Annotated in this window: 216 protein-coding genes, 1 tRNA gene, 2 pseudogenes and 2 other annotated features (2 of these 221 only partly in view); of the genes and pseudogenes, 45 read left to right on the top strand and 174 right to left on the bottom strand. The window is 41.1% G+C overall.

The genetic code is table 11. The features are described from left to right. The 40 genes and pseudogenes from AC1TO6_RS04350 to AC1TO6_RS04155 all read right to left on the bottom strand — a co-directional run. Window positions 1-918, bottom strand: partial view of a dihydroorotase gene (locus AC1TO6_RS04350; RefSeq protein WP_482100379.1) — the 5' portion only. It extends 360 nt beyond the left edge of the window; only the first 918 of its 1,278 coding nucleotides appear in the window; it begins with the start codon at window positions 916-918; its stop codon lies off the left edge, out of view. Window position 919: 1 nt separating this feature from the next. Next, window positions 920-1,798, bottom strand: coding sequence for an aspartate carbamoyltransferase catalytic subunit (locus tag AC1TO6_RS04345; RefSeq protein WP_482100378.1), 879 nt, complete (start codon window positions 1,796-1,798; stop codon window positions 920-922). Window positions 1,799-1,969: 171 nt separating this feature from the next. Beyond that, window positions 1,970-3,256, bottom strand: coding sequence for a solute carrier family 23 protein (locus AC1TO6_RS04340; RefSeq protein ID WP_482100377.1), 1,287 nt, complete (start codon window positions 3,254-3,256; stop codon window positions 1,970-1,972). A 67-nt stretch (window positions 3,257-3,323) separates the two neighbouring features. Then, window positions 3,324-3,866: a bifunctional pyr operon transcriptional regulator/uracil phosphoribosyltransferase PyrR gene (pyrR, locus tag AC1TO6_RS04335; protein ID WP_482100376.1), complete on the bottom strand. Its 543-nt coding sequence runs from the start codon at window positions 3,864-3,866 to the stop codon at window positions 3,324-3,326. 257 nt (window positions 3,867-4,123) lie between these two features. Next, window positions 4,124-5,050, bottom strand: a complete 927-nt coding sequence (locus tag AC1TO6_RS04330; RefSeq protein ID WP_482100375.1) for an RluA family pseudouridine synthase — start codon at window positions 5,048-5,050, stop codon at window positions 4,124-4,126. Window positions 5,051-5,052: 2 nt separating this feature from the next. Next, window positions 5,053-5,526 carry a signal peptidase II gene (gene lspA, locus AC1TO6_RS04325; protein WP_482100374.1) on the bottom strand — a complete coding sequence of 158 codons (474 nt, stop codon included), beginning with the start codon at window positions 5,524-5,526 and terminating at the stop codon, window positions 5,053-5,055. A gap of 137 nt (window positions 5,527-5,663) precedes the next feature. Continuing rightward, entirely contained in the window at window positions 5,664-8,426 is a 2,763-nt protein-coding gene (gene ileS / locus AC1TO6_RS04320) for an isoleucine--tRNA ligase (RefSeq protein WP_482100373.1), read from the bottom strand. A 157-nt stretch (window positions 8,427-8,583) separates the two neighbouring features. Further along, window positions 8,584-8,801, bottom strand: a binding site (T-box leader). Window positions 8,802-8,853: 52 nt separating this feature from the next. Continuing rightward, on the bottom strand, window positions 8,854-9,363 hold the full coding sequence (locus AC1TO6_RS04315; RefSeq protein WP_482100372.1) for a DivIVA domain-containing protein: 510 nt from the start codon (window positions 9,361-9,363) through the stop codon (window positions 8,854-8,856). 212 nt (window positions 9,364-9,575) lie between these two features. Then, window positions 9,576-10,352 carry a YlmH family RNA-binding protein gene (locus AC1TO6_RS04310; protein ID WP_482100371.1) on the bottom strand — a complete coding sequence of 259 codons (777 nt, stop codon included), beginning with the start codon at window positions 10,350-10,352 and terminating at the stop codon, window positions 9,576-9,578. Between the two features lie 26 nt (window positions 10,353-10,378). Next, window positions 10,379-10,669, bottom strand: coding sequence for a YggT family protein (locus tag AC1TO6_RS04305; RefSeq protein ID WP_482100370.1), 291 nt, complete (start codon window positions 10,667-10,669; stop codon window positions 10,379-10,381). A 26-nt stretch (window positions 10,670-10,695) separates the two neighbouring features. Beyond that, window positions 10,696-11,142 (bottom strand): cell division protein SepF, encoded by a 447-nt coding sequence (locus tag AC1TO6_RS04300; RefSeq protein WP_482100369.1) that lies wholly within the window; start codon window positions 11,140-11,142, stop codon window positions 10,696-10,698. Then, on the bottom strand, window positions 11,139-11,831 hold the full coding sequence (locus tag AC1TO6_RS04295; RefSeq protein WP_482100368.1) for a YggS family pyridoxal phosphate-dependent enzyme: 693 nt from the start codon (window positions 11,829-11,831) through the stop codon (window positions 11,139-11,141). Before AC1TO6_RS04295 ends, AC1TO6_RS04300 begins: the two co-directional genes overlap by 4 nt. Before the next feature lie 69 nt (window positions 11,832-11,900). After that, window positions 11,901-12,146, bottom strand: a complete 246-nt coding sequence (locus tag AC1TO6_RS04290; RefSeq protein WP_482100367.1) for a PRC-barrel domain-containing protein — start codon at window positions 12,144-12,146, stop codon at window positions 11,901-11,903. Window positions 12,147-12,224: 78 nt separating this feature from the next. Beyond that, on the bottom strand, window positions 12,225-13,007 hold the full coding sequence (gene sigG, locus AC1TO6_RS04285; protein ID WP_482100366.1) for an RNA polymerase sporulation sigma factor SigG: 783 nt from the start codon (window positions 13,005-13,007) through the stop codon (window positions 12,225-12,227). A gap of 94 nt (window positions 13,008-13,101) precedes the next feature. Continuing rightward, window positions 13,102-13,812 (bottom strand): RNA polymerase sporulation sigma factor SigE, encoded by a 711-nt coding sequence (gene sigE / locus AC1TO6_RS04280; RefSeq protein WP_482100365.1) that lies wholly within the window; start codon window positions 13,810-13,812, stop codon window positions 13,102-13,104. Further along, window positions 13,802-14,656: a sigma-E processing peptidase SpoIIGA gene (locus AC1TO6_RS04275; RefSeq protein ID WP_482100364.1), complete on the bottom strand. Its 855-nt coding sequence runs from the start codon at window positions 14,654-14,656 to the stop codon at window positions 13,802-13,804. The genes sigE and AC1TO6_RS04275 overlap by 11 nt, the downstream gene beginning before the upstream one ends. A gap of 485 nt (window positions 14,657-15,141) precedes the next feature. Then, a pseudogene (locus AC1TO6_RS04270) lies at window positions 15,142-15,291 on the bottom strand (transposase); the annotation flags it as partial. 768 nt (window positions 15,292-16,059) lie between these two features. Next, complete coding sequence (gene ftsZ / locus AC1TO6_RS04265) at window positions 16,060-17,238, bottom strand: cell division protein FtsZ (protein ID WP_482100363.1); 1,179 nt, start codon at window positions 17,236-17,238, stop codon at window positions 16,060-16,062. A 42-nt stretch (window positions 17,239-17,280) separates the two neighbouring features. Continuing rightward, window positions 17,281-18,561 carry a cell division protein FtsA gene (gene ftsA / locus AC1TO6_RS04260; RefSeq protein WP_482100362.1) on the bottom strand — a complete coding sequence of 427 codons (1,281 nt, stop codon included), beginning with the start codon at window positions 18,559-18,561 and terminating at the stop codon, window positions 17,281-17,283. Window positions 18,562-18,658: 97 nt separating this feature from the next. Continuing rightward, complete coding sequence (locus AC1TO6_RS04255; RefSeq protein WP_482100361.1) at window positions 18,659-19,027, bottom strand: small basic family protein; 369 nt, start codon at window positions 19,025-19,027, stop codon at window positions 18,659-18,661. 3 nt (window positions 19,028-19,030) lie between these two features. Further along, window positions 19,031-19,747 carry a DUF881 domain-containing protein gene (locus AC1TO6_RS04250; protein ID WP_482100360.1) on the bottom strand — a complete coding sequence of 239 codons (717 nt, stop codon included), beginning with the start codon at window positions 19,745-19,747 and terminating at the stop codon, window positions 19,031-19,033. A 37-nt stretch (window positions 19,748-19,784) separates the two neighbouring features. Continuing rightward, window positions 19,785-20,507, bottom strand: a complete 723-nt coding sequence (locus AC1TO6_RS04245) for a DUF881 domain-containing protein (protein ID WP_482100359.1) — start codon at window positions 20,505-20,507, stop codon at window positions 19,785-19,787. Then, window positions 20,491-21,276 carry a cell division protein FtsQ/DivIB gene (locus AC1TO6_RS04240; RefSeq protein WP_482100358.1) on the bottom strand — a complete coding sequence of 262 codons (786 nt, stop codon included), beginning with the start codon at window positions 21,274-21,276 and terminating at the stop codon, window positions 20,491-20,493. The genes AC1TO6_RS04245 and AC1TO6_RS04240 overlap by 17 nt, the downstream gene beginning before the upstream one ends. Before the next feature lie 16 nt (window positions 21,277-21,292). Continuing rightward, window positions 21,293-22,384: an FtsW/RodA/SpoVE family cell cycle protein gene (locus tag AC1TO6_RS04235; RefSeq protein WP_482100357.1), complete on the bottom strand. Its 1,092-nt coding sequence runs from the start codon at window positions 22,382-22,384 to the stop codon at window positions 21,293-21,295. A 75-nt stretch (window positions 22,385-22,459) separates the two neighbouring features. Next, on the bottom strand, window positions 22,460-23,809 hold the full coding sequence (gene murD, locus AC1TO6_RS04230) for a UDP-N-acetylmuramoyl-L-alanine--D-glutamate ligase (RefSeq protein WP_482100356.1): 1,350 nt from the start codon (window positions 23,807-23,809) through the stop codon (window positions 22,460-22,462). Continuing rightward, window positions 23,810-24,781, bottom strand: a complete 972-nt coding sequence (gene mraY, locus AC1TO6_RS04225) for a phospho-N-acetylmuramoyl-pentapeptide-transferase (RefSeq protein WP_482100355.1) — start codon at window positions 24,779-24,781, stop codon at window positions 23,810-23,812. A 71-nt stretch (window positions 24,782-24,852) separates the two neighbouring features. After that, window positions 24,853-26,766: a penicillin-binding transpeptidase domain-containing protein gene (locus AC1TO6_RS04220; protein WP_482100606.1), complete on the bottom strand. Its 1,914-nt coding sequence runs from the start codon at window positions 26,764-26,766 to the stop codon at window positions 24,853-24,855. A gap of 57 nt (window positions 26,767-26,823) precedes the next feature. Beyond that, window positions 26,824-28,989 carry a penicillin-binding protein gene (locus tag AC1TO6_RS04215; protein ID WP_482100354.1) on the bottom strand — a complete coding sequence of 722 codons (2,166 nt, stop codon included), beginning with the start codon at window positions 28,987-28,989 and terminating at the stop codon, window positions 26,824-26,826. 35 nt (window positions 28,990-29,024) lie between these two features. Beyond that, a complete protein-coding gene (gene ftsL / locus AC1TO6_RS04210) occupies window positions 29,025-29,396 on the bottom strand; it encodes a cell division protein FtsL (protein WP_482100353.1) in 372 nt (123 codons plus the stop codon). Between the two features lie 16 nt (window positions 29,397-29,412). Further along, window positions 29,413-30,345, bottom strand: a complete 933-nt coding sequence (gene rsmH / locus AC1TO6_RS04205; RefSeq protein ID WP_482100605.1) for a 16S rRNA (cytosine(1402)-N(4))-methyltransferase RsmH — start codon at window positions 30,343-30,345, stop codon at window positions 29,413-29,415. Window positions 30,346-30,377: 32 nt separating this feature from the next. Further along, window positions 30,378-30,809 carry a division/cell wall cluster transcriptional repressor MraZ gene (gene mraZ / locus AC1TO6_RS04200; RefSeq protein WP_482100352.1) on the bottom strand — a complete coding sequence of 144 codons (432 nt, stop codon included), beginning with the start codon at window positions 30,807-30,809 and terminating at the stop codon, window positions 30,378-30,380. A 336-nt stretch (window positions 30,810-31,145) separates the two neighbouring features. Next, on the bottom strand, window positions 31,146-32,762 hold the full coding sequence (gene bshC, locus AC1TO6_RS04195; RefSeq protein ID WP_482100351.1) for a bacillithiol biosynthesis cysteine-adding enzyme BshC: 1,617 nt from the start codon (window positions 32,760-32,762) through the stop codon (window positions 31,146-31,148). Between the two features lie 89 nt (window positions 32,763-32,851). Continuing rightward, window positions 32,852-33,241 (bottom strand): DUF3397 domain-containing protein, encoded by a 390-nt coding sequence (locus tag AC1TO6_RS04190; protein WP_482100350.1) that lies wholly within the window; start codon window positions 33,239-33,241, stop codon window positions 32,852-32,854. Beyond that, window positions 33,229-34,140: a ketopantoate reductase family protein gene (locus AC1TO6_RS04185; RefSeq protein ID WP_482100349.1), complete on the bottom strand. Its 912-nt coding sequence runs from the start codon at window positions 34,138-34,140 to the stop codon at window positions 33,229-33,231. The genes AC1TO6_RS04190 and AC1TO6_RS04185 overlap by 13 nt, the downstream gene beginning before the upstream one ends. Window positions 34,141-34,206: 66 nt before the next feature. Then, complete coding sequence (locus AC1TO6_RS04180) at window positions 34,207-35,757, bottom strand: acyl-CoA carboxylase subunit beta (protein WP_482100348.1); 1,551 nt, start codon at window positions 35,755-35,757, stop codon at window positions 34,207-34,209. A 312-nt stretch (window positions 35,758-36,069) separates the two neighbouring features. Then, window positions 36,070-36,285: an acyl-CoA carboxylase biotin carboxyl carrier protein subunit gene (locus AC1TO6_RS04175; RefSeq protein ID WP_482100347.1), complete on the bottom strand. Its 216-nt coding sequence runs from the start codon at window positions 36,283-36,285 to the stop codon at window positions 36,070-36,072. Next, window positions 36,282-37,643 (bottom strand): acetyl-CoA carboxylase biotin carboxylase subunit, encoded by a 1,362-nt coding sequence (locus AC1TO6_RS04170; protein WP_482100346.1) that lies wholly within the window; start codon window positions 37,641-37,643, stop codon window positions 36,282-36,284. The genes AC1TO6_RS04175 and AC1TO6_RS04170 overlap by 4 nt, the downstream gene beginning before the upstream one ends. Window positions 37,644-37,860: 217 nt before the next feature. Further along, entirely contained in the window at window positions 37,861-38,619 is a 759-nt protein-coding gene (locus AC1TO6_RS04165) for an enoyl-CoA hydratase/isomerase family protein (protein ID WP_482100344.1), read from the bottom strand. Window positions 38,620-38,913: 294 nt separating this feature from the next. Next, window positions 38,914-39,087, bottom strand: coding sequence for a 50S ribosomal protein L32 (gene rpmF, locus AC1TO6_RS04160; protein WP_067211505.1), 174 nt, complete (start codon window positions 39,085-39,087; stop codon window positions 38,914-38,916). A gap of 23 nt (window positions 39,088-39,110) precedes the next feature. Beyond that, window positions 39,111-39,644, bottom strand: coding sequence for a YceD family protein (locus AC1TO6_RS04155; RefSeq protein ID WP_482100343.1), 534 nt, complete (start codon window positions 39,642-39,644; stop codon window positions 39,111-39,113). A 117-nt stretch (window positions 39,645-39,761) separates the two neighbouring features. Between AC1TO6_RS04155 and AC1TO6_RS04150 the strand changes: the two genes are divergently transcribed. Beyond that, window positions 39,762-40,991 carry a nucleotidyltransferase gene (locus AC1TO6_RS04150; RefSeq protein ID WP_482100342.1) on the top strand — a complete coding sequence of 410 codons (1,230 nt, stop codon included), beginning with the start codon at window positions 39,762-39,764 and terminating at the stop codon, window positions 40,989-40,991. 4 nt (window positions 40,992-40,995) lie between these two features. On the opposite strand, the gene AC1TO6_RS04145 is transcribed toward AC1TO6_RS04150, so the two are convergent. Next, a complete protein-coding gene (locus AC1TO6_RS04145) occupies window positions 40,996-42,042 on the bottom strand; it encodes a SepM family pheromone-processing serine protease (RefSeq protein ID WP_482100341.1) in 1,047 nt (348 codons plus the stop codon). 156 nt (window positions 42,043-42,198) lie between these two features. Between AC1TO6_RS04145 and AC1TO6_RS04140 the strand changes: the two genes are divergently transcribed. After that, window positions 42,199-43,077 (top strand): hypothetical protein, encoded by an 879-nt coding sequence (locus AC1TO6_RS04140; RefSeq protein ID WP_482100340.1) that lies wholly within the window; start codon window positions 42,199-42,201, stop codon window positions 43,075-43,077. A 54-nt stretch (window positions 43,078-43,131) separates the two neighbouring features. Here the strand turns inward: AC1TO6_RS04140 and coaD are convergent, their stop codons facing one another. The 3 genes from coaD to AC1TO6_RS04125 are packed head-to-tail and all read right to left on the bottom strand — an operon-like array spanning window position 43,132 to window position 45,628. After that, window positions 43,132-43,635, bottom strand: a complete 504-nt coding sequence (gene coaD, locus AC1TO6_RS04135; RefSeq protein WP_482100339.1) for a pantetheine-phosphate adenylyltransferase — start codon at window positions 43,633-43,635, stop codon at window positions 43,132-43,134. Continuing rightward, window positions 43,635-44,192, bottom strand: a complete 558-nt coding sequence (gene rsmD / locus AC1TO6_RS04130; protein ID WP_482100338.1) for a 16S rRNA (guanine(966)-N(2))-methyltransferase RsmD — start codon at window positions 44,190-44,192, stop codon at window positions 43,635-43,637. The genes coaD and rsmD overlap by 1 nt, the downstream gene beginning before the upstream one ends. Beyond that, window positions 44,189-45,628, bottom strand: coding sequence for a hypothetical protein (locus tag AC1TO6_RS04125; protein WP_482100337.1), 1,440 nt, complete (start codon window positions 45,626-45,628; stop codon window positions 44,189-44,191). The genes rsmD and AC1TO6_RS04125 overlap by 4 nt, the downstream gene beginning before the upstream one ends. 95 nt (window positions 45,629-45,723) lie before the next feature. On the opposite strand from AC1TO6_RS04125, the gene AC1TO6_RS04120 reads away from it, so the two are divergent. Further along, window positions 45,724-46,119 carry a DUF7147 family protein gene (locus AC1TO6_RS04120; RefSeq protein ID WP_482100336.1) on the top strand — a complete coding sequence of 132 codons (396 nt, stop codon included), beginning with the start codon at window positions 45,724-45,726 and terminating at the stop codon, window positions 46,117-46,119. Between the two features lie 2 nt (window positions 46,120-46,121). On the opposite strand, the gene AC1TO6_RS04115 is transcribed toward AC1TO6_RS04120, so the two are convergent. Continuing rightward, window positions 46,122-46,394: a YlbG family protein gene (locus AC1TO6_RS04115; protein ID WP_482100335.1), complete on the bottom strand. Its 273-nt coding sequence runs from the start codon at window positions 46,392-46,394 to the stop codon at window positions 46,122-46,124. A gap of 686 nt (window positions 46,395-47,080) precedes the next feature. Here AC1TO6_RS04115 and AC1TO6_RS04110 point away from each other — a divergent pair. Next, window positions 47,081-47,995 (top strand): glycerophosphodiester phosphodiesterase family protein, encoded by a 915-nt coding sequence (locus AC1TO6_RS04110; RefSeq protein ID WP_482100334.1) that lies wholly within the window; start codon window positions 47,081-47,083, stop codon window positions 47,993-47,995. Between the two features lie 78 nt (window positions 47,996-48,073). Here the strand turns inward: AC1TO6_RS04110 and AC1TO6_RS04105 are convergent, their stop codons facing one another. After that, a complete protein-coding gene (locus tag AC1TO6_RS04105; protein ID WP_482100333.1) occupies window positions 48,074-48,514 on the bottom strand; it encodes a YlbF/YmcA family competence regulator in 441 nt (146 codons plus the stop codon). A gap of 57 nt (window positions 48,515-48,571) precedes the next feature. Continuing rightward, window positions 48,572-50,011 carry a UDP-N-acetylmuramoyl-L-alanyl-D-glutamate--2,6-diaminopimelate ligase gene (locus AC1TO6_RS04100; RefSeq protein WP_482100332.1) on the bottom strand — a complete coding sequence of 480 codons (1,440 nt, stop codon included), beginning with the start codon at window positions 50,009-50,011 and terminating at the stop codon, window positions 48,572-48,574. A 110-nt stretch (window positions 50,012-50,121) separates the two neighbouring features. On the opposite strand from AC1TO6_RS04100, the gene AC1TO6_RS04095 reads away from it, so the two are divergent. Continuing rightward, a complete protein-coding gene (locus tag AC1TO6_RS04095) occupies window positions 50,122-50,853 on the top strand; it encodes an amino acid kinase family protein (protein WP_482100331.1) in 732 nt (243 codons plus the stop codon). 13 nt (window positions 50,854-50,866) lie between these two features. Here the strand turns inward: AC1TO6_RS04095 and AC1TO6_RS04090 are convergent, their stop codons facing one another. Further along, on the bottom strand, window positions 50,867-51,937 hold the full coding sequence (locus AC1TO6_RS04090; RefSeq protein ID WP_482100330.1) for a CAP domain-containing protein: 1,071 nt from the start codon (window positions 51,935-51,937) through the stop codon (window positions 50,867-50,869). A gap of 231 nt (window positions 51,938-52,168) precedes the next feature. Here AC1TO6_RS04090 and AC1TO6_RS04085 point away from each other — a divergent pair, with 231 nt between their 5' ends. Both AC1TO6_RS04085 and ytvI read left to right on the top strand, forming a co-directional pair. After that, on the top strand, window positions 52,169-52,534 hold the full coding sequence (locus AC1TO6_RS04085; RefSeq protein ID WP_482100329.1) for a YugN family protein: 366 nt from the start codon (window positions 52,169-52,171) through the stop codon (window positions 52,532-52,534). Window positions 52,535-52,667: 133 nt separating this feature from the next. Continuing rightward, entirely contained in the window at window positions 52,668-53,726 is a 1,059-nt protein-coding gene (gene ytvI, locus AC1TO6_RS04080; RefSeq protein WP_482100328.1) for a sporulation integral membrane protein YtvI, read from the top strand. Between the two features lie 746 nt (window positions 53,727-54,472). Here the strand turns inward: ytvI and ctaG are convergent. The 6 genes from ctaG to cyoE all read right to left on the bottom strand — a co-directional run bounded on the left by ctaG (window position 54,473) and on the right by cyoE (window position 60,512). After that, complete coding sequence (gene ctaG / locus AC1TO6_RS04075; protein WP_482100327.1) at window positions 54,473-55,396, bottom strand: cytochrome c oxidase assembly factor CtaG; 924 nt, start codon at window positions 55,394-55,396, stop codon at window positions 54,473-54,475. Between the two features lie 141 nt (window positions 55,397-55,537). Continuing rightward, complete coding sequence (gene ctaF, locus AC1TO6_RS04070; protein WP_482100326.1) at window positions 55,538-55,885, bottom strand: cytochrome c oxidase subunit IVB; 348 nt, start codon at window positions 55,883-55,885, stop codon at window positions 55,538-55,540. Between the two features lies 1 nt (window position 55,886). Then, window positions 55,887-56,513 (bottom strand): cytochrome c oxidase subunit 3, encoded by a 627-nt coding sequence (locus AC1TO6_RS04065; protein WP_482100325.1) that lies wholly within the window; start codon window positions 56,511-56,513, stop codon window positions 55,887-55,889. Beyond that, entirely contained in the window at window positions 56,513-58,387 is a 1,875-nt protein-coding gene (ctaD, locus tag AC1TO6_RS04060; protein WP_482100324.1) for a cytochrome c oxidase subunit I, read from the bottom strand. Before ctaD ends, AC1TO6_RS04065 begins: the two co-directional genes overlap by 1 nt. A 34-nt stretch (window positions 58,388-58,421) precedes the next feature. After that, on the bottom strand, window positions 58,422-59,495 hold the full coding sequence (coxB, locus tag AC1TO6_RS04055) for a cytochrome c oxidase subunit II (protein WP_482100323.1): 1,074 nt from the start codon (window positions 59,493-59,495) through the stop codon (window positions 58,422-58,424). A 99-nt stretch (window positions 59,496-59,594) separates the two neighbouring features. Next, window positions 59,595-60,512 carry a heme o synthase gene (gene cyoE / locus AC1TO6_RS04050; RefSeq protein WP_482100322.1) on the bottom strand — a complete coding sequence of 306 codons (918 nt, stop codon included), beginning with the start codon at window positions 60,510-60,512 and terminating at the stop codon, window positions 59,595-59,597. 325 nt (window positions 60,513-60,837) lie between these two features. On the opposite strand from cyoE, the gene AC1TO6_RS04045 reads away from it, so the two are divergent. Next, a complete protein-coding gene (locus AC1TO6_RS04045) occupies window positions 60,838-61,749 on the top strand; it encodes a COX15/CtaA family protein (RefSeq protein WP_482100321.1) in 912 nt (303 codons plus the stop codon). A 107-nt stretch (window positions 61,750-61,856) separates the two neighbouring features. Here AC1TO6_RS04045 and pyc read toward each other — a convergent pair whose 3' ends face one another. The 3 genes from pyc to AC1TO6_RS04030 all read right to left on the bottom strand — a co-directional run bounded on the left by pyc (window position 61,857) and on the right by AC1TO6_RS04030 (window position 66,819). Continuing rightward, window positions 61,857-65,294: a pyruvate carboxylase gene (gene pyc / locus AC1TO6_RS04040; protein WP_482100320.1), complete on the bottom strand. Its 3,438-nt coding sequence runs from the start codon at window positions 65,292-65,294 to the stop codon at window positions 61,857-61,859. A gap of 2 nt (window positions 65,295-65,296) precedes the next feature. After that, complete coding sequence (locus AC1TO6_RS04035; RefSeq protein ID WP_482100319.1) at window positions 65,297-66,475, bottom strand: FtsW/RodA/SpoVE family cell cycle protein; 1,179 nt, start codon at window positions 66,473-66,475, stop codon at window positions 65,297-65,299. 62 nt (window positions 66,476-66,537) lie between these two features. Next, entirely contained in the window at window positions 66,538-66,819 is a 282-nt protein-coding gene (locus AC1TO6_RS04030; protein WP_482100318.1) for an Fpa/YlaN family protein, read from the bottom strand. A 185-nt stretch (window positions 66,820-67,004) separates the two neighbouring features. On the opposite strand from AC1TO6_RS04030, the gene AC1TO6_RS04025 reads away from it, so the two are divergent. After that, window positions 67,005-67,505 carry a peptidyl-prolyl cis-trans isomerase gene (locus AC1TO6_RS04025; protein ID WP_482100317.1) on the top strand — a complete coding sequence of 167 codons (501 nt, stop codon included), beginning with the start codon at window positions 67,005-67,007 and terminating at the stop codon, window positions 67,503-67,505. Window positions 67,506-67,518: 13 nt separating this feature from the next. Then, window positions 67,519-67,722 (top strand): YlaI family protein, encoded by a 204-nt coding sequence (locus AC1TO6_RS04020; protein ID WP_482100316.1) that lies wholly within the window; start codon window positions 67,519-67,521, stop codon window positions 67,720-67,722. A 16-nt stretch (window positions 67,723-67,738) separates the two neighbouring features. Here the strand turns inward: AC1TO6_RS04020 and AC1TO6_RS04015 are convergent, their stop codons facing one another. Then, entirely contained in the window at window positions 67,739-68,083 is a 345-nt protein-coding gene (locus tag AC1TO6_RS04015; RefSeq protein WP_482100315.1) for a YlaH-like family protein, read from the bottom strand. Between the two features lie 182 nt (window positions 68,084-68,265). Continuing rightward, window positions 68,266-70,095, bottom strand: coding sequence for a translational GTPase TypA (typA, locus tag AC1TO6_RS04010; protein WP_482100314.1), 1,830 nt, complete (start codon window positions 70,093-70,095; stop codon window positions 68,266-68,268). 100 nt (window positions 70,096-70,195) lie between these two features. On the opposite strand from typA, the gene AC1TO6_RS04005 reads away from it, so the two are divergent. After that, on the top strand, window positions 70,196-70,381 hold the full coding sequence (locus tag AC1TO6_RS04005; RefSeq protein WP_482100313.1) for a YlaF family protein: 186 nt from the start codon (window positions 70,196-70,198) through the stop codon (window positions 70,379-70,381). 66 nt (window positions 70,382-70,447) lie between these two features. Here the strand turns inward: AC1TO6_RS04005 and AC1TO6_RS04000 are convergent, their stop codons facing one another. Next, window positions 70,448-71,242: an inositol monophosphatase family protein gene (locus AC1TO6_RS04000; RefSeq protein ID WP_482100312.1), complete on the bottom strand. Its 795-nt coding sequence runs from the start codon at window positions 71,240-71,242 to the stop codon at window positions 70,448-70,450. Window positions 71,243-71,361: 119 nt separating this feature from the next. After that, entirely contained in the window at window positions 71,362-71,559 is a 198-nt protein-coding gene (locus AC1TO6_RS03995; protein ID WP_482100311.1) for a hypothetical protein, read from the bottom strand. 159 nt (window positions 71,560-71,718) lie between these two features. On the opposite strand from AC1TO6_RS03995, the gene AC1TO6_RS03990 reads away from it, so the two are divergent. After that, window positions 71,719-72,348, top strand: a complete 630-nt coding sequence (locus tag AC1TO6_RS03990; protein ID WP_482100310.1) for a YktB family protein — start codon at window positions 71,719-71,721, stop codon at window positions 72,346-72,348. A 15-nt stretch (window positions 72,349-72,363) separates the two neighbouring features. Here the strand turns inward: AC1TO6_RS03990 and AC1TO6_RS03985 are convergent, their stop codons facing one another. The 8 genes from AC1TO6_RS03985 to AC1TO6_RS03950 all read right to left on the bottom strand — a co-directional run bounded on the left by AC1TO6_RS03985 (window position 72,364) and on the right by AC1TO6_RS03950 (window position 80,533). Continuing rightward, window positions 72,364-72,645: a UPF0223 family protein gene (locus AC1TO6_RS03985; RefSeq protein WP_482100309.1), complete on the bottom strand. Its 282-nt coding sequence runs from the start codon at window positions 72,643-72,645 to the stop codon at window positions 72,364-72,366. A 22-nt stretch (window positions 72,646-72,667) separates the two neighbouring features. Beyond that, window positions 72,668-73,624, bottom strand: coding sequence for an NAD(P)H-dependent flavin oxidoreductase (locus tag AC1TO6_RS03980; RefSeq protein WP_482100308.1), 957 nt, complete (start codon window positions 73,622-73,624; stop codon window positions 72,668-72,670). A gap of 73 nt (window positions 73,625-73,697) precedes the next feature. Beyond that, window positions 73,698-74,510, bottom strand: a complete 813-nt coding sequence (locus AC1TO6_RS03975) for a polysaccharide deacetylase family protein (RefSeq protein WP_482100307.1) — start codon at window positions 74,508-74,510, stop codon at window positions 73,698-73,700. 161 nt (window positions 74,511-74,671) lie between these two features. Then, on the bottom strand, window positions 74,672-76,084 hold the full coding sequence (lpdA, locus tag AC1TO6_RS03970; RefSeq protein ID WP_482100306.1) for a dihydrolipoyl dehydrogenase: 1,413 nt from the start codon (window positions 76,082-76,084) through the stop codon (window positions 74,672-74,674). 3 nt (window positions 76,085-76,087) lie between these two features. Then, window positions 76,088-77,434, bottom strand: a complete 1,347-nt coding sequence (locus AC1TO6_RS03965; RefSeq protein ID WP_482100305.1) for a dihydrolipoamide acetyltransferase family protein — start codon at window positions 77,432-77,434, stop codon at window positions 76,088-76,090. A gap of 77 nt (window positions 77,435-77,511) precedes the next feature. Then, window positions 77,512-78,489: an alpha-ketoacid dehydrogenase subunit beta gene (locus tag AC1TO6_RS03960; protein ID WP_482100304.1), complete on the bottom strand. Its 978-nt coding sequence runs from the start codon at window positions 78,487-78,489 to the stop codon at window positions 77,512-77,514. Between the two features lie 3 nt (window positions 78,490-78,492). Continuing rightward, window positions 78,493-79,608: a pyruvate dehydrogenase (acetyl-transferring) E1 component subunit alpha gene (pdhA, locus tag AC1TO6_RS03955; protein WP_482100303.1), complete on the bottom strand. Its 1,116-nt coding sequence runs from the start codon at window positions 79,606-79,608 to the stop codon at window positions 78,493-78,495. Between the two features lie 289 nt (window positions 79,609-79,897). Beyond that, the gene (locus AC1TO6_RS03950; RefSeq protein WP_482100302.1) at window positions 79,898-80,533 is read right to left on the bottom strand and encodes a YkyA family protein; all 636 of its coding nucleotides are present in this window, start codon (window positions 80,531-80,533) and stop codon (window positions 79,898-79,900) included. Between the two features lie 135 nt (window positions 80,534-80,668). Between AC1TO6_RS03950 and def the strand changes: the two genes are divergently transcribed. From def to rnjA, 3 genes are all read left to right on the top strand, one after another. After that, on the top strand, window positions 80,669-81,226 hold the full coding sequence (gene def / locus AC1TO6_RS03945; RefSeq protein ID WP_482100301.1) for a peptide deformylase: 558 nt from the start codon (window positions 80,669-80,671) through the stop codon (window positions 81,224-81,226). A gap of 596 nt (window positions 81,227-81,822) precedes the next feature. Continuing rightward, window positions 81,823-82,032 (top strand): DNA-dependent RNA polymerase subunit epsilon, encoded by a 210-nt coding sequence (locus AC1TO6_RS03940; RefSeq protein ID WP_482100300.1) that lies wholly within the window; start codon window positions 81,823-81,825, stop codon window positions 82,030-82,032. 2 nt (window positions 82,033-82,034) lie between these two features. Next, on the top strand, window positions 82,035-83,702 hold the full coding sequence (gene rnjA, locus AC1TO6_RS03935) for a ribonuclease J1 (protein WP_482100299.1): 1,668 nt from the start codon (window positions 82,035-82,037) through the stop codon (window positions 83,700-83,702). Window positions 83,703-84,579: 877 nt separating this feature from the next. Here the strand turns inward: rnjA and AC1TO6_RS03930 are convergent. From AC1TO6_RS03930 to AC1TO6_RS03915, 4 genes are all read right to left on the bottom strand, one after another. Beyond that, complete coding sequence (locus AC1TO6_RS03930) at window positions 84,580-85,239, bottom strand: potassium channel family protein (protein WP_482100298.1); 660 nt, start codon at window positions 85,237-85,239, stop codon at window positions 84,580-84,582. 175 nt (window positions 85,240-85,414) lie between these two features. Further along, window positions 85,415-85,867 (bottom strand): TlpA family protein disulfide reductase, encoded by a 453-nt coding sequence (locus AC1TO6_RS03925; protein WP_482100297.1) that lies wholly within the window; start codon window positions 85,865-85,867, stop codon window positions 85,415-85,417. An 86-nt stretch (window positions 85,868-85,953) separates the two neighbouring features. Continuing rightward, window positions 85,954-86,496: a peroxiredoxin gene (locus AC1TO6_RS03920; RefSeq protein WP_482100296.1), complete on the bottom strand. Its 543-nt coding sequence runs from the start codon at window positions 86,494-86,496 to the stop codon at window positions 85,954-85,956. A 199-nt stretch (window positions 86,497-86,695) separates the two neighbouring features. Continuing rightward, window positions 86,696-87,019: a hypothetical protein gene (locus AC1TO6_RS03915; RefSeq protein ID WP_482100295.1), complete on the bottom strand. Its 324-nt coding sequence runs from the start codon at window positions 87,017-87,019 to the stop codon at window positions 86,696-86,698. A 72-nt stretch (window positions 87,020-87,091) separates the two neighbouring features. Here AC1TO6_RS03915 and AC1TO6_RS03910 point away from each other — a divergent pair, with 72 nt between their 5' ends. The 7 genes from AC1TO6_RS03910 to AC1TO6_RS03880 all read left to right on the top strand — a co-directional run bounded on the left by AC1TO6_RS03910 (window position 87,092) and on the right by AC1TO6_RS03880 (window position 94,693). Continuing rightward, window positions 87,092-88,546, top strand: a complete 1,455-nt coding sequence (locus tag AC1TO6_RS03910) for a hypothetical protein (protein WP_482100294.1) — start codon at window positions 87,092-87,094, stop codon at window positions 88,544-88,546. A 443-nt stretch (window positions 88,547-88,989) separates the two neighbouring features. Then, window positions 88,990-89,532, top strand: coding sequence for a helix-turn-helix domain-containing protein (locus AC1TO6_RS03905; protein WP_482100293.1), 543 nt, complete (start codon window positions 88,990-88,992; stop codon window positions 89,530-89,532). 61 nt (window positions 89,533-89,593) lie between these two features. Then, on the top strand, window positions 89,594-90,700 hold the full coding sequence (locus tag AC1TO6_RS03900) for an ABC transporter ATP-binding protein (protein WP_482100292.1): 1,107 nt from the start codon (window positions 89,594-89,596) through the stop codon (window positions 90,698-90,700). Then, complete coding sequence (locus AC1TO6_RS03895) at window positions 90,690-91,514, top strand: ABC transporter permease (RefSeq protein ID WP_482100291.1); 825 nt, start codon at window positions 90,690-90,692, stop codon at window positions 91,512-91,514. The genes AC1TO6_RS03900 and AC1TO6_RS03895 overlap by 11 nt, the downstream gene beginning before the upstream one ends. Further along, window positions 91,498-92,298, top strand: a complete 801-nt coding sequence (locus tag AC1TO6_RS03890) for an ABC transporter permease (protein ID WP_482100290.1) — start codon at window positions 91,498-91,500, stop codon at window positions 92,296-92,298. The genes AC1TO6_RS03895 and AC1TO6_RS03890 overlap by 17 nt, the downstream gene beginning before the upstream one ends. Further along, on the top strand, window positions 92,295-93,368 hold the full coding sequence (locus AC1TO6_RS03885) for an ABC transporter substrate-binding protein (RefSeq protein WP_482100289.1): 1,074 nt from the start codon (window positions 92,295-92,297) through the stop codon (window positions 93,366-93,368). Before AC1TO6_RS03890 ends, AC1TO6_RS03885 begins: the two co-directional genes overlap by 4 nt. A gap of 131 nt (window positions 93,369-93,499) precedes the next feature. Continuing rightward, on the top strand, window positions 93,500-94,693 hold the full coding sequence (locus AC1TO6_RS03880; RefSeq protein ID WP_482100604.1) for an MFS transporter: 1,194 nt from the start codon (window positions 93,500-93,502) through the stop codon (window positions 94,691-94,693). Window positions 94,694-94,948: 255 nt separating this feature from the next. Here the strand turns inward: AC1TO6_RS03880 and AC1TO6_RS03875 are convergent, their stop codons facing one another. The 6 genes from AC1TO6_RS03875 to AC1TO6_RS03850 all read right to left on the bottom strand — a co-directional run bounded on the left by AC1TO6_RS03875 (window position 94,949) and on the right by AC1TO6_RS03850 (window position 101,928). Continuing rightward, window positions 94,949-95,842 (bottom strand): LysR family transcriptional regulator, encoded by an 894-nt coding sequence (locus tag AC1TO6_RS03875; RefSeq protein ID WP_482100288.1) that lies wholly within the window; start codon window positions 95,840-95,842, stop codon window positions 94,949-94,951. Next, window positions 95,823-97,268, bottom strand: a complete 1,446-nt coding sequence (locus AC1TO6_RS03870) for an MDR family MFS transporter (RefSeq protein ID WP_482100603.1) — start codon at window positions 97,266-97,268, stop codon at window positions 95,823-95,825. Before AC1TO6_RS03870 ends, AC1TO6_RS03875 begins: the two co-directional genes overlap by 20 nt. Before the next feature lie 115 nt (window positions 97,269-97,383). Further along, complete coding sequence (gene cbpB, locus AC1TO6_RS03865) at window positions 97,384-97,824, bottom strand: cyclic-di-AMP-binding protein CbpB (RefSeq protein WP_482100287.1); 441 nt, start codon at window positions 97,822-97,824, stop codon at window positions 97,384-97,386. 106 nt (window positions 97,825-97,930) lie between these two features. Then, window positions 97,931-98,161 (bottom strand): hypothetical protein, encoded by a 231-nt coding sequence (locus tag AC1TO6_RS03860; protein WP_482100286.1) that lies wholly within the window; start codon window positions 98,159-98,161, stop codon window positions 97,931-97,933. Window positions 98,162-98,214: 53 nt separating this feature from the next. Further along, on the bottom strand, window positions 98,215-98,973 hold the full coding sequence (gene fadH, locus AC1TO6_RS03855) for a 2,4-dienoyl-CoA reductase (RefSeq protein WP_482100285.1): 759 nt from the start codon (window positions 98,971-98,973) through the stop codon (window positions 98,215-98,217). Between the two features lie 909 nt (window positions 98,974-99,882). Continuing rightward, a complete protein-coding gene (locus tag AC1TO6_RS03850) occupies window positions 99,883-101,928 on the bottom strand; it encodes a putative bifunctional diguanylate cyclase/phosphodiesterase (protein WP_482100284.1) in 2,046 nt (681 codons plus the stop codon). A gap of 240 nt (window positions 101,929-102,168) precedes the next feature. Between AC1TO6_RS03850 and AC1TO6_RS03845 the strand changes: the two genes are divergently transcribed. Continuing rightward, the gene (locus AC1TO6_RS03845) at window positions 102,169-102,633 is read left to right on the top strand and encodes a YkyB family protein (RefSeq protein WP_482100283.1); all 465 of its coding nucleotides are present in this window, start codon (window positions 102,169-102,171) and stop codon (window positions 102,631-102,633) included. 71 nt (window positions 102,634-102,704) lie between these two features. On the opposite strand, the gene AC1TO6_RS03840 is transcribed toward AC1TO6_RS03845, so the two are convergent. From AC1TO6_RS03840 to AC1TO6_RS03830, 3 genes are all read right to left on the bottom strand, one after another. Then, entirely contained in the window at window positions 102,705-103,163 is a 459-nt protein-coding gene (locus AC1TO6_RS03840; RefSeq protein ID WP_482100282.1) for a chemotaxis protein CheW, read from the bottom strand. Window positions 103,164-103,250: 87 nt separating this feature from the next. After that, a complete protein-coding gene (locus AC1TO6_RS03835) occupies window positions 103,251-104,117 on the bottom strand; it encodes an NAD(P)-dependent oxidoreductase (protein WP_482100281.1) in 867 nt (288 codons plus the stop codon). A 274-nt stretch (window positions 104,118-104,391) separates the two neighbouring features. Further along, on the bottom strand, window positions 104,392-104,553 hold the full coding sequence (locus tag AC1TO6_RS03830) for a Spo0E family sporulation regulatory protein-aspartic acid phosphatase (RefSeq protein WP_482100280.1): 162 nt from the start codon (window positions 104,551-104,553) through the stop codon (window positions 104,392-104,394). A gap of 233 nt (window positions 104,554-104,786) precedes the next feature. On the opposite strand from AC1TO6_RS03830, the gene AC1TO6_RS03825 reads away from it, so the two are divergent. Beyond that, the gene (locus tag AC1TO6_RS03825; RefSeq protein ID WP_482100279.1) at window positions 104,787-105,467 is read left to right on the top strand and encodes a hypothetical protein; all 681 of its coding nucleotides are present in this window, start codon (window positions 104,787-104,789) and stop codon (window positions 105,465-105,467) included. 94 nt (window positions 105,468-105,561) lie between these two features. On the opposite strand, the gene AC1TO6_RS03820 is transcribed toward AC1TO6_RS03825, so the two are convergent. Further along, window positions 105,562-106,005 (bottom strand): MarR family winged helix-turn-helix transcriptional regulator, encoded by a 444-nt coding sequence (locus tag AC1TO6_RS03820; protein ID WP_482100602.1) that lies wholly within the window; start codon window positions 106,003-106,005, stop codon window positions 105,562-105,564. Window positions 106,006-106,094: 89 nt separating this feature from the next. Then, entirely contained in the window at window positions 106,095-107,528 is a 1,434-nt protein-coding gene (locus AC1TO6_RS03815; RefSeq protein ID WP_482100278.1) for an ATP-binding protein, read from the bottom strand. 193 nt (window positions 107,529-107,721) lie between these two features. On the opposite strand from AC1TO6_RS03815, the gene AC1TO6_RS03810 reads away from it, so the two are divergent. Next, window positions 107,722-109,470, top strand: coding sequence for a B12-binding domain-containing radical SAM protein (locus AC1TO6_RS03810; protein ID WP_482100277.1), 1,749 nt, complete (start codon window positions 107,722-107,724; stop codon window positions 109,468-109,470). 93 nt (window positions 109,471-109,563) lie between these two features. Here AC1TO6_RS03810 and AC1TO6_RS03805 read toward each other — a convergent pair whose 3' ends face one another. The 11 genes from AC1TO6_RS03805 to AC1TO6_RS03755 all read right to left on the bottom strand — a co-directional run bounded on the left by AC1TO6_RS03805 (window position 109,564) and on the right by AC1TO6_RS03755 (window position 126,063). Continuing rightward, window positions 109,564-110,913, bottom strand: coding sequence for a TrkH family potassium uptake protein (locus AC1TO6_RS03805; protein WP_482100276.1), 1,350 nt, complete (start codon window positions 110,911-110,913; stop codon window positions 109,564-109,566). A gap of 128 nt (window positions 110,914-111,041) precedes the next feature. Next, window positions 111,042-111,797: a TerC family protein gene (locus tag AC1TO6_RS03800; RefSeq protein WP_482100275.1), complete on the bottom strand. Its 756-nt coding sequence runs from the start codon at window positions 111,795-111,797 to the stop codon at window positions 111,042-111,044. A gap of 1,147 nt (window positions 111,798-112,944) precedes the next feature. Then, window positions 112,945-116,010, bottom strand: a complete 3,066-nt coding sequence (locus tag AC1TO6_RS03795; RefSeq protein ID WP_482100274.1) for an efflux RND transporter permease subunit — start codon at window positions 116,008-116,010, stop codon at window positions 112,945-112,947. Window positions 116,011-116,224: 214 nt separating this feature from the next. Then, entirely contained in the window at window positions 116,225-117,799 is a 1,575-nt protein-coding gene (locus AC1TO6_RS03790; protein WP_482100273.1) for a peptide chain release factor 3, read from the bottom strand. Between the two features lie 365 nt (window positions 117,800-118,164). Beyond that, window positions 118,165-119,322, bottom strand: a complete 1,158-nt coding sequence (gene tnpB, locus AC1TO6_RS03785) for an IS200/IS605 family element RNA-guided endonuclease TnpB (protein ID WP_482100272.1) — start codon at window positions 119,320-119,322, stop codon at window positions 118,165-118,167. 499 nt (window positions 119,323-119,821) lie between these two features. Beyond that, window positions 119,822-120,094: a YhjD family protein gene (locus tag AC1TO6_RS03780; protein WP_482100271.1), complete on the bottom strand. Its 273-nt coding sequence runs from the start codon at window positions 120,092-120,094 to the stop codon at window positions 119,822-119,824. A gap of 97 nt (window positions 120,095-120,191) precedes the next feature. Beyond that, window positions 120,192-120,413 carry a transcriptional regulator gene (locus tag AC1TO6_RS03775; protein WP_482100270.1) on the bottom strand — a complete coding sequence of 74 codons (222 nt, stop codon included), beginning with the start codon at window positions 120,411-120,413 and terminating at the stop codon, window positions 120,192-120,194. A 498-nt stretch (window positions 120,414-120,911) separates the two neighbouring features. Further along, window positions 120,912-122,402, bottom strand: coding sequence for a UDP-N-acetylmuramoyl-L-alanyl-D-glutamate--2,6-diaminopimelate ligase (locus AC1TO6_RS03770; RefSeq protein WP_482100269.1), 1,491 nt, complete (start codon window positions 122,400-122,402; stop codon window positions 120,912-120,914). Window positions 122,403-122,415: 13 nt separating this feature from the next. Continuing rightward, the gene (locus AC1TO6_RS03765; RefSeq protein WP_482100268.1) at window positions 122,416-123,468 is read right to left on the bottom strand and encodes a M42 family metallopeptidase; all 1,053 of its coding nucleotides are present in this window, start codon (window positions 123,466-123,468) and stop codon (window positions 122,416-122,418) included. A 207-nt stretch (window positions 123,469-123,675) separates the two neighbouring features. Next, a complete protein-coding gene (locus AC1TO6_RS03760; RefSeq protein ID WP_482100267.1) occupies window positions 123,676-125,064 on the bottom strand; it encodes an aldehyde dehydrogenase in 1,389 nt (462 codons plus the stop codon). A 60-nt stretch (window positions 125,065-125,124) separates the two neighbouring features. Next, window positions 125,125-126,063 (bottom strand): Gfo/Idh/MocA family protein, encoded by a 939-nt coding sequence (locus tag AC1TO6_RS03755; RefSeq protein WP_482100266.1) that lies wholly within the window; start codon window positions 126,061-126,063, stop codon window positions 125,125-125,127. Between the two features lie 327 nt (window positions 126,064-126,390). On the opposite strand from AC1TO6_RS03755, the gene AC1TO6_RS03750 reads away from it, so the two are divergent. Beyond that, window positions 126,391-126,534 carry a hypothetical protein gene (locus AC1TO6_RS03750; RefSeq protein ID WP_482100265.1) on the top strand — a complete coding sequence of 48 codons (144 nt, stop codon included), beginning with the start codon at window positions 126,391-126,393 and terminating at the stop codon, window positions 126,532-126,534. Window positions 126,535-126,631: 97 nt separating this feature from the next. Here the strand turns inward: AC1TO6_RS03750 and AC1TO6_RS03745 are convergent, their stop codons facing one another. Further along, window positions 126,632-127,498 (bottom strand): DNA-3-methyladenine glycosylase family protein, encoded by an 867-nt coding sequence (locus AC1TO6_RS03745; RefSeq protein ID WP_482100264.1) that lies wholly within the window; start codon window positions 127,496-127,498, stop codon window positions 126,632-126,634. Window positions 127,499-127,612: 114 nt separating this feature from the next. On the opposite strand from AC1TO6_RS03745, the gene AC1TO6_RS03740 reads away from it, so the two are divergent. Beyond that, a tRNA-Val gene (locus AC1TO6_RS03740) sits at window positions 127,613-127,685 on the top strand. A 407-nt stretch (window positions 127,686-128,092) separates the two neighbouring features. On the opposite strand, the gene AC1TO6_RS03735 is transcribed toward AC1TO6_RS03740, so the two are convergent. The 6 genes from AC1TO6_RS03735 to AC1TO6_RS03710 all read right to left on the bottom strand — a co-directional run bounded on the left by AC1TO6_RS03735 (window position 128,093) and on the right by AC1TO6_RS03710 (window position 132,473). After that, window positions 128,093-128,344 (bottom strand): phage holin, encoded by a 252-nt coding sequence (locus AC1TO6_RS03735; RefSeq protein WP_482100263.1) that lies wholly within the window; start codon window positions 128,342-128,344, stop codon window positions 128,093-128,095. A gap of 279 nt (window positions 128,345-128,623) precedes the next feature. Further along, the gene (locus AC1TO6_RS03730) at window positions 128,624-129,274 is read right to left on the bottom strand and encodes an amino acid ABC transporter permease (protein WP_482100262.1); all 651 of its coding nucleotides are present in this window, start codon (window positions 129,272-129,274) and stop codon (window positions 128,624-128,626) included. A gap of 12 nt (window positions 129,275-129,286) precedes the next feature. After that, window positions 129,287-129,937 carry an amino acid ABC transporter permease gene (locus tag AC1TO6_RS03725; protein WP_482100261.1) on the bottom strand — a complete coding sequence of 217 codons (651 nt, stop codon included), beginning with the start codon at window positions 129,935-129,937 and terminating at the stop codon, window positions 129,287-129,289. A 105-nt stretch (window positions 129,938-130,042) separates the two neighbouring features. After that, window positions 130,043-130,870: a transporter substrate-binding domain-containing protein gene (locus AC1TO6_RS03720; RefSeq protein ID WP_482100260.1), complete on the bottom strand. Its 828-nt coding sequence runs from the start codon at window positions 130,868-130,870 to the stop codon at window positions 130,043-130,045. 22 nt (window positions 130,871-130,892) lie between these two features. Beyond that, on the bottom strand, window positions 130,893-131,621 hold the full coding sequence (locus AC1TO6_RS03715; protein ID WP_482100259.1) for an amino acid ABC transporter ATP-binding protein: 729 nt from the start codon (window positions 131,619-131,621) through the stop codon (window positions 130,893-130,895). 267 nt (window positions 131,622-131,888) lie between these two features. Then, window positions 131,889-132,473, bottom strand: a complete 585-nt coding sequence (locus tag AC1TO6_RS03710; RefSeq protein ID WP_482100258.1) for a phosphatidylglycerophosphatase A family protein — start codon at window positions 132,471-132,473, stop codon at window positions 131,889-131,891. A 110-nt stretch (window positions 132,474-132,583) separates the two neighbouring features. On the opposite strand from AC1TO6_RS03710, the gene AC1TO6_RS03705 reads away from it, so the two are divergent. The 3 genes from AC1TO6_RS03705 (at window position 132,584) to AC1TO6_RS03695 (ending at window position 134,352) form a co-directional block, all read left to right on the top strand. Next, entirely contained in the window at window positions 132,584-133,306 is a 723-nt protein-coding gene (locus AC1TO6_RS03705) for an esterase family protein (RefSeq protein ID WP_482100257.1), read from the top strand. Between the two features lie 89 nt (window positions 133,307-133,395). After that, entirely contained in the window at window positions 133,396-133,911 is a 516-nt protein-coding gene (locus AC1TO6_RS03700) for a YjcG family protein (protein ID WP_482100256.1), read from the top strand. Window positions 133,912-133,914: 3 nt separating this feature from the next. Beyond that, a complete protein-coding gene (locus tag AC1TO6_RS03695; protein WP_482100255.1) occupies window positions 133,915-134,352 on the top strand; it encodes a GNAT family N-acetyltransferase in 438 nt (145 codons plus the stop codon). Window positions 134,353-134,400: 48 nt separating this feature from the next. On the opposite strand, the gene AC1TO6_RS03690 is transcribed toward AC1TO6_RS03695, so the two are convergent. The 7 genes from AC1TO6_RS03690 to AC1TO6_RS03660 form a co-directional block, all read right to left on the bottom strand. Continuing rightward, entirely contained in the window at window positions 134,401-134,706 is a 306-nt protein-coding gene (locus AC1TO6_RS03690; RefSeq protein ID WP_482100254.1) for a hypothetical protein, read from the bottom strand. Window positions 134,707-134,794: 88 nt separating this feature from the next. After that, the gene (locus AC1TO6_RS03685; RefSeq protein ID WP_482100253.1) at window positions 134,795-135,049 is read right to left on the bottom strand and encodes a stage VI sporulation protein F; all 255 of its coding nucleotides are present in this window, start codon (window positions 135,047-135,049) and stop codon (window positions 134,795-134,797) included. 15 nt (window positions 135,050-135,064) lie between these two features. Then, on the bottom strand, window positions 135,065-135,220 hold the full coding sequence (locus AC1TO6_RS03680; protein WP_482100252.1) for a YjcZ family sporulation protein: 156 nt from the start codon (window positions 135,218-135,220) through the stop codon (window positions 135,065-135,067). Between the two features lie 68 nt (window positions 135,221-135,288). Continuing rightward, the gene (gene spoVAE / locus AC1TO6_RS03675; RefSeq protein WP_482100251.1) at window positions 135,289-135,651 is read right to left on the bottom strand and encodes a stage V sporulation protein AE; all 363 of its coding nucleotides are present in this window, start codon (window positions 135,649-135,651) and stop codon (window positions 135,289-135,291) included. A 9-nt stretch (window positions 135,652-135,660) separates the two neighbouring features. Then, window positions 135,661-136,662 (bottom strand): stage V sporulation protein AD, encoded by a 1,002-nt coding sequence (locus AC1TO6_RS03670; protein WP_482100250.1) that lies wholly within the window; start codon window positions 136,660-136,662, stop codon window positions 135,661-135,663. Beyond that, entirely contained in the window at window positions 136,656-137,111 is a 456-nt protein-coding gene (spoVAC, locus tag AC1TO6_RS03665) for a stage V sporulation protein AC (protein WP_482100249.1), read from the bottom strand. The genes AC1TO6_RS03670 and spoVAC overlap by 7 nt, the downstream gene beginning before the upstream one ends. Next, the gene (locus AC1TO6_RS03660) at window positions 137,111-137,518 is read right to left on the bottom strand and encodes a hypothetical protein (protein WP_482100248.1); all 408 of its coding nucleotides are present in this window, start codon (window positions 137,516-137,518) and stop codon (window positions 137,111-137,113) included. Before AC1TO6_RS03660 ends, spoVAC begins: the two co-directional genes overlap by 1 nt. 112 nt (window positions 137,519-137,630) lie before the next feature. On the opposite strand from AC1TO6_RS03660, the gene AC1TO6_RS03655 reads away from it, so the two are divergent. Next, entirely contained in the window at window positions 137,631-138,185 is a 555-nt protein-coding gene (locus AC1TO6_RS03655) for a CotY/CotZ family spore coat protein (RefSeq protein WP_482100247.1), read from the top strand. A 767-nt stretch (window positions 138,186-138,952) separates the two neighbouring features. On the opposite strand, the gene AC1TO6_RS03650 is transcribed toward AC1TO6_RS03655, so the two are convergent. Then, window positions 138,953-139,408: a hypothetical protein gene (locus AC1TO6_RS03650; protein ID WP_482100246.1), complete on the bottom strand. Its 456-nt coding sequence runs from the start codon at window positions 139,406-139,408 to the stop codon at window positions 138,953-138,955. 424 nt (window positions 139,409-139,832) lie between these two features. After that, complete coding sequence (gene mgtE, locus AC1TO6_RS03645) at window positions 139,833-141,206, bottom strand: magnesium transporter (protein WP_482100245.1); 1,374 nt, start codon at window positions 141,204-141,206, stop codon at window positions 139,833-139,835. Between the two features lie 91 nt (window positions 141,207-141,297). Here mgtE and prpE point away from each other — a divergent pair, with 91 nt between their 5' ends. After that, window positions 141,298-142,038, top strand: coding sequence for a bis(5'-nucleosyl)-tetraphosphatase PrpE (gene prpE / locus AC1TO6_RS03640; protein WP_482100244.1), 741 nt, complete (start codon window positions 141,298-141,300; stop codon window positions 142,036-142,038). On the opposite strand, the gene AC1TO6_RS03635 is transcribed toward prpE, so the two are convergent. The 4 genes from AC1TO6_RS03635 to AC1TO6_RS03620 are packed head-to-tail and all read right to left on the bottom strand — an operon-like array spanning window position 142,022 to window position 144,832. Then, the gene (locus AC1TO6_RS03635; protein ID WP_482100243.1) at window positions 142,022-142,978 is read right to left on the bottom strand and encodes an RluA family pseudouridine synthase; all 957 of its coding nucleotides are present in this window, start codon (window positions 142,976-142,978) and stop codon (window positions 142,022-142,024) included. The genes prpE and AC1TO6_RS03635 overlap by 17 nt on opposite strands. After that, window positions 142,950-143,750 carry an NAD kinase gene (locus tag AC1TO6_RS03630; protein WP_482100601.1) on the bottom strand — a complete coding sequence of 267 codons (801 nt, stop codon included), beginning with the start codon at window positions 143,748-143,750 and terminating at the stop codon, window positions 142,950-142,952. The genes AC1TO6_RS03635 and AC1TO6_RS03630 overlap by 29 nt, the downstream gene beginning before the upstream one ends. Continuing rightward, complete coding sequence (gene yjbM, locus AC1TO6_RS03625) at window positions 143,750-144,424, bottom strand: GTP diphosphokinase (protein WP_482100242.1); 675 nt, start codon at window positions 144,422-144,424, stop codon at window positions 143,750-143,752. Before yjbM ends, AC1TO6_RS03630 begins: the two co-directional genes overlap by 1 nt. Before the next feature lie 18 nt (window positions 144,425-144,442). Next, the gene (locus AC1TO6_RS03620; RefSeq protein ID WP_482100241.1) at window positions 144,443-144,832 is read right to left on the bottom strand and encodes a UPF0738 family protein; all 390 of its coding nucleotides are present in this window, start codon (window positions 144,830-144,832) and stop codon (window positions 144,443-144,445) included. A gap of 157 nt (window positions 144,833-144,989) precedes the next feature. Between AC1TO6_RS03620 and AC1TO6_RS03615 the strand changes: the two genes are divergently transcribed. The 3 genes from AC1TO6_RS03615 to AC1TO6_RS03605 all read left to right on the top strand — a co-directional run bounded on the left by AC1TO6_RS03615 (window position 144,990) and on the right by AC1TO6_RS03605 (window position 146,980). Beyond that, the gene (locus AC1TO6_RS03615; RefSeq protein WP_482100240.1) at window positions 144,990-145,679 is read left to right on the top strand and encodes a lytic transglycosylase domain-containing protein; all 690 of its coding nucleotides are present in this window, start codon (window positions 144,990-144,992) and stop codon (window positions 145,677-145,679) included. A 105-nt stretch (window positions 145,680-145,784) separates the two neighbouring features. Then, complete coding sequence (locus tag AC1TO6_RS03610) at window positions 145,785-146,177, top strand: globin domain-containing protein (RefSeq protein WP_482100239.1); 393 nt, start codon at window positions 145,785-145,787, stop codon at window positions 146,175-146,177. Next, window positions 146,174-146,980: a DsbA family protein gene (locus AC1TO6_RS03605; RefSeq protein WP_482100238.1), complete on the top strand. Its 807-nt coding sequence runs from the start codon at window positions 146,174-146,176 to the stop codon at window positions 146,978-146,980. The genes AC1TO6_RS03610 and AC1TO6_RS03605 overlap by 4 nt, the downstream gene beginning before the upstream one ends. A 515-nt stretch (window positions 146,981-147,495) precedes the next feature. On the opposite strand, the gene pepF is transcribed toward AC1TO6_RS03605, so the two are convergent. From pepF to AC1TO6_RS03555, 10 genes are all read right to left on the bottom strand, one after another. After that, entirely contained in the window at window positions 147,496-149,313 is a 1,818-nt protein-coding gene (gene pepF, locus AC1TO6_RS03600) for an oligoendopeptidase F (protein ID WP_482100237.1), read from the bottom strand. Window positions 149,314-149,367: 54 nt separating this feature from the next. Beyond that, window positions 149,368-150,519: a competence protein CoiA gene (locus AC1TO6_RS03595; protein ID WP_482100236.1), complete on the bottom strand. Its 1,152-nt coding sequence runs from the start codon at window positions 150,517-150,519 to the stop codon at window positions 149,368-149,370. Between the two features lie 145 nt (window positions 150,520-150,664). Continuing rightward, complete coding sequence (mecA, locus tag AC1TO6_RS03590; RefSeq protein WP_482100235.1) at window positions 150,665-151,333, bottom strand: adaptor protein MecA; 669 nt, start codon at window positions 151,331-151,333, stop codon at window positions 150,665-150,667. A 251-nt stretch (window positions 151,334-151,584) separates the two neighbouring features. Beyond that, window positions 151,585-151,980, bottom strand: a complete 396-nt coding sequence (gene spxA / locus AC1TO6_RS03585) for a transcriptional regulator SpxA (protein WP_482100600.1) — start codon at window positions 151,978-151,980, stop codon at window positions 151,585-151,587. A gap of 424 nt (window positions 151,981-152,404) precedes the next feature. Further along, window positions 152,405-153,610, bottom strand: a complete 1,206-nt coding sequence (locus tag AC1TO6_RS03580; protein WP_482100234.1) for a putative glycoside hydrolase — start codon at window positions 153,608-153,610, stop codon at window positions 152,405-152,407. Window positions 153,611-154,384: 774 nt separating this feature from the next. After that, entirely contained in the window at window positions 154,385-155,308 is a 924-nt protein-coding gene (locus tag AC1TO6_RS03575; protein ID WP_482100233.1) for an ABC transporter ATP-binding protein, read from the bottom strand. Beyond that, complete coding sequence (locus AC1TO6_RS03570; protein ID WP_482100232.1) at window positions 155,308-156,372, bottom strand: ABC transporter ATP-binding protein; 1,065 nt, start codon at window positions 156,370-156,372, stop codon at window positions 155,308-155,310. Before AC1TO6_RS03570 ends, AC1TO6_RS03575 begins: the two co-directional genes overlap by 1 nt. Before the next feature lie 14 nt (window positions 156,373-156,386). Further along, window positions 156,387-157,406, bottom strand: coding sequence for an oligopeptide ABC transporter permease (gene opp3C, locus AC1TO6_RS03565; protein ID WP_482100231.1), 1,020 nt, complete (start codon window positions 157,404-157,406; stop codon window positions 156,387-156,389). After that, window positions 157,406-158,335: an oligopeptide ABC transporter permease gene (gene opp3b, locus AC1TO6_RS03560; protein ID WP_482100230.1), complete on the bottom strand. Its 930-nt coding sequence runs from the start codon at window positions 158,333-158,335 to the stop codon at window positions 157,406-157,408. Before opp3b ends, opp3C begins: the two co-directional genes overlap by 1 nt. Before the next feature lie 168 nt (window positions 158,336-158,503). Continuing rightward, window positions 158,504-160,213: a peptide ABC transporter substrate-binding protein gene (locus AC1TO6_RS03555; RefSeq protein WP_482100229.1), complete on the bottom strand. Its 1,710-nt coding sequence runs from the start codon at window positions 160,211-160,213 to the stop codon at window positions 158,504-158,506. Window positions 160,214-160,452: 239 nt separating this feature from the next. Between AC1TO6_RS03555 and AC1TO6_RS03550 the strand changes: the two genes are divergently transcribed. Both AC1TO6_RS03550 and trpS read left to right on the top strand, forming a co-directional pair. Further along, a complete protein-coding gene (locus AC1TO6_RS03550; protein WP_482100228.1) occupies window positions 160,453-160,797 on the top strand; it encodes a DUF3899 domain-containing protein in 345 nt (114 codons plus the stop codon). Between the two features lie 59 nt (window positions 160,798-160,856). Continuing rightward, window positions 160,857-161,113, top strand: a binding site (T-box leader). 47 nt (window positions 161,114-161,160) lie between these two features. Beyond that, window positions 161,161-162,147, top strand: a complete 987-nt coding sequence (trpS, locus tag AC1TO6_RS03545) for a tryptophan--tRNA ligase (RefSeq protein WP_482100227.1) — start codon at window positions 161,161-161,163, stop codon at window positions 162,145-162,147. On the opposite strand, the gene AC1TO6_RS03540 is transcribed toward trpS, so the two are convergent. The 3 genes from AC1TO6_RS03540 to AC1TO6_RS03530 form a co-directional block, all read right to left on the bottom strand. Then, window positions 162,098-162,262, bottom strand: coding sequence for a hypothetical protein (locus tag AC1TO6_RS03540; RefSeq protein WP_482100599.1), 165 nt, complete (start codon window positions 162,260-162,262; stop codon window positions 162,098-162,100). The two genes, trpS and AC1TO6_RS03540, sit on opposite strands and share 50 nt — an antisense overlap. Window positions 162,263-163,463: 1,201 nt before the next feature. Then, window positions 163,464-164,699 (bottom strand): beta-ketoacyl-ACP synthase II, encoded by a 1,236-nt coding sequence (gene fabF, locus AC1TO6_RS03535; RefSeq protein WP_482100226.1) that lies wholly within the window; start codon window positions 164,697-164,699, stop codon window positions 163,464-163,466. Window positions 164,700-164,777: 78 nt separating this feature from the next. Beyond that, complete coding sequence (locus AC1TO6_RS03530; protein ID WP_482100225.1) at window positions 164,778-165,710, bottom strand: beta-ketoacyl-ACP synthase III; 933 nt, start codon at window positions 165,708-165,710, stop codon at window positions 164,778-164,780. Between the two features lie 186 nt (window positions 165,711-165,896). Here AC1TO6_RS03530 and AC1TO6_RS03525 point away from each other — a divergent pair, with 186 nt between their 5' ends. Beyond that, window positions 165,897-166,079 (top strand): DUF2929 family protein, encoded by a 183-nt coding sequence (locus AC1TO6_RS03525; protein WP_482100224.1) that lies wholly within the window; start codon window positions 165,897-165,899, stop codon window positions 166,077-166,079. A 90-nt stretch (window positions 166,080-166,169) separates the two neighbouring features. Here AC1TO6_RS03525 and AC1TO6_RS03520 read toward each other — a convergent pair whose 3' ends face one another. The 4 genes from AC1TO6_RS03520 to AC1TO6_RS03505 form a co-directional block, all read right to left on the bottom strand. Further along, on the bottom strand, window positions 166,170-168,305 hold the full coding sequence (locus AC1TO6_RS03520; protein ID WP_482100223.1) for an ATP-dependent Clp protease ATP-binding subunit: 2,136 nt from the start codon (window positions 168,303-168,305) through the stop codon (window positions 166,170-166,172). Between the two features lie 155 nt (window positions 168,306-168,460). Continuing rightward, complete coding sequence (gene rraA / locus AC1TO6_RS03515) at window positions 168,461-168,946, bottom strand: ribonuclease E activity regulator RraA (RefSeq protein WP_482100222.1); 486 nt, start codon at window positions 168,944-168,946, stop codon at window positions 168,461-168,463. Between the two features lie 163 nt (window positions 168,947-169,109). After that, window positions 169,110-169,418 carry a metal-sulfur cluster assembly factor gene (locus AC1TO6_RS03510; protein ID WP_482100221.1) on the bottom strand — a complete coding sequence of 103 codons (309 nt, stop codon included), beginning with the start codon at window positions 169,416-169,418 and terminating at the stop codon, window positions 169,110-169,112. A gap of 54 nt (window positions 169,419-169,472) precedes the next feature. Continuing rightward, window positions 169,473-170,240: a prolyl oligopeptidase family serine peptidase gene (locus AC1TO6_RS03505; RefSeq protein WP_482100220.1), complete on the bottom strand. Its 768-nt coding sequence runs from the start codon at window positions 170,238-170,240 to the stop codon at window positions 169,473-169,475. A gap of 137 nt (window positions 170,241-170,377) precedes the next feature. On the opposite strand from AC1TO6_RS03505, the gene AC1TO6_RS03500 reads away from it, so the two are divergent. Genes AC1TO6_RS03500 through AC1TO6_RS03490 form a run of 3 tightly spaced genes read left to right on the top strand, consistent with a single transcriptional unit; the run spans window position 170,378 to window position 173,421 of the window. Next, entirely contained in the window at window positions 170,378-171,187 is an 810-nt protein-coding gene (locus tag AC1TO6_RS03500; protein WP_482100219.1) for a Cof-type HAD-IIB family hydrolase, read from the top strand. Window positions 171,188-171,214: 27 nt separating this feature from the next. Continuing rightward, a complete protein-coding gene (locus AC1TO6_RS03495) occupies window positions 171,215-172,072 on the top strand; it encodes a DegV family protein (protein WP_482100218.1) in 858 nt (285 codons plus the stop codon). A 23-nt stretch (window positions 172,073-172,095) separates the two neighbouring features. Continuing rightward, a complete protein-coding gene (locus AC1TO6_RS03490) occupies window positions 172,096-173,421 on the top strand; it encodes a CoA-disulfide reductase (protein WP_482100217.1) in 1,326 nt (441 codons plus the stop codon). 642 nt (window positions 173,422-174,063) lie between these two features. Here AC1TO6_RS03490 and AC1TO6_RS03485 read toward each other — a convergent pair. From AC1TO6_RS03485 to AC1TO6_RS03315, 35 genes and pseudogenes are all read right to left on the bottom strand, one after another. Then, complete coding sequence (locus tag AC1TO6_RS03485; RefSeq protein WP_482100216.1) at window positions 174,064-175,521, bottom strand: alpha-amylase family glycosyl hydrolase; 1,458 nt, start codon at window positions 175,519-175,521, stop codon at window positions 174,064-174,066. Between the two features lie 372 nt (window positions 175,522-175,893). Further along, on the bottom strand, window positions 175,894-176,247 hold the full coding sequence (locus tag AC1TO6_RS03480) for a YisL family protein (protein WP_482100215.1): 354 nt from the start codon (window positions 176,245-176,247) through the stop codon (window positions 175,894-175,896). Between the two features lie 75 nt (window positions 176,248-176,322). Further along, window positions 176,323-177,222, bottom strand: a complete 900-nt coding sequence (locus AC1TO6_RS03475; protein ID WP_482100214.1) for a fumarylacetoacetate hydrolase family protein — start codon at window positions 177,220-177,222, stop codon at window positions 176,323-176,325. 59 nt (window positions 177,223-177,281) lie between these two features. Beyond that, entirely contained in the window at window positions 177,282-178,466 is a 1,185-nt protein-coding gene (locus AC1TO6_RS03470) for a DUF418 domain-containing protein (protein WP_482100213.1), read from the bottom strand. After that, a complete protein-coding gene (addA, locus tag AC1TO6_RS03465) occupies window positions 178,463-182,176 on the bottom strand; it encodes a helicase-exonuclease AddAB subunit AddA (RefSeq protein ID WP_482100212.1) in 3,714 nt (1,237 codons plus the stop codon). The genes AC1TO6_RS03470 and addA overlap by 4 nt, the downstream gene beginning before the upstream one ends. Next, window positions 182,151-185,648 (bottom strand): helicase-exonuclease AddAB subunit AddB, encoded by a 3,498-nt coding sequence (addB, locus tag AC1TO6_RS03460; protein WP_482100211.1) that lies wholly within the window; start codon window positions 185,646-185,648, stop codon window positions 182,151-182,153. Before addB ends, addA begins: the two co-directional genes overlap by 26 nt. 1,585 nt (window positions 185,649-187,233) lie before the next feature. After that, the gene (locus tag AC1TO6_RS03455; protein ID WP_482100210.1) at window positions 187,234-188,085 is read right to left on the bottom strand and encodes an aspartate/glutamate racemase family protein; all 852 of its coding nucleotides are present in this window, start codon (window positions 188,083-188,085) and stop codon (window positions 187,234-187,236) included. A gap of 24 nt (window positions 188,086-188,109) precedes the next feature. Continuing rightward, window positions 188,110-189,489, bottom strand: a complete 1,380-nt coding sequence (locus AC1TO6_RS03450) for an FAD-dependent oxidoreductase (protein ID WP_482100209.1) — start codon at window positions 189,487-189,489, stop codon at window positions 188,110-188,112. Between the two features lie 6 nt (window positions 189,490-189,495). Continuing rightward, window positions 189,496-189,945 (bottom strand): GlcG/HbpS family heme-binding protein, encoded by a 450-nt coding sequence (locus tag AC1TO6_RS03445; RefSeq protein WP_482100208.1) that lies wholly within the window; start codon window positions 189,943-189,945, stop codon window positions 189,496-189,498. 17 nt (window positions 189,946-189,962) lie between these two features. After that, window positions 189,963-190,706, bottom strand: coding sequence for an SDR family NAD(P)-dependent oxidoreductase (locus AC1TO6_RS03440; protein WP_482100207.1), 744 nt, complete (start codon window positions 190,704-190,706; stop codon window positions 189,963-189,965). Window positions 190,707-190,717: 11 nt separating this feature from the next. Next, window positions 190,718-192,136, bottom strand: coding sequence for an FAD-dependent oxidoreductase (locus tag AC1TO6_RS03435; RefSeq protein WP_482100206.1), 1,419 nt, complete (start codon window positions 192,134-192,136; stop codon window positions 190,718-190,720). Next, window positions 192,133-193,032, bottom strand: coding sequence for an isocitrate lyase/PEP mutase family protein (locus AC1TO6_RS03430; RefSeq protein ID WP_482100205.1), 900 nt, complete (start codon window positions 193,030-193,032; stop codon window positions 192,133-192,135). The genes AC1TO6_RS03435 and AC1TO6_RS03430 overlap by 4 nt, the downstream gene beginning before the upstream one ends. A gap of 29 nt (window positions 193,033-193,061) precedes the next feature. Continuing rightward, window positions 193,062-193,862 (bottom strand): adenylyltransferase/cytidyltransferase family protein, encoded by an 801-nt coding sequence (locus tag AC1TO6_RS03425; RefSeq protein WP_482100204.1) that lies wholly within the window; start codon window positions 193,860-193,862, stop codon window positions 193,062-193,064. A gap of 34 nt (window positions 193,863-193,896) precedes the next feature. Continuing rightward, window positions 193,897-194,850, bottom strand: coding sequence for a VOC family protein (locus AC1TO6_RS03420; RefSeq protein ID WP_482100203.1), 954 nt, complete (start codon window positions 194,848-194,850; stop codon window positions 193,897-193,899). A 19-nt stretch (window positions 194,851-194,869) separates the two neighbouring features. Further along, complete coding sequence (locus AC1TO6_RS03415) at window positions 194,870-196,075, bottom strand: acyl-CoA dehydrogenase family protein (protein WP_482100202.1); 1,206 nt, start codon at window positions 196,073-196,075, stop codon at window positions 194,870-194,872. 1,141 nt (window positions 196,076-197,216) lie between these two features. Further along, window positions 197,217-198,413: an acyl-CoA dehydrogenase family protein gene (locus tag AC1TO6_RS03410; protein WP_482100201.1), complete on the bottom strand. Its 1,197-nt coding sequence runs from the start codon at window positions 198,411-198,413 to the stop codon at window positions 197,217-197,219. A 38-nt stretch (window positions 198,414-198,451) separates the two neighbouring features. Then, window positions 198,452-199,951 carry an FAD-dependent tricarballylate dehydrogenase TcuA gene (gene tcuA / locus AC1TO6_RS03405; RefSeq protein WP_482100200.1) on the bottom strand — a complete coding sequence of 500 codons (1,500 nt, stop codon included), beginning with the start codon at window positions 199,949-199,951 and terminating at the stop codon, window positions 198,452-198,454. Window positions 199,952-200,001: 50 nt separating this feature from the next. Further along, complete coding sequence (locus AC1TO6_RS03400) at window positions 200,002-200,955, bottom strand: VOC family protein (protein ID WP_482100199.1); 954 nt, start codon at window positions 200,953-200,955, stop codon at window positions 200,002-200,004. A gap of 28 nt (window positions 200,956-200,983) precedes the next feature. Then, window positions 200,984-201,823: an alpha/beta fold hydrolase gene (locus AC1TO6_RS03395; protein WP_482100198.1), complete on the bottom strand. Its 840-nt coding sequence runs from the start codon at window positions 201,821-201,823 to the stop codon at window positions 200,984-200,986. 229 nt (window positions 201,824-202,052) lie between these two features. Continuing rightward, a complete protein-coding gene (locus AC1TO6_RS03390; RefSeq protein WP_482100197.1) occupies window positions 202,053-203,375 on the bottom strand; it encodes an MFS transporter in 1,323 nt (440 codons plus the stop codon). A 699-nt stretch (window positions 203,376-204,074) separates the two neighbouring features. Further along, window positions 204,075-205,031 carry an SMP-30/gluconolactonase/LRE family protein gene (locus AC1TO6_RS03385; protein WP_482100196.1) on the bottom strand — a complete coding sequence of 319 codons (957 nt, stop codon included), beginning with the start codon at window positions 205,029-205,031 and terminating at the stop codon, window positions 204,075-204,077. 92 nt (window positions 205,032-205,123) lie between these two features. Continuing rightward, window positions 205,124-205,258, bottom strand: a pseudogene (locus tag AC1TO6_RS03380) (SUMF1/EgtB/PvdO family nonheme iron enzyme); the annotation flags it as partial. Between the two features lie 250 nt (window positions 205,259-205,508). Next, window positions 205,509-206,819 (bottom strand): MFS transporter, encoded by a 1,311-nt coding sequence (locus AC1TO6_RS03375; RefSeq protein WP_482100195.1) that lies wholly within the window; start codon window positions 206,817-206,819, stop codon window positions 205,509-205,511. A gap of 695 nt (window positions 206,820-207,514) precedes the next feature. Next, a complete protein-coding gene (gene dmpG, locus AC1TO6_RS03370; protein ID WP_482100194.1) occupies window positions 207,515-208,522 on the bottom strand; it encodes a 4-hydroxy-2-oxovalerate aldolase in 1,008 nt (335 codons plus the stop codon). Window positions 208,523-208,534: 12 nt separating this feature from the next. Next, window positions 208,535-209,413: an acetaldehyde dehydrogenase (acetylating) gene (locus AC1TO6_RS03365; protein ID WP_482100193.1), complete on the bottom strand. Its 879-nt coding sequence runs from the start codon at window positions 209,411-209,413 to the stop codon at window positions 208,535-208,537. 3 nt (window positions 209,414-209,416) lie between these two features. Further along, a complete protein-coding gene (locus tag AC1TO6_RS03360; protein WP_482100192.1) occupies window positions 209,417-210,202 on the bottom strand; it encodes a 2-keto-4-pentenoate hydratase in 786 nt (261 codons plus the stop codon). 13 nt (window positions 210,203-210,215) lie between these two features. After that, complete coding sequence (locus AC1TO6_RS03355) at window positions 210,216-210,695, bottom strand: flavin reductase family protein (RefSeq protein WP_482100191.1); 480 nt, start codon at window positions 210,693-210,695, stop codon at window positions 210,216-210,218. A 27-nt stretch (window positions 210,696-210,722) separates the two neighbouring features. Continuing rightward, window positions 210,723-211,676 (bottom strand): VOC family protein, encoded by a 954-nt coding sequence (locus AC1TO6_RS03350; RefSeq protein WP_482100190.1) that lies wholly within the window; start codon window positions 211,674-211,676, stop codon window positions 210,723-210,725. A gap of 59 nt (window positions 211,677-211,735) precedes the next feature. Beyond that, window positions 211,736-212,929 (bottom strand): acyl-CoA dehydrogenase family protein, encoded by a 1,194-nt coding sequence (locus tag AC1TO6_RS03345; RefSeq protein ID WP_482100189.1) that lies wholly within the window; start codon window positions 212,927-212,929, stop codon window positions 211,736-211,738. Window positions 212,930-212,996: 67 nt separating this feature from the next. Beyond that, window positions 212,997-213,857 (bottom strand): alpha/beta fold hydrolase, encoded by an 861-nt coding sequence (locus AC1TO6_RS03340; RefSeq protein ID WP_482100188.1) that lies wholly within the window; start codon window positions 213,855-213,857, stop codon window positions 212,997-212,999. Window positions 213,858-213,987: 130 nt separating this feature from the next. Continuing rightward, window positions 213,988-214,956 (bottom strand): fumarylacetoacetate hydrolase family protein, encoded by a 969-nt coding sequence (locus AC1TO6_RS03335; RefSeq protein WP_482100187.1) that lies wholly within the window; start codon window positions 214,954-214,956, stop codon window positions 213,988-213,990. Between the two features lie 148 nt (window positions 214,957-215,104). Next, window positions 215,105-216,301 carry an MFS transporter gene (locus tag AC1TO6_RS03330; RefSeq protein WP_482100186.1) on the bottom strand — a complete coding sequence of 399 codons (1,197 nt, stop codon included), beginning with the start codon at window positions 216,299-216,301 and terminating at the stop codon, window positions 215,105-215,107. A gap of 272 nt (window positions 216,302-216,573) precedes the next feature. Next, complete coding sequence (locus AC1TO6_RS03325) at window positions 216,574-217,221, bottom strand: GntR family transcriptional regulator (RefSeq protein ID WP_482100185.1); 648 nt, start codon at window positions 217,219-217,221, stop codon at window positions 216,574-216,576. A gap of 35 nt (window positions 217,222-217,256) precedes the next feature. Then, window positions 217,257-219,092, bottom strand: a complete 1,836-nt coding sequence (locus AC1TO6_RS03320; RefSeq protein ID WP_482100184.1) for a XylR N-terminal domain-containing protein — start codon at window positions 219,090-219,092, stop codon at window positions 217,257-217,259. A 942-nt stretch (window positions 219,093-220,034) separates the two neighbouring features. Then, the gene (locus tag AC1TO6_RS03315; RefSeq protein ID WP_482100183.1) at window positions 220,035-220,682 is read right to left on the bottom strand and encodes a TVP38/TMEM64 family protein; all 648 of its coding nucleotides are present in this window, start codon (window positions 220,680-220,682) and stop codon (window positions 220,035-220,037) included. 137 nt (window positions 220,683-220,819) lie between these two features. Here AC1TO6_RS03315 and AC1TO6_RS03310 point away from each other — a divergent pair, with 137 nt between their 5' ends. The 4 genes from AC1TO6_RS03310 (at window position 220,820) to AC1TO6_RS03295 (ending at window position 223,347) form a co-directional block, all read left to right on the top strand. After that, window positions 220,820-221,545, top strand: a complete 726-nt coding sequence (locus AC1TO6_RS03310; protein WP_482100182.1) for an AzlC family ABC transporter permease — start codon at window positions 220,820-220,822, stop codon at window positions 221,543-221,545. After that, window positions 221,545-221,853 (top strand): AzlD domain-containing protein, encoded by a 309-nt coding sequence (locus AC1TO6_RS03305; protein ID WP_482100181.1) that lies wholly within the window; start codon window positions 221,545-221,547, stop codon window positions 221,851-221,853. Before AC1TO6_RS03310 ends, AC1TO6_RS03305 begins: the two co-directional genes overlap by 1 nt. A 154-nt stretch (window positions 221,854-222,007) precedes the next feature. Next, window positions 222,008-222,487: an SRPBCC family protein gene (locus AC1TO6_RS03300; protein WP_482100180.1), complete on the top strand. Its 480-nt coding sequence runs from the start codon at window positions 222,008-222,010 to the stop codon at window positions 222,485-222,487. Between the two features lie 512 nt (window positions 222,488-222,999). Continuing rightward, window positions 223,000-223,347, top strand: coding sequence for a hypothetical protein (locus AC1TO6_RS03295; protein ID WP_482100179.1), 348 nt, complete (start codon window positions 223,000-223,002; stop codon window positions 223,345-223,347). Between the two features lie 646 nt (window positions 223,348-223,993). Here the strand turns inward: AC1TO6_RS03295 and AC1TO6_RS03290 are convergent. The 7 genes from AC1TO6_RS03290 to ftsX form a co-directional block, all read right to left on the bottom strand. Further along, on the bottom strand, window positions 223,994-224,245 hold the full coding sequence (locus tag AC1TO6_RS03290) for a CsbA family protein (RefSeq protein ID WP_482100598.1): 252 nt from the start codon (window positions 224,243-224,245) through the stop codon (window positions 223,994-223,996). 35 nt (window positions 224,246-224,280) lie between these two features. Next, a complete protein-coding gene (locus AC1TO6_RS03285; RefSeq protein WP_482100178.1) occupies window positions 224,281-225,474 on the bottom strand; it encodes a PDZ domain-containing protein in 1,194 nt (397 codons plus the stop codon). Between the two features lie 148 nt (window positions 225,475-225,622). Beyond that, window positions 225,623-227,071 (bottom strand): S41 family peptidase, encoded by a 1,449-nt coding sequence (locus AC1TO6_RS03280; protein WP_482100177.1) that lies wholly within the window; start codon window positions 227,069-227,071, stop codon window positions 225,623-225,625. A gap of 72 nt (window positions 227,072-227,143) precedes the next feature. Beyond that, a complete protein-coding gene (locus AC1TO6_RS03275) occupies window positions 227,144-227,725 on the bottom strand; it encodes a peroxiredoxin family protein (RefSeq protein ID WP_482100176.1) in 582 nt (193 codons plus the stop codon). Further along, window positions 227,722-228,378 (bottom strand): hypothetical protein, encoded by a 657-nt coding sequence (locus AC1TO6_RS03270; protein ID WP_482100175.1) that lies wholly within the window; start codon window positions 228,376-228,378, stop codon window positions 227,722-227,724. The genes AC1TO6_RS03275 and AC1TO6_RS03270 overlap by 4 nt, the downstream gene beginning before the upstream one ends. A gap of 122 nt (window positions 228,379-228,500) precedes the next feature. Beyond that, window positions 228,501-229,841, bottom strand: a complete 1,341-nt coding sequence (locus AC1TO6_RS03265) for a murein hydrolase activator EnvC family protein (RefSeq protein ID WP_482100174.1) — start codon at window positions 229,839-229,841, stop codon at window positions 228,501-228,503. A gap of 36 nt (window positions 229,842-229,877) precedes the next feature. Further along, window positions 229,878-230,686, bottom strand: the 3' portion of a protein-coding gene (ftsX, locus tag AC1TO6_RS03260) for a permease-like cell division protein FtsX (protein WP_482100173.1). It continues 76 nt past the right edge of the window; only the last 809 of its 885 coding nucleotides appear in the window; its start codon lies beyond the right edge, outside the window; its stop codon occupies window positions 229,878-229,880.

Genomic DNA, 230,686 nt, shown 5'->3' with positions numbered 1-230,686 from the left:
TGCATGATCTGTTGCGATGAAATCGAGCGTTCCATCAAGCAATCCTTCGCGCAATGCGATGAGATCCTCTTTTCCACGTAGCGGTGGATTCATTTTCCAATCAGCATTATCTCCTGGAATATCGTCTTCTGATAGAAGAAGGTGATGCGGACTTACTTCTGCAGTAACATGTATACCTGCTTTTTTCGCATCACGTATAACCCTAACAGATTCTTTCGTACTGACATGACAAACATGATAATGAGCGCCTGCTGCTTCAGCCAGTAAAATATCCCGCGCGATATGGACCGATTCCGCTATTGAAGGGATGCCAGGGAGACCGAGCTCCTTATTGCGTTTCCCCTCATGCATTGCGCCTCCGTAGATGAGCGTATTGTCTTCACAGTGAGCAACAATTGCCATTCCGATTTCGGCAGCATCTTGCATCGCTTCATACATCATTCCTGCCTGTTGCACCCCAACACCGTCATCTGTGAATGCAAATGCGCCATATTCTTTCAATTCCGCAAGATTCGTGCGTTCTTTTCCGGCTTCCCGAATTGTAATGGAAGCGTATGGAAGGACTCGAATTAGTGATTTCTGAGCTATCAACTCATTGACGAAAGTCAGATTTTCTTTTGTATCCGGAACCGGCCTAGTATTCGGCATTGCACAGATTGTCGTGTAACCGCCTTTTGCTGCTGCTAGCGTACCACTTTCAATTGTCTCTTTATGCTCCCCGCCTGGTTCCCGTAGATGCACGTGGACATCAATGAAACCTGGTGCTAGTAAAAGTCCTTGTCCATCGATGATTTGTGCACTCCCGGCATTTAGCTCCTGACCTATTTCCGAGATTTTATCATCTGTCATTTTTACATCTGTAGTAATAAGTTTTCCGTCTTCGTTAAGCATCTGAATCCCTTTAATCAGTTTCTCCATGTTAATTCCTCCCTTTCAAAACTATCTCCAACACAGCCATACGTATGTAAACACCATTTTCCATCTGTTTAAAGATCCTAGATTGGTTGCATTCAATAAGTGATTCTGAGATTTCTACTCCTCTGTTGAAAGGTCCTGGATGCATGATGATGGCATTTTCCTTCATCATCTTCGCACGAGCTTCTGTCAAACCATATCGTTCATGGTAACTTTCTTCAGTAAAGATTGAGCCTACTCCGTGCCTTTCATGCTGAACACGCAGAAGCATGACTACGTCACTCGTACTAATTACTTCGTCCCACGAATCAACGCTCTCAAACTCTCCTGCCCATTTAGCTGGGCAAAGGAAAGTCACATTGGCTCCGAGTTTTGTCAATGCATCTGCATTGGATCGAGCAACCCGGCTATGTGTAATATCCCCTGCAATTAGAACATTCAGACCTTTAAACGAACCGAACTCTTCCTTGATTGTGAACAAATCCAACAATGACTGCGTCGGGTGCTGACCTGCCCCATCTCCGCCATTTATAATGGATACATCCGTTCTACCAATCAATTCCTTATAGTATCCGTCTTCAGGATGACGGATAACAAGTGCATCCACACCGATTGCTTCAAGCGTTTTCACCGTGTCATAAAGAGTTTCACCTTTTAGTGTGCTTGAGAAATTTGATTCGAATGGCAGTACTCCAAGGTTAAGTTTTTGTTCGGCCATTTCAAAACTCATTTTTGTCCGCGTACTAGGTTCAAAAAACAAGTTACTGACAAAGTATTTCCCGGGCAATTCCCGTGTTCCAAGTTTTTTAAATGTATCTGCACGATCAAGGATAGTCATGATTTCAGCTTCACTCAGATCTTTCATGGATAGAAGATGTTGCATTCAGTTTATCCCCCTTTTATTGGTAAGCGACTAAACTCTATATCAGGATTTTTTAAAAAACGAGCCTTCCCGATAAACGGAAAGGCTCGTTAAGTATGACAATCCTCATCCTTCACTCAGATGGGCGTCTACGAACCTTTTCCTGACTCTCGGGCAGTGTTAAAAGGTTTTCTATTTAGTTTTATCGTCCATGCTATCATTCGTTCGGCCTGGTAGCACTAAGTTGAGCAGTACACCTACAATTGCTGCAAGTGCCATTCCCTCAATTTGAAACGTATCATTGAATTTAACGGATGCTCCTCCAATACCAATTATGAGAATAACAGATGCAATTACCAAGTTTCGCTGATTTCCGAAATCGATTTTATGATCCACTAGCATGCGTAAGCCAGACGAAGCGATAATTCCGAATAGGAGAATTGAAACCCCGCCGAGTACTGCTGCAGGAATTGTAGCGATTAACGCCATAACTTTACCTAGGAATGAGAAAGCTATTGCGAAAACTGCTGCTCCTAAAATTACATATACACTGTAGACACGTGTCAGTGCTAGAACACCGATATTTTCACCGTAAGTTGTCTTTGGTGGACCTCCGACAAAGCCGCTTATTAGCGTTCCCAGTCCATCACCCAGTAAGGAGCGATTCAATCCCGGATTTTTTATATAATCTCTTCCAACAATTCTACCGAGAACGAGCTGATGGCCAATATGTTCTGATATCGTTACGATTGCAATTGGCACCATCAGAGCTAACAGCGTGGGCGTAATGATGAATTCGTAATCTACTCCGGGTATAAGCATTTCTGGAAATTCAAACCATTTCGCTTCCAAAACTGCTGTAAAATCCAATATCCCGATGAATGCCGAGTAAATGTATCCTACTATGATGCCGATAAGTATTGGCATCAAACTAACAATTCCCTTAAAGAACATGATGCAGATTATTGCAGCTGCAAGTGTCACAATTGCCGCGGAAAAATGAAGCAGGTTGTATACCTTTTCATCCCCGACCTGAATCGTACTTGCCATGCTAACTGCAGTCGATGATAGTGCAAGTCCTATAACGATGATGACTGGTGCCACTACAATTGGAGGTAAAACTTTCATAATCCAAACATAGCCTGTTTTCCATATTAGCAGTGAAATGATACCGTAGACCAAAGCGACAAACATACTTCCAATCATCGCGCTACCAATGCCACCTGTTTGGGTCGCTACTTGAATCGGGATGATAAAAGCGAATGATGAGCCTAAGTACGCCGGGACTTGGAATCGTGTAACAATGATGAAAACGATTGTCGCAATCCCGCTTGTTAGGAGAGCGATTGCTGGACTTAACCCCACTAGTTGAGGAACTAGTATTGTCGCTCCAAACATAGCAAACATATGTTGTAAACTAAGAATAATCCACCTGGCAGTTGCTGGTTTTTCATGGACATCTAAAACTTTTTCGTTCATAGTCATTTTCCCCCGTACGATGTACTTTATTTACTTTCTAGTCTTCGGGAGATATTCCCATTCGCTTTTATTTAGAATGAATTGAAACGCTATCTTTGCCGTCGGTCTCTTGTACACTGACCACGACCTGCTCATCGTTCGATGTAGGGATATTTTTCCCTACAAAGTCGGGTCGAATCGGCAATTCACGATGGCCTCGGTCGACAAGTACTGCAAGTTGAATTGTCGCTGGTCTACCTAAGTCCATAACTGCGTCCATCGCCGCACGAACCGTTCTGCCCGTGTATAAGACGTCATCCACTAGGATCACTTTCTTATTTGTCACATCATGCTCAATGTCGACTTGCTGCACGAGAGGTTCGTTGTTGCTATGTTTAAGCATTAAATCGTCTCGATATAATGTAATATCAAGTTCACCCGTTTTAATGGGCTTCCCTTCAATAAGCTCGATTTTCTCTGCAAGTCTCTTGGCGAGGTATGCACCACGCGTCTTGATGCCGACAAGAATACATTCATCAATTCCTTTGTTGCGTTCGATAATTTCATGAGCAATTCTCGTAACTGCCCTGCCAATTGCTTGTTCATCAAGAATATTTGCTTTTTCTGCCATTTGAACATCCTCCATTTCCCAATTTTCACTGTCGATTGTCGATTATAATACCATCCTGAAGCCAAGAGGGTTAAGTGGTTTCTTTTTTTTTATAAAAAAACCCTCCCAGCCAAGGACGGCGGGAGGGTATACGTGCAGAAATAAATGTACATAGAAACTGCGCGCAGCAGTTTGACTGTACTTCCGTGCAACCTTCCCAGCCTCTCTGGACTGATGTTAAAGGTATCGCTATTCAATTGCTTCGTTCAGTATACAATTCACTCTTCTGTCTTGTCAACACTTTTTCTGACTTTATCAACTAATTCTTTAAAGTCTTCTGGCAGAGGACTGTTAAACTCCAAATACTCGTCAGTTACAGGGTGCTTAAAGCCAACTGTACCTGCATGCAATACTTGTCCATTAAACTCAAGTGTTTTTTTAGGTCCGTATTTCGGATCTCCGACGAGTGGATAACCGATGTATTTCATATGAACTCGGATTTGATGCGTACGTCCCGTTTCCAATTTACATTCGACTAATGTGTAATCGCCAAATCGTTCAAGTACTTTAAAATGCGTTACGGCATGTCTTCCTTTATCGACAATCCCCATGCTTTGACGCTCACGTGGGTCACGGCCAATCGGAGCATCGATGGTTCCATTATCATGAGGTATATGACCATGAACAAGTGCAGTGTATACACGCGTTACTGTCCGTTTAACAAGCTGGTCGACCAATGATACGTGCGCTTTATCATTTTTTGCGACCATCAACAGGCCTGAAGTATCCTTATCAATTCTGTGGACAATACCTGGACGGAGCACACCATTTATACCTGAGAGATCCGTACAATGATGCATTAGCCCATTAACAACTGTTCCTGACGGATGACCCGGCGCCGGATGGACAACCATACCGCGCGGTTTGTTGACAACGAGGACATCTTTATCTTCATAGACAATATCAAGATTGAGGTTTTCTGCAACGACGTCGAGTTCTTCCGGCTCAGGTTCATCCACCGTTACCGTATCACCTAGTTTTACTTTATAATTCGGTTTCACTTGTATACCGTCTACAAGAACAAAGCCATCTTTCAGCCATGTTTGAATTTGTGTACGTGACCATTCTGGGTTGACTTCCGACAACGCTTTGTCAATACGACTTCCCTTGTGTTCTTCAGTTATTTCGATTTCAATTATTTCCATACCTACACCTTTTTCTTGTTCTTTTTTTCATCCATAATTATATGAATGATGATGATAACTACGCCAACTGTCAATGCCGCATCCGCCACGTTAAAAATGGGGAAATCATAATTGATAACCGGAATCATGACATCGACGAAATCGACAACTTCCTTGCGCCATAGACGATCAATGAAATTCCCAATTGCCCCGCCAAGCAAAAACATTAGACCAATACCGAAGAGCGGTTGACCTTTCGCTTCTTTATGAAAGTAATAAATGATGCCGCCTGCAACTACAACTGTGACAATATAAAATAACCACATTTGACCTTCGAGCATTCCCCATGCCGCTCCCCTGTTGCGGTGAGATAAAAGCCCCAAATAAGGTTCTGCAATACTGATTTTTTCACCAAGTTCCATATTTTTAACGACAAGCCATTTAGTAATCTGATCTAAAACTATGACCAATGCCGCCAATCCGTAATAAATGAACAATCCAAATACCCCCGTCCGACAGATTACGTACTATTTTACCACATAGACACCTATATGAGCGCGTTTCAACGCTAAAAAAAGCCGCTGCAGCAAGCTTAATAAAAAGACTGCAGCGGCGGCTTTCAATTTAACCCGTCTTACGAATAATGCTCTATCACGACTTCTGCACAACGCGTACATAGTGTTGGATGTGTTTCGTCAGTTCCTATTGTTTCGGAAATTGTCCAGCAACGTTCACATTTTTCACCATCTGCCTTTTCAACAAGAACACTTACCGTATCCAGTTTCAAAGTACCTTCAGGCATATTGGTAATATCACCTTCAGCAAATTGCGATACGATGAAGAATTGTGCGAAATCGATATCGTCCGCCGCGAATACATCTTTCAGGTTTTCAGGGACAGCAACCGTTACTTTCGCTTCAAGCGACTTCCCGATCACTTTATCATTCCGCGCTTCTTCAAGCGCCTTCAGAACATTATCCCGGACAAGCATCAAGGTAACAAAACGTTCACGCAATGCTTGTGCTGTTTCCCCAAGATCTTTCGCGTCAGGCATATCTGTAAGCTGAATACTTTCTTCCGTCTTATGTTCAACAAATGCCCACAGCTCATCTGTCGTATGCGGAATAATTGGTGTCAATAATTTCAATAGCGAAATCAAGGTTTCATACATTACTGTTTGCATTGCCCGACGATGTGGATGATCTGCACCTTCGATATATACAACATCTTTCGCAATATCAAGGTAGAACGAGCTCAATTCACCAGTACAGAAGTTATTTACTGCATGATATACATTTGCAAATTCGTAATTATCATATGCTTCACGTACTTCTTTAATCATATCCTGCAACTTCACATAAACAAATTTGTCTACTGTACGCAGATTTTCAAATGCGACTGAGTCAGTTGCCGGATTAAAGTCCGATGTATTCCCGTGAAGGAAACGTAGTGTATTACGAATTTTTCTATATACTTCAGAAACTTGTTTGAAATTTGAATCCGACACTCTGACGTCCGCTGTATAGTCAACAGAAGATACCCATAGACGAAGAATATCTGCACCCAGCTGATTCATCACTTTCGCAGGAACGATGACGTTACCGATTGATTTACTCATTTTACGTCCTTCGCCATCCAGTGTGAAACCATGGCTTAGCACGCCCTTATAAGGCGCATGGCCATTAATCGCAACACTCGTCGTAAGGGATGAATTAAACCATCCACGATATTGGTCAGATCCTTCAAGATAGAGATCAGCCGGATAGACAAGATCATCTCGTTCTACAAGTACACCCTGATGCGTCGAGCCTGAATCGAACCAGACGTCCATGATGTCTGTCTCTTTTGTGAATAGACCGTTTGGACTTCCAGCATGTGTGAAACCTTCTGGAAGTAAATCTTTTGCATCGCGTTCGAACCAGATGTTAGACCCATTTTCACGGAACAATTCCGAAACGTTGGCGATTGTTTCATCCGTAATGATTGGTTCTCCATTTTCAGCATAAAATACTGGAATTGGTACTCCCCATACACGCTGACGTGAAATACACCAGTCGCCGCGGTCGCGAACCATATTATACAGTCTCGTTTCACCCCATGATGGTGTGAATTTCGTATTTTTTATTGCGTCAAGCAATTCTGAACGGAACGATTCAATTGAAGCAAACCATTGTGAAGTCGCTCGATAAATTACCGGTTTTTTCGTACGCCAGTCATGTGGATACGAGTGAGTGATAAATGATAACTTCTGAAGTGAGCCCACTTCTTTGAGCGCTTCAGTAACTGCTTTGTTTGCATCTTCATAAAAGAGCCCTTCAAAGCCAGGTGCCTCGTCCGTCATAACGCCACGGTCATCAATTGGTGAAAGCGCATCAATTCCGTATGACTTAGAAACATAGAAGTCATCTTCCCCGTGACCCGGTGCTGTATGGACACACCCCGTACCAGCTTCAGCTGTGACGTGTTCACCAAGCATGATAAGTGAGTCGCGATCATACAATGGGTGTTTGGCAATGACACGGTCTAGCTCAGTACCTTTTAGTTCACGTTCAACCGCATAATCTTCCCATCCGAGCTCTTCAGCTACAAATGTAAGTAAGTCTTTAGCGATTAGGAATTTTCCTTCTCCTGTTTTAACAATGACGTATATAAATTCAGGATGGACAGAAATTCCCAGGTTTGCAGGAATCGTCCACGGAGTCGTCGTCCAGATTAAGAAATTAACATCTTCATCAATCACACCAAGTCCATCTTTAACAGGGAAACTAACATAAATAGATGGAGATTTCTTGTCTTGGTATTCGATTTCTGCTTCAGCTAGTGCAGATTCACTCGAAGGAGACCAGTAAACCGGTTTTAGTCCTTTATAGATATAACCTTTTTTCGCCATTTCTCCAAAAACTTGAATTTGACGTGCTTCAAATGATGGCTTCAGCGTGATATATGGGTTATCCCAATCGCCCCTTACACCAATCCGTTTAAACTGGCTACGTTGGCTGTCAATCTGACTAAGTGCATATTCTTCACACATCTTGCGGAATTCAGCTACAGTCATTTCTTTTCTCTTTACACCTTTGTTAACTAATGCCTGCTCAATCGGTAGTCCATGTGTATCCCAACCTGGAACGTATGGAGCATGGAATCCTGACATTGACTTGTGGCGGACAATCATGTCCTTCAACACTTTGTTCAAAGCATGGCCCATATGGAGATCGCCATTTGCATATGGAGGACCGTCATGTAAAACAAAAAACGGGCGCCCCTCAGTTCGTTGTTGTACTTTTTTATAGATGTCCATCTCTGCCCATTTCTCTTGCATTAAAGGCTCTTTGTTAGGTAAGTTTCCTCGCATTGGGAACTCTGTTTTTGGCATAAGAAGTGTATCTTTATATTCCATATTGTTTTCCTCCTTTAAAATTGAAAAGCGTAATCAGTTCGCACATTTAAAAAGCGCAGAGTACCCAGAATCCAAGTTTAACCAACGACTTTCGTAGATTATCCTCTGGCGAAAAATTTTATGATTTTCCGAGCAACAAAAAAAATCCCCACCCCTAAAAAGGGACGAAGAATTAATCTCGCGTTACCACCCTACTTGCAGCAAACAGATTTGCTACCACTCAGACACCATAACGGGGTGTGTCCGGGATTACGTAAATCATTCCATAATCCGGCTCAAGAGTGATCTTCATTTCCAAATTGTTGACCGGGCTTCCACCATCCCCGGCTCGCTGTACACAATTTCGGAAAGTACTTTCTCCTTCAACGCCTGTTCTAAATATATGCATATAATTATATGTGTGTATTAAGACCAAAGTCAAGTTTACTTACGAATCTAGGTCAGCAACCATTTCTAAGCGTTCTGCGTCGATTTCATATTCTAGCAAAACATCCCAGTCATCTGACTGGATAAGGTCAAGTTGCGCTTCAATAAGCATTTTAAACCGCGCACGGAAAACCTTGGATTGTTTTTTAAGATCTTCAACTTCCACAGAAATCTGACGTGCACGTGAAAGTGCTTCATTAACGATTCGATCCGCATTTTTTTCAGCTTCTTTGATTATCAATTTCGATTCTTTCATTGAGTTACGTCGTACATCCTCCGCAGCTTCTTGGGCGATAAGAATTGACTTATGAAGCGTTTGTTCAATTGTGTTAAAGTGGGAAACTTGTTCCGTTGATTGTTGTAAACTGGCTTGTAATGTTTTGTTTTCCGCAAGAACGTTTTCATAGTCTTTCATGATTTGTTCCAGGAATTCGTTTACCTCATCTTCATTATATCCACGGAACTTGCTTGCAAACTCTTTATTATGTATATCAAGTGGTGATAAAGCCATTTAAAGCATCTCCCTTTTAACGTATTCATTCTCTATTATACATGTTGGAACATCAGATGACAGTTCTTTTTTTAAACTATTGTCTGATAAAGTGAAACTTCAATTAACAGAGAATTATCATTCCATTGATTGTAAAAGAACTCAGATTACGAACGCCGCGTGATGGTTAAGTCTTAGAGTAGGAGGCATACTGCCCGTTAATGAAGAATAATTCATTCTAATTTCCCTACGACGAGTCTGATTTTATCTTTGCGGGTTCTTCCTTCAATTGCAATCACTTTAAAACGACCTGAACCTCTAACTGATATCATATCCGATTCTTGTAGTTCAAAAGTGGGTTGATCACGTATAGCCCAGTTCACTTTCACTTTTCCACTATGTATAAGTGAAGCAGCTTTCGGGCGTGCAACATTCAATAGAGCCGCCGTTACAACATCGAGTCTTAAGGAGCTGACAATATACATTTCCTCTGTCCATGTATCTGTCGTGTCTATCCAATCTTCAGAATTACGACTTTCTTCAACCGTCACTTTCGCTTTTCCAATCGATATAAAGTTCGCAGTCATATAATCATTTAACTCGTCCACAACCGCAAACTGTACCTCATCATTATCCACTCGAATGTCTCCAAACTTCGAACGATCAATGCCTAATGACATCATCGAACCAAGAATATCCTTATGATCTAGGGACAGAAACTTTGAAGCGTATTTGACATTGAACATGGCGATACGATAATCATCCATTTCCGGTACAAAATAATCAGGATAAATAAGAACTCTTCTACGTTCCGCATCAGGAAATGCGCCACTCGATCCGACAACTAAACTAGAACTTCCCGCGAGCGATTCAACAATACGTAGCTGCCTTGGATCTAAGAATCCTGTTAATTTAGGTGAATACGTATCCTCCACTTCACGAATCCAGCCAATCGCGGTTTCTATGAAAGGTTGTTCATCTTTTCTAAAGTGTTGCAATATTGTTTCCATTTATTTCTCTCCTTATAGAAAAATCCTCACATAAGTGAGGATAACATAATCATTTTATACACTTCAAAAATCCCCTTTGAGATTAAGCTCAAAGCGAATAACCCTACGATTGGTGAAATATCAATCATACCTAGTGGTGGAATGAACTTTTTGAAAAAACCTAAATATGGCTCTGCAATCTTTTCAAGCATTTTACCAAACTTAGTTTCACGTGAAGCGGGTACCCAAGACATAAGGATATATATAATAAGTAGTATTGAGTAAATTTGAATTAGCCATGCTATACCTCTATAAAGTAATGTTATGATCTCTGCCATTCTATTCCGTACACCTCATTCAATTTCTATCTTTCAAAATAATCGGAGATTGCGCCATCAACTTCTACATTTTCAGGAACGCATAGGAATATATCCGTCCCAATCCGTTGAATGTCTCCACCTATTGCATAAACTGTACCGCTCAAGAAATCGACAATTCGAATTCCCTGGTCCCGTTCGATTCGCTGTAAATTCACTACAACAGCGCGTTTATTTTTCAAGTGTTCGGATATATCTTGGGCTTCTGCATAAACACGTGGTTCGATAAGAACGACTTTTGAAGACTTCTGGAGACTTTGCAAACTGACGACCGTAGCAGATTGCTGTGGTTCTCCAGTTGTTTGTTTTCGGGCAGGTACTCTGCGAGGTTGCTCTTGTACTGGTCGCTGTTCTTCACGAATCGGTTGTTCTTTAACGTCGCTTTCTTCATCTTCCAGATAAAACCACTTCTCAAATTTGTTTTTGATGCTCATGTTTCTCCCCCGCTTTCTGCTCCGACTAGTGCGGTACCGATTCTAACATGGGTTGCCCCTTCTTCAATAGCGACTGTGAAATCGTTCGACATTCCCATTGATAGTTGAGTACAAGGTGCATGTGTCAGTTCTTTAACTGAGATGCTGTCTCTGAGTTCCCTTAATGAACGGAAAACTGTACGGATTGCATTCATATTCTCAGTGAATGGAGCCATTGTCATAAGGCCTATAATTCGGATTTTATCAAAAGCCGCAGCTTCATCAATGAAGCTTTCAAGCTCATCTGGCATGACACCAGATTTAGTTGTTTCACCAGAGACATTCACTTGAATAAAACACTCGATTGTATGGTTTGCACGCTTTTGAATCTCTTTTAGTAAACTAAGTCTGTCTACTGAATGTAGGTAATCAATCTTGTTTATGATATCTTTTACTTTTCGACTTTGAACATTACCAATAAAATGCCATATCGCATCATTTTGAATTGTTACCTGCTTCTCAAGAAGAACTTCGGGACGATTTTCACCCAGATGTTGAATACCTGTTTCCAAAATTTCAGAGGTTCTTGCTACCGAAACTTCCTTTGTGACGGCAACGACCGTTATTTCCGACCTTTTTCGACCTGCTCGATCACACGTAATTTGTATAATTTGTTCAATTTCTTCTATCCGACTTTGAAGGTTTTCCATTATTATCACTACTTTTCATATATCTTGTATTTCATTGTACCAACCTAGCCCGTACATATCAATTATAAATCATTTTCCTGATACCTTTTTACCTACAAGTACGATATCTTTTCCTATTGTTGTAATGTCTTTTAGATTGACACTTTTAGTATCTTTGTCTTTTCCATCAAAAAAACTGCTTCGATCTCCACCTCCGACAAGCAATGTTTCGACTTTTCCCGTAACAATATCAATTGTGGCATCTTGAACAAAACCTAGGAACGAACCCTTAGTTGCATCAATAACCTCTTTTTTTTGCATTTCTGAAAACTTCACAAAACCCCTCCTATGATTGAATATATGCACACGAACAAAAAAATAACGCAATGCAATCGCTGCATTGCGTTACTATTATCAATTTTGTTCCATTCCTTCTCGTATCGTTTTAACTGCACTCTTCTCTAATCTTGATATTTGCGCTTGAGAAATGCCCAATTCTTTTGCAATTTCCGTCTGCGTCTGTCCCAAATAAAATCGTTTGGATAGGATGGATTGCTGCCTCTCATCCATTGATGATACCGTTTCTTTTACAGATACATATGTCAACCACCGCTCTTCTGACACGGTTTTGTCTTGTATCTGATCCATCATGAACACGGGATCCCCACTGTCTCCATTCATAGGTTCATGAAGTGACATGGGATCTTGAATTGCGTCTAGTGCAAATAATATATCGTCCGCAGGAATCCCGGTTGCTTCTGACAAATCTGAAATTCGCGGTTCTCTTTGATTGTCGTTAATGAATTGTTCTTTGGCTCTGATGGCCTTATATGCAATGTCTCGTAGTGATCTTGATACCCGTATTGAATGATGGTCACGCAAATGTCTTTTTATTTCTCCGATAATCATTGGGACTGCGTAAGTTGAAAATCTGACGTTATGTTTCAAATCAAAGTTGTCAATCGATTTAAGTAAGCCAATGCAGCCGACTTGAAATAAATCATCCGCCTGTTCTCCCCTGTACGCGAACCTCTGAACTAAGCTAAGGACAAGACGCAAATTACCAATAACAAGTTCTTCTCTTGCTGAATGATCTCCACTTTGAAGCCTGACAAACGTTGCTTTCATCACATCATTTGTTAGTAATGGCAATTCGGACGTATCAATTCCACAAATTTCTACTCTAGTACGTACCATTCGCTTTTCCTCCGCATTCTGTAGATGACTGTACAAGATAGTCTGTCCGCAGTTGTCCAGAATATGCGGGAATCCGCTTCGCCAATTTCAACCATTATGCAATGGGTTGATTTAAACTTTCACGTAATTCCGAGATTATTTTCTTTTCAAGTCGGGAAATATAAGATTGTGAAATCCCAAGCAGTTCTGCAACTTCTTTTTGTGTCATTTCCACTTGTCCCGTCAAGCCAAATCGGCATTCCATAATATAGCGCTCCCGTTCGTCAAGGCTCGTAATCGCTTCAATCATGTGTTGGCGTTCTATTTTCTTTTCTACGTCATCAATGATAATGTGCTCATCTGTGCCGAGTATATCCGACAATAGCAATTCATTTCCGTCCGCATCAGAATTGAGTGGCTCATCAAAAGATATTTCTGACCGCGTCTTATTCGTTTTACGAAGATGCATTAAAATTTCGTTTTCAATACAACGAGATGCGTAAGTAGCCAATTTGATATTTTTGTCAGTTTTAAATGTTTCAATCGCTTTTATAAGTCCGATCGCACCGATGCTGATAAGATCCTCGATATGTGTGTTGGTGTTATCAAAGCGACGTGCAATGTAGACAACGAGGCGAAGGTTTTTTTCTATAAGCCTATCACGCGCGTTCATATCGCCTTCCATGAATGCTTTGATTGTTTCAGCTTCTTCTTCCCGTGTTAATGGCTTTGGAAGAGATTCGTGTCCTCCAATATAGTATGTGCCATTTTTCTTTTTAAAAAAACTGGCAATAACCGACATCCACTTCTTTAGTTCATGTAGCATAAGCAGTTCCCCTTTCCCCATTTAATATATCCATTGCGGATACGTGCAAAATAGCCTCAGCACCATCAGGATAACGGCGGTCATTTTTAGTCACGACTATATAACCTGGTTGCATTGTATCTTCATCACCAAGCACCCATCGATCGAACTTGAAGCCGACAGCCCAGGACTGTCCCTGAAGAGTGACCAAACGTATTAACCGTATTTGTTTTTGATAAGCTTTCGGAAATGCAGACATTGAGGGTGTACTTTGTGGATCCCAAGCAAGAAGCGGTTCTAGTAGATCTTTCGGAATATGTCTTTCAAGCACTTTAAATGATACAAAGTGAACTGGAGCTCCGGACAACGGCTCAGTACAACCGTTCCCTGAATCGATAAACACATCAATTTCAATGTTTGCATTCCATATGTTCAATATGGATGACTTACGAAGCTCCGATACATGGCGAGCAGTTCTGACATCTAGCCACTTCTTTTTCATGAAGTATAGGGAGACATATGCCACAATCGCATAAGTTAGAACGTTTATTGAAGAACTGAACATGTTGATGCGATAGTGAAAAGCGGTAAGTAAACCACCCGCAAATACTGCACCGATTAAAACCATAACCGAGGACTTTTTCCAAATGCCAAAGTTTCTTCCAAATGCACAGAAGGTCATACAAATAAAGGAAAAAATTAAAGTGACGATTGAAGATGGCAAGATGGTGACAGCCAAAGCACCTACAAAAGCGGCTAACACTAGTCTTCTGCGAGCGGCTTGGACGTTTCCTGCTTTGTTAGCGAATGAAAGGATAGCATAATTGAACAGCATATTCACTCCGACAATGAGTTCTCCGTACATAAACCGCCCTCCCTGAAAACAACGATATCATCTATGCCATGAAATGTTTGTCGGAACGAGGGTTAAGTAAAAAAAAGAAATCGACAGAATTCGATTTCGGTTTTCGGTACATATGGTTGTTTACTGAATAACTGGGTTCTTTGTCAAATGACGTTGGTGAAGTATTTTAGCCGCCTATAATTGATTTTTTTTGTCGCCGGACTGTCCAGAAAGTCAGTAAAACTGATTTTTTGCGGCAATCCTTTATTATATAGGTTTCCAAATATCTCGTTGCTTTCCGTTCCAGATGGACGCTTTCCGCGGGCACGGCTTCAGCCGCCGGAGTCGCCATCTTGCACTCCAAGCAACTAAAATTGCACTTTAAAATTAGATATATGTATACATAAATTGCCCAATCCCATAAAATGCTCGACAGTTAGATTGTGCTGCTTTAGAGCGTGATCGTTTTTGTTCGCTATGTTTATCAGATGGTTTAAACTTAAGTGTAAAATAATACGGTTTTTGTAATTCTGGAGATTCCTGTATGCATATGCGACACGATTCAATACTTTAATTTTATTGTTAATCCCTTCAATCCTTCCGGTATTGTAAGGGTAAATAAAGATGTTTTCTATGAACGGAAGATGTTTTCGGAGTGCAATCTTTAACGTCTATTGCAAGGGATTGTTCTTTTTCAAAAGTAAATAGGTTGGATTTACACCCGTAATCGGTATAGTAATTCGAGACAATTGAGTCCCATTTTTATAAACCGTCTAGTCAATGTTTCCTACACCACACTCTTCGCAATGTGTAGGATTATATGTCAATTTACCAAGGACATTTTTATATACTTTTCCTTTAAAAGTCCCTTCTTTTATGAACTTTTCTTCAAAAGTGATGTTTGAGTCTTGAATATCGAGTAGGGATTTAAAATATTAGTGTATGACAAGTGAGTTCCCTCCTGGATGATGGCTTTAGTCGACTTTAATGCTACAAGGAATCTTACTTGTTTTTTATTTATATTGAACTTACGTTCCTCACACTTTTAGCTGATTGGAGTGCAGAGCGGCGACTCCGGTGGGATTAGCGTGACAGGTGAGACCCCGCTGGAGCACGGTTTTCGCGACGAGGAGGAGGGAAAGATTGAACTGCATCTTTCCGCACTTGTCCGCACGCCCCACGGAACGCGTCCGCTCGGAACGGAAATCAGCGTGTAGTAGGATTCTTTAGTTCAATTTACATTTATAAAAAAATGACGTAAGTAAAATTTTATCCCTTTCTCCTGTTTTGTGGAGATGGGGATTTTCTTTCACCAACGTCATATATTGTACAACTAATAGTTGTGGATTGTTTATAGTATTTCCACACAAAAAAGCTTACCAAAAATGCAATTGCATCTTTGGTAAGCTTTTAATTTCTCATTATTATCTGCGTCGATTACGTAAGAAAGTCGGAATATCGAGCGCGTCATCTTGATGATTATTTTGAGGTTGGCGTGGAGGTTCCTGTTGTTGGAACTGTGGCGCTTCCTCCCTGCGTTCCCGCGTTGGCGGTTGTTGTACAGGAGGTTGTTGTTGTTGTTGTTCACGTGCCTGTGGACGTCCTGCACCGAAACCAGCGCTTCTAGACGGACGTGATACCGTTAGTTGCTCTTCGGTAAATCCAGTTGCAATGACTGTCACAATAATCTCGTCTTTCAAGTTATCATTGATGACCGATCCGAAAATCATATTCACATCTTCATCTGATGCTGAAGCTACGATATCTGCAGCTTCCTGCACTTCGAACAAACTCAGGTTAGAGCCACCTGTGATATTCATAAGTACGCCTTTGGCACCGTCAATCGAAGTTTCAAGTAGAGGACTCGAGATAGCCTTTTTCGCAGCTTCTGACGCACGATTTTCTCCCGTTGACATACCGATTCCCATTAGAGCAGAACCTTTATTGGACATAATTGTTTTAACATCCGCAAAGTCCAAGTTAATAAGTCCAGGTACAGCGATCAAATCAGAAATACCTTGTACCCCTTGACGAAGTACATTATCAGCCTCGCGGAAAGCTTCCAACATAGGTGTATTTTTGTCTACGATTTCTAGTAACTTATCATTTGGAATGACTATTAGCGTATCGACAGATTCTTTCATTGCCGTAATACCACCGATTGCCTGTGTCTGGCGTTTGCGACCTTCAAATGTAAATGGTCTTGTTACGACTCCGACCGTCAGTGCACCAAGATCCTTCGCGATTTGTGCGATGACCGGAGCAGCACCCGTTCCTGTTCCTCCACCCATACCTGCAGTGACAAAGACCATATCCGCTCCACGCAATGCCTCTTCCAGCTGCTCTTTACTTTCTTCAGCGGCTTTTTTACCAACTTCTGGATTTGCACCTGCTCCAAGTCCCCGTGTCAGTTTACCGCCAATTTGCAACTTCACTTCTGCAGTAGAAAGATTCAAAGCTTGCGCATCTGTGTTTACTGCAATAAACTCGACTCCCTGTACCCCATGTTCAATCATTCTATTTACAGCATTGTTCCCACCGCCACCTACACCAATTACTTTAATGACGGCTAACGCGTCAACATTCGTGTCAAATTCCAGCATCGTTTCTCCTCCTAATCCATTACATACAATTATTTAATACCCTTATTCGAAGAAATTATCGAAAACTCTTTTAGCCTTATCCATTAATCCTGGTTTCTTCTCTTTGCTGCGTTCTGCCGATTTTTTCTTATTAACAGGAGCCGCCGAATGACTATCCGATTCTACTGTCGGTGAATCTGGCACATGGCCAAAATAAGAATCTTGCATATGCGCATAACGGATAAGACCAACCGCTGTCGTATACATCGGTTCTCTAACCCCGATGTATTCAGGTGTATGAATTCGAACTCTCGTTTTCAGCACATGTCTGGCAAGTTGAAGTAAACCATCCATTTTCGTTATTCCACCGGTCAACACGACACCACCGGGTAGATCCCTTACACCCATCCGATACAGTTCTTCCAGGATGAGATCGAAAAGTTCCTCAAGCCGTACACCGATGATTTCAGATATGTATCGTTGACTGTATTGATCTTTTGAATCAGCACCGATCACAGGCACTTCAAACAACTCATCATCAGATGCATCATCAGAGAATGCATGTCCATACTGGTGTTTAATTTTTCTTGCTTGTTCGGTTGGGGTTTTTAAAATAATTGATAAATCCTTTGTAATATGATCCCCACCCACAGGGATAACAGCTGTCGACATGAATCTGTTTTGACCGAAAATCGAAACTGTCGTAGACCCGCCGCCAATATCAATGTAAGCAGTACCATGGTTTTTTTCATCATCCGTTAATGCGAATGTACCAGCCGCAAGCGGTTGTAGGTAAATTTCTCGTATCACAAGTCCTGCACGTTCTACACAGCGTAATATATTATGAACCAATGTTTTTGATGTAGTAATTAGCGTGCCGTCCATTTCCAAACGTACGCCTATCATTCCACGTGGATCCGTTATTTCATCATAATCGTCAACAATGAATTGTTTTGGAATAATATTAACAATTTCTCGTTCAGGTGGAACAGACATAACTTGTGCTGATTTCATGACTCGATCCAGATCATCGTCAGTGATTTCACGATTTTCCGAGTTAACTGCAACAACGCCTTTGACATCCTGTAATAGTACGCCATTTGCAGGTATACCAAGTATGACTTCACGAATTTGCATTCCTATCATTCTTTCAGCCTGTTCTACAGCTTTTCGGATAGTCTGAACGGTTGCATCTATATCGATAATTGTTCCTTTTCGGATTCCCGCGGATTGTACATTACCAACTCCGATAACATGTAGGGATCCACCATCTACTTCTCCGATTAATACTTTAACCGATGAAGAACCTATATCAAGTGATACATATAGTTCTGATTGGCTCAATTGCTGGCACCTCCCATATCAACTCTTAACTCCCATTCTATTGTATCAGGAGCGTATTGTCTAAATATTTTCGACATACTTTGTTCAAACCCTTTCATTACAATACATTAGTATTTGAAATCTTACCTCGTTCTGTCCACTTTACAAGTAAAATTCTTCTAATGACGGCGATATTTTGGAATAACCTGACCCCGAAGGCAAAGATTGCTGCCAGGTACAGATCGACTCCAAGGTGCACTCCTAGAAATGCCAGTGCTGCCGCTAGAGCGATGTTAAAGAAGAATCCCGATACGAACACCTTGTCATCGTATACTTGCTGTAAATGTGCCCTAATGCCTCCAAATAACGTATCTAAAGCGGCAAGTACTGCAATTGATAAATAATTATCATATATTTGTGGAATTTGAATGTCTGACAAGAGTCCAAGCGAAATTCCAATTATGAGACCGAGTATAGGTAACCACATAAGTCATTCCCCTTTCGGCAATTCTTCTAAAAATTGATTATCAAATCTGTCTGGATAGCCTCGTATCTCAAGATCCATTTCGGGTTTCCCAACCTCGAGGATTAAATCGTCGATATAAAAGTCATCATGAATGGTCGAAGCCAATAAATAATTATACAACTTTTCACTTTCCGTAAACGTCGGGGAAATGATTTTAATGGTAAACGGGGGGGTAGATACATTTAGTCCATTTACAGTTGTCATACCGTTAATATCCCTGATTGAACTCAATATCGTAAACCGCTTACCATCTATTTCATAAGTAAGCCCATTAAACCTATTTAGCTCATTGACAAAACGTGTTAGCAAATCAGGTGATATCCCCGTTATCGGAATCCCAAATGCCACACTCTCCGGTGAAGGCTTTACCTTGATGACAATGCCAGGACCTTGAATGTCCGTGACGCCCGCTTGACGATAGAGTTTGTCCACTGTTTGGGTTAAGGCTGTTCCAGTATTTTCATCGTTCAACGATTTGTATGTAATAATCGTTTGGTCCAATTCACGAATTTCAGACAGCAATTCAGAATGAAATTGCTTTTCAGCTGCCAAGTCTTGACGGATTGCCCAAATATCCCTCGTATCCCTTTCTTCAGGACTTTTCAACGAATTGAATTGGACGGCAGACATGAATCCAACTAGGAGCAGGATTAAAGTAAATCTCCAATGTATTTTCTTCATCCGTCCAACCTCCTTTCGGATCCTCCTAGACCGTTATTCAACCTTCATCCAGTAATGCCGATAGTTGAATATCTTTTAATTGTTCAGTTGTAACCACAATATTATCCCGTATTAAACTGTCAATCACACCGCCTTTTAAATGGAGCGCGGATGCCAGTACATTCATATCCCCAATTGCTTCTATAACGAATGGTGCAGGAAATGTCTTGCCGTCCACCGTAATAACTGGTCCTGTGCATTTGATATAAGAGTTTGATGTTATTCTTTGCCCATTTATCGCTAATCCTTGCGCTCCAGAAATCCTAAGTTCATTAATAACGCGAAGAATATGGCTTTCATGAACAATATAATCATTCGGATTCTGTTCAACCGGATCGTAATCGGCATCTTTCATGGTAATTTTGACACCTTGTCCGGCAGCAGGGATTACGCCAAGCAGCAAGCGGAGATCTTTGGCTTCTTCCACGAGATTGGCATGATTTTTCTCCCCTGTAGAGAATGAACGTTCATACTCACGTATCTCTTCCTGCTTGGCGGCGATTTCATCTGTCAATTCCTTATTCCGTTCCTGCTGACTAATTAAATTTTCCCGGTAATCCTCTTCTTTTATAAATGCAGGAGATTTAAAATTTGCGTCCTCCTGATTTATACCAAGAGTCCGATATGAAAACGCGAGAATGAAACCGAGTACGAGAAAGACAACAGAAAAAAGTATGCTCCTACCCCTCTTCTTGTAATCCTCATTAGTCTTCTTCGCCAATCGTATCCTCCTCCTCAATTAACCCGTACACTTTGCTGAAGGGAGTGAAAAATGTGCCGACTTCCATGTCTATTACACCTTTTTCATAGTCGTTCAATTGTGCAGTGATGTCGGGATAATAAGACATCTTTTCAGCGAAAGTTGAGATGAAGGCACGGACTTCAAATCCATCATCCATATAGATTGTAATACTATCCGTATCTGACTTATCTCCAGTGAATATTATTTCGGAAATGGAATGGAAGACTTCGTCCTCCATTTTTAACAATTGCTTCGTCATCCTTTTCCGTATTTTGGCAGACTTGAAGTTGTTCAAAACTGGAGATTTCGCATCTGGAAGCAACAAATCGTTCGGAAATGTCTCCCCACTTTCCAGCAGAAGACTATATTGCCCTGCATCTTCCATATAAGCAACAGTCTCCCACTCAGTCACAGCGATTTCAACATTTCTAAACCATTTCCGAGAAACCGAGACTTTTTCTACACCGATAATCTTCTCCATTGACTCTTCAACTTCCCCCGTATTGAAGCTCCAGATAGACTTGTCCTTTAATAAACCGCTTTGTTCCTTATAAAATTCCGGTTGTTGGAGAACCGCTCCAGTTACAGTAATCTCTTCTACCTTACTGAATCGTGATTGGAAGTAAAGGATAGCCAGGAGCGCAAGGATGAACACGGTCAACATGAAAAGGAATTTTTTATTCGTTTTCTTGCGGCGTTTTTCCCGCATGGATGGAATTCGCTCTTCAATATCGATGACTTTGTCCATTTCGGCTCCTCCTTAATCATGACGATTTTTTTACAACTGTAAAATGCATAATTGTTCCAGCCGCTATCCAGGTAGTCATTAATGATGACCCTCCGTAGCTGATAAACGGCAAGGTGACACCGGTGACAGGCAATAGCCCAGAAACGACGCCGACATTTAAGAAGGTTTGAAAGATGATCATGGAACCCATGCCTGCTACCATTAAAAATGCATATTTACCTTTCGTTCTGATTGCTATTCCGAAAGTTGCTGCCAAAAGGACACCGAACAGGAACAAAACCACCGCGGCTCCAATAAATCCCGATTCTTCTGCAATTATTGAGAAAATGAAGTCATTTTGGGGCTCCGGCAAATAAAGATACTTCTGACGGCTATTCCCGTAACCATGACCAACCAACCCTCCTGGTGCAATGGCAAATAACGACTGAATCCCTTGAAAACCCGTACCAAGCGGATCATTCCAGGGATCAATGTACGATTTAATGCGATCTAACCTGTAAGGTGCCGCGGCAATCAACGCGATAAATGCACCTATTCCACCCAATCCTAAAAACATGAAAAAACGAAGCGGATATCCTGCAATAAACAGAATAACAAATGCAGAGACAATCATTATGACGGCGGAGCCTAAATCTGGTTGCAACATGATTAAAGCGGCCGGCAAGAGTATCAACCCGATATGACTAAACTGGAAAACTCTTTTTCCAGTCGAATTAGCGATACTACAAGCTAGTTTTCCGATCAATGCGACTTTGATGAATTCTGCCGGTTGGAGACTGAATGGTCCAAATGCAATCCAACTTTGGGAGCCGTTTCGTACTGCGCCGATTCCAGGTATAAGAACCGCAATGAGTAATAAAATCATCGCAATATAAAATACCGTCCACGTTTTCGGGTTCGATGTTAGTGGACTTTTCATGATAATGATTCCAATACCAATAGAAACCGCCATATAAATAGCTTGTTTTACAATGAAAGGGGAGGAATCAGCATAATGGACAGCTCCCCAATAAGAACCGGCGGAATGGACAAAAGCCAATCCGATGAGCGACAGCGTCACGGCAGAAATAATAAAAGACGTTTTCAACTTAGCTTCCAGTGAACGCATCCTTCCGCAAATTTGCTAGATCAAGCAAGGATTTTTATTAAATCCCATGCGAATAGCATTTAATCATTTAAAAACCTACAATTTCATGACTGCACTTATGAATTGATCGCCCCGGATTTCAAAATTAGGGTATTGATCCCAACTTGCGCAAGCCGGTGACAGTAAAATAATATCGCCTGTCTCTGAAAGCGGATATGCTTTTCGTACTGCATCTTCCATATCTTCAGCTTGAATAATAACTGAGACATCACAGGATGCTGCAAACTCTGAAAACGTCTCTGCGGTCTCTCCGACTGCAATGACCGATTTTACATTTGTCATATAGGGTCTTAATTCTTCAAATGATTGACCTCGATTCAGTCCCCCCGCAATCAGGATAGTTGGGACATTGAAAGCTGCCAAAGCACTTTTTGTAGCAAGCGTGTTCGTTGCTTTCGAATCGTTATAAAACTTTCGTCCATGTAATTCTTTCACAAACTGCATTCGATGTCGTACACCTGTAAAGGAACTTAGAACACTTTCGATTGCTGATTTATCACAACCTAATAGAATAGCTGCAGCAGTTGCCGCAAGAATATTTTCTAGATTATGCTGTCCAGGTAACTTGATGACGGAACGCTTTACATAAAGTTCCCCATTCCAGTATATTTGCTGATCATCAGCTGATATTCCATGCTCTTTTTTTCCAGTTAGTGAAAAAGGAATTTTCCTAGCACTTGAACGGGCAGCATACTTACTCAGTTCCGGCTGATCGTCATTGAATATAAGATAATCATGCTCTGTTTGATTTTTTGATATTCCATACTTTGCTTCCGCGTATGCTTCAGATGTCCCATGGTAATCTATATGTGAGTCATATAAATTTGTCCAGATGGCTATTTCAGGGCGGAATGACTCTGTTCCCATTAGTTGAAATGAAGATGCTTCAAGAACAATAATGTTTTCTTTCGTAGCTTTCTCTGCGACAGTGCAAGAGACTGTTCCGATATTGCCGGCAATCAGTGGATGTTTACCACCAATACTAAGCATATGGTACAGCAAAGTCGTCGTCGTTGTTTTACCATTGGATCCTGTAATTCCGACGATTTGCGCTTCACTTATCCTGGATGTAAGTTCAATTTCCGTCCACACTGGAATTCCTTTGCGGAGTGCCTCTTCAACAACAATATTGCTATAAGGGATCCCCGGATTTTTGACAACGAAGTCATAGCTTTCATCAAGGATATCGGCTGGATGGCCGCCGCAAATAACACGTATTCCAAGTGCTTGAAGTTCTATTGTCTCCGCATCCCCTTTCGACGGCGCTGCATCATTAACAGTCACAATCGCCCCGGATGAATGCAATAGGCTTGCCGCGGCATAACCGCTTTTCGCAAGACCTAAGACAAGAACATTTTTCCCCTTAAACTGATTTGGATTCTTCAATTACATCACCTCCAACAAGACAGGGAGAATTGCTGCGAAGAAAGCAACACTCCAAAAAACAATTACAATTTTCCACTCGGACCAACCCGATAATTCAAAATGATGATGGATCGGACTCATCTTAAATACCCGTTTACCCGTCGTTTTGAAACTAATTACTTGGATAATAACAGATAGCGTTTCAACGACATAGACAATTCCAATAATAATAAGAAGGAATTCCTGTTTGATTAAAACAGATATCATCGCGAGTGCACCGCCGAGCGCCAATGACCCTGTATCACCCATGAAAACTTTGGCTGGCTTAACATTGAATACAAGGAAGCCAAGCATTGCTCCCGTAACCACGAAAGCAAAGATTGCAATATCATGTTGTCCGTAAACCAATGCATGGACTCCAAATGCAGCAAAAGCAATTGATGAGGTTCCTGCCACGAGTCCGTCTAGTCCATCTGATAAATTCACTGCATTGGAAAACCCGACAAGCCAAAAAATGAGAAAGGCCACATAGAATATACCAAGTTCTATTTTAAAGTCGGTAAAAGGTATTTGAACCGCAGTATCAAACGGCCCCAGCTTCAATAGGAAGAATGCTGCAATTGCAACTATAATTTGCCCAATCAGCTTTTGAATGGACGTCAGTCCTAAGTTCCTTTTTAAAACAACGATTATGAAGTCATCCAGGAAACCGATGACCCCAAAACCAATCAGAACAAGCAAAAGGACTATCGTCTGAGTCGTCAGTACATCGTATATGTATGAAAGGCCAAGTGTTGTAATGATAATCGAACCGATAAAGATGAGCCCGCCCATTGTAGGTGTACCCGCTTTTTTCTGATGGGTTTTAGGCCCTTCCTCTCGGATACTCTGCCCAAACTTCATTCTTCTGAGAGCTGGGATGATTAAAAACCCTAAAAGTGTAGATATGATAAACGCGACCACAATGGCCGTCAACGTAGTGACAAGTGTCATGATTTTTTCTCCTTCTACCTTCTGAGACAGTTTGTAAAAATACACCGTCACAGACTTTGCTTTTATATGTGTTATTCTGTGTAAACGTGGATAATATCATCAACCGTAATCAATGTATCCGCTGTGGGGAACTGATATTTCACTTTTTCTCCTGAACCATGCCACTCGATACGGTACGTATACAATTGACTTGTGAGCTTACTTTTCTTCATTCCCGTTAGATCGGGCACTCGGTGTGACAATGAATCTCCCCACCTGTATTCTTTGTCAATTTGACCTTCCCTATGCGTAATTCCAGCAAGCGGAGCAATCTCCTCAATAATGCGTCCTACGATAGGAGCCGCAATAACGCCTCCGAACTGAACTGAGTTTTTCGGGCTGTCAATTGCAATATAAACAAGCAATTCAGGATCATCCGCTGGTGCAAATCCTATGAATGATACGATATAATCTCCATCTTTATAAGCTCCATCAACAACTTTTTGTGCAGTACCTGTCTTTCCACCAACACGAAGTCCGTCTGTAAATGCATTACGTCCAGATCCATTTGCCACCACTGATTCCAATGACTCCCTCACCTGTTTGGAGGTTTCTTCACTAATCACACGTCGCTGCATTTCAGGCTCAAATGTTTGGATTGACTTCCCTTTATCATCCATGATTTCTTTAACAATGTATGGACGATACAGATAACCGCCGTTAATCGCTGCGGCAACCGCTTGAACTTGTTGGATAGGAGTTACTGAAATCCCTTGACCAAATGCCGTTGTCGCTTGCTCGACGGGACCAAACGCTTTTTCGGAAAATAAAATCCCTTTCGATTCGCCTGCAATGCCTGAACCAGTCGACTGGCCAAAGCCGAAGTCTCTAATATACTTATTCATTTTTTCCGGTCCCAATCGCTGGCCAATTTCAACAAATCCAGGGTTGCATGAATTTTCAACGACTTCAAGGAATGTCTGTTCCTTATGGCCTTCTCTTTTCCAACAGCGCAATCTCGCTTTTCCAACCATTACATAACCTGGATCATAAAACTGTTCCTTTTGAAGATCTATCACTTTTTCTTCAAGTCCCGCGGCAAGTGTCAGAATTTTGAAAGTCGAGCCAGGCTCGAAAGTCATCCAGACAGGCAAGTTTCGATTATAAATACTCGGATCTACATTTTGAAAGTCTGCAGGATGAAATGTCGGGGCAGAGGCAAGTGACAGCAATTCGCCCGTTTTCGGATTCATAATGATTGCAAGTGCTTGAGTCGCATCATACTTTTCCATGGCTTGCATTAGTTCCCGCTCCACTATTTCCTGCATGCGTAAATCGATTGTCAACTCGACATTAGCACCTTTTGCCCCTGTTTTAAAACCATCATCCACATGGGGAAGCGGAAGCCCTTTTGCATCTGTATACAATCGGATATTATCGCCAGTTCCTTTCAAGATTTCGTCATATGCGTACTCGATACCTGCAAGTCCTTGGCTATCATATCCCGTAAAGCCTATCAATCTAGATAACAGCTCGCCATTCGGATACTCCCTGACAAAATCGACACCCGTATACAATCCATCTATTTGCAGTCGAGCAATTTCATCCGCCTGCTCTTTCGTAATGTTTTTTCCTTCGGGCGCTAATTTAACCATAACTTCTCTTTGCGCCATTTTCTTTTCCAGTTTAGCAGCATCTACTTCTAAAACACTTGCCAGCGCAATCGCTGCACTTTTCACTTCACGATTTTGAGATGGCATAAAGTACAGTGTTGGTGCCAATTTATTACCAACAATTAAATCCCCATTCCGATCTACTATGTTCCCGCGAATCCCGCCGAACGGGATTTCACGATCCCAATTTGCTTCTGCGCGTCCCTTCAGTAATTCATGTTTTATAATTTGCACATGGAATAACTTGACAACGACCATTGCAAGGCAGATAAGAAAAATAACAAATACCGCTCGTAATCTCTTTTTAGATTGTAATTGTATAATCGTCCGCAGCGGTTACACACCTCTCGTTTTTATATCAACGTATGATGTGACGCGGTTCGCTATTCGTTATCCGCCTACTTTACTCTCTTCTTCTTCGGTCTCTTCTACGGGTTTATAGATTTCAGAAGGTGATTCTAAGTGAATCACTACGGGCTCATCATCCCCAATTACAGACCCTTTTGAAAGGCTTTGTTCAGTAACATAACCATCCCCGTTAATCCGAATATCAAGTCCAGATAACATTTTATACGAAAGAACCATTTTTTTCGACCATCCCATAAAGTCAGGTAATGTATTCGTTCCCTTTGTTCGCAATAGGACGACTGAACCTTTAACTAGTTTCGTTCCGGCCTGTGGATATTGGATGTCAATTTCCCCACCCTCACCAATTATTTCCGGAACAAAGCCATCTTTTGTTAATTTTTCAATTGCTACTTTCGAATCTTTCCCAGTATATTCACTGAGAACTGTCGGTTCAACGATATCATCTCCGCTTGGAACAATGTTCTTGTAGCGCAAACTGTTGTCCATAATTGAAGTAAATAGTTTTGAAACAGTATCTGAACCGATTTCCCCCGCTTTTAGTTTCGGTTGCTGAACAACAATATACGTTAGCAATTGCGGATCTTCAGCTGGCGCCATACCAAGGAATGAATACAAGTAATTTCCATTACCAGATAAATAGCCCGCTCCAGATGGATTCGGTATTTCTGCGGTGCCTGTCTTACCACCGACTGTATAGCCATCGAGGGCAAATTTTCTGCCTGTACCTTTTTCAGAAGTCACAGTGGAAGCGAGCAACTCCCTCACTTCTTTTGCTGTCTCAACAGAAATAGGGCTTCCATTTTCCTCAGGTTTTTGATCTTGAATGACTTTACCCGTATTTGGATCGGTAATTTTATCAATCACATACGGTCTCATCATGACACCATCATTGGCAATTGCAGTACCCGCTTGGATCATCTGCATTACTGTAACTGTGGAGCCCTGCCCAAAGGCAGTTGTCAATCGTTCAATCGGCCAATCGTCTAGAATTTTCCCCGATGCTTCATGTGGCAAGTCAATTCCGGTCTTTTCCCCGAATCCGAATTTCTTCATATACTCGATGAATGTTTTATCACCCATTTTTTCCAGTAAATAAGCCATGGACACATTCGAAGACCTTTGGAAGCCTTCAAGGAATGAAATATAACCCCATCCTACTTTATTATGATCGCGTACTGTCACATCATGTAGTTTATATTGTCCCGATTTATAGAAGTCAGTAGGATTCCACTTCTTTTCTTCAATTGCCCCAGCCACTGTAAACATTTTAGTTGTAGAACCCGGTTCAATCGTTGTTTCAACAGCCTGATTTAACCAGTTCTCCGTAAGTCCTTCACGAGTAGATGGATGAAATGTGGGTCTCTGACTCATCGCAAGTATTTGCCCCGTTTTAGGATCTGCAACAACAGCGAGTATACTTTTCGGTGAATACTCTTTTTCTACGCGGTTCATCGCATCTTCCACGAAGTTTTGAATCGTTTTATCAAGCGTCAGTTGAATTTCATAGCCGTCTTTAGGCGCAACAATTGCTTTTTCCGCTTTTGGCAACATAAACCCGAAACCGTCCGACTTAAAGTTCACTATTCCATCGGTCCCGTTCAACTGTTCATTATACGTCTTTTCAAGTCCCATTTTACCGACAGTTGCAATATTGCCGTTGGTATCTTCTTCCTTCATAGCAAATCCAATTAAATACGATGCAAAAACACCGTTCGGATAATACCTTTTCAGGTCTTCAATAAACAGGACTCCTGGTAGTTTTTTCTCTCTAATCGCCAACACCGTTTCGTTGGTGATGTCACGACCAGCATTCCCAAACTCTACTTGATATTTATCATTGTCTTTTGCTTCAGTCAAGCGAGAAAGAATTGCATCTTTTTCAAGCGGAATGTATTCGGCGAGCACTTCAGCAGTCTTTTCATAATCGACAACATGCAATGGTTTTTTCGATCCTTTACTCGCGCTTTCACTCAATACAACTATGAGCCGGTAACTCAATGTATCGGAAGCTATTAACTCACCATTACGATCTACAATCGTTCCTCGGTCTGCTTTTAAAACCGATTCTCGAGCGTATTTCGTTTCGGCAAGTGTCGCCATCACTTTACCTTCCGCTTGTCCCGTCACTTGAATGAACAAAATTCTTCCGAACAAAAGAAAAAAGAGCCCTCCGTATACCAAAAACATCAGAAAGGCTCCCCATTGGAATCGAAACTTTTTTTTCATCGCCCCGGCACAACCTTTACGTTGTTCTCGTTCGGCTTCAAGCCAAGTTCCTTCGCTTTCTCCCATATCTGCTCATATGTGGATTTTTCTTTCACTTGGATGGACAATTCCATATTCTTTTTTGATGTTTCTGTAATATCTCTTCCAAGCAATTGCACTTCCCTGTTGGTATCATTAATTTGGGCTTGCGTATGTAAAATCATAGTTGAGAAAAGAACCAGAACTGTTGAAAACAGCACGAATAAGAATTTCTCCCCGAAAGAAAAAACTTTCCGGGAAGGACGTATTTGAGGTTGTTTCCTAGGAATATCCGGTGTTTCTAGTTCTCGTACATATGTCGTCTGGAATTTTCTTTGTTCTAATGCCATTCACACATTTCCCCCTCTACTTTTTTTCGACAATCCTTAGTTTTGCGGAACGTGCCCGCTTATTCACATCTAACTCTGTTTCACTTGGTACAATAGGTTTTCTTGTCACCAATTTCAATATAGGTTCCATGCCTTCCGGTATAACTGGTAAGTTCGGTGGAAGATCCGGTAAAGAGGATGCTTCTTTAAAAATTGTTTTACATAATCTATCTTCCAATGAATGGAATGTAATTACGCTTATACGTCCGCCAGGATTGAGCAAAGTGATTGCTTCCGTTATCGAATCTTCGGCTGCACCAAGCTCGTCATTCACTGCAATCCGGATCGCTTGGAATACCCTCTTCGCTGGATGCCCACCAGTCCGTCTTGTAGCCGCTGGAATACTCATTTTGATTAATTCTGCAAGTTCCGCAGTTGTCTCAATTGGGGCTTGCTGTCGAACTTCTTCAATTTTACGTGCTACTCTTTTTGAAAATTTCTCTTCACCATAACGGAAAAAGATTCGTACTAGGTCTTCATAGGACCATTCATTAACAACTTCATGAGCAGTTAACAAAGCTCCTGTGTCCATCCGCATATCAAGAGGGGCATCCAAATTGTAGCTAAATCCACGTTCAGGTGTATCAAGCTGTGGAGATGACACGCCTAAGTCATAAAGGATGCCATCAACTGTAGAGATACCAATCTTACCTAGCTCAGATTTCAAGTTTCTGAAATTCGAATGCACAAATGTAACTTGGGGAAGATAATCCTTCAATCGTTCTTTTGCAACTTCTATCGCCGTAATATCCTGATCAAAACAAATCAGTCTGCCTCCAAGCGATAATTTTTTGGCAATTTCTAAACTATGACCTGCCCCACCTAGTGTGCAGTCGACATAGATGCCGTCATTTTTTATAGCCAAACCCTCGACGGCTTCGTGAAGTAAAACTGTAGTATGGTTAAAAATTGAAACCGCCCACTTTCATAATTTCATTTTCATTAAAAATCAAAGTCGATAATATTTTCTGCAATTTCATTGAATGATTGTTCAGATTCATCATAATAGGCATCCCACAATGCTTTAGACCAAATCTCAATACGGCCTGAAACACCGATTACGACACAATCCTTTTCAACCTTCGCATATTGGAGTAATGAAGAAGGAATATTGATGCGGCCTTGCTTGTCCAATTCAACTTCCGTTGCACCGGAGAAGAAAAACCTTGCAAATGCGCGGGCATCTTTTTTCGTCACTGGCAACGCTTTCAGCTTTTCTTCAAGGAGTTCCCATTCTTTCATTGGATAACCGAAGAGACAGTTGTCCAGGCCACGAGTCAACACAAAGCCTTCTCCCAAGTGTTCCCGAAACTTCGAAGGAACAATCAGACGACCTTTAATATCGACAGTATGCTGATATTCGCCCATGAACATACTCTTCACCCCACTATATGAAATAAATGTACCACATCCCCCCACAATCCTCCACTAGTATCCTAAAATTAATCCAGATTCGTATTAAAATGTGTCAATAGTACTTGTTTCAATGAGATTGAATACAAGAAAAACGTAATGCGCCGTCCAGCTCCGACAGGCATAAGACGGGTCGGCGGAGCGGCGTCCTTTGCCCGGGAAGGATGCAGTTCAATCCTTCCTAGCCGAACCGACTTATGACCCGAGGAGTTGGCGCCTGGAGCTAGACAACAAAAAAACACAAAACACTCTTGCCTGCACATTTATGCAAGCAAGAGTGTTTTGTGTTGTCAGTCTTTACAGATATATAATTTTGTGTGTCCCATCCATTTCGTAGGGCAATTGAAGAAGGTCATTTATAAGCGTCGGTCCGTAACCGTTCAAATAAGCATATGGCGGATAAAGCCGCTCTTGTAGTACGCCTTCAGGGAATAATTCTCCTTCTAGAATACCGTATGTACGGAGTGCAGTGGCGTGTTTCAATAACACTGCCTCTTCAGCTTTTCCTTTTAAATAACCCAGTTGTTTTTTGTGGAATTGTAAATTCTTTATTAGCAATTCTTGCATAGTTGTTCCTTGCCGATCTGTGAATTCAGCAATTTTTTCATACTGTTTGCGAAGGATTTCTTCTGTTTCATCCATCACTGAATCGAAACCTTCATCAGTCAATCCGCTAATGAATTGTTCCCGCGCAGTTAGTACCGCTCCTGACATGACTTCTTCAACAGTCATAGACTTCTCTTTCAGCGCATGTTGCACTTGTGTAGTTACCAGCGTCATGGACATGCGTGGAACAATAATCGGCATTTTCATGTCTAGATGATGAAATGCTTCTTTCAAGACTGACCAATATGCTATTTCTCCCGGTCCACCAACGAAAGCGAGTACAGGGAATACCATATCCTGCATAATCGGTCTGGTCGCAACATTATTACTCAATAGCCACGGCGTTTCTTCAGCAATTCGCAGCATATCTATTTTCGAAAATCGCAAGCCTGAACTGTCATTTACAAAATAACCATCTCTTCTAGATAAAAGAACTCGACCTGTATCATGCACGTAGAATAAGTTTGCAGCATCAGATTCAGCGCCAAGCGGAGTACCATATCCTTTTTCAGCAAACAATTCTTCCTTACTCTTGACTGCTTCTGCAATACGCTCGGATTCTACAATAAGTCGAACAAAATGTTTCTTTTCGAGCTCCCGTAGCTGTTTAGCAGCCGAATCTATAAATAGCAGTCCTTCATTTTTAAAAAGGCCATTCATCAGTCTGACAAAGAAGTGTGTAAACGTATCTTCCATCTCTACCGCACTGAGCACTTCGTCCAATAAAGCTTTCGTATTTGAAGTTTCACCAAATTTACCAAACGTATCTTTGACAAACGACGACAGCATTTTCTTGTCATATACCGCATCTGATGCCATAAGCTTAAGAACGAACTTTTCACGGTATTGATTTTTCGTTGCCTGTCCATCCATTTCAGTGTAAATATGATTGATTTCATTTAAGTCATGGTCTTCACCTGCAACCCAAAAGACAGGTACTACCGGAACGTTTAGTTTTTCCCTTTGCTTACGTGCAAGTAAAATAACTGTGATCGCTTTATGAACAGAGTATAAAGGTCCAGTTAAAATACCGGCTTGCTGACCGCCAATTACAGTGACTGCATTTTCTGCAAGTTCATTGATATGCGAATTTGCAACCGCGGAAATACCAAATGGTTCCATGAATGTACGAATTGCATCTGCTAGCTGAGCTCTTTCGAAATTACGGCCCGCGAGTTCATTAAGTCTTGCAGGATAGGAACTCTCTTCGTTTTTATAATCGAAAAACATATGTAAAAATTCTTTATCGTTATTATACGATTGCATCACTTTATTCTTTTCTTGTAATGCCAATACTTCCAATTCCATTATTCATGCCCCTTTGTAACTATCGGTATGAAGAGAGTATAACATTCCAAGTTACAGGATTGAAAAATATACGCTTATACAAAATTCGTTTAATTAACATACTCGACAATTCTCAGTACAGTTCCCGTAACTAAGAGGCTCAAATAGACAACCATTAAAACTAGGAAATAAAATCTCCATATTTTCCGTAACAGCCGGCCAACACGAAATTCCTTCACTCTACTGCGTTCTATGAATGAAAAAATAATCGCGAGAATGATTGCAAATCCTCCAATATAAAACCCTAATCCCTTCCCGAATATGGTATTAGATACAATATAAACAGCAATGAACAAGAACGGAGTCGTCAAATCCGCGGCGAACCCAATAACGGAAACGGGCGCTTTTCCAAGCTTTCTCATAATAATTAGGATGACAATTGTAACAATGAAAGGGAACAAAATGATTGTCCCTAAAAGTGCAGGAATCACTCCATCCATGTCCCTTCCCCTTTCCAATCAATTGCATACAGCATCTGTTCCAGCGCCGATAGGAGAGGTAACGACTTTCCCTGTCCTCTTGCCTTTCGGATAGTTGCAGAAACGATTGTATCTATTTCCATAGGATTTCCGGACATACGATCTGACAGCATTGACGATTTGTTGTTTGCCGTTTTTTTGCAGACATCCGCTACTTCTTCATAAGATAGAACCGATTGTATTTCTGGAAAGGCGTACATCAATTCTTTATATAGGGTATTAAGTAAAGTAAGGCAATGAGCGTTTGTAAGTAACTCTCCGTTTTCCACTTTAAGAATGGCAGTCAAAGGATTGATCATACAGTTGATCATTACTTTTCGCATTAAAATCAGTTCTGCATCAGTATGGTAACTGACCGGGAATATATCTGAGCGTGCCTGTCCGATTAAATCAAATACGCCGTCCTCACCATTTAAAGTAGCGATTGTAAGCATCCCAATCCCATTATGAGAAACCGTTCGATCGTCTATTCGACGCGCCCCTTGTTCCACGGTGGCGAAAGCGATTTCCAAAGAATTAATGCTTTCCACAATTTCCAAATGACCAATTCCATTTTGAACGAACAATAGCGGATTCTTCAAACCTGCATCCTTTATTTCCATTAGAAGATTTTGAAGACCTGCAAATTTGACCGCAACAATACATAGTGCTGTTGGAGAAATCACTGTGATGTCCGTCGTAGATTTCGCGTGAAACACAAATTTAGTTCCGTCCTGGTTAATGCGCTGAATACCTTCTTTGCGAATGAGCTCCGCCTGCTCTTCTCTTCTGACGTAAAAAGTCACGTCCATTCCAGCCTCCGACAAGAATGATCCAAGCAACAACCCAATTGAACCCGCCCCAGCAATGACTACATCCATGTTTACCCTCCCCCAAAATGAAAAGGCCTACCTGAACAGCGGTAGACCTTTTTGTTCTTTATCTGATTATACAGGATACACTGGATGTTTTCTTGGTGGTTGAGGAATATCTTTTGTACTGTAGAAACGGAATCTATCTGCAAGTACACCTCTTAGACTGGATGGCGCTACAATTTCATCGATGATGAGTTCAGATGCCATCTTGTAAATATCAATTTCTTCTTTATACTCATTATGTTTTTCCAACACGAATGCAAGTCGTTCTTTCGGATCTTCAATCGCTTCGATTTTATTTGAATAGACCGCATTGACCGCAGCTTCAGGTCCCATTACTGCAATTTGAGCTGTGGGTAAAGCGATACAGACATCTGGTTCGAATGCAGGACCCGCCATCGCATAGAGACCCGCTCCATAAGCTTTACGAACAATTACAGATATTTTTGGAACAGTCGCCGAACTCATTGCCATAATCAATTTCGCACCATGACGGATGATTCCTGCACGCTCAACTTTTGTTCCAATCATAAAGCCAGGTACATCAGCTAAGAATAAAAGCGGAATTGAGAAAGCATCACAAAGATTAATAAACTTTGTAGCCTTGTCTGCAGAGTCAACAAAAAGCACTCCGCCTTTCACTTTCGGCTGATTGGCAATGATTCCGACTGGCTGCCCCTCGATTCTGGCCAAACCAGTTATTATTTCACCAGCAAAAAGTTTTTTGATATCAAAATAACTTCCTTCATCAATCAATGCATCAATCGCCTCATACATATCGAACGGTGCATTTTGGTTTTCTGGAATAATTGCTTCAAGCGTCCGTCCAACTTTTGCTTCCACAGCTTCTTTCAATGCGGGTTTCTCCGTGAAGTTCGCTGGGAAAAACGCTAAGTAACGACGGGCTTCTGAAATTGCTTGCTCTTCATTTTCCGCAAGAACGTCACCGCAACCGCTCACTGAGCAATGCATGCGTGCGCCGCCCATTTCTTCCAATGTCACTTTTTCACCGATGACCTTTTCAGCCATTCGCGGTGAGCCCAAATACATTGATGCGTTGCCTTCCACCATAATAACAATATCGCAAAATGCCGGTATATACGCACCACCTGCAGCAGAAGGACCAAACAAAATACATATTTGCGGAATGAAACCTGACAGTCGCACTTGATTGTGGAATATTTTCCCTGCACCGCGACGGTTCGGGAACATATCAAGCTGGTCTGTAATACGAGCACCTGCTGAATCTACGAGATATAGCATCGGTACACGGTTTTTTTCAGCAATTTCCTGTATTCGAATAATTTTTTCAACAGTACGGGCTCCCCATGACCCTGCTTTGACTGTAAAATCATTTGCCATAACACAGACTGTCTGGCCATTCACTTTCCCCATCGCCGTCACGACGCCATCTGCCGGCAAATCTCCTGCCTCACAGTTAGCAAACCTACCGTCTTCTGTATATTCCCCATCGTCAAACAGAAGCTCGAGACGATCACGAACAAAGATTTTGTTCTGTTCTTTTAATTTCTCATGATATTTCGGTTGTCCCCCAGCAAAAATCCCTTGCAATTTTTCTTCAAGTTTCTCATTGTAAGCTGGCTGTTCTGTAATTTTAGTCATTTATAATACCCCTTTCGTCGAGCGTTTTTACCCATTTCCCCTTGTTTCAAGCTACAAGCATCTTCTGCGTTTCTATGCGATCCAGCAAAAGGCGCCAACTCCTCGGGTCATAAGTCAGTTCGGCTATGCAGCAAAGGACGCCGCTCCGCCGAACCGCCTTATGCCTGTCGGAGGCCTACAGGGGGGAAGGATTGAACTCCATCCTTCCTTGTAGGTCATGCAGTGGGGAAGGATTGAACTTCATCCTTCCTAATTGCCGCAGGACGCGGCGACCTTTGACTGCCATCCCTTTTCCAGGCGCCTTTTGCTTTACTATGCTTCGATTGTCGCAAGAACATCTTCTTCATTTACGAAATCGCCGACTTGCACTTTTATCTCTGTAATTTTCCCAGCTATTTCTGTTTCAATTGGAATTTCCATCTTCATCGATTCAAGTACGATAATTACTTGTCCCGCCGTTACTTCTTCGCCCACTGCTGCGTTTACTGTAAACACTGTGCCTGCCATCGTTGATTTTAATGCTGTCATTTTGTTATTTCCTCCTTTTGTTTTGCGCTCCATGTAGTTAAAACGGATGTTGAATAATCACCTGAATTAAATTCTTCAGATTTAAGGAAGTTATTGAATAGCGGTATATTCGTTTTTAAGCCTTCAATTTTCACTTTAGAAAAAAATTCTTCAGATTTCCGAATCGCTTCTGCCCTCGTTTGTGCATGAACGATTACTTTAGATATGAGTGGATCATAAAAAGGTGTCACTTTGCCGCCTTCGATATATCCGGAGTCAATGCGGATTCCCTCTGTATTTCCCCAATCCAGCGTGTTAATCGTTCCTGGTGAAGGCATAAACTTAACCGGATCTTCCGCGTAAATACGGAATTCGATTGCATGCCCCTTCGACTTGATTTCGTCCTGATTAATGACGGGCAATTCATTCCCTTTAACAATTTCAATTTGCCATTCAACTAGGTCAAATCCAGTCACTTCTTCAGTCACAGGATGTTCAACTTGTAGTCTAGTATTCATTTCAAGGAAGTAGAGTTCATTGTTTTCATCGACAATAAATTCGACAGTTCCAGCGTTCTTGTAGGAAACTGCTTTCCCGGCGTCAACTGCCGCTTTAAAAAGGCGTTTGCGCGTTTCTTCGGGTAAATGCGGTGAAGGTGATTCTTCTATTACTTTCTGATTGCGCCTCTGAACTGAGCAATTCCGTTCATACATATGGACAACGTTTCCGTAATTATCACCGAATATTTGTACTTCGATATGGCGTGCATCAGAAATGAATTTTTCAAGAAAGACAACATCATCTCCGAAGTATGCTTTTGCACGTGTTTTTACGGATTGAAAATGTTGACTGAGCGCTTGCTCATCTTCACAGCGAATCATTCCGATCCCTCCGCCACCTGCAGATGCTTTTAACATGATTGGATAACCAATATCTGCCGCCGCTTGAATTGCATCTTCCAAAGAAGCGATTCCTTCATCTGTTCCAGGTACAACTGGTACTCCTGCGGCTTTCATCGTTACTCGGGAACCAATTTTATCTCCCATTTTGTCAATTGTATCTGCATCAGGTCCTATGAAACGGATTCCCGCCGCTTGAACTTTACGTGCGAATTCAGCGTTTTCCGATAGCAGTCCATAACCGGGATGAACGGCTTTTGCTCCGGTTTGTAATGCAATATCAATTATATTGTCCGCTTTCAAATAAGATTGTTGAACTTGCGCCGGTCCCAACAAGAAGGCCTCGTCCGCTTCTTTTACAAAGGGCATATCTTGGTCAGCCTCCGAATAGACCGCCACAGTTTTAATACCGAGACGTTTGCACGTTTTTATGATTCTAAGAGCGATTTCCCCACGATTCGCGATTAGTATTTTATCCATTATAATCCCCCAGACTTATTATGAAGTGAACTTACATTCCTTCTTTAGTTTATACGAAGAATGAAAGCGATTTCAACCTTTGTCCGAAAAAAACATATTTTCTTGCTATTTCGCATTTTGTAGAATAGTAGAATTATAACATTAATTAAGGACATCCACCCTTTTGCAAAAAAATGCCCCACATGCATAATTCATGTAGAGCGGTAAATGTAACATTCTATTTTTTCGCTAAAAAATGAGCAACTGCTTCGTGATGCGTTTCTCTCCCCCAGAGAATTGAACATTGACGTGACTCTTCAATCATTCGATCTCGCATAAAATCAGCTGTCCACTTTCGTATGGCAATAGACTTATAAGCTCGATGAACAGACGGATGAACAGTGGACATCTTCGTGAGGAAATGTTCAAGTCCTTCTTCAGCGGAACCTCCATAAATTTCTGTCGCCCAACCCACTTCAAGGAGTTGGTCAGCCGTAAACACTTCAGCCTCAGACAACAGACGCAACACACGGTCATGCTTACCGTCTTTCTCAAACAATAATGTCGCACCACCCCAACCAGTCGTAATCGCCAGAGTTCCTTGGATGAAACCAGCTTTTACTGAGGATGAAACAACTCTGTAATCACATGCTGTCGCGATTTCACACCCGCCACCTACAGCCGTTCCATTGACGAGGGCAATGACAGGTATTGGCAGTGTAGCGACCCTATACAATAAGCCAGCCATTTTACTTAACATCGGGTAAGCCTCATCTGTCGTTTGCAAAGCATGAAACTCAGTTAAGTCTCCCCCCGAACAGAATGCTCGGTCACCCGCCCCTGTTATGACTGCATATGCAACATCCGGGTCTCCCTCGATTTGATCAAGATATTGTTCAAGACCTTCCATGACCGCATAGTTAATGGCATTGCGCCTTTCCGGACGGTCGATTGTAAATGTCGCAATTCCCTTTTCGATTGTAATGTTATAAGACATATTCATTCCCCCATTGTTAATTGTTTCTTCTGATATTAACACTGTCTAGCTACAGTTTCCAGACTCATCTTATACTTGTCGAGCCTGGACGGCGTCTAACCCATTTCTATGTTGTCTAGCTACAGGCGCCAACCGCTCGGGTCATAAGGCATTTTGCTGTGGGAGCTGAGGTACGCCTCCTCGCAAACCGCCTTATGCCTGTCGCGGCTGAGCGGCGCCTTCCGCATTTCTATGTATAGAAAAAAGGCTACCGAGAGCCATGGTCTCACGGTAGCCTTTATAGGCAAATCTTACTTATTCGCCTACAACTTCTTTTCCTTTGTAATGACCGCATGATTTACAAATGCGGTGGGCCAATTTGATTTCGCCACAGTTAGTACAAGTAGTCATTCCCGGTACTTGCAATTTATAATGCGTACGGCGCTTGTTTTTAACTGTTTTGGATGTTCTTCTTTTTGGTACAGCCATCTGGGGCACCTCCTTACGTTCACCTATTCGTCCTTGGATTCAAAGAACTTTGCCAAATCGGCAAGTCTAGGATCCACTTTCGTTTCCAGTTCCTCACGGAGCCTGGCATTGTACACCTCGTCAGTCGTAAATGACCAGCCTTTTCCTTCAGCCTCTTGCATCTCAGCAGCTTTTTCGCTGAAGATTTGCAGCGGCACTTCAAGGAGGACGAGCTCCTCAAATACAGGGGTCGGATCGAATACCTCTCCTACAATTGGATGAATTTCATCATCTGCTGCAAGAACTTCTTCATCCCAGCTGAACTGTTCGTCAGCCTCGATTGAGAACGGTAATTCAACGTCTTCCCATGTTCGTGAACAGGGCAATGTCATCGTACCTTCAAGCCGGAATCGGCAAACCAATTTCTTGGAACCGATTGTACAACTTCCGGTCACTCGGACAGGCGTAATATTCCGGATTTCCGGATTCCGTTTTTTCACGGTTTCAAGGTCGACAGCTTCGTCAAGCGGCATCGCACCTTGTCTGTATCTCTGCAATTGATTGATTGACCATTTCATGTCTATCACCTCAAGACAACAATGTTGATTATATAATGGGCGAAAAGGGATGTCAAGATATTTTCTTGTCACTTCATCAGCCGCATAGGTATAATTAATATTCATTGTAGCAAAGGAGTGATACTTTTGAAAGCCTCAGGAATTATTGTCGAATATAACCCATTTCATAATGGACATCTTTACCACGCAGAGCAGGCAAAAAAAATGACTGATTCGGATATTGTCATCGCGGTCATGAGCGGTAATTTTCTTCAGCGTGGTGAACCGGCTTTTGTCGATAAATGGGCGCGTGCAAACATGGCGTTGAATAACGGTGTAGACATCGTTTTAGAGCTCCCTTATACATTTGCAACCTCTCATGCTCCTTCCTTCGCTCGCGGCGCCATACAGTTGCTGGACGCCGCGCAGTGCAGTACATTCTGCTTCGGCAGTGAAGATGGTGCAATTGAATCTTTTGAAAGAAGTCTTCACCTCATTCAACAATCCAATGAGGACTATGAAAAAACAATTAAAGAAGCAGTCGGACGTGGAAACAGTTATCCAAAAGCACTTAATGAAGCATATCAAACAGTTGCTGATTCCTCCGCATTTGACGGGAGTCTTGCAGACCTTTCAAAGCCAAATAATATTTTAGGTTTTCATTACATGGAAGCGGCAGCTGCTATAGGTTCCAACATGACAGCAATAACAATTCCACGCATTGTTGCTCAGTATCATGACGACGCCGTAGTCGGAAACCAAATTGCAAGTGCAACAGGTATCAGAAAGTCTTTTTTCGAAATTGATTCGCTTGATGCAGTTGTAGATTTTATTCCTGATTCAACACATGAAGTCCTCCTCAGTTGGAAAAAGGAGAGACAACTCTTCGGCAACTGGCAGTCATTCTATCCTCTGCTCCGATTCACAATTTTACGTGAGGGACCGAAACGTCTTGCGGAGATTGCGGACGTTACAGAAGGTATTGAGAACCTGTTGTACCGCGCTGCAGCTATTAACGGCACGTTTGAAGGCTTTATGAGTGCAATTAAATCTAAACGCTATACCTGGACTCGCTTACAACGTATGTTAACGCATATATTTACTGGCTTCACGTATAATTTACGCAGTGAAATGAAAGCGCCTGCCTATCTCCGCTTACTTGGTATGACTTCTGCAGGGAGACTTTACTTGAATGAACATAAAAAAAGGCTGAAGCTTCCTCTTGTTAGCAAAGCAGCCGCCTTTTCACATCCTTCTCTGGATTTCGATAGTCACGCATCCGATATGTATGCGCTCGGAATTGGAAAAGGAACGCTCCATTCTAAAATGGGTATGGATTATAAGACGCACCCAATCATCATTAACTGATCGTTCATTTTTCATCTAATGTTGCTAAATACTCAAGTGCATCATCCACATCTTTCACCGGTACGATTTTCATTTTCGTACCGATTTTTTCTGCCATTTTTACGGCTTCCTCATAATTTGTCATTATCCCTGGATTTACCTCTCTAACTTCGTCTGGCAAATCATCGTCTGGCGCAAAGAATATTTCTACATCTTCACGGGATGCTGCAATGACTTTAAAGTCAGCTCCTCCAATACGGCCCACGGTTCCATCTTCTAGCATCTCTCCCGTTCCGGCGATATTATAACCCTTCGTCATATCTTCATCGAGCAACTGATTCATGATTTCAAGTGTGAACATCAGTCCTGCTGAAGGTCCTCCGATATTAGACGTTTTGAAATCGATTTCCGGATTGGTTGTAAGTGTTCGATCTTCTTCAAAACGAACACCAAGTCCTGCACGTCCGTCACTATCCGGAATCTCTTTTAACGTCAAAGTGACATCTAGCATCTTTTTGTCCCTTTCCAATGAAATCGCTACTTCATCGCCTAATTTCTTTTCACCAATTAACGTAAAGAACTCTCCCGACTCCTTCAGTTTCACACCATCAACTTCACGGATTTTATCTCCTAATTCCAAAATGCCATCTGCCGCTCCTTTTTCGAGAACCGACATAACGAAAACACCATCAAATTGGATGTCAACAGGAAGTTCAGCTTTATCAAAAGCAACCGTAATGGCATTGAATTGAGAACCTGTCATCAGTTTCTTCTGTCGAATGTTATATTCCTTGTCATTTTCGCCTTCTCTTCTAACATTCTCCGCCGGAAGAAGCTTTCTGTTATCCGTAAATTTTGATAAGACGTACGAAGCAGGTGTCGCTTTTGCCACTGAAATCGTCATAAGACTAAACGTACCTTCATCATCTTTATCTCCACCTACAACCTCAACAAGTGGATCCAAGTCATATGCACCACCCGGAGATGAAATATAAGAATCAAGTGGATATATGAACAAAATAGCTATAATTACCAGCATTACCCCGATTAAACCGAACCGTTTCTTCTTCAATTTACGTACACCTCCGTTAATAGCCTGTACTTCCATTACATATATATAAGTGTAGCACCAAAAAAAGACTTGCAAAACCTTTGTTCATAAATAGAGCAAAAAGGAGCGTAGTACATAATCGATGAAAAGCATGTACGCCTTTATCAAGTTATAAATTTGACTGTTGTTTGGGGATTAATCATACTGTTTATCTGGCAACCGGGAACAGCGCACGCTGGGGCAGTAGCCGGTGCACAGTTATTTATCCATGCGCTACTTCCGTATTTACTACCCTACATTATTTTGACACAATGGCTTTTAAAAATGCCTAGCCATTCAAAAAAGGTACCAAAGTGGAGACGGTTTTTGAAAGCATATGTGCTGGGGTCTTTCGGAGGTTTCCCAGTCGGTGCCGTAACGGTAACTGAAATGATGAAGAACGGCGAACTATCGAAAAAGCAAAGCGCTTTACTCTTAGCTATATGTCATGCACCTGGACCGATGTTTATCATTGGTTTCGTTGGAACTGAACTTTTTGGTGACATCAGTTCCGGTTGGAAATTGCTAATAGCCATTCACATCGCAAATGTCTCATTTTTTCTACTAGCACTCATTTTTCGGATACAAGGCGACGATTCAGGTATCCCACCTACAGATTTACCAAAAAAAGTTATAGGAATGCCCCTCCTTGACGCTATTAAAGAAAGCTCTACAATCATTGTTCTCGTCGCAACTACGGTAATTTTCTTTTCCTCACTTGGGACTGTTTTATCGACCGTTTTCACTTCCGCATTTACTGTGGAGATGGGAATTGCAAAAACCTTTGCATTGGCCATTTTTGAAATGACATCAGGCGTCCAAGCTGCAACAGATCATTTTTATGGTTTTCCCATTTTCCCATTTCTCATTGCAGCAATTATTTCCATGAATGGTTTGAGTATCCACATGCAAGTTTTTGTAATCGCGAAGTCAAGCTCCCTTTCAATGACCCCATACGTTATTGGGCGAATCTGGAGTGTTATTCTAGTTCCCGTTATTTTCTATTTCTTGTATTAAACACAAAATGGTTATGATGAAATAATAATTTCATCATAACCATTGATTACTTAATTATGCTTCGTACTTTATTTTCAATGCTTCGTACTTTGTTTTCAATGCTTTTTCAACTTGAATTGGCACAAGTCCCGTAATGGAACCGCCGTATTTTGCTGCCTCTTTAACCATACTCGAACTGAGGAATGAATACTGATTGTTTGTCATGATGAAAAACGTTTCAATGCTTTCATCAAGGTATCTGTTCATTGAAGTAATTTGCATTTCGTACTCAAAATCGGAAACAGCCCTTAATCCACGTATAATAGCAGATGCACCTATACTTTTTGCATAGTCTACAAGTAATCCTGATGAAGAGTCTACTCTTACATTCGGGAAAACTGCTGTCACTTCCTCTATAAGTGCCACCCGTTCATCAACGGTAAAAAGTGAATTCTTCGATGAATTATTCATCACTGCAACTCTCACATCTCCAAAAACCCTGGCCGCTCTCTTGATAATATCAAGATGCCCATTTGTCAGTGGATCAAAACTCCCTGGAACAACCGCAATTCTAGACATTACTGAACCTCCATCTCGTAAATTGATACAGCGCTATTTCCATAAACTGAACTCTTAACTTTGTGAAACGTACCAAACGATTCTGGTAATCCGAACTTTTTATCATGTTCACATACTATGACAGCATTTTCAGTTAGGAGACCTGCTTCTGAAAATTCCTGTGCGAGATTATAAAACTTCGTTTCTGCGTATGGAGGATCGATAAAAAGAAGTTTCACTTTCTCATCTTTTGTCAGCAAAAGTTTAACCGCATTTTTTGCGTCTGTACGTTGAATAAGTAATTCTTCCGTGAACCGGCATTTCTCCGTATTGGCCTTGATCATCGCACATGCATTAGTATTTTTTTCGAATATGTATGCCTTATCTATTCCCCTCGACAATGACTCCAAAGAAAGGGATCCGCTGCCTCCAAACAATTCAACGGAAATCCCACCATCAAAGTAAGGACCAATCATGTTGAATACGGATTCTTTCACTTTATCCGATGTCGGACGTGTATTCGTTCCTTGAATGGACTTCAAGGGAATACCTTTTCTAGTCCCTGCAATAATTCTCAATTGTCTTCCTCCTCTAGCAGTGTCGAAATTCTGGTGATATCGATTGTGTCTGCCGTTTTCTCGATACTGAGAAGGAACAATCGTTTAAACCAATTTTCCTCGAAATAAAAATCGTCTTCCCGCACTTCAAAAGGCATCGTTACGAAATCATATTTATGTTCATTATAAACGTAAAAAAGATCATTTTTCGGAAACCTGAATTTTCTAATTTCGTTTTCAATATAAATGGATCTATCATTCGAAGTAACTTTATAACCTGCGAGACTTAATATCTTTTTAGCGGGATAGAGGGTTTTTTCGTCCTTCAAAATGATTTGAATGTCTGAAAAAGCGCTACCTTCAAAATGGATCTTACGCGAATCTTCTGCTAAGAACGGATAACTCGATACACTTTCTTCAATATTCTTATTGAAATAAGATATCTTAAATCCTGTTGCCTTACCAGCAAGCCTATCCAAAACGGTTGCATCGATTTCTTGTCCCACCCTGTCCTTTAAAAGCCCTTTAAATGTTTCGAGTTCTTCGGCGCTCATCGATTCACTTAGGGTCTGATACAGTTTACGTGATGTAATCGAACCCGCGGCCTTTCCCGAAAGAATTGAAGCCGCCAATTCAGCTGTCAGACGTTCTTTATCCGGAATGATAAATCGATTATACATCGCCGCCGTCAGAAAGCGGTCTGACACTTTTTCCGCATCTGTATTTTCTGAAATAACGAACCTTGTGGAGTGAACAGTTGGGTTAGTGTTGTCAATTACAACCGTCGAATGGTCTGCATCAATCGATTTAAGAGCTAAATCCACATCACCAAGCCTCTTAACATCAACGCCTTTTCCAAAAACAGACAACCTATCCCCCGCGTAGAGAAGAGGCAATCTATTTTTCTGCCAATATAAATCCGTAACCCCGCCAGATCCTCGGTATAATGCATAATCGATAGACGTCATTTCTTTTGTGCCTACGCGCTCGAGACCATTCACCCATAATCCACCAATCCCAGTTTCATCGGTCATATGAAATAATGTGAACGATACCGAAGAGCCGTAGAGCGCAGTAAATGGTTCTTTGAACAAAGCATTCTTTTTCATTTGGCCTTTTTTGGGTATTTCATAGGAAATGGACTGTCTGTCATTTTCCCCTTCAAGAAAGGCTGTGGTGTTTTCGTCTAACCGATTACATGACATTGCGTCTGATAGATAACATGTACGATTAACACTTTCTTCTGGCCAAATAATTTCATGCCGTTTATTTGATAAACCACTAAAGTTATGACGAACTACGAGTACATCCGAACGATTGATTACTTCAATCTCTTGTGAATAAGTTGAAGCCTTCGTTTCTTCTGAATTCGCACCTGCCGATAGATAATAATGCATATAAACGAGAAGACCATTCACACTTAGCAGAACGAGTATAATTCTTGCAATAATTTTCAAATCTACACCCCGCAGAATGAATTGATGAATGCGCCCGTGCATCCATAATGGTATGATAAGTCTAGATTTACGTATTTGGAAAGGTAGTGGTGATTATGATACTTAATCAGCGATTCATAGAGCTTGGTCAGGGTTATGGAGATGTGTATGAATTATGCGAGTTGATCAATACAAATAGAGGCCGTCTGCATAAGACGTTCATCTTATCCTCAGAAACGCCTTTAGGCCATGCACTTTCTCTTGCAGCAGCCTTCGAGCCCGCAAATGATAGTCAGTTCATGCCCGTTTATATTTGTAGAGAAGGAATTATACAAAAGGATAACGACAAGTCAAAAAGAAGAGTACTCTTTGAAGAAACAGCGGAAAAGGCTGGTAGCACACCTGTCTATATCGAGTTGAAAAACTCTTCAGAATTTGCAGAACCTGAGTTATTCTTTCAATATGCGACTGGAATTCTTCGCATCAACAAGTTGCTTCCTCCGTTACGATAATTTTATAAACCGGTTTTATAATCGTATTCTTTCGCCCTATCAGGTTTAGTATTTTCAAATTCCGTTTTCACAAACGGTCGATAGGACGGAAGAACTTTTTTCACGGATGGTAGACGTTCTATTTTACCCATAACCGTGTCGACATCCTCCATATTGCAATACAGAACGACATACTTCATCGTTCGTGATATATAATGGACGTGACCATATTTCCGAAATGATTTTGCTTGTTTTAAATGATGAAGATAAACAATGATTCCTTGACGATCAATCATAGATTTCCCCTCTTTTCCTATCCCATACAATACCATAGTAGAGAAATGGGCTGCAACAAAAGAAAAGCAAAAGGCGCCGCCCAGCTCCGACAGGCATAAGGCGGATCGGCGGAGCGGCGCTCTTTGCCGCATAGCCGAACCGACTTATGAACCGAGGGGCTGGCGCCTGTAGCTAGACAACAAAAGAAAAGCAAAAGGCGCCTGAAAAGCTGAAGGCAGTCAAAGTACGCCGCGTCCTGCGGCAATAAGGAAGGATGCAGTTCAATCCTTCCCCACTGCATGACCTACATCCTGTAGGCCTCCGACAGGCATAGCCGAAATGACTTATGTCCCGAGGAGTTGGCGCCTATAGCTAGACATCATGAAAAGCGAAAGGCGCCGTTTAGCCCCGAAAAGCGCTGGAGGGCTTGATGATAAAGGCGTCCTTTGCCTTTTCAGCAATATGGAAGGCAGTCTAAAAACGCCACGTCCTGTGGCAATAAGGAAGGATGCAGTTCAATCCTTCCACACTGCATGACCTACATCCTGTAGGCCCAAGCGACTCGAGAAGTTGGCGCCTATAGCTAGACATCAAATATTGCTGACAGCGTTAATTTTTTGAATTATAATTAGTATAAGCATTGTGCGCAAAATGGCGCTTTGAGTCTATAAAACATAAACAGTTTATTTAATTAGGAGGTTCATGAATGGGCAGAAAAACAAATGTGGCTCTTACAGTAGGTGCAGCAGGAGTTGCTGCTTGGGCCGCTTCTAAAGTTGTCGCAAAACCAGTACCTCGTGAAGGTAAGAAAGCGCTCGCTTTTGATAAACCCGTTATTTTAGCTCATCGGGGAGGACTTTCCGAAGCCCCTGAAAATACATTAACTGCATTTTCTAATTCAGCCGCACTCGGTGTACATGGATTTGCAGTAGATATTCGGCTAACAAAAGACGAAGAGATTATTGTCTTCCATGACGAATTTACAGATAGAACTACGGACTTTTCTGGAAGAGTTGCTGATTATACACTAAGCGAATTGAAATTAGCAGATGCGGGCTATCGATTTGAGGACGATGCTGGGCAACATCCCTATCGTGGTAAGGGTGAGGTAATCCTAACTTTGCGAGAATTAATCCAACAGTTTCCGCATATGTTGATTGCCATCAATCTTAAAGATTCGCCAGACATGTACGAAGGCAGCCTTATGCCATCGAAACTTTGGAGACTTCTCGAAGAACTAGACGCAAAAGACTGTGTAGCTGTGACAAGTCCTTATGATGAACAGACGGACAGGTTTAACTTGTATGCTCAAAACAGGGTAGCTACTGGTGCAGGTGAGATTGAAGTGAAAAAAGCATATGCTGCTTTCACAAGTAAATTTGGTCATCTTTACAGTCCACGTGCAGATTTTTTTCGGATTCCTGAAAAGCTCGGCGTATTTCCCCTTGGAACTGAAAGTTTTATCAACTTTCTAACAGACATTAACGTACCCGTTTATTTTGAAGGCGTTTCTGATAAAGATTCAATTATCAAACTCCTTCATGCAGGAGCGGCGGGTTTCATAACAGATACCCCTACTATTGCAATGGAAATTGTGCAAGATAATGTAAGTTCATCCTAACAAAAGAGAGGTTGCTTGAATGTCAATGACATTCAGGCAACCTCTCTTTTGTTGTAAAGCTTGAAATCCTGTATCCTCTTATGCTGAACACGAGCAGCCTCCACCGGTTCCACAGCTTCCACCACATGAAGAATCTGAAAAGAATGCGCTACCGGCCGGAACTTTTACTTCATCTGACACCGATTTTGCAATGATGGAACCGATTTCGTCAAGTACATATTGCACATCATTTTCGGTCAAACGGAGTTCCGCTACCCGGTCATTCATATCGAGTGCTCTTTTTTGAACACGGATACTTTTCATTACTATATTATAATCCGGATGATATCTCCCGAATCGTTGGACTTCCTCATATCGTTCCTTCATGATCGTGAACTCTTCAATCGTCTTCACCAGGTCGGCATCCGAATAAACATCTTCGTAAGCTTTTCGGTAACTTGCCACCACTTCTGAAGCGAGAAGCATTTCAGTCAGTTCTTCGGCATGTTCAATGATGGTGATCCATTCGTCTGTCATCATATGAATAATCCCCTCCACTCACTGCTTATCATACCAGATGAAAAGGCATGCATGCACCTATTCAATTTCCATTTCTTTAATATCCAGAAATGTTTTTTCAGAAAGAGCTCGCCTTGCCTCATCAAAATCGGAAAATGGAATTATACCTTCAGCAGTGTGTTGCGTTTTCTCATGACCTTTCCCAGCAATTAGAACGACATCTCCCGGAGCCGCACAAAAAATCGCTTTCCGAATCGCATATTTACGATCCAGTACCGCTTCGATCGCAGAACAATCTCCTCCAAACCCCTCCATAATGTCCCTTATAATCGTCAGTGGATCTTCATTTCGGGGATTATCAGAAGTAACAATAACACTGGATGAATACAAAACAGCGAGTTCTCCCATCAAAGCTCGTTTCCCTTTATCCCGTTGTCCTCCACAACCAAAAACAGTTATTAATTTTCCATAACATGAATTGGATAATGTCTTTAATACTGATTCCAGTGCATCAGGTGTATGCGCATAGTCAATATAGACCTTTACACCATCACGCTCCACTAGTTGCAATCTACCTTCTGGGAGTTGAAGCGCGTTACAGTGCGGTACAATCTCATCTAAAGTGTAACCTAAGACAAGGAGCGCACTGATAGCAGCTAATGCATTCATGCGATTATAGTGACCTGGAACGACAGGGTTCATTTTCAGTTCCGGTACTCGGACATCTGCTGAAGTAGTTGTTCCAAAGTAAATAATCGGAGTCGTACTATTCTTAGTCATTTCCATACATTGTTCATCATCCTGATTGACAATCATCGTTTCTGCCATTCCGATTAAGCGCTTCTTTGCATTGATGTAGGATGACTTTCCACCATGTTCCTCATAATGATCAGTTCCCACGTTTAACAATAAGCCAATATCGATTTCACAATGATCTAAGCGATTTGTGGATAACCCTAGTGAAGATGCCTCAAGAACAATATGAGTGACACCTTCTGTTTCACATTTTTTTAACAAAGGATGAAGATACTCCGCTGGTAACGTTGTCATTTTTGGACCTTCATATTCACTGTAAACACCATCGACAAAAATGCCTGTTGTCCCTATGACAGCCGCTTTTTCCCCTAGACCTTTCAATAATTGACCGATGAAATGCGTGACTGTAGTCTTCCCATTGGTTCCCGTCACAGCTATTACCTTCATACGTTCCGCGGGACTACCAGCTAGTCGTGCACTGGCATGCGACATAAAAGTTTTACAATCGGGGACAACGATACTAACTGTCCCGGCTGGAATTTCAGTCAAATTCGTTCGATCTACAACAATAGCCGTCGCGCCTTGTCTTATAGCCTTTTCAATATATGACGCTCCATCATAATAAACACCTTCCCGCGCAACAAAGATGTAGCCTTTTTTTACTTGTAAAGAGTTTTCAGTAATTCCCGTGACCACAGTCCTGAGTTCGCCGCCGCTGACTGTACAAGGCCAGTCTTTTAGAAGCTCCGTTAATAACAGCACCAGTCTCCCCTTCCCGAACATTTTTCTATGAAAACGAATATATTGAGAGCGAACATACTTTATCGTATGAAGAGAACTCAATGAACGTCACGAAGAAAGTTGGGAGCCTTATGATCGTTCAAAAATTTGGCGGGATAGCAATGAAAGACAAGAAAATGAGATTGAATTGCATTAACCATATAAAAGCTGGATTGCATGAATTTGGCGACATTGTTATTGTCGTTTCTGCAATCGGTCGTTATGGTGATCCTTACTCGACGGACAGCCTACTTCAACTTACGGATGCCTTTTTACCCACGACAGCCGCTAGCGACCTTGTCGCATCTTGTGGCGAGCTCATAGCAGCAGCGGTGTTGTCTGCCGAGCTAGAGCAGGCTGGTGTAGAAAACACAGTTCTTCATGGTACACGGGCAGGCATAATGACAACGGGTGTCTATGGCGATGGAATGATTAGTACGATTGATACTACGTCGATTCGACAAAATCTAAAAATGACCCGTTGTGTAATCATTCCAGGTTTTCAAGGAGTTGCTGAGAATGGGCAGACGATGACACTTGGAAGAGGCGGAAGCGATTTGTCTGCCATTGCCCTTGCTGCTGCACTCCAAGCATCTCATGTAGAATTCTTTAAAGATGTCCCCGGCGTCATGACCGACGATCCACGCGAGGCGAAAAATCCTATTAAACTAGACTCGCTAAAGTTGGAGGAATTCATTCCCCTGCTGGATTGTGAAAGACCAATTATACAAAAACGTGCGGCGCTCCATGCAATGGAAACAGCGATACCCCTATATATAAGAGGTATCGCTGGTACAGAATCAGGTACATGGGTTTTGCCTTAGGCAGCAATAAAATTTACTGCTGCCTTTTTTCTTCATCAGTCATACGAACCAAAACTTGTGTGTAATATTTTCCATATGCACCTGTTCCAAGATTTGTTACATCTTTTTCAAGCAATACACTTCGGTGGGCAGGCGAATTGAGCCAACCATGCACCGCCTCAATCGCATCCACATAGTTAAATGCTATATTTTCACGTGCTTTACGATGCTCAATTTCCGCTTCTTTCAACCTATCCGCAAGATTTCCAGTCACTGGGGATTCATGGGAAAAGTAATTTTCAAGCGCCATATCCTCGCTATGCTTTCTAGCAACTTGTGTCAGTTCATAGTCGCCTTCCACTTCACTTATACCATGATTTTTTCTATAAAGGTTTGTTAATTCATAAAGTTGTCGTTCCATAGCACGGTCCACTTCTATCTGCATTGTGGATGAAGGATGATCCGCACTTACAATTTCACCCATATAGGTCATATCATAAGGTTGATGGAGGACAAGTGTATGTGGATCTATAAAGCGCACAGCCTCCAGTTCACCGTCAATTCCGTCAAAGTAGAGTTGTGCATAGACACCTTCATAAGCAATGAGTAACCTATTTTTTATATCCTCACCATTCAATGTAAACGTATAAACACTTTCACCCGTGTGCACACTTACTTCTGATTCAACTATCGTAAACCTGTAAATGTCTTTTACGTCTTGACCGAGTTCAAATGGTTCAACATCAGAAGATGAATCAGCTGAGTATATCTGGTTCACTTTTTCACCTATTACTCCGACCATTAATTGCACACCTTGGTCATAAATCCACCAATCGTACCCATAATCGGATGGTTCAATCCTGTCCGGTTCACCAATCTTTTCGATTAGCCTATCTACACCTTTACCGACATACTGAGATATGCCAGATTCAGGTCTTGTTGCCTGATTCATTGAAACCCCTTCACCTTTTCCGGGGATTGGTATGGCCGTTCCGTGTTTCACTGGTGATTCAAGCGGTTCATTCTCTTTCACTCCATCATCTAAAATATAAAATACCAATAGGACGATGATGAGTAGAAGTATTATTTTCCAAAGAACTTTCATTTTTCGCCCTTCTTTCCTAATCGGTAGTTTAGTCATTTCATTTCTAGCTGATTCCATAAATGAGTTGCTCTATTCATTATACTTCATCAAAGCAATAAAAAAAGCGAGGTACGTCTAATTCTAAGTCATTCACTTCTTGACACAATGTTGTCATTGCAACTGTCAGTGATTTGTTCTATTATAAATAGGTATAGGGAATTGGCTGGACGATATATGAGGAGGATATAAACTATGTATATTGAGGATACAGGCATTGAAAATATTGTAACCGACTTATCAATACTTGACGAAATTATGTTAAAACACGATCTTGTCCGTGCAGGACAATGGGACTACGAACGAGCGACATTTGATAAGAAGTATACGCTTAAAGAAGGTACATACTATTTGCGCGTATTCAGTTACACAACTGATGGTGATGTAGATACACGCGAAGCAACTATGATTCTTAAAAAACCAGTTGTGGGTAAACATTATTATCCGCACGGCGTTGAGTACGGCGAAGGAGAGCATTTCCCTGCAAGTCTCATTAAGGACTGTATCGCAACATTAAAAGCAGTAAGTGCTGAACTTGAACCTTTCAATGTAAAAAAATAATTTTATTGCAGAGGCCGAAGAACTTAAAGTTCTTCGGTCTTTTTTCGTCCTCTATTATTCAAAACTTTTTCACTACTCAATCACCTAAGTCTTGGTTATAATTGAAGTAGCGAATACTTTGGAGGAATGACCGTTGTCAAAATGGCTAACAAAACGTAATTTCATCATAATACTAAGTCTTATCCTCATCACCTTGACATCCATTATTATCCTACCTGTATCGTTGCCAATCATTTTCGCGCTACTGATAGCATTGATAATTGAACCTATCGTCAAAATGACTGAAAAGAAGTTCAAGTGGAATCGTAAAGTATCAGTCATAACTGTCTTTATGTTTACCCTCGTAATTATTACTATTTTGCTCTACTACACGGTTACTCAATTGTTTGGTAAAATTATTGATTTCACGAAAGCAGCACCTGACTATTTCAATTCGTTGTCGGGTGTATGGATTGACGTTCAAAGTAAGCTTTTACAATATACCTCAGGAATGCCTGATGAAGTCGTTATGTCTGTTCAAAAAGAATTTAAGAATATATTCGAATCGATTCGTAAATCGATACTCGATTTTCTGAACTACGAGAGAATTATGTCACTTATGGCTGAAATTCCAAACTTCCTCGTCAGTTTTTCAGTCTTCATCATAGCTTTATTCCTATTTATGCTTGAACTTCCCGAATTGAGAAAAATGTTGTTTAGGCACTTAACAACGTCAACGGCAGAAAAAGTGCGGTTTATGATTACACGTCTTAACTCAGCTATATTTGGATTTTTGAAAGCGCAGCTATTAGTCAGCTTAATCATTCTGGCGGTTACATTTGTCGGTCTACTCCTGATTATTCCTAAGTATGCAGTTGTCATGTCACTTGTCATTTGGTTTATTGATATCATTCCAATACTTGGTTCAATCCTTATACTTGCACCCTGGTCTATGTATCTGTTCATTAGTGGAGATGTAGCAACAGCGACACAATTGGCTATTTTAGCAGTTATCCTACTAATAATAAGACGAATTGTGGAACCAAAGGTAATGGGTTCACAAATTGGGTTAGCACCGCTCCCCACACTAATTGCGATGTTCATCGGGTTGAAGTTGTTCGGCTTCCTCGGATTTTTTATCGGTCCATTAGTAGTCATATTGTTTACAACAGCACGTGAAGCCGGGTTCATCAAAATGAATTTTAGAATTTAAGAGAGTGAATACAAAGAACATGCATTCACTATAGGGTATCCCCCTAATACCGCTTCTGCGCTTTGTGGATGCCTCCCGCGATAAGCCAGAAAGAAGACCAGGGAGGGATTGAACTGTACCCCTCCATCAGTCTTATCACTCCGGCTACCACGAAGTCGCGTCTTCGCTGGATTGTCTCTTTTAGAAAGCGCCTTGCATAATTAAGGATTAGACCTGCAATATATTATGCATCTTTCTTGAATAACATTAGTATCAACTCAGTAATCACATTATAATTTCAGCCTATACATCTCGAAATCAATATACAATCCACACTCCGAAACACAACTCTCTCAATAATGTGCATCCTAGCGCAGGCGCGGCAAAGGGGTAGCCGAAGCCGTAAGACTGGATGCGAAGCGCTTAATCCAGGCTTACGGCCAGAGGCATCCCCAGAGCGCCAAGCGTTCTACAATCCACACTCCGTAATCACAATTCTCCTCAATAATGGAATCGCTAGCGCAGGCGCGGCAAAGGCACCCCCAGAGCGTCAAGCGATCTACAATCCACACTCCGAACCCCAACTCTCCCATTGTGACCTAAAATAGTTCCTACATTTTACAAAGCGAGCCTATTCTCAATAAAATCGAGAATAGGCTCGCTATTTTTTTTGTTGCTTATAGATACACACATAAATTGGTGGTCGCCTTTGTAAAAAGCTAAGGTAAATGTAAGCCCTTTTACGAAAGAAAACTCAATTAAGTGAATTACCCATGCATCGTCAATCGTTGACGTTCGCGAAGTGCTTGCGCAGTGATTTCGTCCGCATTTTCCCGTTCTTCTCTATTCCATTTAATGAAAATGCTACCAAGGACACCGACATAAACAATTTCCTGAATTACTTTCATGATAATACCACCAAGTTGTTGATCAACCAATGATGGCATATTCGTAAATAGCTCAGGACCTGAAATACCTAACCCAGATAACCCCGCTAGCGTACCTGCAGGTACACATAGCGCCATCGCTTTTAACCAAGCTTCTCCGGATTGGTAGGTTTCATAAACAGGTACATCTACGAAAATGATTAGAGAACATGCTGGAGTGATTAATATTGCACTTAATATGATATAACCAATCTTTTTCAAACCATGAAGCTTTGGTTGACCTTCCAATGTATTAATGACTGGCCACCATAGAAATACAGCTGCAATAAACAGCGTTATCGTAAATATGGAGTGAAGGATAAGGCTCATTTTCACATTATCTAGGATAAGGGGTAAATGATAGAATGAAAACATACCGCTAAAGAACAGTACGCTTAGAATCGGTTTAGTGAAGAATCGGAAAACCTTGTCAATAATCTTGACATCAAAAACCTTTTTCCACATCCAATTGGGAATACCCATAATGATTAATGGAGCAACGATTAGTAACAAAACTGCCATTTGTACCATGTGCATTGAAAATAGGATATGACCCATTAAATCCACTGGTGAACCTTTTAAGACGTAAAGCAGAATCATACCAGTCATGAATAAAAATACCTGACTTTTTTTAACCGGATGCGAGTCTTTAAATCGATGGCGCATTTTCGTCGACATTACTAAATACAAAGCCATACCGAGTATGATAAATAGTAAGAACCATGGACTCCATAATGCCTGGAATCCAAATATGCTTAAAGGCATTTGAGATCGCTCCTTCAATAGTTTCTTTCTCCATTATAAAGCGAATGGCACCGTAACTCAATGTACGAACTATGACAGTTTTTTTAAAATAGTAAAAGCCTGTGGAGAGTAGTATCTTCCACAGGCTTTTACATCTATTAATTACCACCAAACGATTGTTACAAAAGTTAAAACAACAGCGAATGAAAGTAATACTCCCGAATAAATAAACATTTGAGGAACTTCATGTCCTTTTTCGCTCATATGCATGAAGTAATACAACTGTAAACCGACTTGTACTGCAGCAAATAACAGAATCGATGGAATAATCAAGAATTTAGAAAATCCAACGACATCAGATTGGTATGCCATAACCATTGAAAAAGACATGATAGTCATGAAAATCATAAGTGAAAACATCATGACCTGATTACGCATGGACTTACGTGCACGTCTCTGGTCTAAGTTAAATTCAGCTGGTGACTTTTTATAAACTTGGATGTCAGACATATTAACCTATCACTCCCATCAAGTAGACTACAGTGAAGATGAATACCCATACTACGTCAATGAAATGCCAGTACAACGAGAATGTATAGAATTTCGTCGCGTTATACAAGTTCAGTCCGCGCTTAGAATTACGATAGACAAGCAGCGTTATCCATACAAGTCCGAACGCTACGTGGAGACCGTGCGTTCCAACAAGTGCATAAAATGCCGAACTGAAAGCACTGTTATCAAATGTGAAACCTAATTTAATGTAATGTACAAACTCATACACCTCAAGCCCTAAGAATCCAAGGCCAAGGAATGCTGTAATGACGAGCCATAGTTGCATTTTCTTAAAATCATAATTTCTCAAATGATACATTGCGTAAACACTCGTCAATGATGATGTTAAAAGAAGCAACGTCATAACAAAGACAAGCGGCAATTCAAAAAGTCCTTGAGATGAAAACTCAAAACCACTTGGACCTTTGTTCTTTAAAGCAAGATAAGTTGCAAAGAGCGTTGCAAACAAAATCGTTTCTCCGCCAAGGAAAAGCCAAAAGCCGACAAATTTGTTTTTCGCTTCAAGCGTTGCTCTTTCTGGATGATCTGGCCACGTCTCAGGGGTGAATTTTTTATTCAAATCCATTATTGTTTGCCCCCTTTACGTTTTAGATCTTTTAAGATGTCTTCTTTCTTAACATAGTAACCCATATCGTCTTTTATTGAACGTATTGCCATTGATACGAAAGTGAAGAGCAGACCAAAGATTAAAACCGATAAGCCCCATGACTCTTCAGTGCGGTACATCGCACCAAATCCTGCAATGAACAAACCTAAAGACATCATAAATGGAATGATTGAACCGTTTGGCATATGAATGTCCTGAACTGGTTCTGACGGTGTAATACCCGACAAATTCCCTTCCAATTTTTCGATATGCACTGTGTCAAGACCACGTACAAGTGGTGTCTGTGCGAAGTTATAGAATGGCGGTGGTGATTCAATCGCCCATTCCAGTGTTCGTCCGTCACCCCATGGATCATTTGCAACACGTACTTTTTTAACCGAAGTGATAACTATATTTATGACTAAGACTATAATCCCGATTGCCATAAATACCGCTCCCACGGTACTAATATAGTTAGATAAGTTCCATCCTTGTCCGTCCATGTATGTAAATACACGACGAGGCATTCCCCAGAAACCTAACCAGTGTTGAATCAAGAATGTCAAATGGAAACCGATAAAGAAGAAAGCAAAAGTTACTTTACCTAGCATTTCATTCAACATTGTACCGAACATTTTCGGCCAGTATAGATGAGTACCAGCAAGTATTCCAAAAACAGTACCTCCAACGATTACGTAATGGAAGTGAGCAACAACAAAGTATGTGTCATGCAATTGGTAATCAAGCGGCGCTGTACCTAGCATAACACCTGTAACTCCACCCATAACAAACGTTGGGATGAAACCTAATGCATAAAGCATCGGTGTTGTTACTTTTATACTTCCTCCCCACATGGTGAGCAACCAGTTAAATATCTTGACTCCGGTAGGTATGGCAATTGCCATTGTCGCTACAGAGAAGATAGCGTTCGCTGTCGGTCCAAGACCAACTGTAAACATATGGTGAGCCCAAACCATGAATCCAAGGAATCCGATAAGGACGGTAGCGAATACCATCGCGGAATAACCAAAGAGACGTTTGCGTGAGAAGATTGTAAAAATCTCCGAGAAAATACCGAAAGCCGGTAAAATCAGTATATATACTTCAGGGTGACCAAAAATCCAGAATATATGCTCCCAGATGATTGTATTTCCGCCCATCGTATGATCAAAGAAATTCCCTCCAAACATTCGATCAAACGTAAGAAGGAAAAGTCCTACCGTAAGTGGTGGGAATGCGAACAAGATCATTGCTGATGCAACAAACGTAGTCCATGTAAAAAGTGGCATACGCATGTATGTCATTCCCGGAGCACGCATGTTAATAATTGTGACGAGGAAGTTAATTCCTCCAATTAACGTACCCAGACCTGCAATTTGAAGACCTATTGCATAAAAATCGACACCATGTCCTTCTGATACCATTGCGAGAGACGCATAAGAAGTCCAACCTGCATCGGGAACTTGACCAACGAACCAAGAAACGTTTAAGAATATACCACCGAACATGAACAACCAAAAACCTAATGAATTTAGGAATGGGAATGCGACATCTCGTGCCCCGATTTGGAGCGGCATGACGGCGTTCATGAATCCAATTAATATCGGCATGGCCGCAAGGAAAATCATCGTCGTTCCGTGCATCGTAATAAGCTGATTAAATATCCCAGCACTGACGAGATCGTTGTTTGGCGTTAGAAGTTGCAAACGGATGATCATCGCTTCTATACCGCCGACTACGAAGAAGAATCCTCCACCAAGGAGATAAAGGATACCAATCTTCTTATGGTCGACTGTTGTCAGCCAATCCCACAGCGTTGCGCCAAAACCTCTTTTTTGAGCAACTGAACTCAATTTGTTTACCTCCTCTTCAATTTCACGTTAATAATTACTTTTCTACCGAAAGACCCATAAGGTACTCTGAAATTGCATTTAATTCATCGCCGGAAAGCTGTTCACCGAATGACGGCATCAAGTTTCCAGGCTTGTATTTTTGAGTGTCAGAAATCCATTCAACTAAGCTTTCTTCTGTGTGATCCATAAATCCTGCAACTCGATTACGGTCACCGAATGCTGCTAAGTTAGGACCAATCGCTCCACTTTCACCAACCGCGGAAGTTGCATGACATGCGATACAGCTTTGTTGGAACAGTTCTTCACCTTGAGTTGTTGCTGCAGCGACATCTGTCGTTTCTTCGCCAGTTGCTTGCATCGCTGTAACCCATTTGTCAAACTCGGCTGACGGTAACGTTTTCACTTTGAAATCCATTAATGCATGTGATGGTCCGCAAAGTTCCGCACATTTACCGTAAAATACACCGTCTTTAAGATCTTTCGACTCTTCGTCAAACGTTAAGTAAAACTTATTGACGTTTTCAACGTTCGTGTCGAGCTTACCTCCAATTGCCGGAATCCAGAAGGAGTGCTTAACATCCGCTGCTATCAAGTTGAAATATACTTTTTTCCCAGTTGGTACAACAAGTTCCTGTGCTGTAACGATTCCGAGGCTTGGGTATTCAAACTCCCACCAGTATAGTTTCGCCGTAACATCGACAACAAGATTTTCAGCATTTCCATCCTCATCTACTGTCTCCATCGCTGTAACATCACTGAATTTATATGTGTAATAAACAGTAGGTACAGCTAGAAGGATTACTAGAAGAACCGGTATGACCGTCCACACAAGTTCCAATGTATGGCTTCCTTCAATGTCCTTAGGTACATGGTCTTCACCTAATTTTGAACGTCTGAAGCGAACAATTGCAACTAAGTAAATAGCCATTACTACGACAATAACGAACAACATAATTGATGATGATAATATCAACAATTTGAATTGATCTTTTCCGACTTGTCCTGCCGGAAGAAGTGTGGATAGCTCTTGTTGGCCACAACCCGCAAGGAATATGGTTAGAGCTGCTAATAGAGAAAAAAGACGCCACTTTTTGAGTCCTTTCATCATCGCTTAATGATACCTCTCTTTCTAAAAATGATTTCTTAATACTTGAGGACGATTGACCTCTTTATGTGAATTCCTGTCTAAAGAAAGAATTCCGGAACACTAGATGAATATCGAGAAAATGATCATTGAAACAAATAGGATTGTCATGTAATTCAATGAATAGATAAACATTCCTGTAGCCCATTTAAGATCATCTTTGGCTTTAAAGCCCTTAAGCGCTAAATAAAGCCATCCGATATTCAACGCGGTAGCAAGAACTAAGAAGCCTATTCCAAGTCCGCTAAGTAGAAATGGGATTGGAAATAAAAACAGTACCCATGCAAGCATCGATTTCTTAGTTCTAGCAAAACCTTTTACAACAGGCAGCATTGGAATATTCGCTGCGCGGTATTCCTCTGTTCTTCGCATCGCCAGTGCATAAAAATGAGGCGGTTGCCATACGAACATGATTAGGAATAATGCCCAAGCACCTGCTCCCAGTGCTGGCTCAACCGCAGCCCATCCGATTAACGGCGGTATGGCTCCTGAAACACTTCCCACAACTGTATTACTAACATACCTGCGTTTCGACCACATCGAATAGAGTACAACATAACTGAAGATACCTGCAAGTCCCCAAAGACCAGCTGCTACAGAAGCGGAAAACAAAAGAATTTCACCTACAACGATGAAAATCAGTGCAAGTGCCAATACAGCCGGTGCCTTAAAGCGTCCGGTAACTGTTGGTCTGGACTTCGTTCTCGTCATAACAGGGTCAATATCGCGATCAATTAAATTATTAAGTGCCGCAGATCCGGCAATAATCAATCCAGAACCGACAAGCGCATAGATTAGCAAGTCTATATTATGTAGAAAGTTTTTACCGGTGAATTGAAACGCAAGAAATAGTCCGGTAAAAGTAGTAATCATATTCGAGTTGACGATGCCGATTTTAATAAGCGCAAGGAAGTCTTTATAAAGAGACGCAGTCACTGCTTTTGATTCGGCAGGTGCAGAAATGGTATGACCGTTTGACAAGTTACCCCTCCTTTCAAAGTTGTATGTATCAGCCGCTATACTTTACTATATCGAAAATCGAGTTGTAATTCTATACATATACAAAATTTTACCCGAATCCATAGTAAAAGCGACACATTCATTAATGAACTCTCTCTATAGTAAATCATTTCTATATACCTTTTGTGAAGTTAAAGCGTCTTCTTTATGAACACTTTGTGAAATAGGCAGTTACTCAGCCATTTACAGCTGTTCATCGTTGTCTTTTTAACAATTTTTCGTTATCATCAAAAACGCAGGGAACTTTTTTGCAGCTAGTTATCATTTAAAAAGTAGGTGTCTTTTCTTGAAATATAATAGGTATTTGAAATGGTTTGCAGTCGCCTCAACAGTAGGCATGCTCTTAATCTTACTCGGCGGAGCTCTTGTTTCAAAGACTGATAGTGGAATGGGTTGCGGTAGACATTGGCCTGGATGTAACGGCCAATTAATTCCTGATGAGATTACCGCAGAAGTACTGATTGAATTTTCGCATCGACTCGTCACAGGCTCCGTTGGCATCCTAATTGTCATTTTAGCTGCCTGGTCATGGAAAGCAATTGGGCATATCAGAGAAACAAAGTTTTTAGCAGTTATGGCAGTGTTCTTTCTTATACTACAGGCATTGATCGGTGCGGCTCAAGTATTATGGGGCCAGGGAGACTTCATACTCGCCCTCCACTTTGGGATTTCACTTCTATCTTTTGCAGCAGTTCTTCTATTAACACTACTTATATTTGAAGTAGACAGTAAATTTGATGCCGATAAAATTCAGATTGGAAAATGGTTAAAATGGAACACGATTGGCGTTACAATTTACTCTTACATCGTCGTTTATACTGGAGCACTTGTGCGTCATACTGAATCGGGACTGGCGTGTATTGACTGGCCATTATGCCAAAACAACTCTTTCGCACTTCCTCGTAATATGTATGAGTGGGTTCAGATGGGTCACCGTGCTGCAGCGGCACTCATTTTCGTCTGGCTATTGGTCATCATGATACATGCAATTCGTCATTACAAAAATCAGCGTGTCATCTACTGGGGATGGATTATCGCATTTACCCTTGTAGCAATTCAGGCGACTACGGGCATGACGGTTGTTTTAACCAAGTTGAATCTTTATGTTGCTTTGCTTCATTCATTATTTATCACATTACTGTTTGGATTGTTAACTTATATGATTCTCCTTTTATCGAGAAGTAAACTTACAAAGTAAATGTAAATGGACTGTCCCTTGGGACGGTCCTTTTATATATTTACCCAAAATAGTAGAGGAAATAACAACAGCACATGGAATTATCCCATGTGCTGTTGTTATTTCTATTAATGTTCTAATTCTACGAGCAGGTCTCCAGTCGAAATCGACTCTCCAGCAGTAACATATATGTCTTTAACTACACCGTCAAAAGGTGCTTGAATCGTCGTTTCCATTTTCATAGCTTCTGTGATGAGTAAATGTTCTCCTCTTTTCACTTTCGCTCCTATGGAAGTTGCGACTTTCAAAACTGTACCCGGCATCGTTGCAGCAATATGGGCTTCATTTGAAGTATCTGCTTTTTGTTTACGAACTGTAACGGACTCGACATTCATATCTTCAATGACGACTTCACGCGGTTGACCGTTAAGTTCAAAATAGATTACTCTTGTCGCATCTGGCTGCGGTTCACTAATGGATACAAGTTTAACAATCAGTGTTTTCCCTTTTTCAATCTCCACTTCGATTTCTTCTCCAAGACGCATTCCGTATAAAAATTCAGGTGTATCAATTACTGATAGATCACCGAAAAGCTTATTTGTCACGGAGTATTCTTCGAAAACTTTCGGATACAGTGCAGATGAAAGCACTTCATGACTTGTAACCGGTCGCCCAAGTTTTGCATTTAATTCTTTTTGGAGTTTTTCGAAATCTGCATCTTCTAGTAGCTCTCCAGGACGAACTGTTATAGCTTGGCGTTCTTTTAAAATTATTTTTTGTAATTCTTCAGGGAAGCCGCCATATGGCTGGCCGATATAGCCCTCAAAAAACTCAATTACGGATTCTGGGAAATCAATAGAAGTTCCACGAACCAGAACAGATTTTTCATCCATTTCATTTTGCACCATGAATAACGCCATATCGCCAACGACTTTGGATGACGGTGTCACTTTCACGACATCTCCGAATAGCATGTTTACACGTGAATACATACTCTGAACTTCTTCCCAACGTTCACCAAGGCCTACCGCCTTCGCTTGTTGTTGCAAGTTAGAATACTGACCGCCTGGCATTTCGTGAACGTAGATTTCCGAATGCGGACTCATCATGCCGCTTTCAAAGTGCTGGTAGTACTTCCGAACATCTTCCCAGTAATAAGATAGATTCTCTAGCGAGTTGACGTTTGCACGCACATTGCGTTTACCGCCCTGTAGCGCATAGTGCAACGAGCTCGCTGAAGGTTGTGAAGTTAGACCCGCCATCGCCCCTAAAGCCGTGTCAACGATGTCCACGCCAGCCTCAACCGCTTTCGCATACATATAAATCCCATTACCGCTCGTATCGTGGGAATGTAAGTGAATTGGAATGTCCACTGTCGCCTTCAACTCTGAAACAAGTCGATATGCAGCTTCCGGTTTCAACAGACCCGCCATATCTTTAATAGCTAGAATATGCGCTCCGGCTGATTCAAGCTCTTTTGCCATGTCTTTATAATATTGAACGGTATATTTTGCACGCGAATCATCTAGGATGTCGCCTGTATAGCAGATAGCCGCTTCAGCAACTTTACCTGCATCACGCGTAGCGTCAATAGCAACTTCCATTCCTTTAATCCAGTTCAAGCTATCGAATATACGGAATACGTCTATTCCAGCATCTGCCGATTTCTTAACGAATTCCCGGATAACATTATCAGGATAATTCGTGTAACCAACTGCATTTGCACCACGGAACAACATTTGGAGAAGGACATTTGGAATTTGTTCACGTATTTTCAGAAGCCTGTCCCATGGATCTTCTTTCAAGAATCTGTAAGCGACGTCAAATGTCGCACCGCCCCACATTTCATATGAGAATAGATCGGGCATGAGTCTTGCCGATTCAGATGCAATTGACGTCATGTCAGAAGTCCTCATACGCGTTGCCAACAGAGACTGGTGAGCATCGCGGAATGTTGTATCCGTTAAAAGAACATCATCTTGTTCTTTTATCCACTTGATAAGCCCTTCTGCACCACGTTCATCTAAAATCTGTTTCGTACCTGACGGTGGTGGTGTGAGAAGGTCCACTATCGGTTTTCTTACTGGATGGAACACTGGCTTCGATTGTTTACCGATTCCTGGGAATCCGTTGACAGTAACATTCCCAATATAATTCAACATTTTCGTTCCGCGGTCTTTGCGGTTAGGGAATAGGAATAATTCCGGTGTCGTATCAATAAAACTAGTATTGTAGTTTCCTGTTAGGAAGTTTTTATGTTTTACAACATTTTCGAGGAATGGGATATTTGTCTTGATGCCCCGAATCCTGAACTCTTGTAAGTTACGGCTCATTTTAGATGCAGCCTCACGGAACGTCATGCCCCATGTTGAAACTTTGACCAGTAATGAATCATAATACGGTGTTATAACAGCACCTTGGAATCCGTTACCTGCGTCAAGTCGTACACCAAAGCCTCCACCCGAACGGTAAACCGATAATTTTCCTGTGTCAGGCATAAAATCGTTCAATGGATCTTCTGTTGTAACACGGGATTGAATCGCATATCCAAATAGCGGTATGTTTTCTTGCGTCGGAATACTTCCTTCGCCTTCATGAATGTTTTTTCCATCTGCAATACGAATTTGTGCATGAACGATGTCAATGCCCGTCACCATTTCTGTAATCGTATGCTCAACTTGAATTCGCGGATTGACTTCGATGAAATAATATTGACCGTTTGAAACAAGGAATTCCACTGTACCCGCATTTTTATAATCAACATTTTTCATCAATTTTACTGCTGCATCACAAATCTGTTCCCTCAACCCATCTTCCAATGAAATGGAAGGTGCAATTTCAACAACTTTCTGGTGGCGGCGCTGAATTGAGCAATCTCTTTCGTATAGGTGAATAACATTGCCATATGTATCCCCAAGAATTTGGACTTCGATATGTTTTGGTAAATCAATGTATTTCTCCACGTACACTTCATCGGATCCGAATGCAGATTTCGCTTCTGATCGTGCGCGTTCAAACGCCTCGTTGACTTCGTCCGCTGAATTTACAATTCGCATGCCGCGTCCGCCGCCACCAAGTGATGCCTTGATAATGATTGGATAGCCGTTTGTCTCTCCAAATCTTCCGACTTCTTCGACCGTAGAAACAGGACCATCACTACCTGGAATAACAGGGATGCCTGCATTGATAGCTTGAGTCCTCGCCTTAACTTTATCTCCGAACATGTCCAATTGCTTTGAACTTGGACCTATGAAGATGATTCCTTCTTCCTCGAGACGTCTTGCAAAATCGGTATTTTCAGCTAGGAATCCATAACCGGGATGGATGGCATTTGCGCCGGAGTCTTTCGCTATTGCGATGATCCCTTCGATGTCAAGATAAGCATCGATTGGTTTCTTTCCTTCTCCAACAATATAAGACTCATCCGCCTTATAACGATGAAATGATCCACTATCTTCAGTGGAATAAATACCCACTGTCGGAATATTCAATTCAGTACAAGCACGAAAAATTCGGATAGCAATTTCTCCACGATTCGCTACGAGGATTTTGTTAATCTGTTCCATCACTAGGCACTTCCTTTTCTCATTGTTTTTTCATATTTCACGAACATAGAAACATTCGTCAATATTCCTAAAGATAAAGATAACAGAATTATGGAAGTTCCGCCATAACTTATAAATGGCAAGGTTACGCCTGTAAGCGGTACCAACCCCGTCAGACCACCCAAATTAACGAATGTTTGAATTCCTATCATACTTCCTATTCCAGCTGCTAGCATACGTGCATGTGGATCTTTGGCTTTAAGTGCGATTGATAACGCCCTCAAAACGATAAAACCAAGACCCCCAATAACAATAATAGCACCCAATAAGCCTAATTCCTCTGAAATAACCGCCATGATGACATCTGTCTGCGGTTCCGGCAAATAACCCATTTTTTGAATTGAGTTACCAAGGCCTCTTCCAGAAATGCCTCCAGAGCCAATTGCAATATAACCGTTCGCAATTTGATAGCCCGATCCTTGAATATAATCAAACGGATTGAGGAATGACAGAATCCTCCCTTTCCTTCCGTCGGTCATAATTGATTCCCATTGGAAATATAGAATAAGAGCTGCAAAAATAAGACCGACCGAAATGAGTCCGCTAATTTTTAAGAAGGTGCGTTTTTTAATACCACTTGCCGCAAGTACAGAAAGTGCAGTGATAATAATAATAAACGAACCTCCTATGTCCGTCTCAAGCATGATGGAACCGACCGCTAAAACGAGGATACCTACGGGAGGCCAAATTGATTGATTAATGTTGTCGATTGTACCAGATTCATACTTTTTTGCAAATACGCCAGAAAAGTAAACTATTAAAACAAGTTTTGCTACTTCGGATGGTTGCAGATTGCCAAATGGCGTTTTAATCCAACTGGTAGCCCCGACATGTTCACCCGAGCCCACGAAATGGACCATGAATAAAAGAGTTAACATACTGATTACTGCAAAAATCATTAACTTTTTCCGTTTGTAATTCTTATATGGAAAAAAAGCCGCCAGAAAGAAAGCAGGAATCGCGAGGCCTAGGTTTAATAATTGCTTTTGATAAAAATAGTCAGCCGGATAGTCATATCTATCCACAGCCGTTACCATACTTGAACTATAAATCATAACTAGTCCAAAAAGACAGAGCAGCAAATAGACAAAGAACAAGGGGAAATCAAAATAACGAATTAGTTTTTTTACATATATTTTCATAGGGTTACCTCTTTTTCATTAAACAAAAAACTCAAACCTTTATGTCAGTTTGAGTTTTCGGCTTATTTTCTCGTATATATTTCGTGTAAGACTGTCATTTCTTTCTCAAGTAAAGAAAGAATTTCGTTACCTTTAGATCGTTCAATCAAACCGAGCTTGACGGCAAATTCAATTTCCCGTGATAGTCCATACATTTGAGTATCCAGCACTTCTTCATATAGCGGACACTGAGGCATCGTCAAATGGTCCATTTGTACTTTTATTAGTTGACCTATCTTATCAGCATCGGCCTGAAGTTGCTTCATCGCCTTTTCCTGATACGTTTCCTGCAATTCTATATCCATGAGGACGCCCCCATCAAACTTTTATTTCTTAATGGTTATTATGAATAAATTGTATCTTCCGATTGGGGAAAAAGCAAGTGATTTCCCTTTGGCTCTATGCATCCGATTGGAAAAGCTTTTCCTTGTGGCAACGAAGCGTTATACTGATATGAAATGATTTTTTTATTATTTAGGGGGATATTCTTTTGGAAAAAATAATTCCGATTAAAGGAAATGTACGTTATGGCATCACACTGGACCCAACTGTATGGATTTTCGATGATCGTCGTGTGGATTTAAAAACATACTTTACCGAAAATCGCGTTGAAAAAGATGAACTGGAAGAATATAAAAGAGCTATGGGAAAACATTGGTCCCGCGAAATAATGGAGGGTGCAACTGTACCACCAACGTTAGAAACGGAGAAAAAGTTTGAAAAAAGAAAGGTTGTGACTGGTACCTATGGTATTCAATTAAGTCACTTCTTGAAAATTGCAGAGCCTGCTACTAACGCCGTGACATTTTCTTTTGAAACGTCTGACGGCGATAGCCATACTTTCCCGCTTGAAAGAGCAGAAGAGATTATTTTTAAATTTAGTGATGAAGGAAAACCACTTCTTGATGGCGGTCCAGTTCATGTCATTTTCAAAGACGGATCGAACAACGACAATCCGATTCGCAACGTCATAGCAATCCAAGTCGATTGAAGGAGGATTTCCAATGCGCGTAAAATGTGTCATTTGCGACAATATCGGACAACTTCCGGATGATTTACCACTGGCAAAAACACTTCGTAACCGTCCAATTCACACGTATATGTGTGAGGAATGCAATGTCCGGATTGCAGAAAAAACCATTGCACGTATTGCAACAGGGAACTTCATATTTCACCGTAGTTCACTTGCCATCGAAAAAAAGTTTTAAAAAAAGAAGACTCCCATCAAACGATGGGGTCTTCTTTTTCGTCTTTGTATTCATTCATTCTACGGACTCTGTAAATTATTAAAATGAGAGCCGCAACGATAAGCCCTTCCACAATCGGAAGGAAAAACCCAAGAAAAGTTAATATTAGACAGCCGATAAACAGGAATACATAGATGACTAAAGTCTGTAATGGCTTAAGCTTTCTAGCAAATCCCAGTTTATAAACAATTGCCGACATGAGGAAGACGAGGGCAAAAAGCACATAACCGGCTATCGTAAAGGAAGGCATCACTTCGTAAATGAAGCGTGCGATGCCTGACATCCGTCCGAATACCTCTGCATCCCCAACACTAGCACTCATTCAACACAATCCCTTCTTAAAAGCTATTCTACCGGTCAAGTCAACGAGAAGGCATATTACCCCTACCTATCGCTAACAAGACGCTTAGATGAACCGCCTGGCCTTCTATTTGTCCGAATTTGAGCAGAGGAAGACATGTATCGTTTCCCCTGCTCAAATTTTAATTAAATGAAGTTAAAAAATTATTTCTTTTTCTGTACGCGTTCACGTTCGTTTTTATCAAGAATTTTCTTGCGAAGTCTGATTGAAACTGGCGTTACTTCGCAATACTCGTCATCATCCAAATATTGCAACGCTTCTTCAAGCGACATAATACGTGGCTTTTTAGTTGTAACCGTCTGATCTTTCGATGCTGAACGAACATTCGTTGCTTGTTTAGCTTTCGTTAAGTTGATAGTCAAATCGCTTTCGCGCGTATTTTCACCAACTACCATTCCAGCGTAAATCTCCGTTCCAGCACCAACGAACATAATACCGCGATCTTCAAGCTGCATTATGCTGTAAGGCGTAGCTGTTCCGTTCTCCATCGAAACAAGAACACCGTTTCTGCGACCGCCAACTTTACCTTTTGCCATCGGCTGGTAAGAATCAAACGTATGGTTCATAATTCCGTAACCTCTTGTTAATGTAAGGAAATCAGTTGAATAACCGATTAATCCGCGAGCAGGTACATTGAATATTAGACGAACTTGTCCGTTACCATTGTTGATCATATCGAGCATTTCGCCTTTACGTTCACCGATTGACTCGATAATAGAGCCTGTATGCTCTTCAGGAATATCAATTTGTAAACGTTCGATAGGCTCACAACGAATGCCATCTATTTCTCTTACGATTACTGTTGGTTTCGAAACTTGTAATTCAAATCCTTCACGACGCATGTTTTCAATCAGAATCGACAGGTGAAGCTCACCACGTCCTGAAACAGTCCATGCATCAGGTGAATCAGTTGGATCTACGCGAAGAGAAACGTCTGTTTGCAATTGAGATTGAAGGCGTTCGTCGATTTTTCTTGACGTTACCCATTTACCTTCTTTACCTGCAAACGGGCTATTATTTACAAGGAATGTCATTTGTAATGTTGGTTCGTCAATGAACAACTCCGGAAGTGCTTCTAGATGATCTGCCGGACAAATTGTTTCACCGACGTCAATGTTCTCCATACCAGATACCGCAACGAGATCTCCAGAGAAAGCCTCTTGGATATCAACGCGTTTCAAACCAAGGAAACCTGACAATTTCGTAACACGGTAGTTTTTCACAGTACCATCACGTTTCATAACCGCAACCGACTGTCCAACTTGCATCGTTCCACGGAAAACCCGTCCGATACCGATGCGGCCTACGTAATCGCTGTAGTCAAGAAGAGATACTTGGAACTGTAAAGGCTCGTCGCGATTATCGACTGGAGCGGGGATATGTTCTAGAATTGCGTCATAAAGTACACGTAACGTTTCCTCTTGTGTTGAAACATCTGGTGATAAGCTTGCAGTACCGTTGAATCCTGATGCATAAATAACTGGGAATTCAAGCTGTTCGTCGTTGGCATCAAGTTCGATGAATAATTCAAGAACTTCATCAACCACTTCTTCCGGACGAGCAAATTCACGGTCAATTTTATTAACGACAACGATTGGTTTCAGGTTCTGCTCAAGCGCTTTTTTCAATACGAAACGCGTTTGTGGCATACACCCTTCGTATGAATCGACAACTAGAATTACACCATCTACCATTTTCAAGATACGTTCCACTTCTCCGCCGAAATCTGCGTGACCTGGTGTATCCAAAATGTTGATTTTTGTTTCTTTATATTCAATTGCTGTATTCTTTGCAAGAATTGTAATTCCACGTTCACGTTCAATTTCATTTGAGTCCATTGCGCGTTCATCTACTTGTTCGTTGGAACGGAAGATGCCCGATTGTTTTAAAAGTTGATCGACAAGCGTCGTTTTTCCGTGGTCGACGTGGGCGATAATAGCTATGTTACGTAAGTCATTTCTAAGTTTAGTCATGATTTCACTCCATTATTCTTTTTTCGGTTGATTAACTGTGTTATTATAGCACATGTATTGATAATTCTAAAACATTTAATTACAGATGGGGGTATTTTTTTTGAAAAACATAAAATGGATTTTCGTTTTTTACTCCGCTGCCGCTATAGCTTCAATGTGTGCAATCGGTATTGCAGTTGGCATGGGCAGTTTTCCCATCGCCATTATCGCTATACTGGCACTCATTCTTGTAATGGGCAATGGATTCAAGACGAAAAAAAGATATAGAGAACAAGGTATACTTTAGAATAGGGTTAATCCATAGGGTCGTTTTAAGTTATTCGGTATATCCGGTACTTGACGGCCCCTTTTTTTATTGCTTTAGCCGAATATAATTTGTCAATATATCCTGATGCAAGCCTGGTCTTGCAACGATAAATGTATCTTGGCCGAGTAGATGGGGAGTTTCCCCTTTCATGTTTGTTGCAACAGCACCGACCTCCTGCGCAATAACAATTCCCCCCGCTATATCCCAGGGAGAAAGTCTCATCGACATATACGAATCCAGTCTGCCCGAAGAGACATACGCCAACTCCATTGCAGCCGATCCGTATGACCTTGTCCCTCTGCTTTTCTGAATAAGCTCTATGATTTGTTCGTTTTCAACAAAGCGATTTGGAGCAACCCAACTAGCATTAATACCAATAACTGCTTCGCTTAGCGGCGTAATCTCCAATTGGGGTAGACGCTCATCATTGAAGTAAGCTCCTTCATCTTTCGCCGCATGATAAAAATCATCACCCATCACATCATAAATATAGCCTAACATTCCGACACCTTCGGCATATATTCCTAACGAAATGGCGAAATTTCGTTTTTGATGAATGAAATTCATTGTTCCATCTATCGGATCAAGCATCCAGACAACCCCGTCAAGTGTGTGAACAACATCTCCGAATCCCTCTTCACCCATAATTCTATGACTTGGAAAATCCTTTTTTATCCGACTTATGAAAAACTGTTCAATTTCCTTATCTATATTTGTCACAAGATCATTGGCATCCGACTTGGAATTGATGTCAATTTGATTGAAAAAAGAAACACGTATTTTATGTCCTGCCTCTTTAATCAAGGATTTTGCGTACCGATCAATACTTCCCCATTGCATGAAGCCACCTCTTCCCCTTCAACCATCTATATCATACTATAACGAAAAAAACATCCCATTACACTATCCCTGTTTTGAAAGGAAGTGTAGGGATGCATTTTTCAGCGAGCCACTCGTTCTTATGAAAATCCATTCAGAATCTCCAATTCACGATGAATCTCCATTAGCCTATGTTTACTCTTCATGTTCTGTGATGCATCTTTTTCCTGTATTGCATCGAAAAGCGTCGCAAGTTCATAATCAAGTTCTAAGTTCAGCAGCTTAACATATTCTTTCTCAACATCGGCTTTCCGAATTACATGGACGACCTGTTTCATAGTTGACACCCCTTTTTCAGTATATAGTCCAAATTTTCTGTTAGTTATTATTAAAATATGCCATGGCTTAAGTTTGCTCTAGTTATAAGCCTTGTTATTTAAGATTGTTCCCCGATTTCTGCTATGATAAACGTGTAAATGTTATTGGGGGTAATGAAAATGCGAAATTATTTTTGGGAAAAAGATGATTTTGATGTATTTTCCACTGAAGGACTAGAAAATCGGATGGAAGCACTTCAAAATCGGATTCAACCTAAGTTCCATATGCTTGGCACACACTTTGCAGATCGTCTTTCTGCACACGGTACAGATGAATTTTTTCCACATGTCGCAAAACATGCAAGACGGACAGTCAATCCTCCTAAAGACAGCTGGGTAGCATTCGCACCTGCAAAACGAGGATATAAAGCTTTGCCTCACTTTCAGATTGGCTTATGGGGAACACATTTATTCATTATTCTTGCAGTTATTTATGAAAATCCTGATAAGAAGGGAATTTCTGAACGACTTGAAAGGAAATTGAACGTTTTAACTTCCCTTCCAGCATCCTATATTGTATCCGGCGATCATATGAAACCTGATGCTTTTAATATCCAAGAAATGGATAAATCCGAATTAGTACAGCTTTTAGAACGACTACAAACCGTTAAAAAAGCCGAATTTCTTGTTGGACGTCATTTATCACGTGAAGATGCCATCAAACTGTCCACTGAAGAATTTATGGAATTTGCAGAAGAAACTTTTGATTGTCTACTCCCAGTGTATGATGTTGTCATTAATAGAAAGTAAAAGGAATGCTCCCGCTTAACGCGTGGGCATTCCTTTTATTATTTCTTCCTTTTTTGCAACTTTTGCATCCTGAATTACACGATAACTGTTGTAACCGCTCGCTTCCTCGAATTCTTTAAACAATGTCTTTTCTTCTGACATGGAAGGCACAACTTTTTTAAATCCGCGATATGCTTCAAGCATCTTTTCTCCAGCAATACCTGATTCATATGCTTTTTCAATTGCCTCATAAAAACTGGCGACTGCGATTATTTCAACAGTTGACCAGTCCTCCCTGATTGGATAATTATAATCCATGTGTACATCCCCTTTATTAACTTTAGTTCCAACTGGTGCGGATTGTCTTTGCTTGCTTGACCATACGTTCAAATAATTCAGCAACGGAAGGCACATCATTAATAAGTCCCGCAACTTGACCCGCCCATCCAAAGCCATTGTCAGAATCTCCGTCGTGGATGAAACGCCGGTTTGCTTCTCCGCTAATATAATCTTTCAATGCTTCATAATCAGTATTCTGTGCTTCCATTTCGAGTATTCTACCCGTCCAACTGCCTGTTAATGCACGTGCAGGGGATCCAATTGTCCGCTTGATGACAGTTGTCCCCGTTTCTTTACTGGCCAAGAGAAGGTCAATGTACGCTTGTGAAGCATGAACGCACTCTTTCGTTGCGATAAACCTCGTACCCATCTCTATCCCTTCAGCGCCAAGTGCATGAGCAGCCATCCACCCACGTCCATCTCCGATTCCACCCGAGGCAATAACAGGAATTGAGACCGCATCGACAACTTGCGGGACAAGAACCATTGTACCGATGTCATCGCGACCAAGATGCCCCCCACCTTCCTGTCCAACAACCATAACAGCATCGGCTCCAAGTGATTCCGCCTTCTGTGCCTGTCTTTTAGCGGCAACGAGTACTAGCTTTTTGACATTTGTGTTTTCAAGTTGCGCAAAAAATGGTGCTGGGTTTCCTCCTGTCACCGACATGACTTGAACTCCTTCTTCGAGTGCTGCCTCCACCATATGTGCGAAAGGTCGTCCATGCTGTCCAATTGCAAAGTTTACACCGAAAGGCTTATTCGTCATCCCTTTCACTTTCTGTATCTCTGCTCTGAGTTCATCGGCCGAGTCCAAACTCATAGCCGTTATCTGCCCGAGTCCCCCAGCTTCCGAAACGGCGGCAGCAAGCTCCGCGTATGCTAAGTATGCCAAGCCACCTTGAACGATGGGATACTGCACTTCAAGCAGATCCGTTATTCTAGTTTTCCATTCCATTTGTTTATCCCCCTCATTATCTCTACTATAGAATATTCTTCATTGGCACCTACCAAACCTTTACCGAAGACTCTTATTGCTCGGGGACCTTGATTGTTCCAGGATCTACGAACTCATATCCCTTTTCTCTTAAACCGAGGACGATTTTCTCCAGTGCTCCAGCAGTCCATTCACGATCATGTATGAGAAGATTCGCACCATCACGCAATAAATCAGTGTTCACCATGATATCCGCCAATGCATCCACATCCGTATACTTTTTCTCCCAATCATAGCCAAATGACCAATTCATCAAAAGCATTCCATCTTTTAGCGCTAGCGCTCTGCTATAGTCCGTATTACTGCCAAACGGAGCTCTGAAAAACACTGGACGCTCACCAATAATTCCCTCTACTGTATCACTCACTGTAAGGATTTCTTCAGTTTGTTGTTCTTCTGAAAGTTGTTTTAAATCAGCGTGCGTTTTCGTATGATTGCCGATCATAAATCCTAAATCATGAATTTCTTTCAATACAAGTTTTTCTTCATCCGTATCAATAAAATGACCGTTTACAAAAAAGATTGCTGGTGCATCAAGACTTTGTAGCGTCTTAGCCATATCTAATGCCCATTTATCAGGTGCATCGTCAATTGTCAGTAAAACAACCTTGTTGTTTGCACTTCCAATCGGTTCAATCGCATATGTCGCGGGATTCACTTCATACAATGGTTCATAAACTTCTTCTATTTCATCGAGATCTTCAACAGTACTTTTGTCAATGATTTCAACGTCAGGTTCAGATGATTTCTCGTCTCTATTTTCAGGCTTGGCGTCTACATCTATGTCGGAACATGCTGATAATACCAATATCAATGCGCCCAATATGTATATTATTTGTTTTTTCAAGTTAGTCCCGCCCTTTCAATTCCTTAAATAATAACATAATTAAAGTTTTATAAGAAAAGAATACCAGTTTAATAGTTTTAATCACAATATATCAAACTAAAAAAACCGTCTAGGAGGATAACTTTCTGCCTCATAGACGGTTTAATCTCTAACTATAGTTTTTATTTTGTAATCATATGAATTGGTTTACCTAAAGCAACTTCCGCTGCTTCCATTGAGATTTCACTCAACGTCGGATGGGCATGAATTGTCATAGCCACATCTTCAAGTGTCATTCCCGCTTCAATTGCAAGTGCAAGTTCAGCAATCATGTCTGATGCACTTGCACCTACTATTTGAGCCCCAAGTAGTAGTCCGTCTTCTTTACGTGATACAAGCTTAACGAACCCTTCTGAAGCATCAAGTGCTAGTGCACGTCCATTAGCCGCAAATGGGAATTTCCCTACTACCGTTTCATAACCTTCTTCTTTTGCCTGTTGCTCGGTAAAGCCAACAGATGCAAGTTCAGGATCAGTGAAACAAACAGCAGGAATCGCCAAGTAGTCAACTTCAGACTTCTCGCCTGAAATCGCTTCTGCAGCAATTTTCGCTTCATAAGAAGCTTTATGTGCAAGTTGAAGTCCAGGAACGATATCACCGATTGCGTAGATATTTGGAATGCTTGTTCTGCATTGTTTATCGACTTCGATGAGACCGCGCTCAAGGAACTTAACGCCAATCTCTTCTAATCCAATTTCATCCGTATTCGGACGACGGCCTACAGTAACAAGTACGTAATCAGCTTCGACTTTTTTCTCTTCTCCGCCTACTTCGTATGTAACTGTAACGCCAGTAGCTGTTTCTTCAACGCCTTTTGCAGACGCTTTAACAACAACTTCAACGCCTTTTTTCTTCAAGCCTTTTTTAACGATCTGTGTCATTTGTTTTTCAAAGCCCGCAAGAATGTCATTAGCGCCTTCAATGATCGTTACTTTTGATCCAAGATTTGCATATGCAGATCCTAGCTCAGTACCGATATATCCACCACCGATAACTACAAGTTTACCCGGTAATTCTTTAAGATTCAAAGCACCTGTAGAATTAATAACGCGTTCTGTAAATTTAAACGTCGGAATTTCAATCGGACGTGAACCCGTTGCAACGATTGCATTTTTGAATTTATATGTTTGCGCTGAAGTTTCGTCCATCACACGTACTGTGTTGCTATCGACGAAATAGGCTTCACCTTGAACATATTCAATCTTGTTGCCTTTAAGAAGTCCTGCGACTCCACCAGTCAACTTGTTTACAACGCTATCTTTGAACGCTTGCGCTTTAGTGAAATCTAGTTTCACTTCCGTCGCTGTAATGCCCATTGAATCAGAATCTTGAGCATTTGCATAACGATGTCCAACAGCAATAAGTGCTTTGGAAGGAATACATCCCACGTTCAAGCACACACCACCAAGATCACCTTTTTCAACTACGATTACTTTTTGGCCCAATTGTGCCGCGCGAATTGCCGCAACATATCCTCCTGGTCCAGAACCTACGACGAGCGTGTCTACTTCGATTGGAAAGTCTCCTACTACCATTGTTTACGCCTCCATTAATAAAAGTTCCGGATTTGCGAGCAATTTCTTAAGGTGATTCAACGCATTTTGTGCAGTTGCGCCGTCGATCATCCGGTGATCGAATACCAATGATAATGCTAACATAGGTGCCGCTACAATTTCACCATTTTTAACAACAGGTTTTTCTGCAATACGACCAATTCCGAGAATTGCAACTTCTGGATGATTAATAATCGGTGTAAACCATTGGCCCCCTGCGGAACCGATATTCGTAATCGAACAAGACGCACCCTTCATTTCTGGCGGGGATAGTTTACCGTCACGTGCTTTTACTGCGAGACTGTTAATTTCATCTGAAATTGCAAAGATCGATTTACGGTCTGCATGCTTAATGACAGGAACTAGAAGTCCACGATCAGTGTCAGCAGCAATACCTATGTTGTAATAATGCTTCTGAACAATTTCTTGAGTAGCATCATCAAGTGAGCTATTGAAGACCGGGAATTCGCGTAATGTTGAAACAAGTGCTTTCACGACATATGGCAAATAAGTAAGTTTAATATCTTTTTCAGCTGCAATGTCTTTGAACTTACGACGGTGTGCTACGAGTTCTGTAACATCCACTTCGTCAAGCAATGTTACATGTGGAGCTGTTTGTTTTGAATTGACCATTGCTTTTGCAATTGCTTTTCGGATGCCAGACATCTTTTCGCGTGTTTCAGGGAAATCTCCTTCTAAGTAAACTGGAGATTTGACTGTTTTTTCTTGTTCAACGCTTTCAGTTTGTCCTTTTGTTTGTGGCGCATCTGCAGGTGGAGCCTCTTGAATTTGACCGCCATTTTGGAATGACTCGATATCTTCTTTCAAAACACGGCCATTTTTGCCTGAACCAGCAACTTGTTGAATTTCTACACCTTGCTCACGCGCAAATTTACGTACAGAAGGCATCGCAATAATACGGCGATTCGGATCGACGTCTGTTTTTGTTTGTGAACTTGCAGAAGCCGTAGTTGTTACCGATTCTTCTTTCGGTGCTTCTTCTTTTTCAATCTTCTGACCCGCTTCAGCTGTTGCTTGAACTTGTGCTTCAGTTACAGCATTGTCGTCATCTTCAGTTTTCGCACTTTCATAACCAGGTGCGTCGAAACGGATCAAAACATCTCCAACAATTGCTACAGTACCTTCAGAGACAACAACCTCTTCAACTGTACCCGTAACCGGTGACGGAATTTCCACTACTGCTTTATCGTTTTGAATTTCGAGTAGAATGTCATCTTCATTGATTTTGTCGCCTTTATTAACAAACCACTTTACAACTTCACCTTCATGGATACCTTCACCGATATCTGGTAAACGGAATTCAAATGCCACAAGATTCACCCTTTCTAATTAAGAATTTTACTATTTTAGACACTTGGTTTAGACATTTAACATTTAAATTATCTAACTTAGAACGTCAATACTTTTTTAGCTGTTTCAATAATATCCTTCGCATTTGGAAGCCACGCATTTTCACCTTGAGCAAAAGGATAGACAGTATCAGGCGCAGTTACGCGCAATACAGGTGCTTCAAGACTCAGAATTGCACGCTCTGTAATTTCAGCTACGATATTCGCCGCAATTCCAGCTTGTTTTTGTGCTTCTTGAACAACAATTGCACGGTTTGTTTTCTCAACAGATGCAATTATAGTTTCGATATCCATCGGTTGAATTGTACGCAGGTCAATAACCTCAACAGAATAGCCTTCTTTTTCAAGTTCTTCAGCAGCTTTTAAACTTTCGTGAACCATCGCACCGTAAGTAATAACTGAAAGATCTTTACCTTCGCGTTTCACATCGGCTTTCCCAAGTGGGATTGTGTACTCTTCTTCAGGAACTTCCTGTCTGAATGACCGATACAGCTTCATGTGCTCAAGGAAGATAACCGGATTCTCATCGCGAATCGCAGAAATCAAAAGCCCTTTTGCATCATAAGGAGTTGAAGGGATAACAACTTTCAAACCTGGCTGTGATGCTACGATTCCTTCCAGACTGTCAGCGTGCATTTCAGGCGTTGCAACACCGCCGCCAAATGGAGAGCGAATTGTTACAGGTGCATTATATCGTCCCGCACTTCTGAAACTCATACGTGCAAGCTGACCACTAACTGAGTCAATTACTTCAAATAGGAATCCGAAGAACTGGATTTCCATAACTGGACGGAAACCTGTGAACGCAAGTCCAATTGCAAGTCCGCCAATACCGGATTCTGCAAGCGGTGTATCAAATACACGTTCTTCCCCAAATTCTTTTTGCAAACCTTCAGTTGCACGGAAGACTCCTCCGTTATTTCCAACGTCTTCACCGAAGACGAGGACGTTTTCATCATTTTTCAGCTCCGTACGTAGAGCATCAGTTATTGCTTGAATCATCGTCATTTGTGCCATCGGTTACTTCGACTCCTTCTCTGTGTAAATATCTAGCTGCTCTTGCAAGTTGTAAGGTAATTCACCTTTGTACATGATATTAATGAAATCACTAACTTTTTGTTTAGGAGCTGCATCAGCTTCTTTTATCGCTTCTTTAATTTCTTCTTTTGCACGTTCAATAACTTCATTCTCTTTTTCTTCATTCCAAACCCCTTTAGCTTCAAGGTATGTACGGAAACGAATTAGAGGATCGCGTTTTTCCCATTCACTGTCCGTTTCAGATGTACGGTAACGTGTTGGGTCATCTCCTGCCATTGTATGCGGTCCGTAGCGGTAGCATAGTGCCTCGATAAGCGTTGGTCCATCTCCGTTGATTGCACGTTCTCGTGCGTCACGTGTAACCGCATACACCGCAAGTGGGTCCATACCGTCAACTAGAATACTCGGAATACCAGCTGCAATACCTTTTTGTGCAAGTGTTTTTGCTGCCGTTTGTGCAGAACGTGGAGTCGATATTGCGAATTGGTTATTCTGAATAATAAAGATTGCTGGTGAGCGGTACGCTCCTGCAAAGTTTATTCCCTCATAGAAATCACCTTGAGATGTTCCCCCGTCTCCTGTATACGTCACGGCAACTGCTTTTGTGCCACGTTTTTGGAAACCAAGTGCAATACCAGCTGCTTGAATATATTGCGCACCGATAATGATTTGTGGTGGGAATACATTCACACCTTCTGGAATATTGCCCCCTTGGAAATGTCCTCTTGACCAAAGAAATGCCATCGATAATGGTAATCCGTGGAATAACATTTGCGGAACATCACGGTATCCAGGAAGGATGAAATCCTCTTGTTCTAATGCAAACTGCGAAGCAAGTTGTGAAGCTTCCTGACCTGCAGTTGGTGCGTAGAATCCTAGACGACCTTGTCGGTTCAACGAAATTGAGCGTTGATCCAAAATACGTGTATATACCATACGTGTCATCAATTCGATAAGTTTTTCATCTGATAACTTTGGATCTGCTTCCTTATTAACAATTTCGCCTTCTTCGTTCAAAATCTGGAACATTTCAAACTTTTCTTCAATCGCGTGAAGTGTCTCCACCGGATCGAACTGCTTGCTTTTGTTTGCAGCCATTTCGGCAACTCTCCTTTATAACTGTATTATGAAACATTGGTTTAATAATTGGTACAATCTATTTCTAATTAAGTATAACTAAACAAAACTAAATGGTCAAACATAGTATTCTCAAGCCTAAATGAACTTTAAAATTAACCGAATTGACTGTTACTTGAAATCTGTATTAGCACAATAATACAACTGTATTATAATAGATTTCCAGTTTATATGATTCTATTGTCGTAGAATAAAACAGGACTAGGACTCTAAGCAACAATCCCCATCCCTTTGCTATTTATAATTATTTTCATTTCTCTAATTCGACAAAAACCTCATCTTTTAGCTGATTCATTTTTCCAGTTGCATCATTGAAAGATGTCACTGCGGACTTGACCATGTCATTTTGAGAATTCACTTCACCTACTTTATCCCTAAGCTCCGTCATCTCTATTTCTTCAGTAATAAGCATTCCATACAATTCTTGTTGTAACGTTAAAAGTTCTTTGTATTGAGATATAAAATCCGTATGCAATTCATACCTTTCACTGATAGCATTCTTCAGTTCTTCAATACCTTTTTTGTTAGTTTCATCTGCTTCTTTGATAGCTTTATCAAGACCGTCTATAGAACCTTCTGCCTTATTAATGGATTTTTCTTCTCTTTCTATATGAGCGACACGGAGATCAAGTGAACTTTCAAGTTCAGTGACGTTCTTCTTGAGCACTTCTTTTTGTTCCTGAGTCAGCTCCATTGTTTCATTAAATAATTTTTGTTCTGTTTTTTCAAGCTCTGTCAATTCAGCTTGCCCATCCCGGTACTCTTTTTCAGCACTATTCATTTCTGCTAAAGCATCAGCCACTATCTTTTCGACTGAAGTTTCGAAACTGCACCCAGAGAGTAACAATACGAGTGACAGTACGACTAGCATTATATTTTTCCTCAAAATTAAACCCCCTCCAATTCCTTATAAACTATAGCGTTTTGGATTCTTGAATTCAAGTTTGCGTTTAAATTCTTTCACCCCATTTAACAATCGCTTATACTATTCAATATAGATAACTGAAAGGATGTTTGTACATTGATTTTAATGAAACATATTGTTCGAGAAGGGCACCCCACTTTACGTAAACATGCCGAAGAAATGAAATTCCCTTTATCTTCAGCTGACCGGGAACTCTGCGAGGACTTAATGGAATACGTAATAAATAGCCAGATCCCCGAAATTAGCGAAGAGTTTGATCTGCGGCCCGGTATCGGAATCGCAGCCCCTCAACTCAATAAAGCGAAAAGGGCTTTTGCACTCCACATTACTGAAACTGATCAGGAACCGATTAGTTTTGTAGCTGTAAACCCCAAAATCGTCAGTCACTCCATCGAAAAAACCTATCTTTCTTCGGGTGAAGGTTGCCTTTCAGTTGACCGGGTAATTGAGGGCTATGTCCCTCGCCATGCACGAATCACTATTAAAGCTTATGACATTGATGGAAATGAATTCAAAAAGAGATTAAAAGGATTGGCAGCCATCGCATTTCAACATGAACTCGACCATTTGAACGGCATTATGTTCTTTGATCATATTGATGAAAACTTACCGTTTAAAGAAATTCCCGGTGCATCTCCTTTCGAACGGGATTAATTATACGACTTTAGATGTAAATTTTAATCTAGCTGAAAATCAAGAAGACCGAGATAAATGATGGATCTTTCAGCTTTGCTGAAAATCAAGAAGACCGAGATAAATGATGGATCTTTCAGCTTAGCTGAAAATCAAGAAGACCGAGATAAATGATGGATCTTTCAGCTTTGCTGAAAATCAAGAAGACCGAGATAAATGATGGATCTTTCAGCTTCGCTGAAAATCAAAAAGACCGAGATAAATGATGGATCTTTCAGCTTCGCTGAAAATCAAAAAGACCGAGATAAATGATGGATCTTTCAGCTTCGCTGAAAATCAAAAAGACCGAGATAAATGATGGATCTTTCAGCTTCGCTGAAAATCCTACTTGACAGAAGGTTCTGAATTTGTTATAATGATTTCGAGGAGTGATATAGCCATGTATAAACGCCTAAAACGCAAATTGTTGAAACGGCTAAATGGCATACTCGGAAAGAAAACTATTGCTTAAACATATTAGCCTGCCATGAAATTGGTGGGCTTTTCTTTATTTTAAAGAAGTGTCATGCTACTATAAAGAGAATCAGTTCAAACGAACGTAAAAAGGAGAGCAAACGATGATTTATAAAGTATATTATCAAGAAACTACACTTCAAGTACCAGTCCGTGAAAACACTAAAAGCATGTACATCGAAGCGGACTCGGAGAGGTCAGTCCGCCTAAAGTTAAAAGATCGTGGCTATAATATCGAATTCATCCAATTGCTTGAAGGTGTTCATCTAGAACATGAGCAGGCTGCACCCTATTTCGAGCTCGAAGAGGTTTAAGGATGAAATCTATTAAAAACAATGAAACTGCCGTTTTCGCTTTAGGCGGACTAGGGGAAATCGGTAAAAACACATATGGTGTGCAATTTCAAGACGAGATTATCTTAATTGACGCAGGGATAAAATTCCCTGACGACGAGTTACTAGGAATCGACTATGTCATTCCTGATTACACGTATCTCGAAAAAAATGTGGACAAGATTAAAGGCCTATTTATTACTCATGGCCATGAAGACCATATTGGTGGTATTCCTTATCTACTGCGTAAAATTAATGTCCCTGTTTATGGCGGTAAGCTTGCACTTGGACTATTGAGAAACAAACTTGAAGAGCACGGTCTGTTACGAACTACAAAGCTGATTCCATTCGGCGAGGATGATGTATTCAAGTTTCGGAAAACGGCAGTATCATTTTTCCGGACAACACACAGTATTCCAGATGCTTTCGGTGTTGTAGTTAAGACTCCGTCAGGTAACATTGTTCATACAGGCGACTTCAAGTTTGACTTCACTCCAGTTGGTGAACCCGCAAACTTGACTAAAATGGCGAAAATCGGAAGCGAAGGTGTTCTATGCCTGCTATCTGATAGTACGAATGCGGAAATCCCTAATTTCACAATGTCTGAACGAAAAGTTGGCGACAGCTTGAATGAGATATTCAGAAAAGTTGAAGGTCGAATTATCTTTGCGACATTTGCTTCTAATATCCATAGATTGCAGCAAGTCATTGAATCAGCTCAAGTATTTGGACGTAAAATTGCGGTATTTGGACGCAGCATGGATAACGCCATCACAATTGGACGCGAACTCGGTTACATTGATGCGCCTAAAGAATTATTTGTAGATACGCAATCACTTAATAAATTGCCTGCAAATAAAGTAATGATTCTTTGTACTGGTAGTCAGGGTGAGCCAATGGCAGCACTTTCACGTATTGCTAATGGTACACATCGTCAAGTTCAAATCCATCCCGGTGATACGGTTATCTTCTCTTCATCTCCAATTCCGGGTAATACGCTTAGCGTCAATAAAACGATTAATGCATTGTTCCGCGCGGGTGCGGATGTACTGCATGGTACTCTAAACAACATTCATACTTCCGGACACGGTTCTCAAGAAGAACAGAAATTAATGCTTCGACTGATTAAACCAAAATTCTTCATGCCGATACACGGTGAATACCGAATGTTAAAAATGCATACCGACCTTGCCGTCTCTTGCGATATCCCACGAGAGAATACGTTCATTATGGGTAACGGTGACGTACTGGCTCTTACACAAGACGAAGCACATCTTGCAGGCCGTATCCCCTCTGGTGATGTATATATCGACGGAAGCGGGATAGGTGATATTGGAAGCGTCGTATTGCGTGATCGCAGAATTCTATCTGAAGACGGACTCGTCATTGTTGTTGCAACAGTAGACTTGAAACGCAATCGCATAGTTTCAGGTCCAGATATCATTTCCCGTGGATTCGTTTATATGCGCGAATCTGGTGCAATGATTCATGAAGCACAACAGATGCTTTCGAAGCAAATGCAGCGGAAGCTCGCTAATTCACCATCAGATTTCGACGCACTAAAAAGTGAAGTCATCGATGTCCTCGGACCTTATCTATACGATAAGACAAAACGTAAGCCAATGGTTCTTCCTGTCATTATGGAAGTTTAATTGATTTAAGATCACAATTGAGTGATTATTGCATTTCCAAAGGAATGTTATAACACTGAATGCTTACTTGTTCATTGACTTGTACAAAACTAAATTAAACACACAAAAAGAGTCCAATTCACATATGAATTGGGCTCTTTACTTTTTCCTATATGCCAGGACTTGTGACGAAAGTACAACTAGGAATACGGTTTGTTTCAATTAAGTGAGTGCGTTTAATAACAGTCGCAGTTTTATCCCCGAGAACGAAATGTGCTCCCCTACATAATTATAATACGAACTAGTAGATTGTAGTGGAGAGCGGCGATTCCAGCGGGAACAGCTAGGAAGAGAAAGAATTTCACTCTCCCCTGGCTGAAGACCCCACAAGAACGCAGTGAGAGGAGGCTGAAGCCGTGCCTGCGAAAAACGTCCGCTCGGATACATAAATCAACGGCATTTAAGGTAATCGGACTTTTTCAGTGCCCACGGAGGCATCCACAAAGCGGCGATGCGTTTTAGTAGGGATTCTACATCACTCGCATCTCAAAATCACTTTCAATAATGAAACTTTCCAGCGCAGGCGCGGCAAAGGGGTAGCCGAAGCCATGAGACTGGATGCGAAGCGTTAATCCAGGCTCAGGGCGAGAGGCATCCCCATAGCGCAAAGCGGTCTACAATCCACACTCTGAATCACATACTCTGTCAATAATGATCACACTAGGGAAGGCCAGACAAAGGATATATACATTTTGAATATGCCGCGAAAACCGTCAAATTGTCTTGTTAGTGGAAATACAAATAGCACCGCCAATGGCAGTGCTGACTATCGTTCTAATTCGATGTTAGTTGGCTTATTATTTCATAACTGAGTGCATTAGAGGATTTTTATGGTCGTTTAATGAAGTGCTTTCTTTTCAAACTTGTGTATTTCTTCATCCGATCCAATTACGATTAAGATGTCTTCAAGCCTGATCTTTTCAATTGCCTGAGGGGATACAAGAATTTGCTTACCTCGTTTAATAGCGACAATATTCACACCATATCTCGCCCTAATATCAAGATCAATTAGTGTAAATCCAACAAGTTTATCATTTGCCTTTATTTCTGCAATTGAAAACTCGTCCGACAATTCGAGATAATCGAGTATATTGTTTGATACCATATTATTCGCAATTCTGATACCCATATCACGTTCGGGATGGACAACTTGGTCGGCACCAATTTTTCGCAAAACTTTCTCATGCGAATCATTTTGTGCTTTCACCGTTATCTTTTTCACACCAATTTCTTTTAACATCAGCGTTGTCAAAATGCTAGCTTGTATATTTTCACCAATCGCAACAACAACGTGTTCAAAGTTTCGGATGCCAAGTGATCGAAGGACTGATTCATCAGTAGTATCAGCAGCTACTGCTTGCGTTGCCAAGTGGGCATACTCATCCACTCTTTCAGGTGATATATCAATCGCCATGACGTCAGCATCTAGTTCGATCAGTTCTCTGACGATACTGCCTCCAAATCGGCCCAATCCAATCACTGCAAATTCCTTTTTCATATAGCACCCCTCCCTATCCACTAACCTGATGCGAATAGTTTATCATATTTAAGAAAAGCAGAAGGCGCCCGGAGCTAAACAACAAAAAAACAAATCGCCTATCAACTTCGGTAATCCTTAAACATTCTTCTGTTTTAAAAAACCCGATGCCGCAAATGCGAAATCGGGCCAAATCCTACTCTTTTTTCATTTCATCTAGTACACGGTTAACACGTTTCTCAAGCATCTTCATGCCTCCGCCGCCCGCCTGGAAATGACGCAGCTGACCGTCTTTATCAAACACATAGTATGCCGGAACATATTGGTTATCAAATTTGTCGGTAAGTTTCGCTTCACTGTCAACGAATATTGGTTGAGTAATATCATGTTCAGCTGCAACTGATTTAATTTGATCTAAGTCCAGATCATCTTCCGAGCGCGGCATATGAACTGCGACGACATTTAAGTCCTCGCTATATTTGTCTCTAAATTGGTTAACTTCAGGCATTGCTTCTTTACAAAGGTGGCAGCTGACTGACCAAAAGTGAATCAGCGTCGGCTTTTCACCGACCAAATCCGTCTTCACCAATTCTCCATTTAACCATGCTGTCGCACCTTCAAGTTCAGGTAATTGATCACGTAATTTCATATTTATTTCCTCCTTCATTTTTCAAAAAAATCCCCACTGCGTAATATATGCACGGGGATTTCATTTAGTAAGATTTGAACTTTATCTTAAAGTGTCTTCTGACCAGGTCTCCAGTTAGCCGGGCAAAGTCCACCCGTTTGAAGTGCTTGTAGAACTCGTAGTGTTTCATCTACATCACGGCCGATATTGTTGTGGAATACAGTTTGATACTGCAGTTCACCTTCAGGGTTAATGATGAATAGACCGCGTAACGCTACGCCTTCTTCTTCAATCAAAACACCATAATCGCTTGACGTTTTGTGGTTTGTATCTGCAGCAAGTGGGTATTTCAATTGCTCAAGACCATTATCTTTACGGTCTGTGTTAATCCACGCTAGGTGAGTATGAATTGTATCTGTTGAAAGTCCAATAATTTCTGTATCCAAATCTTCAAACTCATCATAACGGTCAGACATTGCTGTTATTTCCGTTGGGCACACAAATGTGAAGTCCATTGGATAGAAGAACAATACTGTCCATTTATCATTTTTCATGTTTTCCTCAAGGCTTACTTTACCAAAAGACTTATCTGCAAGTACTGCATCCAAAGTAAATCTTGGAGCTTGCTTACCTACCATACGATTAATCATTAAATAACCCCTCCACTAATTCTTTTGTGCTAGGTCATCTCACCCGCACAATCCTTTTCAAGAATAACAAAAAAAATGCCCTAATTCAAATAGAGTGGCTTGTCCAAGCTACACTCTACTCAATATGTGGCAATTCCATGACGAATATACAATTAGTATGTTTAACCTCTTCCCTCTTTAGGGAAGAGGTGTGTATGTGTCATTTACAATTAGATGGTTTTGGTGGGCGTGCTAAACAATACTCACAACCTGGATCGCTACAAGAGTCTTCCCGCCATTCATCGCACGCCGGGCAGAAGATGGAATCGTGTTCGTCATTATAATCCAGTGCATCAAGACAAACTTTACAATGATTGGCTAGCTCATGTATACGGAGGATTTTCCGATTTTTCGTATAGTAAATACCCTCGAATCCTTTTTTATTCGTCATTAGAGTTTCTAGTGAATCCCAGCCGAATCCTAGATCTTTCATCGTCCAATTTCGATCATTAGGGTCCAAATAGAAAACTTTCTTTTTTCCCAATCAAAGTCCCCCCTTTATTCGCTATATTGTACCATGAAAAGACAAAATTTCAATTGCCGAGGGTGAATTCAGATGAAGACATCAGTAACTATTACTAAACTTGATATTCTTCGATCACATATGTCATTCATTCTACCTTTAGGTTATGACAGTAGAAAAAAAGATGAGCTATTCTTAGCTCTGAATAAAAACGCCTTTTCCTATTTCCAGTTGAACGACAACGCTGAGAAGGCGAACTATTACGGAGAAGGAATTACGGTAGACGGAAAGGAACTTGAACAATACTTTTTACCCTATATCGAACGTAAAATTTTCCCTACATCGCTGAAGGAGAACGGTTTCCATAGGTTTACTAAATCTATACAAGAACGCTTCATATATAGAGTCAGAGATACAAGTCTACCCTTCATCATCCACAGTATAGATATCGTCGTAGCACCATTTGGCCTTGCCTTTCTATCAATTAGAGTCCAATTAGACAATGAAGAATTGGATCTGTCAGACGTTCTTGATTTTATGCATCATTTCAGGACAATCGATCAAAAGTTGGAAGAGGAGCGGGGAATGACAATTAGTTCTCCTACCTATGGAGATGGCTTATCCATACACGAATTGCTTTTTGTTCACCTCTGTCCATTTTTGATAGATTTCCTTCTCCATGATAAAAATCTGAACGGCTATTTCGGTTCACTGCCTTACTATGAGGATGAGAGAATGTACGCTTCAGCATTTCTTTTCAGTCGTGAAGATTCACAAATAACTGAAGATCAATTGTATCGGATGGGCGCCTTGGATGGACGTACACCAGATGGAAAGCCATTCATATCTGCAAATAACTCTGAATACATCCGCCGTTCTTTAGGCGAAACGCTACACGATAGATGGGCTCCGGACACCTATACCATTGCAACTGAACATGCGTTTATCACCGTAACGAATCACCTTCCTGAAGATATGTCCAGGGAGCTTTCACAATACATGGGGACCCATTACTATAATTTTCTTCTACACTACTTTTATAAAGTCATGCTCTTACAAGTATCGTTCAATTATAGTGAAATCAATTGGAAAAAAGACGAGGAATATGTCAAATCACTCATCAAACTCATTACTCTTTTTACCTCCTGGTATTATTTCCAAGAAATCAGTACGCGCTCGGAAGGTAAAGAACTTTCATTGAGATTCCGGCAATCCTTCGCTATAGACAGCTTATTTAAAGAAGTAAATAAGACTTTGCAGGAACTTTATAAAAGCCAGGAGAACATTGCTTCTGACAGGATGAACATGCTCCTACTCATCCTTACTATTTTTACCGTCGTTTCAGGAATTTACGGAATGAACTTAGTCATAGATGATTGGGCGTCTCCTTCAGGCTGGAAAGCACTTTCTACGTATACTATTTTTGAATGGATATCCCTTGTCACTGCTTTGAGCGGAATTGCTCTATCTGTGTACTTAACTTTCACGACTATCGGAAAGATGGCGTTAGGAAAACTGCGACAGAAGAAATCAAATACGCATCAATGACTATGACCGGAACCCTTCGTTCACAAAAAGGGTTTTCCGGTTATATTTCATCAATTACGTCTCGGCGTATTTGCATCCAGATTTTGAATCGAACCTGATGCCTACAGTGGCGAAGGATTGAACTGTATCCTTCCTTGTTGGCGAAGGGCGTGGCGATCTCAGGTTGCCTTCATTACCTTGTTTCAAAATCTGCGACATCCGCCGAAGGCTTTATCAGGGAGGAATTGAACTTCATTACTCTATGTTCAGCGGGCGTTTGGACACCCCTGAACAGGAAAACAAAACAGCATTCATTTCCCACCTATGGAGGTGAGAGATGAATGCTGAATAAAGATAAATAATAGTTCTTGATTTCCGACCTAGATTTCGTATAATTAAAAGGGTTTTTAGTAAACTTCGAGTATACTATCACTAAACTCCATAAAATTTGGGGAGGAATGTCCGTGGAGATTGGAAGTAAAATAAAAAGCCTACGTCTAAAAAAAGGACTGACACAGGAAGAACTTGCAGAACGTACAAATTTAACAAAAGGACATATCTCACAAGTAGAACGGAATCTAAACTCCCCTTCCATTGAAACACTTTTCGCTTTGTTGGAGGTTCTCGGTACGACACCAAAAGAGTTTTTCGATGAACCCACAAAAAATGTGAAAGTCGTATTTTCTGCTGAAGATCAGACAATCTTCGTCGATGACGAACTGAAATATGATATTCGTTGGTTGGTGCCACGTTCCAATGAAAATGAATTAGAACCGGTTCTTCTAACTTTCCATAAAACGGGAGAGTTCAAGAGATTCGATCCTTCACCATCTGAAACGTTTATCTATGTTTTAAAAGGCAAAATACGCATTGAAATTGGAGATTCACACCATTTTGCCACTAAGGGAGATGCTGTTTATTATGACGCATCGGAGCATCACCGCTTATTAAACGCATACAATGGATCGAGTGAGATACTACTTGTTGTGACGGAATCTTATTTATAAAACGAAATGCGGCAAGACTGGACCATACAGAACTTTCACTATTAGAAAAAGGGGTGTCTACATGACGACTCAACCGATTATTCGTTTTGAAAATGTTACAAAAAAATACAGTAATGATACAACCGTATTGGACGGTGTATCATTCGAAATGGAACGTGGAAAGTTTTATACACTTCTAGGTCCTTCCGGTTGTGGTAAAACGACGATTCTAAGACTCATTGCAGGTTTCATCGAACCAACGGAAGGTACAATTTACTTCAACGGCAAAAAGATCAACAATGTACCTGCCAATGAACGTCAAGTTAACACTGTTTTTCAGGATTACGCTTTGTTTCCCCATTTAAACGTTTTCGAAAATGTCGCATTTGGTCTGCGCATTAAAAAGGTAAAACAAGCTGAAGTCAAACGTCGCGTCATTGAAGCACTGAAATTTGTTAATCTAGAAGGTTATGAAAATCGAGAAATTGCGGAGATGTCAGGCGGACAGCGTCAACGTGTAGCTATAGCACGCGCAATCATCAATGATCCGGAAGTTATTTTACTCGATGAACCGCTATCGGCCCTCGATTTAAAATTGCGTTCTGAAATGCAATATGAACTTCGAGAATTGCAACAGAGACTGGGGAAAACATTCGTATTCGTTACCCATGACCAGGAAGAAGCTTTGGCGATGTCCGATGAAATCTTTGTTCTGAACACTGGCGAAATACAGCAATCAGGAACACCTTTAGATATTTATGATGAACCCATTAACCGATTTGTTGCTGACTTCATTGGCGAATCTAATATCGTACCAGGGAAGATGATTGAAGACTTTGTAGTCCAATTTACAGGACAAACATTCGCATGTGTTGATAAAGGACTAAATCCCAATGAAAAAGTGGATATTGTCATCCGTCCGGAAGATTTAGAACTGACAACAGTCGATAAGGGGAAACTAAACGTTACAGTAGATACCCAATTATTCCGTGGTGTTCACTATGAACTATCCACTTACGATAAAGACGGAAACGAATGGCTTGTTCATTCCACTAAAAAAGCGGAAGTTGGCGTAGTCGTTGGACTTGATTTTGACCCAGAAGACATTCATGTTATGCGATTGAATGAAACTGAAGAAGAATTTGATGCCAGACTTGAGGCATATGGGGTATTGGTCGATGAACAATAAACCATTGCGTCCATTTTATACAATCCCTTATGCCACTTGGATTTTACTGTTCGTCATTGCACCGATTGCACTTATTATTTACTATTCTTTTTTTGATTTAAGTGGCAATTTTACATTTGACAACTATATCAACTTTTTCTCATCGGTTTATTTAAAACTGACCATCAATTCGTTCTGGTATGCGTTTCTAATCACTTTGTTCACATTGCTCTTTTCATACCCGACCGCATATTTCCTGACGAAGACGAAGCATAAGCAACTTTGGCTTTTGTTAATCATTATTCCATCTTGGATTAATCTTCTCTTAAAAACGTATGCATTCATTGGTCTTCTCGGTCTCTACGGCCCCATAAATGCATTATTGGAAACGGTTGGAATTGGCAAACAACAAATTCTTTTCACCGATTTTAGTTTTGTTTTTGTTTCCGTTTATATTTTTATCCCATTCATGATTTTACCGATTTTCAATTCACTCGATAAATTGAATCCTGTGCTCATCGAAGCATCCCGCGACCTTGGAGCAAATTCATGGACAACTTTCAGACGAGTAATTTGGCCACTCACTTTAAATGGGGTTAAGTCGGGAATCCAGGTCGTCTTCATCCCTGCCCTGTCGTTATTCATGATTACTCGACTGATTGCTGGGAATAAAGTTATTACACTAGGAACTGCAATTGAACAACAATTCCTTGTTACACAAAACTGGGGTATGGGTTCCACCATCGCCGTATTCCTGATTTTATTCATGTTTCTCATTATGTTGATTACAAGCAGCAATGATAGGGGGTCGACAATCAATGGGAAAATTAAATAAACTCCCTAAGATTTATTTGATTACCGTTTTCATCATTTTATATGCCCCTATATTTTATTTAATTTTTTACTCTTTCAATTCGGGCGGCGGAATGTCGAATTTCGAATCGTTCACCCTTGAACATTATTCGGCTGTCTTTGAGGATACGAGGTTAATTGTCATTCTACTTAACACGATTATTGTCGCACTTTTATCAGCGCTTGTTTCTACAGCAATCGGTGTGCTGGGTGCACTGTCAATTGTTTTCATGCGCAACAAAGCAATGCGCAAAGCCGTACTGTCACTCAATAATATATTAATTGTCAGCCCGGATGTCATCATCGGTGCTTCGTTTCTCATCCTATTCACAATAATTGGGGTGAAACTTGGTTTCGCTTCTGTACTTATTTCACATATTGCTTTCAGCATCCCTATTGTCGTTATTATGGTGCTGCCAAAACTGCAAGAGATGAGTCCCACACTTATCGATGCCGCTCTCGATTTAGGTGCTACCAAACGAGATGTTTTGACACGCGTCATCATTCCGTTCATTAAACCAGGCATATTAGCAGGATTTTTCCTTGCGTTGACGTATTCCCTTGATGATTTTGCGGTAACATTTTTCGTTACAGGTAACGGATTCTCCACACTTTCCGTTGAAATTTATTCAATGGCACGCTCAGGAATAACACTGACAATCAATGCATTGTCCGGACTTATCTTCATAGTGACAGTCGGACTTGTACTTGGTTACTATGCGATTAGCCGCAAAACTAAAACTCCACTTTCGGGGGTGAGGAAATGAAAGACATTTTACGTGGTGCAGTAATAATTCTTATTGTTTCCACAGTCCTGCTTTTCGTCAATTCGAAGTTGAATGACGGAGGTGCACGTTCCAGTAAGGATTCCATCACCGTTTATAACTGGGGTGAATACATTGATCCTGATTTGCTGAAACAATTTGAAAAAGAAACAGGAATTAAAGTATCCTACGAAACATTTGATTCGAATGAAGGGATGATGGGGAAAATTGAACAAGGCGGGACAGCATACGATATTTCAATGCCTTCGGAATATATGATTGAAATGATGCGCGATGCAGATTTATTACTCCCGCTCGATTACAGTCAAATTCCCAACATAAAAAACATTGACCCCTATTTCCTAGACTTGCCTTTTGATCCTGACAATAAATATTCACTTCCTTATTTTTGGGGGACACTTGGAATCGCTTATAATCCCGAGCTGTTGGATGGTCAAACATTTGATAGCTGGGATAAATTATGGGATCCATCTCTAAAACAGCAAGTTATACTAGTCGACAGCGCAAGAGAAACCATTGGAATGAGTCTGAATTCATTAGGCTATTCATTGAACTCCACTGATTTAAACGAATTGAGAGAAGCGACTGATAAGCTGAAAACCTTAAGTCCTAATGTTAAGGCGGTTATCGGAGATGAAGTAACTCAACTGATGATTAACGAAGAAGCAGCGATTTCACTAACATGGTCCGGTCAAGCTGCAGACATGATGTATGAAAACGAGGATATCAATTATATTGTTCCCGAAGAAGGTTCAAATCTTTGGTTTGATAATATGGTAATTCCACGTACGTCTACCAACATCGAAGGTGCACATGCGTTTATCAACTTTATGCTCGATGCCGAAGTTGCGGCACAAAATGCTGATTATGTTGGTTACTCTACCCCGAATATAGCTGCTATGGATATTTTGGATCCTGAAGTGACAGAAGACGAGCGCTTCTACCCAGACAAAGAAACACGAGGACATCTTGAAGTCTATCGCAATCTTGGACTTGAAATGCTCGGACATTACAATGAGTTATTCCTGGAATTCAAAATGGATATGAAATGAATGTATGATTGACGACCTTGTTTTCTACTTAGGTCGTCTTCATTAATTAAATATTGTATTAATATGTATTCAAATGAAGCTTATGGTATTATAGTTTAGTTACAGAAGTAGTTTAGAAAGCGGTGGTATTTCTGACAAACAAGTCCAATAATTTCGCTTTATATGTTTTAATGTTCAATATGTTTATAGCCATGGCAGGATTCGGTCTTATTATTCCTATCATGCCGGAATATCTCGGAACGTTCGGGGTTGCTGGTCAAGCACTCGGTTTTTTAATTGCAATATTTTCATTCTCACAATTTATCTTTTCTCCGCTTGCCGGTGATCTATCCGATAAACATGGTCGAAAAAAATTGATCATTATTGGTTTGATTATTATGGGTCTATCCCAACTCGCATTCGGTTTAGCCACAGAATTATGGATGCTTTACGTCGCACGATTCTTCTCTGGACTCGGTGCTGCCTTCATGATCCCTCCAATGATGGCGTTTGTTGCCGATATCACTACGTACAAAGAAAGAGGTCGAGGGATGGGTCTGCTAGGTGCCTCAATGTCTTTTGGCTTCATGATTGGTCCTGCAATCGGCGGCGCCCTATCAAAAATAAGTTTAGAATTCCCTTTTTACTTCTCCACAGCAGCAGCTTTAATTGCAGCGGTTATCTCAGTTTTTGCTTTGCCGAATCCAGCCACTAGCAGCGCTGTTGAACCTGGAAGTGAAAAAAAGAGTGAAAATCTATTCAAACAGATGAAACGATCTACCACAACGCCTTACTTTGTCATGTTAATTGTAATGTTCGTCTTTTCTTTTGGACTGGCTAATTTCCAATCAACCATTTCTCTTTACGTCGATCACAAATATGGCTATACGCCTTCTCAAATCGCCGTCATTATTACAATTGGAGGTTTTGTAGGAGTTATCGCTCAGACATTCGTTATCAATAAACTGTTTAAAAGATTTGGTGAAATGCGTGTCATTCTAGTTAATCTTATCATCGCGGCACTAGGGATGATTGGCATTTTGTTCGTCGATTCATTTTTCACTATTCTTTTCGTTGCTACTATTTTCTTTACAGCCACATCTCTTCTCAGACCGGCCGTCAACACCCTCGTTTCCAAACTTGCTGGCAGTGAACAAGGCTATGCAGCAGGGATGATGTCTGCTTACATGAGCTTAGGAAACATGATTGGACCGGCACTTGCGGGCGTATTGTTCGATATTAATATTATCTACCCATACATCATCGGAACAATCATCCTGCTCATCTGTTTTGCCCTCGCCAACTATTGGTCAAAACGAAACGGAGAATTATTAGCAAAGCTATAACTCAAAAGCGCAGGACGCCTGTCCAGAGGCGGCAGGCATAAGACAGGTTGGCGAAGCAGCGTTCTTTGCTGCACAGCCAAACTGACTTATGACCGAGCCTCTAGGCCGTATGGAGCTAGACGAATCAAATCCACAGTCACCTATTCATTCAAGTAAAAATCCCTATCATACCGGCTATTATTCCGGCGTGATAGGGATTTTCTCATTAAATTACGCACTGCTCGATCCGGACTCCACTAGAGTCGTTAGAACCCCTTAAAAGTTATAATCATTTTGTAATTTATTTGCGTGTTCCTGTACAATTTGTGTGAACGCATCAACTTGTTTCAATGCGAACGACGATTCGTATCCTATCAGCCATGTATCCCGCGTCAATTCGAACTCTTCTTCGCTATTTAAAAGAGGTATTTTATTGACATTCTCATCCCCAGTAAGCGTAATCGAAGGCAAAATCGCATAACCGATACCGTTTATCGCGAGTTGCTTGCACGTCTCAATCTGATCTACTGTAATCTGACGTCCAGGATTTTGATGAAAATGACGCTGCCACCACCGCTGGATTTCCATATGGTAGTTTGAATCACTTTTAAATTGGATGAACGGTCTTTTAGTGTCTCTTAATTCATCAATTGATTTAATTTCACGATCTACTAAATAGAGACGATCCCGAAATAAATAGGTTTTTCTGCTCTTCCAATCAACCTGACCACGCACGATACCCACATGTGCCTCACCCTCATATAACGCTTTAACAATTTCTGAACTCCAACCCGTTATCAGCGAGATTTTTGCATCGGGATACCTTTCCACATACTCTTGCAATATTTGTGGCAACCAAGTCTGACCTACAATAGAGGCACATGCTATCTTCAAAGTACCGTGCACCCTGTCAGCCATCGAAGCAATCATTTCAAACGTTTCTTCCCTCTTAACGATTGCTTCACGCGCATAAGCGATGACAAGTTCTCCTGCAGGTGTTGGCTCAAGTCCTTTCTGAGAGCGCAGAAACAATATTGTTCCCCATTCTTTTTCAATTGACTGCAAACGCTGGGAAAGCGCAGGTTGCGATAAAAAAAGACGCTCCGCCGCTTTTCTCATATTCCCTTCTTCAGCAAGTGCTTTGATGATTTCAAGTTCTGTCGTCGTCATGAAGAAACCCCTTTCCACGTGGGATTTTCAATATCAAAAGCAAACTGATTACAGCAAAAGCAGCTACAGCAATATACACCCATTCTAAAGATCCATCGAGGATATTTTGTAATAAATTCAGATTTGAGTTTGGTATTGTTTGCCTCAGCTTTTCAGTTAAAAGAAGATTAATATCATCTAAACTGTAATCTAGGTTTTCTTTTTTGAAACCCGCCATTATCATACCGTTTAAAATAGCCCCAAAGAGTGCGGCTCCAACTGTATTTCCAAAGTTTCTCATGAACATATTAGCTGCAGTCGCAGAACCTCGCATCTCTCTTGAAACCGCCCCTTGGATTGTTACAGTGAAAGCTGTACTCGTCAATCCCATACCGATACCTACAAAGAAGCTGGACATTGCAGCCCACCACGGTCCAGACGCTGCATTCATCATAACAAACAAAGATGTCCCTAGAACAAGCGATATGCCCCCTACAAATGAGACCACAAACGGACCAAAGCGGATCAATAAATGCCCCGCGACAGACGACGCAATCGGCCAGCCTATGGACATTGCCGTCAAGGTAAATCCAGCGATAATCGCAGGTTGCTCCATGACACCCGTCACATATGTTGGTAAATAGGATGAAATACCAATTAATATGATACCTGTCGTAAGTGACACGAGATTCGCATACAAAATAACAGGATTCTTCCACATTGCGAATGGCATGACGGGATTCACTGCTTTTCTCTCAACTCTGACGAATAATGCCAGCGCTCCGAACCCCACCACAATAAGCGTAATGCTGTAAAATGACAGTCGACCAAATGACTGACCGCCTTCAACAAGCCAAAAGAGGATTGTGGATAATGATAATGTAAGAAGTATGGCCCCTTTATAATCAATTGACACTTTTTTCGAACGCTGAGGTTCGTGTAAAAACAAGTAGATACCGACCATCGCAAGAATACCTAGTGGCACGTTTACCCAAAAGATATACTTCCAATCCATATATTGGACAATCAGCCCACCGATGACAGGACCAGATACCGCAGAAATCCCCCAGACACTCGATAAATACCCTTGGACTTTTGCGCGCTCTTCAGTCGTATAAATATCACCAACGATAGTCGTTGCAATCGGCATAACAGCTCCTGCGCCAAGTCCTTGTAATAACCTGAAAACAATTAACTGCTCCATTGAAACAGCAAAACCGCATAAAATGGAACCGATAATGAAAATGGACAACCCTATAAACAATATTGGCTTACGACCAAATATGTCCGCAAGTTTACCATAGACAAGAACAGTTACCGTACTCATCAGTAAATAAGAAGAAAAAACCCAACTATATCTTGAAAACCCCCCGAGATCTGAAGCTATTGCGGGCATTGCTGTTGATACAATAGTTGCTTCTACCGCCCCGACAAACATAGCCAGCATAACCGAAATTAGTACCAATGGACGATTCGTTTTTTTAATGGTCTTCACTGCTATACAGTCTCCTTTCAAACAGAAAAAGGCCCCGCCAAGGAGCCAGTCGTTAAACCACAAATTCTTATTGAGCTGAATAAATGTATTTTTTAAATTGTTTCATTATCACTCTTCGCGTTAAAATACCGGCAAATGTACCGTCCTCTTCAGTAACACATAGGAAAGTATGGTCAATTAAAAGATCAAGCCCTTTTTGGAACCGATCACTCGTTTTTATGGTTGGTAAATCAGTCTGCATAATTGCATCTACTTTTAAGTTTGCTAGAAGTTCATATTCGATACGTTCAAGACCCAAAATCGAATCTGTTATCATTCCCATACTAAGTAACCCTTTGAGATGATATTTCGCATCAAGGACCGGTATAGCTGAATAACCTGTTTTTGTCAGAACAAGGAGAGCGTGCTCCGCATTATTGCCAACCTGCACGTGGGCAACTTTTTCAGACGATATGATAAATTCCGCGATTGGTGTAAAAAGAAAATCCCTATTATTAATAGATATCATGTAAATCTGCTCCTTCTGTAGCTTTGCTATTCACCTAAAAACTACATATCTATCATATCATAAGAAGGGCTTTCTTTCCTCAATTTGACAAAGAAAACCTCTCCGATTAAGAAGAGGTTGCATAATAGAAAATGACAATTAAAATGAAGAATGCAGCGGTGAGAGAAATCCAAATAATTGGATTTAAAGTAAACGGATGATCTTCGTTCTCTGCAGCAGTCTGGATATCTTGTCCACTTATAACTGCAAATGCCTTGTTCCATTTCCATACGGAAACAACACTAATCGAGATGATGATCAAAACAACGATGACAAATGGTACTGTCCAAATATCCAAGCGTACATCTCTCCTTTCGAAGGTAGGATGCACTATTTATAAATAGTTAATCATCAAAACGGATAACTTTTTAACCATTGGCCACCATCAAGCGTAACAATTTCTCCATTCATATAAGATGCTTTATCGGACATGATGAATGCAGCCAGTTCTGCGACTTCTTCCGGCTGTCCGAGACGACCTAAAGGAATTGAAGCCAATGTACGTTTCGCAGCTTTTTCTGATTCCCAGAGTTTTCCTGCGCCTCCTGTGCGCTCGATTGGACCCGGAGCTATCCCATTCACCCTAATTCCGTATTGTGTACCCCATTCAACCGCTAGTGTCCTTGTTAACGACATTACGCCTGCTTTGGCTGCTGCGGAATGAACAACACCTGCTCCTGCATCCCACGCATATGTTGCAAGCATATTTAAAATCGATCCTTTTTGACCTTTTTCAATCCAATATTTCCCGACAGCACTTGAACAGTAAAATGTTCCATTTAAGACGATATCAATTACAGTATTCCAGCCATTTGGCGATAAATCTTCTGCTTTAACAATAAAATTTCCCGCTGCATTATTAACGAGACCATCGATTCTACCAAACTTTTCATCAGTGAAAGCAACTAATGCATCCACATTTTCTACTTTTCGTACATCCATCTGGAATACGTGGGCATGATCGCCAATTTCTTCTTGCGCTAGTTTCAATCTATCCATATCCCTGCCTGTTATAACAACTTGGGCACCTTCAGCAGCAAATTTCTTCGCCATATATTTCCCCATTCCATTCGATCCACCAGTGACAATAAATACCTTTTCTTCAAACATTTCAATTCCCCCTCGCAATGAATGAATATTCACTCATTATTGTATCATTTTATTTGCTACATGACGAGATTAATAGAATGGATTGACCTGTTTATCGTTAGAAAGTAATTAATGTGTCTATATAAGTTAAATTAAAGAATCCCATTGAATCCGCTTGCGCTGGTGTGTACATTATCGGGAGAGTTGTCAATTCAGAAAGTGGATTGAAGAACGCTTGGCGCTTTGGGGATGCCTCTGGCCATGAGCCTGGATTAACGCTTCGCATCCAGTCTCATGGCTTCGGCGACCCCTTTGCCGCGCCTGCGCTGGTGTGCACATTATCGGGAGAGTTGTAATTCAGAAAGTGAATTGAAGAACGCTTGGCGCTTTGGGACTGCCTCTCGCCATGAGCCTGGATTGGCGCTTCGCATCCAGTCTCATGGCTTCGGCGACCCCTTTGCCGCGCCTGCGCTGGTGTGTACATTATCGGGAAAGTTGTAATTCAGAGAGTGGATTGAAGAACGCTTGGCGCTCTGGGGATGCCTCTGGCCATGAGCCTGGATTAACGCTTCGCATCCAGTCTCACGGCTTCGGCGACCCCTTTGCCGCGCCTGCGCTGAGGTTGTTCCATTATTGAAAGTTAATTTGAGATGTATGAAATGAAATTATAATATGAGTACTATTTGATTCAAATTACATTGAAGAAAGACAGACTACAGATTGCAAATCTAATCCTGACAACGAAATGTGCCTTCATACATAGAATATTCAGCGCAGGCGCGTCTACGTGGTAGCCGGAGCGATAAGACTGAAAGCGGTTTCCTTTCCGGCTTATCGCGGGAGGCATCCACAAAGCGCAGAAGCGGTATTAGCAGAATTTCTGATTCACACTCATCTTTTAGGACTTTTCCAGTTGTCATGCATGTTTTTCTAGACAAAATATTTTTCAACGATTTCCTTTATAGGTATCGCTTTGCTGTATAAAAATCCTTGTGCTTTCTGACACTTGGCCTCCAGGAGAATCTGAGCCTGCAAATCCCTTTCAACCCCTTCAGCAACAACTTCCATTCCCAAGTTATGAGCCAGATTAATAATTGTCTTCGCGATCGCTTCATTTTTCACATCTGTTTCAATATCTTTGATAAAAGAACGATCGATTTTGATGATATCGATTGGATACTGATTCAAATAACTAAGTGACGAATAACCTGTGCCGAAATCATCGACAGAAATTATTACACCAATCTCCTTCAGGTCATTGAGTGTTCTAAGCGTTTCAGTCATTTCTGTCAATGCACTTTCTGTAATTTCCACTTCCAAGGAAGAAGGTGCAATGCCATAACTTAAAATTTTACTTTTTAATTTTCCCGAAAAATCTTCCATTCTAAACTGCTTTGGTGAAATATTTACAGCAATCCGTGCCGCCTTGAACCTTTTGTCCTGCCATTCTTTCAACTGACTGCATACCTGATTCAATACCCAATCACCTATCCCATGTATGAGACCCGATTCTTCTGCAATCGGGATAAATAGTGCGGGTGAAACAAATCCGAATTTACGGTTATTCCACCTAAGAAGTGCTTCGAAACTGCTAATATGGCCTGTTTTCAAATCGACTTGGGGTTGATAATGGATTGCCAATTCTTCCAGTTCAATCGATCTACGTAAATGCGATTCCATCAATGCTTCATCAGGGAAAGTTGAATTCATCTCTTCACGATAGAAACGATAATGAGAACGACCTCGATCTTTCACAAAGGTAAGGGCATGTTCTGACTTCCGCAACAAATCTTCCAGTGTTTTCCCATCCTCTGGATACACAGCAATGCCTATGGACGCAGATATGAAATATTCTTGATGGTTGAAGTAAAATGGTTTTCCAAAATCATTTAATAACTTTTGCGCAAACTTCTCCGTTTTTGAAACAGAATGATTTTGCAAGGAGACGATAAATTCATCTCCTCCATTACGGTACAATCTTCCCGATGAGGGACAAATTACTTTTAAGCGTTCTGCAACGATTTTCAAAATTTCATCTGCACCATTATGTCCAAGCGATTCATTAATCATCTTAAAACGATCTAGGCCGAGGTGTATGAATGATAGTCGCTCATCACTTTTCAAAGCATAGGTGGCGTCTTCAGTGAAATGCTCCTTCATCGCACGGCGATTCCATAGACCTGTCATCTGGTCATGATAAGATAAATAAAGAAGTTTTTCATTATTTCTTTGATTGACAGAAGTATCCCGTAGTATCAGGTGAATTTCTTTTACTTCTTCAAACACGAAGACAGGAATCAGCTTCATATAAGTAGGTAATAAGTGGCCTCGTTTGTGGTAAAAGGTCGAACTTTCCATCTCCACTGATTCGCCAGATAGGGCACGGTGCAGGATTTGTTGAAACTCAGCTATTTTATCCTCACCTAGCAGATCAATGAATGTACGGCCGGAAAGTTCTTTAAAACGATAACCGAATGCTAAATGAACTGCACGGTTGGCATCAATCATTTTCATGCTTTGATTAATGGTTATAATCGGATCTATATTGTGGTCAATAACAGAATTATATTTGTTTTGCAATTCTGTTTGTAATTCTCTTTCCGCAGCGATATCCATTCGTTCACGTAATTCAACATAGATATACTCACTTTCATACTCTTTAGTATGGAAGTGGAAATCCAATTCGAATAATCCCTTCAGTCCGTTTTGCATTACTAGAATTTCAGTCGCAAAATCGAAGTGATTATGATATTTATGTATAATCTGTATGAACGATTCCCACATATCCCCAAAAAATTCTTGTGCTGATAACGGGACTTCTCTAGCAAAGTATTGCAAAGCTAATGCATTAGCATAAAGTACATCAAACCCCTCTTTTTCATTTTTCCTAATTAGTACGGACATCTTGAATGAATGATTAAAAATAGAGGATTCTACTATTTTATCTATCTGGTCTTCTGCTTCAGTTTTTCTCATGAGTGCCTCCATTTATAGTCTGTATGCTTAAAGATTCACCGAACAACAATCTTTTCAATTCTTTTGTTTGTACTTCAAGAACAGTTTGTACCATTTACAGAAGACCATGTATCCATAAGGGTACTAATTTAATTTTCCATGATTTCAAAACTATTTGTGTAAGGAGGTATACAACTCTTATCATTCTTGGTATTATCGAAACATATGCAATCACACAATCATTTATAAAGGAGGCTTATTTTGAAACATAAACATTCAATCCGTCAATTGGCGATTGCCATCTATACAGTAAATCGACATGCTAAAACTGCTCCTGATAATAAACAACTTTATGCATTTAAAAAAATGGCGATTGATAAACTGATTCGTTCAGGCAACGCAGAAAAAATCGGATTACACTTTGTCGATAATCCGAAATTTAGCAAGCAGCATTCCACGGTCCTCGTTCGTTGTGACGAATTCCTCTTTCACACACTCCCAGAAAAAGAAGACTTCAACACACTTCCACACCTCGGACAACAAGATCCGACATCTCGTAACCCACAAGAACGAATGAGTCTTAAAACAGCTCGTGAAATTCTTTCCAATTATGTAGAACCACTTCAGCAGAAAACACGCGAGAAGAAAAAGGTTCCTCCAAAAAAATCAATCCATACGATGCAAAACACTCAAAGTTTTCGCTCCTCTTATTTAGACGGAAAATGAAACTGACTGAATCCTATCTTGATCATTAGGATTCAGTCAGTTTATTCAAATTCACCTGAACTATTCCATGTTTATTTAAATTGTTCCGCAATCACTTTTTCAAAATCGACGAGGAGCGTCATGCCATTGTCTCGTTTGATAACGCCTGAAACGGGTACTTTATCACCCATATACATGTCTGAAGCAGGTTCAATATCAGTGAAATTAATGCGTTGAATCTGTGTGACACTCGTCACATCCAGAACAACTGTTGTGCCATCGAATTCCGCTACGATGTACTTCGATTCCTCCGTGTCATTAAAATCTGTATTTCCTGTTACCTTCCTTAAATCAATGACCGGAAGCACTTCGCCCCGTAATTGTATAATTCCTTCGATAAATGGATGGGAATGTGGCAAGACAGTTACTGGAACAGGTTGAATAATTTCACGAACATGTTGAATACTCAGTCCAAAATTACTTTGTCCGACTTGAAACTCTACAAATTCAAAAACTTCATATGTGACTTCATCGGATTTTATCGTGTTCATATGTCCATCTCCCACCTATTGATGATCGTTATTGATTAGATTCATCCCTTAGTTCTATTTTCGGTCTATTTTAGCTATTATTGAGGTTTATTCATATCTTTTATAAAGAACTTGTGTCCCTTTTTCCGCGAAGCCTTTCTGTTCAAGCTGCTCGTACATTTCACGCGCAAGCTGTAAACCCGGAAGCGTTAAATTCATTTCTTCCGCTTCTGTCAAAGCGATATTCATGTCTTTCAAAAAATGTTTAACATAAAAACCTGGTTCAAAGTCTCCTTTAAGCATACGCGGTGCCAAGTTCGACAGTGACCATGAACCCGCTGCCCCAGTTGAAATGGATTTCAGGACTGTTTCAGTATTTAACCCTGCTTTTTCAGCATACGCTAGTGCTTCACAAACACCGATCATATTTGAAGCAATTGCAATCTGATTGCACATTTTAGCGTGCTGTCCAGCACCGGCCGTTCCTTGATAAACAATTTGTTCTCCGAAGTTTGATAGAATCGGAAGGACTGCTTTAAACGTTTTTTCGTCACCACCACACATAATCGACAACGTTCCATTCCTTGCACCGATGTCCCCACCTGAAACAGGTGCGTCTATCACCGACATCTGCAGGTTGCCCCCTTGTTCTGCAATTCGTTTCGCCAGCGCAGGACTAGATGTCGTCATATCTATAAGGATCTGTCCCGCCCTGCCATTTTTAAAAATCCCATTCTCACCAAAATAGATTTCTTCTACATCTGTCGGATAGCCGACCATCGTGAAGACCAGGTCTACACCCTTCACAGCTTCCCCGATCGTATCCGACCAGGTTGCACCTGCCTCAATGAGTGGCTCCGCCTTTTCTTTTGTACGTGTGTACATGTTCACTCTATAATTGTTCTTCAGTAAGTGTTTAATAACACTGGCCCCCATTACACCTGTCCCGATAAATGCCACCTTTTCTATTTTCAATACGATTCCCCCTAATTAGTAGTAGCACTATTTATCGTATCAAAGAAAATCTTTTTTTCCATCATTCATTTAAATTTTCAAAAAAAGGAGGACGGACCCTGTGAATAGGGTTCCGTCCTCAAAAGGGGGAAATGAGAATGTTGCTGTGTTCTACCTTAATTTCCCCCTTTTCCAAGGTTATTAAACATTGTTTGTAAAATATTTTTTCTAGGTCATCTAAAAATGTGATTCCTTCTTCTTCCGTAACAGATAAAGTTATATATGCTAAATCTTTTCATTGCTCAAAAGTTATTTTTTCTTCTTCATACTGATTCATGAGATAATCAAGTTCATTGCTAAGTACTATCGTTTCGTCAGCATTCAGTCCTTTTTTCAACGCTCGTTCAATCATCTCTTCACGCATCATTTCAATTTTTTCTTCAAGACTCCATTCCAAGATGATCCCTCCAAATATAAAAGATAGTTAAAATATTATTATACAGCAATACTCTTCTAAAATGATAATAAATCACCATCAAATTCCGTCAACTTTGAAAGGTGACAAAGAAAAAAGCAACTAATGGATATCACTTTACGTTCTGCTCTTAATAAGGCAAACTAGTAAAGTGTAAAGAGTTATGCAACATTTATGAGTTTCATGCGTCTAAATTAAATAAGGAGGGATTTACGATGAAATTAAAATGGAATTTACTGCTAGTAGCAGTCGCGACCACTTTACTTCTGACAGCATGCGGTACAAATCCCGATGCTGGCGAGGATACAACAAATGGTTCAACGGATGTAGTCGAAGAGACAGATAAAGTCGTTGAAGATGAAAGTTCAGATGAAGTTGTCGAAGAAGAATCAAAAGATGTTGTACAAGAAGAAACAGGAGTAGAAGATGAGACGACAAGCAATGACGCCAAAGAAGATTTCATGAAAGATAGCAAATTGACAGATAGCGATGAACAAAATTACTCTATTTCTGTTCTTCCGAAGTATACATTAACAAGTGAAGAGCCCGGCAAGGACGTTCTTATGGCAACAGAAGACGAATCTGTGTTCATGCGTATTGAAACCATGCCAGTAGAAGAAGGTACTTATGATTACTTGCTTGAAAATATGGGCGCTGTGCTAGAAGCATCCAGTGATGGCGGCACACCTGTTGAAGTTACAGACAAAACGTCAATTCCAGTTGGGGAAAGCATCGAGAACGCAAAAGTTCTTTCTGTCAAAGCTGAAACCACGTCCGTTACAGGTATTCTCTTCGAACGCGGAGATATGATTGTTCGCCTAACAATTTATGATTCCCTGAACGAAGACCATTTTGAAAGTTTTCTACGTATGAGCGAAACAATTGTTGCTAAATAACAGAACAACAAAAGCGCCAAATGGAACGTATCCATTTGGCGTTTTTCTATTTCTTCTTTCGACTGCACTGATTCTATCAGCATACAATCGGATTTTACGATAGATTTTTTACGGATAGACCTAGCTTCCGTAACAATTCGATTGCCTGATCTTGTTCTTCGATTGTAAGTGATGTCATAATCGATTTAATATTAGCTGCGTGTTCCGGAAATATGGATATCATGAGTTCCTCACCCGCATTTGTAATGGCCATATACGTCACACGCTTATCCGCCTCACAATTAACGCGTTCCAATAAACCTCTTTTTTCAAGTTTATCAACCACGTATGTCATTGAACCACTACGCAGTAAAATTTTTTGTCCAATCTTTTGAATCGGCTGTCTCCCAGTATGATGCAGTAGTTCAAGAACAGCAAATTCAGTAGGGTTAAGCCCATGTTTTTCGCTTGTCCTATGTGCCTCTTCCAATATTACTTTGCTTGCTCTAGATAAAACGATAAATAGTTTTAATGCCCGTTCTGTATCTTTTGTCATTATTCAGTGCCACCTTCTATATCCCGTTCCATTGTTGCCTTCATTATAGCGGTTAGAACGCATTGATGTCAAAAGGCATGAAAGTCGTTTGCTTATTGCGTCAACAATACACTCTTATCATTTAAAACCTTCTCAGTTCCATGTGCAATTGCTGGAGGAAATGTTAGTATAAAGGTCGTACCCTTTCCAACTTCACTTTCGACAGCAATCATGCCACCATGTTCTTCGATTATTTTCAGAACAAATGGCAGCCCAAGTCCTGTTCCATTCGATTTGGAAGTGAAAAACGACAAGAAAACCTGCTTCACTTGCGTCGTATCCATTCCTTTTCCAGTGTCGGTAACCTTTAAAATTACTTTTCCTGAGCTATCCAAATTCAAGGAAGTTGTAAGTATGCCTCCAGGAGTCATTGCTTCGAGTGCATTTTTAAACAGATTCAGGAGAACTTGCTTAATTTTATCGGGTTCACCATAAATCAATGACTCTGGAATAGACACTACTTGTTGCGATATAGTGATGCCATCCATTAAAGCTTTCGGTTGGATAACCTCAATCATATCCGCAACCAGGAGTTCCAAGCAGAAGGTCATCTTCTTGTTCGTACTGGGTTTTGAAAGGATAAGCATTTCTGTCAATATCGATTCCATCCTAAGAACTTCTTCATCAATGACATTTAAGTATTTCATTGTGTCAGATGTTGCTGAAATCTTAAGTAATTGAACAAAACCCTTCATGGTCGTCATTGGGTTCCTAATTTCGTGAGCGATGCTAGCCGCTAGCCCACCAAGAGTCGATAATGATTCTGCATGCACCAAATGTTGTTCTATAGCAACCTTTTCTGTATGATCTCTCATCCGGATCAGATACGTTTGAGTCTCACTGTCGAATGAAGTAATAATATTATAGTATCTACGATCACGAAGTGAACGTTCATACTCAACTGTCATTTCCGCGTAGCTATTAAGTTTTAAACTTTTAAAGTAATCAATCAGTATATCATTATCTACATTCAATAATTCTAAAACCACTTTAGCCGACTTTCCTACAAAGTAGTCCCTTGGTAAATTAAAAAATTCAGTGTGCATCTCATTTACGTCACAGATTGCTCCTTGAATGTCCGTGAAAATCAAAAAGTTGTCAGAACTGCGGAAAGCATTGATATATGTTTTTTCTGCAATATCCGGAAAACTCCGTGGGATATCCAATAGTGCAATCGTTTGTTGGACATCTTCAAGATACATCAGATCTATTTTAACAGCGCATATTCTGTCTATTAATTGAATGTTTACGTTTAGTGTCTTATTCTTAAATTCAGTAATTAGATTTGTTGTATTGTCCCACAACTCATTAGTCAGACCATCAAGATAGTCACGAATATTTTTCTTTTTACTAGTGCCAAAGTTTTCCCTGAATGATTGATTTGCATATAAAAGCAAACCCTTATTATCAAAAACTGTACCCGGTCTGTTGGCATTATCCAACATGAATGTTATGTGTTCCTTGACTTTCCCCTTTTTACAGCTCAAGTGTACGCCCCCTGTTCCCGTTTCAAAACAATATGAAATATAGCAATGGTTCATGCCGAAATATCAAATTTTTACAATAATCACCTTACTTGGATTATTCCATAATCAGGGTGCAATAGAAATAGAACTTCGTACCTATATTTGTGTTTTCTCGAACTAAATCTTATAGTAGATAGAAAGAAGGAGTTTGATTATGAATATTATATTGTCAACGTTAAACGCAAAATATATCCATACTAATCTGGCCATACGTTGCTTGAAGGCATTTGCAATGCCTGAGTACAATTCGGTTATTGCAGAATATACCATCAAAGATCCTACAATGAATATTGTATCAGATTTATACCAAAAAAATCCGGACATTGTTGGATTTAGTCTTTATATTTGGAACATTGAAGAAACCATTAAAGTGATACGCATGTTAAAAAAGGTCAAACCCGATGTAAAAATTATCGCAGGCGGACCTGAGGTGACCTATGATTATGATTATTGGCTAGAGCGTGTTCCCGAAATTGATGTCATCGCCATTGGTGAAGGAGAAAGAACGTTTAAACATCTACTAGATGTCTTTGCTGGAAAAGACGAGATAACCGCAGTTCAAGGTATTGCTTATAGAAAAAATGATAAGCTGAAAATTACAGCGCCCGGTCCAAAACTGGACTTGCGCGAACTCCCCTCACCTTTCAAGTTCAACGAGGATATATCTGACCTTGGTAAAAGAGTGACCTATATAGAAACGAGTCGCGGATGTCCTTTTTCTTGTCAATTTTGTCTATCATCCATTGAAGTAGGTGTCCGCTATTTTAACCGCGAGTCGATTAAGGATGACATACGCTATTTGATGGAACATGGTGCTAAAACAATAAAATTTGTCGACCGCACGTTCAATATTAGCAGAAGCTATGCAATGGATATATTTCAATTTTTGATTGATGAACATAAACCGGGTACCGTCTTTCAGTTTGAAATTACGGGCGACATCATGCGTCCCGAAGTTATTGATTTTCTCAATGAAAACGCGCCCGCAGGACTATTCAGATTCGAAATTGGCGTTCAATCCACTAATGATTTAACAAACGAGTTAGTACAACGGCGACAAAACTTCGAAAAACTTTCACGAACAGTCAATATGGTGAAAGCGGGTGGAAAAATCGAGCAGCATCTGGACTTAATCGCTGGGCTGCCTGAGGAAGATTATCAATCTTTCCGCAATACCTTCAATGAAGTTTTCGCCATGCGCCCGGAGGAATTGCAACTCGGCTTCCTAAAACTGCTACGTGGAACGGGATTGCGCATCCAAGCCGAACAGTTCGGATATGACTTTATCGATGAAGCACCCTATGAGATCTTTTCAAATAACGTATTGACGTTCGATGATATCTTACGTATCAAACAAACCGAAGACGTCCTTGAGAAGTATTGGAACGACAATCGTTTACCAAGAACAGTCGAGTATGTTGTCTCTGAAGTCTTCGAAACACCATTCGACTTCTTCCAACAGTTTGGATCCTATTGGGAAAATCGGGGCTGGTCAAGAATTGGACATCAATTGGAGGATTTATTCATTCGATTGCATGATTTCCTTATGGAAGATGGCAGTGCAGACATGGATATCGCACGAAGTCTTCTAAAAATGGACTACCTTGCTCATCATAAGTTCCAACCGCGAAAAATATGGTGGCAAGATGATATGCCGATTGAGGAACGGTCTTCCATTGAACAACTCCTTCTAGAAAACCCTGCTTTACTAGGAGATTCGTTTAGTTCTTTAGGCTTGAATGCAAGAAATATACGAAAACAAACTTTCATCACACCTATAGCAGTCCAACCTGAAGACGTTGAAATTGGTGTTGTCCAGTATGCTACTGGATATCTCATTACTGTTTTCAGACACGATGATACACCGCAACTCATGTTTTTAGAAAAGTCACTGATCCATTGAATAAAGGCTGCCCCATCTTGATATGGGACAGCCTTTTTTTCTTACACTGTGGGAAGCTAATTTGATGTTTTTTTGCTTTTAACGTTTTTATTTTCATCCAATAATGACCCGTTCTTTCGGGTACTGATAATGCAAACTTTTCGTTTTTCCTCCTAATGTGTAGAGGAACGATATAAGCCCTACTCGTCCGATGAACATAAGAATCATAATAATCCCTTTCCCAACAACAGAGAGATCCGACGTAATCCCTAGCGACATTCCACACGTTCCAAATGCAGAGGTTATTTCAAACAACAAAGCAACAACTGGGACGCCTGGTTCTGTAATAAGCAACACTAGAAGTGCTGTCATAACCATTGCCAATGCTAGAATAATTACAGCAAATGAACGGAAAATATCTATTAATTTAATTTGCCGATGAAAGACATTAATGACCTGATTTCCACGTGCAAAGTTGATGAGAAACAGAAGTGCTACCGCGAATGTCGTTGTACGAATTCCACCACCTACGGAACTCGGTGATGCACCGATGAACATCAACGAACTGATGAAAATATCCGTTGCTTCACTGAATTTCGTTATATCAACCGTTGTCAGTCCTCCAGATCTCGATGACACTGAATGAAATAATGCGGTAAATATTTTCTCATGCCACGCCATCCCTTTGAATGAGTTTACAGATTCCAATATAAAAATCATTAATGCACCAAAAATGAGTAAAATGCCAAATGTCATTGTCGTTATCTTGGTAAACAATGAAAAACGGAAATGAGGAACTTTTTTAGAGAAGAAGCTTTTGATTTCCATAAGTACAGGAAATCCGATTGCACCTAGTATTATCAAAATCATCGTCAATGATTGAATGAAGTAATCATTAAAATACCCTGTTAACGAAGTTCCTGTTATATCAAAACCAGCATTTGTGGTTGCGGAAACAGACATAAACATCCCGTTTAGAAACGCTTCGCTGAACGAATCATAATAACGCATGATATACATTGTAAAAATGAGTCCGCCAATAATTTCAATTAAAATTATTATTTTCACAATTTCTCTTATGAGATGAACGAGTCCCGCGAGGTTGTATTGATTATGTTCGACCATAATTAACTGCCTTTCACGCAAACCTATCTTCTTTTTGACGAGCAGCCAAAAAAATGTACCTATCGACATAATTCCTATTCCGCCAATTTGCAAAACCAACATCAACATACAAATCCCGAAAACTGAGTATGTATTTACAATACTGATAGGTGTCAGACCCGTAACGCTTACTGCACTGACGGCGGTAAACAAACTATCAATAAAACTAACCTTTACGCCAGGCAAGTAAACGCCAGGAAGATTTAGAAGTAATAATGAGAATGCAATGGCCAGAAAATAATAAAACACAATTACTTGGGCAGGTGTGAACCTACGTAAATTCTCGCGATTGAATTTCACTCTTATCCCCGCTCCTTTCACCACTGTAGAGGTGTCGTACCTATTTTAGAGAAGTTGCACGAAAAAAGAAAGAACGAACTTTATCTAACAAAAAAAACAGCCGTGCAATTGCACGGCTGCCCCTCAACTTAAGCTTTTTTCTTACTACTTCTAACCCCGGCTAAGTAACCGAAAACGGCAATTCCAACGAGGACAATCCAGAACGTCGACTTCCATATTGTTGAATGTGGGAAGCTTTCAGCAAGGATACCCACGCCTGGATGTGCCAATGTAAGAACAAGTAATTTGACACCGACCCATCCAACGATAAGAAATGCTGCTGTTTCTAATGAAGGGAATTTTTCTAACAGAGTAACGAATTGACGTGCTGCAAATCGCATGATGACTAACCCGATAATTCCACCTAATAGCATGACAGTGAACTGTCCACCATTAATACCACCAACTTGGAAGTTCCCAAGTTCAGGCAACGTTACAGCAAGTGCAACCGCCGCAAGCATTGAATCAAGTGCAAATGCAATATCCGCAAGTTCAACTTTCACAACCGTCATCCAGAAACCGGATTTTTTGCGTACTTTCGCATCGGGATGTGGATCTTCATCTTTTCGCTGATCAATAAGGCTTTTAATCGAGATGAATAAAAGATATGCTGCTCCAAGTGCTTGAATTTGCCAATAGTTCACAAGGATTGTAATCATGAACAATGCTGCAAAACGGAAGACAAATGCACCAAATAACCCGTAGAAGAGTGCTTTCTTTTGTTGTTCGCGCGGTAAGTGCTTAACCATAACTGCCATAACAACCGCGTTATCTGCTGCAAGTAATCCTTCTAATACGATAAGTACGACGAGTACCCATGCGTATTCCAATAATATTGCTTCCAAATCAATTCCTCCTAATTTTTCACGAATAAAAAAGACCCTCACCTAATAAAAGGCAAAGGTCTCGCTAAGTCGGAATTTTAGTCTTGTAAAAATCCAGCTATCATAACCGATGGCGCAAGCCACGTATTGACGACTATGAAATAGGTTTCCCTATAGCTACTCCCCTTTGACATAAAGTCAAAAGTTTATTAAGTTCGGGTGCTTTTGATTTATTATAGCATAGTTCGCCCAAAAGTAAATGATAAGGCTTCCTACTTTTATATGATATTCGCTATTTTTTTCATAAAGAACTCTTGATAGATGGAATTAACTCCAGGTATTCCTGCTATTACCGCTTTGTGGATGCCTCTCGCGATAAGCCGGAAAGAAGTTCACTTTCAGTCTTATCGCTTCGGCTACCACGAAGACGCGCTTTCGCTGGATGGTCAATTTAAGAAAGCGCATATCGTTATCGGGGAGGAGATTTGCAATCTGTAGTGCCATAAACTGAGTGAATGCATTTTACAACGGGATCAATAGATGGAATGAATTAGAGATCCTGCTAATACCGCTTTGCGCTAGATGGTCTCTATGTAGAAAGCGCATTTCATTATCGGGGATAAGACCTACAGCCTGTAGTACGTGCTTTTTCAATGAAATTAGTATCAAATAGTTATCACATTATAATCTCAGTCCATACATCTCAAAATAACTTTCAATAATGGAACATCCCAGCGCAGGCGCGGCAAAGGGGTAGCCGAAGCCCTTAGACTGGATGCGAAGCGCCAATCCAGGCTCAGGGCGAAAGGCATCCCCAAAGCGCTAAGCGATATAAAATGTACACTCTGAACTAAAACTCTCTCAATGATGGTACACACCAGCGCAAGCGCGACAAGGGGTCGCCGAAGCCGTGAGACTGGATGCGAAGCGTTAATCCAGGCTTAGGGCCAGAGGCATCCCCAAAGCGCCAAGCGATCTACAATCCACACTCCGAATAATAACTCCCTCATTATTGAACACCTCAACAAATTCAATGGGATTCTTCATTTCAACATATATCGTCATTAAGGTAATTATAATTTTACAGTTGTAATTCAGTTTATGTCCTACAACTCTATTTATTATTCGTGCGCAAAAAAATGCCTCCTTCGAAAAGGAGACATTTCCATTATTTCTTTTCTACCGCTCGTTTTCTCGTTTGTCGATCAAATAGGCTGTAGATGATGGGTACAACATATAGCGTCAGCAATGTCGAGCTCAGTAAACCACCAATTACTACAATTCCCATCGGTTGGTTCATTTCGGTCCCTTCGCCTATACCTAGTGCCAGTGGCAGCAGGCCCAGAATGGTCGTAAGTGCAGTCATTAGGATTGGTCTAACCCGGTCCCTGACAGAAACAACGATAGCATCATATGAGCTTAGCCCCGCTTCTTTTCGCTGATTAATATATTCAACAAGGACAATCCCATTATTAACTACAATCCCGACAAGAACGAGTATACCAATAACCGCTGTTACACTAATTGGCGTATTCGTCAAAAACAATCCAAGTCCTACACCAATAATCATGAGTGGTACGGAGAACATAATCACAAATGGATACTTAAATGATTCAAATTGTGCCGCCATTACAATATAAACGAGGACAACAGCTAGCAGGATTGCCATAATCATATCATCAATGGCACCTTCAAATAACTCCCTGTCACCGCCGAATGAAACATCAATCTCTCCAGGTAACTTTAGGCTATCAATCGTATTATTTACTTTTTCAGTCATATCCCCAAGCGACTGGGACGATATATATTTCACATTGAATGTAACAGAGTGCGCCTGGTCGACTCGCTGTATGGAAACAGGTCCTTCTGCAATCTTAATTTTAGCAACTTCACCTAGCGACACAAAAGTTCCAGCAGGTGTTCGCATTTTTATATTTTTCAACCGTTCTATACTATTACGGAATTTCTTGTCGTATCTAACATAGACACCGTAAACTTCTTCATTTTCCCCAATAATTTGGGTCGCAAATGAACCACGCGTAACGTCGTTGACCGTTTGTGCAATTTGATAAGGTGCTAATCCTTTTTCAGATGCTTTATCTGGATTCACTTCGATTTGTATCTCTTCCACGGTATCTTGAAGATTATTTGTTACTTCAGTTACTGAGTCAAGGTCGGCCAATTTCCGATTCAACTTCAATACTGCATCATTGAGTTGTTCTTCATTTGTATCTTTCAATGAAAACGTCAGTGTAATCGGACTTGAGCCCGCGGCGGTCTGCAAGTTAAAGCTAACTTTCGCATCATCACCGATTTCCTTCAATACCTTAGGCTGTACATCATCGACGAATTCGAAAACAGAACGTTCACGATCTGCGAGAGGTAACAGTTTTACAGATATTTCTGCACGATCTGCTTTTGATGTGCCTTGAGCTATATCCCGTTGCGTTCCGCCAACCAGACTGACATATACCTCTACGTCACTTTCCTTATTCAATTGTGTTTCGATTCGCTTCACAACTTCATCCGTTGCAGTTGCAGATGAACCATTCGGTAGCTTCACCGAAACACTTACAAATCCTTCATCTGTTGAAGGCAGGAATTCTGTTCCGACTTTGGTCAAGGCTAAAACGCTAAGTAGTAGAACGACTACTGTAAATACCAGAACAACAGAACGATATTTCAACGACCATTTTACCGAGCGTTCAAAGTTGTTCAATTTTTTAGATCGACGTCTTCTCGCTTCCATGTCGGCCTTCGGTTTATTGAGTAAACGACTTGCCATCATTGGTACAACTGTTAAAGCAACAATGAGCGATGCAAATAAGCTGAAGGAAATTGTTAAAGCGAATTCAGTAAATATCTGTCCTATCAAACCGCTGATGAAAACAACCGGTACAAATACAGCTAGCGTCGTTAATGTTGACGCTATAATCGCACCGCCAATTTCCTTCGTCCCTTCTGATGCAGCTTGCTTTGGCGTTTTCCCCATAGTGAGATGCCGTTCAATGTTTTCAATAACGATAATCGCATTATCGACGAGCATTCCGATACCTAATGCAAGTGCACCCAATGTCATAATATTTAGCGAGAAGTTCGCAAAATACATGAGGACGAAAGTGACAATAACCGAGTATGGAATTGCAATTCCAATAATAATTGGGCTCTTGATGCCTCGAAGGAAAAAGAATAAAACGAGCATCGCAAAAATACCGCCTAGTATTAGAGATTGTCCAATATTTCCGATGGCAAGTTTCACATAATCTCCTTGGTCAAACAAAATATTTGACTCGACTCCATTGAATTCTTCTTTCTCTAAAAGCTTGTCAAGCGCTGTTTTGAATGCTGTAGATACTTCCGCAGTATTTGCACCCGATTCTTGCAATACGGACATTAAAACTGCCTGCTGATCATTTGCACGGGTTTCTGTTCCGGTCTCAGACTCTACAAGTGCAACGTCCGCTACATCGGCTATTTTTATCTTTTTGCCACTGAGTGGATTTGTTCCTACTGTGACGCCACGGATATCCGAAATGGACGTGAGCGTGCTGACAATACGTGTTGTCAATAACATTCCGTCTCTAGTCTCGATTGGTTCACCCGGCATCGATACATTATTCGCCTGGATCATTTGCACGATACCTGCTTGGTCAAGTCCATTTGCCACAATTTTGTTCTGATCTAGAATAATTTGGACTTCTTCCATAAGTTGACCTGAAACAGAAACACTCGCTACCCCTTTTGTTCTCCGTAATTCTGTTTCCAACTGTTCGGTAATCTTTCGGACATCAATGTCTTCCGTAGTAGAATGCAACGACAATTGAATTACCGGAAACTGGGCCGGGTCAAACTTCATGAATCTGGGTTTATTTGCCCCGTCAGGAACCGGAACTTGATCGACCCGCTGCATGATATCGAGTTGGACTTCATCAATGTTCGTCGACCAGTCAAACATGAGTAGGATGAAATTTGCCCCTTCCTGGGAGGTAGACTGCATTGATTTCAAACCAGGTGAAGTTGAAAGACTTGCTTCAAGCGGTTTAGTTAATTTCTCGCTCACTTCAGCCGGAGATGCGCCTGGATAACTAGAAACTACGACTGCAATTGGCGGGTTCAATTCCGGAATTAGTGTTACTGGAATGCGAAAAAATGACACTGCTCCGAGAATGATGATTAGAAACATTGTCACAATTGTAAATACAGGTCTTTTAATAGAAAAGTCACTGATTTTCATTTACATTTCCCTCTCCCCAAATAATTCTTTATTTCAATCATAGTTAAAGATTGACACTTCTTCAAACATGAGCCACTATCATCTGCTCTTTTATCAAAAGGTCGAACCTCAAAGAACCTGAGGTCTGAAACTAGAAACGATCAATTTAAACTTATCGTTTCCTATCCATAAAAAAACCGACAAAACGGAAAGACCGTCCTGCCGGATTAGCGGATTATAATAGACTATATAACTCAATATCTGGATACTTATCGTGGAACCACCGCATCGCAAAGTCGTTTTCAAACAGGAATACTAATTTATCGTGGCGGTCTTTTACGAGCATGGCACGTTGACCCGCCATTGATTCTTTGACATCACTTTCATTAACAATCCAACGTGCCACTTTTGAACCGACGTGCTCCATACGTACCTCGACATTATACTCATTCTTCATCCGATGCTCGAATACTTCGAATTGAAGCTGACCAACTGCCCCTAAAAGTACATCCTCGGTGTGGAGCGTTCGGTAATATTGAATTGCCCCTTCTTGTACAAGCTGGAGAATTCCTTTATGGAAATGCTTGGACTTCATGACGTTTTTCGCGGTTACCCGTACGAAAAGTTCCGGTGTAAATTGTGGAAGCGCATCAAAAATGAAGTTGGATTTACCGCCAATTACTGTATCTCCGATTTGGTAGTTACCTGTATCATGGAGCCCAATAATATCTCCGGCAACTGCTTCATCCACAGTTTCACGATCATCTGCAAGAAACTGTGTTGTCTGTGTCAGTTTGAATGTCCTTGAAATTCGTGGAACTGTTACGTTCATTCCGCGTTCGAATTTACCTGAAACAATACGGACGAATGCGATACGGTCTCGGTGCATTGGGTTCATATTCGCTTGAATCTTAAAGATAAACCCTGAAAACTCTTCCGAATACGGATCGATTTCTGTTTTATCTTTTGTTATTCGCGGTTGTGGAGGCGGTGAAAATTGTAAAAATGTTTCTAAAAATGTTTGTACACCGAAATTTGTAAGTGCGCTGCCAAAAAATACTGGCGTTAATTCGCCAATTGCAATTTTCTCTTCATCGAAATCATTTCCTGCTTCATTTAAAAGTAGGACATCTTCGATTGCTTGCTTGTAATACGAAGTTTCCATCATCGGATGCGGTTCTACGAGGCCACCCTCGTCATTTATAGCAAGGAAACGGTTGTCATCGTTGACACGAACCTGTTCAATACGCTGATTAAAACGATCATAGATACCTAGGAACTCTTTGCCCATCCCAATTGGCCAGTTCATGGCGTAAGACTGTATGCCAAGAACTTCTTCCAACTCTTCCATTAATTCAAGCGGTTCTTTCCCTAAGCGGTCCATTTTGTTGATAAATGTAAAAATCGGAATTCCACGCATACGACATACTTTGAATAGTTTAATCGTCTGCGGCTCAATTCCTTTCGCCGAGTCGACCATCATAACCGCTGCATCAACTGCCATAAGCGTACGGTAAGTATCTTCACTGAAATCCTCGTGCCCGGGTGTATCCAAAATATTAACGCGTTTTCCATCATAATCGAATTGCATAACTGATGAAGTGACCGAAATCCCACGCTGTTTTTCAATTTCCATCCAGTCAGACGTTGCAAATTTACCAGACTTTTTCCCTTTTACTGTTCCAGCATCACGAATTGCGCCGCCAAAATAGAGAAGTTTTTCTGTAATTGTCGTTTTCCCGGCATCCGGGTGAGAAATGATTGCAAAGGTACGACGAGACGCAATTTCTTCATTTATAGGTTTGTCCATTATATATTATCTCCTTCTGTTCTGCTTTTCTTAGCATAAGTTTATCATAGTGTAAACCGCAGTAGATCATTTGAATAAATACCGTTGCATCCAGGTCTACAAGCATTCAACAAAAACCAGTGTATTAAAGTTTATTATACCGTTTCCTGAATAAAAGGTTTAATCAGGCCCGCATCCCGAAAATACACAAAATAAAACGACCTTTCCGTAATTGGATTGGTCGTTTTATTCCTCCATCACCACAATACTATTACTTCTGATTTTAACATCATCGCGATGAGCACGCAATCTTGAATTACCCCCACTTTCACTTCGTTTAGAAGTGGGAGATTCCTAAGACCACTGACGTAACCGTCAGTTATTGATTAGGCTAACCCCGCAATCCCTGCGGTTAAAAGCCTTTCGGCTTCATTTTTTATATTTATACTTGCGTTAATATCTCTATCGTGATGGTCTCCACACCCTTGACAATCCCATTCACGCAAGGCAAGATTCTTAACGTCTTTGTTTCTATATCCACAAGATGAACAAAGTTGGCTTGATGGGAATGTTTTACCTACAGCAATAACTTGTTTCCCATACCATTTCGCCTTATATTCAAGCATCGTTCTGAATTGCGACCAACTTACTTCGCTAATTAATTTAGCAAACATTTGGTTTTTGAGCATATTGGATACTTGCAAATCCTCTATTCCGATAACATCGTGGTTTTTGATGATTTCGGAGGAGATTTTATGCAAGTAATCCGTTCTTGCGTTGCTAATTTGCTCGTGAATACGAGCAACCTTTATCTTTTGTTTTTGATAGTTTCTCGCTTCGCTTAATTTACATTTCCGCTTTAAGGCGGCCTCTTGTCGTCTTGAAAGAATACGCTGTGCTTGTATCAGCCTCTTCTCTAGTGCACAAAAGAACTTATGATTTCTATAGATCGTTCCGTCAGATAAGATCGCAAAATCCTTCAGGCCAACATCAACACCTGCAGATAAACCAGTTTTTGGTAACCCTTTAACTTCTGTTTCAACAAGAATAGATACAAAGTATTTACCCGAAGGGTTACGTCGAATCGTTGCGCTAAGAATTCTACCATCAATTTCACGACTTTTAGAAAACTTCACCAAGCCCAACTTAGGTAGCTTAACCATGTTATCAACTACTGCTATATTTCCGTTGGTATGCTTTGACGTGTAGGATTGCACGTTATTGCTCTTTGATTTAAAACGCGGAGCTTTGTTTTGTTTCTTGAAAAATCGTTCATATGAATCAGCCAAATTCTTTAAGGACGACTGAAGAGAAGTGCTATCCACTTCTTTTAACCAAATTGTATCTTCCTGTTTTTTTAATTGCGTTAACTCGGCGGAACAAGCGATATAAGACAATCCTTTGCCCGTCTCTTTGTAGATACTATCCCACTTAGCCAAAAAGTGATTAAAGACAAAGCGACTGCACCCGATTGTCTTAGCAATGAGGATTTGTTGTTCTATGTCTGGATAGATACGGAATTTATAGGCTTTGTTGATTATCATGTATTTTCACCTCGCTTCAAAAGGGTTATGTGACAAGAACAGAATAACCGTTCCGTTAAAGCGAATATTTTGGACTTTTTTCCAACCGAAATTCATCTCCCACTTATCACTGGGCTACGCCCTTGTCGTGAGTGAAGTGAGAGTCTTCTTTCGGTAAACAGATAAATGTCTTGTTTGACTATCCGCGCTTCTTCCTTCGTCATTTTCCTTTTGATTAAATAACAAACAAACCTAAAAACACTTTGATAATCTATTTAACACTCATGCTATTGTTAATATTGACTTTTATATATTCGTTACTTATTTTCGTTGACAAAACCTCTCGCCGAATTTCAAGATAAACAGTTTTGGTTAGCATCGGGCCTAGTGCGTCTGTTATGTTTCAATTTGGTCGTTTCCGTATTACCGTTACTTTCATCGACTTTTTTATACCAGCTTAATTCTGCTAAATGTTCTCGAAATAGCAGCGACATAGCATGCTTCTCAGCGCTCTGATCTATCACGTTACAGCCACTCCTTTACTGCTCTGATTTCCTACCATCGCAAAGTAAATAGATATTAGCTCTTCCGTCCTGTTGCGCAGCCGCATGTTCATGTAGCGTCTTTTGTCTTCATAGCCACCATGGAAAAAGGCATACTCAGTAAACGTGCCGTCTTTCCCTTGTTTAATTAACTTTAAATGTTCACTTCGGGCATAGAGATTCGTTTCTTTTAATTCGGCTCGGACGATTTTTAGTGCACTTTCAATAATTTCTACATAAGGCTTTTTCAATTTAAATGAGCCTGGTCTCTCTCTAAAATTGTTATAACCATTGGTAAGTAAATCATATTTTCAAAATGCGGTAATGCATCTGATGGAATAAACGCCATTAGATTACCCTACTCTCTTTACGAATGATGGGAACAAGTGCCAGTACATTATCAATAATAAAAGTACGTTTGGATCCTCGAAGATGACAATAGGCTCGGAAGGATACCTCACCAACCTGTAGGACTTTGATTCTTCGCTTACTGATTGAACCATCTTTAGCCATGTACATCATATCCAGTGACTCGTTGTACTTCAGTGACTTCAATAATTGGCCACGCACATTCGTTCCCCCTTTTCATCCATCATACAGAATATACGTTCGCTTTACAAGCAAATAAAAAGCATCTTGTGAGAGATGTTTTTAGTTACGATCACTATTTAGATGAACGACCTTTATGCACTGTGTACGCCCATTAAGTAACGTTCAATTTTAGATAAAAAAATAATGCCGAAGCGTTTAATGATATAACTATTTATAGTTCAATACGCTACGCCAAATGGGTATGAAACATAATCACAAGAAAAGAGATGACAACTTTAAATTTCATATCTTTAATTATTTTCATATCACCACATCCTATGTCTAGAGTATTGGTACATTTAAAGATTAACACGCCTTTATTAAGCCATTTTGAATGGAGCGTTAATGTTTTGTAAATATTCTCAAAGCCGCCTATCACTTTTCTATTGCATGAACAAAAAGAACGCCCGGATGGACGTTCCAATTAGATGGTAGTGCAAAAAAAGTTCCTTTAGTCAGGACCAAGCTAACTTTCAATTAATTAATAAATAACCCTGTACCAAACTTCTTTTCCGCTTCTTCTAGCGCGATTTCTGCATCTGAATGCGGATGTTTTATAGAGCCGATAATTTGAAAGTCCTCATGCCCTTTTCCTGCAAATATGATGATGTCTTCGGAATTTGCGACTGAAACTGCGTGGCGCACAGCACTTGGTCGATCACCGATACATGCATACTGCTTATGCAGCATGCCAGCTTCCAATTCAGATAGGATTGACTCATACGGCTCGTCTCTCGGATCGTCTGTCGTTAAGACAACATAATCAGCAACAGATGCTTTTTCCGCCATGATTGGACGTTTAATCCGATCGCGGTTGCCTCCTGTCCCTATGACGAAGATAAGACGGCTTCCTTCCTTCTTATATGGGAGGACTGCAGCAATCGCTTTTTCAATCGCATCCGGCGAATGTGCGTAGTCGACATACATCGTTAGCGGCAATTGTGTCGGTACTTGTTCCATTCTACCTTTGACGGCTGAAATCTTCCCTAGGTAATTTAGGATATCCTCTATAACCATTCCTTTAGCGTATAGAGCAGCGATTACAGCCAATGCATTGTAGACACTGAATTCGCCTATCAAATTCATAGCGACCCGGAACTCCCCATCAGGTGAAGTTAGTTTAAATACCGTTCCGTTTGCTGCAAGTTCGATATCCGATCCACGAAATACCGCTTCATTTTGAATGCCATATGTAAAGGCTGGGTAAGAAGTCATTTCCAGTAGCTTATTGGACCATTCGTCATCCGCGTTAATGACTGCAAATTTCCGTTTTTCCATGTCTTGTCCTAGTTGTGAAAACAATAAACCTTTTGCATAACCGTAGTGATCCATCGTGCCATGGAAATCGAGATGGTCATGCGTTAGGTTTGTGAAAACAGCAATATCGAATTCCGTTCCTGCTAAACGACCTTCTACGAGTCCGTGAGAGGAAACTTCCATCGTCATTGTTGTACAGCCTTCCTCCAATGCACGGGCAATCATTCCCTGTGTCGTCAGTACGTCTGCTGTTGTATTTTCAGTTTCATATAGTGTTCCATTCAACTCAAAGCCAATTGTTCCAGAAACTGCTGATACTTCACCTGCTTGCTGGAGTATTGCTTGTATGATGCCACTCACGCTAGTCTTTCCGTTCGTCCCTGTTACACCAATCATCGTCAGCCGTTTTGAAGGATAGCTGAAAAACCGTGGTGCCAACAAACTGATAACCCGTGAAGTATTTTCAACCATGACGCAAGCAACTTTAGTCAAATCGACGTTGACGGGTTTCGAAGCAACGATAACGCGTGCTCCATTTTCAATGGCTTTATCCACAAACTTATGACCATCCACTGTGAACCCTTCGATACAGACGAAAACCCCTCCCGCACTTACCGAACGTGAATCTACCGCAATATCTGTCACAGTTGGTGGGAGTGTCCCTGTTATTTGTTTAATAGGTAAGATTGATAGTAAATTTTTTGTATCCATAAAAACCCTCCATTTAATCTATCATTGCTGAAGTCACGTATGCTCGTAGCAACTTTGCAGACGCTTTCAGTGAATCGGTATGTGTCCGTTCTAAAGCATGAGATGATTCAATTCCTGGACCGAATAACGCATGCTTAACATCGAATCCCGCACGGATTGCAGCAGAAGCGTCTGATCCGTAATACGGGTAAATATCGAGTTTGAACGGAATATCTCCCGCTTTACACAAGTTCGACAAATGCCGTGTCAATGCATAATGATACGGTCCGCTTGAATCTTTTGCACAAATTGAAACCGTATATTCATCCGAAGTTTGACCATCTCCAATTGCGCCCATATCGACCGCTATGTACTCAACTGTTTCTTCTGGAATATTAGAGTTTCCACCATAGCCGATTTCTTCATTATTGGAAATATAAAAATGCGTCGTATGCGGAAGTTGTAATTTTTCTTCTTTTAATGAACGAATCAATCCAAGTAAGAGAGCTGTACTCGCTTTGTCGTCAAGATGACGTGATTTAATGAATCCACTTTCTGTCGTTTCAAAACGCGGGTCAAATGAGACAAAATCGCCAACTTCGATACCCAGTGCACGTGTTCCATCTGCTTTCGTCACTTTTTCATCTATACGTACTTCGATATTATCTGCGCTTCGTTCAGCTGTTCCGGCATTTTTATAAACATGGACAGACGTCTGGTGCATAAGAATTGTTCCCCGTACTTCTTTCCCTGAAGCTGTATGGATGAGACAATATTCCCCTTCCACTGCATTCCATCTGAAACCGCCAATCATATCCAGTTTCAAACGACCATCGCTTTTAATTTCTTTAACCATTGCGCCAAGTGTGTCCGTATGTGCTGTGAGCAGGCGATGACGTGAAGTATTAGAACCTTCAATCGTAGCGATGATAGCTCCTTTATTTGTCTTCTTGTAGGATACCCCGATATCGCTCAGTTCTTGCTCAATTAGCTCCATCACTTTTTGTGTATATCCCGATGGACTAGGTGTTTCAACAAGTCTTTTAAGTAGCGTAACAATCTGTTTTTCATCAAATACAGTTTGCATTTTCAAGTCCCCTTTCTTCCCCTTCAAAAGTAGCCGGCTTTTCGAAGTTTTACATCATATATTTTAAGTATAATGTAGATTTACCGAGGTGCCTAATGGAATACTTTTGTTCTAACTTTTTTCAATTCATAGTACCCTTCATAGTCAATAGCTAACGTTTGATTGTTGCCGTTTCTCACACCTTAAAGAATAGAAAACCGCTATCCATTATCGGATGAGCGGTTTTACTATTTTCAGCTTATTGCCGTATGGTGGAAATGCAAGTGACATTGGAATGGTTGTACTTTTTTTCATCATAGACTTGGCATGCGTAAATGTATCAAAACTAGCTTTTCCATGATACGAACTCACTCCGGAAGTACCGACTCCGCCAAATGGTAAGTTGACGTTTCCAACATGCGCAATTGTGTCATTGATGCATCCACCGCCGAACGGAAGGTTTTCAATGAAGTAGTCAGCAGCTCGACTATTCTCAGTAAAGAAATATGCGGCCAGTGGTTTCGGCAATTGACGAATCCGGTGAAGCGCATCTTCAAGGTTATCATATGTCAAAATCGGTAAAATCGGCCCAAATATTTCATCCTCCATTGAAGCACTATTCCAAGATATATTATCAAGAAGTGTCGGTTCAATGAATAAGTCAGAACGGTCAGAATTCCCTCCGCTTATTACATGAGTTCGGTCCGCATCAATAATTCCGGCGAGTCGGTTGAAGTGTTTTTCACTGACGATTCTTCCGTAATCTGGACTTTGCGAAATATCTTTTCCGTAAAATTTACGAATAGATGATTGAATTTTTTTAATTAGTTGTTCTTTGACAGTATGATGGACGAGAAGATAATCCGGTGCAACACATGTCTGTCCAGTATTCAAAAATTTACCCCAAACAATTCGCTCAGCCGCTTTTTGTAAATCAGCTGTCTGATCAACAAGCGCCGGACTTTTCCCGCCGAGTTCAAGCGTAATCGGCGTTAACCTTTCCGCCGCAGCTTTCATAATAACTTTCCCAACGGCCACACTTCCGGTAAAGAAAATATAATCGAATGAAGCGTGGATGAGTGCTGACGTTTCTTCCTGTTCTCCTTCTACGACTCGAATATAATCGGGCGCAAAAGTTTCCGTCAGTATTTTATTAACGACATGCGCAGTATGAACAGATGTCTCAGAAGGTTTAACGATGGCGCAATTCCCACCTGCAATCGCTCCGATAAGTGGCTCCATAACGAGCTGAAATGGATAGTTGAAAGGTCCAATAATAAGGACGGATCCATAAGGTTCATGAACGATGAAGCTTTTCGCAGGTTGAAGGTGGACAGGCGTTTTGACTGATTCCTCTTCCATCCAGTCTTCTAAGTGTTTAATCATATAAGTAATACTCGATAGGACGAATCCAATTTCCGTTACATAGGATTCAAAAGAACTTTTACGCAAATCTTTATGTAAGGCTTCCGTGATTTCTACTTCATTGGCGGTAATCGCTTCCTTCAGCTTACCGAGCATTTCTTTTCGGAATGCAGCGCTCCGTGTCTTCCCAGTAAAATAAAATGAGCGCTGGGAAGTTATCATCGATTCTACGTCTTGTGCAGTAAAATTCATGTTATCCCTCCATATTCTATTTCTTATAATCTTAAATATAATAGATAGAGGTTGCAATCATTATGCTAAAAGAATATCAATCACTTTTTGTATCTCAAGACCTTCTTCGAATGAAACAAGCAACGCATCTTCCCCATTTACGGCTGCAATACATTCATCTACAAGCGTTTTCACTGAATCAGAAGAAGTCAATATCTCAAAAGGACTGTCTTTTAATGCCATGCTAAGTTCCGACCAATTGCGCAGTTTCAGAACACCTTTATCTCCATACACTGTATAAGACAGTTCTTCTTGTTGGCCGATTCCTGAAATGCCGTTCAGGAGGAATGGTATGTCGCCTGCCGTATCGCCAAATGCAATGACGCTCGTTTCCGCAAGCGTTTCATCTATAGGATAAGTGGTCTGGTGGGAGATGATTTCCAGTTCACCAAACATCCTGTACATAAGCTGAAGATAATGCGGGAATACTTCTCGTGTAAAGCCACCTTGTTCACGTGAAGCAATCCATGGATTTTGCTGCCAAACGCGTGGCCAATGTGGAAAATAGGTTTGCAACTCAATTCGAACAACTTCACCGATTTCACCTTCATTAACAAGTTTCATCATATGCCTGACTGATGGACTGTAGATCAATGGAAAATGCATTGCAGTTTGAATCGACTTGTTCGCCGCGGCTGAAGACATAACCAATCCATCTGCAACATTATGTGCAAGCGGTTTTTCACAAAGTACATTCAAACCTTGTGCAAGCGCTTCCGTACTAAGAACAGCATGCGATACAGGCGGAGTTCCAATATAGACCCAGTTCGGTCTCAATGCGAGTACCTCTTCATAAGAGGATGCCGCATAAAGCCCATATGTATTCGCCATTTCTTGAAGACGTTTGTCATTTTCATCGAACAGCGCCACAATGAGTGCAGTATCATTGTTACGCAATTGATTAATAATCCGTTCACCGACAATTCCTGTGCCGACGATTGCAAATGTAGTCTTATTCATCTAGACAACCCCTTTTTGAAAGTTCGTTTTTACAAAGCTAATATCAATTACGCCTCGGCGTAATTGCGTCCAGATTTTGAATCGAGCTTGCTCGATTGACTTCTTTCAAAATCTGTGACATCCGCCGGAGGCTTAATCTTTATTCAGCGGGCGTTTGGACACCCGCTGAACAGGAATTAAACCCCATTCACCTCCAACCTATGGAGGTGAGAGATGAATAAAGATAGATAGGTCTTAGGATTCCTTTACACGCCTTCACGTTTTGAATGACAGCAATGAAGGGAATAGAAAATTTAAACAGCAAAGAATCTAAAGGAGGAAATGGACATGACAACAACTGATACTTGGTGGGAAACAATCTTTGAAGGTAATCTTTCATCGGGAATAAATAAAGAACGTCTGGTTGAACTTGAAGAAGAAAATTTCCTTTATTTTGATGAGGTGCAACAAATCGAAGAACCCATACACTGATAACGAATTCCACATACTAATTCATGACACTAATTTAACATGGACCATACGACAGCTTTTCCAGTAATTTACCGGGAAAGCTGTTTTTAAATATGGTTTACTCGATACTGTGCCATAGATAAAGTGCAGCATAACTTAAATAGGGTGTCCAATCAGGAAAATGAACAAGCATTTCATCGATCGTAGGCTTGCGGTCCATTCCCCATAACTTTTTCAATGCATTTTGTAGACCAATATCCGCCAATGGGAATAAATTCGGACGCCCAAGACCTGACATGAGAAAACTTTGCGCCGTCCATGGACCCACTCCACGATATGCAACCAATTCCGATGTCACTTCTTCATCATCCATTAGCGTAAATCGCTCAAGGTCCAGCTTCCCCTCTGCAATCGCTTGCGACAGTCCGATGACATATTCAGCCTTACGTGAACTAAACTGCAATTCACGCAGAGTGGAGACATCTAGGGACGCAATACGTTCAGCGGTGGGATAGCGCCAGACACCATCCAACTCACTACCAAACGTTTCCACGAAACGCTTGGTCAATGTATGCGCAAAGGAAAGGTTTAGTTGCTGATGAATAATACTTTTCATTAAAGTTTCGTACAAAGAAAAACTTTTTATAAGCGGCGTTCCTTCATATTCGAGGAAAAGTGCTCCAAGGTCCGTATTTGCAAAATGATTCCCGATGGCATCCAGCGGTTTATCAAAGTGAAAAATTGACTTAACCGTTTTAACTTGATTTTCATCAATCGCTTCTTCTATGTTAAATGAAGGGAATTGTTTTGTGCCTGTACTTTGTAAGTGGACAATATTCCCTTCCTTCATGGGAATGCGAACTGAACAACTATGCAAATCCACCGTATTTACAGGGTCTCTTGCAAGTCGCGCAATTGCTCGATCAAAATCGTAAACGAACGGCAATGAGAATTGAACGTCGATTAAAAACACCTCTTTCTTCATGATTCTATCGTTTATTATACGCTAGTAAAATAGTTTCCCAAAAAGTATTGACTTCCTCTACAGATTGGTTATAATAGAACTTGTGCAGTAAGCAGAAGCACTACTTAAATTCCCGGTTCCGTAGCTCAGCTGGGAGAGCACTACCTCGACAAGGTAGGGGTCGCTGGTTCGAGCCCAGTCGGGACCATTGGGTGTTAAACCCGAAAAAAGCCTTTAGGAACAAAGGTTTTTCTAAAAGCATCATCCTTCATTGGATGGTGTTTTTTTGTTTGATAATAATATTTAAATTCTTCCTTATGTATAGGGGCGGGTTCGGAGTATGGAGTGTAGACCGCTTCCCGCGCTGAGGAGTTCGATATCGAGAGAATTGAAAAATTCGAAGTGTGAATTCGCAGATGCTTGGCGCTTTGGGGATGCCTCTCGCCATGATCCTGGATATGCGCTTCGCATCCAGTCTCAGGGCTTCAGCTACCCCTTTGCCGCGCCTTCGCTAGAGTTTCCATTATAGATAGAGCTGTTAATTCAGTGTGTACATTTTAGATCGCTTAGCGCTTTAGGGATGCCTCTGGGGAACTGAAAAAGTTCTATACTATATCACTTCAATCCATTTTTCTTTAAGGTCTCCTCTTGCATCTTCGCTTTTTTACTTATACGGTAGCTATTTTTGTATACACCGTATAATGCGATGGCAAATGGAATTGATGCCATTAGAAATGTTTCAAGTGCTGTTATCGATTCCTGGTCAAACCATTCGAATTTGACGTTTAGAGTACCCAAATATAAGAGTAACGCTGACAGCCATCCCCCGAATAACGCGACAAGCTGCTTTAGTTTTTCTGCATTCATTATAATACCTCCTTTATCCTATAATTCTAAGACCCAAAAACACGAAAGTTAGATATGGCCTGTATTACTATCGTATTCACTATAATTTCATTCATTTCCGCTCCACGCCCGATTCTTTTCCTATTCCGAAATATATCTACAACACTGCATTAGATCGATTGAATGCAGAGGGTAATATCTTCAAAAAATACAAGGAACTTTCCCCCAATGAAAAAATGGATTCCGAACGCAAAAAATCCCTTCGCCTATTAGCGAAGGGATTTCCACTTTAAAAAACATTTATGTGGTTTTCAATTCTAGTCTTTGTGCAAGTAGAGACAAAGCGTAATTCACAACGAAGTACATAAGGGATATTAATATAAAGATTGGAATTACTTCGTTTGGAAAGTGTGCTTGAATGATTTTTGCATTATGAAGCAACTCCGGAAGCGCTATAACAACTGCAAGCGATGTATCCTTTAGAAGTGATATAAACTGACTAACAAGGTTTGGTACCATTCTTCGAAGTGCTTGCGGCAAAATAACAGTTCTCAACGCTTGAACATATGTAAGTCCTGATGAACGTGCTGCTTCCATTTGCCCTTTTTCAATAGAATTCAATCCACCACGGACAATTTCAGCTAACATCGCTGATTCAAAAACAGTCAATGCCACAATAGCGGAAACAGTTATGCTGAGATTAATACCCATCTCTGGCAGTGCAAAATAAGTAAATAATATGATTAGAAGTAGTGGCAAGTTCCGGATTGTTTCCACAACAACCGCTAGTAATTTTGAAAGGATAGGTATTTTAGCAAATCGTAAAGTTCCGATTGCCCCACCTATTATAAAACTGAAAAAAATTGAAATAAAAGCAACTTTTAACGTAACATAAAAACCTTCCATTAAAAATTTAAGATTATCTGGACTAAATGCACCTGAAAAATCCATTATGACACCTCCTTAATGGCTATTAGCAAGACGTTTTTCAAGATAAGATACGCCTAAGCTTAATGGAATGGTTATGATTAAATAAAATAAAGCGACAAATATGTACACATCAAAGACTACATAAGTTTTGGCCGAAATAAGGTCTGCTTGATACATCAGTTCCGTACCGGCTATGAGCGCCAAAATAGATGAGTTTTTCACTAAATTAATAAATTGGTTACCAATAGGAGGTACTACAATTTTAATAGCTTGAGGTAGGATGATTATTCTCATTGTTTGAGCATAGCCTAAACCTGACGACCTTGCAGCTTCCATTTGCCCTTTGGGAACAGACAAAATACCTGAGCGAATCGCTTCTGCGATAAAAGCAGACGTATAAATAGTCAATCCAATTGTTCCTGCAGTAAATCCTGAGAGCTGTAGTCCCAAGGACGGAGTCCCAAAATAAAAGAAAAACACAATAACGAGTAGTGGAATATTCCGGAAAAACTCTACATAAGCTGTGGCTATCCAACGAAGCGGTGCAAACAGAATAATTCTCATTACCGCGACGATAGCACCAATCAAAAAGCTTCCAATTAATGCGATAAGACTAATTAATAACGTAACTTTAAACCCATCCCAATACATATCGAAATAATTTATTAGAATTGAGAAATCCACAATCTTTCCACCTCACTTAATTCAATCAGGATGGGCAATAGATGCCCATCCTGATTGATCAAACTATTTTGTGAAACTATACATTGCCAATATAGAAACACCCTTTTACTTCAACAAACCTTCAAACCAACTGTTATAAACAGTATCGAATTCACCGTTCGATTTTAGTGATTCAAGCGAAGTGTTAAGCGCATCTACAAGTTCTTTTTCACCTTTTTTCACAGCAATCCCATAAGGCTCTTCTGTAAATTGTTCACCAACTAATTCAAATGAATCATCTTCAGAAGCCATTCCTGCAAGGATTGAGTCATCTGTTGTTAATACTTCACCTTTTCCAGCTTTAAGTGCAGTGAAAGCTTCTGCATAGTTTTCAAATTCTAAGACGGGTGCATCTGGAGCTGCTTCACGTATATTATCAGTAGAAGTAGACCCTTTTACAGCAATTACAGTTGTATCTTTTGTAAGGTCGTCAGTACTTTGAATAGGACTTCCTTTTTTCACAAGAAGAGATTGACCTGCATTGAAATATACGTCTGAGAAATCAACTTCTTTTGCACGTTCTTCTGAAATTGTCATTGTCGCGATAATTGCATCGATATTGCCTTTATTCAATAATGGAATTCTTGTTTTAGATGTTACTTCTACAAATTCAACTTTCGTTTCATCGCCTAGGATTTCTTTTGCTAATTGCTTAGCAACATCGATATCAAAACCTTCAACTTCTCCTGTAGCCGGATCTTTTAAACCAAATAATTTCGTGTCGTATTTTACACCGAACACAATTTTATCGCGTTCTTTAATTGTATCTAGTACATTTTTCCCTTCTGTTGCATCACTCGCTGCATTGTCGTCCTCCGAATTACAAGCTGCCAAAAGCATAACTGACATAATTGCAGTAATCGTTAATAAAAGAATCTTTTTTGTTTTAAACATATCAACATCTCCCCTTTTGTTTTTAATGATTTAATATACGGCTGAGAAAGACTTGAGCCCTTTCTTCTTGCGGGTTTTCGAAAAACTCAACCGGAAGTGCCTCTTCTAAAATTCTGCCTTGGTCTATGAAGACAATTCGATCTCCAACTTCTTTGGCAAATCCCATTTCATGTGTGACAACCACCATCGTCATACCTTCTTTTGCAAGCGTTTTCATGACATCCAATACTTCACCGACCATTTCCGGGTCAAGAGCAGATGTAGGTTCATCAAAAAGCATGATGTCCGGTTTCATAGCAAGTTCTCTCGCAATTGCGACGCGTTGTTGTTGTCCCCCAGATAATTGCGATGGATAGGAAGATGCTTTGTCAGGAATTCCTACCTTTTCTAAGTAATACATCGCAGTCTTTTTTGCCTCTTCTGCTGATTGCTTCAAGACATTCATTGGAGCCAGTGTAATATTTTGAAGAACAGTTTTGTGTGGATACAAATTAAAGTGTTGGAAAACCATTCCAATATTTCGTCTCAATTTGTTAATATCCGTTTTCTTGTCATTGACTACGGTGTCATTCACGGTAAGCGTTCCTTCGGTAATTGTCTCAAGCCTATTTATGCATCTAAGTAACGTACTTTTACCAGAGCCCGATGGACCGATGATGACAACTACTTCTCCATCTTTCATAGTGAGATTAATATCTTTAAGAACTTGAAAATCTCCATAATATTTATTGACTTGTTCAAATGAAATCATGCCTTACCCCTTTCTAACAACTTCGAACTCAAAAAGAACTGAGTTCATTGAATCATTTCCAATTTCTAAATTGTCATGCATGTATGCCATTCTATCTATTCACAATTTAGTTGTCAACTTGATTTTTTGAAAACGGTTACATTTGTTAAAAATACAACACGATTAGTACACTTTCAAAGTTATATCTTATTCTATTGAATGAACCTCCTTAATACAAAAAAGCCCGAAAGGTTGGTTTAAACCTTTCGGGCTTTCATATACGTTTCGTTATGTTTGTGCACCTTTCACTTTCGTTTCAGGCATTGTTTCATCAGGTCTGATATCTTCGAAGGTTTCGCCGGCTTCTTGTAAATCACGCGTTCTGTGTGCGATTCTTGATGATGCACAAGCAGCAATACTGGCAACGAGATCGTCAAGGAACGTATGGATTGCTTTTCCTTTTACTGTATCCAGTTCATTAATAATTCCTATTTTATTTTTGTCAAGATGACCGAATGTCGTTACTGCAATGGATCCATATGTAAATACGGCACCAAGTGCGATTGTTTCATCGACTCCGAAGAGTCCTTCATCCGATTCAACAATTTGTTGTAAAGGTGCGGACAACTTACCTTGTTCAGCAAGTTCATCCAGCTCGATTCCCACTAAGATTGCATGTTGGAGTTCACGTTTTCGGAGTACACCTTCAACAGATTCAATACAGTGATCCATTGTGAGGCCTTTATTGTAAGGATATTGCATTTCGTAGACAATTTCTGCAACCGATTCAAGCGTTACACCGCGTCGGTTCAAAGCTGCTTTCGTTGCATCAGTTACAACTTTTGAATGAACTACCTTTTTGTCGTCATGCATTACTGTTCAACCCCTTTTGTAAGTAATATATAAACTTAACACAACCATTATACCTGACCTTGCCGATATGATACAATTTCACTATATACGCATTTTTAGGAGGTTTCATCTTGAAGAACGGTAAAATAGAGGACATAACAATCTATAGTAAAGAACTTGATGAGGAAATGCAGTTACTTATTCATTTACCACACAACTATTCCCCACTATATAAGTACTCAGTTCTAATCGCATCCGATGGAAAAGACTATTTTCAGTATGGACGAATTGGACGAGTCATCGATGGGTTGCTTGAAAAAGAAGAAATAGAGAACGTGATTGTCGTTGGCGTCCCTTACAAGAGCGTCCAGGAACGAAGGCGCATGTATCATCCTGAAGGTGATCGACGAGAAGCATACATCCGATTTTTGGCCCACGAGCTTGTCCCTTTTATCGATGATAATTACCCGACTTATCAAATAGGCACAGGCAGAGCACTCATAGGAGATTCACTTGCGGCTACGATTTCACTATTGACTGCTTTGAAATACCCTAATATATTCGGAAGAGTACTTCTTCATTCCCCTTATGTCGATGATTTGGTACTAGAAAAAGTGGAAGCTGCAAAAGATTCTTCTTGTTTCTCGATTTATCATGTGATCGGAACAGGAGAGAATGAAGTGTCCACACAGGTTGACGGTGTCCAGGACTTTCTTACACCCAACCGGACATTAAACGAGTTGATTGTAAGAAAAGGGTTTCCATACTATTATGAAGAATTCGACGGAAATCATACTTGGAAGTATTGGCAACCCGATATCCCCCGCGCTATAAAAATGGTATTTGGCCATTAAGTCAGTCTAAACGGACAATTTGCAGGATATTCTGTTATAATTGATTGTATGAAGCATTTAACAATAACTTTACCTAGGAGGTTTTCATATTGAATTATGGCGTTGTTGCATTTCCATCTAAGAAACTTCAAGATTTAGCGAATGGCTATCGGAAAAGATACGACCCGCATTACGCACTAATTACTCCACATTTGACGGTTAAAGGTGTTTTCGAAGCGAACGACCAGGAAATTGATGAAGTTTCTAAAGCCATCAAAGAAATAACTAAAAAACACGGTCCGTTCGAATTAAATGTTTCGAAAGTGGGTACTTTTGCCCCTATTACGAATACGATTTACTTCAAGGCCACTCTAAACGATGAATTGGCTGCATTGCATAAAGATTTGAATTTCAACTTTTTCGGTAAAGATCCTGAATATGCATTCGTTCCCCACGTGACGATTGCACAAAAGTTATCTTCCGGCGAGCACGACGATATCATAGGTCAATTGAAAATGATTGGTGTCGATCATACTGAAACGATTGATCGACTTCACCTAACTTACCAGCTTGAAGACGGCTCTTGGACGGTCTACGAAACATTCCGCCTCGATGAGGATAACTGACCGTTGTTCGAAGTAAAAATCGCAACTTCTGACCTTGAAAGAGAAGACGCATTTTTTGTCAGAAGAAAAGTATTCGTGGAAGAACAAGGAGTACCCCTCAATCTTGAACTAGATCCTCTTGACAAGACTGCAGTGCATTTCGTCGTCTATTCGGCCGAAACACCAATCGGAGCAGGTCGAATCAGAGTAATCAGTGATGGAATTGGGAAGGTCGAAAGGGTTTGTGTTTTAAAAGACTACCGCGGTAAACATCTGGGTAATCTCGTAATGAATGCACTTGAAGAGCATGCAATAAACGTAGATATGAAGAAAGTAACTTTGAATGCTCAAGCATACGCTGTTCCTTTCTATGAGAAATTAGGATATATTATTACTTCACCAGAGTTTATGGATGCGGACATTCCGCACCGTGCAATGGAGAAAATTATTATTGAATCATAAAAGGTTCGCATTGCTAAATAGCAATGCGAACCTTTTTCTTATTGTTCATTAGATATATGCATTTACTGATATACCTTTTCCTACAACTTGAGCAATGATTGGTGACAGATTAACGGGGTTTGGTAAGACGAATCCTTGATATGATGGAGGTATTTTAACAATAGGCTTACCTTCTACATCTCCCTTATCCTTTTCTTGTTCCCGAGAAAAGGATCCATTCAATTCATCCGAAAAATCCGAATCAAGCTTAACCCTGCCGACCTTTTCGATAAATGCGAAATCGTGGAGATCCATATTCAATCGGTTTGCGTACATTTGAGATTGTATTGGCTGAATCGGTAATATATAGCCCATTGTTAACACCCCATTTCCACATTTTCTATTAGTATATCCTTAAAGTGCTACCGTTAAACCTATTATTCTACTGTTCTGTACTTTTATTTTATTGCCGCCCAAGCATATCTTGAATATCTTTAATATTTACGGCTTTACCATTCTTTAAGATAGAGTTGACAAGCTCATCTTCAGTAGCTTGAGGAACATCTTTTTTGGCGAGTTTACCCACTTTTCGTATGATTTTCCTCACTTGCCGTTCATCACTGAAATCCGCATACTGGATTGCATTTGCAAGTGCAAACACTTCTTCCATCGGGACGCCTGTTTTTGATTCGATTTTCCGGAAAAATGAATCATTCATCTAATATCCCCTTTCTTAAACATAAAAACTGCGGCCCACAATAATGAGCAAGATGAAGAGAACTACGATGAGGACAAATGTCGAACCACCATAATTATCGCATTTATCGCTTTCATAACCGCCGCAACCACCGCCGCCATAACCACCTACATGCGAATTGCATCCGAACATAAATATACCCCCTTCCTTTCTATATATCCTATGCGGACACAACTAGAAGTTAGAGGGCTAAATGACTATTAAACCTTTCCTTTTGCTTTAAAAATGATAGCAGCAATGAAACCGAACAAAATAGCAGAACTAATTCCTGAACTTGTCACTTCAAACATTCCTGTCATTACACCAATGAGACCATGTTTTTCAGCCTCCGCCATCGCTCCATGTGTCAACGAGTTGCCAAACGATGTAATCGGTATAGTTGCACCTGCCCCGGCAAAATCGATAAAAGGCTCATACAATCCAAAACCGTCTAATACTGAACCTGCCACAACCAAAATACATAATGTATGCGCAGGCGTCAGTTTTGCGACGTCGAATAAAAGCTGTCCAACCACGCAGATAAGACCCCCTACAATAAAGGCGGTAATAAAAATCGAAACCATTAGCCACACTCATTTCATCGTTAATTCGATTGCGTGCGCGATACACGGAATCGTATCTCCTTGTTGGAATGATAACGGAGATAAGAGCGCACCAGTCGCAATGAGAAGGACACGCTTATATTCACCTGCCACCATTTTATCGATTATTTCCGTGAAAAAAATAGCTGCCGAACAACCGGCTCCACTTGCCCCTGCTAAAAAGGATGTGTCATCACCGTAGAATTCTTTACCTGCGTCCCGAAAGTTATCAAATACGTCAATTCCCTGATTACCTGCGAGCGTTTTGTATAACTCAAATCCGACTTTCCCAAGATCCCCTGTCATTATGACATCGTAGTCACTTACATCTTTCCCATGGCCTTTTAAATGGCGTGATAGCGTATCCGCCGCCGCGGGTGCCATCGCAGCACCCATATTCAATGGATCAGTCATTCCGAGGTCTATTACACATCCCATTGTCCCGCACTCTATAGAAGGTACTCCTTTTTTATATGGCGTGATAGTCGCTACCCCCGCGGCAGTGACAGTCCACTGAGCGGTCTCGGGTTTTTGCGCACCGTATTCAACTGGGTAGCGAAATTGGCGTTCAACCGCATTATGTTGACTAGACGCTCCCGCAATGGCCATTGTAGACATCCCCGACTCAGTCAACAATGCTGCGAGTAAAAGTGAGGATACAGATGTCGAACAAGCTGAAAATAAACCGATGTATGGAATTCCTAATGTACCAGCTGCAAAATTTGAAGGCGTCATTTGATTGACCAGATCACCAATTAACAGAAAGTCAGCATCACTAGGAATGGATTCAACTTTACTCAGAGCAATCATGCATGCGTCTTCTATCATTTTTGCATTCGCATGTTCATTCGTCTTCAAACCACAACGTTCATCGTCGTACCTTTTATCGAACTTATCCGCAAAAGGGCTTTTTCTTTCCAGAGGTCCCACTGTTACACCTGTCGCAGCAATGGAAGGTGTCGTTTTGAAAGTCAACAGACCGCGCCCTACCATGACACGACACCAAACTTAACCAGAATCGTTTTAATAAGAGCAACCACAAACGCCGAAAAAACACCGAATAAAATGACGGACCCCGCAAGTTTAAACATATTTCCGCCCACCCCAAGGACATAACCTTCGGACTTATGCTCGATAGAAGCGGAAATGACTGCATTACCGAAACCAGTTATCGGAACTGCACTTCCAGCCCCTCCGAACTGTGCAATTTTTTTATATAATCCAAAACCCGTTAGTAGCATCGCAAAGAATATCATTGTAGCCACAGTTGGATTACTGGACGTTCGTTCCGTAAAATCAAAATACGTCATATAAAATAATGAAACAAATTGACCCACCAAACAAATAGTTCCTCCAGTCAAGAACGCAAAAATCATATTTCGCAACAAAGGGGTTTTAGGTGAAATTTCTTTTTCTAATTTCGCATACTTTTTTTCATCCATCATGTCTCTTCCTTTATGAGTGATTTTAACTCTTTGATTTTTTCACCTTTCTTCTTTTCACTTTCCAATTTCATGAGTTTTTTTGTTTCCATCCATATTTTGCTGTCTGCAGATACTGTTACATCCAAATCAGGGTATAGCTTCTCCAGTTTCCCTTTAAGTTCTTTTTCAATTTTCTCTTTTTTGAATCTCGAAAATGTTTTAAGTGTAACTCCGGAAATGACATCATTTTCATGAAAAACAGTAACCGCTGAAGTGAGTCGTTCGTCACTTTTAAAGACCTCTTCTGCTTTTGCAGCATCTTCGTCAGAATGATTGTCAATACGAAACCCGTTTTCTGAACAACCTGATAGTAAAACAGCTGCGAGTAGCAATTGACCAAATCTACGGATATGCGTCCCCTCCAATTCCTTACAGTATGCCTTTTCGCTCTAATCTTTATTCATAATACTGGTGCGCCCTTACACTCCGAACTTTGTCGCATAAAGTATAAAGAATTGAAAAAAGGAGGTGTAAGTAATGGGATGTGGAAGAAATGATGATAGTAATGATAAACGTCGCGATGATAATTGTATTTGCGAAGTCGTCCGTGCAATTAAGCGGGTGCAAGACCTTAGGGATGATCGGGACTGTGACGATTGCAGTACCGACTGTTTCTTGACTCCACTTGGAGCTCTTGTCAGCCCATCACGTCAACGTGCGAACACACGGGTATTTATGCTATTAACTAAAGATGGCGATCCATTCAAAGCAATGTTTAATAAGGAAAACAGAAGACGGAGAGATTCAGTAGGTGCAAATTCATCAGATAAAGATAAGGATCACGATGGCTGTTGGTCGGTCTTTTTCAGAGTGCAAAACGTATTTGACAATTGCTGTGCTACATTAGAAGTACTAGAACCTCGTAAAGGTAGACATGGTGTAAACCTTATTAAGAACGGGAAAATCGATTTGGATGCGTTGTGTGACGTGGATCGTTTTGAAGCAACAGGTTCATGTATAACTGTGGACTTAAAATGTTTCTGTGGTATTCAATGTGTTAAGGACGTATTTATCGACTGTGACGAAGATTAATTTTATTACCCTGCAATGCCCAATCTGTCTGATCGTTAAATCGATCAGACAGATTTTTTGATATGTAGAGAAACGTCTGTTGATTAAACATTTATTCGCATAAAACGCTGGGGAGAAGGGATTGAAAACCACAATTTCTACTGGACTATTTCCAACCCGCTTTCGGCGAAATAATTACAACACTATTACCGAGAGGCAAGTATGGCTAGAAGCGACTCCGTCACTTCTAGCCATACTTGCCTCTCGGTCATACTGTTGTGATTAATCCCCTGCCGCGTTCCTACAATATTAAAGTGGAAAATGCAGTTGCTTCGAAATAAGTGAATAGATGAGCTTCTATAAAGATTGTAAGTGCCCGAAGATGAAATTTCGGGCACTCTTGCACGTTGTACATTGTATTCTCTGCTTACTTATGGCAAAGACTATGTGATGCTTTATATGAAAGTGACACTTCCTTAAAATAAAAGTAGAGATACTATAGAAGAAGGCTCGAGCGGTCAAAATTTTATATTTGGCCGCCTCTATCCAGATGAGAAGCGAGCTATTCTTTCGTCCCGAAAAGCTTTGGCACTTCTTGTACCAGTGTATTTGGAGAGCGACGGATGAACAAACACCATAAGATTATCGAAAAAATAAGTAGGGATGCGACGTGGTCGCATCCCTACTTATTTAGACATCTCGATAATGTTATAGAAATTGTTTAATTCAAAGCTATCCAAGAGCAACTGTACATGTAGTGCCCAGTGTGTGTTCAAGTTATTTCTCTACTAATCCCTAAATGGATTACCGCGCCAAAGTATTTCACTAATATTGCCCATTTCTACAGCAACAAATTCATTGTCTCCACCCTTGACTTCAATGAATAGTGTTTCGCCCTCAATCTTCTCTATTTTCCCTGTCAATGTTCCATCACTTAATACAAATTGAAGGGGTTGATAGGCTTGCCGCGGAAACGATGTGCCTAGATACATTATTCGCTTCACGATCGATGGATCGGCAACCGAGAATGATTCTATTTCTTCTTGCACCTGGTCTACATCTATCTCCTTTTCCTCCAGCCCCTCTTCAATAACATCTATAGTAGCCTCAAGCTCTTCCCCATCTATAACAAATACTGACGTGCTTTCCTCGACTGTGATGGCAATTTTCATAAAGACAGGCGGTCCATGAACAAATAATAATGGCTCATTTCGATAAATGATCAGCACATCCTTTTTAACCACAGTATATGCGCCTATATTTCGAATTGTCACCCGAAAAGCTGAAGGCGCCGTCTAGACGCGACAGGCATAAGACAGACCAGCGCAGTGGCGTTCTTTGCCACGTAGATGGTCTGACTTATGACCCGAGCGTCTGGCGCCTGAAGCTGGATCCACTGAAAAGCGCAAGGCGCCGCACAGCTCCGACAGGCATAGGACAGGGCGGCGAAGCGGCGCTCTTTGCCGCATTGCCGACCTGGCTTTCAAAGATCACAGCCAAAGTACGCCGCGTCCTGCGGCAATAAGGAAGGATGCAGTTCAATCCTTCCCCGCTGTGTAACTCACATCCTGTGAGCCTCCGAGGAGTTGGCGCCTGAAGCTGGATCCACCGAAAAGCTGAAGGCGCCGCGCACAGAAACTTCTCCAAACAAAAAAATTCACCGCTGATCTAAAGATCAGCGATGAAAACAGTAGCGAGGCCAAGATAAATAATAACACTTATAACATCATTTAACGTCGTGATAAAAGGCCCTGATGCAACTGCTGGGTCAATTTTCAATTTGTGCATTAACAAAGGAATGAAAGAGCCTGAAATTGTCGCGACAAAAATCGATACAAAAATTGCGGCACCGACTAACAGCCCTATCACAAATTGATCCTTCCAAACGTAAATGAGACCAACAACAAATAGTGCGCAGATGAATCCCGTCATGAGACCCGTTCCCGCCTCGCGTAGAAGCAACTTAAATTTACTTTCATCCTCAACGTCACCTGTTGCGATACCACGTACTGCAACAGCAAGCGCTTGAGTACCACTATTCCCCGCTGTTCCGGCAATCAGAGGAATGAATGCCGCAAGAAGTGCTACTTTTGAAATGGTTTCAGTAAACAGATCAATCAAATTTGCAGTTAGCATTCCAAGTACTAATAAGATAAGTAACCATGGAAGCCTCTTTTTCATCGCTGAGAAAGAGTTTTTGTCAAAAGTATCCATACTGGAAACCCCTGCAAGTTTGGAATAGTCATCAGATGCTTCTTCATCAAGGACGTCAATAATGTCATCAACTGTAATAATCCCTAGCAAATGATGTTGGAAATCAACGACCGGTACTGCGAGGAAATTATAGTCTTTAATCATTCGGGCTACATCTTCCTGGTCTTCCGAAACAAGAACACTAACAACCCGTTCACTCATAATGGAACTGATCAACGTATCTTCATGTGCAATGATTAGATCTCGGAGCGATATGACACCAGTCAGACGATAGGAATCATCCACAACAAAAATATAATAGATTGTTTCCGCTTTTGGTGCTTCACTACGCAAAATCGTCATAGCAGAACGAACGGTTGAGTTTTGCGGAATTGTTACGTATTCCGTCGTCATAATCGAACCTGCCGTATACTCTTCATAATGGAGTAAGGCTTTGATTTCGGCAGCCGCTTGTTTATCCATCAAGGTTAAATAACTAACAACTTGTGCTTTGTCGAGTTCATTCAGGACATCTACCGCGTTATCGACGAACATGTACGAAATCATGTCTGCTGCATACGTCGTGTCCATCTCCTGAAGGAACTGCTTATACTCGTCGTCACTAATTTCGCTTGTCTCGAAAATTTCTGCAAGTTCTTTCGGAGATAAGTATTGATAAATGATTTCTCGTAGTTCTGGTGTAACTTTCTCGTAAAACAGTGCCCGATCATACGGATGAAGGAGTAGATATTCATTCCGGAAAGATTTTATATCATGTTGAACGAGCGTCTCTATTAATTTCTCTTCATCGAAAATGACTTCTTCATTCATCTCTTCTTTTGTGTTCATAGCTACACCTTCCTTTCCATGTCTATCGTGCATTATTGATTTGAATATGGGTATTATAAACTAATATAAATACTAAAAGGATGATGAATTTATGAAATTCGATATTATTGGCGATATCCATGGTTGTTACGATGAATTTATGCAGTTAATTCAAAAGCTGGGATACACTATAGATACAGGTGTTCCCCTACATCCGGACGGAAGAAAAGTCGCCTTTGTTGGAGATGCCATGGACAGAGGTCCTGACTCAATCAAGATGTTAAATCTCTTATTCAAGATTCAAAAAAAACAATCTCTTCTCTATTCCCCGGGAAATCATTGCAATAAATTTTATCGATTTGCCAAAGGAAATCAAGTTCAACTCACACACGGGCTCGAAACTACGGTGGCTGAACTTGATGCATTATCAAAGGATGAACGCAGGCAATTTCTTAGTAATTATCGTAGTTTTTATGAAAGTTTACCATTGTATCAATCCTTGGATGTAGGCAATCTGATTGTTGTTCACGCTGGTATTCGCGAAGATATGATCGGTAAACCGCGGTCGGAAAAGATGAGAGTTTTCGTCCTCTACGGAGATATTACAGGACAAAAATTACCTGACGGAAGACCTCTTCGACGCGATTGGGCTAAGGAGTACAGAGGAACTCCTTATATCGTATACGGGCATACACCTGTAATAGAATCTCGCATCATAAATAACACTGCGAATATCGATACAGGTTGTGTCTTTGGAGGAAAGCTTTCCGCGTTACGTTATCCCGAAATGGAAATCATCTCGGTTCCATCACACCAGCCGTTCATCCCTGAAAAGTTCACTGATTTTGATTGACATTAGGGTTCAACAATTGTTTCATATCCACCGGGCTTTCACAGCTGAACTTTAGGTACTCACCCGTAAGTGGATGGGTAAATCCAATTTCTGCACAGTGTAGTGCCTGCCGCCCAATCAATCCACGACCGCCGCCATATAAATCATCGCCATGGAGCGGAAAACCCGCCCACTGCATATGGACACGTATTTGATGTGTCCTCCCTGTATGTAAAATTAGTGCAATTTCTGTAAATTTACTTCCATTTATCTTAGATTGTCTTTTAACTTCTACTTTGGTCAAGGCTTTCTGACCATCTTCACGAACAATTCTCTCGATGATACTGCCATCTTTTCTGCCAATTGGTTGTGAAATACTGAACTTTTCCTGCTGTATATGGCCCTCTACAATCGCCACGTATTGTCTGTGAAAAGCAGAATGTATCATCTGCTCACTTAATAGATGATGAATATGTCGGTTTTTTGCAACACAAATCAAACCTGAAGTATCCCTATCCAGGCGAGTCACAATATGAACCGTCGATGGCAATCGTTCAATGGCAAACTTACCGGCAAGTGAATTTGCAATCGTACCGGCTGGATGATCTCGTGACGGTATCGTACTTTGACCCGCTGGCTTATTAATAATAATAAGTGCATCATCTTCAAAGACAATAGAAAGTGGACCGGGCTCTGGGCGTAACCCGGGACTAGGTACTTCCGGCGGAAAGAAGACAATTACTTCGTCGCCTAATTGTAAGTGATGTCGAACATTTCGTTCAAATCCATTTACTGTAATAGTGCCACCGTCGTATTTCGTCGCTGTCAATGTCCTTTTGGAAATCCCTTTTGCGTGGAGGAATTCACGCAGGAGCAGACCCTCTTCATCTACATGAAATTTTAGTTGAAAACGTGCATCTCGCTCTAACGCATTAAACATCGCTGTCGATGAATGAGTCATGTACTCTTCTCCAAAATGGAAACGGTCGGAATCTTCCAAAACGCACTTTTTCTTGTGAAACTGTGTATTCAATTGACTTTACATCTTTATGAAGAAGTTGCAAATGATCCACTGTTACCATGAAATCTGGTCCTTTGACAGGAGTCAATATACATTTATGGTGCGCTGGGAGAACAAGCGATGAACCCACGGTGCGGAAAACCCGGTTATTGATGGACGCCATTTCAGTTAGCTGCATTGAAGGTAGTGATGGATGGATGATTGCCCCTCCCAACGCCTTATTATATGCAGTGGATCCTGAAGGTGTAGACATACATAGACCATCACCGCGAAAGCGTTCAAAATGGTTGCCATTCAGTTCAACATCCATCACAAGCGTTACGTCGGGTGACTTCACAGTCGATTCATTCAGTGCTAGGAATAGGGCACTGTCTCTTTCATTTGCATAGTTAATCTTGACATCCAGAAGCGGGTATTCGAAAACTTCAAAATCTTTACGAGCGATTGAGATAACAAGTTTCTCAATTTCAGCCGGCTTCCAATCTGCATAGAAACCTAGATGTCCTGTATGAATTCCAACAAATGCAGTTTCTTTCAGGCGGTATTGGTATTTATGAAAGGCATGAAGTAATGTACCATCCCCGCCAATCGACAGAACGATATCAGGTTCTTCTTCGTCAAACACCATGCCGAAATCAACCAAATAGTTTTTTGCTTCTCTAAGTAATCGATTTGATAAATCATCATTTCGTGACTGGATTGCAAATTTCATCATTTCTCTCCTCCTTTCCCATTATTTTCACCATAACGTCTCGTAGCCGTTTCCTTAAATGCACTGAAATATTGTTGTGCATCCTGTATTTCATTGCGGATTAAGGACATTTCTTCATCCAGTCGGAAAGCGGCTTCCGCGGCTCTTTCAAGCCGATGCCTAATTTCATCGGGCATTTCACCTTCATATTTATAGTTTAATGAGTGCTCAATCGATGCCCAAAAATTCATTGCCAATGTGCGAATTTGAATCTCCGCAAAAATGGTCTTTTCCCCATGAATTGTCTGAACGGGGTATTTGATAATCAAATGGTAAGATCTGTAGCCACTCGGTTTATTATTCGATATATAATCGCGTTCCTCTATCACTTCGAGATCATTCCGCTGTCGTAACGTTTCCACTACGGTACTGATATCATCAACAAACTGACACATCAAACGAATTCCCGCGATATCAGGAAGTTCGGCAGCAAGTTCCGGTGAAGGTTCGAACGGAATCCCTTTTTCAAGCGTCTTATCATATATACTCGCGAGCGGTTTTATCCGACCTGTCACAAACTCAACAGGCGTATGCACATCTTCCAATTCATACTGATTTCGCAAACCTTTCAATTTCACTTTCAGTTCATCAACCGCTTGTTTGTAAGGTTCTAGAAACTGATTCCACTGCCTCATCCGGATCCCTCCCAACTGTTAGTCCATTTGTTGAAGAATCGAACTAAATGCTTTCTCAACTGACGTAGAGAAAACTTCCCCGTAGTTATCATTACCCTCAATATTATAAATTAACATCAATAGTTCATCTCTGAATCCGGGAAGTACAATTAGTTCTTCTTGCCAAGAAATTGCCGGATCATTTTCCGTTGTCAATACATCTAGCATGAATGGCCATACTTCCTCAGGGAAATAAACGTGATTGTATCCTTCTTCCCCTTCCAACAGGTACACAAACGAAAGGTTGTCGGAATCTGTAATCATCTTCCCTGATGGAAGCCCCTGTGGTTTCTCAGCACCTTCTTCCAATAAAAAAAGGACCTGATCGTTGTTGCGCTGCGCTCTATGAATTCGATTTTGTATGTTCATAATTTCTTCTTCCCTTCATCTGTCATTACGTACATTCTATCATATGGAGAACGTGCATGCAGTTTAGAAAATGCGTTATTCCACATAAATTGGTATACTATATGTAAGGATAGATATCCAGCAATTACTCACACCACATAGGAAAGGGGAAATCGTCATGGATACGCGCACATTTCGTACAGTATTGGAGATAAATGCACTCCAGTCTCTAGGAGCTGTTCAGACATATGCAGGACAAAATAATACTTCAACCTCTATGTTCAATACGATACTAGAAGAAATGTTGGGTGACACATCCATAACGGACTCCTTATCCACTTCTACGTCCGCTTTACTTGGAAATAGTAATACAACTGAAAGTTTGAGATATAATGGGATTAATGGCGTTTTCAAACCTTCTAAGCTAAGTGCCATAATGGATGCCACTCAACAAGTGCAGCCTATTCCAATTGCCGCTACATCTACAACGAATGGCAACTATAGCGAAATTATCAGCCAAGCCGCAAAAAAATACAATTTACCGGATAATCTAATTTCTGCAGTCATCAAACAGGAGTCAAACTTTAACAATAATGTTGTGAGTCATGCAGGCGCACAGGGACTCATGCAACTGATGCCCGGCACTGCGAAGTTCTTGGGTGTCAAAGATAGTTTCGACCCCGCTCAGAACGTGATGGGTGGAGCGAAGTACTTAAGACAAATGCTTAATCAGTTCGACGGCAATGTTGAATTGGCGCTTGCCGCATACAATGCAGGTCCCGGTAACGTAAAAAAACACGGGGGAATTCCTCCTTTCAAAGAAACACAGCAATATGTCACAAAAGTGCTTGGCTATTTGAAAGTTTAACAATGATAATTTTGATTTCCATTTCACTCTGCAAGCTATTTATTTGTGTAAGGAGTGAAGGGTTGATAGAATATCAGTACAGTCAGAGCAAAGGAGATTGACAGAATGATGCGAAAACCTTTGATCCCTTTTGAGGAGATCGGTGCTACAAAGTTATCGGAACTTATCGACCTGTTTTACGCTAAAGTTGCCGTACACCCGGACCTATACCCGATTTTCCCGGACGACCTGACAGAAACAGCACGTAAACAAAAACAATTTCAAACACAATATTTAGGCGGCCCCAATTTATATACTGAAGAACATGGCCATCCCATGATGAAAGCACGTCATATGCCATTTCCCATTACTCCAGTTCAAGCAGAAGCATGGTTAGCTTGCATGGCAGAAGCGATGGATGAGGTAGAACTTGATGAAAAAATACGTGATATCTACTATAAACGCCTCGTCTTGACTGCCAATCATATGGTGAACAGGACCGGGGGAGAGATAACGTGAATCGACGAAATTTGATGGAGAATCCGGTTATTCCTTCCTCATGCAAAAGACCTGTCGAGTTGTATGTTTATATCGACCCGTTATGCGGAGATTGCTGGTCACTTCAGCCTTTACTTCGGAAACTGCAAGTGGAGTATGATCGATACTTTACACTGCGTATCGCATTGCGTACATCACTGCCCAAGATGAATCTTCAATCTAAGGAAAAATTCATTGATGAGCTGGCTTGTGAAAAAGTCCATCCCTCTTTTCCAAGCATTGCTGTTAAAACTGCGGAGTTTCAAGGTAAACGTGCCGGCTTCCGTTTCTTATCCAAAATGCTAGAATACTCATTTTTGAAATCTAGGAATGTCTTATCATTTTCGGTACTCCTTGAAATTGCAAATAAGGTAAATTTAGATGTCGACGAATTCATTCAGGACTTCTCTTCAAAAAATGTGTTGCGGTCTTTACAAGTCGATTTGTATATGGCAAAAGAAATGGAAGTCGACAAAGCCCCTACCTTCGTTTTTTTCAATGAAAACATTGAAGATGAAGGATTGAAAGTAAGCGGTTTGTATGACTATGAAGTGTACGAACAAATATTGGAAGAACTGATAGGCGGGCCTGTTTTCCCTGATATCCCTCCACCTTTAGAGGATTTGTTCCAACGATTCGATACACTTTCCACAATTGAAATTGCCAACATTTACAGCATCTCAGAGAAATCTGCTGAGCGTGAACTTAAAAAACGACTTCTTCAACAACATGTTGAACGCGTTTCCTTTCAAGATATAACACTATGGCGTAAAAAAAAGAGCTAATTCATTAAACAAGCATCGTCCCCCAGAATTTATGGGAGATGATGCTTGTTTGATTGGGAATGGGATGGATTGCGAATTCTGGAAGAGTATTCAAAGTTGACTGGACTACTATAAATTAGCACGATTGATTCATGGATATTTGGAGGTAAGTCATGACTATCTCACTCACAGACAATAACGATTCAAAGAATGCCATTCGTTTTAACTAAGCCCGCCATTTTCCGCCAACAGAAAAGAGCACTCACTCCTGGGGGGGAGTGAATGCTCTATATCAAAGGGAATGTGGGAAATGTTCACGTTCAAACAAAAGGGGTGTATGTTTGGTATGTGATTTATTTCACATCCTTATCTTATCACAAGATAATAGTAGCATCAACAATTCACAAAGAATTTCACAAGAACGTCACATTGACCGTTACACGAAGGCGGCTTACTTTATATTTTTCGAAATCTATGATAAAAAACAGCCTTATCCGCATTTAAAATAGGCGGATAAGGCTGTTTCTGTATTTTACTTACTTTTTCAAGAGCAGGTCCTCTAATTCATTTAATTTCTCTTCGAAAACACGACACGCTTCTTCAATTGGCGCAGCGCTCGTCATATCAACGCCTGCCTTTTTAAGAACTTCAATTGGATAATCGGAAGAACCAGCTTTCAAGAAGTTATTTACATAACGTTCAACAGCGGGCTCCCCTTCTGTCAGAATTTGATTGCTGAGCGCAACTGCAGCACTATAACCTGTTGCGTATTGATAGACATAATAATTATAGTAGAAGTGAGGAATTCTAGCCCATTCCAAACCGATTTCTTCATCGACAACCAAGTCTTCACCGAAATATTTTTTATTGAGCGCATAATACTCTTCAGTCAGTTTTTCCGCAGTCAAAGCGACCCCTTGCTGGTCAAGCTCGTGAATCAGGTGTTCGAATTCAGCGAACATAGTCTGACGGAAAACAGTTCCTCTGAAACCATCGAGCCAATAATTCAGTAAGTAAATGCGTTTTTGTTCATCATCAATTGTTTTCAAGAGATGATCATTCAATATAGCTTCATTCACTGTTGACGCAACTTCCGCCACAAAAATGGAGTATCCGCTGTAGACATATGGCTGGCTTTTACGTGAATAGTAACTATGGACGCTATGTCCGAATTCATGTGCCAGCGTGAATAAGTTGCTGACATTATCTTGCCAGTTCATTAACACATAAGGATTTGTTCCATAGGCACCTGAGGAATAAGCTCCAGAACGTTTCCCTTTGTTTTCACGGACATCGACCCAGCGGTTTTCAAGGCCTTCTTTGACGATGGAGACATATTCATCACCAAGCGGATGGAAACTATCCAGCATCGTCTGTGCTGCTTCATCATATGGAACTTTCATGTCAGCATCCTTTACGAGTGGTGCATACATATCCCACATATGAAGGTCTTCAAGTCCAAATACTTTTTTACGAAGTGCCACATAACGTTGCAATAAGTGGACGTTTTTGTTGATCGTAGAAACTAGGTTTTCATAAACTTGTTCAGGAATATGATTATTCGACATTGCCGCTTCACGAGCAGATGAATAATTACGGATGCGTGCGTTAACGTTATCGCTTTTCACATTCCCAGAAAGAGTCGATGCAAAAGTATTCTGGAATTCACCATACCTTGTATACATCGCTTTGAATGCTTCTTCACGAACGCGTGGATCGTCACTCTCTAAGAACCTCACATAGCGACCATGTGTTAACTCTATTTCTTCTCCATTTTCGTCTTTAACCATCGGGAATGTTAAATCAGCATTGTTTAACATGCTGAACGTTTCTGAAGAATTCCCTGTCACTTCCGATAGCTGGGCAAGAAGCGCTTCTTGTTCAGCCGGTAGTACATGTGGTCTTTGTGTATTGATTTCTTCGAATTCCTGTTTATAAAGACGAAGTTCTTCATGTTCAACAACCTGTTTGTTTAGTTCAGCTTCATCGATTGACAGAAGCTCTGGGAGGAAGAATGATAACGCAGTCGAAACCTTGACATAGAGTGATTTTACGCGACTATCCATCGCCTGATAGAAGCTGTTAGTTGTATCTTGGTCAGTCTTTAGATGCGCATATGTGTAAAGCCTGCGCAACCTCTCTGAGAGTGTGTCACGGTATTTTAGAGCATTGTATAATGCATCGCCGCCATTGGTTAATGTCCCTTTATAAGACTCTGCCTTACCGGAGAACGCTTCCACTTCAGTGTATTCTTTTTCCCACGCTTCATCTGTAGCAAAGATATCTTCAAGACGCCAAGTTTCCTCTACTTTTACTTCCTCACGCGTTAGTACTTTGTTTTTGTTTTCGGACATTTTCATTAATCCCCCTTCTCCCTTTATTTCGGGATACGAATCAATTCTATTTTCTCAATTTTCGCTCCACTTTGCAAGGAATCTTTCTGATAACAACTCAGAAATTTCTTCTTCACTTATAACTGTACTATCTTTAATGGAATGAACGCCAATGAAACGAAGATATTTCAAGTATGCAAGACATGCTTTTAGCTGTCCCTCTGACGATCCATTCAATCGGGATACATATCTTCTGACCTGGCTATTTGTAATTTCCATTATATTAATCCCTTCCCTCTTCATGTGATAGAGGAAAGCCAATTGCCATTCACAATCATGCTCCTTAAATACATTGTTAAAAAGAACGGGTAATCCAATCCATTGCGGAAGATGCGCAGGTAAAGTACGCATTTCATAGCACATTCTTAAAAAAGGATTATTTACACCTTTTCTATTCAATAATATGCATGATTGAATAAATTGATTTCGCATGGATATATAAATTGCTGTATACTTTCTGATTTCATTCTTTGATGGTGCTTTTGGGCGTGCAAAAGGAAAGACTTGAAGGGATAACGGCAAAGTCCGATGCATGCCGATATAACGCTTACCAGCAATACAAATTAGACTAGTGAGGTAGTGAAAACGTTCTGTTTGGGGGTTATATGTGAGTAGTGTAAGACCTTCAGGGGATGTATTTGTTAAGAAACTCTCATGAAATTTTGATAAATGAAATACGCCTATACCTACGGGCGCATGCACGAATTTTGCCGGCGTATGCAAAATCCAGATTGGATTCATGCCAATACTACGATAGCCATCTGATCTAGATTCAATGTCAGCAATCGGAATGGTGCTGCATTGAAATTCGATTGGTATTGATTCTGTTGGTGTAGTTAAAAGAATATCGGGTCTTTGTGTCAGCATTTTCAAAAAGGGTTCAAGTTCTACATCTTTCGCGTATTGTTGCAGAAACCCATATAATTGCTGTTTTCCTCGTAAATGTTTTTGTGACTCGCCTTCAGAAAAAAGGGTCGAACAGGATGCGCCTTTCATATGTGAAAAATGAGGAACTTTAATATCACCAACTTTTAACTGAACCTGTGTATTACATTGTTGGCAATAGAATAATTGTAACTGTCGCCACTGTCTCAATTTTTCTCTTTTTAATTTCCTAGTTAGTACAATGATTTCACCTTCGCCTGTTTTAGCTGTAAGAATAAACAATCCCCTCCCTCATCTTCAATAGTACGAAAATTCAAATAAAAACGCAAACAAAAAAGCTACCCGTTGAACTGCACCTCTAATTGTTAGGTTGAGCTAACAATTGGAGTGCAGTTCAATAGTAGGTAGCTGTTTTAAGAAATTTTAATCAATCTCCAAAGTACTGTTGCACTTTTGCAAACACATCAGTGTCCATAATGAGGTCGCCATATTCTTCAATTCTATGAATTGTCAAATTTGATGGATCTCCATATTCGGACATTACGCTAAACAAATCCGACTTACGCGAATCGTCCATCGTATCGACATCATATTCCACATGTAGATAGTAGTTATCTTCAAATGAATACAGCGATGTTTTTACATCATAGTCTGCTGCTTTAACAGATAATGGAATGAGGTAATCAAAATCAGTAAAGACGAACATATTGTCAAGCCACTCGTATGCGATATCGTCTATCTCTGACATTTTTGAGTTATTTCCATCCGCATCATCGTCAAACATTTTCCCATGTTGAAATAACTTTTTAGGATCATCCATTGTAAATGGTGATTCTAATGGTTCGCCATCCTCTGACATTTGTGCTCGCGTGACAGTCACTTCAATACCGCCATTCATCGCGTGGACCTGAATCCACAATGGTCCCTCAACTTCAAATTCGGCTTCGTCATTCACTTCTTCCATCATTTCCCAGAATAATTCCTCGCTTTTATCGCGATTATACCAAACTTCTTCACGGGTAAAGCCACGCTCTTCTATATCAATATATGAAAGAAAGAACTTAACTGTATTTTCATTAATGCGCTCTATTTCCATCCCTTTTCTCTCCCTTCCTTGGAACAGGACAAGTCCAGTTCCCTTCAATGTGTGTAAAAAAACTGCAATGCTTATACTTACTATATGACCGTCCTCTACGATTTGAAAGGGTTACGCCTTAGGACGAATAATTTTGATAGTAATAGCATTGTAGAGAACATCCACCAGGAAAGCAAGAGAAATACAAAAAGCTGATAGGAATACGGCATTTTGCAATGTCAATCCCTATCAGCTTCACACTATTGGTTTGATTAGTTTACCATGCGCCGCGCTTCTTGCAGCTGATAGGCTCTTACTTTTCTCGGTAGGAATCGGCGAATTTCATCTTCATTATAGCCTACTTGAAGCCTTTTTTCATCTAGGATGATTGGTCTTCTCAAAAGACCTGGATGTTCTTGAATTAGCTCGTACAGACGTTGCAGTGGAAGACTTTCCACATCAACATTTAGTTTTTGGAATATTTTTGAGCGAGTAGATATAATTTCATCAGTTCCGTCCTCGGTCATTCGAAGAATTTCTTTTATTTCATCAATATTCAATGGTTCTGAGAAAATGTTACGTTCAGTATACGGAATCTCGTGTTTCTCTAACCATGCTTTTGCTTTTCTGCATGATGTACAGCTAGGTGAAGTAAATAATGTAACCATCATATGCTGACACTTCCTTTCAGTCGGCTCGAATGTTTTGATATATATTTTTACAAGTAAATTAGAATAACTTTAATCTGATTGCTTCTATTTTCTATTATACACGTATTCATTACTGATGAATACACTTTTCCAGAAATATTCATTGGCTCATACACTATTGTCACAATTCCACAACATTAAAGGCTTTTGTTGAACTTTAACAGTATGTGTTTGTACTCTCTACTGTTATACCCGAAAGGAAAAATAATTAAACATCCCTCTTTCAATTAAATCTATTTCTCATTTAGATTGTATCTAATTGAAAATAAGTACTTCATCGTTTAATTATCTACACTATATAATACGTCTTATAGTGGTAAAGGTTTCATTAAATAAAAAGAAAATCCAGAAACAGCAATCGCGTTCCTGAACTTTCTGTATGTCATGGATTGTAATTTACACCTGGTGAATATTTGTTTCCTGCATTCCATAGTAGATATTCGTTTATACCGTTATCCTTCAGTCCTTGGATTTGCGCATCGACTTCAGCTTTTCCATAACGCAAATAATTTCCTGATCCAAGCCATGGTGCACTAAAATCTTGTATCCAAGGTCGTGAGATCGGTGGATTGTCAAGCTTAGCTAGCACTGCATTTTCTAACTTGGCGTATTCAGAAACCAATTTATACGGTTCAAGGTCCGGCTTTTTAATACCAAAATAGGACGTCCAGTGACTTGGATAAATCATCGATGATATGACATCCACATTTTCCGATATCTTTCCGAAGTTCTGTCCGATGCCTGGCGCTTCCGGTAGCGTTGCTGCATAACCGAAAATATCAACTGATACTTTAACGCCATATGGTTTCAATTGCTCACGTGCATAGGCAACGAATTCCGTAATTGCTTCTACACGGCGTTGTACAGGGTCGAGTTCAGATTCCGCATAGGATTCATATGTATACTTCAATGAATCATGACGTTTTTCAAAGCCTTCCGGAAAACGAACATAGTCGAACTGAATTTCTTGAAAACCCATTTTAGCAGCCTCAATGGCAATATTGACATTGTGATCCCATACTTCCTTCATAAAAGGATTGACAAATGATTCTCCCCGTCCATTTTTCCATACGCTGTCGCCCTCCATGAATGATAAATCCGGACGCATTTCTGCAAGGACACTATCTTTAAATACAACAATACGGGCAATTGGATAAATTTCCTTTTCTTCAAGTGTCTTTAACATGATTTGCGGATCTTTAATATAAGGTTTACCAATACCCAATGCTTTCAAGGGTGAATCATCAGCAGGTTGATAGGTAATGTTTCCAAAATCATCTTTAATATCAATAACCATTGCATTCAGTTCTGTCTTATCTAGCAAATCTGTTAAATAATTAAAACGTTCACCGCCCGCAGAGTGCCCTGTTACGTAGACACCCCGAATTGCATCCGGGTATTCAAATGTCAGTCCTGAATCGAAGCTAAATAGCGTTGAGGAGGCAACTATACTCACATCTATTGCTTCAAAACCATAAGAGCGTTCGGCAAAATCTTCGTGTTTTTTAACTTCGTCGGCATCTGTCTTGATTGGTAGCGCAATTGCTAGAATAAGCAGCATAGCCGGTAACCATAACTTTGTTTTCATAACAATCGAACCATCCTCTCTTTTCAATCATTCTATCAAATTGACTACATGAATAATAGCGATATATAGAGAATTGCCAGTTTCCTTGTCGAAGAACGACCTAGTTTCATATATTAGCACAGCTGTCGATAAACCATTAATAAGTATAAAATACGGGCGGAAGGGATTAAAAACCTCATTTTTCACTGGACTATTTCCGGTCCGCTTACGGCTAATTAAAGACAACACCTTTACCGAGGGGCAAGGATGTCTAGAAGTGACTCCGTCACTTCTAGACACACTCTTTAGGGTAATCCTGTTGCGATTAATTGCCTGTCGCGATCCTACAATATTCAAGTGAAAAATGCTGTTGCTTTGAAATAAAAGAATAGATGCCTTTCTATAAAAGGTGTAAGTGCCCGAAGATATAATTTCGGGCACTCTTGCACGTTGTATATTGTATTCTCTTCTATGAAGTAGTAGTTCCTTAAGTTGAAAATAGAGATACTATAGAAGAAGGTTAGAGCGGTCAAAATTGTATTTTTGACCGCTTATCTCTAAATAAGAAGCGGTTTATTCTTTCATCCCAAAAGCTTTGGCACTACTTGTACTAGTGTCATTGGAGAGCGACGAATGAGCAACTAACATACGATTACCGAAAAAAATAAGGAGGGATGCGACAAAGTCGCATCCTTCCTTATCAAGACATCTCGTTAATCGTATATAGGTTGTTCGATTCAGAGCAATCCAATAGTACCTATACATGTACTGCCCAGTGTGTAATCTAGTAGCTAATCACACTGAAAAGGAATCAAATTCACGTTGTGAGCAAAGGACAAAATGTCCCGGTGATACTTCGCGCATGCTCACTTCTTCATCTTCAGTGTAGTTATGTGCTTTTGGGTTGTAGCTTTTACGCACACGGCTACGTTCATAGGCTGGATCTGGTAAAGGAATCGCTGATAGAAGCGATTGTGTATATGGATGTAAAGGCGCAGTATATAATACATCTGCGGGTCCAATTTCGACAAGTCTACCGAAATACATAACCCCTATCCGATCTGATATATACTTTACCATTGAAAGGTCATGCGCAATAAATAGATACGTCAATCCTCTTTCTTCTTGAAGCTCTTTAAGCAAGTTAACTACCTGTGCTTGAATCGACACGTCCAACGCTGAAATCGGCTCATCCGCGATGATAAATTCAGGTTCAACTGCTAGCGCACGTGCAATACCTAGACGTTGACGCTGTCCGCCTGAAAACTCATGTGGATACCGGTTCGCATGCTCGCGATTCAAACCGACTGTTTCCAACAACTCGTGGACACGTGCTGTACGTTCTTTCGAGTTCTTTACAAGCCCATGTATATCGAGCCCTTCGGCGATAATATCAAGCACTTTCATTCGAGGATTCAATGAAGCATAAGGATCCTGGAATATCATTTGCATTTTCCGGTTAAACTCTTTCAGTTCTTTCTGCGATTTTTTCGCATGCACGTCGATGCCATCATAGATAACTTCTCCGCCTGTAGCATTATAAAGCCGAATGATTGAACGGCCAGTCGTGGATTTACCACAACCTGATTCACCTACAAGACCGAGTGTTTCCCCTTTATAGATGTCGAATGTAATATCGTCAACTGCACGCACTTCATTCTTTTTCCCATAATTGAAATACTGCTTCAAGTTTTTGATTTCTACTAATTTTTCAGCCATTAACGGTCACCTCCTGCATTACCAACGTAGTAACGACTTCCAGGGAATCTCTTCATGCGTTCCATGACAGCCACTGGAGGATCCACTTGAGGCGCATCCGGATGCAGAAGCCATGTCGCGGCATAATGCGTTTCACTCACTTTAAATAAAGGCGGAACCTGTTCAAGGTCAATCTTCATTGCATATTCACTACGTAGTGCAAACGCGTCTCCTTTTGGAGGATCCAACAGATCTGGAGGAGTCCCTGGAATCGCATATAGTTTTTCGTCTATTGTATCGAGTGATGGCATAGAACTCAGCAAGCCCCATGTATACGGATGCTGCGGGTTGTAAAATATCTCATCCACCGTTCCCACTTCGACGATTCGCCCACCATACATGACCGCTACACGGTCAGCTACGTTCGCTACAACACCTAGGTCATGTGTGATAAATATAATCGACGTATCGATTTTCTGTTGAAGGTCTTTCATTAACTCTAAAATTTGGGCTTGGATTGTTACGTCCAAGGCAGTTGTTGGCTCATCCGCAATGAGTAATTTTGGATTACATGCCAGTGCAACAGCGATAACGATACGCTGGCGTTGCCCACCTGAAAATTGGTGAGGGTATTGTTTCATTCGCATATCTGGCTGAGGCATGCCGACAAGGCCCAATAACTCAATCGATTTATTCCAAGCATCGGATTTACTAAGCTTTTGGTGTTTCAACAACGGCTCCATAATCTGCTTGCCAATTGTCATTGTTGGATTGAGAGATGTCATCGGATCCTGGAAAATCATCGAGATGTCTTTTCCACGAACTTTTTGCATCTCTTTTTCAGAAAGTTTCAGCAGATCTTTTCCTCCGAATAAAATTTCACCATTTTTATATTCTGTGCTGGATTTAGGAAGCAGTCGCATGATAGATTTTGTCGTTACTGATTTACCTGAACCCGACTCACCAACAATCGCGAGGGTCTCCCCTTTGTAAACTTCAAAATTGACGCCTTGAATTGCTTTCACTTCTCCTGCAAACGTATGGAAGGAAAGCTCCAGGTTTTTCACTTCAACAATTTTCTCCATTTCACTTTCCTCCTTTAATCTTTCATTTTCGGATCAAGTGCATCACGCATTCCGTCCCCGATTAAGTTGAACGAGATCATCAGAATACTCAAAACAAATGCCGGGAAGAACAAAATATGCGGCTGATACTGAATGAATTTATAACCATCATTAATCAGCGTTCCAAGAGACGCTTCTGGCGCTTGAAGACCAAGCCCGATAAAGCTTAAGAAAGCCTCGAAGAATATCGCAGTCGGAATTGTAAACATCATATTGATAACAATGATCGCCATAATGTTCGGTAGTATGTGTTTGCTGATAATTCGTCTATCACTTGCACCTAACGTTTTGGCCGCCAAGACAAATTCCTGATTTTTAAACTTAAGGACTTGGCCGCGGACAATACGAGACATGCCGATCCATCCGGTTATCGATATGGCAATAATGATTGCCCAGATACCCGGTTCCATAATCATTAGCATCAGTATTACGATGACTAGCGTTGGAATTCCGATTAACACTTCGACAACCCGTTGCATAATGTCATCGGTTCGACCCCCATAATAACCGGAAATCCCACCGTAAATAACACCTATTACAACATCAATGAAAGCAGCAACGAAAGCGATGATTAAAGAAATTTGCGTTCCTTGCCATAGACGTGAAAACAAATCTCGTCCTAGGCTATCTGTACCAAACCAGTAATACTCGTCAACCTTCTTCAGTTCATAGAGATTGACTGTTTTTGTACCAAGTTTACCTTCACCATCGAAAATCCCTAGTTTTTCAAGTCCTGGAACTTTCGGTGGCAAGCTCGCATGCGCTACTCTTACATCCTCTGGATCATGTTCAACCATGTAAGGGCCAGCAAATGCCATAAATACGATAAAGATTAAAACAAACATACTAACGATAGCTGCTTTATTTTTCCGAATACGAAGCCAAGCATCTTGCCAGAAACTCAAACTAGGTTTCGAAATTCTTTCTGCATGTGAACTATCTATCGTAATCCGTTCAAACGAATCCTTTGGTAATTTATCAAAGTTTTTATTCATTAATTGGAACCTCCAGACAAACGGATACGCGGATCAATAATCCCATAAAGAATATCCACAATTAATATGATCACAATGAGGAGGACTGAGAAGAACATCGTCGTACCCATGATGATAGAAAAGTCGTTCGTGCTAATAGAAGTGACGAACTGTTCACCAATACCTGGAATTGCGAAAATCTGCTCTACTACGAGTGATCCTGTCAATAATCCAGCTGCGAGCGGTCCAAGTACCGTGACGAGTGGAATAAGCGCATTACGAAATGCATGTTTGAAAGCTATCTCAAACCAGTTTGCACCTTTCGCTTTCGCTAACAAAATATAGTCTGAACTTAATACTTCTATCATTTCTGTACGAATGAACCTTGCCGAGACGGCAATCGGGCCCATTGCTAGTGCGATGGATGGCAGAATACTTGACTTCCATCCTTCCCAAAGACCGACAGGCAGCCATTCAAGCCATACCGAAAAGACATATTGTAGCAGAACGGCAAAGACAAACGATGGTATCGAAATTCCTAGAATTGCGATTATTGTACTTCCATAATCCCAGACTGTGTTTTGCTTCAAAGCAGCAATCATCCCGAGAGCGATTCCTATTAAAGTACCGAAAATGAGCGCTTGGGCACCTAGAATAGCTGAGTATTTTAGTTTCTTCACAATTAGAGTAGTTACATCCGCATTTTTATATTGGAATGATACACCAAAGTCACCTTTTGCAAGGTTCCCCATATACCTGACGTACTGTACGGGGATTGGATCGTTCAAGCCATATTTCTCATAAACGACCTCCCTTTGCTCAATGGATAATTTTTCTGCGGAAGCTAACGGGGACCCTGGAAGCAGTTTCATAAGGACAAATGTAAATGATGCGATTAGAAATAGTGATAGGAACATATAAATCACGCGTTTTGTGATATACTTTGCCATTTTCATACCTCCTGGAAATTCGTATTAAACCTACTACATAGTCAATTTGCAATAAATTGATAAAATGAATTTTTAGTTTGTTCCATCTCAGTGAAAAAGAGAGTACATGGTCAGAAATACCCATATACTCTCTTTTCTATAAGATTTTAAGCTAACAAATTGTTATTCTTACTTTTCTGCAGCGTCGATGTACGCCCATTTGTAGCTATAGTCGCCACCGAATGGATGTGTAGCAAGATCTTTTACTGCTGGATTCATAAGAACCATTCTTCCGCGTTGATACTGAGGTGCAATAGCCACGTCATCTTCAAGAAGAATTTGTTCAGCTTTTGCAAAAGCTTCAAAACGTGCTACTGGATCAGTTGCGATTGTCGTTTTTGTAGATTCAATCAATTTGTCATACTCAGGATTAGAGTAGTTCATCTTGTTTTGTGGGCTTCCTGTTACGAACAATTCCATGAACGAGATTGGATCCTGGAAGTCAGGGCCCCATCCAGCTGATTGAATATCGTAATCACTTGTATCATCAAGTTCAAGACGTACAGCGAAAGGAACTTCTTTCAGTTTGATCGTCAAACCTGGAAGGTTTCTTTCAAGTTCAGATTTGAACCATTCTTGTTGTTTTTTAGCATTTTCAGTGTCTCCACCAAGGATTTCAAGTTCAACTTTATCTGTACCTAATGCTTTAAGTCCTTTTGCCCATGAAGCTTGTGCTTCTTCAACGTTATACACAGCGAATTCCTTGCTGTAGTCACGGAAATCTTTTCCGTCTTCGTCAAATGTGAAAGCAGTTGGTACTAAGAAGTTTGCAGCGATAGATCCATTGGCAAGAACTGCGTCTGCAAGTTCTTCTTTGTTATACGCTGTGGCAATTGCTCTACGAATGTCAGCATTAGCAAGTGGCGTAGCCTTACCACCACGTTCTTGGTTCATTTTGAAGTAGAATACTGCTGTTTCCATCTCATTGACGATGTCTGGATTATCAGCAAATTGCATTGCGTATTCAGCAGAAAGTTTTACACGGTCTTTCTTGCCTTGTTCATATAATTTAACTGCTGTTGCAGTTTCTTTGACAACGTCAACAACGATTTCATCAAGTTTTACAGTTTCTGCATCCCAATATTTATCGTTTTTAAGATATTTCCAACCGCTTGTACCATCCCAATCAGATAATGAGAATGGGCCGTTATAAATCATGGCGTCAGAGTTAGATGCATATTTGTCGCCTTGTGCTGTTACAAACTCTTCATTAAGTGGTAAGAATGTCCCGAAAGACATAAGTGATAGGAAGTAAGCAACCGGGCGTTCAAGTTCAATGATAAGAGTTTTATCATCTTCAGCTTTAATGCCTAGGTCTGCAATTTCTGCTTTCCCTTCGCCGATTTCAGTAGCATTTTTAATCATTCCTGCCATCAAGTACGGTCCGTAAGGTGAACCTGTGTCAGGATCAATCGCGCGCTGCCAAGCATATACGAAGTCATGTGCAGTTACAGGTGTTCCATTTGACCATTGTGCATCACGAATTTTGAATGTATAAGTCAGTCCATCTTCACTGATTTCTGGCTCGCCTTCTGCCATAGCTGGTACCGGAAGGCTTTCTTGGTCAAGGCGGTAAAGCCCTTCCATGATGTTGTTCAGTACGTTGAAACCAACTGCATCTTCTGAAATTGATGAGTCAATAGAAGGAATCTCTGCCTCTTCAATCAAATTAAGAACTTGTGCTACATCTTCAGCAGGTTCTTCAGTAGTTCCTTTGTCTTCTTTGTCTTTTTCCGGTTCTGTAGTGCCTGCGTCTTCATTTTTGTCGCCGCACGCTGCTAGGAACACGCTAAGTACAAGCATGATACTAATTAGCCACATAAACTTGTGGGTTTTCAAATCGATGACCTCCTCTAAATTGTCTGATAACTAGGTACCTCATTATTATACTATGATTATTTCAGTTGTACATACCTTTTTAAAATATCATAGTGTACTAACACAGATATTATTCCTATAATGCTAGATTGATAACGCTTACAGTAGGACTTTTTGATAAAACATTTATAAACTTTCTTCTGTACTATTGATTTTTTCTCTCTATACCATTACCATTACTTTGGAACGAGGTAGTTATTATGAGAACAATTATTCGTAACTTTCTAATCGCACATCTCCTAATTAGCCTTTTGATGCTTGTCTATTTTAAAGAGATGACTCTCCTCTCTTATATAAATGCATCTTTCATCATTGGTGGTATTATATTGTTCATCGGTTTGGTTTCACTTGTTTTTTCAACCGGTTTTTTTGATGTATTCACGGTGAGCATGAGAAAAGTATTTACATCTAAGAAACGAATGGAAGATGTCATGTCGATGCGAAAACCTTCAGAAATATTCACAGGGAATGTTGGCTCATTTCTAAGCGTTGGTGCACTCATCCTCGCTGTAATGGGAATCGCTCTCATTATCTTCTATCTATAAGTAGCTCGCCTATTGCATTCTTTTGTATTACGTTTTATAATGGTGAATAACATTTATAGCGAATGGCTTTGAAGGAAAAGAGTATTTCAGTATTCGTATTACAGAGAGCTTGTGGTTGGTGCAAACAGGCATACTAAACTGGAAGAATGGGATCCCGAGCCTGACAAGTCAACCCACTTGAGTTCGTTCAATTTAGCTTGATTTTTTTGAACGAACCATGTGGAAATTTGTCACGTCCCCCGCGTTATGGGAATCAGAGTGGCCTTCGGGCAATTCGGGTGGTACCACGGTTGATCAAACATCAGTCGTCCCTTTTTTACGGGGACGGCTGATGTTTTTTATGATTGAGGAGGAGATGTAAAGATGAAAACCATTTTTTCAGGCGTTCAGCCTACGGGAACAGTGACACTTGGCAACTACATTGGAGCGTTCCGTCAATTTACAGAGTTGCAAAATGACTTTGAATGTCTGTTCTGCATTGTTGATCAGCATGCAATAACAGTTCAACAGGATCCAGTGGAACTTGCAAAAACCATTCGTTCTCTAGCTGCAATTTATATTGCAAGCGGGATTGATCCTTCCAAGGCGGTATTATTCATCCAATCGGAAGTTCCGGCGCACGCACAAGCAGGATGGATGATGCAATGTATTTCAACGATTGGTGAGCTTGAGCGCATGACACAATTTAAAGATAAGACGGAAGGCAAAGAAGGTGTTTCGGTTGGCTTGCTGACATATCCACCACTTATGGCCGCTGATATTTTAGTTTATAACACTGACATCGTTCCAGTCGGCGATGATCAGAAGCAACACCTCGAGTTAACACGAGATTTGGCGGAACGTTTTAATAAAAGATATGGCGAGGTCTTAACAATTCCTGAAGTCCGGATTCCAAAGAACGGTGCACGCATCAAATCCCTTCAGGATCCTTCGAAGAAAATGAGTAAATCCGACCCCAACAAAAAGGGAACCATCTCTCTTCTCGATTCACCGAAAGATATTGAAAAGAAAATCAAAAGCGCAGTGACTGATTCAGAAGGCATCGTTACATTCGATATCGAGAATAAGCCTGGCGTATCAAATCTGCTAACGATTGAAGCTGCATTGTCTGGCGTGTCAATTGACGATCTCGTTGCGAAATACGATGGTCTTGGATACGGTGCATTTAAAGCGGGTGTTGCTGAAGCAGTTATTAATCATTTGACGCCTATTCAAGAAAGATATTATGAATTGTTGGATTCACCTGTTCTTGATGAAATTCTGGATACAGGTGCGGAGAAAGCAAACGCAATTGCGTCTGTCACTCTCGGTAAGATGGAGGCCGCGATGGGGCTCGGACGTAGACGGTAAGAATGATCACGATTGCGGAAATAACGAACAGTGTAAAATCTGCCGTACGTAAAATGAAATAGAATATTTGATACCACTCATATCCTAGTGATCTGTAGTTAAAATAGAAAATCATATTTGAAACTGTAACGACAATGAGTCCGTAGCTCATAAGGAATAGGAATAACCTTGTCATTATGCATCGTCCTTTTGATTTTCTTTGATTATATGACTGCATGCCCCTCTTTTAGACGAAAGAGGGGCTTTTGTGTGGGGTAAATTTAGAGATATAGTTGGCTGGCTTATATGGCTAGGGCAATTTGGAGTGTGGAATTTAGATTTCTTGGCGCTTTGGGGATGCCTCTCGCCATGAGCCTAGATTAACGCTTCGCATCCAGTCTTATGGCTTCGCCGACCCCTTTGCCGCGCCGGCACTGGAGTGTAACATTATTGATTGAGTTTTAGCTCAGAGTGTGGAATTTATACCGCTTGGCGCTTTGGGGATGCCTCTCGCCATGAGCCTGGATTAACGCTACGCATCCATTCTCATGGCTTCGGCTACCCCTTTGCCGCGCCGGCGCTGGAGTGTAACATTATTGATAGAGTTTTAGTTCAGAGTGTGGAATTTATACCGCTTGGCGCTTTGGGGATGCCTCTCGCCATGAGCCTGGATTAGCGCTTCGCATCCTGTCTCAGGGCTTCGGCTGCCCCTTGTCGCGCTTGCGCTGGAGCGTTCCATTATTGATAGTAATTCTGAGATGTATGCACTGAGATTATAATGTGATTACTATTTGATACTAATTTCATTGGAGAAAAAGGCACTATAGATTGCAAGTCAAATCTCCAATAACGAAATAAGCTTTCCTATTACATTGACCTTCCAGCGAAAGCGCGACTTCGTGGTAGCCGAAGCGATAAGACTGAAAGCGATCTCCTTTCCGGCTTATCGCGGGAGGCATCCACAAAGCGCTGAAGCGGTATTAGCCGGCTTTCTGGTTCGTTCTATATATACATACTGTTGTCAAACTCATTCTCTCATTTTATGGAATTAACATTTACCAATCTCATCCTCAATAACGAAATGTGCTTTCTAAAATAGACCTTCCAGCGCAGGCGCGACTACGTGGTAGCCGAAGCGATAAGACGGAAAGTGCCCTCCTTTCTGGCTTATCGCGAGAGGCACCACAAAGCGCCAGAGCGGTATTAGCAGAATCTCCGTTTCACTCTATGTATATATACTGTCGTTAATTGCCATCGCGCTGTTTATAAACCGGATCCAATACCTAACCAAGCAAAAAAAGACGCCCCTTTTAAAAGGGACGCCCAACCATTTAAATTTAAATCTTTTTGAACACGAGTGTAGCGTTATGTCCGCCAAAACCAAGAGAGTTGCTCATTGCATAAGTGATGTCGGCTTTACGTGCACCTTCAGTGACATAATCAAGATCACATTCAGGATCCGCATTGACATAATTTGTTGTCGGTGGAAGAATTCCTTCTTGTAGCGCCTTCACTGTGAAGATTGCTTCCAATCCGCCTGCCGCACCAAGTAAATGACCCGTCATTGATTTGGTTGAACTCATTGCAAGTTTATAAGCATGCTCACCGAAAACTGTTTTTGCTGCCATTGTTTCGTATTGATCATTATACGCTGTGCTGGTCCCGTGGGCATTGATGTAATCGATTTTGTCAGGACTGATGCCGCTGTCTTCAATCGCTTGCATCATCGCTCGCGCACCGCCTTCGCCACCAGGTGCTGGAGCTGTTATGTGATATGCATCACCTGTCGAACCGTAACCGACCATTTCTGCGTAAATTTTCGCACCGCGTGCGACAGCATGTTCATACTCTTCAAGAATGAGAATCCCCGCACCTTCTCCGATTACGAAGCCGTCACGTTCCTTATCGAAAGGACGTGATGCAGTTGCTGGATCCGGATTTAGTGATAAAGCTGTGTTTGCACAAAAACCAGCAACAGCCATCGTTGTAATCGGTGCTTCTGCCCCGCCGGTAATCATGACATCCGCTTCACCTCGACGGATGACTTCAAATGCGTCGCCTATTGAATTCGTACCTGATGCACAAGCTGTTACTGTACATGAATTAATGCCTTTTGCACCGTGGTAAATGGAAACTTGGCCGGCTGCCATATCCGGTATCATCATTGGAACGAAAAATGGACTAACGCGGCGGTAGCCTTTCTCTTGGAACGTTAGAAACTGTTGTTCATGTGTTTCCATGCCACCGATGCCTGATCCAATCCATACACCTGTACGAAGCGCTAAGTCGCCTTCAAGTACCAGGTCCGCATCTTTCATCGCCATAATCGAGGATGCAAGCGCAAAATGCGTGAATCGGTCCATTTTACGTGCATCTTTCCTCGAGATGTACGTTTCGATATCGAAGTCTTTAACTTCTGCTGCTACTTTTACAGGAAACTTATCACTGTCAAGTCTTGTCAATGGTCCAATTCCAGACTTGCCTTCTAATGCCGCACTCCATGACTCCTCAGCGGAATTCCCCAATGGAGAAACAGCACCAATTCCTGTAACTACTACACGTTTTGTTTCCATAGCGTATAAACTTCCCCTCTATATAAGATAATTCGATCAGTTATTGCCAAACCATTTTGAAACGTATTTCCCCAATTCTTAACGTCCCCACTTGATGCATAAAGCTCCCCATGTTAACCCTCCACCGAATCCAACAAGAACAAGGACATCATCATCTTTTACTTTGCCTTCAGCTAAATCATCGACAAGTGAAATGGGAATAGATGCCGCAGATGTATTACCATATTTATGAATTGTCTTCGACATTTTTTCGACTGGTAAACCAAGTCGTTGTCTAGATGCTTCCATAATTCGGATATTTGCTTGATGCGGAACGAGAAAATCAATATCTTCTTTTTGAAGACCCGCTTTTTTAATAACATTTTCAGCCGTTTCTCCCATTTGACGAACAGCAAATTTGAATACTTCGCGGCCGTTCATGACAAGTTTTTCATCCTGGTAAAGATGTTTGCCGCCACTTCCGTCTGCACCAAGTTCGAATGACAGAATTCCACGTCCTTCACTCACTTTTCCGATGACAGCAGCACCCGCACCGTCTCCGAAAAGAATTGCGGTATTGCGGTCTTCCCAGTTGGTGATTTTTGAAAGTTTTTCAACACCGACAACGAGTACATAATCATAAGTTCCCGAATCGATGAATTGTTTCGCAGTTACAATACCATACATGAAACCTGCACATGCCGCTGAAACATCCATTGCTGCTGCATGTGTTGCGCCTAACTGTTCTTGAAGCATAGTAGCTACAGAAGGAAACGGTCGGTCCGGTGTTACTGTCGCAACAAGGATTAGTCCGATTTCTTCTGGCTTAATTCCTGCTTTATCAATCGCTTCCACTGCGGCATTGTAGGCCATATGAGAAGTATTCGTTGAATCATCTGCAATTCGTCTTTCTTCGATGCCTGTCATTGTACGTATCCATTCATCTGAAGTATCTAAACGCTTCTCAAGGTCCGCATTCGTTAAAACTTGTGTTGGCACGTATTTACCCATGCCTAATATACCAGCATTCATTTCGCATCCCCCGCTCTTTATCATCTATTATTAGTACCTGCTCTTAACTATAAAAGAAACAGGCTGATTTTTCAACCCGCTGACACTTTTTCGCCAAATAAACTTCTGATTCCATGGAAAATAGTTTCTCCAATGCACTTGCTGTGCTATGATAAATAATGAAATAGTAATGTAGAGGTGAATTCGATGAGATACGTAATGACATTTTTCTGGTCTTTCTGTTTAATCACAATGTTGAACTATGTAACTGGTGCAATTGCCAACGTACCATTTGACTTCATGGCAGGTGTGGTTGTTTCTTTAATCGTTGGTGTAGTCGTCATCATCTTGGGTGAAGCTTTACCAAACGGCGAAGTTGCAGATAATTGATCAACAAAAACCATCTCCCACGTCGGAGATGGTTTTTTATTGGATAAACCATAGAAAAAGCCACGGAATTCAAGCGCCGCGGCTTTTCTTTTAGACTAGCTGAATAACCAGTTTTCCTTCTTCCATAGTAAGAACGAGCTTATCATTCAGCTTGAGATCGCCTTTAATGACTTCTTTTGCAACAATTGTTTCAACATGGCGCTGGATGAACCGCTTCAATGGACGTGCACCGAAATCGGCATCTGTTCCTTCATTAATAATCCAATCAAGCACATCTTCGCTGTATTCCAAAACAATTTCCTGCATGCGTAATCGTTTGACGAGGTCTTCAATCATTTTTCGTGCAATCCTGCGGAAAGAATTTCCTGTTAGCGAATGGAAGATGATAATATCATCCATTCGATTTAATAATTCAGGTTTAAAATGATTTTTTAATTCAGCCATAACGAGATCTTCTGCGGCATGATTTTCTGTATCGTCCAAACCATGAAGCAAGTAGGCTGAGCCAATATTCGACGTCATGATGACAACTGTATTTGTGAAATTTACGAGTCTTCCCTGACTATCGGTAATCCGCCCGTCATCTAGCACTTGTAGCAAGATATTTGCAACGTCCGGATGTGCTTTCTCGATTTCATCCAACAAGATGACCGCGTATGGATTGCGACGAACCGCCTCTGTCAACTGCCCGCCTTCTTCGTAACCGATGTAGCCAGGTGGTGCGCCGACCAGTCTCGATATACTGTGTTTCTCCATGTATTCCGACATGTCGATGCGGATGAAATGATCTTCCGAATCAAACAGTGTTGCAGCAAGTGTTTTCGCTAGTTCAGTCTTTCCGACGCCGGTTGGCCCTAAGAACAGGAATGAACCAATAGGCTTGTCTGGATCTTTAATACCTGCACGCGCACGCCATACGGCTTCCGTTACAAGTTGAACCGCATCATCTTGCCCGATAACTCGCTCTTCAAGTGTTTCACGCAAACGCAGCAGTTTTTCACGTTCACCTTCAACGAGTTTCGTCACTGGAATGCCCGTCCATCTCGCAACAATCATTGCAATTTCTTCTTCCGTTACTTCTTCACGGAGCAGTCGATTTTCCTGACCATCTACGAGGATGGCCTCCAGTTCATGCAACTCTTGCTCAAGCGTTGGGATTTTTCCATAAGAGAGTTCCGCTGCTTTGTTTAAATCAAAGCGATTTTCAGCATCTTCCAGTTCGCGCCGGAAACGATCTAGTTTTTCGCGTTTGTCCTGAATGACACGCAATGCCGCTTTTTCCGAATCCCACTGCTCACGCATTCCTGCGGACGAATCTTTCAGTTCTTTCAATTCACCCCGCAGTACGTCTAGACGGTTTTTACTCACTGCATCTTTTTCTTTACGCATAGCTTGTTCTTCAATTTCAAGTTGCATAATCCGACGTGTCACTGCATCTAATTCAGATGGCATCGAATCGATTTCAGTACGAATCATCGCACTCGCTTCATCGATTAAGTCAATTGCTTTATCCGGCAAGAAACGTTCTGTTATATAGCGGTCCGATAAGGTTGCCGCTGCGACAATCGCGCGGTCATGAATGCGCACGCCATGATGAAGTTCGTAGCGTTCTTTCAAACCCCGTAAAATTGATACGGTATCCTCCACGGAAGGTTCGCGTACAAGTACCTGCTGGAAACGACGTTCTAGTGCTGGATCCTTTTCGATATTCATGCGGTACTCATCGAGCGTTGTAGCCCCGATACAATACAGTTCGCCACGTGCTAGCATTGGTTTTAGCATATTTCCAGCGTCCATTGCACCTTCAGATTTTCCAGCACCGACAATGGTATGGATTTCATCGATGAATAGAATGATTTCGCCTGCACTGTCTTTCACTTGTTTCAGTACGCCTTTTAAGCGCTCTTCAAATTCACCGCGGTATTTTGCACCCGCGATAAGTGAACTCATATCAAGTTCGTAAATTTGACGGTCTTTCAATCCTTCAGGCACGTCGCCTTTCACAATCCGCTGTGCGAGCCCTTCTACGATTGCTGTTTTCCCAACGCCAGGCTCACCGATTAAAACAGGATTGTTTTTCGTCTTTCTCGATAAAATCCGAATGACGTTTCGAATTTCTTCATCACGTCCAATAACTGGATCCATTTTACCTTTTTTTACTTCTTCGACAAGATTGCGTCCAAATTGTTCAAGAGGTGTACGCTGGTCTTCTTGTTGTCCATCCATTCGCATAACCATCCACCTTTCTATAGGTTAATTCCGACTTTGACTATCTTTGACTAATTAAATTATAGGATGAATTGAATTTGTTGTAAAGTATTTGCACTGGATTGTAAACAAGGACAAACCTCTGAGAAGAGGCTTTCCTTCTCAGAGGTTTGTCAGTTGCTAAATAGATTTCGAGGAGCGACGACGACACCATCCTCATCAGCATAAACGTAATGATTTGGCGTCCATTCGATGTCTCCGAAGCGTAACACGATATCCCGCTCCCCATTACCCACTTTTATAGTCTTCATTGGATTGCTTCCAAGCGCAAGAACACCGATGTTGTGCGCTGAAAGTTCAGTTGTATCGCGGACACAACCATATATAATTATACCGGCAAGCTTACGTGTTTCCGCAATTTCACCTAGGTTTCCTCCAAGTAGTGCACATCTTTTGGATCCGCCTCCATCAACCACGAGAACGCTGCCCTCGGGAATTGTTTGCAGCGCTTCTTTTACTTGAACGTTATCTTCAAATACTTTAACCGTTGCAATCGGACCAGAAAAGTTTTTATTTTTACCATAAGATTTAAATTCAATGGCACATACTTGTAACTCACTTGCAAAATCGTCACACACATCAGCTGTATTTATCGACAAAATCATCCACTCCCTTTATGTATATCATTCGACATTAATTCCAGATTCCTTTTTTACCAGGTATTAATTTAAAGCTATGTTTGAATTACGTTCGACTTTGTAGATTTTTCAAACAAAAAAACTGCATGACTCATCTCTAAGTCACACAGTCTGGATATTGGTATCATCTAACGCCAAGCGCTATTTTTGCATAGCGTGACATTTTTTCTCTAGACCATGGTGGATTCCAAATGATGTTAACATCAACATTTTTCACTTCTGGGAGTTCCATTAGTTCTTGTGTCACGTTGGCAACGATTTGCGGCCCCATCGGACAGCCCATCGATGTAAGTGTCATCGTAACTTTTGAAGTACCTTCTTCGTCGAGTTCAACATCATATACAAGCCCTAAGTTGACGATATCGACACCTAGTTCCGGGTCAATTACGTTTTCCAGTGCGCCCATCATACTGTCTTTCATATCCTGACTCATCTACATCCCTCTTTCCCTGCGTTTGATAGTCCCATCATAACAGAGTTTGCTCCATCATTTCAAATGAACAGCAAGCCACTCCGCAGCTCCTAGCATTCCCGTCCTCGAAACAGCGTGCCCTGCATTTTTATCCGAAACAAATTTAATGTTGTCGGGCGTGTCAGTATATGCTGCTTTGACGGCCTTATAAAAGTTATGCGTCGGTTCATAAGGCACTACTGCATCCTGCTCACCATGCCAGAAATAGACAGGTCGCTTGTTTAGGAGTGATGGGTTTTTCGTTAAATCGAACGTTGCTAATGTTGCCAGTAGCTTCTGCTTTTCTTCAATTGTTATAGGTAATTTAAAACCGCGTCGCTCAAACTCAGCCATTTGCGCTTTTGCCAACTGAACGAATCCTGGTGCGCCCATCATAACCGCTGCCGTGTCGATCCATTCATAAAGGGCAAGACATCCGAGCGTTGTAATGCCACCCATCGAAGTCCCCGCCAAACCAATTTTCCCTGTCGGATGAAGGCCCCGTTTGTGCAGTCCGTCATGCAAGAAACCAGCTTCTTCTATGGAGGTTAAGACAATTTCCCAAAACCGCAAACTCAACTGAACTTCGTCCAAATCCTCTCCCCTAGCGCCATGCAGATGCGCATCAGGCAGTAGAACCCGAATACCTTTTTTCGCTATATTATATGCGTAATGCAAATTATGTTCTTTAGCACTCGTAAATCCATGGAAGAAAATAACGACAGGCACTTGTTTGTCTGCAAACTCTTCTTCCACTATATGAAGTAATGGGATACTTCCCCAAGATTCGTCAGTTATCATCATAGACAATCACCTGTTCCTTTTCAATCTAGCCTACCAAAGTTTTTCTAATAAAACAAAAAGTACGGTTTATGCGTTGGAATTTTTTGACGTGCATCACACTTTAACGATAGACTAATTAACAGAAGGAGGCGTTTTTTTTGAAGCCACATTTAATCGTCCTCGACCTTGACGGGACGTTACTCACAGATGAAAAAGTCATATCAGATAAAACAAAAAGCACATTAAAATTAGCAGAGGATAATGGCCACCACATCATGATTGCAACCGGTAGGCCATACAGAGCAAGTGAAGTGTATTATCGTCAACTTGGGCTTAAGACGCCCATCGTTAATTTCAACGGTGCTTTCGTACACCATCCAGGCGATCAATCTTGGAAAATCATACATGAGACGATTTCGCTTCCAGTAGTCAATGATGTCATTGATGCAATGCAGGAATTTACGTTCCATAATATCGTTGCTGAAGTGATGGATGATGTATATATGCACTATCATGACGAAAAATTGCTTGATATTTTTGGTTTTGGGAATCCTACAATTACACAAGGCGACATCCGTAAGTTTTTACAAGTCAATCCGACTAGTTTATTAATCCATGCACCTGACGATAAAGTCGATACCATCCGACGGCATCTCGGTGACGTGCACGCTGAAGTTATTGATCACCGCCAATGGGGTGCACCATGGAAAGTCATCGAAATCGTTCGGCATGGGTTGAATAAAGCGGTAGGCATTTCTCATGTATCCAAATGGATGAATATTCCGAAAGAACGGATTATTGCATTTGGTGACGAAGACAATGACCTAGAAATGATTGACTATGCTGGGGTTGGAGTTGCAATGGGCAATGGAATTGACAGATTGAAATCGATTGCGGATGAAGTGACTGATACCAATAACGAAGATGGCATTGCACGTGTCCTTAGAGAGAGGTTACACTTGAAGTAACTATATGTACCCAATGGAGGAATTTAAATGAGAATTTTTGTGGACAGTGCTTGCGATCTGCCAAAGTCATTTTACGAAGAAAACGATGTTATACTTTTCCCTTTACGCGTCTTAATTGACGACAAGGAATACGATGACATAGCAACAATTGATGCGTTGGAAGTTTATAATGCCATCCGGAATGGTAAACAACCTAAGACATCACAAGTAGCTCCCGAGTTGTTCCTGAAAAAATGGAGAGAACTCGCAGCATCTGGCGAAGATGGCATATACATTGCTTTTTCGTCGGAGTTATCAGGTACATTTGATACTGCAATTATGACAAAAGATCAAATAAAAGAAACAAATCCAAGTATGAATCTAATTGTCATTGATTCAAGATGCGCATCTCTTGGTTACGGACTGCTGGTAAAAGAGGCGGTCCGTCTCCGTGATGCTGGAGAAGACGATGTGCGGACAATCGAACGTAAAATCCGTTTCATGGCCGGTCATATGGAGCACCTTTTCACTGTGGAAGATCTTGACTATATGGCACGTGGCGGGCGTGTATCAAAAGCAAGTGCATTCATTGGTGGTTTACTGAACATTAAACCTTTGCTCCACGTCGCAGGTGGAAAACTTGTTCCAATTGAAAAACACCGCGGACGTAAAAAAGTGTTGCGACGTATGACTGATTTGATGGCGGAGCGAGGCGATAATTTGTCTGAACAAACGATTGCAATCAGCCACGGCGACGATGAAGCTGTAGCACTGGAGTTGCAGGCAACGATTGAAGAGCTTTTCCATCCTAAAAGCATTGAAATACACCTAATTGGTTCAGTCATTGGCGCTCATGTAGGGCCTGGGACGGTCGGTATCTATTTTTTAAACAAGTTGAATAAATAATATTTCTCGAGGAGATTGAATGCATGAAAGTAGTCATTGTCGGAGCGATTGCAGGAGGTTCTACTGTCGCTGCTCAAATTAGACGAGCAGTGCCGGATTCAGAAATCACATTATTCGGACGTGATCCAGTACTGGGTTATGGCACATGCGGTATGCCGTACGTCATCGGTGGCTTAATCGATGAGAAATCGAAACTCGTTGGTGCATCACCTGAAGAATTTGGTGAACAGCGGGATATTAATGTCCAGTTAGCGCATGATGTTTTGTCCATTAACCGACAGAATAAAACCGTCGAGGTACAAAACCTGGAAACTGGACAGACTTTTACCGAATCTTACGATAAACTCATTTTGTCTCCGGGCGGCACTTCCCGTATTCCTGATTTGAAAGGTCTTGGCAAACTCCCTTTATTTACATTGAAGAATTTTGCCGAGATGGAAGAAATCATGAATTACATTGAACAGGAAAAACCGCAATCCTGTGCAGTCATCGGCGGCGGATTCATCGGCATCGAACTTGCTGAGAACTTCATCCATAAAGGATTGAAAACAACAGTTATTGATCGAAATGATCGCATTATGAATATTATGGACGCAGAAATCTCTGAAGTACTTGGGCAAGAGATGAAGGACAATCATGTAGAGATCTACTTCGAAGACGCCATTGAACGCATTGAAGGCAAGCGTTTAGTAATGAAAAATGGTGTGGATTTTGAAGTCGATTTTATCGTTGCGAGCATCGGAATCGATTTGGATACAAAACTTGCCATCGAAGCCGGTTTAGAAATCGGTCCTACAAAAGGGATTGTCGTCAACAGTTTTATGCAAACCAACGATCCGGACATTTATACGATTGGTGATGCAGCAGAGTCCAAAGATTGGTTCACCGGCAAACCGAAAAACGTCAAACTCGCATGGCACGCACACCGGCAAGCGTTCATTGTTGCAAGCCATCTGGCAGGAAAACCCGTAAAAATGAATGGACTGCTTGGGTCATCGATTACAAAACTGTTTTCACTGACAGCTGCTATGACAGGACATTCAGCGAAAAGTCTGTCGGATGAAGGCATCGCGTTTGGCACTTCCGTCTATAAAGGCCGGACGAACGCGGGCTACTATCCGGATCACGGACAGATTTTATTGCGTGTCCATTATGATCAAAAGTCTAGACTCGTCCTTGGCGCACAAGCCGTCGGTGACAAAGGAGTCGACAAGCGAATCGATGTCATCACTACCGCAATCATGGGCAAAATGACAATTGAGGATTTAGCTGCTCTTGAACTCGTCTACTCCCCTGCTTACTCTTCACCAAAAGATCCGGTGAATATGGTAGGTTATAAAGCGGATTAGTAGCCCCTCGAGTCTAGAAACTGGGCACTACGTGTAAAGTTACTATTGGTTCGCTTTGGATTGAACAGACCACTATACCATTATCGAGATGTTTTAATAAGCAGGGATGCGACTTTGTCGCATCCCTGCTTACTTTTTTCGATAATCTTATGGTGTTCGTTCATCCGTCGCTCACCAAAGACACTAGTACAAGTAGTGCCAAAGCTTTTCGGGACGGAAGAATAGATTGCTTCTCACATGGAGAGAAGCGGTCAAAGATACAATTTTGACCGCTCATTCCTTTTATTATGGTATCACTTTCTTACAAAGCATCACATAATCTTTCTGAAAGTTAATAGGGAATACATTATACCACGTGCAAGAGTGCCCGAAATTGCATCTTCGGGCACTTTCACTCTTTAATAGAAGCTCATCTATTCTTTCATTCAAAACAACTGCACTTTTCACTTGAATATTGTAGGAACGCGACAGGCGAATAATCACAACAATATGACCTAGGGAGGAATGAACTGCAATTCCTCCCCTAAAATGCGTGGCTAGAAGTGTCGTGATTAATTCGCCGAAAGCGGTCCGAAAATAATCCAGTGAAAATGGCGGCTCAATAAAAAAACACCAGGGCTACTAGCCTTGGTGTTTTTCCTTTTATTTTACATTTCCTGTTTTTTGTTCTTTTCTACCTTTTCTGCCTTTACGCCAAACTGTCAATAAGAATCCTAAGAACAGTACATATATAAGAATGGATGCGATTAGATAAGGGATATTGAATCCTTTGTCTTCATCAGCGATGTAAATCTCAGCAACTTCACGTTCCTGTACGATACGGAAAATCTCGTCTTTTCCTTCAAGTACCGTATCACCAGTAAGCAAACCGCGTAGTTTCTTATTTTCCCCGAATACTTCTTTCGGTATTTCTAGACTAGCCGTTTCTGTCGTATTATTTAGCGCGACAATCCATGTTTCCTCGTCATTTGAACGCTTAAAGACCGTAAATCCGCCCTCATTGTGCAGCATTTCAAAATCTCCGTTACGCAACGCTTCAGACTTGTTGCGCAGTGTGTTGAGGTCCCCGATATGCTCAATCAGTTCTGTATCAATCTTGAAATTCATAAGCTGGTGACTTTCAGGTGCTTGTTGTCCGTTCACAGCTATTTCACTACCGTATGTCATTACGGGTACTCCAGGAAGTGAAAATAGAGCAGTTGCTGCAATTCTCCATCTGGTTGGCGGGAACATTTTCGCTTCCACCATATCGAAAGTCAATCGCGGTCCTGTCAAATCATCGAACTGGATCATTTCCTTTTCAGTGTCATTTGAAAAAATCGATAATGGTGAAGAGTCCGCGTCAAATTGTGAAAACGATGCTCTCATTGCGTTTACTTTTTCCATATTAGGAGTAGAATCGAAGTCCGCATCACTTTCTTCATTTGTCACTACATACGCTTTCGGATTAGCCGTTTTCACAGCCTGAATGATGTCATTCAATAGAGCCGTGTCAATTTGTTCGATCTTTGTTAAGCGAACTCCGTCCAACTTATTCGTTTTAACAAAATCTGCAATCGTTTCTATCAAAGCCTGTTGAGTAGCTGTATCAGAATAATCCCAATCGATTATTCCTTCAGCGACGGGCACTGATTTCACTGTTCCTTCTGTCGCCCAGATATGATTCGAACTAACTCCAGCGAGTGGAAAATCAGCGATAACGGACATATCTTGCTTATGGATTGCATTAACCATTTCTGAGAATTCCGCGTCAGTCCCAAAGTGAGGATCAAATTTTGTGTAATCTAGCACTTTGTTTCCGTCATACGTTTCCGTCTCAAACACAGGTCCTAGCGAAATAAGTGTGAAACCCATTCCTGCGATATACTCCAAGCGCGTAGACACACCGGTGAAATCACCGCCATTGAACGCATTAAGGTCTTTTGCATCGACATCAAAGTCGTTTTTTCCGTCGCCATTGTTAAACCGGTCAACTAGTAAATCATATATACTTTCATCCTCTATTGTCTTTTCCGTTTCTGCAAATGCCCCTGATGGATTGAGGGTCGCTACCAGTAATAGAAAAGTTACAATAAGTCCAAACCATTTATTCGCTTTCACAAAATAGCCTCCTAATAAACGAACTGTCAACCGTCATTTTACCAAACAGAGTGACCGCCCGCCATCTATTACGCGAAAAACCTTCTTCTACACTGCGAAATAGGTCGATTTTGTGAAATTGGGAAGGATTAACGTTATCCACTGACCAACACTTTATTGTTTCCTTAAAATCAAAATACACTTGCCGGCAATTAGCCAGCAAGTGTATTATTCATTCTCTTCTGAAGATGTCCGCTTTTTCCGGGAAGTATAGAAGACAGAAACGACAAATAATGCCATTAACATCAAGACAACAATCAGAAACAGTAGTCCGATTCTCGATTCCATCCCCATTCCTCCCCGCCATTAAAACTTAAGTGAACCAGTTAATTCCTAACGGAGGTTGAATCCGAGGAGTAACGTCGCCACTAAGAAGACGAAGAATAGAATCCAGACCACCTTGACGCTTTTGTTCTTTGTAGAACGTACAAGAACCATTTCCATCATACCTATTGTTACAAGACCCAATAAGAATTTGACGCCGTACAACGCTGCGTTAAGCGAAGAGTATTCGAAGAATAGCAATGCGCCTGAAATTAGAATTAGTACGTAGAATAAACGTGCAATCATGTGAAGTATTTTTTTGCCTTTGGATTCGTTGTCCATGCCTGCAGCAACTAGGAATAGAATGATTCCGACAACCCAAGTGAAAATATGTAGATGTGTTGTGTTTGTTAATGCGTCCATACTTGTCACCTCATTTGTTATTATAACTACATAATAACCCTATCATAATCTCCTATTTCACAAAAGGAATATTGCTTACACAAACTTGTTTACAAGAGTACCAATGCCTTCAATTGAGACTTTCACCAAGTCACCTTTTCTCAAAAACGTTGGCGGCTTCATGCCTTTTCCGACACCAGCGGGAGTGCCTGTTAAAATAACATCGCCCGGTTCAAGCGTAACGAATCGTGAAATCTCTGCGATTAGTTCATCAATTTTGAAAATCATCGATGCCGTATTGCCATTTTGTCTAACTTCATCGTTGACCTTTGTAACAATCGATAAATCATGTGCATTCGGAATTTCATCTTTCGTCACAATATATGGACCCATCGGACACGATTCATCGAGACTTTTCCCTAGGAAGTATTGACCATGCGCAGTTTGTACGTCACGCGCTGTTACATCATTCGCAATTGTATAACCAAAAACATAGTCATAGGCAAGCTGTTTTGGAATGTTGCGACCTTCTTTGCAAATGACAACTGCGAGCTCTCCCTCATAATCGAGGTTATCCGTTATATCGCTATGAATTGAAAGTTCTTGCTCGTCCGCAGCAATGGATGTCGGAGATTTAGTAAAGATCATCAATTTTTCAGGCGGTGCATTCGAACCCATTTCTGCCGCATGGTCTGCATAGTTTTTGCCTACACACAGAACATTTTTAGGTGTTCTCGGAATTGGTGATAGCCACTCAATAGCCGTAAACGCATGTTTAAATTGATCTGCGTTCTCATCCTCCCGTGCCCGCTCTGCAAGTTTTGTCACTTTGTCAACGAAATCACGACCTGATGCGATACCTTCCGTGATTGTTTTAGGAAATTCAGCATCTTCATATGCTTCTGCAATGGCAATCATATCCCATACAGCTTCTTCCCTTTTCACTTTCGGACCGAATAATGTCCTACCTTCATAACGGAACGATAATAACTTCATCTGAGTGCCCACCCCTTCATATTGAAAAAACGTCTTATTCTAATTCATTACGACAAACGTTATCCTTTTTCCTCTTTATCCGGCAAATTCTTTCCATAAGTCGCTTTTCTCCAAAGCCATTCCAGTGGACCTAGACGGAATCTCGACAACCATAGCTCTGCGAATAAGACTTGGATGATAAATACACCAACTGCAATCCATATCCCTGTAGCTAAATCCACTTTGCCGTACATGCCAAAACCATAGGCATAGAAAATTAGTGTACCCACAATGGATTGTGTGATATACGTTGTCAATGACATGCGTCCCACTTTTGAGAGCGGACGGAATAATGTGCGAAACAGCGGTACCTGATAAAGTAAAAGCACTAGACCGACATAACCAGCACCTAAAACAGGACCGCCGAATAGCGATTGCAACATAATCGAATCTGATGATGGACCTCCTATGAAGGGAGCAGCCTTCATCCATATCCCGGCAGCAAGCGTAATAACAGTCACTATTAGAATGCGTCCTTTAAATTCACTAGCGCGTTCAATTACTTTCCATTTAGACAAACCCGCACCGACTAAGATTAGTGGCAATACGATGAATAGAGCAGTAAGAACCCCTGTCAATCCGTATAAAGCCCACTCAAAAAAACGGAAGGTGAAGATTTCGCCGAAATTTCCGTAAGCATACGCTTCTAGTGATCGTTCAATCTGATGAATATCAGCGTACCCTTCCATCATGGCATCCGGGCGCAATTTGTTTAAGTAGTAAGTCGCTGCATACACGATACCCGTAGGAATGATATACAGTACCGCGGCAAGCGGAAGCATCCATTTCTTTGGGATTCTAATGAAAGCAATCATGATAAAGCCCATTAATGCGTAAGTAAACAGGATGTCACCCATCCAGATGAACAACGCATGGAACAATCCAAAAAGCAGCAAAATCCCCATGCGTCGTGCAAGAACTGGAGCAAACGGTGACCTGTTGACAAGCGTTTTTTCATATTGCATGTTTATGCCATAACCGAACAGCATTGCAAAAATCGGATAAAAACTAGCCTCTACAAATATATCTATCCACTTGAAGTTTTCCACATCACCCGGTGCACTGAACCATGTATACGGATCCAAGTACAGATAAGGGGAATGGAAATGCAACATATTCGCGATAAAAATCCCGAGCAGCGCAATTCCGCGTAACACGTCAAGTGTCTCAATCCGATTTCCAAGCGTAGTTGAAGTTAATTTCAATTTCTTTCCCCCTGTATGTCCACAGTCCTTTCTCCATCAAATAAATAGAGGACCATCTCTTTAATTTCGATTTTCAAGATTTCTTCAATCGCTTTCTTATACAAATTCAACTGGATTCCATAACGTTTTTGCATTTCTACTTCCACTTCTTCATCAGAACCATAGCGTCCGCTGACCCGGTCCGTTTTATAATCTAGCAGTACCCAACCGTCCTTTTCTTTGAATAGACAATCGGCGATTCCCTGCAAGATTTGATAGTCACCATCTAGGTCATCCAGGGCATATGTAAACGGCAATTCCCGTTCAATGCGCTCAGCTGACATCAGTCGTTTTGCAATATCTTTATTAAAAAAGTTGGCTATCCGATTCGCATCGACTGCATTCGCTTCTTCAAAAGTCAGCAATTGGCGGGCTGTCAACTCTGTTATTAACTTTTCAATCGTAGAGACGCTACCTTTTTGACGAATATCAATATGCTGCATAATCGTGTGCATCGCCGTTCCGACTTCAGCAGCAGACAGCGCACGCGATTGCATGAATGCCGGTCGTTGATGCAGATACGCTGTACTTACATCTTCATTTCCCGAGATTACGATGTCTTCTTCCGCCTGTTGTTCTAGAATCGACAAGCGTTTCAACTCGCTGACTGTCTGTTTCGATCGCTTCGTTACGGACGAAAGAAACGGATAGGTCGCATCGAATCGTCGTTTCACTTCTACGAGCATATCTGAATCGACTTCTTCTACCGGAACGATTTCGGGCACCATCTCTTCCTCTTCTATACCCTCAATTCGCGTAAATAACGAGGAAACAGGCAGTGCATTTATATGCCAGTTTGATGAATCCATAATGGACTGACCCCCTGGCATAGTGCCAAATTTCGCGAATGATGGATGTCTCGCAACAGCCGGTCCAATCCAATCTAAGTACCCATTCGCACGTGATCGAGTATATTCCGGCAGCATTTGGTCAGGATCGACAAGCTGTGCATCCTGCCATTTCACAATCGATTTCTCGATGTCTTTTACAGAAGCAATAATTTCAAGCTGCTCTTTTGCTCTAGTCATCGCGACGTACAAAATACGCATTTCTTCCGCGCGCATTTCAAGTTCTTTCTTTTCCTTCATTGCTAAGAACGGCAATGATGTATACGTGATGCGATTATCTGGATCGATTGCTTTGACCGCCAAACCAAAATGCTGGTCAAATAGATAAGGTTCATTGAAATCCATTTTATTGAATTTCCGGCCAGCCCCTGCGATGAAGACAAAAGGAAATTCCAGTCCTTTGGATGAATGAATTGTCATCATACGAACGACATTTTCCTTCTCTGTTAGTGAACGTGCTGCGCCGAGGTCATCCCCACGCTTTCGCATCCGGTCAACAAAACGAAGAAAGCGGAACAATCCTCGGAACGAAGTCTTTTCATAATCAATTGCACGATCATGCAGTGCACGTAGATTTGCCTGGCGCTGCTTGCCATTCGCCATGGCACCCACCATTTCATAGTAATGTGTATCCGATAATACTTGCCAGATCAGTTCTGACAATGAACCCCGTCTCGCCAAGTTGCGCCAGTTCTCAAACTGTGTGAAGAATCGCTGCAGTTTTTCTTGTGTCGCTGGTGCAATACCGGCTCCACCAGTTGACACAAAGCGGTTCAACGCTTCAAAGAACGGCTCACTTTTCCCAGCAAGTCGAATTTGCGCTAATTCATTTTCTGTCATACCGATAAACGGAGCGCGCAAGACGGACGCGAGCGGAATATCTTGATACGGGTTATCTATGACCCGTAACGTGTTTAGCATAATCATTACTTCGAGCGCATCGAAATAGCCGCGCTTTAGTTCAGTATAAATCGGAATACCCGCCAGTTTAAATTCCTCAGCAATTTCGCCAGACCATGTCATTGAACGCATCAAGATGACAATATCTCGATACTCAAGCGGCCTCTTTTTATCACTAAACGCATCCGTCACTTCCGCGCCAGATGCAATCATATCTTGAATCTTTTTAATCATAAAGCGTGCTTCTGCTTGCGAACTTTTCAAGCTTTGTCCCGCCAGTTCAGTCGCATCGTCTAATTCTAGTTCGTCATCCGCTTCTTCGTAAAGAAGTGTTAGACCCGTCATCACAGATTTCTCAGGATAATTTGCGCCATATTTCAATGCTGCCGCGTCGTCATAGTCAATTTCACCAACACGCACGCCCATCACTTGCGAAAAAATGAAGTTTGTTGCATCCAGTACTTCTTTACGACTCCTGAAATTGGCATTCAAGTCGATTTTCAAGCCTTGATCTCCATCCGTTTCGGTGAAGCGATTGTATTTCCCTAGAAACAACATTGGCTCCGCAAGGCGGAAGCGGTAAATCGACTGCTTGACATCGCCGACCATGAACAAGTTTCCATCCGCTTCCCCACCACGCTTGACGAGCTGGATAATTGTCTCTTGCAACAAATTGACGTCCTGGTATTCATCGACCAACACTTCCGCAAAACGGTTCTTATAATCAACCGCTATATCAGATGGCACAATTACCCCATCTTCTACTTTGGATAGAATCCGCAGTGCGTAATGCTCTAAATCCGAAAAGTCGACAATCCCACGGTCTATTTTTACAAGTTCAAAACGTCTGCCAAAATCGATGACTAAGTCAATCAGCGTATGCATCGTCGGTGCCATCAACCGGATTTCATCGAGCAGTCGAGACGGTGTCCTTGTAAAATAGGACTCTTTAAGTGTGTTAATAATCTTTTTCACTGCATCACGAAGTGCTTTCGCACGTTTTGCCAATTCCTCGTCACACGAATCTTTGCGAATTGTAGCGGCCTTCACCCATTTCAGCGTACCAAAAAATGCATAGGTTTGTTCCCATGTACCTTCAGTTATGCGATGGATGGCTTCATTTATCCACAGTAGATCCGTTTCCGCCGTGGCCGCAAGCGGTTCTGGTCCGTCAAGCATAAGTGCAATTCGTTTCATGTCGTTGGTCAGTGCCGCCGCTTCCTCAAGGGTATGCGTGATAGCTGTTTTCAGCGGTCCGATAAATTGCAGATCATCTATGGAAGATCCGGCGTCGATTTCATACTGCTCCGGAATGAGGCGAAGCCACTGTTCCGGCACGGGATGGACGCGGGAATAATCATACAACCGGTCAATCAGTGTTTCAATCGACTGATCATTGCGGTCAGACGTGAAACTGTCCGCCAGCCGGTACATTGCTTCAGGATTTTCCACGCTATACGCATCCTCAAGCACAGCCCCAATTGTATCGTCACTCAATAGCGCTGCTTCCGTGCTATCTGCAATTCTGAATCCAGGATCGATGTCTATCAAATAAGCATATTGTCGAACGACATTCATGCAAAACGAATGCAATGTTGAAATCTGAGCTTTATTCAATAAATTCAATTGCCTGCGCAAATGTACAGATTCCGGCCTTGCAGCAATGGCTTCTTCCAGTGCCTCTGCCATTCGATGTCGCATTTCTGCTGCGGACGCATTAGTGAATGTAACGACGAGCAATTCGTCAACATCTATCGGATCGGTTTCATCCAACACTTTTTCAATCATTCGTGTGATTAATACTTTCGTTTTACCGGAACCGGCGGCAGCGGAAACAAGAATATCTTTTCCTGTCGCCCAAATCGCTTTCCACTGGGCATCTGTAAATGTCAGTCCTTCAGGTTTCAAGGGTATCTGCATCATCCGCAACCTCCTTACGCATTTTATCAAGTGACGTTTCTGGGTCCATTTCACTGTACGGCCTGTGCTGTGAAGAAGGATCTGTCGGATCGAACTGACAAACCGAACGGTATGAACAGAACTCGCACGGCATTTTGTCTTTTAATTTGTACGGGTAAACGCGGGTATCGCCCGCTAACATCGCGTCTCCTGCCTTTTGATGGCGCGTTCTGACAAATGACCGCATCATCTGTAAATCATCTGGAGACAAGACTTTTGAAGTTTTTGCAAACGTTCCATCTGTTTTAATGGAAGCCGGAACAATAGAAGAAGACCGTCCAATATCAGCGTCCATTCCGATAACGACTTCCGGATTATCGAGCAGATAGCCTCTCATTTTGTAGGATTTCACAATTTCTGCTTCTAAGAGTGTTGGTGTTAATTCCGTACCGGATCTGATCATCGGGTTATGGATATGCATATATAAAACACCCGCTGGATCCGCATGGATTCCGAGCCATTCGTCCGCATTTTCGAGTGCAACATCAAGATACGTCATCATTTGCAGGGACAAGCCGTAGTAGACTTCCGTTAGGTCAAGGCTTTTCGCAGATGATTTATAGTCGACAACGCGGACATAGTTTTTTCCGCTTATTTCTGTTGCATCGACACGGTCAATCCGCCCGCGCAGTTTCATCAAATCGCCCCGACGTAGTGGAATTTCAAGCGCTGGCAGTTCCTCGCCCGGACCAAATCCTGCTTCAATAGCAACCGGTTTAAACACAGTCGATTTCGCCTGCGTACTAAGTGAATAGATTGTCCGCTGAATAATGTGCATCAACTTTCGTTTAATATAGACATAACGGTTCGTCGACAATAAAATCCGATTGAAAAAGTATGGCGAAATGTCTTCCACTGCACCTCTTGCAAGATTCCAGCATTCCTCGCGCGACAACGCTGCCCATGACTTCCCGAGACGCATTGTTTCATCCGAAATCCATTTAAGCGCAGCGTGAAATAAATCACCGATTGCTGGTGCTTCCAGTGTAAATTCCGTCCGCTCGCGTAAGCCAAGCCCAAACGACGCATAATGTTGAAACGGACAACTGTAGTAGGATTCAATGCGTGATACGCTAGAAACAAATGATTCCCCGTATAACCCTGTTGTGATTTCGGATCGCAGACGTTCTGCATCATTCTTTGAATGCATCGGGCGCGTGATATGGCTTATCACAGATGACCAGTAGGGATCCTCTTCGTAATAAGCCATCACCGCACGCCATTCACGTTCCAGGACACCGGACTGTTCCGCCACTTTCAACTTCATGGAAACGTAAGGGAGAGCAGATCTTGGATGGCTGATGTAATCGAATTGTTCGGCTTCAAGTGGTAATTCGGATGGATCTGTCACAGCGATTTCCAGTGGCGTTCCCGGGAGCAACTGTCCAATTCTCGTTATATATAATGATGGAATGAGTGCTTTTCCTTCCTCGTCTGCGATTGGATACGATACATATAATTTTTCGCGCGCCGCCGTGAATGCACGGTACGCCATATATGTTTCATCCATCAACTTCATTTTCGAGGTTGGCGCAAGTTCAAAGCCAATTTGTGAAAACCATTCACGGTCTACATCTGAGAGAAGCCCTTCATTGTCCACTCGTTTTGGCATTACGCCATCATTTACGCCGAGAACAAACACCGCATCGATATCCATTAAACTGGAAACCTCAACAGATGTAACAGTCACTTGGTCGAGCGACGGCGGAATGCGGGCAAATTCGAGTGAATCAAACCCTTCATCCAATATGCGAACAGCTTCCACAACATCCATTTCCTTATCGCCAAACATAAGTACAAACTGATCGAGGACGTTAATCCACCCGTTCCATGCCTGTTCATGTTCCGTTGCACCAAGCAGACGCCCCGCTCGTTCTTCCTCAGCACGTAAATCGATAATTTTATCGTACACATGAAGTTTTTCCATGAATACAAACAATGCCTCCGTTACATCGCGGCCTGTTTTAGATCGTTTTAAACGTTGTTCTAAAGCCGCGAGCGGTTCTCTAATTGCATCCCGAATCATATGCAGTTGCTGCTCCATTGCTAGTTCTTCATCGGTTTGTACATTTGTATGCATTTCGAGCCCACGGTACTTTTTCACGCGCCAGCGAGTGTCGTCGAACCAACGATGTCCATGAATTCCATGTGCAAGTACGTAGTTTTCAAGTCTGTCTGCCCTGTCACGCCATAGTAGTTTCGTTTCCCTATGCGGGAAAAACAAATCCGTTTTAACAGCACGGAATACCGATTCATACGACCATCCCATAGTCACCGCTTCTAACACTGAACGCGAAAACTCAATGAGTGGATGATGCAGCATAGGCTTTTTCTGGCTGATAAACACTGGTATATCATAATGCGGAAAAATAGTTTCAATCAGTTCATCATACTTTTCAGGCTGCCTGTACAGGATTGACATGTCTTTGTACCGTTTCCCTGATATCATCAGCTCACGAATTTTGCGTGCCACTGCATGGATTTCTGCACGCCGGTCAGCAGATTCAATCAGAACGACATTGCCTTCAGATGGTTTTTGCTGCGCTGGATAGTGGTCGAATTCAGCTTCAAAATGAGTAAGATCCGTATTGAGAAATCGGTGCGAATCCTGCATGAAGACATCTTCTTCAACGTCGATGGAATCCGCCCTAGCCAATTCACGCAATTTAAGCGAGGTTCTAACTGGATTGAAAAATAATTCGTGATCCGCAAAACCCGTTAGCGCACCTTCCATCGGCAAAACAACCGACAACCGATTTGCATGCTTCATCAGTTCTGTTACAATTTCATATTCCCTTGTCGTAAAGTTTTCAAAACCATCTATATAAATGTCAGCTCCTTTTAACAGGTCTGCGTGATGAATTTGCGAAGCTAGGAGCGCAAGGTGCCCTTCACTATCGACATATGTTGTGCCTAGCTTTTCTTCAAGTTTTGTAAGCAATAGTGATAAATCTTCCGCCTTGTCGAGCAACGTACGCGGCGCGCCTGATGCAGCGAGTGTCTCGTGTAGCGTGTTCATTGTCTGATGGTCAAGAGAATAGCGGCTGAACTCCTTCAACAAATCCCCGATTTGTTCAGTGAATCCCCGTTTACTCGCAGCTTGCCGAAATAGTTTAAAATCGTCTCGGTTGTCTTCAAGAACGCTTCGAACAAGCATCCTGTAACCGAAGCTATCTATTTCCTTACGTGTGATGCCGCCTGTTTCCTGCAACACACGCCATGCCAAGCGTTTGAACGTCAATACTTGTGCCCGGATGATCCCTTTTAAGCCAAATTTAACGGACAAACTATGCTCCATCGAGAACGACATCTGATCCGGAACGATAACAATGATTGGTGCGCCCATTGGATTCCGCTCGAGTTCAGTAGCGATTTCGCGTTCAATGAATGTCGTTTTCCCGGATCCAGACCTTCCGGTAATGAAACGCAGTGACATATGGTTTCCTCCTTTTTATGGATGTAGGTAACTTATATTTGCAGTCGAGATTAATAAAAGTCCCTATGCAATGGATAGATTTAGTTATCTTGCTAATACCGCTTTGCGCTTTGTGGATGCCTCCCGCGATAAGCCAGAAAGAAAACCACTTTCAGTCTTATAGCTCCGGCTACCACGTAGACGCGCCTTCGCTGGATGGTCTATGCTAGAAAGCGCATTTCGTTATCGGGGATTAGATTGCAACCTTTAATATAGTGCGATAAATCGAGCCAATGCATTTAACAACTATAACCATAGATGGAATGAAACGGAGATTCTGCTAATACCGCTTCGGCGCTTTGTGGATGCCTCCCGCGATAAGCCGGAAGGAAGACCACTTTCAGTCATATCGCTCCGGCTACCACGAAGTCGCGCCTTCGCTGGGTGGTCTATGTAGAAAGCGCATTTCGTTATCTATAATTGCAGTGGAGTTTAATAAAAATCCCTATGCAATGGATAGAATTAGTTATCCTGCTAATACCGCTTCGGCGCTTTGTGGATGCCTCCCGCGATAAGCCGGAAAGAAGACCACTTTCAGTCTTATCGCTTCGGCTACCACGAAGTCGCGCCTTCGCTGGGTAGTCTCTTTAAGAAAGCATATTTCGTTATTGGGGATTAGAGCTGCGTCCTGTAGTGTGACTTTCTTCAATGAAATTAGTATCATATAGCAATCACATAATAATCTCAGTCCATACATCTCAAAATCACTTTCAATAATGTGAAACCCTAGCGTAAGCGGTATAAAATCCACAATCCAAATACAATTCCCTCAATAATGGAAACTCCAGCGCCGGCGCGGCAAAGGGGTAGCCGAAGCCGTGAGACTGGATGCGAAGCGCTAATCCAGGCTCAGGGCCAGAGGCATCCCCAAAGCGCCAAGCGATCTACAATCCACACTCCAAATTACAACTCTCCCGATAATGGATACACCAGCGCAGGCGCGACAAGGGCGTGAGCCTGGATGTGAAGCGCTAATCCTGGCTCAGTGGAGGCCACTGAAAAAGTTCTTTATTTTAATAAGAACTAGTTAATTGTAGTGAAGAGCGGCGACTCCAGCGGGAACAGCTAGGAAGAGAAAGAAGTTCACTCTTCCCTTGCTGAAGACCCCACAGGAACGCAGTGACGAGGAGGCTGAAGCCGTGCCCGCGGAAAGCGTCCGCTCGGAACGGAAATCAACGGGATTGAAGGAAATCGGATTTTTTCAGTGGCCTCGCTTATGGCGAGAGGCATCCCCAAAGCGCATAGCGATCTATAATCCACACTCCAGATCTCAACTCTCTCATTATTGCGCGCCGCAGCAAATTCAACAGGATTCTTTAATTCAATATAACTAGCTAAAATCCCCTATAACCCTTTCCTTCTATTGTACAGAAATAAGAAGACTTAGTATAACGTTGACTATGTAGCGATGTATCCAAAATAGCCCAAACCGTTGAGTGGTTGGGCCCTACCGTTTACGATTCACAAATCTTAAGAAATATCGACAATACAAAAAGAAGAGAGTTTATAGCTACTCCCTTCTCCTCGAATAGATACTATCGGTAAATTAAGACTTGACCGCACTGCCCTTGATGGAGAGACCCCAGTCAAGTTCAGGATGAATATTGCTTTCTAAATTATAAAACGAACGCAGCTTTTGCACTGCTTCTTCAGGTGGTTTCGCATTAAAGTATCCCTTGCGTGTCATATAGACGCCCGAGTTTTTTTGTAAATCAGTAAGTGACTCACACATTTTAATGCCTGCCGCGAATGAGTCAACAATGGGGACATCACCGATACGGGAAATGCCATGAGTGGCTAGGAATACATTCATGGGTCCTTCTCCCGGTACAATTACATCCGCGCCAAGTTCAATCGCTTTATTTGCTGCCTTTGTGAAACTCTCAATAATCGGTTCAGGATTACTGAAACCTTCTAAAATATCATAAAAACCTACATCTGTTTGGACGATCGGACCTAGCTTTTCTCCCAAACCATATCGTTGAATATTTTGTTTTAGCTGATCTTTTAATGGCTCTAAAAAATTGACAATGCCAATGCAATCACCGAGCATCGAAGCAAAGTGAAATGAGGCTTGTCCATAGCCAATCACTGGAATATCTACAAGTGTGCGCGCTTCCAATAAGCCCACATCTGGTATTGTCCCAATGAACATACAATCATAGCCCGCACTTTCTGCAATCAGCGCGTTTCGAATGAATTGCTCACGATGCAAGTTTTGCAAATAGGCGTATGTTATAAAATGACCCGGGTATTCTGCGGGATAGGTTTCTTTTGACATGCCATGTATTACGACTTCTACATCAGGACGTGCCACTTTTTGAATATGTTGAATGACCGCATCTCGATATTGCGGCACGTTTTCAATTGATGTTAGACTTTGATGCCATATTTTCATGTAACCACCTCGTTTTCATTTAGATTATATTAGTATTTCCCGCTTTTGTAAGGCTGTACGTACGGCAACTCGGCCAAATATTGATGCCTTACCTAGCGAACTTCCCGTCATATAGCCTGCTCCATGAAAACCGCCGACAACTTCCCCTGCGGCGTATAGTCCCTCGATTGGCTCATTATATGGATTGAGGACTTGTGCAAATTCATCAACCGCAATGCCAGCATATGTCGCAAGCATTGCAACAGTCGTTCTCATTGCATAAAATGGTGCCTGTAGAATTTGTTTGGGTACTCCGAAAGTATGCGTTAATGTTTCGCGTCCACATTGTGAATCGTTGCCATTCGCGACATCTCGATTATATATATGAAGCGTTTTTTCCAAGTCATCGGAAGGGATAGCGATTTTAGTTGCCAACTCTGCAATTGTTTCGGCTTTTTCGATCAAGCCTAATTCAAGCAATTTTTCAAAATCATACAATGCATCACCAGGAATACTTTCTTTCATGATGTTGTGATCCCACACCTGATAGGTTATTCCTTCTGGCTGTTGCAATGCTTCCGTGCCGATTAACTTGTAAGAAATCGACTCATTGACAAAGCGCTTGCCAAATTTATTAATAATAATGGCACCTTTATAAAATACGAGTCCTTGTGATTTACGAGGGCCGTCTGCAGTTGGATGGAAGCCGTATGTGCCTTTTAAAAATGGCAAATCACGTACCCAAGCACCTTGTTCCCAAGCAAGCTTAATACCGTCACCTATATTCCCTTTTCCGCCTATTCGAAGAGCACCTTTTAACTGAGGTGCGAAGGAATTCAGAAGCTCCTCGCTGCGTGAAAATCCTCCAGACGTTAAGATAACGCCATTATTGGCCTTGACTGTATGAATTTCACCATCTATCTCATAAGAAACTTCATCCACTCTGCCTTCGTTATTTTTACGTAAACGCAACACATTTGCATTGAGTTTAACTGTTACGCTTTCATGGCTATTCGCATTTTCAAATAATTTAGTGATTGCCTGATTTGGTGTGATTGTATGCCCGCGCGGGACACTATGGCCACTTACCGCTTGAATGGCATGGAACATAACACCTTTATTTACGAGCCACTTATACGTTTCTAGTTGGTGTGAACCGTAAGCTTCGACTAAAACGGGATCGTTCGCCCCGTCCCCGACTGACAACATGTCGTTGACGAGACATTCAGTTGAATCCACGATCCCTTTACTTTTTTGCAAGTCTGTTTCTGCGAAGGCCATGTAACGCCCGCTGAGCAAAGAGCTTCCACCCATTTCGGCTTCCTTTTCTAGCACAAGTACACTTGCACTTCGCTCCGTAGCCTCAACTGCAGCACAAAGTCCGGCCATACCAGCGCCAACGATAATAATATCGTAGTTTTCCATAGGCTTTTACACTTCCTTTAGCTCAAGTTGCTGAACAACTTCTAACGCTGCTTCACATACTTGCATATCATGTGTATAGTGCCCCCCACTCACACCAATACCACCGATTAATTCACCGTCCACTGTAATTGGATAGCCCCCCCCGAAAATGACAAGACGCTCCGTGTGGACAAGGCCATGTAATAGAGGTGGATCATCTTTTAAACGGTCATACCATTCATGCGTAGCCCGGTTATAGGCTGCAGCTGAGAATGCTTTATTTTGGGCGATTTCTAAAGTTAATACAGTCGCTCTATCCATGGATGAAAACGCCTTTAAGTTACCAACCTTATCTACAATTGCAATACTAAATGGCATGCCAAGTTCCTTACCTTTTTCAACAGCTGCTTCCAATAATTTGTTAGATAGTTCCAGACTGATATTCTTCGATTCGATTGCTACGACCATTTCTGTCATTGAGTATCTCTCCCTTTTTAGTTAGTTACGGCAACAGGTTGCCCTGCTCCGAATGCTTCAATTGTTGATGCTGTGATGGCTTTCATTTTTGGTAAACAAAGCTCGACAATGACATTCGCCATATCGATTGGTTGGAGCCAACCAGTTCTATTCACGTCTGGTCCCATATCGTCTGTCATTTTTGTTTCGACAGGACCTGGACAAACTGCATTTACGCGTATGCCATATGGCTTTAACTCCTCACCGAGTGCTTTTGAAAAGCCGATGACTGCATGCTTAGAAGTAATATAAGCGCTCCGATTCGGTCCGCCTTTCGTTCCCCAAATCGATGAAATATTCACGATGATGCCATCCTGTTTCTCAATCATATTTGGAACAACAGCTTTGCACAGTAAAAATGGTGCTTTTACATTAATGTCATTGACTTGGTCCCATTCCTCAATGGATGTTTCCGTAAATGGTGAAAAGCTCATTATGCCAGCGTTATTGATGAGTACTGAAACTTTCCCCAACTCTTTTTCAACCGAATGAATGATTTTTTGAACGTCTGCCTCATTCGACACATCACCTGTAACAACAAGTGTCTTCGTGCCATATGTTTTGTGAATATATGCTGCCACTTCTTCACATTCGGAAGCCGTCCTTGAACTTATGGCTACATCCGCACCATGTGATGCAAGCAAAATACAAGTTTCACGGCCAATGCCGCGCCCACCGCCTGTGACAAGCGCAACTTTACCCTTCAAATCCCCTGTAGACATCTAATTCCTCCTCATATAAGGTTTTTTGCTTCCGACAAATACGTGACTACATGCTCTCCCGAACGTTTGCCAAATACCAATCCTCTTAACACGGAAGTTCCACCTGGGTATTTTCCATAGTAAAGTCCGGTAATTTCTCCTGCGGCGTACAAACCAGGAATTGGATCGTCATCATTCGATAACACGCGCCCGAACGTATCTGTCGCCAATCCACCATTGGTAAATACGTTGCAACAAATGACGGGGTATGCAATATAAGGTGCTTGGTCAATTGCAATTGCCCAATTTGACTTGGGCGGCTCAATGCCAACTGCTTCTTTCCCGTCTTTTTTGTTATAGATAAATTCACCAGGCTGAACCGCAGCATTAAATTGATGAACCGTTTCAACTAACTGAGCTGCTGGAATACCGAGTTTTTCTGCAAGTTCTTCCAATGTATCTGCCTCAATTGCGGGTTGCTCTGTCTGAATTGCCTCTTCGATATTCGGAATAGCATTCATTTTCTGGTCACTAATCATGTATGCAATGTGATTTGGTAACTCGTAAAAGATTTTTCGAGCCACTTCTTCATATTGCTCATCGATTGTTGTTTGCCCTTCATCTGTAAAACGATTGCCATTTTGGTCAACCAATATCGCATAAGGATATGCCATAATGCCCGCTTCTTCCCTTTTGCTGCGTGGATCTACAGGCTCTGCATGGAAAGCATCAAACTGTCCGGATCCTTTGGCACCAATCGCCATCGCCATTCGAATCGTTTCACCTTTGTTGTAAAGGCCACCTTCTGCAACAGTTGGAATTTTATGCGCATCTCGACCGATGTATTGTGCCATCATTTCCTGACTGCCTTGGAAACCCCCTGCTGCCAAAATGACTGATTGGACATTAAGCTTCAGTGATGCACCGCCTTTGATGCGAACCTTTAAGCCACTCACTGCACCTTCATCATCCAACACAATGTCCCACGCCGTTGACTCATAAATGATTTCAACTCCTAGAGCGCGTGCCTTTAATGAAAGTGTGTCAATGATGGCACGGCCTCCACCTACAGGTAACAGCCGGGGCTTAGATGCCGTTAAGAACATCGTCGGTAAATAATCAAATTCAACACCTTTTTCCTCAACCCAGCGAAGCGTTGAACCCGCGTCTTGTGCGAGTGTTTCGATGTATTGGCGATCTGAATAATTATTTGAAAACCCCATCATATCCTCTACAAAACGCTCAGCAGGTTCGTCAATATTTTCCATTCGCATATAGGCTGCAGTCCACCGTGAATTCCCTCCACGATTATCAAAGTCTGCACGTTCTAAAATGGCGATACGAAGGTTTTCCCCTTGTGCTTTTGCCCTTTCGGCTGCTGCTAATGCAGCGGACGTACCTGCTACCCCACATCCAATAACGACCAAGTCATAATCGATTTCTGTTGTCACGATGACTTACCTCCCCCTACTAGTATCTCTTCAACTAAATACTGCTTTTCCCACTGTTGTATTTGATCTAATTTAAATAGTTCCTGACGTTCTTCCCACGTACAAATCGCGTCATGGATATTTGCTTGTGACTTATCAGTTGATAAAATCTGTAAACTTTCACGTATTCCTTTAATAGCCGAACGCAGTACAGTATTCGCGCAAAGCATAATCTTAAAGCCATATGCTTCTGCCTCTTCCAATGATAGTAACGGTGTTCTCCCACCTTCAACCATATTCATGATATGTGGAATATCAGGCACGCCAGCTGTAATCATTTTCAGTTGTTCCAAAGTCGTTGGCGCTTCCACAAACAAGACATCGGCTCCTGCCTCTTTGTAGGCATTTGCCCGATCCAACGCATCTTCAATTCCATTGATAGCAAGCGCATCTGTTCTCGCGATAATCGCCAAGTTATTATCAACTCTTGCATCTAAAGCGGCCTTGATTTTATTCACCATTTCTTCTTTGCTGACGATTTGTTTACCGCTAAAATGCCCGCATTTTTTCGGAGAGACTTGATCTTCCAGTTGAATGGCGGCAGCTCCTGCACGTTCCAGCTGCTTCACTGTTCGAATGACATTAATGGCATTACCGAATCCTGTATCCCCATCCACAACAATCGGTATTGTCGTAACATCGGACATTCTACTTACGATTTCCGCTATTTCCGTTGACGTTGTCAGTCCGACATCCGCCCATCCAAGTTGGGCATTTGAAATACCTGCTCCTGTTGCATACAGAGCTGGGAAACCGAACTCCTCTACTAAGCGTGCTGTCATTCCGTCATATCCACCTGGTAAAATAAATGCATTCGGTTGTTTTAGCAATGCTTGAAACTGTTTTGTTTTTGACATATATACATCCCCTTTCCCTTTGTATAAATTCAACTAATTTCTCTACATGCTTTACTTCTCACTTGATAATGCCAGGAAATCGAAAGCTGTTCTTCATTTGAAAACGGTAATTGGTTGAAAACAAGTTGTCCGTCATTGTTCACGATCACTATACAATTCACTCTGCTACCAGCTGCTTGAATTGAAGCATAGTATCGTCCTGGTGCAGGAAGTGTATAAAACGGTGAAAGACCCGTCAGTTTATTCCACTCTATTTGATAGGGTTTACCTAGCAACTTATGAATATAATTAACCTTTCCCTCTGCTAAGGACGCTCTAATTAAGGTCGAGCTAATTTTTTCGCCATAACATTCTACCTTTGGCACTTCTGTAACTTCTATCCGATTTCTTGAATCTAATTTCAAACGACTCATGTTACCCGCACCACGATGGCCATAAGTATAGTCAAAACCACAAACTGCGTGGACAATACCTAAATCGACTAGATAACTTTCAACAAAACTTTCAGGAGATAAAGAGGCTAGTTGTTTGTCAAACTGGACCACAAAGAAATAATCGACTCCTAATTTCTTTAACCTTTTCTCCTTCTCATTCAGTGGCATTAAATAATCCACTTTTACTTTGCCGTCAGACAAAACACTTTTCGGGTGTGGAAAAAAACTCATAACGGACAATGCCAAGTTTTTCGATTGCGCTTGTTTCTTTGCTGTCTCAATGACCTGAAGATGTCCTTTGTGTAAACCGTCGAAAAAACCGAGTGCTATAATTTGTTCCGGCAAACGATTTTGCCAGTAGGCTAAGTTATCGCGATTGATTTCAATTGTTTTCATATCGATTTTCCTCCCTTCATTTCACCAAGACACATTACGCTTCGATTGTTATTTTGTTTTCTTCCCGTTCCTGCACCGATTCTCCCCAATACGTATTGCCAACGGAACGCTCTTCCATTGTCCATTCCACCGGTTCCCAGTCTGGTTCGAAGATGAGATATCCGCCTGTAAACAATTCAACGCGACATCCACTTCCTGGATCCATTACATATAAATACAACGCTTGGGTGATCCCGTGTTTACCAGGTCCGATAAATTCAATATCATTTTCTTTCAATATATCTGCTGCACGTAAAATGTCTTGTGAATCATCCGACCAATAAGAAATATGATGCAAACGTGCAGGCGTCGGTGAATCTGGCTTAGACAAAACCGCCACATCATGCACAAGCGGCGTAACACTCATCCAGCTCGCAACAACATCTCCATCGTTATCACGTACATATTCACGTAATTTGAATCCAAGTATTTCTGCTAAAAACTCATACGTCAATCCTGCATCTGTTGATGTATGGATATTCACATGATCGAAACGGCGAGGCGATATGCCTTTCGCCCATGATTTGTAAGTTTGGTTTTTCAGTACAGAACGACGATGCTCTTCTACAACCGGCCGCTCCACATCATAATAGAGCGAGAATGTATGCTGACTTGGGATTTTAAAACGGATGGAGTCCCCGATTCCTGGCGTTTTCCATGCCTCTACAAATTCAACCTCAACGCCATCTTGCTCCAGTCTTTCTTTGAATAAAAGAACGTCTTCACGATTTTTCGTACGCCAACCAATATGACGTACATAGCCGCGATCCCCTTGTTCTAAAGAAAGTGTATGGTGTTGGAAATCTCCCCAAGCGCGTAAATAGTGAACTCCATTTACTTCTTCCGTGACCTCTAAGCCAATGACATCTCTGAAAAACACAAGTGACTTTTCGATATCTGGTGTAACAAGTGCAACATAGCCGAGCTTTGCAATTTCCGGATTCGTCATATTTCATCCCTCTTATCTTTTAAATGTTTTTCGTATTTGACTCTAAACCGCATAATACACGACCGAAGTTTTCTCGAGATGTTAGCGGGTTGATGGTACGATGTGTATAAAGTGCCGTGAAATCGTGGTATAACCTTTGGAAAGGATGACCTTCCCCTACAATTCCAGATCCAAGTGCCACAACAAATATTTCCATTGCATCTTTACACATCTGAACCGCATAGCCGATCTTAGCGAGCATTTTGACACGCTCCTCTTTCGGCATGTACTCTCCACTTTCCGCATAGGCATCCATTTTTTCTGCTATGTTCGTGAAATGAAGATCTGCTGTCTCGATATGTAACGTTGCCTCAGCCAATTGAAGATGCGTAATAGAAGCGTCCTTCGCAAACTCAACGCCTAAATTTGCTGCGCGACGCGTTTCCAAGGTCTTATTAAAAAAGTCCAGTGCAGCATTTGCAATTCCTAGCGCCGGAACACCGATTGACATTGCCAATGCAGGGAAAAGTGCTGAATTGTATAAAGGAGTATCTCGGAAATGATCTGACTGGAATTTACCATGTATGGCATCTGTAAAGGAGACTACTCGGTGATTCGGTACAAAGACATTATTCATATGAATGCTGTTACTGCCCGTTCCCTTTAAGCCCGATACATGCCAATCATCTGCAATCTCCACTTCACTCAGGGGAAGTGTAATCAGTCCTTGATCGATTACTTCACCTTGCTCATCGACAATCGGCATTCCGAAGTATCCCCAAGTCGCATGCAGTGACCCTGAACAAAACGGCCAATAGCCTTCTTCAATAATGTATCCGCTTTCAACTTTCTTAACGCTGATCTTCCTAGGCTCAAATACGCCTGCAAATATGATGTCGTCCCCAGAAAAGTAAATTTCGTCATGTGCTTTTTTCGAGAATGATTGTGCAATCATCAGTTCCCGAATATTGCAGAGGCCAAAAATCCAGCCCGTCGATCCACAGCCTCGTGAAATTTCAGCGACACATTTCGTATAGGTTTTCATATCTGATTGAAGACCACCATATAGCTTCGGACGTAAGATTTGGAATAACCCAGCATCCATTAGCTCTTGCATCGTTGTCTCTGGGATTCGTCTCCCCTTTTCTGTTTCAACTGCTCTTTCCCTTAATTTCGGAATGAATGAAATTGCCTTTTCTACTAATTCCTTATTCGTATCAATCATTGTTGTCGTCATCGTTGTCATCTCGTAACCTCCTATTCCACGCTAAAACTTTACTTGTATAAACAATTTCGCTTATTTGAACTATACTGATAGTTTATAAAACTAACCGCTAAAATTCTAGAGTGTTAATTGTTTGTATTGCCCTAAAGTTCCACTAGTTTTTTATGGTTTTTTAGGATTCCCACTTTAATGCCTCAATAAATCCAACAGTTTTTCTTATTCCTAGGATTTGTCACGCTACTTCTGTTCTCCGGAATGAAAATGAGCTATTTCATGGGTAATGTTTTAGAGAACATACTATCGAGATAGAGTAGTGATTCGGGTGTGCATTATCGGGAGAGTTGCAATTCGGAGTGTGGATAATAGATCGCTTGGCGCATTGGGGAGGCCTCTGGCCATGAGCCTGGATTAGCGCTTCGCATCCAGACTCAGGGCTTCGGCTACCCCTTTGCCGCGCCTGCGCTTGAGTGTTCCATTATTGAGAGAGAGTTGTATGTTCGGAGTGTGGATTGTAGACCGCTTGGCGCTTTGGGGAGGCATCTCGCCCTGAGCCTGGATTGGCGCTTCGCATCCAGTCTCAGGACTTCGGCTACCCCTTTGCCGCGCCGGCGCTGGAGTGTGCATTATCGGGAAAGTTGCAATTCGGAATGTGGATTTATAGATCGCTTGGCGCTTTGGGGAGGCCTCTCGCCATGAGCCTGGATTAGCGCTTCGCATCCAGTCTCATGGCTTCGGCTACCCCTTTGCCGCGCCGGCGCTGGAGTGTTCCATTATTGAAAGTAATTCTGAGATGTATGCACTGAGATTATAATGCGATTACTATTTGATACTTATTTCATTGAAGAAAGACGCACTATAGATTGCAAATCAAATCCCCAATAACGAAATGTGCTTTCTAAAATAGACCATCTAGCGAAGGCGCGACTTCGTGGTAGCCGGAGCGATAAGACTGAAAGTGAACTTCTTTCCGGCTTATCGCGGGAGGCATCCACAAAGCGTCGAAGCGATATTAGCAGGAACTCTAAATCACACTCATCATTAAGGGCTTTTCCAGTGATCTCCCGTATTCATTTGTTAGTCTTTATATTTAAAAAACTCCAAACAATACTAAATTGTTTGGAGTTTATTTTTTCAAAAAAGCTATTGCAGTAAATCGTTACGTTTAATATCTGATTGCATTGGATTCTAATCCCGAAAGCACACGACCGTAATTTTCTTTCGTGATTGATGGAGATAGTGACCTGTGTGAATAAAGCGTCATGAAATCACGGAAAATCCTTTGCAACGGATGACCTTCATATACATAGCCTGACCCACTGCCAAGTAGCAAGAGATCCAGTGCTTCTTTACACATCTGATTGGCATAGCCGATGTCTGCCAAAGCTCTTACTCTAGCCGGGCGATCCATATACTTTCCACTTGCTGCCCATGTATCCAAGTCTTCAGCTACACGATAATAGTGCATAGAAGCGCTATCAATTTTCAATGAAGCGTCCGCAATCAGTGCATGCGTGCTAGCCGCATCACGAAGATTTTCGACACCGATATGAGCAGCTTTCCGATTGGGCAATACTTCTTGGAAAAATTCAAGTGCGTGCTTCACTAATCCGAGGCCTGGTAATCCAAGCGACAAAATCAAAGCAGGAAAGAGTGCTGTATTGTATAAAGGGCTATTACGAAGATGTGTAGATTCAAAATCTCCATCCAATGCTTTAACAAACGATGTACATCGATGATCCGGGATGAATACATTATTCATTTTCACACTATTGCTACCTGTTCCTTTCAATCCCATCGTATGCCAGTCATCCATGATTTCCATTTCACTGAATGGCAAAGTCATTAATATTTGATCTACAATTGCGCCCTGTTCATCCAGGATTGGCATGCCGAAATATCCCCATGTTGCATGAAGTGACCCCGAGCAAAACATCCAGAATCCTTCTTCAACAAGATATCCGCCTTCTACTTTGTGTGCAATGCACTTCCTAGGTTCGTACACCCCTGCAAAAAGTACATCATCTGCGTTGCTGCCGAAAATCTCTTGATGTGTTTTTTCGGAAAATGATTCCGCTACCATCAGTTCGCGAATCGCGCATAATGCCACAATCCAGCCAGTCGAACCACAGCCACGGGAAATTTCTACAATAATATCTGCGTAGGTTTTCATATTTGTTTCATAGCCGCCGTATCTTTCGGGGCGTAGTAATTTGAAAAGACCTGCTTCTTTTAATTCATTCATCGTCGCTTCTGGGATACGACGAATTTCTTCGGTTTCTTTGGCTCTCTCTCGTAATCTTGGAATAAAAGAGCTGGCTTCATCTACTAGTAAACGTTCCTTTTGTGCGACCTTACTCATATGAACATCTCCTTTAATCTCTTAATAGGTACAACTTTCTATGATTTGACCAAAGTCCGCTGTTTACTAAACAGCGCTGCATTTTCGCCCGCAATTTTGCCAAAAACTGAGCCTGCCATTAAACCAGCTCCGCCAGGATAGTTGAAGTAGAATAGTCCTCCAACTAGTTCCCCCGCTGCATATAGCCCTGGAATGGATTGTGACAATACATTTTGGACTTCTGTTTTCGTACTAATTTTCAATCCACCGAATGTAAAAGTAATCCCGCATGTGACTGCATATGCTTCAAATGGACCTTCATCCAAAGTATTAGCCCAATTGGATTTTGGAACAGCCAATCCTTCCGTGCTACGTCCATCCTTTATAGTTGGGTTGAAAGAAATGTCCTTTCGGATCGCTGCATTGTATTGCTTGATTTCATTTAAAAACACTTCACTATTCACACCATCAAGTTTTTCAGCCAATTCTTCTATTGTATTTGCTTTTACTTTTGTAACTTGCCTGCCTTTGTATTCTTCCCGCAGTAGATGCGCAACCTTTTGATCAAAAACTTGCCATGCAAATTGGCCTGTTTGTTCAAGAATCGTCCGGCCATACTTTGCATATGTGTAGTTGCGGAAGTCAGCGCCCTCATCTAGGAAACGTTTCCCTTCCGCGTTTACTATGATGCCAAAAGGATAACTTAACTTTTGAAATCCTTCCGAGAAATCTGGCAAGTAGCGATCCCCTCCTACAGAATGAGCACCTGACCAATTACCATGCGAAAGCGCACCAATGTTTAAAGCCATCCGAATGCCTTCGCCGGTGTTAAAACGACTTCCCCTTGCATGAGCGAGATCCCATTTCGGTCCTAGGTACTGCGTTCGCATTTCTGGATTTGCGTGGAAGCCTCCTGAGGCCAGAATGACAGATTTTGCACGAACTTCTATTGTTTTACCTTTGTAGTTAACAAGTACGCCGTGTACACCATCGTCATCATGAATGAGTTCAGTAGCCATCGCTTCGAATAAAACTTGGATGTCTAACCTTTTTGCCTCTTCATGTAAAGTCTCTACCAGTCCTGGTCCACCACCAGCCGTTTCAGCAATCATCCCGCCCCAAAACTTGAATTTCCCATCAACTTTAAAGGCTTGACGTCCATAAATCGGAACAAATCTGACTCTATGTGATTGCAACCATTTCATCGTAGCAAAGCTTTCATCTGTAAGAATCGAAGCCAACTCTTGGTCTGTTCGATAATCCGTTAGTCGGCACATATCTTCAAAAAAGTCTGCCTCCGAATAGGTACCGAAATCCGTATTCTCAAAGTCTTCCGGTGTCAAATCTGGCATAATTTCTTTTAAATCTTCCACACTGTTATAAGCAAAGCGAACGGAACCATGGGTGAAAGTGGTATTTCCCCCTTTTTCAGCTTCAGGCGCTTTCTCGAGTACAATGACATTTGCACCATTTTCCCGAGCCGCAAGCGCAGCACTCATGGCGGCATTGCCTGCCCCCACGACCACTACATCTGTTTCATAAATTATCCTTTCACTCACATCGATTTGCCTCACTTTCAGAAATTAGCTTCACCAATGAACGAATATCCTCAAGCTTCAATTGTTTCTTTATTTAGTTCCTTGTCCATCACGGAATCGCCCCAATAAGTGTTACCAGTCGCATGATCCTCTTCCGTCCACTCGACAGGCTCCCAATCCGGTTCGAAAATTAGATAGGACCCGCTAAACAATTCAACGCGGCAACCGCTGCCCGGATCAATCACATAGATATACATGGCCTGACTAATTCCATGCTTACCTGGACCGATGAACTTGATGCCTTGCTCTGATAAAATATCGGCTGCCCGCAAGATATCTTGGGCATTATCAAGCCAATAAGAGATATGATGAAGTTGGTTCGGTGTTTTTGCATGTGGTCTCGTAGTGACGGCAATATCATGTACAAGTGGCGTTACACTCATCCATCCTGCAACTACTTTTTCTTGATTGTGTTTGACGTATTCACGCAGCTTAAATCCTAATTGACTACCTAAATAATCAAGTACTTCTCCCACATCCATTGACGTAGCGATATTCACATGGTCAAATCGTCTTGGTGATACTCCGCGATTCCATGCTTTATAGGTTTGATTTTTCAATACAGAACGTCTTTTTTCATCAGCTTTTGGTTTTTCTACATCATAATAAATTTCAAATGTATGCTCGCTTGGCAGTTGAAAACGAATCGCTCGCCCTTGCCCTGTCTCTTCTCCTGCTTCGATCCACTTGACCGGTGTTCCCGCTTTTTCCAACAACTGTGCAAATCCTTCCACGTCTTCAGGACGTTTCGTTCTCCATCCAATATGGTCCACGTAACCTCTATCTCCGGCTGTTAGCGAAAGGGAATGGTGCTCAAACTCTCCCCATGCTCGTAAATATACTGTTCCATTTTGTTCTTCGGTTACTTCTAGGCCAATGACGTCCCGGAAAAACCACAGTGACTTTTCAAGATCTGGAGTAACAAGTGCGACATGACCTAACTTAGCGATTTCTGGTAGTAACATTCCCTTTTCCCCCTTAGTAATAATAGTATTAAATGCTGTTAGAAAAATATTGCTGTATCAAATTGTTGAAGCTTTCATGTTTTTCAATTTGTGTCCAATGCCCACATTTTGCATAGACATGCAGTTGTGCATTCGGCAAATGAGACAGTAAGTAATAGCTAGACTCAACAGAACAAACTCTGTCATCACGACCATGAACGAGTAATATAGGATTCTGTATCCGATTAAGCGCTGTTGTAGGTACGGGTACGGCAGCTGTCGCAAAAATGGAATCATTCGAACGTTGGACTTCAGGTCGCATGGCTGTTTCAAAACGAACATCCGTTAAAGCATCAATTTCTGATGCCATTTCTTCCGCATCGTATACAAACCAACTCATAATTTGACGTAATTTCTTAGGTGACGGATTATCGTAAAATCCTTTGGCACGTGCAAGCTCTGGACTCAATTTTGTATTTGGCGTTCCTCCAGGCCCCATTAAGACAACCTTTTCAAATCGTTCCGGATATTCCAGCAATAATTCCAAGGCAATGGAACATCCCAATGAATTCCCAACAACATGAACCTTTTGAATACCTAGTTCGTCCAACAGTTCAATGAGTTGGTTGACCCATAAATCCATCCATCCTTGTCTACTTTTCGGAAGTGTTTCAGGGTGCCCGCTATCCCCAAAACCAAGCAAATCCGGAGCAAGGCAATCGTACGTTTCACCACAAGCTTTTAGGGCATATCGCCAATTCGCAAAAGCGGTAACACCTGGTCCAGATCCGTGTAGAAACAGAATCACTTCAGAATTCCCCTCACCTGACCGATTTAAATATGTTTTAAAGTTTTTAGTATTAACTACTTTTTGTGTATTGTTTGTCATTGTTAATATTCCTCCTTCTATAAATTCACTTTTCATGAAAGCCCTTACATACATTTGTATAAAAACGACTTATTCTACAAAACTTAAAACCTGGCTACTACTTAAAGTTTAGAATAGGTAGCATTCAATTCCCAGAGTAAAAACTATTTGAATACCTGTAATTTTCCGATAGTTTATTGCGGTCATTCATAAACTAGTCGTGTTACTCCGCTCATTTCACAATTGAAATTCAATTTGAAACTTCAATCGGTTGCTCTATTATTTGTTCGCTCTGACGATTCTTCTCTAATTTCAATGTGAAAAGTGTGATCAGACTGACAAGCATGAAGCCAGCAATCACGAACATGCCTTCTCTTAACTCAACAACACCCAGCAACATCGGTCCTATGAAACCACCAATTGCGGAAAGTGAGCTTACTAAAGCGATGCCTGCAGGTGCTGTGGATTGCGTAAAGAAGAATGTTAAATACGCATAGAAAGAACCGGATATTCCATACAATCCTGCAGAAGTAATTGATAACATTAAGACCATTAATGGTGCAGTCGGTACTAGCGCACAACCAATGAGCCCAAGCATGGCAATTGAGATACATCCATAAAGGTGCTTTTTATAGGAATTTGTTCGGTCTGCATTCCATCCTACAAACAGAATTGCCGGAATGGCGATGAGTGATGGAATCATGGCCAACCAGCCAATTTGCATGTTCGTCGTTGAAGATGAAGATAAGGATTTAAGAATCGTTGGCATCCAGTAAGCCAAGCCGTTGACAGCGACGAAGCCCGCCATATTAACAAGAGATAACTTCCAAACCTTCGAATCTTTCAACATGGCAAGGTGTGAAGATTTATTGACCATGGAACTCAGTTTTCTTTCTTTTTCTAATTCGCCTTCAAGCCATGTTTTCTCTTCGATTGTTAACCACTTTGCATCTGCAGGTTTATTTGTCATGTAAAACAGAACGACAAATCCTAATAGAACAGCTGGTATCCCTTCTAAAATGAACATCCATCTCCAACCGGCTAAACCACTCCATGAAATCGTATCGATGATCCAAGTTGACAGCGGCGCACCTATCAATGCACTGAGTGGCAATGCAACAAAAAAGACAGCGGTTGCTTTCCCTCTTTCACGTGCTCTGAACCAATACGTTAGGTAAAGAATGATACCCGGTGTAAAACCTGCTTCAGCCACGCCAAGTAAAAAGCGTAATATATATAAATGTGTAGCAGATTGTGCAAATCCAGTTAATACGACGATAATCCCCCAGGTAACCATAATCCGAGAAATCCATAGTTTTGCACCAAACTTTTTTAACATCAAATTACTTGGAACTTCAAACAGGAAATAACCGATAAAGAACAAACCTGATAACAAACCGAATACTTCAGCCGTTAAGGCTAAATCTGCATTCATCTCCAAAGCAGCAAAACCAAGATTGATCCTGTCCAAAAATGCAACCGCATATAACAGTAAAATAAATGGTAAAATCCTTCTCATCGTTTTCTTAATCGTGCTTTTTTCAATGGCGGTAATTGAGTGTGTTTGATCCATTTCTTTCCCTCCGCTTCAAATTAAGTATCAGATTGTGCGTATGTGCCTTTTCAAACATATCACCATAGACCAGCAAAGTTTTTTGTTAATAACGTCAGATTCACATGGAGTTTTCACCTATCCCTCTACACTTTTCATGGAGAAGTAGATCCGAGTTACATTCAATGGGCGGGAAGCATGCAATTGTGTATCCGCTTTCAAATCTCTCTTTACATCTGATTAAGGACCACTACATGGATTGGAATGGAAAACTTGAAATACCTCCGCCTCCTTCACCTTTTTCTTTAAATCCTCAACGTACCTATAGGCACACTTTTCGAGAAATTCAAACTATACTGATACTTTACGAGGTTAGCTACTCTAGTTCTAGAGTGTTAATTGTTAGTTTCCCATCAAAAACTCCGTAACTTTTTCTTAGTTTTTTTCGCAAAGGTGTCTTAAAGCCTGAAATCCCAAACGATTTTCTTAAATAAATAAAATGACCATAAAACACTAAAGTGTTTTATGGTCATTTTCCAAGGTCATATTATTTTGGTATATTGGAAGAGCGATTCACTTACCTATAATCCCATTGAATCTACTGCGACGCTCAATATTGATAGAGTTGTGATTCGGATTGTAGACCGCTTGCGCTAGAATTTTCATAAGCACTATAAATGTGATTTTGAGATGTATGGACTGAGATCATAAATAGAATTTCTATTTCCCATAAGGCTCTAAACCACTTTTTTTGACTTCGATTCGCCAAACCTCATTCTTAGATGACTCCGTCACATACAGATATCCTTCATGGAATACGAGGTTAGTAGTGAATGTTCCTGTATCTTCAGGTAGACGGATTACACCATATTTGAAACCACTCGCATCTAGAACGACAATTTCACCTGCTTGGAAATGCGCTACATACAGGTTGCCCTCAGTATCTACGGCTAAGCCATCCGGTCCTATACCGCCTTCAAACTGACCAAAAACAAACGGTACTTCACGTGCGTCTTTTGCACTCGCAGATGGAGCAGCGATAATCCGATTTTTGGTAAAATCGGAAATATAGACACGTTGTCCGTCAGCTGAAACGGCAATACCATTCGGATAGGCAAGATTGCTCTGAAAAAGCTGCAGTTCTGAATCCTTGCCCGGCGGTAAGTAGAAGACGCGTCCAGTAGGGTTCGTTGCACTCGAATCGCCTGGTTCAGTAAAATAAAGCCCACCCAATTTATCGAAGACTAGATCGTTAAGCCCTTTTAAAGGAGCGCCTTCAAACGAATCGGCAATGGTCGTCCGCTCTGATGTCTTAGTATTGAATGCATAGAGTTCTCCAGCATTATCAGTGACAATCAGGCGTCCATCCTTGTGGAACTTTGCCCCGACAGGAATGCTATACGGTTTACCAATTACAGTAACTTTATCCCCTTCAGCCTTCATAATTTCCCCGGTAGGCGGACTGACCATCCACATATCACCGTTCCGATCAAAATTAATGCCTTCCATGAATCCGTGACCCGTAACAACCTTTTCCCATTCGCTTTCGGGCTCTACAATTTCCGATATGGTATGCCTTTCCTGAGGCGGCTGTGGGATTGTATTAGACACTGCCGCTACGACTAACCCTGCTACCAATATGAGAAAAAATAATACTGCTACGATTTTAGTTTTCATTAATAAACCTCCCAGTTTTAATAACCAATAGTACAAGCTTTTTATCACTTGAGTCTTGTGAATTTTTAGTAGTAAGGTATACTCGCAAATAATTACTTTACTTCCATAACACATCTGAAACCGATATTCCCGGTGGAACTATCTGGTGTATTCGAAGTACGAGCAGATACCCTGTAACGATTACAATATGAATCGTGGCATAAATACGATCCTCCGCGCATTATACATAACGTACCGTTTTTCGGACCTTTTGAATTATTCGTCCCCCGCGTTGATGAATACACTTCCCTGAATAATCAGAATTAAATACCCACACAAGCCCCATAACCCGGGTTGTCATCATGTCACTTGAGACTGTAGCTGCGTTTTTGATACTGTTTTGTTGTACCCTTACTGTACGTTTATGAGTGAGAAGCAAAAGATGATAGGGAAATAGAATGTAACAGGGGTAGTAAAGAAATAATTAGCATTAATAAATCAGGTCACATCTGGTGCAACATTTTGTGATTTTAAATCATCTAATTCAGGATCATCAGCAGTTTCCTTAAACTCATCTAATTTCATATTTTTAGTTTCTGGGAATACCCATGCCCAAAATGCTAACATTAGGAAAAGTAAGGCTCCTCCTAAAATAATAGGTTTATATCCGTAGATAGGAAATACCGCTGCAGTAATTAAAGGGGGTATCGCGGACAGTCCACGCCCTATTTGTAACGCCCAAGAAATACCTGTAGCTCGTAGATCAGTTGGGAACATTTCACTAAACAATGATCCGAATACTGATGCTCCGTTAGATCCGAAATACAAGAAGAAGATTGGTACTAAAATCCAAAAAGAATTGATTAAACTTGACCATGTGAAGTATAAAGCGATTCCTCCCAACGCTGCTACTACGCCTAAATAACTGAGAGTGATTCTTCTTCCCCATTTATCCGCTGTATATCCAGCTATAAATGAACCCACTAGACCCGCAAAAGCTGTAAAAAATAGCCACCATCCAGCGGCTCCCATTTCAAACCCTTCGTATTGTACTAAATAAGTTGGTAAGAAATTTGTAATACCGTAATAAGAAAAATACTGTAAAACTGCTGCAATTAAAGCAATAGAGAATGGCTTCCAAAATCTTTTTAATCCATACTTCTTTGTGAATTTCACTTTTTCTTTATTAACCTTTTCTTGTATTTCCTGTTTCCATACTTTCGATTCCTCCACATCTCTCCGAAGATATAAGGCAAACAGAATTGGGAGAGCTGATATGATGAAAGTCCACCGCCATCCTATTAAAGGTAAAATGAATCCTCCCATTGTGGCTCCAAGAAATATCCCTATATATGCTCCACCATATAACATACTGCTCCAAAAGCCTCTTTGTTTTGAAGGTACGGTTTCACTTACCAAAGCTTGAGCGGCTCCGTACTCCCCTCCTAAACCAAATCCTGCAATAGCTGTCCAAAAGATTAACCATTCATAGTTAAATGTAAAGCCACGCATAAGAGTAGCAATACAAAAAATTATCAATGTAGCAATTAAAATTTTCTTTCTTCCTATTTTATCGCTGAGATAACCAAATACAACTCCGCCTACAGCTAAAAAACCTAATTGCACCGAAAATACTGAAGCAATTTGTAGGGTTGAAAGTGATAAGGCTGCTGCCATTGGAATCACAAGAAAGCTTAGTAAGAACACTTCATAATAGTCAAAAATCCATCCGATATAAGCTCCGAAAAAAACCTTATACTTTGCTTTATCCATTTTTTCTATTTCTTCTGGAATATGAATTGTTGTCATAACATAACCTCCCTAGCTCTCCATAATAAAAGCCCTTCTAATACAATTTCATCCATCTTAAATTAAATACTTTAACTAACTGCCTCCGTCATCACTACACATTTTGAAATTTTCCAATCTAAAAACCCCATAAGTATATTCTTTTATTTTTTGAGGTTTCTTACGAATTACCTCCTCACTGTTATCAATTATTAATAACTCGAACATTCGTAACTATAATGCCATCTGTCTGTATCCGCTTTCATGTCTACAAAATAAAATATTAGAACTGATTACTTTCTCTAACCCCCTAATATTGGATAAATCTCCAAAACCACCCCATCCTCTGCATACCTGTATCTTAGAAGATTTTAGATACTCATACTAGAGCAAAGATTACCTGAAAAAAAACAACTTTCCGTATAAATTTTATTGACAAAATCAATGAGAACTCGGCATTAATATGTTTAGTGTACATATTATTGCGAAAGCAAAAACACCTACGGGAACTATACTTTACATAAAGTATAGTTCCCGTAGGTGTTTTATTTAGTTCGATAATCTTGGCAATACTCTGTTCTCTAGATTTCCCTAGAAAAATACTGTGAAATCAGTTGATTAAAACTTTCTTTTCTTTCGATTTGCGCCCAGATAACTTTCCTTATACCACAAGACTCCTACAGTAAAATACCGAGGAGTCCAAATGACAGTTACCCTTATTTGCTAGCGGCAAAGCTTTGCGCGACATCATAAATGAGATCTTCTTGCCCGCCAACCGCTTTCATCCGTCCTAGCTCAACCAAAATATCTCGCTCATCAATACCGAACTTTTGGGCTGCAGCCTGTGTGTGTAGTAAAAAGCTAGAATAGACGCCCGAATACCCCATTATTAAACCTGAACCTGTTACTTCTTGTGGGCGCTGCATATATTTTGCGACTACATCATTTGCCACATCCATTGTTTTGTATAGATCAATGCCTGTTTGGTAGCCTAAGCGCTCTAGGACCGCAACCATTACCTCGGTCTGCGTATTGCCACTTCCAGCACCCAACGCACGCAAACTTCCGTCAATATAAGTCGCTCCAGCCTCAACAGCCGCCAACGTATTGGCCATCGCCATCGACAAATTATTATGGCCATGGAAACCGATTTCACACGATAAAGCATCCTTTAAAGCTTCTATCCGTTCCTTAACTTCATTTGGTAGCATGTAACCAGCCGAATCTGTCACATACACAATTTCCGCACCGTAGCTTTCAAATAACTTTGCTTGCTCTACTAATTTCTCAATGGGTGCCATATGGGCCATCATTAAAAAGCCCACTGTTTTTAAGCCAAGTTCACGACCTAATCCGATATGCTGCGCAGCAACGTCTGCTTCTGTTACATGCGTCGCAACACGAACCATTTTGGCACCTACTTTAACGGCATCCTGCAAATCTTCTTTAATGCCTATTCCGGGAATTAACAACACGGAAACTTCTGCCGTTTTACACTCATCTGCCGCCGCTTCAATTAGCTTTAATTCACTTACTTTTGAAAATCCATATTGTAAAGAAGATCCTCCCAAGCCATCGCCATGCGTCACTTCAAAATAGCGAACACCTGCCTGATCCAGACCACGAGCCGTTGCACGTACTTGTTCCTCTGTAAAGGAATGTTGCATCGCATGACTTCCGTCTCGAAGAGTAACATCTAAAATTTCAATTGAGCGACTCGTCATTTTCATTCCTCCTTAAACATTTGCTGCTACCATTTTTCTTGCATATTCATTTGCAACCTTCGCTGCGGCTGCTGTCATAATATCCAAATTCCCAGAGTAAGGAGGGAAGAAATCACCAGCACCTTCAACTTCTAGAAATACAGAAACTTTTTTACCGTCAAATTGTGGTGTGCCTCTTAAACGGTAGCCAGGCACATATTCCTGTACCTCTTTTACGATTTGCTCAATTGACTGTTTAATTTCTTCTTCCTTACCTTCTTCTTCAACAAGTACAAGTACAGTATCACGCATAATCACTGGTGGCTCGGCAGGATTTAAAATGATAATCGCCTTCCCTTTTTTGGCTCCCCCAACTTGCTCGATTGCTTTTGCAGTTGTGCGTGTAAACTCATCAATATTTGCACGGGTACCAGGACCAGCACTTTTACTTGATACTGTTGCGATAATTTCAGCATATTCGACTTGACTCACACGATTAATGGCATGGACAATCGGAATTGTCGCTTGCCCACCGCATGTGACCATATTTAGATTCGGTTCGTTATGATGCTCACTTAAATTCACGACCGGTACTGTAAAAGGTCCAATGGCAGCTGGCGTTAAATCGATTACCTTTTTTCCTGCTGCAATTAACTTTGCACTATGCCATTCATGTGCTTTGGCAGTAGTCGCGTCAAACACAATATCCACGAGCTCCAACTTTTCCAATAAGCCGTCAATACCATTGTCAATCACTTCATAACCACGGTCACTTGCTCTTTTTAACCCTTCCGAGCTCGGATCAATTCCAACCATTACGCTCATTTCAAGGGCATCACATCGTTCAATTTTATACATTAAATCCGTTCCGATATTTCCCGAACCGATAATCCCCACTTTAAGTCTTGTCATCTTCTATTCTCCACCCTCTGAAAATGAAATCGACACCGATCCTAGCCCTTCAAAATCCACCTTAAAATGATCTCCAGCTTCAAAAGGTACGGCTTTTGTCAATGCTCCCGCTAAAATCACTTCTCCAGCAAGTAAAGAGATGCCATACTCAGCAACTTCATTCGCAAGCCATGCAACTGCAGTTGCTGGATTTCCCATTACCGCTTCTCCCTTTGCCCCGTCTAAATACGCTCCGTTTTTATAAGCTTTCATCTCGACTGCAGCTAAATCTAGACCTTCAACAGAAGTTTGCTTTTTACCAATAACAGCACCTGCGGAAGAGCCATTGTCCGCGACTGTATCTTCAAATTTAAACTTCCAATCTTCAATGCGGCTATCAATAATTTCAATTGCAGGCACTATATAATCCGTCGCAGCAATGACATCCGCAGCTGTAACATTCGGACCTTGTAATCCTTCTTTTAAAACGAAAGCAATTTCAAACTCCACTTTTGGTTGTATGAATTGATCGATTGAGACTGTACTTCCGTCTTCATAAATCATATTATCCAATAGATGCCCGTAATCAGGTGTTGTGACATTAAACATGTCTTGCATGACTTTACTCGTCAATCCGATTTTCTTCCCTTTGATCTTCGCGCCATTTTCAACCTTTTTATTAATTTGATAGAGTTGAATTTGATAAGCTTCCTGAACGGAAATCGAATCTTTTGAAGATGTAAATGGTGCAATCGGCTTTCTATCCGTTTCTGCTTGTAACAATGCTTCAGCTGCTTTTTGAATCACCATACTTACATCTCCTTTACGAATTAACTAGCGCATCTTCAACTAAATTACGATATTTTCCATTAAAGAAAATCAGTGGTTCTCCCTCTTCTAGCTTAATATCATTCACTTTACCTATGAATAATGTGTGGTCGCCCTCTACATATTCGGAAACAACCGTACAGCTAACTTGTGCGAGTGCACCTGGCAATACAGGTACACCTGCTAACTGATCAAATTTCACTTCGACGCCGTCTTTAATTTGTCCGGCAAATAGCTTGGAGAAGTCTTGTTGATGATCCGCCAAAATATTCACTGCAAACTTTTGACTTTCTTTAATTCTTTCGAGTAGGCGCGCTTTATGGCCGATTGAAATTACCACAAGCTTCGGATCCATTGAGACAGACATAAAAGCATTCGCTGTCATTCCATAGTTTTCGCCTTGAAGTTCTGTCGTTATTACCGTTACACCCGTAGCGAATTTCCCCATTGCATTTCTAAATAGTCGATCATCCATTGGTATTCCTCCTTTTAATTTTCCGTTTTAAGCTTTAATCGTCGGGTTATTTTCAGCATTTGCATCCATCTGATCTCCCCAATATGTGAATCCAACGTCCATTTCGTCTAATGTCCATACGATTGGTTCCCAGTCCGGTTCAAAAATCAAGTAACCATTCGTGAAGATTTCTACACGAAGTCCGCTGCCCGGGTCAATCGCATAAATGTACATCGCTTGTGAAATACCATGTTTACCTGGACCTTTAAATTCAATACCATGCTCTGTTAAAATATCTGCTGCACGAAGTAAATCTGACGAGTTATCCAACCAGTAAGAAACATGGTGGATTTGATTTGGTGTTGGTGACAGCGGGTCATAACTAACAGCAATGTCATGAACCAACGGCGTCACGCTTAACCATGCTCCCACCAAGCTTTTATCAGGTGCTTCTATACATTCACGCATTTTGAATCCTAATTTCTCCTGTAAGAAATCCGCAATGACATCTGCTTTAAGCGACGACAGTAAATTGACATGATCGATTCGTCGAGGTGAAACACCACGTGCCCATGATTTATATGTCTGATTTTTTAATACAGAACGTTTAGATGGCTCTGCCAAAGTCTTCTCCATGTCATAATAGATTTCTAATGTATGCTCGCTCGGCAATTTAAAACGGATTGCACGGCCTTGACCCGCTTCCGTACCTGCTTCGATCCATGTAACTGGTGTTCCTGATTCTTCAAGTAATGTTGCAAACCCTTCTACATCTTCGGGACGCTTCGTCCGCCATGCGATATGATCGAGTCGGGCTTCATCTCCAGCTTGAAGTGACATCGTATGGTGTTCAAAATCTCCCCACGCACGTAAATACACGACGCCATCAACGGTTTCTGTTTCCTCAAGACCTATAATTTCTTTGAAAAACCAAAGTGACTTCTCTAAATCTGTTGTAATTAAAGCGAAATGACCTAATTTTGCAATTTCTGGTGCGTACATTCTAATTCCTCCCAAGTTTTCGAATATTTTTTATAACGCTTCATTTTTCACTTTTTTTATTACACAAAATACGTATTCGGTTCCATTCCACAAATCACTCGTCCATACGTTTCTATTAAACTTGATGGTGTAATGAAACCGTGTAAATGCATTGTTAGGAAATCACGGTAAATGAGCTGGAATAGATTGTTCTCATAGGCGAAAACAGAACCCGCCCCATCTGCCATTAAATCAATCGCTTCTTTGCACAGTTGGTTGACATATCCAAAGTCTGCCTTCATTTTAATAGACTCTTCCATCGTAAGCTTTTGCCCTTTTTTCGAGTATTCGTCCAACATGTCAACTGCACGATATAGATGCAATTCAGCAGAATCGATTTTCAATTGCGCCTGTGCAACCTGCATATGTGTAATCGGTGCTTCACTCATTTTGTTATAAAACGTATTACCAATCCCTGCCTTTTTCACACGCTCCATATGCACATCCATTGCAGCCTGTGCTAGACCAAGAGCAGGTCCTACGATGGAAAGTGTCAAGGACGGCACGAAAGGTGTTTGATATAACGATACATCTTTTAGTTCGTCGATAATGTAATGCCCTTGGGTCGCAAGGCGGTCCAGTGACACCCGATGATCAGGTACAAAGACATTCTTTGCAATCACACTGTTACTACCAGAGCCTTTGAGTCCGACTACATGCCAATCGTCTAAGATTTCAAGCTCGTTGCGTGGCACAACCATGATGGCCATCTCCATGCCGCCATTTCCGTCGTCTATCGGAAAACCGAAATAGCACCAGTCTGCATGTGGACTTCCCGATACGAATGGCCACTGCGCTTCTTCTATTAAATAGCCGCCTTCCACTTTCTTAATGTCACATTTAATAGGTTTGAAATTCCCCGCCAGTACAACATCTCCGCCATGACCAAAGATTTCTTCCAATGCTTCTCTACCAAATGCATACGAAATCATATAATCACGAATATTACTTAACGAAACAAACCAACCAGCAGAACCGTTACCACGTGAAATTTCAGTTACAACTTCGGTATATGTGCGCATATCCGTTTGATAGCCGCCAAACATTTCAGGACGAAGAACCTTTATTAACCCTTCACTTTTGATCACATCGATTATTTCTTTAGGTAGATTACTCGTTTTATCTATTTCTAAGCTACGTTCCCTTAGCATTGGTATTAGTCCTTTTGCTCGTTCCCTTAGCATTGCCTTCGTATCTAATACAGCTTGTGTCATTTCTATTCCTCCCTTGTATTTGATCGTCTGTAAGCAGCAGCCAGTAACACGGGGCGCTCCAGCTATCTTAGTTCACGAGGCTTGGTACAGCATTTCTTTCAAAAAAGTCTTTTGTCAGTTTGATAAACTGATCTTTTTGTTCCACTTGAGCCCAATGCCCACAACGTTTGAAAACATGAAGCTCTGCATTCTCTACATAATCCAACATATACAAGCTACTTTGTAAGGGTACAAATCGATCCTGATGACCATGAATCATTAAAAAGTCATTTGTCATGCGCTTCAATGCTGATGGTGGCACAAGCATGTCAGATAAACTTGATTTCGAGAAATTCTCTTCATATGATTTACGAATATCCGGACGTGAAAACAACTCAAAGCGTTCTGCGACAATCGCATCTAATTTGTCTTCCATTCCCTCTAAATCATATAAAAACCAGCTTAATAAATTTTTAAATGCCTTTGGCGATGGATCCTTATGGAAGTTTGCTAATTTCGCAAGCTCAGGAGTTGGCTCAGTTAGCCCCCCGCCAGCTCCCATTAAGACAATTTTGTCAATGCGCTCTGGTGAATGCATATTCATATGAAGCGCAATAACACCACCTAATGAGTTTCCAACAAGATGTGCTTTCTCTAGATTTAATGAATCCATTAAATCTACAACTTGCTCAATGCGACGATTCATCCATTCCACACCATTTTCAGGGTACTGTTCTGGATGGTCCGTTTCCCCGAATCCTAAAACATCCGGTGCAACAACATGAAACCTGTCCACATAATGTGGTAAAACATCCTTCCAGTTCGCGCTTGCACTAGCCCCTGGACCGCTACCATGAAGGAAAATAATTGTTTCCGTGTTTTTTTTACCGCCTTCATGGATAAATGTTTCGAAGTTACCTGTTTGAACTTTACGTGTAATAATTGACATAATTTTCAACACTCCCCTATTATGATTTGAACAATATAATACTGTTTGCTTGCTGTATAACCATACTTACTCAGTTAATTACAATCGTCTGAAATGCTAACATTTCAGTTAGAGCAAAAATAAATGCCCTTTACACGTACTGCATTTTTCTCACAACGTTTCGTTGCGTACCTAAGTCAATTTCCCGATTGCGACTATATATGCTTGTTTCAATTAAATCGCCTTCTTTTAAATAATTGGCTAGACCTAACTGACGATTAATCACCTGCTGCTTTTCCTCATAACTTGCAACTAAGCTAGTCATACAGTTCATTTCATCACTTGTTAACTGCATCGCTACTCCACCAGGTGTCCCCGTTAACAATAAATCTCCCGGCTTCAATTCCATGAGTTGTGAAAGCTCTGTTAAAGTCTCAGTTGGCTTATATAATAGTTGGTCCGTATTTGCAGATTGACGAACCTTTCCATTGACCTTTAATTCCAGCTCTAAATCGTATAAGTAAGCGTATTCATCTTCATCCATTACGTAGAAGTAAGGGCCCACTGGACAAAATGTACGATAGCTTTTTCCTTTTAACCATTGAACCTGAGTTAGCTGAACATCCCTTGCCGACACGTCATTTCCAATGACTAAACCTGCTATATATTCATGTAGATTATCTTCTGTCACTTGCATTTCACTCGTAATCTCTTTCCCAATCACCAAACCTAACTCAATTTCGTAATCGAGTAGCTGAACATGATCTGGCTGAATGATTGTTTCAAACGGTCCACAAAGTGAACTGTCCAACTTACTGAAAATCATATTAAAGGCTGGCCTTCCAGAAGACATGCCCGACTCTTTTCGATGCTGCGAATAGTTCACACCCTGGCAAATGATGTTTGCCGGTTTTGTTACAGGACTTAACAAGTCAATTTCATCGAGTAGAATCATTTTTCCATTGTTCACTTCTAGTTTATTTTTTGCTTCCTGAATACCCAATTTTAAAAAATCCGCTAACGTATCTGAATCATTGTCCAATGCAATAACTGCATTATCATTGACTACGCCCCATTGAATTCGTTCGTCCTTTTGAAATCGTACAATTGTAGTCCCCAAGTATTTTCATCCTTTCACATGAAGTGGGCTTGGCCATCGTGTCGCGAAATTATGCTAACGATGGCTCGTCCCTTTTCTCCCCGTTCCCCTGTAACAATGGATACTTTATCTTGTAATCGCTTCAATCTATAAAGTGCATAAAAATTATTTATTCTATAGAAACCAGTACTTCTTCATTAGGCTTCGGCAGTTTAACAGCTAAATACCAAATTAGTGCTAGTAAGAGCAACCCTACTGTACTGATTAATAATGGGAATCTTCCGATGTCCTGATTGAAAATGTTCATAATCACACTGAAAGCGAATGGACCCATAATCCCACCAAGTCCTTGCCCTACTACGACTAGTCCAACATAGGATGTACCAGAATTTGGCGGTGTAGCTTCAGTAACGCGTGCAAACACCCCTGGTAATCCAATTCCCATACCTGCTCCAGCTATAATACTTCCGACAAAGATCATCGGTAAACTATGCGAGAAGTAACAGATCATCATACCTAATCCAGTCATTAACACGGCTACTGGTAAATAGGAAATTGGCAGCATATGCTTAACTTTTCCAAACACAAAGCCTGCTAGTAAAGTTCCGAATGTAAAGACAGAAATCGCTATACCTGCTTCTGTCGCATTTCCTAACTGTTCATTTTGAATCACTACAGAAATATTTGTGACATATCCAAAAATCAAAGCCGAATAGAATACTTGACCTAATGTCACTCCATAAATGACTTTCGGAACTTTAACTTTTGCTTTCTTCACACCTGGTTCATGTCCAGGCCGTTTTGCCGGCTCAGGTAAAAACAGGAACGTTAAAGCTAAAATCCATATTGGGAACAAATACGTAAGGAACCCGTATTGCCAACCATACGTATCAGCAAGAATTCCGCCACCTAATTGGAAGAAAATCGCTCCGATACATGCAATCGTTGAAGTTCCGAAACCAATCAAGAAATCACGTTCCCGATTATCGAAGAAATCTGAAATGATATCAACTGATAACGGTATCGTAATTCCAACGCCTAGCCCTAGCAGACCGCGGAATGCAATGATTAACGGCAAGCTATCCAGGAAAAATGGCATTACCCCACCAAGCATGAATAAAATTAGACCCGTAAATAAGAGTGATCTCTTCTTAAATGTTCTGGAAAGTTTTCCATAAAACAAAGCAGGTATGATTTGCATTAAGCCCGGGAATGTTGCAACGAGCATAACAATCGTTGGATTATAATCTGGAAATGCTGCGATAATATCCGCCATGATCGATCCCGCAACACCAGCGGCGACATCTTGGAAAGCAATAATTACAATTAAAAATTTGAGGAAGTTTCCACTGACCCTTCTCTTCATCAATCTATCCCCTTTGTTTTTTAGTAAAAGCTTCCGGATAATGCATCTACAGAGAACCAAAATTATCTAATTGGCTTTGGAATCACCACATCTTTCAGATTGAGGATTTCGCAAGCAAGGAACAACCTACAAATGAAAACCCTTACATTCGATAAGTAAATAATAATCCCAATTTTCTATTTTCTCAACAACTTTAGAGAACTCCGTATATTCATTACTAAATTACAAGCATTTACTATATAAAATTCACGGAAAAGATTGTCGACTGTTTTTCACTTGATAGATTCACCAACAAATAGTTTGTACTTTTCACTCACAGAATTGACAATACGATACAAGTGCTTCTCCATCACATTTCTAGCAAGTAGGACATCTCGGTCTTTTAATGCATAGTATATTATCCAATGCTCAATTTGTGATTGTTGCCTTAATTTCCCCATAAATACTTCGTCTGACATGCGAACGTAATTCAAGTAATCCCAGTTCACACTATTCATCTTAAAAGCATATTCAAGGTTTGATGCTTTATAAATTTGAGTGTGAAAACTTGTATTCAATTCCTCATAATCACTCGCCGTTAAATGACTGTTATCCATTTTCTCAACAGTCTTTAATAGATTTGCTAACTGCTGATCACTTATATTTACCGTAGCTTGTCCTGTCATTAAAATATCTAACGTCGCACACACGAGGAGTCTTTCGTGAACATCTTGATGACTTGGCCTCTTAACAAACACACCAACTTGAGGCGTAATTGTTATATATCCTTCTAATTCAAGCTGCGTTAATGCTTTATGAATTGGCGTTCTACTCATTTCTAATTCCTTTGCCAATAGATGTATATCGATTGCCTGTTTCTCTGAAAACCGTCCCTCTACTATTAATTTCTTTATATATCTATAAGCTTCTTCTTTTTTCAAATTAACCATCCCCTTGTAAATTTGCTAACCCATTCTCACAGATTAATATCACCTATTGCATTTAGTCCATCCAAAATAAGCAAAAGCTGAAAACCTTCGACTGGATCTCTTAAATCTTTTTGAATCAGTTCCTCAATCTTAGTGATTCGATACATTAAGCCACTCATTGACAATGACAAGTCAGCCATTGACCGTTGTAGATTTCCACCATTGCTTAAAAAAACATGCATCGTTTTTAGTATTTCAACTTGTCTCGTTTCCTTTAGTTCAAAAATAGCCTTCAATTCTTGCTGTCCTATTTTCCTGATTTCGTTAATATTCTTCGAATTAATTAATGTCCCCATAATCCCAACATTTTTATAGTGGCAAATTTCATCTTGCGACTTCATGCGAAGTGAAATCTGTGATTCCTCTAAGCTGTCTTGAATCTTATCGATATTATCTGTGCTATTACTCACTCCAATTTTAAATTGGTAGGCTTGAAATGATTTCTTCAAGTGCTGCACTATTCTTTCTATATTCTCTACATAGTTTTCTGTTTTAGGGAGCAACAAGACGATATTTTCCTCGAATTGGCATATGAGCACTTTGTAATCTTGAATATCCAAAAATTTAATGATGGACGTTAGCACCGCTCTTTGCTCTATAACCGATAGCAATCCATCTGGCTTAATCTGACATGAAATCGTTAAGATATAAAATGGCTGCTCCAAATTAATACCAATATAGTAACCCTGGGAAATTACATTCGATTTCGAATTATATTGCTTCAGTAATAGTTGCTCTAGAAAATAGCCTTTCATTTTTTCCAGTGCTTCAAAACTGGTTTTCTCATTCAGAAAATATAATCCTGCTACATTAGCTGCTCGTTCAAGGAACATTGAATCACTTTCAACATACGAATTTTCATGTTTCAAATAAATAAATGTACAATAACCGATAATCTTTTTCTGCACGATAATCGGAGTAATGAGTCTTTCATGAATGGCTCCTTGAATAACGGTTGTCTTTTTAAACAATGGCAGTTCTTTATTTCTATTTTTTAACTTAAGAAAACTTTTTTTCAAATCATCAGTGACTTCTTCATATTGTTCCTCTGTTAAACCAACGTATGTCTTATTGTGAAACGTTAAATCCACAATTGAAATCGGAATCCCAAGTACTTCAAAAACCCTATTCGTAATGTCAAAAATATCATCTCCATCTGATACCATTTGCGTAAGAACACTATGGAATTTCGATAGCTTTTCAATGTAATTTCTTTGCTCAAGTAATTGCTCATACGAAACTTTTAGTTCGTCAATAATGTTTGGCTCATTATAAGATGAGATTTCTTCATGCATCGAATCGTCCCACTCTTCTTCAATGCGCATTTCATAGCGACACTCTTTGTCACCCATCGCTTTGCAATGAGTTTCTCTAACAAACATTTTCCGTTCACAGATTTTCGACATGTAACCGCTTGCAAAACCAGATAACATGTGGCATACAGGGGTATCTGAGAGTCCAAGGTTTTTTAAATGTTCATGTGCCTCGACAGAATCAATCCATTTCCCTGTTGCGTACATATATTTAAGTTTATTGGAGTCCGTCATTTCAATCTTTCGCTCCGATGTTACATTACTAACTTGTCCTGTGTTTAAATGTAATACCGACGCTTGTTTGATCAGTTCCTCAAAGTCTTTCGTATCTTCCATGGCTTCATTTGCATTCGTTTCCCCCAAATGCCATCCGTAACGCAATAAAAATCCTTTTGCACGCTGAACGCCAAGATTTTCTATCAACTCTTTTCTTAACAATCCAAAGCTGGCTGATGTCATTAACACTTTTCTACTCTCAAAATATTCCGTCTCTTTTTCGAATACGTTCACTCTAATCACCCCTACTATAATTTTAGAATGTCACTTATCGTGCGATATAGATGGATATCTTCTTAAAAGTGCGTGAAATTCATGGTTTATTGTTTTGTTATAATTTTACTTAGTAGTATAGCATGAGTAAAGGTCTAAGTATTCATTATTTTAGAATAATTAGTTTATAATAAGTATTACTTCTTAACTATTTTGTTAGTAAAAAAAGGTGCCTGGCTCAGATTGTATGTCTGAGTCAAGCACCAAAATATGAACAGTGAGTAAATTGATCAAATACTAGACACTACGTGTATAGTTTGTTTGGATCGCTTTAGATTGAACAACTTCTATACCATTATCGAGTGTCTTGATTAGTAGGGATGCGACTTCGTCGCATCCCTACTAATTTTTTCGGTAATCGTATGGTGGTTGTTCATCCGTCGCTCTCCAATGACACAGTTACAAGTAGTACTGAAGCTTTTCAAGACGAGAGAATAGCCTGCTTCTCACCTGGTAAGAAGCGGCCAAAGATACAATTTTGGCCGCTCACGCCTTCTACTATAGTTTCTCTATTTTAAGTTTAAGGACTTATAGAGCAAAGCAGAGAAAACAATATACAACGTTCTAGAAGTGCCCGAAATTGCATCTTCGGGCACTTACACCCTCTATAGAAAGTCATCTATTTTATTCTTTCAAAGCAGCTGCAATTTTCACTTGAAGATTGTAGGAACGCGACAGGCGAATAATCACTACAGGATAACCGAAAAGAATGGCTAGAAGTGACAGAGTCACTGCTAGCCATTCTCTCTTCTCGGTAAAAGGGTCGTGATTAATTCGCCGAAAGCGGGCCGGAAATAGTCAAGTGAAAAATGGCGGTTTTCAAGCCATACTCACCAGCCTTTTATACAAGTAAATGGTTAATCAACAGGCGCGCTCTTTTCAATAACATTCCAAGGCACAAACCTATTTATATTGGTTCGAGTGCGTTTGTTTCTTTTTGGCCGCGGATGAAGTTGAGCGGAACTCAGCTTCCACTTTTGCATTCAGCCTGCGCTCGAAATATTTGCCGACGAGCCATAGCAAAATAATAACGACTACGACAATCGCTGTTCGGATTGGATTTGTAAATAGCGCTCTTATGTCATAGCCAATATAGCTAATCATGAAAATCATGACGAATTTCCCGGCCATCAATGTGACCAAATAATTCTTTTTCTTCATATCCGACATTCCAGCTACAAGATTGACCAGTGCGGATGGTGTAAACGGGAAACAGAGGAAAAGAAATAAAGGACCGAATCCATTTCGCTCAACCCATTTGATTAACTTTTGAATACGTGCATTTTTTGTTAGAAATTTTAAAAACCGGTTGCGTCCATATTTTCGGACGAGAAGAAAAACAGCATATGAGCCTACCACAGTCCCAGCCCACGAAAGCAGGAATCCATACCAGAGACCGTACGCTCCAGCATTTGCCATAACAAATGCGAATAGTGGAAGGAACGGCAAAAACGACTCGAGAAATGGCAAAAGTAAACCGAGAAGTGGTCCTAGTGATTTATAGTGCTGTGCTAATTCCATAATTTTGTCCGGATCCAGCCATTCATTCATCTGAGACAACCTCGCTTCAATTCAGTTTTCGTGTCATCTAATGTCCGTTATTTATAGTTTTCCTTTAATAGTGTCCATTTAAACCCTAAAGTATAGTATAATCGCTTAAATATACTTTGGGAAGACGTGAATCGCATATGAAGGATAACCAGTTCTCTGCCGGACTAAAAGCAGGTACAAGCATTGCCATCGGATATTTCCCCGTCGCGCTCACATTCGGATTGCTTGCAAAAACAGCAGGCCTGTCCATTGTTGAAGCGACGGCAATGAGTATGTTTGTTTACGCAGGCGCTGCTCAATACATATCGCTTAGCCTAATTACGTCAGGTGTCGATCCTATATTGATCGTCATAAATACATTCATCGTCAACATTCGACACTTTCTTATGACGGCTTCGCTCAATGAAAAGATGCAACCTGCTAAGAAATGGATCAAATCGATCTATGCTTTTGGCATTACAGACGAATCGTTTACAGTGCTCGCGACTGGAACGAAAGGGAAAATCTCGACAGCTTTTGCATTTGGGGTTGCGCTCATCGGTTACGGCAGCTGGGTCATCTTCACTACAATTGGTCACATTATTGGCGCCAATCTGCCAGTCTTTTTGCAAGAGGCAATGTCAATTGCACTATACGCCATGTTCATCGGACTGCTTGTCCCTTCGATGAAAGGAAATCGTAAAGTTGTTATGCTCGCTGCAGTTGCGGCGGCCATTCATTGTGCATTGTACTTTACAGGCGCATTGTCGACAGGTTGGTCAATCCTTGTCGCTACGCTTGGGTCATCGATTCTTATTGAAATAATCTATGCGCGGCGCGGTAAAACTGCTGAAAAAATGTATGTTCGGGAGGAGGAAGTCTAATGGGGCCGACTTATTGGTGGATGCTCCTTGGCATGGCGCTCGTTACATATTTACCACGTATGATTCCGTTGACTGTTTTAGACGGCAAAGAATTACCACCAGTCGTTCAAGGCGTCTTGCGCAACATACCATACGCCGTTCTGGGTGCCTTAATTTTTCCGGCAATCCTGTTCGTTCAGGAAGGAAATATCCTATTTGGTGTACTTGGAGCGGGAGCGGCATTTTTAATCGCTATCCTAGGCGGTGGTCTCATGTCGGTTGTTTTAGGGACGATTGCTGTGCTCGCGGTCTATAGTTTGTTTATGTAATGATTGACCGCGTGGGTGCGGTCTTTTTTTTATGCTATATTAAGGATAAGGCTGATTTATTTATAATGGTAGAATGACGCCTGCCCTACAAAAAAATAGTTAAAATTAGTGATGAATCCCTAGACTTCACGGATAAAAGCAGGAGGATGAAATGATGAATGAATATGGTACACTACATGAGTCAAACGGTCGTTATGCTTTAAGATTTGAACGGTTTTTTCCTCATAATCCAGAAGATGTTTCCCTTGTTATTACGAATCCTAGTTACTTCTCCCAATGGTACCCTTTCGCAACAGGAGAGATGGATCTCAAACTTGGTGGCAAGATTGCCTTCGATGACGGTGAAGGAACGACATATGATGGTATCATTACAGAGTTAGACAAGCCATATTTATTTGGTTTCCGTGAAGTTGAGGATCTGATAAACATTTCATTGCAAGATGAGGATAAAGGCTGTCGAATGATCTTTACCCATACTTTTAACGATGATTCATGGGCAGTTAATACTGCGGCAGGATGGCATAGATGTCTGGATGTATTGGCACAAATCGTCAATGGTAAACCAATTAAGTGGCACGATAACGCAACTAAACTGCGTAAAATCTATAGTGAAGCATTTAATATGGAACGTTAAAAGAATATAAAATGTTATTCCATTATAGGGAGCTTTACTTCAAGAAGGAGTAAAGCTTTTTTCTTATTGAACTAAAGGGGCAGGTTAATTGAGTAAATCATTATCTTAACTTAGTTAACACATTGTGCTAATATTTTTTTATGGGGGTAGTGTGTGTAATGAAGAAAACAATTATAATTCTTTTAGCTAGTTTACTTTTATTTGTTTTTGGAACGTATAGAATATTAACTGAGACACTTTCGTCAACGCCTTTAATAGTGGCATATATTTTTGCTATTACTGGTTTTATCGGAGTAGTAGCGAATCTTGTAAATCTGAGAAAAATACGAACTACTTAAACTAACGGGTGCTTTAGTTAAACAAGTAGCTTCCTGTAAGGGTAGTTTTTTCTTATTGAACTAATGCGGCAGATTAGTTCAATAAGGAAAAGAAAAAATACCATATCAATTACATTAATATATTGTTAATATTTGAAATGTGAAAAAACTGATATAAGAAAATTGGAGGATATTATGACTTTTGAAGAGCTAACAAAAAACAAACCAACGGTAGAATGGAAACAAAGAATAGATGAAGATGAAGATGATGACCTTTTTACCGACGAAAATATTAATGCAACTAATGAGGTTCTTAATTCTTACATCAAGAGCCTAAAAAAATTTGGAGATAATACGACAGAGGAAGACATTTTGGAATGTGTTAAAGAAGTGGTAATCAATTTAAATGAACTAAATGAGAAATATGATAACTTTATTGAGACAATGGAGAGAGAAGAACTATGTGATTTTATTATTGAGGCAACAAGTATAGCTGGCTTTGAGTCCGATGAAGACATAACTGAAGAATGGAGAGAGTGGTAAGAAACGGAAATGCTTATTGAACTCCCATGAAAATTAAAAAACGCTCAAAAGCTATAAAATAGCATAACAAAAGAGACTCAGAAAAAGCTTTTTTAAAAAAAGGCTGAGCCTTCAGATTGTGTATATTGAGTTGAAAGATAAATCAGGAACCAACTCCATTCTTGTTAGAATAAAGGCAGGCTGGTGCAGTAACCAGAGTAGGATTAATCTCCCATGAGTGCTACTCGTTTAGAGTGCGACAGTCTGTGATGCACCGTGGTCGTTGGAGTCAGACTAACGGATGGGCTCTATGGCACCATAGTTCATCGACCTTCTTCGCCAGCCATAGTATCCAATACCCGTTCTACATACATTTTCATCCTCTGTGGTGTAGCGCTGATTTTGCGCTACATGTATGGCTAACGGGTGCTTTAGTAAAAACTGAAGAATAAATTATATGAGCCTGGAGATACATTTCCCGGTTCATTTTTTATGTGCATTTTTATTACTATTAAATAATAGGCATTTTCTTTTCCTTGCTCAAATCGCTATCCAATTTCCTATTATCAGTGTTTTGCTCGGGATCGTCGAAACCCATTATTCACCGCATTCCCTCCCTTTCATTCCACAAAAAAACCGCTCCTATACAAGCGAGCGGTTTCACGATTCAATCCTCTTCTTGGTGTTGTCTTGCAATCTTGACCATTCGTGTTGCGTACCAAAAACCGACAGTCAGTGACAGCGCGTCTGCCACGTAAAGCATCCAGTTGTGCGTGTAACCCGCGTAGACCGATGCGGCAATCAAAGCAACCGTCAAAATCAACCCCACAATGTGATGAAAAGTCACGCGGGTAAATAATATGACAAGAAGTCCCGGAAGAAATAAGGCGAGCATCAGTTTAGTTTCAAGTGAATCCATTTTACACATTCCTTTCCGAGTGGCCTCGCACCCGATTACCGAACGACGAGAAGTCCAAGTCGGTGATGGTCGTGCCGGTAGACAACCTGCTGCATCAGCCGTACTTCTCCATTGCGGTCAATCACTTGCAACCGACAATGTGCAGCGTTGAGCTGGATTGCATCATATAGTTCTTTTTCATTGCTAACCCGCAGTCCGTTTACAGTTCGGATACATTCTCCGGGCAACAAGCCCATTTTTTCACCCGGTGAACCCGGTACGACGCCTGCTACGACGACACCTGCGGGACGAGGAGCTACTGCAAATCCGCCTCTACGTTCCCCAAGGTAAGCATGTATGGAGATGCTAGCCCGGCAAACGACTCCGATTAGTAGAGACAACCAACCGAGCATGGGCAACCACAGTGCAGCGAGTCCTATAATGATAACCGCTGTGCCTGTCCAAACGACGGCACGGCCAATTTTAGGATATAAAACATCCGGATACAATGTACGTGCTACTTGTGAAAACCCAATGATTACTGGCACAGGAACGAAACTGAATGCATTTCCTCCTAGTGTAAACTGCGGCCAATAAGGGACAACGGACGTAATCATATCTCCCGGAACGAGAAAGACAACTGGCAACAGCCACAGCCGCTTCGTCTTGAAGGCAGCGGCCCGAAGTCCACGGTTCGTATGCATCAAGAACGGTGACGCATAGCGGACGGAATGACGACTTATGAGTTGTCCTTCCACAATTAATAATAAACCGGCAATAACCGGAATCGTTACAGCGAGGTCACCTAGCAGGTCTGCTTGTCCTGGAGACCAACCTCTAAAAGTGAAATCTGCCATATACTTTTCCATGAAATACAGGGCGAAGAAAGCCACTGCTGTAAAATAAATAGGTGAAGTGATTTTGTAATAGAAAGAAAGCAAGCCAACGAGCGCGGCTGCTGAAAACAACACCAACCAACCCGGATCCACTGACAATCCTACTCCGGAGATCAAAACAGACAAAACGAGCGCATACGGCCACGATTCGGCTAATAGCTTTTTCAATTCGGTTAAACCTGGTAATAAACGAACTTTAAAATTCCGGCGCTCCTTCTTAACACGGAAATACCCGACAGCGACTGCTGTAAAAAGCGCGGCTATAAATAATGGATTTAGGAAAAATAGCCCTAGCACCTCTACTATATTCAACATCATTTCCTTAGACAAATCCGTCACCATCCAATCTGACACAACTTCATTTCTCTCATTGTACCAAAAGTTTGGTATCCAATGTGATTGCGAATAGAATTTTTCATAAAATGGTAGATTTCGCTTATAGGTGAAGCGCCGAATCCTATGTACAAAAAAACTCCTGACTTCTTGCGTCAGGAGCTCGTTGTTACTTCGTCAACATTTTGTGGTGTATATAGCCAATTGCCATTTGCAGTTGATCGTCATTTTTCCGTTCAGTTCTGAATGCTTCCACTTTATCTTTCAGTTTCGAGAAAAATAGTCGATCCATGGTAGACACCACTTCCACTTTGGCATCGTCGCGAAATGCACGAACAGCGCGCGATGTTGATTCGTCATAGAATCCATCCGTCCGGGCCACGCTATAACCTAGACCTGTCAACAACTTCTGAGCATAAGCTATATCATCGTGGTAGTCACCTTCTGTGTAAATTTCTGTTACGAGTCGGATGTGCTCACTGAATAATTCACTTTGAACAACTTCGAGTTGCGCTGTTACACCTTTCGCATGAATCCACTTCTTTTTCGGCGTCAGCCATTTATGCGTAGACAACTTCATTTCCCCGCCATTGGACAAATCCATCGTTTCTTGAACTGTCCCTTTTCCAAAACTCGTTGCACCGATAATGTAACCTCTTTTTAAATCTCTCAAAGCGGCACTCAGCACTTCACTCGCTGAAGCACTGCCTTTATCTTGAAGCAATACAACGGGTATCTTTTTCAGTTTTACATCATAAGCCAATTTCTCTGAGTTTTCGGTCGCTAATGGCTCTAGGTTTCCAGCTGCATCTTCCATATAAGCGAAAATTGTATCATCTTCCACTAAACTGTCTATGATACTGCCGACAGCATGGAGATATCCACCCGGATTCCCGCGCACATCGATAATCAGCGACCCCGCTCCGTCACTAATCAGCTTATTTGTTGCATCCATCCATTCTTTCGGACTTTCATTGCCAAACATCGTAATCGATATGTAACCGATCTTCTGCCCTCGCTCTTCAAGCACTTCAGTTGCTACAGTTTTCACGGAAATGCTGTCTCGCATGACGGTCAGTTCAAGATGTTTATCCAAATCTGGTCTGAAGATTGTCAGGGAAACCGCTGTCCCTTTCTTCCCCCGTATGCGCTGTACAACGTCCTGTAGTGATTCTCCATCGATGCGCTTGCCATCAATGCGGACAATTTCGTCATATGGCCGCAATCCCGCTTTTTCCGATGGTGAACCTTTAACAGGTGCTACGATGATAAATTTCCCATTTGAACGGGTAATTTCAGCACCAATTCCGATACGTTCCCCTGCGAGTGACTCCTTATGGGCAGCTGCCTCATCCTGCGTCAGATACGATGAATACGGATCACCGATGACATCCGCCATTCCGCGAAGTGCCCCCTCAACCAACCTGTCCTTATCCACAGGGTAAACGCCTTTCTCTTTGATAACGTCAAATGCTTCGTCAATTACTGGAAATGATGCGCTAATGGCCCCTTCCTCAATTTTCCCACTTCCTTCTCCTGCACATCCGTCTAACAGAAGAAAGACGACCGTCGCCAAAGCGGCCAGAATCATGAATAGCAAAAACCGGCTTCTCTGCATAATGCAATGTCCCCTCCTCTGTCCACTATATGAACAAAAAAGGAACATTACGACAGCAGAAAACCGGCAACTTCAATCTGAATTCTTAATAATTGTTTCCAATATCTTTTCATCCATCGGTCCGACGACTCTTTGACTAATTTTCCCGTCAGTCCCGATGATATAGGTCGTGGGAATGATGGCGACTTGATAGGCATCCGATACGGTACCCTCGCTATCTAGCGGAATTGGGAACGACAAACCGTAACTTTTGATGAATTCTTCAACGCCCTTCATGCCACGCCTTTCTTCCGTCGTCATATTGACCGCGATGATTTCAACATTGTCGGATTCTTTGTTTTTCTCATAGTAATTTTGCATATGTGGCATTTCTGCTTTACACGGCCCACACCAAGATGCCCAGAAATTTAAAATCACTTTTTTCCCCTTATAATCGGATAGCTTGATAGTCTCTCCAGAAGGCGTGGCAAGGTCAAAGTCAGGTGGAGTTTGACCCTTTTTCAAACCAGGCAATGCATCCGTTGAATTGCCATTTTCATCAATCAGATGATTGGTAATAGGTTTTACGGTATTGCTATTTGACTTCACCATAATGACAACCAATGAACCAATAAGGAGCGTGGCTATAAGTATACCTAACGTTTTTTTATTCATGTCTGATCCTCCAATTTACCTTTTATACGGCTTTTCTGCAAAAACAGTACCGTAAAGAAGACACCAATGAGTAATGTAGAACCGAGCGGCGTCTCAAAAAGTCCCATCGGTTGGATGGCAGCTACAAAAATGTGAACCGCCATGAACAATAAGACGAGTTGAATCGACCAATTTCCCGCTTTTTTGCTAGTAATCCAGAAAAACAGAGTAAATAGTCCAAAAATGGCAACGGTCATCACTTGCGCAATGAGCGCACCTTCATTCAAAAACACCATCATTACTTGGAAGACGCCTTGAATTAAGACAGCACCCGTAAAGAGCGCTCGAATTCCATCTACATCTAACCGACCCTTTTTCATGTCCCATAAAATCTTTCCTAAAATAAAGAAGAGACCTAAGTAAAAGCCAATAATCCCTCCATGGAAATAAACAAGCGCTAGGGGAGAACGCAGAATCGAATCGAAATCAGTAATGAATAGACTCAACTTCCAAACAATTACTAAGTAAAAGAATGCATCCCCGATGTGACCTGCATGGACTTTCCCAAAACGAACCCGAATTAGAGTATATGCGAAAACAAATGCGGCAATGAGGGCAATCCAAGACGACGGCATACTCAAGCCACCCAGGGTGAAATATGTAGTAATCGGCATCCGCGCGTGTCTCCTTCAACAATCAATACCTTAATCGTATATAAAAACGAGTATGAAAGCTAATCATTGAAATGAAGAAAGTCAAAAAAAGTCCGCCTAAGATTCTAGGCGGACACAATTAGTTAGAATGAAACGTAACGTAACGGATTCACGGCACTTGGTCCATAAGCTGACCAATTCCCGACATGCATTTCAAAATGCAAGTGAGACCCGGTTGATGCGCCTGTAGACCCCATACCTCCGATGAATTGACCTTTGGAAACTTGTGAACCAGCGCTTACGCCAATGCTAGATAAATGAGCATAGACTGTTGTGAAAATTTGTCCATTGACGGAATGCGTAATCATAATAACATTTCCGTATGTCCCCATTGGACCTGCATGACTAACAATACCGTCTCCTGCAGCCACAATAGAAGTTCCTACACTATTTGCAATATCAGCTCCACGATGCTGTTTTTTCGTGCCGTAGATTGGATGTGTTCTCCATCCGAATGATGACGTGTAAGTTCCAGAAGCAGGTTTCGTCCAAGTACCGTTTGACACGGTCGGAAGATAAGAAGATGTGCTGCCACTACTTTTACTTGTACTTGTACTTGTACTCGCTTTTGCTTTTGCTGCCGCTTCTGCTTCCGCTTTTGCTTTTGCTTTACGCTCATTTTCAAGTTTGCGAGCAATTTCAACGAGACGATTTTGCTCAGCTGAAATTTTACTTGCAAGCGCGTCACTCACTACATAGGTGTCATGTAAATCTGATTCAAGCTGACTCTTTTCGTTAGCCAATTTCTTTTGTTCGGCTTCCAACTGATCAATCAACTTACTTTTGCTATTTTTCTGTGTCGTTTGGGAGTCTTTCAATGCTTGAAGTTCCTCTTTACTCGCTACTTGTTCCGCAAGTTTGGATTCGACAAGTGCTTTTTCTTCTTCAAGCTGCGCAATATCATTCGCTTGTTGTTCCATAATATTACGGTCTGCATCCATCAATGATGTAACAGCGGAAAAACGGTCGATGAAATCCGCGAAGCTGTTTGCACCGAGGAGAACATCAAGATAGTTGACTTGTCCGCCCTTCACTTGCATCGCGCGAACGCGATCCCGCAGGACTACATCACGTTCTTCAATTTTCTTTTCAAGGTCAGCAATGGAATCGCGCAATGCATCGATTTCATCTGTCGTTTTGTTTATCTCAGCTACGACACGGTTAATTTTTTCATTAGACTCTTCTATTTTCGCATTCAATTCCAAAATTTGATCCGTTATATTTTCTATCGTTGTTTTCTTTGTTTTTATTTCGGAACTCTTTTGATTGATGCCCGTATTCAATTCATTTTTCTTCTGTTCCAGTTGTTTCTGTTCTTTTTTCATGTCATCCAATGGGCTTGCTGTAACGCTCGCTCCACTAATAACGGTCGACAGGAAAACAATCGCGATTGCACCTGAAAGCAACTTTCTGTATTTACTCAACTTCTCAGTTCCCCTTTCAAACTCTCTATATATGATTCAGACGTTAAGGAATTTACGAACAGACATAAAACTACCCCAGATCCCAATGAAAATTCCCATGAAGAGAATAAGTCCATTTAACTGGAAAATGAATGGCGTTGTATTCAGCAATTGGAAGAGTTCTCCTTGCAATCTCGGTGCCCAATGTTCGTAAAGTTTGTAATAGGATATAGAAATGATAACCATCGGAGCAAGCGCACCTAAAATACCAAGCCAAATTCCTTCCAAAACAAACGGAATACGTACAAAGTTGTTCGTCGCTCCAACTAATTTCATGATTTCAATTTCATTTTTTCTCGCCACAATCGTGATACGAATTGTATTCGAGATGAGGAACATCGCCGTGAATAAAAGAGCCAATATCAGTACGAGTCCGACATTGCGGCTTGTGTTCAGTACATTGAAAAGCTTTTCGACTTTTTCTTCACCGTATATGACCTCATACGTGTAGTCATATGTATCGATTTTTTTGGCAATGGTCGCAGTCTTCTGCGGATCCTTCGCTTTTACATACAATGCATCGCCAAGAGGGTTACTCTGTTTATATAAGCTAAGCTCATCGCCGAATGATTTAATCATCTTGTTCAATTCCTGGTCGCGCGACGAATAGACGACTTCGAGGATTCCAGCTGTCGAGCGTACTTTTTGTTCCAACTCTTTAATTGCTTTCTCGTCTGCTGCAGGATCTGCAACGACTTTAATTTCAACGTCATTTTCAATATTGTCAGCCAATTGATTTAAGTTCATCATGATAACAATGAATACGCCAACGAGTAGAAGAGTAACAGTGACGGCACTGACTGATG

Source organism: Sporosarcina sp. Y352, assembly GCF_056786535.1.
The sequence above is the reverse complement of the archived record's forward strand: the minus strand, read 5'-3'. Positions and strand labels throughout refer to the sequence as shown.

Coding starts and splice junctions, on each gene's coding strand:
- AC1TO6_RS03910 (WP_482100294.1), top strand. CDS start 87,092: ATGAAGACATCAGTAACTATTACTAAACTTGATATTCTTCGATCACAT.
- AC1TO6_RS03295 (WP_482100179.1), top strand. CDS start 223,000: ATGACTTTTGAAGAGCTAACAAAAAACAAACCAACGGTAGAATGGAAA.
- AC1TO6_RS03755 (WP_482100266.1), bottom strand. CDS start 126,063: ATGAATAAGACTACATTTGCAATCGTCGGCACAGGAATTGTCGGTGAA.
- AC1TO6_RS04310 (WP_482100371.1), bottom strand. CDS start 10,352: ATGGAAACAATATTGCAACACTTTAGAAAAGATGAACAACCTTTCATA.
- AC1TO6_RS03330 (WP_482100186.1), bottom strand. CDS start 216,301: ATGAAGAGAAGGGTCAGTGGAAACTTCCTCAAATTTTTAATTGTAATT.
- AC1TO6_RS03870 (WP_482100603.1), bottom strand. CDS start 97,268: ATGCTGGCTATGTTTGTCGGGGCGGTAGAAGCAACTATTGTATCAACA.
- AC1TO6_RS03375 (WP_482100195.1), bottom strand. CDS start 206,819: ATGACAACAATTCATATTCCAGAAGAAATAGAAAAAATGGATAAAGCA.
- cbpB (WP_482100287.1), bottom strand. CDS start 97,824: ATGATATCTATTAATAATAGGGATTTTCTTTTTACACCAATCGCGGAA.
- AC1TO6_RS04020 (WP_482100316.1), top strand. CDS start 67,519: ATGCGCGTAAAATGTGTCATTTGCGACAATATCGGACAACTTCCGGAT.
- AC1TO6_RS03570 (WP_482100232.1), bottom strand. CDS start 156,372: ATGGAGAAAATTGTTGAAGTGAAAAACCTGGAGCTTTCCTTCCATACG.
- fadH (WP_482100285.1), bottom strand. CDS start 98,973: ATGTTTGAAGAAAAGGTATTTATTGTCACTGGTGGATCGAATGGAATG.
- AC1TO6_RS04000 (WP_482100312.1), bottom strand. CDS start 71,242: ATGCAATGGGGAAGTATTGATCGGTACGCAAAATCCTTGATTAAAGAG.
- AC1TO6_RS03430 (WP_482100205.1), bottom strand. CDS start 193,032: ATGTCAAAAACAAAACAGTTTCAAGCATTGCTAAAACAACCGAATGCA.
- AC1TO6_RS03690 (WP_482100254.1), bottom strand. CDS start 134,706: ATGGGCTATATATTACCGATTCAGCCAATACAATCTCAAATGTACGCA.
- tnpB (WP_482100272.1), bottom strand. CDS start 119,322: ATGATAATCAACAAAGCCTATAAATTCCGTATCTATCCAGACATAGAA.
- ftsZ (WP_482100363.1), bottom strand. CDS start 17,238: ATGCTGGAATTTGACACGAATGTTGACGCGTTAGCCGTCATTAAAGTA.
- AC1TO6_RS03730 (WP_482100262.1), bottom strand. CDS start 129,274: ATGGATTTTTCAGGTGCATTTAGTCCAGATAATCTTAAATTTTTAATG.
- fabF (WP_482100226.1), bottom strand. CDS start 164,699: ATGGAAACAAAACGTGTAGTAGTTACAGGAATTGGTGCTGTTTCTCCA.
- AC1TO6_RS03365 (WP_482100193.1), bottom strand. CDS start 209,413: ATGACAAGACTTAAAGTGGGGATTATCGGTTCGGGAAATATCGGAACG.
- AC1TO6_RS03630 (WP_482100601.1), bottom strand. CDS start 143,750: ATGAAATTTGCAATCCAGTCACGAAATGATGATTTATCAAATCGATTA.
- AC1TO6_RS04165 (WP_482100344.1), bottom strand. CDS start 38,619: ATGTCTTATAACATTACAATCGAAAAGGGAATTGCGACATTTACAATC.
- AC1TO6_RS04155 (WP_482100343.1), bottom strand. CDS start 39,644: ATGAAATGGTCAATCAATCAATTGCAGAGATACAGACAAGGTGCGATG.
- AC1TO6_RS03990 (WP_482100310.1), top strand. CDS start 71,719: ATGCGAAATTATTTTTGGGAAAAAGATGATTTTGATGTATTTTCCACT.
- AC1TO6_RS04085 (WP_482100329.1), top strand. CDS start 52,169: ATGTATATTGAGGATACAGGCATTGAAAATATTGTAACCGACTTATCA.
- AC1TO6_RS03400 (WP_482100199.1), bottom strand. CDS start 200,955: ATGTTACTACCAGAAATCGCTAAGTTAGGTCATGTCGCACTTGTTACT.
- mraY (WP_482100355.1), bottom strand. CDS start 24,781: ATGACACTTGTCACTACGTTGACGGCCATTGTGGTCGCGTTTATCATA.
- AC1TO6_RS03490 (WP_482100217.1), top strand. CDS start 172,096: ATGAAAGTAGTCATTGTCGGAGCGATTGCAGGAGGTTCTACTGTCGCT.
- AC1TO6_RS03510 (WP_482100221.1), bottom strand. CDS start 169,418: ATGAGTCAGGATATGAAAGACAGTATGATGGGCGCACTGGAAAACGTA.
- rnjA (WP_482100299.1), top strand. CDS start 82,035: ATGAAATCTATTAAAAACAATGAAACTGCCGTTTTCGCTTTAGGCGGA.
- AC1TO6_RS03825 (WP_482100279.1), top strand. CDS start 104,787: ATGAAATTAAAATGGAATTTACTGCTAGTAGCAGTCGCGACCACTTTA.
- AC1TO6_RS03355 (WP_482100191.1), bottom strand. CDS start 210,695: ATGGATGATCGACTATTTAGAAATGCAATGGGGAAATTCGCTACGGGT.
- rpmF (WP_067211505.1), bottom strand. CDS start 39,087: ATGGCTGTACCAAAAAGAAGAACATCCAAAACAGTTAAAAACAAGCGC.
- AC1TO6_RS04170 (WP_482100346.1), bottom strand. CDS start 37,643: ATGGATAAAATACTAATCGCGAATCGTGGGGAAATCGCTCTTAGAATC.
- addB (WP_482100211.1), bottom strand. CDS start 185,648: ATGTCACTGCGTTTCATTACCGGAAGGTCTGGATCCGGGAAAACGACA.
- sigG (WP_482100366.1), bottom strand. CDS start 13,007: ATGGTACGTACTAGAGTAGAAATTTGTGGAATTGATACGTCCGAATTG.
- AC1TO6_RS03540 (WP_482100599.1), bottom strand. CDS start 162,262: ATGATTTTCTATTTTAACTACAGATCACTAGGATATGAGTGGTATCAA.
- AC1TO6_RS03890 (WP_482100290.1), top strand. CDS start 91,498: ATGGGAAAATTAAATAAACTCCCTAAGATTTATTTGATTACCGTTTTC.
- AC1TO6_RS04110 (WP_482100334.1), top strand. CDS start 47,081: ATGGGCAGAAAAACAAATGTGGCTCTTACAGTAGGTGCAGCAGGAGTT.
- AC1TO6_RS04095 (WP_482100331.1), top strand. CDS start 50,122: ATGATCGTTCAAAAATTTGGCGGGATAGCAATGAAAGACAAGAAAATG.
- AC1TO6_RS03685 (WP_482100253.1), bottom strand. CDS start 135,049: ATGAATGATTCATTTTTCCGGAAAATCGAATCAAAAACAGGCGTCCCG.
- AC1TO6_RS03710 (WP_482100258.1), bottom strand. CDS start 132,473: ATGCATGACGACAAAAAGGTAGTTCATTCAAAAGTTGTAACTGATGCA.
- AC1TO6_RS03960 (WP_482100304.1), bottom strand. CDS start 78,489: ATGGCACAAATGACGATGATTCAAGCAATAACTGATGCTCTACGTACG.
- mgtE (WP_482100245.1), bottom strand. CDS start 141,206: ATGAACACAAAAGAAGAGATGAATGAAGAAGTCATTTTCGATGAAGAG.
- coaD (WP_482100339.1), bottom strand. CDS start 43,635: ATGTCTAGAATTGCGGTTGTTCCAGGGAGTTTTGATCCACTGACAAAT.
- typA (WP_482100314.1), bottom strand. CDS start 70,095: ATGACTAAACTTAGAAATGACTTACGTAACATAGCTATTATCGCCCAC.
- AC1TO6_RS04305 (WP_482100370.1), bottom strand. CDS start 10,669: ATGGCAGAGATCATAACATTACTTTATAGAGGTATAGCATGGCTAATT.
- AC1TO6_RS03670 (WP_482100250.1), bottom strand. CDS start 136,662: ATGGTAGGGCGCGGTCTGTTGACTTTCAAAACGACACCTTCCATTGCT.
- AC1TO6_RS03395 (WP_482100198.1), bottom strand. CDS start 201,823: ATGACAAACAATACACAAAAAGTAGTTAATACTAAAAACTTTAAAACA.
- AC1TO6_RS03455 (WP_482100210.1), bottom strand. CDS start 188,085: ATGAAAATATGGCATCAAAGTCTAACATCAATTGAAAACGTGCCGCAA.
- AC1TO6_RS03635 (WP_482100243.1), bottom strand. CDS start 142,978: ATGACTCATTCATCGACAGCGATGTTTAATGCGTTAGAGCGAGATGCA.
- AC1TO6_RS03390 (WP_482100197.1), bottom strand. CDS start 203,375: ATGGATCAAACACACTCAATTACCGCCATTGAAAAAAGCACGATTAAG.
- AC1TO6_RS03850 (WP_482100284.1), bottom strand. CDS start 101,928: ATGAGAAAAACTGAAGCAGAAGACCAGATAGATAAAATAGTAGAATCC.
- AC1TO6_RS04120 (WP_482100336.1), top strand. CDS start 45,724: ATGATACTTAATCAGCGATTCATAGAGCTTGGTCAGGGTTATGGAGAT.
- AC1TO6_RS03715 (WP_482100259.1), bottom strand. CDS start 131,621: ATGATTTCATTTGAACAAGTCAATAAATATTATGGAGATTTTCAAGTT.
- AC1TO6_RS03770 (WP_482100269.1), bottom strand. CDS start 122,402: ATGGATACAAAAAATTTACTATCAATCTTACCTATTAAACAAATAACA.
- AC1TO6_RS03495 (WP_482100218.1), top strand. CDS start 171,215: ATGAGAATTTTTGTGGACAGTGCTTGCGATCTGCCAAAGTCATTTTAC.
- AC1TO6_RS03340 (WP_482100188.1), bottom strand. CDS start 213,857: ATGTCAATTATTACACGTAAAGTTCAAACAGGTAACTTCGAAACATTT.
- spxA (WP_482100600.1), bottom strand. CDS start 151,980: ATGGTTACATTATTTACTTCACCTAGCTGTACATCATGCAGAAAAGCA.
- AC1TO6_RS03760 (WP_482100267.1), bottom strand. CDS start 125,064: ATGAATTTTACTGCACAAGACGTAGAATCGATGATAACTTCCCAGCGC.
- AC1TO6_RS03745 (WP_482100264.1), bottom strand. CDS start 127,498: ATGAAGAAAGAGGTGTTTTTAATCGACGTTCAATTCTCATTGCCGTTC.
- ctaG (WP_482100327.1), bottom strand. CDS start 55,396: ATGCCTTTAAGCATATTTGGATTCCAGGCATTATGGAGTCCATGGTTC.
- AC1TO6_RS03655 (WP_482100247.1), top strand. CDS start 137,631: ATGGGATGTGGAAGAAATGATGATAGTAATGATAAACGTCGCGATGAT.
- AC1TO6_RS04295 (WP_482100368.1), bottom strand. CDS start 11,831: ATGGAAAACCTTCAAAGTCGGATAGAAGAAATTGAACAAATTATACAA.
- AC1TO6_RS04250 (WP_482100360.1), bottom strand. CDS start 19,747: ATGAAGAAAATACATTGGAGATTTACTTTAATCCTGCTCCTAGTTGGA.
- AC1TO6_RS03420 (WP_482100203.1), bottom strand. CDS start 194,850: ATGACGAATCCGGAAATTGCAAAGCTCGGCTATGTTGCACTTGTTACA.
- spoVAC (WP_482100249.1), bottom strand. CDS start 137,111: ATGGATGAAAAAAAGTATGCGAAATTAGAAAAAGAAATTTCACCTAAA.
- AC1TO6_RS04180 (WP_482100348.1), bottom strand. CDS start 35,757: ATGACTAAAATTACAGAACAGCCAGCTTACAATGAGAAACTTGAAGAA.
- AC1TO6_RS03575 (WP_482100233.1), bottom strand. CDS start 155,308: ATGGCTGAAAAATTAGTAGAAATCAAAAACTTGAAGCAGTATTTCAAT.
- AC1TO6_RS03445 (WP_482100208.1), bottom strand. CDS start 189,945: ATGACAGAAATGGTCGTAGCAATCGAATCGAAGAATATCAGTCTGGAA.
- AC1TO6_RS04035 (WP_482100319.1), bottom strand. CDS start 66,475: ATGAAAATATATGTAAAAAAACTAATTCGTTATTTTGATTTCCCCTTG.
- AC1TO6_RS03290 (WP_482100598.1), bottom strand. CDS start 224,245: ATGGATTCACTTGAAACTAAACTGATGCTCGCCTTATTTCTTCCGGGA.
- AC1TO6_RS04330 (WP_482100375.1), bottom strand. CDS start 5,050: ATGGAAATAATTGAAATCGAAATAACTGAAGAACACAAGGGAAGTCGT.
- opp3C (WP_482100231.1), bottom strand. CDS start 157,406: ATGAATAAAAACTTTGATAAATTACCAAAGGATTCGTTTGAACGGATT.
- AC1TO6_RS03580 (WP_482100234.1), bottom strand. CDS start 153,610: ATGAAAACAAAGTTATGGTTACCGGCTATGCTGCTTATTCTAGCAATT.
- AC1TO6_RS04275 (WP_482100364.1), bottom strand. CDS start 14,656: ATGTACGGAGAACTCATTGTCGGAGTGAATATGCTGTTCAATTATGCT.
- AC1TO6_RS03810 (WP_482100277.1), top strand. CDS start 107,722: ATGAATATTATATTGTCAACGTTAAACGCAAAATATATCCATACTAAT.
- AC1TO6_RS03765 (WP_482100268.1), bottom strand. CDS start 123,468: ATGCAAACTGTATTTGATGAAAAACAGATTGTTACGCTACTTAAAAGA.
- AC1TO6_RS03940 (WP_482100300.1), top strand. CDS start 81,823: ATGATTTATAAAGTATATTATCAAGAAACTACACTTCAAGTACCAGTC.
- pyc (WP_482100320.1), bottom strand. CDS start 65,294: ATGGAACAGATTAACAAAATCCTCGTAGCGAATCGTGGAGAAATTGCT.
- AC1TO6_RS04190 (WP_482100350.1), bottom strand. CDS start 33,241: ATGGATGGAGTGATTCCTGCACTTTTAGGGACAATCATTTTGTTCCCT.
- AC1TO6_RS03795 (WP_482100274.1), bottom strand. CDS start 116,010: ATGAAAATCAGTGACTTTTCTATTAAAAGACCTGTATTTACAATTGTG.
- AC1TO6_RS03530 (WP_482100225.1), bottom strand. CDS start 165,710: ATGAATGCTGGTATATTAGGCATGGGTAAATACGTGCCAACACAAGTT.
- AC1TO6_RS03280 (WP_482100177.1), bottom strand. CDS start 227,071: ATGCAGAGAAGCCGGTTTTTGCTATTCATGATTCTGGCCGCTTTGGCG.
- opp3b (WP_482100230.1), bottom strand. CDS start 158,335: ATGGCAAAGTATATCACAAAACGCGTGATTTATATGTTCCTATCACTA.
- addA (WP_482100212.1), bottom strand. CDS start 182,176: ATGATGCAGATACCCTTGAAACCTGAAGGACTGACATTTACAGATGCC.
- AC1TO6_RS04255 (WP_482100361.1), bottom strand. CDS start 19,027: ATGTGGTTACCTATACTCGGTCTCATAATTGGAATTTCGCTTGGACTC.
- AC1TO6_RS04215 (WP_482100354.1), bottom strand. CDS start 28,989: ATGTTTTTGGTATACGGAGGGCTCTTTTTTCTTTTGTTCGGAAGAATT.
- bshC (WP_482100351.1), bottom strand. CDS start 32,762: ATGGAATTGGAAGTATTGGCATTACAAGAAAAGAATAAAGTGATGCAA.
- pyrR (WP_482100376.1), bottom strand. CDS start 3,866: ATGGCAGAAAAAGCAAATATTCTTGATGAACAAGCAATTGGCAGGGCA.
- AC1TO6_RS03985 (WP_482100309.1), bottom strand. CDS start 72,645: ATGGATTATAATTATCCAATCAGGGAGGACTGGTCAACTGTTGAAATA.
- AC1TO6_RS03415 (WP_482100202.1), bottom strand. CDS start 196,075: ATGACAACGATGACGACAACAATGATTGATACGAATAAGGAATTAGTA.
- AC1TO6_RS03920 (WP_482100296.1), bottom strand. CDS start 86,496: ATGATTAATCGTATGGTAGGTAAGCAAGCTCCAAGATTTACTTTGGAT.
- spoVAE (WP_482100251.1), bottom strand. CDS start 135,651: ATGGTTTCGATTTTTATTACCGCCTTTATTGTAGGGGGTCTTATCTGC.
- dmpG (WP_482100194.1), bottom strand. CDS start 208,522: ATGACGAGTCGCTCAATTGAAATTTTAGATGTTACTCTTCGAGACGGA.
- pdhA (WP_482100303.1), bottom strand. CDS start 79,608: ATGGCTGCAAACAAAAGCAAGCAGTTCGATCCGGTGGAGACACTTCAC.
- AC1TO6_RS03300 (WP_482100180.1), top strand. CDS start 222,008: ATGAATGAATATGGTACACTACATGAGTCAAACGGTCGTTATGCTTTA.
- AC1TO6_RS04240 (WP_482100358.1), bottom strand. CDS start 21,276: ATGGACAAAGTCATCGATATTGAAGAGCGAATTCCATCCATGCGGGAA.
- AC1TO6_RS03980 (WP_482100308.1), bottom strand. CDS start 73,624: ATGGAATGGAAAACTAGAATAACGGATCTGCTTGAAGTGCAGTATCCC.
- AC1TO6_RS03875 (WP_482100288.1), bottom strand. CDS start 95,842: ATGACGACGACAGAACTTGAAATCATCAAAGCACTTGCTGAAGAAGGG.
- lpdA (WP_482100306.1), bottom strand. CDS start 76,084: ATGGTAGTAGGAGACTTTCCAATCGAAGTAGACACGCTCGTCGTAGGT.
- AC1TO6_RS03305 (WP_482100181.1), top strand. CDS start 221,545: ATGGGGCCGACTTATTGGTGGATGCTCCTTGGCATGGCGCTCGTTACA.
- AC1TO6_RS04340 (WP_482100377.1), bottom strand. CDS start 3,256: ATGAACGAAAAAGTTTTAGATGTCCATGAAAAACCAGCAACTGCCAGG.
- AC1TO6_RS03680 (WP_482100252.1), bottom strand. CDS start 135,220: ATGTTCGGATGCAATTCGCATGTAGGTGGTTATGGCGGCGGTGGTTGC.
- AC1TO6_RS03895 (WP_482100291.1), top strand. CDS start 90,690: ATGAACAATAAACCATTGCGTCCATTTTATACAATCCCTTATGCCACT.
- AC1TO6_RS03930 (WP_482100298.1), bottom strand. CDS start 85,239: ATGAAAAAGGAATTTGCAGTGATTGGATTGGGCCGATTTGGAGGCAGT.
- prpE (WP_482100244.1), top strand. CDS start 141,298: ATGAAATTCGATATTATTGGCGATATCCATGGTTGTTACGATGAATTT.
- AC1TO6_RS03480 (WP_482100215.1), bottom strand. CDS start 176,247: ATGGACGCATTAACAAACACAACACATCTACATATTTTCACTTGGGTT.
- AC1TO6_RS03525 (WP_482100224.1), top strand. CDS start 165,897: ATGAGATACGTAATGACATTTTTCTGGTCTTTCTGTTTAATCACAATG.
- AC1TO6_RS04300 (WP_482100369.1), bottom strand. CDS start 11,142: ATGAGCATCAAAAACAAATTTGAGAAGTGGTTTTATCTGGAAGATGAA.
- AC1TO6_RS03360 (WP_482100192.1), bottom strand. CDS start 210,202: ATGGTGATTCAAAAAGCAGCTGAAGCATTGTTACAAGCAGAAACGGAT.
- AC1TO6_RS04315 (WP_482100372.1), bottom strand. CDS start 9,363: ATGGCTTTATCACCACTTGATATACATAATAAAGAGTTTGCAAGCAAG.
- AC1TO6_RS04065 (WP_482100325.1), bottom strand. CDS start 56,513: ATGGATTTGAATAAAAAATTCACCCCTGAGACGTGGCCAGATCATCCA.
- AC1TO6_RS03440 (WP_482100207.1), bottom strand. CDS start 190,706: ATGTCTACAGGGGATTTGAAGGGTAAAGTTGCGCTTGTCACAGGCGGT.
- AC1TO6_RS04105 (WP_482100333.1), bottom strand. CDS start 48,514: ATGATGACAGACGAATGGATCACCATCATTGAACATGCCGAAGAACTG.
- mecA (WP_482100235.1), bottom strand. CDS start 151,333: ATGGAAATAGAGCGCATTAATGAAAATACAGTTAAGTTCTTTCTTTCA.
- AC1TO6_RS03410 (WP_482100201.1), bottom strand. CDS start 198,413: ATGAGTAAGGTCGCACAAAAGGAACGTTTACTAGTAGATGAAGCCAGC.
- yjbM (WP_482100242.1), bottom strand. CDS start 144,424: ATGAGGCAGTGGAATCAGTTTCTAGAACCTTACAAACAAGCGGTTGAT.
- AC1TO6_RS03615 (WP_482100240.1), top strand. CDS start 144,990: ATGGATACGCGCACATTTCGTACAGTATTGGAGATAAATGCACTCCAG.
- AC1TO6_RS03475 (WP_482100214.1), bottom strand. CDS start 177,222: ATGAAGTTATTATCGTTCCGTTATGAAGGTAGGACATTATTCGGTCCG.
- AC1TO6_RS03790 (WP_482100273.1), bottom strand. CDS start 117,799: ATGGACAAACCTATAAATGAAGAAATTGCGTCTCGTCGTACCTTTGCA.
- AC1TO6_RS04185 (WP_482100349.1), bottom strand. CDS start 34,140: ATGGATGTAGTCATTGCTGGGGCGGGTTCAATTGGGTTGTTGCTTGGA.
- coxB (WP_482100323.1), bottom strand. CDS start 59,495: ATGATGAAAGGACTCAAAAAGTGGCGTCTTTTTTCTCTATTAGCAGCT.
- AC1TO6_RS03750 (WP_482100265.1), top strand. CDS start 126,391: ATGACAACAACTGATACTTGGTGGGAAACAATCTTTGAAGGTAATCTT.
- AC1TO6_RS03310 (WP_482100182.1), top strand. CDS start 220,820: ATGAAGGATAACCAGTTCTCTGCCGGACTAAAAGCAGGTACAAGCATT.
- AC1TO6_RS03385 (WP_482100196.1), bottom strand. CDS start 205,031: ATGAAAACTAAAATCGTAGCAGTATTATTTTTTCTCATATTGGTAGCA.
- AC1TO6_RS03735 (WP_482100263.1), bottom strand. CDS start 128,344: ATGAATGCAGAAAAACTAAAGCAGCTTGTCGCGTTATTCGGGGGATGG.
- AC1TO6_RS03550 (WP_482100228.1), top strand. CDS start 160,453: ATGAGAACAATTATTCGTAACTTTCTAATCGCACATCTCCTAATTAGC.
- ileS (WP_482100373.1), bottom strand. CDS start 8,426: ATGGAATATAAAGATACACTTCTTATGCCAAAAACAGAGTTCCCAATG.
- AC1TO6_RS03840 (WP_482100282.1), bottom strand. CDS start 103,163: ATGAACACGATAAAATCCGATGAAGTCACATATGAAGTTTTTGAATTT.
- AC1TO6_RS04030 (WP_482100318.1), bottom strand. CDS start 66,819: ATGGATATAGAATTGCAGGAAACGTATCAGGAAAAGGCGATGAAGCAA.
- AC1TO6_RS04115 (WP_482100335.1), bottom strand. CDS start 46,394: ATGATTGATCGTCAAGGAATCATTGTTTATCTTCATCATTTAAAACAA.
- AC1TO6_RS03520 (WP_482100223.1), bottom strand. CDS start 168,305: ATGGATGGACAACAAGAAGACCAGCGTACACCTCTTGAACAATTTGGA.
- AC1TO6_RS03720 (WP_482100260.1), bottom strand. CDS start 130,870: ATGTTTAAAACAAAAAAGATTCTTTTATTAACGATTACTGCAATTATG.
- AC1TO6_RS03315 (WP_482100183.1), bottom strand. CDS start 220,682: ATGAATGAATGGCTGGATCCGGACAAAATTATGGAATTAGCACAGCAC.
- mraZ (WP_482100352.1), bottom strand. CDS start 30,809: ATGTTCATGGGCGAATATCAGCATACTGTCGATATTAAAGGTCGTCTG.
- AC1TO6_RS03270 (WP_482100175.1), bottom strand. CDS start 228,378: ATGCCGATTACTACATATTTCACCCTGGGTGGCTTGAGTATGCCGTCG.
- pepF (WP_482100237.1), bottom strand. CDS start 149,313: ATGTCCGAAAACAAAAACAAAGTACTAACGCGTGAGGAAGTAAAAGTA.
- AC1TO6_RS03925 (WP_482100297.1), bottom strand. CDS start 85,867: ATGAAATTACGTGATCAATTACCTGAACTTGAAGGTGCGACAGCATGG.
- AC1TO6_RS04235 (WP_482100357.1), bottom strand. CDS start 22,384: ATGCGTTCACTGGAAGCTAAGTTGAAAACGTCTTTTATTATTTCTGCC.
- AC1TO6_RS03620 (WP_482100241.1), bottom strand. CDS start 144,832: ATGAACATACAAAATCGAATTCATAGAGCGCAGCGCAACAACGATCAG.
- sigE (WP_482100365.1), bottom strand. CDS start 13,812: ATGCTACATGAACTAAAGAAGTGGATGTCGGTTATTGCCAGTTTTTTT.
- AC1TO6_RS03505 (WP_482100220.1), bottom strand. CDS start 170,240: ATGATGATAACTGACGAATCTTGGGGAAGTATCCCATTACTTCATATA.
- AC1TO6_RS04090 (WP_482100330.1), bottom strand. CDS start 51,937: ATGAAAGTTCTTTGGAAAATAATACTTCTACTCATCATCGTCCTATTG.
- ctaF (WP_482100326.1), bottom strand. CDS start 55,885: ATGTCTGACATCCAAGTTTATAAAAAGTCACCAGCTGAATTTAACTTA.
- AC1TO6_RS03275 (WP_482100176.1), bottom strand. CDS start 227,725: ATGAATAAAAAAACGTTAGGTATACTTATAGCCACGCTCCTTATTGGT.
- ftsL (WP_482100353.1), bottom strand. CDS start 29,396: ATGGCATTAGAACAAAGAAAATTCCAGACGACATATGTACGAGAACTA.
- AC1TO6_RS03345 (WP_482100189.1), bottom strand. CDS start 212,929: ATGACACAAGCTGTATTAGATACGAAGGCAATGCTAAGGGAACGAGCA.
- AC1TO6_RS03350 (WP_482100190.1), bottom strand. CDS start 211,676: ATGTACGCACCAGAAATTGCAAAATTAGGTCATTTCGCTTTAATTACA.
- AC1TO6_RS03450 (WP_482100209.1), bottom strand. CDS start 189,489: ATGGAAAACTACGATATTATTATCGTTGGCGCTGGTATGGCCGGACTT.
- AC1TO6_RS03885 (WP_482100289.1), top strand. CDS start 92,295: ATGAAAGACATTTTACGTGGTGCAGTAATAATTCTTATTGTTTCCACA.
- AC1TO6_RS04175 (WP_482100347.1), bottom strand. CDS start 36,285: ATGACAGCATTAAAATCAACGATGGCAGGCACAGTGTTTACAGTAAAC.
- trpS (WP_482100227.1), top strand. CDS start 161,161: ATGAAAACCATTTTTTCAGGCGTTCAGCCTACGGGAACAGTGACACTT.
- AC1TO6_RS04345 (WP_482100378.1), bottom strand. CDS start 1,798: ATGCAACATCTTCTATCCATGAAAGATCTGAGTGAAGCTGAAATCATG.
- AC1TO6_RS04015 (WP_482100315.1), bottom strand. CDS start 68,083: ATGAGTGCTAGTGTTGGGGATGCAGAGGTATTCGGACGGATGTCAGGC.
- AC1TO6_RS03610 (WP_482100239.1), top strand. CDS start 145,785: ATGATGCGAAAACCTTTGATCCCTTTTGAGGAGATCGGTGCTACAAAG.
- AC1TO6_RS03425 (WP_482100204.1), bottom strand. CDS start 193,862: ATGAAAACAATTGAAATCAATCGCGATAACTTAGCCTACTGGCAAAAT.
- AC1TO6_RS03900 (WP_482100292.1), top strand. CDS start 89,594: ATGACGACTCAACCGATTATTCGTTTTGAAAATGTTACAAAAAAATAC.
- AC1TO6_RS03995 (WP_482100311.1), bottom strand. CDS start 71,559: ATGAAACAGGTCGTCCATGTAATTCGGAAAGCCGATGTTGAGAAAGAA.